The 225144-nt window shown below is 71.7% G+C and carries 204 protein-coding genes and 10 pseudogenes (2 of these 214 running past the window's edge); 104 read left to right on the forward strand and 110 right to left on the reverse strand.

What is annotated here, in order from left to right:
• Window positions 1–419, reverse strand: partial view of a GNAT family N-acetyltransferase gene (locus CRP49_RS40050; RefSeq protein WP_097258291.1) — the 5' portion only. It extends 169 nt beyond the left edge of the window; 419 of the gene's 588 nt are visible here — the first part of the coding sequence; its start codon is at window positions 417–419; its stop codon lies off the left edge, out of view.
• A gap of 20 nt (window positions 420–439) precedes the next feature.
• Entirely contained in the window at window positions 440–943 is a 504-nt protein-coding gene (locus tag CRP49_RS40055) for a metallophosphoesterase (protein ID WP_097258292.1), read from the reverse strand.
• Between the two features lie 101 nt (window positions 944–1044).
• Between CRP49_RS40055 and CRP49_RS40060 the strand changes: the two genes are divergently transcribed.
• The 5 genes from CRP49_RS40060 to rfbC all read left to right on the forward strand — a co-directional run bounded on the left by CRP49_RS40060 (window position 1045) and on the right by rfbC (window position 6142).
• Entirely contained in the window at window positions 1045–1482 is a 438-nt protein-coding gene (locus CRP49_RS40060) for a MarR family winged helix-turn-helix transcriptional regulator (protein WP_097258293.1), read from the forward strand.
• Window positions 1479–2870 carry an MFS transporter gene (locus CRP49_RS40065; RefSeq protein ID WP_097258294.1) on the forward strand — a complete coding sequence of 464 codons (1392 nt, stop codon included), beginning with the start codon at window positions 1479–1481 and terminating at the stop codon, window positions 2868–2870. Before CRP49_RS40060 ends, CRP49_RS40065 begins: the two co-directional genes overlap by 4 nt.
• A gap of 7 nt (window positions 2871–2877) precedes the next feature.
• Complete coding sequence (locus tag CRP49_RS40070; protein ID WP_097258295.1) at window positions 2878–3462, forward strand: hydrolase; 585 nt, start codon at window positions 2878–2880, stop codon at window positions 3460–3462.
• Between the two features lie 126 nt (window positions 3463–3588).
• A complete protein-coding gene (locus CRP49_RS40075) occupies window positions 3589–5541 on the forward strand; it encodes a glycosyltransferase family A protein (protein WP_097258296.1) in 1953 nt (650 codons plus the stop codon).
• A gap of 4 nt (window positions 5542–5545) precedes the next feature.
• The gene (rfbC, locus tag CRP49_RS40080; protein WP_097258297.1) at window positions 5546–6142 is read left to right on the forward strand and encodes a dTDP-4-dehydrorhamnose 3,5-epimerase; all 597 of its coding nucleotides are present in this window, start codon (window positions 5546–5548) and stop codon (window positions 6140–6142) included.
• Window positions 6143–6156: 14 nt separating this feature from the next.
• Here the strand turns inward: rfbC and CRP49_RS40085 are convergent, their stop codons facing one another.
• From CRP49_RS40085 to CRP49_RS40100, 4 genes are read right to left on the reverse strand one after another with little or no spacing between them, the layout of a single operon-like run.
• Entirely contained in the window at window positions 6157–6960 is an 804-nt protein-coding gene (locus CRP49_RS40085) for a class I SAM-dependent methyltransferase (RefSeq protein ID WP_097258298.1), read from the reverse strand.
• Window positions 6957–7823, reverse strand: a complete 867-nt coding sequence (rfbD, locus tag CRP49_RS40090; RefSeq protein ID WP_097258299.1) for a dTDP-4-dehydrorhamnose reductase — start codon at window positions 7821–7823, stop codon at window positions 6957–6959. Before rfbD ends, CRP49_RS40085 begins: the two co-directional genes overlap by 4 nt.
• Window positions 7820–8791, reverse strand: a complete 972-nt coding sequence (gene rfbB / locus CRP49_RS40095; protein ID WP_097258300.1) for a dTDP-glucose 4,6-dehydratase — start codon at window positions 8789–8791, stop codon at window positions 7820–7822. The genes rfbD and rfbB overlap by 4 nt, the downstream gene beginning before the upstream one ends.
• On the reverse strand, window positions 8788–9855 hold the full coding sequence (locus CRP49_RS40100) for a glucose-1-phosphate thymidylyltransferase (protein WP_097258301.1): 1068 nt from the start codon (window positions 9853–9855) through the stop codon (window positions 8788–8790). Before CRP49_RS40100 ends, rfbB begins: the two co-directional genes overlap by 4 nt.
• A 141-nt stretch (window positions 9856–9996) precedes the next feature.
• Here CRP49_RS40100 and ctaD point away from each other — a divergent pair, with 141 nt between their 5' ends.
• Together ctaD and CRP49_RS40110 are read left to right on the forward strand one after the other, a co-directional pair.
• Entirely contained in the window at window positions 9997–11661 is a 1665-nt protein-coding gene (gene ctaD / locus CRP49_RS40105) for a cytochrome c oxidase subunit I (RefSeq protein ID WP_179851995.1), read from the forward strand.
• A complete protein-coding gene (locus CRP49_RS40110; protein WP_094221998.1) occupies window positions 11658–12041 on the forward strand; it encodes a cytochrome c oxidase subunit 4 in 384 nt (127 codons plus the stop codon). Before ctaD ends, CRP49_RS40110 begins: the two co-directional genes overlap by 4 nt.
• On the opposite strand, the gene CRP49_RS40115 is transcribed toward CRP49_RS40110, so the two are convergent.
• The 3 genes from CRP49_RS40115 to CRP49_RS40125 all read right to left on the reverse strand — a co-directional run bounded on the left by CRP49_RS40115 (window position 11977) and on the right by CRP49_RS40125 (window position 16267).
• Window positions 11977–13470 (reverse strand): cytochrome bc complex cytochrome b subunit, encoded by a 1494-nt coding sequence (locus tag CRP49_RS40115; RefSeq protein WP_097258303.1) that lies wholly within the window; start codon window positions 13468–13470, stop codon window positions 11977–11979. The genes CRP49_RS40110 and CRP49_RS40115 overlap by 65 nt on opposite strands.
• Window positions 13467–13739, reverse strand: coding sequence for a hypothetical protein (locus tag CRP49_RS40120; RefSeq protein WP_097258304.1), 273 nt, complete (start codon window positions 13737–13739; stop codon window positions 13467–13469). The genes CRP49_RS40115 and CRP49_RS40120 overlap by 4 nt, the downstream gene beginning before the upstream one ends.
• Window positions 13740–13819: 80 nt before the next feature.
• The gene (locus CRP49_RS40125) at window positions 13820–16267 is read right to left on the reverse strand and encodes a SpoIIE family protein phosphatase (RefSeq protein WP_257033797.1); all 2448 of its coding nucleotides are present in this window, start codon (window positions 16265–16267) and stop codon (window positions 13820–13822) included.
• 204 nt (window positions 16268–16471) lie between these two features.
• Between CRP49_RS40125 and lanKC the strand changes: the two genes are divergently transcribed.
• From lanKC to CRP49_RS40145, 4 genes are all read left to right on the forward strand, one after another.
• Window positions 16472–19102 (forward strand): class III lanthionine synthetase LanKC, encoded by a 2631-nt coding sequence (gene lanKC, locus CRP49_RS40130; RefSeq protein WP_097258306.1) that lies wholly within the window; start codon window positions 16472–16474, stop codon window positions 19100–19102.
• Window positions 19103–19139: 37 nt separating this feature from the next.
• Window positions 19140–19253, forward strand: a complete 114-nt coding sequence (locus CRP49_RS40135; protein WP_094222020.1) for a SapB/AmfS family lanthipeptide — start codon at window positions 19140–19142, stop codon at window positions 19251–19253.
• 98 nt (window positions 19254–19351) lie between these two features.
• Window positions 19352–21040: an ABC transporter ATP-binding protein gene (locus CRP49_RS40140; protein ID WP_097258307.1), complete on the forward strand. Its 1689-nt coding sequence runs from the start codon at window positions 19352–19354 to the stop codon at window positions 21038–21040.
• Window positions 21037–22752 carry an ABC transporter ATP-binding protein gene (locus CRP49_RS40145; protein ID WP_179851996.1) on the forward strand — a complete coding sequence of 572 codons (1716 nt, stop codon included), beginning with the start codon at window positions 21037–21039 and terminating at the stop codon, window positions 22750–22752. The genes CRP49_RS40140 and CRP49_RS40145 overlap by 4 nt, the downstream gene beginning before the upstream one ends.
• On the opposite strand, the gene CRP49_RS47320 is transcribed toward CRP49_RS40145, so the two are convergent.
• Window positions 22753–23361 (reverse strand): response regulator transcription factor, encoded by a 609-nt coding sequence (locus tag CRP49_RS47320; protein WP_107428326.1) that lies wholly within the window; start codon window positions 23359–23361, stop codon window positions 22753–22755.
• Between the two features lie 331 nt (window positions 23362–23692).
• Here CRP49_RS47320 and CRP49_RS40150 point away from each other — a divergent pair, with 331 nt between their 5' ends.
• A complete protein-coding gene (locus CRP49_RS40150; RefSeq protein WP_179851997.1) occupies window positions 23693–25843 on the forward strand; it encodes a SpoIIE family protein phosphatase in 2151 nt (716 codons plus the stop codon).
• A 685-nt stretch (window positions 25844–26528) separates the two neighbouring features.
• Here CRP49_RS40150 and CRP49_RS40155 read toward each other — a convergent pair.
• Complete coding sequence (locus tag CRP49_RS40155; protein ID WP_097258308.1) at window positions 26529–27812, reverse strand: S1 family peptidase; 1284 nt, start codon at window positions 27810–27812, stop codon at window positions 26529–26531.
• 198 nt (window positions 27813–28010) lie between these two features.
• Here CRP49_RS40155 and CRP49_RS40160 point away from each other — a divergent pair, with 198 nt between their 5' ends.
• The 6 genes from CRP49_RS40160 (at window position 28011) to CRP49_RS40185 (ending at window position 36779) form a co-directional block, all read left to right on the forward strand.
• Window positions 28011–28424 (forward strand): PaaI family thioesterase, encoded by a 414-nt coding sequence (locus CRP49_RS40160; RefSeq protein ID WP_097258309.1) that lies wholly within the window; start codon window positions 28011–28013, stop codon window positions 28422–28424.
• Window positions 28425–28875: 451 nt separating this feature from the next.
• Window positions 28876–29091, forward strand: a complete 216-nt coding sequence (locus CRP49_RS40165; RefSeq protein WP_097258310.1) for a type A2 lantipeptide — start codon at window positions 28876–28878, stop codon at window positions 29089–29091.
• Window positions 29092–29227: 136 nt separating this feature from the next.
• The gene (locus CRP49_RS40170) at window positions 29228–30034 is read left to right on the forward strand and encodes an HlyD family efflux transporter periplasmic adaptor subunit (protein ID WP_097258311.1); all 807 of its coding nucleotides are present in this window, start codon (window positions 29228–29230) and stop codon (window positions 30032–30034) included.
• Complete coding sequence (locus CRP49_RS40175) at window positions 30031–32256, forward strand: NHLP family bacteriocin export ABC transporter peptidase/permease/ATPase subunit (RefSeq protein ID WP_097258312.1); 2226 nt, start codon at window positions 30031–30033, stop codon at window positions 32254–32256. The genes CRP49_RS40170 and CRP49_RS40175 overlap by 4 nt, the downstream gene beginning before the upstream one ends.
• A gap of 1 nt (window position 32257) precedes the next feature.
• Window positions 32258–35074: an NHLP bacteriocin export ABC transporter permease/ATPase subunit gene (locus CRP49_RS40180; protein WP_097258313.1), complete on the forward strand. Its 2817-nt coding sequence runs from the start codon at window positions 32258–32260 to the stop codon at window positions 35072–35074.
• 82 nt (window positions 35075–35156) lie between these two features.
• A complete protein-coding gene (locus CRP49_RS40185) occupies window positions 35157–36779 on the forward strand; it encodes an FAD-dependent monooxygenase (protein ID WP_097258314.1) in 1623 nt (540 codons plus the stop codon).
• A gap of 3 nt (window positions 36780–36782) precedes the next feature.
• Here the strand turns inward: CRP49_RS40185 and CRP49_RS40190 are convergent, their stop codons facing one another.
• The 3 genes from CRP49_RS40190 to CRP49_RS40200 form a co-directional block, all read right to left on the reverse strand.
• Window positions 36783–37310, reverse strand: coding sequence for an SRPBCC family protein (locus tag CRP49_RS40190; protein ID WP_097258315.1), 528 nt, complete (start codon window positions 37308–37310; stop codon window positions 36783–36785).
• 28 nt (window positions 37311–37338) lie between these two features.
• Window positions 37339–37668, reverse strand: coding sequence for a helix-turn-helix transcriptional regulator (locus tag CRP49_RS40195; RefSeq protein WP_097258316.1), 330 nt, complete (start codon window positions 37666–37668; stop codon window positions 37339–37341).
• A gap of 71 nt (window positions 37669–37739) precedes the next feature.
• Window positions 37740–40547, reverse strand: a complete 2808-nt coding sequence (locus CRP49_RS40200) for a substrate-binding domain-containing protein (protein WP_097258317.1) — start codon at window positions 40545–40547, stop codon at window positions 37740–37742.
• Between the two features lie 231 nt (window positions 40548–40778).
• On the opposite strand from CRP49_RS40200, the gene CRP49_RS40205 reads away from it, so the two are divergent.
• Window positions 40779–42284, forward strand: a complete 1506-nt coding sequence (locus CRP49_RS40205; RefSeq protein ID WP_097258318.1) for an MFS transporter — start codon at window positions 40779–40781, stop codon at window positions 42282–42284.
• A gap of 74 nt (window positions 42285–42358) precedes the next feature.
• Entirely contained in the window at window positions 42359–42856 is a 498-nt protein-coding gene (locus tag CRP49_RS40210) for an isoprenylcysteine carboxylmethyltransferase family protein (RefSeq protein WP_097258319.1), read from the forward strand.
• A gap of 305 nt (window positions 42857–43161) precedes the next feature.
• Here CRP49_RS40210 and CRP49_RS40215 read toward each other — a convergent pair whose 3' ends face one another.
• On the reverse strand, window positions 43162–43596 hold the full coding sequence (locus tag CRP49_RS40215) for a protease inhibitor (RefSeq protein ID WP_097258320.1): 435 nt from the start codon (window positions 43594–43596) through the stop codon (window positions 43162–43164).
• A 325-nt stretch (window positions 43597–43921) separates the two neighbouring features.
• Between CRP49_RS40215 and CRP49_RS40220 the strand changes: the two genes are divergently transcribed.
• The 5 genes from CRP49_RS40220 (at window position 43922) to CRP49_RS40240 (ending at window position 48926) form a co-directional block, all read left to right on the forward strand.
• Window positions 43922–44485 (forward strand): hypothetical protein, encoded by a 564-nt coding sequence (locus tag CRP49_RS40220; protein ID WP_094221980.1) that lies wholly within the window; start codon window positions 43922–43924, stop codon window positions 44483–44485.
• Window positions 44486–44641: 156 nt separating this feature from the next.
• Window positions 44642–46237: a cytosine permease gene (locus CRP49_RS40225; RefSeq protein WP_097258321.1), complete on the forward strand. Its 1596-nt coding sequence runs from the start codon at window positions 44642–44644 to the stop codon at window positions 46235–46237.
• Complete coding sequence (locus CRP49_RS40230) at window positions 46234–46905, forward strand: cyclase family protein (protein WP_097258322.1); 672 nt, start codon at window positions 46234–46236, stop codon at window positions 46903–46905. The genes CRP49_RS40225 and CRP49_RS40230 overlap by 4 nt, the downstream gene beginning before the upstream one ends.
• 74 nt (window positions 46906–46979) lie before the next feature.
• Window positions 46980–47675, forward strand: a complete 696-nt coding sequence (locus CRP49_RS40235; protein ID WP_097258323.1) for an alpha/beta fold hydrolase — start codon at window positions 46980–46982, stop codon at window positions 47673–47675.
• An 81-nt stretch (window positions 47676–47756) separates the two neighbouring features.
• Window positions 47757–48926, forward strand: coding sequence for a lactate 2-monooxygenase (locus CRP49_RS40240; RefSeq protein WP_097258324.1), 1170 nt, complete (start codon window positions 47757–47759; stop codon window positions 48924–48926).
• A 426-nt stretch (window positions 48927–49352) separates the two neighbouring features.
• Here CRP49_RS40240 and CRP49_RS40245 read toward each other — a convergent pair whose 3' ends face one another.
• From CRP49_RS40245 to CRP49_RS40255, 3 genes are all read right to left on the reverse strand, one after another.
• The gene (locus CRP49_RS40245) at window positions 49353–51041 is read right to left on the reverse strand and encodes an RICIN domain-containing protein (RefSeq protein ID WP_097258325.1); all 1689 of its coding nucleotides are present in this window, start codon (window positions 51039–51041) and stop codon (window positions 49353–49355) included.
• A gap of 481 nt (window positions 51042–51522) precedes the next feature.
• Entirely contained in the window at window positions 51523–51900 is a 378-nt protein-coding gene (locus CRP49_RS40250) for a toxin Doc (protein WP_094222018.1), read from the reverse strand.
• Window positions 51901–51903: 3 nt separating this feature from the next.
• On the reverse strand, window positions 51904–52143 hold the full coding sequence (locus CRP49_RS40255; protein ID WP_097258326.1) for a hypothetical protein: 240 nt from the start codon (window positions 52141–52143) through the stop codon (window positions 51904–51906).
• Window positions 52144–52304: 161 nt separating this feature from the next.
• On the opposite strand from CRP49_RS40255, the gene CRP49_RS40260 reads away from it, so the two are divergent.
• The 3 genes from CRP49_RS40260 to CRP49_RS40270 all read left to right on the forward strand — a co-directional run bounded on the left by CRP49_RS40260 (window position 52305) and on the right by CRP49_RS40270 (window position 55285).
• The gene (locus CRP49_RS40260) at window positions 52305–52814 is read left to right on the forward strand and encodes a methylated-DNA--[protein]-cysteine S-methyltransferase (protein ID WP_097258327.1); all 510 of its coding nucleotides are present in this window, start codon (window positions 52305–52307) and stop codon (window positions 52812–52814) included.
• Window positions 52815–52828: 14 nt separating this feature from the next.
• Window positions 52829–53551: a 2OG-Fe(II) oxygenase gene (locus CRP49_RS40265; protein ID WP_097258328.1), complete on the forward strand. Its 723-nt coding sequence runs from the start codon at window positions 52829–52831 to the stop codon at window positions 53549–53551.
• Between the two features lie 96 nt (window positions 53552–53647).
• Window positions 53648–55285 carry a multicopper oxidase family protein gene (locus CRP49_RS40270; RefSeq protein WP_097258329.1) on the forward strand — a complete coding sequence of 546 codons (1638 nt, stop codon included), beginning with the start codon at window positions 53648–53650 and terminating at the stop codon, window positions 55283–55285.
• A gap of 24 nt (window positions 55286–55309) precedes the next feature.
• Here CRP49_RS40270 and CRP49_RS40275 read toward each other — a convergent pair whose 3' ends face one another.
• Entirely contained in the window at window positions 55310–57205 is a 1896-nt protein-coding gene (locus tag CRP49_RS40275) for a glycoside hydrolase family 9 protein (RefSeq protein ID WP_097258330.1), read from the reverse strand.
• Between the two features lie 83 nt (window positions 57206–57288).
• Window positions 57289–60387, reverse strand: a complete 3099-nt coding sequence (locus CRP49_RS40280; RefSeq protein WP_097258331.1) for a glycoside hydrolase family 2 TIM barrel-domain containing protein — start codon at window positions 60385–60387, stop codon at window positions 57289–57291.
• 287 nt (window positions 60388–60674) lie between these two features.
• On the opposite strand from CRP49_RS40280, the gene CRP49_RS40285 reads away from it, so the two are divergent.
• Window positions 60675–63056, forward strand: a complete 2382-nt coding sequence (locus CRP49_RS40285; protein WP_097258332.1) for a SpoIIE family protein phosphatase — start codon at window positions 60675–60677, stop codon at window positions 63054–63056.
• Window positions 63057–63060: 4 nt separating this feature from the next.
• On the opposite strand, the gene CRP49_RS40290 is transcribed toward CRP49_RS40285, so the two are convergent.
• Window positions 63061–63609, reverse strand: a complete 549-nt coding sequence (locus tag CRP49_RS40290; protein WP_097258333.1) for an RNA polymerase sigma factor — start codon at window positions 63607–63609, stop codon at window positions 63061–63063.
• A gap of 47 nt (window positions 63610–63656) precedes the next feature.
• On the opposite strand from CRP49_RS40290, the gene CRP49_RS40295 reads away from it, so the two are divergent.
• The 5 genes from CRP49_RS40295 to CRP49_RS40315 all read left to right on the forward strand — a co-directional run bounded on the left by CRP49_RS40295 (window position 63657) and on the right by CRP49_RS40315 (window position 69158).
• Entirely contained in the window at window positions 63657–65045 is a 1389-nt protein-coding gene (locus CRP49_RS40295) for a serine/threonine-protein kinase (protein ID WP_097258334.1), read from the forward strand.
• A gap of 158 nt (window positions 65046–65203) precedes the next feature.
• Window positions 65204–65884 (forward strand): DUF4232 domain-containing protein, encoded by a 681-nt coding sequence (locus CRP49_RS40300; RefSeq protein WP_097258335.1) that lies wholly within the window; start codon window positions 65204–65206, stop codon window positions 65882–65884.
• 191 nt (window positions 65885–66075) lie between these two features.
• Window positions 66076–67317, forward strand: coding sequence for a hypothetical protein (locus CRP49_RS40305; RefSeq protein ID WP_179851998.1), 1242 nt, complete (start codon window positions 66076–66078; stop codon window positions 67315–67317).
• A 61-nt stretch (window positions 67318–67378) separates the two neighbouring features.
• Window positions 67379–68632, forward strand: a complete 1254-nt coding sequence (locus CRP49_RS40310) for an SLC13 family permease (RefSeq protein ID WP_097258337.1) — start codon at window positions 67379–67381, stop codon at window positions 68630–68632.
• 31 nt (window positions 68633–68663) lie between these two features.
• Window positions 68664–69158, forward strand: coding sequence for a universal stress protein (locus tag CRP49_RS40315; RefSeq protein ID WP_097258338.1), 495 nt, complete (start codon window positions 68664–68666; stop codon window positions 69156–69158).
• 27 nt (window positions 69159–69185) lie between these two features.
• Here CRP49_RS40315 and CRP49_RS40320 read toward each other — a convergent pair whose 3' ends face one another.
• Window positions 69186–70991: an RICIN domain-containing protein gene (locus tag CRP49_RS40320; protein WP_097258339.1), complete on the reverse strand. Its 1806-nt coding sequence runs from the start codon at window positions 70989–70991 to the stop codon at window positions 69186–69188.
• Window positions 70992–71226: 235 nt separating this feature from the next.
• The gene (locus tag CRP49_RS40325) at window positions 71227–72117 is read right to left on the reverse strand and encodes a helix-turn-helix domain-containing protein (RefSeq protein WP_097258340.1); all 891 of its coding nucleotides are present in this window, start codon (window positions 72115–72117) and stop codon (window positions 71227–71229) included.
• A gap of 70 nt (window positions 72118–72187) precedes the next feature.
• Here CRP49_RS40325 and CRP49_RS40330 point away from each other — a divergent pair, with 70 nt between their 5' ends.
• Complete coding sequence (locus tag CRP49_RS40330) at window positions 72188–72997, forward strand: phytanoyl-CoA dioxygenase family protein (RefSeq protein WP_097258341.1); 810 nt, start codon at window positions 72188–72190, stop codon at window positions 72995–72997.
• A gap of 3 nt (window positions 72998–73000) precedes the next feature.
• On the opposite strand, the gene CRP49_RS40335 is transcribed toward CRP49_RS40330, so the two are convergent.
• Window positions 73001–73969 (reverse strand): aldo/keto reductase, encoded by a 969-nt coding sequence (locus CRP49_RS40335; protein WP_097258342.1) that lies wholly within the window; start codon window positions 73967–73969, stop codon window positions 73001–73003.
• A gap of 121 nt (window positions 73970–74090) precedes the next feature.
• Here CRP49_RS40335 and CRP49_RS40340 point away from each other — a divergent pair, with 121 nt between their 5' ends.
• Window positions 74091–74942, forward strand: coding sequence for an endo alpha-1,4 polygalactosaminidase (locus CRP49_RS40340; RefSeq protein WP_097258343.1), 852 nt, complete (start codon window positions 74091–74093; stop codon window positions 74940–74942).
• Between the two features lie 22 nt (window positions 74943–74964).
• Here the strand turns inward: CRP49_RS40340 and CRP49_RS40345 are convergent, their stop codons facing one another.
• On the reverse strand, window positions 74965–75498 hold the full coding sequence (locus CRP49_RS40345; protein WP_097258344.1) for a flavoprotein: 534 nt from the start codon (window positions 75496–75498) through the stop codon (window positions 74965–74967).
• A 9-nt stretch (window positions 75499–75507) separates the two neighbouring features.
• Entirely contained in the window at window positions 75508–75966 is a 459-nt protein-coding gene (locus CRP49_RS40350; RefSeq protein WP_097258345.1) for a nuclear transport factor 2 family protein, read from the reverse strand.
• A 103-nt stretch (window positions 75967–76069) separates the two neighbouring features.
• Between CRP49_RS40350 and CRP49_RS40355 the strand changes: the two genes are divergently transcribed.
• Window positions 76070–76624 carry a TetR/AcrR family transcriptional regulator gene (locus tag CRP49_RS40355; protein ID WP_097258346.1) on the forward strand — a complete coding sequence of 185 codons (555 nt, stop codon included), beginning with the start codon at window positions 76070–76072 and terminating at the stop codon, window positions 76622–76624.
• A gap of 246 nt (window positions 76625–76870) precedes the next feature.
• On the opposite strand, the gene CRP49_RS40360 is transcribed toward CRP49_RS40355, so the two are convergent.
• A complete protein-coding gene (locus tag CRP49_RS40360; protein WP_097258347.1) occupies window positions 76871–77071 on the reverse strand; it encodes a ferredoxin in 201 nt (66 codons plus the stop codon).
• A 12-nt stretch (window positions 77072–77083) separates the two neighbouring features.
• A complete protein-coding gene (locus CRP49_RS40365; RefSeq protein ID WP_097258348.1) occupies window positions 77084–78316 on the reverse strand; it encodes a cytochrome P450 in 1233 nt (410 codons plus the stop codon).
• Between the two features lie 294 nt (window positions 78317–78610).
• Here CRP49_RS40365 and CRP49_RS40375 point away from each other — a divergent pair, with 294 nt between their 5' ends.
• Window positions 78611–79243 (forward strand): LysE family transporter, encoded by a 633-nt coding sequence (locus CRP49_RS40375; RefSeq protein ID WP_097258350.1) that lies wholly within the window; start codon window positions 78611–78613, stop codon window positions 79241–79243.
• 11 nt (window positions 79244–79254) lie between these two features.
• Here CRP49_RS40375 and CRP49_RS40380 read toward each other — a convergent pair whose 3' ends face one another.
• Window positions 79255–79713: a nuclear transport factor 2 family protein gene (locus CRP49_RS40380; RefSeq protein ID WP_097258351.1), complete on the reverse strand. Its 459-nt coding sequence runs from the start codon at window positions 79711–79713 to the stop codon at window positions 79255–79257.
• A 231-nt stretch (window positions 79714–79944) separates the two neighbouring features.
• Here CRP49_RS40380 and CRP49_RS40385 point away from each other — a divergent pair, with 231 nt between their 5' ends.
• A complete protein-coding gene (locus CRP49_RS40385) occupies window positions 79945–80394 on the forward strand; it encodes a nitroreductase family deazaflavin-dependent oxidoreductase (RefSeq protein WP_097258352.1) in 450 nt (149 codons plus the stop codon).
• A gap of 192 nt (window positions 80395–80586) precedes the next feature.
• Window positions 80587–80889 (forward strand): DUF4235 domain-containing protein, encoded by a 303-nt coding sequence (locus CRP49_RS40390; RefSeq protein WP_097258353.1) that lies wholly within the window; start codon window positions 80587–80589, stop codon window positions 80887–80889.
• Window positions 80890–81604: 715 nt separating this feature from the next.
• Here CRP49_RS40390 and CRP49_RS40395 read toward each other — a convergent pair.
• Both CRP49_RS40395 and CRP49_RS40400 read right to left on the reverse strand, forming a co-directional pair.
• A complete protein-coding gene (locus CRP49_RS40395) occupies window positions 81605–82069 on the reverse strand; it encodes a pyridoxamine 5'-phosphate oxidase family protein (protein WP_094218934.1) in 465 nt (154 codons plus the stop codon).
• Window positions 82070–82134: 65 nt separating this feature from the next.
• Window positions 82135–82854 carry a TetR/AcrR family transcriptional regulator gene (locus CRP49_RS40400; RefSeq protein ID WP_097258354.1) on the reverse strand — a complete coding sequence of 240 codons (720 nt, stop codon included), beginning with the start codon at window positions 82852–82854 and terminating at the stop codon, window positions 82135–82137.
• A 125-nt stretch (window positions 82855–82979) separates the two neighbouring features.
• On the opposite strand from CRP49_RS40400, the gene CRP49_RS40405 reads away from it, so the two are divergent.
• The 5 genes from CRP49_RS40405 to CRP49_RS40425 all read left to right on the forward strand — a co-directional run bounded on the left by CRP49_RS40405 (window position 82980) and on the right by CRP49_RS40425 (window position 88452).
• Window positions 82980–84482 carry an APC family permease gene (locus CRP49_RS40405; protein ID WP_097258355.1) on the forward strand — a complete coding sequence of 501 codons (1503 nt, stop codon included), beginning with the start codon at window positions 82980–82982 and terminating at the stop codon, window positions 84480–84482.
• Window positions 84483–84500: 18 nt separating this feature from the next.
• Window positions 84501–86132: an amidohydrolase gene (locus tag CRP49_RS40410; protein WP_097258356.1), complete on the forward strand. Its 1632-nt coding sequence runs from the start codon at window positions 84501–84503 to the stop codon at window positions 86130–86132.
• A gap of 94 nt (window positions 86133–86226) precedes the next feature.
• The gene (locus tag CRP49_RS40415) at window positions 86227–87465 is read left to right on the forward strand and encodes a helix-turn-helix domain-containing protein (RefSeq protein WP_257033798.1); all 1239 of its coding nucleotides are present in this window, start codon (window positions 86227–86229) and stop codon (window positions 87463–87465) included.
• 64 nt (window positions 87466–87529) lie between these two features.
• Window positions 87530–87892 (forward strand): DUF1304 domain-containing protein, encoded by a 363-nt coding sequence (locus CRP49_RS40420; RefSeq protein ID WP_097258358.1) that lies wholly within the window; start codon window positions 87530–87532, stop codon window positions 87890–87892.
• Window positions 87889–88452, forward strand: coding sequence for a TetR/AcrR family transcriptional regulator (locus tag CRP49_RS40425; protein ID WP_097258359.1), 564 nt, complete (start codon window positions 87889–87891; stop codon window positions 88450–88452). Before CRP49_RS40420 ends, CRP49_RS40425 begins: the two co-directional genes overlap by 4 nt.
• Window positions 88453–88456: 4 nt before the next feature.
• On the opposite strand, the gene CRP49_RS40430 is transcribed toward CRP49_RS40425, so the two are convergent.
• Entirely contained in the window at window positions 88457–89302 is an 846-nt protein-coding gene (locus CRP49_RS40430; protein ID WP_097258360.1) for a hypothetical protein, read from the reverse strand.
• A gap of 67 nt (window positions 89303–89369) precedes the next feature.
• Window positions 89370–90326 (reverse strand): GlxA family transcriptional regulator, encoded by a 957-nt coding sequence (locus CRP49_RS40435; protein WP_097258361.1) that lies wholly within the window; start codon window positions 90324–90326, stop codon window positions 89370–89372.
• 71 nt (window positions 90327–90397) lie between these two features.
• Between CRP49_RS40435 and CRP49_RS40440 the strand changes: the two genes are divergently transcribed.
• Window positions 90398–91348 (forward strand): NADP-dependent oxidoreductase, encoded by a 951-nt coding sequence (locus tag CRP49_RS40440; protein WP_179851999.1) that lies wholly within the window; start codon window positions 90398–90400, stop codon window positions 91346–91348.
• 10 nt (window positions 91349–91358) lie between these two features.
• Here CRP49_RS40440 and CRP49_RS40445 read toward each other — a convergent pair whose 3' ends face one another.
• Together CRP49_RS40445 and CRP49_RS40450 are read right to left on the reverse strand one after the other, a co-directional pair.
• The gene (locus CRP49_RS40445) at window positions 91359–92465 is read right to left on the reverse strand and encodes an NAD(P)-dependent alcohol dehydrogenase (protein ID WP_097258363.1); all 1107 of its coding nucleotides are present in this window, start codon (window positions 92463–92465) and stop codon (window positions 91359–91361) included.
• Window positions 92466–92488: 23 nt separating this feature from the next.
• Window positions 92489–93946 carry an aldehyde dehydrogenase gene (locus CRP49_RS40450; protein WP_097258364.1) on the reverse strand — a complete coding sequence of 486 codons (1458 nt, stop codon included), beginning with the start codon at window positions 93944–93946 and terminating at the stop codon, window positions 92489–92491.
• A 105-nt stretch (window positions 93947–94051) separates the two neighbouring features.
• Here CRP49_RS40450 and CRP49_RS40455 point away from each other — a divergent pair, with 105 nt between their 5' ends.
• Both CRP49_RS40455 and CRP49_RS40460 read left to right on the forward strand, forming a co-directional pair.
• A complete protein-coding gene (locus CRP49_RS40455; protein WP_097258365.1) occupies window positions 94052–94480 on the forward strand; it encodes a MarR family winged helix-turn-helix transcriptional regulator in 429 nt (142 codons plus the stop codon).
• A 152-nt stretch (window positions 94481–94632) separates the two neighbouring features.
• The gene (locus CRP49_RS40460) at window positions 94633–95013 is read left to right on the forward strand and encodes an anti-sigma factor antagonist (RefSeq protein WP_097258366.1); all 381 of its coding nucleotides are present in this window, start codon (window positions 94633–94635) and stop codon (window positions 95011–95013) included.
• Between the two features lie 9 nt (window positions 95014–95022).
• Here the strand turns inward: CRP49_RS40460 and CRP49_RS40465 are convergent, their stop codons facing one another.
• On the reverse strand, window positions 95023–95976 hold the full coding sequence (locus tag CRP49_RS40465) for a ribose-phosphate pyrophosphokinase (RefSeq protein WP_097258367.1): 954 nt from the start codon (window positions 95974–95976) through the stop codon (window positions 95023–95025).
• 157 nt (window positions 95977–96133) lie between these two features.
• Between CRP49_RS40465 and CRP49_RS40470 the strand changes: the two genes are divergently transcribed.
• Window positions 96134–96796 (forward strand): DUF4230 domain-containing protein, encoded by a 663-nt coding sequence (locus CRP49_RS40470; protein WP_097258368.1) that lies wholly within the window; start codon window positions 96134–96136, stop codon window positions 96794–96796.
• Between the two features lie 14 nt (window positions 96797–96810).
• Here CRP49_RS40470 and CRP49_RS40475 read toward each other — a convergent pair whose 3' ends face one another.
• Genes CRP49_RS40475 through CRP49_RS40500 form a run of 6 tightly spaced genes read right to left on the reverse strand, consistent with a single transcriptional unit; the run spans window position 96811 to window position 100608 of the window.
• On the reverse strand, window positions 96811–98577 hold the full coding sequence (locus CRP49_RS40475; RefSeq protein ID WP_097258369.1) for a complex I subunit 5 family protein: 1767 nt from the start codon (window positions 98575–98577) through the stop codon (window positions 96811–96813).
• The gene (locus CRP49_RS40480; protein WP_097258370.1) at window positions 98577–98924 is read right to left on the reverse strand and encodes a sodium:proton antiporter; all 348 of its coding nucleotides are present in this window, start codon (window positions 98922–98924) and stop codon (window positions 98577–98579) included. Before CRP49_RS40480 ends, CRP49_RS40475 begins: the two co-directional genes overlap by 1 nt.
• Before the next feature lie 10 nt (window positions 98925–98934).
• A complete protein-coding gene (locus CRP49_RS40485) occupies window positions 98935–99675 on the reverse strand; it encodes an MnhB domain-containing protein (RefSeq protein ID WP_097258371.1) in 741 nt (246 codons plus the stop codon).
• Window positions 99672–99932, reverse strand: a complete 261-nt coding sequence (locus tag CRP49_RS40490) for a hydrogenase subunit MbhD domain-containing protein (protein ID WP_097258372.1) — start codon at window positions 99930–99932, stop codon at window positions 99672–99674. Before CRP49_RS40490 ends, CRP49_RS40485 begins: the two co-directional genes overlap by 4 nt.
• A 44-nt stretch (window positions 99933–99976) precedes the next feature.
• The gene (locus CRP49_RS40495; RefSeq protein ID WP_097258373.1) at window positions 99977–100429 is read right to left on the reverse strand and encodes an MrpF/PhaF family protein; all 453 of its coding nucleotides are present in this window, start codon (window positions 100427–100429) and stop codon (window positions 99977–99979) included.
• Window positions 100426–100608: a hypothetical protein gene (locus CRP49_RS40500; protein ID WP_097258374.1), complete on the reverse strand. Its 183-nt coding sequence runs from the start codon at window positions 100606–100608 to the stop codon at window positions 100426–100428. The genes CRP49_RS40495 and CRP49_RS40500 overlap by 4 nt, the downstream gene beginning before the upstream one ends.
• Before the next feature lie 242 nt (window positions 100609–100850).
• On the opposite strand from CRP49_RS40500, the gene CRP49_RS40505 reads away from it, so the two are divergent.
• Both CRP49_RS40505 and CRP49_RS40510 read left to right on the forward strand, forming a co-directional pair.
• Entirely contained in the window at window positions 100851–101408 is a 558-nt protein-coding gene (locus tag CRP49_RS40505; RefSeq protein WP_097258375.1) for a VanZ family protein, read from the forward strand.
• Between the two features lie 117 nt (window positions 101409–101525).
• Window positions 101526–102758, forward strand: coding sequence for a ricin-type beta-trefoil lectin domain protein (locus CRP49_RS40510; protein WP_097258376.1), 1233 nt, complete (start codon window positions 101526–101528; stop codon window positions 102756–102758).
• Between the two features lie 12 nt (window positions 102759–102770).
• Here the strand turns inward: CRP49_RS40510 and CRP49_RS40515 are convergent, their stop codons facing one another.
• Window positions 102771–103016, reverse strand: coding sequence for a hypothetical protein (locus tag CRP49_RS40515; protein WP_094218958.1), 246 nt, complete (start codon window positions 103014–103016; stop codon window positions 102771–102773).
• A gap of 144 nt (window positions 103017–103160) precedes the next feature.
• Here CRP49_RS40515 and CRP49_RS40520 point away from each other — a divergent pair, with 144 nt between their 5' ends.
• Complete coding sequence (locus CRP49_RS40520) at window positions 103161–104195, forward strand: PHP domain-containing protein (RefSeq protein WP_097258377.1); 1035 nt, start codon at window positions 103161–103163, stop codon at window positions 104193–104195.
• Window positions 104196–104428: 233 nt separating this feature from the next.
• On the opposite strand, the gene CRP49_RS40525 is transcribed toward CRP49_RS40520, so the two are convergent.
• The 3 genes from CRP49_RS40525 to CRP49_RS40535 all read right to left on the reverse strand — a co-directional run bounded on the left by CRP49_RS40525 (window position 104429) and on the right by CRP49_RS40535 (window position 109985).
• Window positions 104429–105718, reverse strand: a complete 1290-nt coding sequence (locus CRP49_RS40525) for an ROK family protein (protein ID WP_097258378.1) — start codon at window positions 105716–105718, stop codon at window positions 104429–104431.
• A 92-nt stretch (window positions 105719–105810) separates the two neighbouring features.
• Complete coding sequence (locus tag CRP49_RS40530) at window positions 105811–106782, reverse strand: phosphotransferase family protein (RefSeq protein ID WP_097258379.1); 972 nt, start codon at window positions 106780–106782, stop codon at window positions 105811–105813.
• Between the two features lie 23 nt (window positions 106783–106805).
• A complete protein-coding gene (locus CRP49_RS40535; RefSeq protein ID WP_097258380.1) occupies window positions 106806–109985 on the reverse strand; it encodes a bifunctional cytochrome P450/NADPH--P450 reductase in 3180 nt (1059 codons plus the stop codon).
• 189 nt (window positions 109986–110174) lie between these two features.
• Here CRP49_RS40535 and CRP49_RS40540 point away from each other — a divergent pair, with 189 nt between their 5' ends.
• Together CRP49_RS40540 and CRP49_RS40545 are read left to right on the forward strand one after the other, a co-directional pair.
• Window positions 110175–110819 (forward strand): PAS and helix-turn-helix domain-containing protein, encoded by a 645-nt coding sequence (locus CRP49_RS40540; RefSeq protein WP_097258381.1) that lies wholly within the window; start codon window positions 110175–110177, stop codon window positions 110817–110819.
• Between the two features lie 112 nt (window positions 110820–110931).
• Window positions 110932–111426 (forward strand): FBP domain-containing protein, encoded by a 495-nt coding sequence (locus CRP49_RS40545; RefSeq protein WP_097258382.1) that lies wholly within the window; start codon window positions 110932–110934, stop codon window positions 111424–111426.
• 3 nt (window positions 111427–111429) lie between these two features.
• Here CRP49_RS40545 and CRP49_RS40550 read toward each other — a convergent pair whose 3' ends face one another.
• The gene (locus CRP49_RS40550; protein WP_097258383.1) at window positions 111430–112425 is read right to left on the reverse strand and encodes a zinc-binding dehydrogenase; all 996 of its coding nucleotides are present in this window, start codon (window positions 112423–112425) and stop codon (window positions 111430–111432) included.
• Between the two features lie 128 nt (window positions 112426–112553).
• Here CRP49_RS40550 and CRP49_RS40555 point away from each other — a divergent pair, with 128 nt between their 5' ends.
• From CRP49_RS40555 to CRP49_RS40570, 4 genes are all read left to right on the forward strand, one after another.
• Entirely contained in the window at window positions 112554–113132 is a 579-nt protein-coding gene (locus CRP49_RS40555) for an ABATE domain-containing protein (RefSeq protein ID WP_097258384.1), read from the forward strand.
• 195 nt (window positions 113133–113327) lie between these two features.
• A complete protein-coding gene (locus CRP49_RS40560) occupies window positions 113328–114581 on the forward strand; it encodes an aromatic acid exporter family protein (protein ID WP_179852000.1) in 1254 nt (417 codons plus the stop codon).
• 47 nt (window positions 114582–114628) lie between these two features.
• Entirely contained in the window at window positions 114629–115693 is a 1065-nt protein-coding gene (locus CRP49_RS40565) for a hypothetical protein (RefSeq protein WP_097258385.1), read from the forward strand.
• Window positions 115694–115805: 112 nt separating this feature from the next.
• The gene (locus tag CRP49_RS40570) at window positions 115806–117017 is read left to right on the forward strand and encodes a lactonase family protein (protein WP_179852001.1); all 1212 of its coding nucleotides are present in this window, start codon (window positions 115806–115808) and stop codon (window positions 117015–117017) included.
• A gap of 43 nt (window positions 117018–117060) precedes the next feature.
• Here the strand turns inward: CRP49_RS40570 and CRP49_RS40575 are convergent, their stop codons facing one another.
• Both CRP49_RS40575 and CRP49_RS40580 read right to left on the reverse strand, forming a co-directional pair.
• Window positions 117061–117786 carry a DUF2470 domain-containing protein gene (locus CRP49_RS40575; protein WP_097258386.1) on the reverse strand — a complete coding sequence of 242 codons (726 nt, stop codon included), beginning with the start codon at window positions 117784–117786 and terminating at the stop codon, window positions 117061–117063.
• An 82-nt stretch (window positions 117787–117868) separates the two neighbouring features.
• The gene (locus CRP49_RS40580) at window positions 117869–118474 is read right to left on the reverse strand and encodes a TetR/AcrR family transcriptional regulator (RefSeq protein ID WP_094218969.1); all 606 of its coding nucleotides are present in this window, start codon (window positions 118472–118474) and stop codon (window positions 117869–117871) included.
• A 120-nt stretch (window positions 118475–118594) separates the two neighbouring features.
• On the opposite strand from CRP49_RS40580, the gene CRP49_RS40585 reads away from it, so the two are divergent.
• On the forward strand, window positions 118595–120115 hold the full coding sequence (locus CRP49_RS40585; protein WP_097258387.1) for a cytochrome P450: 1521 nt from the start codon (window positions 118595–118597) through the stop codon (window positions 120113–120115).
• On the opposite strand, the gene CRP49_RS40590 is transcribed toward CRP49_RS40585, so the two are convergent.
• The 12 genes from CRP49_RS40590 to CRP49_RS40645 form a co-directional block, all read right to left on the reverse strand.
• Complete coding sequence (locus CRP49_RS40590; RefSeq protein ID WP_097258388.1) at window positions 120077–120943, reverse strand: pentapeptide repeat-containing protein; 867 nt, start codon at window positions 120941–120943, stop codon at window positions 120077–120079. The two genes, CRP49_RS40585 and CRP49_RS40590, sit on opposite strands and share 39 nt — an antisense overlap.
• A gap of 39 nt (window positions 120944–120982) precedes the next feature.
• On the reverse strand, window positions 120983–121876 hold the full coding sequence (gene sigJ / locus CRP49_RS40595) for an RNA polymerase sigma factor SigJ (RefSeq protein ID WP_097258389.1): 894 nt from the start codon (window positions 121874–121876) through the stop codon (window positions 120983–120985).
• Between the two features lie 55 nt (window positions 121877–121931).
• Window positions 121932–122675, reverse strand: coding sequence for a PIG-L deacetylase family protein (locus tag CRP49_RS40600; RefSeq protein ID WP_094218973.1), 744 nt, complete (start codon window positions 122673–122675; stop codon window positions 121932–121934).
• 42 nt (window positions 122676–122717) lie between these two features.
• Complete coding sequence (locus tag CRP49_RS40605; protein ID WP_097258390.1) at window positions 122718–123854, reverse strand: diaminopropionate ammonia-lyase; 1137 nt, start codon at window positions 123852–123854, stop codon at window positions 122718–122720.
• Window positions 123855–123864: 10 nt separating this feature from the next.
• Window positions 123865–125166 (reverse strand): alpha/beta fold hydrolase, encoded by a 1302-nt coding sequence (locus CRP49_RS40610; protein WP_097258391.1) that lies wholly within the window; start codon window positions 125164–125166, stop codon window positions 123865–123867.
• A 98-nt stretch (window positions 125167–125264) separates the two neighbouring features.
• Window positions 125265–126290, reverse strand: a complete 1026-nt coding sequence (locus CRP49_RS40615; protein WP_097258392.1) for a LacI family DNA-binding transcriptional regulator — start codon at window positions 126288–126290, stop codon at window positions 125265–125267.
• Window positions 126291–126368: 78 nt separating this feature from the next.
• Entirely contained in the window at window positions 126369–127781 is a 1413-nt protein-coding gene (locus tag CRP49_RS40620) for a BNR repeat-containing protein (protein WP_097258393.1), read from the reverse strand.
• Window positions 127782–127802: 21 nt separating this feature from the next.
• Window positions 127803–128123 (reverse strand): L-rhamnose mutarotase, encoded by a 321-nt coding sequence (locus tag CRP49_RS40625; protein ID WP_094218978.1) that lies wholly within the window; start codon window positions 128121–128123, stop codon window positions 127803–127805.
• Window positions 128124–128140: 17 nt separating this feature from the next.
• Complete coding sequence (gene rhaS / locus CRP49_RS40630) at window positions 128141–129220, reverse strand: rhamnose ABC transporter substrate-binding protein (RefSeq protein ID WP_097258394.1); 1080 nt, start codon at window positions 129218–129220, stop codon at window positions 128141–128143.
• A gap of 97 nt (window positions 129221–129317) precedes the next feature.
• Window positions 129318–130292, reverse strand: coding sequence for an ABC transporter permease (locus CRP49_RS40635; RefSeq protein ID WP_097258395.1), 975 nt, complete (start codon window positions 130290–130292; stop codon window positions 129318–129320).
• The gene (locus CRP49_RS40640; protein WP_097258396.1) at window positions 130285–131325 is read right to left on the reverse strand and encodes an ABC transporter permease; all 1041 of its coding nucleotides are present in this window, start codon (window positions 131323–131325) and stop codon (window positions 130285–130287) included. The genes CRP49_RS40635 and CRP49_RS40640 overlap by 8 nt, the downstream gene beginning before the upstream one ends.
• Window positions 131322–132839 carry a sugar ABC transporter ATP-binding protein gene (locus CRP49_RS40645; protein WP_097258397.1) on the reverse strand — a complete coding sequence of 506 codons (1518 nt, stop codon included), beginning with the start codon at window positions 132837–132839 and terminating at the stop codon, window positions 131322–131324. The genes CRP49_RS40640 and CRP49_RS40645 overlap by 4 nt, the downstream gene beginning before the upstream one ends.
• A 261-nt stretch (window positions 132840–133100) precedes the next feature.
• Between CRP49_RS40645 and rhaI the strand changes: the two genes are divergently transcribed.
• The 7 genes from rhaI (at window position 133101) to CRP49_RS40680 (ending at window position 142047) form a co-directional block, all read left to right on the forward strand.
• Window positions 133101–134261, forward strand: coding sequence for an L-rhamnose isomerase (gene rhaI, locus CRP49_RS40650; protein WP_097258398.1), 1161 nt, complete (start codon window positions 133101–133103; stop codon window positions 134259–134261).
• Between the two features lie 138 nt (window positions 134262–134399).
• Window positions 134400–136439 carry a bifunctional aldolase/short-chain dehydrogenase gene (locus CRP49_RS40655; protein ID WP_097258399.1) on the forward strand — a complete coding sequence of 680 codons (2040 nt, stop codon included), beginning with the start codon at window positions 134400–134402 and terminating at the stop codon, window positions 136437–136439.
• Window positions 136436–137899 (forward strand): rhamnulokinase family protein, encoded by a 1464-nt coding sequence (locus tag CRP49_RS40660; RefSeq protein ID WP_179852002.1) that lies wholly within the window; start codon window positions 136436–136438, stop codon window positions 137897–137899. Before CRP49_RS40655 ends, CRP49_RS40660 begins: the two co-directional genes overlap by 4 nt.
• 72 nt (window positions 137900–137971) lie before the next feature.
• The gene (locus CRP49_RS40665; RefSeq protein ID WP_097258401.1) at window positions 137972–138727 is read left to right on the forward strand and encodes a (Fe-S)-binding protein; all 756 of its coding nucleotides are present in this window, start codon (window positions 137972–137974) and stop codon (window positions 138725–138727) included.
• Window positions 138724–140202, forward strand: coding sequence for a LutB/LldF family L-lactate oxidation iron-sulfur protein (locus tag CRP49_RS40670; protein WP_097258402.1), 1479 nt, complete (start codon window positions 138724–138726; stop codon window positions 140200–140202). Before CRP49_RS40665 ends, CRP49_RS40670 begins: the two co-directional genes overlap by 4 nt.
• Window positions 140199–140828 carry a lactate utilization protein C gene (locus tag CRP49_RS40675; RefSeq protein ID WP_097258403.1) on the forward strand — a complete coding sequence of 210 codons (630 nt, stop codon included), beginning with the start codon at window positions 140199–140201 and terminating at the stop codon, window positions 140826–140828. Before CRP49_RS40670 ends, CRP49_RS40675 begins: the two co-directional genes overlap by 4 nt.
• A 64-nt stretch (window positions 140829–140892) precedes the next feature.
• Window positions 140893–142047 carry a betaine/proline/choline family ABC transporter ATP-binding protein gene (locus tag CRP49_RS40680; RefSeq protein WP_097258404.1) on the forward strand — a complete coding sequence of 385 codons (1155 nt, stop codon included), beginning with the start codon at window positions 140893–140895 and terminating at the stop codon, window positions 142045–142047.
• A 9-nt stretch (window positions 142048–142056) separates the two neighbouring features.
• Here CRP49_RS40680 and CRP49_RS40685 read toward each other — a convergent pair whose 3' ends face one another.
• From CRP49_RS40685 to CRP49_RS40700, 4 genes are all read right to left on the reverse strand, one after another.
• A complete protein-coding gene (locus tag CRP49_RS40685) occupies window positions 142057–142998 on the reverse strand; it encodes an ABC transporter substrate-binding protein (protein ID WP_097258405.1) in 942 nt (313 codons plus the stop codon).
• Window positions 142995–143666, reverse strand: a complete 672-nt coding sequence (locus CRP49_RS40690) for an ABC transporter permease (RefSeq protein ID WP_097259293.1) — start codon at window positions 143664–143666, stop codon at window positions 142995–142997. Before CRP49_RS40690 ends, CRP49_RS40685 begins: the two co-directional genes overlap by 4 nt.
• Window positions 143663–144343 carry an ABC transporter permease gene (locus CRP49_RS40695; RefSeq protein ID WP_097258406.1) on the reverse strand — a complete coding sequence of 227 codons (681 nt, stop codon included), beginning with the start codon at window positions 144341–144343 and terminating at the stop codon, window positions 143663–143665. Before CRP49_RS40695 ends, CRP49_RS40690 begins: the two co-directional genes overlap by 4 nt.
• Before the next feature lie 78 nt (window positions 144344–144421).
• Window positions 144422–144994 (reverse strand): TetR/AcrR family transcriptional regulator, encoded by a 573-nt coding sequence (locus tag CRP49_RS40700; protein WP_097258407.1) that lies wholly within the window; start codon window positions 144992–144994, stop codon window positions 144422–144424.
• 141 nt (window positions 144995–145135) lie between these two features.
• Here CRP49_RS40700 and CRP49_RS40705 point away from each other — a divergent pair, with 141 nt between their 5' ends.
• The 4 genes from CRP49_RS40705 (at window position 145136) to CRP49_RS40720 (ending at window position 149526) form a co-directional block, all read left to right on the forward strand.
• A complete protein-coding gene (locus CRP49_RS40705) occupies window positions 145136–145993 on the forward strand; it encodes a MoxR family ATPase (RefSeq protein WP_097259294.1) in 858 nt (285 codons plus the stop codon).
• Window positions 145990–147339 (forward strand): VWA domain-containing protein, encoded by a 1350-nt coding sequence (locus tag CRP49_RS40710; RefSeq protein WP_097258408.1) that lies wholly within the window; start codon window positions 145990–145992, stop codon window positions 147337–147339. Before CRP49_RS40705 ends, CRP49_RS40710 begins: the two co-directional genes overlap by 4 nt.
• Window positions 147340–147463: 124 nt before the next feature.
• Window positions 147464–148438 carry a pyridoxal-phosphate dependent enzyme gene (locus tag CRP49_RS40715; RefSeq protein ID WP_097258409.1) on the forward strand — a complete coding sequence of 325 codons (975 nt, stop codon included), beginning with the start codon at window positions 147464–147466 and terminating at the stop codon, window positions 148436–148438.
• Between the two features lie 116 nt (window positions 148439–148554).
• Complete coding sequence (locus tag CRP49_RS40720) at window positions 148555–149526, forward strand: NAD(P)-dependent alcohol dehydrogenase (protein ID WP_097258410.1); 972 nt, start codon at window positions 148555–148557, stop codon at window positions 149524–149526.
• Window positions 149527–149594: 68 nt separating this feature from the next.
• On the opposite strand, the gene CRP49_RS40725 is transcribed toward CRP49_RS40720, so the two are convergent.
• From CRP49_RS40725 to CRP49_RS40740, 3 genes are all read right to left on the reverse strand, one after another.
• Window positions 149595–149960 (reverse strand): cupin domain-containing protein, encoded by a 366-nt coding sequence (locus tag CRP49_RS40725; protein WP_067007868.1) that lies wholly within the window; start codon window positions 149958–149960, stop codon window positions 149595–149597.
• Between the two features lie 181 nt (window positions 149961–150141).
• Window positions 150142–150816: a hypothetical protein gene (locus CRP49_RS40730; protein ID WP_257033799.1), complete on the reverse strand. Its 675-nt coding sequence runs from the start codon at window positions 150814–150816 to the stop codon at window positions 150142–150144.
• Window positions 150817–151154: 338 nt separating this feature from the next.
• Window positions 151155–152060, reverse strand: coding sequence for a LysR family transcriptional regulator (locus CRP49_RS40740; RefSeq protein ID WP_097258411.1), 906 nt, complete (start codon window positions 152058–152060; stop codon window positions 151155–151157).
• 140 nt (window positions 152061–152200) lie between these two features.
• Here CRP49_RS40740 and CRP49_RS40745 point away from each other — a divergent pair, with 140 nt between their 5' ends.
• The 3 genes from CRP49_RS40745 to CRP49_RS40760 all read left to right on the forward strand — a co-directional run bounded on the left by CRP49_RS40745 (window position 152201) and on the right by CRP49_RS40760 (window position 154604).
• Window positions 152201–152896: a type 1 glutamine amidotransferase domain-containing protein gene (locus CRP49_RS40745; protein ID WP_097258412.1), complete on the forward strand. Its 696-nt coding sequence runs from the start codon at window positions 152201–152203 to the stop codon at window positions 152894–152896.
• 677 nt (window positions 152897–153573) lie between these two features.
• Window positions 153574–154272 (forward strand): RNA polymerase sigma factor, encoded by a 699-nt coding sequence (locus tag CRP49_RS40755; RefSeq protein WP_097258414.1) that lies wholly within the window; start codon window positions 153574–153576, stop codon window positions 154270–154272.
• Window positions 154269–154604 carry a hypothetical protein gene (locus CRP49_RS40760; RefSeq protein WP_097258415.1) on the forward strand — a complete coding sequence of 112 codons (336 nt, stop codon included), beginning with the start codon at window positions 154269–154271 and terminating at the stop codon, window positions 154602–154604. The genes CRP49_RS40755 and CRP49_RS40760 overlap by 4 nt, the downstream gene beginning before the upstream one ends.
• A 46-nt stretch (window positions 154605–154650) precedes the next feature.
• Here CRP49_RS40760 and CRP49_RS40765 read toward each other — a convergent pair whose 3' ends face one another.
• Window positions 154651–155673, reverse strand: a complete 1023-nt coding sequence (locus CRP49_RS40765; RefSeq protein ID WP_097258416.1) for a LacI family DNA-binding transcriptional regulator — start codon at window positions 155671–155673, stop codon at window positions 154651–154653.
• Between the two features lie 246 nt (window positions 155674–155919).
• On the opposite strand from CRP49_RS40765, the gene CRP49_RS40770 reads away from it, so the two are divergent.
• From CRP49_RS40770 to CRP49_RS40800, 7 genes and pseudogenes are all read left to right on the forward strand, one after another.
• Window positions 155920–157842: a glycoside hydrolase family 127 protein gene (locus CRP49_RS40770; RefSeq protein WP_097258417.1), complete on the forward strand. Its 1923-nt coding sequence runs from the start codon at window positions 155920–155922 to the stop codon at window positions 157840–157842.
• A gap of 62 nt (window positions 157843–157904) precedes the next feature.
• On the forward strand, window positions 157905–159128 hold the full coding sequence (locus tag CRP49_RS40775) for an extracellular solute-binding protein (RefSeq protein WP_097258418.1): 1224 nt from the start codon (window positions 157905–157907) through the stop codon (window positions 159126–159128).
• 7 nt (window positions 159129–159135) lie between these two features.
• A complete protein-coding gene (locus tag CRP49_RS40780; RefSeq protein ID WP_097258419.1) occupies window positions 159136–160101 on the forward strand; it encodes a carbohydrate ABC transporter permease in 966 nt (321 codons plus the stop codon).
• A 56-nt stretch (window positions 160102–160157) separates the two neighbouring features.
• Entirely contained in the window at window positions 160158–160919 is a 762-nt protein-coding gene (locus CRP49_RS40785) for a carbohydrate ABC transporter permease (protein ID WP_097259296.1), read from the forward strand.
• Between the two features lie 37 nt (window positions 160920–160956).
• Entirely contained in the window at window positions 160957–162693 is a 1737-nt protein-coding gene (locus CRP49_RS40790; protein ID WP_097258420.1) for an RICIN domain-containing protein, read from the forward strand.
• Between the two features lie 156 nt (window positions 162694–162849).
• A pseudogene (locus tag CRP49_RS40795) lies at window positions 162850–164367 on the forward strand (serine/threonine-protein kinase).
• Between the two features lie 63 nt (window positions 164368–164430).
• Complete coding sequence (locus CRP49_RS40800; RefSeq protein ID WP_097258421.1) at window positions 164431–165396, forward strand: pirin family protein; 966 nt, start codon at window positions 164431–164433, stop codon at window positions 165394–165396.
• A gap of 232 nt (window positions 165397–165628) precedes the next feature.
• On the opposite strand, the pseudogene CRP49_RS40805 reads toward CRP49_RS40800, so the two are convergent.
• A pseudogene (locus CRP49_RS40805) lies at window positions 165629–165870 on the reverse strand (ABC transporter ATP-binding protein); the annotation flags it as partial.
• Window positions 165831–166073 carry a cytochrome P450 gene (locus CRP49_RS49450; protein WP_107487146.1) on the reverse strand — a complete coding sequence of 81 codons (243 nt, stop codon included), beginning with the start codon at window positions 166071–166073 and terminating at the stop codon, window positions 165831–165833. The pseudogene CRP49_RS40805 and the gene CRP49_RS49450, both read right to left, overlap by 40 nt.
• Before the next feature lie 187 nt (window positions 166074–166260).
• Here CRP49_RS49450 and CRP49_RS47325 point away from each other — a divergent pair, with 187 nt between their 5' ends.
• A complete protein-coding gene (locus CRP49_RS47325; protein ID WP_179852004.1) occupies window positions 166261–167094 on the forward strand; it encodes a histone protein in 834 nt (277 codons plus the stop codon).
• A gap of 4 nt (window positions 167095–167098) precedes the next feature.
• A pseudogene (locus CRP49_RS40815) lies at window positions 167099–168060 on the forward strand (SRPBCC family protein).
• Window positions 168061–168063: 3 nt separating this feature from the next.
• Here CRP49_RS40815 and CRP49_RS49455 read toward each other — a convergent pair.
• From CRP49_RS49455 to CRP49_RS40835, 4 genes are all read right to left on the reverse strand, one after another.
• Window positions 168064–168414, reverse strand: coding sequence for a hypothetical protein (locus tag CRP49_RS49455; protein WP_373560430.1), 351 nt, complete (start codon window positions 168412–168414; stop codon window positions 168064–168066).
• A gap of 112 nt (window positions 168415–168526) precedes the next feature.
• Window positions 168527–168895 carry a hypothetical protein gene (locus CRP49_RS40825; RefSeq protein ID WP_097258422.1) on the reverse strand — a complete coding sequence of 123 codons (369 nt, stop codon included), beginning with the start codon at window positions 168893–168895 and terminating at the stop codon, window positions 168527–168529.
• A complete protein-coding gene (locus tag CRP49_RS40830) occupies window positions 168895–169563 on the reverse strand; it encodes an Asp23/Gls24 family envelope stress response protein (protein WP_097258423.1) in 669 nt (222 codons plus the stop codon). Before CRP49_RS40830 ends, CRP49_RS40825 begins: the two co-directional genes overlap by 1 nt.
• Window positions 169554–170129, reverse strand: coding sequence for an RNA polymerase sigma factor (locus CRP49_RS40835; RefSeq protein ID WP_179852005.1), 576 nt, complete (start codon window positions 170127–170129; stop codon window positions 169554–169556). The genes CRP49_RS40830 and CRP49_RS40835 overlap by 10 nt, the downstream gene beginning before the upstream one ends.
• A 154-nt stretch (window positions 170130–170283) precedes the next feature.
• Here CRP49_RS40835 and CRP49_RS40840 point away from each other — a divergent pair.
• The 9 genes and pseudogenes from CRP49_RS40840 (at window position 170284) to CRP49_RS48980 (ending at window position 175085) form a co-directional block, all read left to right on the forward strand.
• Window positions 170284–170774, forward strand: a pseudogene (locus tag CRP49_RS40840) (Asp23/Gls24 family envelope stress response protein).
• Between the two features lie 84 nt (window positions 170775–170858).
• Window positions 170859–171026: a hypothetical protein gene (locus CRP49_RS47330; RefSeq protein ID WP_179852006.1), complete on the forward strand. Its 168-nt coding sequence runs from the start codon at window positions 170859–170861 to the stop codon at window positions 171024–171026.
• Window positions 171023–171430, forward strand: coding sequence for an Asp23/Gls24 family envelope stress response protein (locus CRP49_RS40845; RefSeq protein WP_097258424.1), 408 nt, complete (start codon window positions 171023–171025; stop codon window positions 171428–171430). The genes CRP49_RS47330 and CRP49_RS40845 overlap by 4 nt, the downstream gene beginning before the upstream one ends.
• Before the next feature lie 51 nt (window positions 171431–171481).
• A complete protein-coding gene (locus CRP49_RS40850) occupies window positions 171482–172162 on the forward strand; it encodes a DUF6286 domain-containing protein (protein ID WP_097258425.1) in 681 nt (226 codons plus the stop codon).
• A 29-nt stretch (window positions 172163–172191) separates the two neighbouring features.
• Window positions 172192–172800: an alkaline shock response membrane anchor protein AmaP gene (locus CRP49_RS40855; protein ID WP_097258426.1), complete on the forward strand. Its 609-nt coding sequence runs from the start codon at window positions 172192–172194 to the stop codon at window positions 172798–172800.
• Between the two features lie 88 nt (window positions 172801–172888).
• Window positions 172889–173044 (forward strand): DUF6131 family protein, encoded by a 156-nt coding sequence (locus CRP49_RS47335; RefSeq protein WP_097258427.1) that lies wholly within the window; start codon window positions 172889–172891, stop codon window positions 173042–173044.
• 723 nt (window positions 173045–173767) lie between these two features.
• Window positions 173768–173944, forward strand: a complete 177-nt coding sequence (locus CRP49_RS40865; RefSeq protein ID WP_097258428.1) for a CsbD family protein — start codon at window positions 173768–173770, stop codon at window positions 173942–173944.
• A gap of 260 nt (window positions 173945–174204) precedes the next feature.
• On the forward strand, window positions 174205–174573 hold the full coding sequence (locus CRP49_RS40870) for a low affinity iron permease family protein (protein WP_097258429.1): 369 nt from the start codon (window positions 174205–174207) through the stop codon (window positions 174571–174573).
• Between the two features lie 305 nt (window positions 174574–174878).
• Window positions 174879–175085, forward strand: a complete 207-nt coding sequence (locus CRP49_RS48980; protein WP_306459800.1) for a hypothetical protein — start codon at window positions 174879–174881, stop codon at window positions 175083–175085.
• 178 nt (window positions 175086–175263) lie between these two features.
• Here the strand turns inward: CRP49_RS48980 and CRP49_RS49460 are convergent.
• The 4 genes and pseudogenes from CRP49_RS49460 to CRP49_RS40890 form a co-directional block, all read right to left on the reverse strand.
• A pseudogene (locus tag CRP49_RS49460) lies at window positions 175264–175470 on the reverse strand (hypothetical protein); the annotation flags it as partial.
• Window positions 175471–175560: 90 nt separating this feature from the next.
• A complete protein-coding gene (locus CRP49_RS40880; RefSeq protein WP_097259300.1) occupies window positions 175561–175944 on the reverse strand; it encodes a PPOX class F420-dependent oxidoreductase in 384 nt (127 codons plus the stop codon).
• Between the two features lie 160 nt (window positions 175945–176104).
• Window positions 176105–176678, reverse strand: a pseudogene (locus CRP49_RS40885) (aldehyde dehydrogenase family protein); the annotation flags it as partial.
• Window positions 176679–176687: 9 nt separating this feature from the next.
• Complete coding sequence (locus tag CRP49_RS40890; protein ID WP_257033800.1) at window positions 176688–178196, reverse strand: MFS transporter; 1509 nt, start codon at window positions 178194–178196, stop codon at window positions 176688–176690.
• Between the two features lie 186 nt (window positions 178197–178382).
• Between CRP49_RS40890 and CRP49_RS40895 the strand changes: the two genes are divergently transcribed.
• Complete coding sequence (locus CRP49_RS40895) at window positions 178383–178769, forward strand: MarR family winged helix-turn-helix transcriptional regulator (protein ID WP_097259302.1); 387 nt, start codon at window positions 178383–178385, stop codon at window positions 178767–178769.
• 654 nt (window positions 178770–179423) lie between these two features.
• Window positions 179424–179750: a class I SAM-dependent methyltransferase gene (locus tag CRP49_RS47340; RefSeq protein WP_097258430.1), complete on the forward strand. Its 327-nt coding sequence runs from the start codon at window positions 179424–179426 to the stop codon at window positions 179748–179750.
• 120 nt (window positions 179751–179870) lie between these two features.
• Here the strand turns inward: CRP49_RS47340 and CRP49_RS40905 are convergent.
• A pseudogene (locus tag CRP49_RS40905) lies at window positions 179871–180017 on the reverse strand (IS5/IS1182 family transposase); the annotation flags it as partial.
• Between the two features lie 236 nt (window positions 180018–180253).
• On the opposite strand from CRP49_RS40905, the gene CRP49_RS40910 reads away from it, so the two are divergent.
• Window positions 180254–181825 carry a cellulase family glycosylhydrolase gene (locus tag CRP49_RS40910; protein ID WP_097258431.1) on the forward strand — a complete coding sequence of 524 codons (1572 nt, stop codon included), beginning with the start codon at window positions 180254–180256 and terminating at the stop codon, window positions 181823–181825.
• A gap of 161 nt (window positions 181826–181986) precedes the next feature.
• Window positions 181987–182443 (forward strand): annotated as a pseudogene (locus CRP49_RS49465) (helix-turn-helix domain-containing protein); the annotation flags it as partial.
• A 34-nt stretch (window positions 182444–182477) separates the two neighbouring features.
• Here the strand turns inward: CRP49_RS49465 and CRP49_RS48990 are convergent.
• Window positions 182478–182621, reverse strand: a pseudogene (locus tag CRP49_RS48990) (aldehyde dehydrogenase family protein); the annotation flags it as partial.
• 135 nt (window positions 182622–182756) lie between these two features.
• Window positions 182757–183548, reverse strand: coding sequence for a class I SAM-dependent methyltransferase (locus tag CRP49_RS40920; RefSeq protein WP_097258432.1), 792 nt, complete (start codon window positions 183546–183548; stop codon window positions 182757–182759).
• Window positions 183549–183690: 142 nt separating this feature from the next.
• On the opposite strand from CRP49_RS40920, the gene CRP49_RS47345 reads away from it, so the two are divergent.
• A complete protein-coding gene (locus CRP49_RS47345) occupies window positions 183691–183831 on the forward strand; it encodes a hypothetical protein (protein WP_179852008.1) in 141 nt (46 codons plus the stop codon).
• A 16-nt stretch (window positions 183832–183847) separates the two neighbouring features.
• Here CRP49_RS47345 and CRP49_RS40925 read toward each other — a convergent pair whose 3' ends face one another.
• From CRP49_RS40925 to CRP49_RS40980, 12 genes are all read right to left on the reverse strand, one after another.
• On the reverse strand, window positions 183848–184570 hold the full coding sequence (locus CRP49_RS40925) for a FadR/GntR family transcriptional regulator (protein WP_097258433.1): 723 nt from the start codon (window positions 184568–184570) through the stop codon (window positions 183848–183850).
• Window positions 184561–185574, reverse strand: coding sequence for an aldo/keto reductase (locus CRP49_RS40930; RefSeq protein ID WP_097258434.1), 1014 nt, complete (start codon window positions 185572–185574; stop codon window positions 184561–184563). The genes CRP49_RS40925 and CRP49_RS40930 overlap by 10 nt, the downstream gene beginning before the upstream one ends.
• Before the next feature lie 36 nt (window positions 185575–185610).
• Window positions 185611–186648, reverse strand: a complete 1038-nt coding sequence (locus tag CRP49_RS40935; RefSeq protein WP_097258435.1) for a sugar kinase — start codon at window positions 186646–186648, stop codon at window positions 185611–185613.
• Window positions 186645–187277, reverse strand: coding sequence for a bifunctional 4-hydroxy-2-oxoglutarate aldolase/2-dehydro-3-deoxy-phosphogluconate aldolase (locus CRP49_RS40940; protein ID WP_097258436.1), 633 nt, complete (start codon window positions 187275–187277; stop codon window positions 186645–186647). Before CRP49_RS40940 ends, CRP49_RS40935 begins: the two co-directional genes overlap by 4 nt.
• Window positions 187274–188035, reverse strand: coding sequence for an SDR family oxidoreductase (locus tag CRP49_RS40945; protein WP_097258437.1), 762 nt, complete (start codon window positions 188033–188035; stop codon window positions 187274–187276). Before CRP49_RS40945 ends, CRP49_RS40940 begins: the two co-directional genes overlap by 4 nt.
• Window positions 188032–189075, reverse strand: coding sequence for a zinc-binding dehydrogenase (locus CRP49_RS40950; protein ID WP_097258438.1), 1044 nt, complete (start codon window positions 189073–189075; stop codon window positions 188032–188034). Before CRP49_RS40950 ends, CRP49_RS40945 begins: the two co-directional genes overlap by 4 nt.
• Complete coding sequence (locus tag CRP49_RS40955; RefSeq protein WP_097258439.1) at window positions 189072–189509, reverse strand: RbsD/FucU domain-containing protein; 438 nt, start codon at window positions 189507–189509, stop codon at window positions 189072–189074. The genes CRP49_RS40950 and CRP49_RS40955 overlap by 4 nt, the downstream gene beginning before the upstream one ends.
• On the reverse strand, window positions 189500–190402 hold the full coding sequence (locus tag CRP49_RS40960; protein ID WP_097258440.1) for an amidohydrolase: 903 nt from the start codon (window positions 190400–190402) through the stop codon (window positions 189500–189502). Before CRP49_RS40960 ends, CRP49_RS40955 begins: the two co-directional genes overlap by 10 nt.
• Window positions 190395–191729, reverse strand: a complete 1335-nt coding sequence (locus tag CRP49_RS40965; RefSeq protein ID WP_097258441.1) for an L-fuconate dehydratase — start codon at window positions 191727–191729, stop codon at window positions 190395–190397. The genes CRP49_RS40960 and CRP49_RS40965 overlap by 8 nt, the downstream gene beginning before the upstream one ends.
• Window positions 191730–191824: 95 nt before the next feature.
• Window positions 191825–192868: an ABC transporter permease gene (locus CRP49_RS40970; protein WP_097258442.1), complete on the reverse strand. Its 1044-nt coding sequence runs from the start codon at window positions 192866–192868 to the stop codon at window positions 191825–191827.
• Between the two features lie 4 nt (window positions 192869–192872).
• Complete coding sequence (locus tag CRP49_RS40975) at window positions 192873–194435, reverse strand: sugar ABC transporter ATP-binding protein (protein ID WP_097258443.1); 1563 nt, start codon at window positions 194433–194435, stop codon at window positions 192873–192875.
• Window positions 194436–194478: 43 nt separating this feature from the next.
• Window positions 194479–195543: a sugar ABC transporter substrate-binding protein gene (locus CRP49_RS40980; RefSeq protein WP_097258444.1), complete on the reverse strand. Its 1065-nt coding sequence runs from the start codon at window positions 195541–195543 to the stop codon at window positions 194479–194481.
• Window positions 195544–195977: 434 nt separating this feature from the next.
• Here CRP49_RS40980 and CRP49_RS40985 point away from each other — a divergent pair, with 434 nt between their 5' ends.
• On the forward strand, window positions 195978–198209 hold the full coding sequence (locus tag CRP49_RS40985) for an alpha-L-fucosidase (RefSeq protein WP_097258445.1): 2232 nt from the start codon (window positions 195978–195980) through the stop codon (window positions 198207–198209).
• 75 nt (window positions 198210–198284) lie between these two features.
• Window positions 198285–198968: an RICIN domain-containing protein gene (locus tag CRP49_RS40990; RefSeq protein ID WP_097258446.1), complete on the forward strand. Its 684-nt coding sequence runs from the start codon at window positions 198285–198287 to the stop codon at window positions 198966–198968.
• Between the two features lie 11 nt (window positions 198969–198979).
• Here CRP49_RS40990 and CRP49_RS47350 read toward each other — a convergent pair whose 3' ends face one another.
• A complete protein-coding gene (locus CRP49_RS47350; protein ID WP_179852009.1) occupies window positions 198980–199123 on the reverse strand; it encodes a hypothetical protein in 144 nt (47 codons plus the stop codon).
• 589 nt (window positions 199124–199712) lie between these two features.
• Between CRP49_RS47350 and CRP49_RS40995 the strand changes: the two genes are divergently transcribed.
• From CRP49_RS40995 to CRP49_RS41020, 6 genes are all read left to right on the forward strand, one after another.
• Entirely contained in the window at window positions 199713–200678 is a 966-nt protein-coding gene (locus tag CRP49_RS40995; RefSeq protein WP_097258447.1) for an expansin EXLX1 family cellulose-binding protein, read from the forward strand.
• Between the two features lie 163 nt (window positions 200679–200841).
• Window positions 200842–201114 carry a hypothetical protein gene (locus CRP49_RS47355; RefSeq protein WP_179852010.1) on the forward strand — a complete coding sequence of 91 codons (273 nt, stop codon included), beginning with the start codon at window positions 200842–200844 and terminating at the stop codon, window positions 201112–201114.
• 214 nt (window positions 201115–201328) lie between these two features.
• On the forward strand, window positions 201329–203314 hold the full coding sequence (locus CRP49_RS41005) for a beta-galactosidase (RefSeq protein WP_097258448.1): 1986 nt from the start codon (window positions 201329–201331) through the stop codon (window positions 203312–203314).
• Between the two features lie 438 nt (window positions 203315–203752).
• The gene (locus CRP49_RS48655) at window positions 203753–204145 is read left to right on the forward strand and encodes a hypothetical protein (RefSeq protein ID WP_257033803.1); all 393 of its coding nucleotides are present in this window, start codon (window positions 203753–203755) and stop codon (window positions 204143–204145) included.
• A gap of 41 nt (window positions 204146–204186) precedes the next feature.
• On the forward strand, window positions 204187–205698 hold the full coding sequence (locus CRP49_RS41015; protein ID WP_097258449.1) for a glycoside hydrolase family 43 protein: 1512 nt from the start codon (window positions 204187–204189) through the stop codon (window positions 205696–205698).
• A gap of 155 nt (window positions 205699–205853) precedes the next feature.
• Window positions 205854–207611 (forward strand): cellulase family glycosylhydrolase, encoded by a 1758-nt coding sequence (locus tag CRP49_RS41020; RefSeq protein WP_097258450.1) that lies wholly within the window; start codon window positions 205854–205856, stop codon window positions 207609–207611.
• 71 nt (window positions 207612–207682) lie between these two features.
• On the opposite strand, the pseudogene CRP49_RS41025 reads toward CRP49_RS41020, so the two are convergent.
• The 15 genes and pseudogenes from CRP49_RS41025 to CRP49_RS41095 all read right to left on the reverse strand — a co-directional run.
• Window positions 207683–208286: pseudogene (locus CRP49_RS41025) on the reverse strand (substrate-binding domain-containing protein); the annotation flags it as partial.
• A gap of 168 nt (window positions 208287–208454) precedes the next feature.
• Window positions 208455–209312 carry an ABC transporter ATP-binding protein gene (locus tag CRP49_RS41030; protein WP_097258451.1) on the reverse strand — a complete coding sequence of 286 codons (858 nt, stop codon included), beginning with the start codon at window positions 209310–209312 and terminating at the stop codon, window positions 208455–208457.
• A 3-nt stretch (window positions 209313–209315) separates the two neighbouring features.
• Complete coding sequence (locus CRP49_RS41035) at window positions 209316–210278, reverse strand: iron ABC transporter permease (RefSeq protein ID WP_097258452.1); 963 nt, start codon at window positions 210276–210278, stop codon at window positions 209316–209318.
• Between the two features lie 65 nt (window positions 210279–210343).
• A complete protein-coding gene (locus tag CRP49_RS41040) occupies window positions 210344–211384 on the reverse strand; it encodes an ABC transporter substrate-binding protein (RefSeq protein WP_097258453.1) in 1041 nt (346 codons plus the stop codon).
• A gap of 83 nt (window positions 211385–211467) precedes the next feature.
• Window positions 211468–215724, reverse strand: a complete 4257-nt coding sequence (locus CRP49_RS41045) for a non-ribosomal peptide synthetase (RefSeq protein ID WP_097258454.1) — start codon at window positions 215722–215724, stop codon at window positions 211468–211470.
• Window positions 215711–215968, reverse strand: coding sequence for a phosphopantetheine-binding protein (locus CRP49_RS41050; protein ID WP_094219039.1), 258 nt, complete (start codon window positions 215966–215968; stop codon window positions 215711–215713). Before CRP49_RS41050 ends, CRP49_RS41045 begins: the two co-directional genes overlap by 14 nt.
• A gap of 55 nt (window positions 215969–216023) precedes the next feature.
• Window positions 216024–217565, reverse strand: a complete 1542-nt coding sequence (locus CRP49_RS41055) for a fatty acid--CoA ligase (protein ID WP_097258455.1) — start codon at window positions 217563–217565, stop codon at window positions 216024–216026.
• Between the two features lie 19 nt (window positions 217566–217584).
• The gene (locus CRP49_RS41060; RefSeq protein ID WP_097258456.1) at window positions 217585–218112 is read right to left on the reverse strand and encodes an FcoT family thioesterase; all 528 of its coding nucleotides are present in this window, start codon (window positions 218110–218112) and stop codon (window positions 217585–217587) included.
• Window positions 218109–218999, reverse strand: coding sequence for a TauD/TfdA family dioxygenase (locus tag CRP49_RS41065; protein ID WP_097258457.1), 891 nt, complete (start codon window positions 218997–218999; stop codon window positions 218109–218111). The genes CRP49_RS41060 and CRP49_RS41065 overlap by 4 nt, the downstream gene beginning before the upstream one ends.
• 22 nt (window positions 219000–219021) lie before the next feature.
• On the reverse strand, window positions 219022–219261 hold the full coding sequence (locus tag CRP49_RS41070) for an acyl carrier protein (RefSeq protein ID WP_097258458.1): 240 nt from the start codon (window positions 219259–219261) through the stop codon (window positions 219022–219024).
• Window positions 219258–220316: a beta-ketoacyl-ACP synthase III gene (locus CRP49_RS41075; protein WP_097258459.1), complete on the reverse strand. Its 1059-nt coding sequence runs from the start codon at window positions 220314–220316 to the stop codon at window positions 219258–219260. Before CRP49_RS41075 ends, CRP49_RS41070 begins: the two co-directional genes overlap by 4 nt.
• A 65-nt stretch (window positions 220317–220381) precedes the next feature.
• Window positions 220382–221752, reverse strand: coding sequence for an MFS transporter (locus CRP49_RS41080; protein WP_097258460.1), 1371 nt, complete (start codon window positions 221750–221752; stop codon window positions 220382–220384).
• Between the two features lie 209 nt (window positions 221753–221961).
• On the reverse strand, window positions 221962–222717 hold the full coding sequence (locus CRP49_RS41085) for an aspartyl/asparaginyl beta-hydroxylase domain-containing protein (RefSeq protein ID WP_097258461.1): 756 nt from the start codon (window positions 222715–222717) through the stop codon (window positions 221962–221964).
• A 1001-nt stretch (window positions 222718–223718) separates the two neighbouring features.
• On the reverse strand, window positions 223719–224072 hold the full coding sequence (locus CRP49_RS41090) for a VOC family protein (RefSeq protein WP_097258462.1): 354 nt from the start codon (window positions 224070–224072) through the stop codon (window positions 223719–223721).
• A 161-nt stretch (window positions 224073–224233) separates the two neighbouring features.
• On the reverse strand, window positions 224234–225144 hold the 3' portion of the coding sequence (locus CRP49_RS41095) for a M4 family metallopeptidase (RefSeq protein WP_257033804.1). Its footprint extends 661 nt past the window's final position; the window shows 911 of its 1572 coding nt (coding positions 662–1572); its start codon lies off the right edge, out of view; it ends in the stop codon at window positions 224234–224236.

Raw genomic sequence — 225144 nt, forward strand, 5'->3', positions numbered from 1 at the left:
TCGTCCAGGGCCCAGCGGCTCAGCCTGCGGGCCGCCTCGACGACGATGCCGCCGCCGCGGGAGTCGGGCAGCACCCAGTACATGATCTCGGCGTTGCCGCCCGCCAGGTTGACGTCGTGGAGCCCGGCGAGCCCGAGGGGCGGGCCGCCGGGCCGGGCGATGGCCCATACGGCGCCGGTCTCGGCGCGCCACCGCTCGTGCATGCGCTCGATCCGGGCCCGCGCCTCGTCACGGCTGCGGACGGAGAACAGGTTCCACAGCTGGATCGCCGGGTCCTGTCCGGCGGTGAGCAGCGCGTCGGCGTCGTCGGCCCGCCAGGGCCGCAGCTCCAGGCCGCCCGGCAGACCGAGGACGGGCTGGTCGCGCTCGGCCATGCTGCCCGCGGGTACGACGTCGGGTATGTCGTAGTCGGAGATCATCGACGCATCGTGCCACAGCCCTACCGGCGCTGCGGCAGAAGCCGCAGGGTGACGTCGGTGAGCGCGCCGTCGGCGAGGGTCGCCGTGAGGTAGGTGCAGTGCGGCCGACGGCGGCGGTCGGTCGGGGAACCGGGGTTGAGCAGCCGCAGCCCGCCAAGGGCGACGGTGTCCCAGGGGATGTGGCTGTGGCCGAAGACCAGTACGTCCAGGTCGGGAAAGCGGGCGGCACAGCGTGCCTCGCGGCCCTGTGCGGGGCCGGTCTCGTGCACCACGCCGAAGCGCAGGCCGCCCAGTTCGGCGTACGCCACCTCGGGGAGCCGGGCGCGCAGCTCGGGGCCGTCGTTGTTGCCGTACACACCGATCAGCCGGCGGCTGCGCCGCTCCAGCAGGTCGAGGGTCGCGGTGTCGACCCAGTCACCGGCGTGGAACACGACGTCCGCGTGCGGGAGTTCGGCGAGCAGCTGGTCCGGAAGCCGCTTGGCGCGCTTGGGGAGGTGGGTGTCGGACATCAGCAGGAGACGCACCCCACCAGCGTAGGCAGCTCGGGAGGCGCTCCCGATAATGTTCAGGCAAAACTGAACAGTCTGAACTGGACAGTCCCTCCTGACGGTCCTACGCTGACGGCATGGCTCACATCTCGGACTCCGCCGCCCGCACCGCGCGCGACCTGCGCGTGGTGTTCAGCCGGCTGCGGCGCCGTATCCGCGAGGTCGCGCAGGACTCCGACCTGACCCCGCCGCAGGAGTCGGCACTCTCCCTGGTCGGCAAGCACGGCGCGGCCACGGCCAGCGCGCTGGCCGCCGCGGAGGGCGTACGGCCCCAGTCCATGGCGAGCACGCTGGCCGCCCTGGACCAGCACGGCCTGATCCGGCGCGCCCCGGACCCCGACGACGGCCGCCGCCAGCTGGTCACCCTGACCGAGGCCGGTCGAGCCCGGGTCGAGGGCAACAAGCAGCTGCGCGAGGAGTGGCTGGCCCGCGCCTTCGAGGACCGCTACACCGAGGAGGAGCGGCAGACCGTCCTGAAGGCGCTGGAGCTGCTGGAACGGCTCTCGCGGCCGTGATACCGAGGCTCACCCCGCGCACCGGGCGGACCGCCCGCCCCTCCCCCACCGGATTCGACCGCCGGCTGATCGCGCCGATGGTCCTGGGTTCCGTACTGAACCCGGTCAACTCGTCGATGATCGCCGTGGCGCTGGTGCCGATCGGCGTCGCCTTCGGGGCGCCGCCCGCCGAGACGGTCTGGCTGGTCTCGGCGCTCTACCTGGCCACGGCCGTCGGCCAGCCCGTCATCGGCCGGCTGGTGGACATGTACGGCCCGCGCCGGCTCTACCTCACCGGTGCGGCCCTGGTCGGCGTCGCCGGCCTGCTGGGTGCGTGCGCGCCCTCGCTCGGCTGGCTGATCGCGGCCCGCGTGCTGCTCGGGTTCGGGACGTCGGCCGCGTACCCGGCGGCGATGCGGCTGACCCGCGCCGAGGCCGAACGCACCGGGCAGGACAGCCCGGCGGGCGTGCTGACCGCGCTGGCCGTGGCGAGCCAGACGGTGGCGGTGGTGGGCCCCGCGCTGGGCGGACTGCTGATCGGGTTCGGCGGCTGGCGTGCCGTGTTCTGCGTCAACGTGCCGCTCTCCGCCGCCTGTCTGATCCTGGGCACCCTGCGGCTGCCGAGAACCGAGGGTCAGCGCAGGCGCGGCGTGGATCTGCCCGGCATGGCCCTGTTCGCCGTGCTGCTGGTCGCGCTGATGCTGTTCCTGATGGACCCGGGCGCCGGCCGCTGGTACCTCCCGGTGCTGTCCACCGCCGCCGCCGCCGCGTTCGCGGTGCGCGAGCTGCGGGTGCCGGACCCCTTCATCGACCTGAGGGTGCTCGGCGGCAACGGCCCGCTGCTCGCCACCTACCTGCGCCAGTTCCTCGCCTACACCACCGCCTACGCCTTCATGTACGGCTACACGCAGTGGCTGCAGCAGGGCCGCGGGCTGGGCGCCGCCACCGCCGGTCTCGCGCTGCTGCCGCTGTCGGTGGCCGCGCTCACCGCCGCCACGCTCACCGGGCGCCGTGAGGCGGTGCGCACCAAGCTGCTCATGGGCTCGGTGCTGCAGATCGCCGGCAGTGCCGTGCTGCTCCTGGTCCGCGCGGACAGCCCGCTGTGGCTGCTGCTCGCGGTCGGCGTGCTGCTCGGTGTCCCGCAGGGCCTCGTCGGGCTGGCCACGCAGAACGCCCTGTACCGGCAGGCCGACCCGGAGCGGATCGCGTCGGCGGCCGGACTGCTGCGGACCTTCATGTACCTCGGCGCGCTGGGCGCGTCCGCCGCCACCGCGGCGTTCTACCCGCACCGCGCCGACACGGCCGGGCTGCACGGCCTGGCCCTGTTCATGCTCGCCGGCTCGGCCCTCCTGCTGGCGACCACCCTCCCCGACCGTTCACTCGGCCGGCCCACCCCCCGAAAGGCCTGATCACCCCATGTCCGTCAGCACCCTCGACCCCCGTACCGCCCTCGTCGTGATCGACCTGCAGAACGGCATCGTGGGCATGCCCACCCAGCCGCACGCCGCCGCGGACGTGGTGGCCCGCACGGTCGAACTCGCCGACGCCTTCCGGGCCCGCGACCTGCCCGTGGTCCTGGTCCGGGTCTCCTTCGGGTCCGACTGGGCGGACGCCGTCCCCGGCCGGACCGAGCGCCAGGCGCGCGGTCTCTCCTTCCCGGAGGGCTGGGACGTCATCGTCGACGAGCTGTCCGGCCACCCCGGCGACATCCGCGTCACCAAGCACAACTGGAGCGCCCTGTACGGCACCGACCTGGACGTGCAGCTGCGTCGTCGCGGCATCACCCAGATCGTGCTGACCGGCATCGCCACCAGCATCGGCGTCGAGTCCACCGCCCGCGACGCCTACGCCCACGGCTATAACGTCACCCTGGCCACCGACGCCATGGCCGACAGCGACGCCGAGGCGCACGCGGGCAGCGTGGAGCGGATCTTCCCGCGGCTCGGCGAGAGCGGTACGACGGCGGAGATCCTGGAGCTGCTGGCCAAGGCCCACGCCTGACCGGTCAGTTGGGGCAACCGTGGTGCGGGCGGGCGTCCGCCCGCACCAGGGACCGGGTTAACATTCGGCCACGCGCACCGTGCCACCCAGGCCACGGAAAGCGAACCAAGGGGGCTCGGAAGCCGGATGCCGGTCAAGGTCAGCGTCGTCGTACCCGTGTACAACCCGGGGCCGTACATCGAGGACTGCGTCGCCTCGCTGCTGCGGCAGTCGCTGCCGCCCGACGAGTTCGAGGTCCTCTTCGTCGACGACGGCTCCACCGACGCCACCCCGGCCCGGCTGGACGCGCTCGCCGCCGAGCACCCGCACATCAGGGTCATCCACCAGGAGAACTCCGGCTGGTCCGGCAAGCCCCGCAACGTGGGCATCGAGGCCGCCCGGGGCGAGTTCGTGATGTTCGTCGACAACGACGACCACCTCGGCGACGAGGCCCTGGAGCGGATGTACGAGTACGGGGTGGAGAACAAGGCCGACGTGATCGTCGGCAAGATGGCCGGGAAGGGCCGCCCGGCGCCGGTGGAGCTGTTCCGCCGCAACCACCCGTACGCCACGGTGGACAACGCCCCGCTGATCGACAGCCTCACCCCGCACAAGATGCTCCGGCGCTCCTTCCTGGACCGCACCGGGCTGAGGTTCCCGGAGGGCCCGCGGCGCCTCGAGGACCACGTCTTCATCGCCGAGGCCTATCTGCGCGCCGACAACGTGTCGGTGCTCAGCGACTACGTCTGCTACTACCACGTCAGACGCGAGGACGCCTCCAACGCCGGTTTCCAGCGCTTCGAGCCGGTCGGCTACTTCAAGAACCTCCGCGAGGCCCTGGACGTCGTCGAGCGGTACACCGAGCCCGGCCCGCTGCGCGACAAGCTGCTGCGCCGCTGGCTGCGGGTGGAGATGGTCGAGCGGATGAGCGGGCGCCGGCTGCTGGCGATGCCGGACGACTACCGGCGCGAGCTGTTCCGGGAGATGCACGCGGTGGTCGTCGAGCGCTTCGGCCCCGGCGTCGCCCCCGGGCTGCGGCCGGGCCAGCGGGTCGTCGCCGCGCTGATCCGGGAGGACCGGTACGACGACCTGGTCGCCTACGCCGAGTGGGAGGCCGCTGTCCGGCCCAAGGCCGTCCCGACGGGCGTCGAGTGGCACGACGGGACGCTGCGGGTGCGGTTCACCGCCGAATACACCGATGCCGACGGCCCGTTGACCGTGCGCGCCGACGGGCCGCGGCCCTCGGCCGACGGTGCGCCCGCCGACCTCGCCGAGGCGGTGTCCTGGCTGGCCACGGCCGCCACCGACGGCTTCGAGAAGGCGACCGCCGACCTGGTCCTGCGCGACCGGCAGACCGCCGCCTCCTTCTTCCAGCCTGTGGAGGTCACCCGGGAACGCGTGGCGGCCGGGGACGGCCGGACCAGGCTGGTGCTGCGCGGCACGGCCACCGTCGACCCCGCCGCGGCGGCGGACGGCGCCCCGCTGCACGGCGGCCTGTGGGACGCCTACGTCCGGGTCGGGCTCGGCGGCTGGACCAAGGAGTGCCGGCTGGGCCCCGCACCGGCCGAGCGCCGCACGCTGCCACCCGCCGGGATCGTCGCGCACCGGGTCGTGCTGCCGTACTGGACGAAGCAGCACGCCAACCTCTCCCTGGACGTGGACCGCGCCTCCAAGGCCCTCGGTCTGACCGCGCTCACCCCCGCCGACGCCACGGTCACCCCCGACGACCTGCTGACCGTCGCTCTGCCCCTGTACGTGCCGGACAGCGCCGACGTCACGGTCCGGCTGGCCGACACCGCCTCGGACCGCACCTTCCACCAGGCCTCGGGGCTCGTCCCCGCGGACGGCGCGGGCTCGCTGCTGCAGGTCTGGGTGCCGCTGCGGCAGATGCGGAACGCGACCTGGCGGATCGAGGTGTGCCTGGTCGGCGGCCCCGGGGACCGGCGCTTCCACCGGCTGCCGCTGGTCCTCAGGGTGGGCCGGGCCCGGGGCGATGCGGAGGTGGCCCGTCCGGCGCCGCCCGGTCTGCTGCAGCGGCTGCTGCGCAGGGCACGGGGCATGCTGGGAGCGGCGCTGAAGAAGACGACAGGGAAGGCGTGACGGAGTGCGACAGCTGGAGATAGCCGACTCCTGGGTCCTCGAGCCCAAGGCGTTCCCGGACGAGCGGGGCAGCTTCCACGAGTGGTACCGGGGCGAGGAGTTCCGGGAGGCCACCGGCTACGACCTCACGCTCGCCCAGGCCAACTGCTCGGTGTCCCGGCGGGGCGTGCTGCGCGGCGTCCACTTCGCCGACGTACCGCCCGGGCAGGCCAAGTACGTCACCTGCGTGCGCGGTGCCGTCCTGGACGTCGTGGTGGACATCCGGGTCGGCTCGCCCACCTTCGGGCAGTGGGAGGCCGTACGCCTCGACGACGACAACCGGCACGCCGTGTTCCTCGCGGAGGGCCTCGGGCACGCCTTCATGGCGCTGACCGACGACGCCACCGTGGTGTACCTGTGCTCGGCCGGGTACGCGCCGAAGCGCGAGCACGCCGTGCACCCCCTCGACCCCGACCTGGCCATCGCCTGGCCGGAGGGCATCGAGCCGGTACTGTCGGCCAAGGACGCCGACGCGCCCACGCTCGCCGAGGCGGAGCGGTCCGGGCTGCTGCCCACCTACGCGGACTGCTCCGCCCACTACGAGCGGCTGCGCGGCCGGTAAGCCGGCCGCCGGGTTCAATGGCCGGCGCTGTACGGGGACACCGCGCGGCGCAGCTGCTCCCAGCCGCGCGAGCGCTTGGTCCCGCGGTTGCGGGCCGCGACGAGCGGCTTCCAGAAGCCCGCGCCGAGGAACTCCTCGGGCTTGGCGGCCGTGGTGCGCTCCAGGACGGACTCGGGGACCTTCTGCGGGTCGGGGACCTCGAACTCCGCGATGATCTCGTCGTACTTGTCCTTGAGCACGGTGTTCTCGGGGTCGGCGCCGAAGACCACCAGCTGGCCGGTGGGCGCGGTGTCGACCAGGACCGTGACCAGGTCGGGGCGGTGGCGGTGCAGGATCTCGACGAGCTTGTAGACGTCCCCGGTCCAGGCGTTGGTGTGCCGGTCGCGGGCGGCCTCGTCGATGTTGCGCGGCAGCATGTCGTCGAAGACGATCACGCTGGCCCAGTCGGAGTGCTGCTCGATGTTGATGAAGTCCCGCAGCGCGTACTCGAACAGGTGCATGCCGTCGATGAACGACAGGTCCAGCGTGGTGCGCTGCCAGTAGCCGAAGGGGCTGCGGTTGCGGGCCAGGTTGCGCAGCGGGTGGCGGCCGCCCCTGAGGTGCGCGAGGGGGTTGTCGCGGGCGAAGAAGTCGTCGCTGGTCGCCTTCGCCAGGTGCACGTCGCAGCGGATCTCCGTGACCACCTTGAACGCCGGGTCGATCGCGATGCTGGGCACCCGGGACAGCGTCAGGCTGCGGCCGTCGTTGACGCCGATCTCCAGGTAGTTGCGGTTCGCGGTGACCTTGTGGAGTTCCCGCAGGAACTCGTGCCGTTTCACTGGGACATCTCCTTGCGGATGAGAGGCAGGGCTTCGGACAGGGCGGACCGCCAGTCCCGCGGCGGTGCCAGACCGGCCTCCCGCCAGCGGGCGTGCCCGAGGGCGCTGTAGGCGGGCCGGGGCGCGGGCCGGGTGAAGGACCGGCTGTCGGTGGGGCGCACCCGGTCCGGGTCGGCGCCGGCCAGCCGGAACACCTCGCGGGCCAGCTCGTACCAGCTGGCCTCGCCGGATCCGGTGGCGTGGAAGATGCCGTGCGCGGTGGTGGCGCCGAGGTCCGCGATCCGGGCGGCCACGTCGGCGCTCCAGGTCGGCTGCCCGCGCTGGTCGTCGACGACGTCGACGGTGTCGCGGCGGGCCTCCAGTTCGAGCATTGTGCGCACGAAGCTGCGGCCGTGGACGCCGTACAGCCAGGCGGTGCGCACCACGGCCGCGGCGCCCGGGAGTTCGGCCAGTACGGCCCGCTCCCCGGCGAGCTTGGTGCGGCCGTAGGCGGTGCGCGGGGCCGGCGGGTGGTCCTCCGGGTAGGGGGTGGCGCGGGTCTCGCCGGAGAAGACGTAGTCGGTGGAGACGTGGATCAGGCGGGCACCGTGTGCAGCGCAGGCGCGGGCGAGCAGCCGGGGGCCGTCGCCGTTGACGCGCAGGGCGCGTGCCTCGTCGGTCTCGGCGTCGTCGACGGCCGTGTAGGCGGCGCAGTTGACGACCACGTCGGGTCGGTGGGCGTCGAACGCGCGCTGTACGGCGTCGGGTTCGGTGATGTCGAGCGTCACCCGGTCGAGTCCGGTGACGTCCTCGCCGCGGTCCAGCAACTCCCGGACGGAGTCGTGGCCGAGCATCCCGCCCGCGCCGGTGACCAGCCACCTCATCGGGCACCCTGCTTCTTCAGCGGCTCCCACCAGGCGCGGTTGTCCCGGTACCAGGCGACGGTGTCGGCGAGCCCGGTGGTGAAGTCACGGCGTGGGCGGTAGCCGAGTTCGTCCCGGGCCTTGCTCCAGTCGACCGAGTAGCGCAGGTCGTGGCCCTTGCGGTCGGTCACGTACTCGACCCGGTCCCAGCCGGCGCCGCACGCGTCCAGGAGCAGGCCGGTGAGTTCCCTGTTGCTCAGTTCGGTGCCGCCGCCGATGTTGTACACCTCGCCGGGCCGGCCCTTGGTGCGCACGAGGTCGATGCCCTGGCAGTGGTCCTCGACGTGCAGCCAGTCGCGGACGTTGCGCCCGTCGCCGTACAGCGGGACGTTCAGACCGTCGAGCAGGTTGGTCACGAAGAGCGGGATGACCTTCTCGGGGAACTGGTGCGGCCCGTAGTTGTTGGAACAGCGGGTGACACGGACGTCCAGGCCGTGGGTGCGGTGACAGGCCAGGGCGAGCAGGTCCGAGGAGGCCTTGGACGCGGAGTACGGCGAGTTGGGCGCCAGCGGGTGCGTCTCCGGCCAGGAACCGGACTCGATGGAGCCGTACACCTCGTCCGTGGAGATGTGCACGAACGGGCCGACACCGTGCCGCAGCGCCGCGTCCAGCAGGGTCTGCGTGCCCACCACGTTGGTTCGGACGAACTCCCCCGCCCCGTCGATGGACCGGTCGACATGCGACTCGGCGGCGAAGTGCACCACCTGGTCGGCGTCCGCCATCAGCTGGTCCACCAGGCCCGCGTCACAGACGTCACCCCGCACGAACTCCAGGCGGGGATGGTCGGCGGGGAGGTTGGTCAGCGTGCCGGCGTAGGTGAGCTTGTCCAGCACGGTGATGGTGGGCGCGTCGGGCGAGTCGTCGGCGAGGAGCGCGCGGACGTACGTGGAGCCGATGAACCCGGCGGCGCCGGTGACGAGGAGGTTCATGAACGGATCTGCACCTTGCTGTGGTCTCCGAGGACTAGACGGTGGGCACTGGGTACGCCGGACGCCGGGGTCACCTCGACGTGCCGGCCGATCAGCGAGGACTCGATACGGCCCACCCCGGTGATCGAGGAGTCCCGCAGCACGATGGAGAACTCCAGTTCGCTGTCGGTGATCCGGCAGTTCTCCGCGATCGAGGTGAAGGGGCCGACGTAGGAGTCGCTGACGACGGTCCCGGCTCCGATGACGGCCGGGCCGACGATCCGGGAGTTGGTGATCCGCGCGCCCTCCTCGATCACCACCCGGCCGACGGTCTCGGACGCGTCGTCCACCTCGCCGTCGATGCGCCGCCGCACGCCTTCGAGAACGGTCCGGTTGACCTCCAGCATGTCGCCGACGTTGCCGGTGTCCTTCCAGTAGCCCTCGATGACGGTGGACCGCACGTCGGCCCGCGTGTCGATGAGGTGCTGGAGGGCATGGGTGATCTCCAGCTCGCCCCGCCGGGACGGCCTGATGGCGCGTACGGCCTCGTGGATCGCCGGGGTGAACAGGTAGACGCCGACGAGCGCGAGGGCGCTCCTGGGGTGCTCCGGCTTCTCCTCCAGGCCGATCACCTGGCCGTCCGCGTCGAGTTCGGCGACGCCGAAGGAGCGCGGGTCGGGGACGTGGGTGAGGAGGATCTGGGCGTCGGGCCGGCCGGCCCGGAACGCGTCGACGAGGTCGCGGATGCCGCCGACGACGAAGTTGTCCCCGAGGTACATCACGAAGTCGTCGTCGCCGAGGAAGTCCCGGGCGATCAGCACCGCGTGGGCGAGTCCGAGGGGGCGCTCCTGGGGGATGTAGGTGACGTCGAGGCCGAACTTCGACCCGTCGCCGACCGCCTCCTCGATCTCCGCCGCGGTGTCCCCGACGATCATCCCGACCTCGGTGATCCCCGCTTCGGCGAGGGATTCGAGGCCGTAGAAGAGCACGGGCTTGTTGGCCACCGGCACCAGCTGTTTCGCCGAGGTGTGGGTGATCGGGCGCAGTCGGGTACCGGCTCCACCGGAGAGCACCAGAGCCTTCATTGGCCATACCTTAACGGTGATCGTCCGCATCGGACCTTCGTTTGTCCTACTGGTTTGTCACGACGGTGTGGCTCGGGTGCCGTCGGCGATTCACATGGTGTCCATGCGGTACCGTCACCGGCGATGACGGAACTACCCGATATGTCGGACACCAGAGGGATCGTCGAGCGGTACACGGCCCCTGCCCCGCGGCCCGGCCGGACCCTGCTGCGCTGGGCCGTCACGACCGATCACAAGGTGATCGGCCGGCTCTACATGGTCACGGCGTTCTGCTTCTTCCTCTTCGCCGGACTGCTGGCCCTCGCGATGCGCGCCGAACTGGCCCGGCCGGGGCTGCAGTTCCTGAGCGAGCAGGGCTACAACGAGTTCTTCACCATCCACGGCACGATCATGATGCTGCTGTTCGCGACGCCGATGTTCGCCGGGTTCACGAACGCCGTGATGCCGCTGCAGATCGGCGCGCCGGACGTGGCCTTCCCGCGGCTGAACGCGCTGTCGTACTGGATGTACCTGTTCGGCGGGCTGATGGTGGTGTCCGGGTTCCTGGTGCCGGGCGGTGCCGCCGCGTTCGGCTGGTTCGCGTACGCGCCGCTGAACAGCGCCTACTTCGCCCCCGGCGCGGGCGGCGACCTGTGGGCGATGGGGCTGGTGGTGGCCGGTGTGTCGACGACGCTGGGCGCGGTCAACTTCATCGCGACGATCCTGTGCCTGCGCGCGCCGGGCATGACCATGTTCCGGATGCCGATGTTCACCTGGAACGTGCTGTTCACCTCGATCCTGATCCTGCCCGCGTTCCCGGTGCTGGCGGCGGACCTGCTGGCGCTGGAGTCGGACCGGAAGTTCGGCTCGCACGTCTTCGACGCGGCTAACGGGGGCGCGCTGCTGTGGCAGCACCTGTTCTGGTTCTTCGGGCATCCCGAGGTCTACATCGTGGCGCTGCCGTTCTTCGGGATCATCTCGGAGATCATCCCGGTCTTCTCCCGCAAGCCGCTGTTCGGCTATCTGCCGATGATCGGGGCGACGATCGCGATCACCATGCTGTCGGCGGTGGTGTGGGCGCACCACATGTTCGCGACCGGTGCGGTGCTGCTGCCGTTCTTCTCGATCATGTCGTTCCTGATCGCGGTGCCCACGGGCATCAAGTTCTTCGCCTGGATCGGGACGATGGTCCGCGGGTCCGTCTCGTTCGAGACGCCGATGCTGTGGTCGCTGGGGTTCCTGGTGTCCTTCCTGCTGGGCGGGTTGAGCGGGGTGCTGATCGCCTCGCCGCCGCTGGACTTCCATCTGACCGACTCGTACTTCATCGTCGCGCACCTGCACTACGTGCTGTTCGGGACGGTGGTGTTCGCGATGTTCGCCGGCTTCTACTTCTGGTGGCCGAAGTTCACCGGGAAGATGCTGGACGAGCGGCTCGGGAAACTGCACTTCTGGCTGCTGTTCCCGGCGTTCCAGCTGACCTTCTTCGTGCAGCACTGGCTCGGCGAGGAGGGGATGCCCCGCCGGTACGCGGACTACCTGCCCTCGGACGGCTTCACGCTGCTCAACACCCTCTCGTCGGCGGGGGCGTTCCTGCTCGGTGTCTCCACGCTGCCGTTCCTCTACAACGTCTGGCGCACCTCGACGAAGGCCGAGAAGGTCACCGAGGACGACCCATGGGGGTGGGGACGGGGCCTGGAGTGGGCGACGTCCTGCCCGCCACCGCGCCACAACTTCCAGGCGCTGCCCCGGGTGCGGTCGGAGTCGCCGGCCTTCGACCTGCATCATCCGGAGGTCGTGCGGCAGGCGGAGGAGGAGGGCCTGCGATGAGGACCGAGGCGATGCTGTTCGGCGGGGTGGCGGTGTTCTTCGGCGGGTCCGCCGCCCTGTACGGGGTGTGGTCGCAGGACGACACGGGCACGACCGTGCTGGTCGTCGCGTGCGGGATGGCGGCGCTGGTCGCCTTCTTCTGTCTGATCCAGTACCGGCGCCGGGGGAAGCGGGCGCAGGACCGTCCGGACGCGGAGGTGGCGGACGGTGCCGGGCCGGTGGCGTTCTTCCCGCACGAGAGCCTGTGGCCGATCGTCACCGCGCTCGGGTTCGCGGTGGCGGCGACCGGCGTGGTCTTCGGGCTGTGGCTGTTCCTCATCGGTCTGGGCGTGCTGGCCCGCGGGGTGTTCGGGATGGTGTTCCAGTACGTCCACCGGTGAGCGGCCTGCGCGGTGCGCCGGGCCGGAACCGCTCGACGGGCTCGTGGTCGCTGTCGTAGCCGCCGGTCACGCTCTGCCGGATCTCGCCCGTGGACACGCCCTCGGCGAGGCGCCGGCACTCGGCCTCCGTCAGCGCCCGGCACAGCCAGCGGGTCACCAGGAAGGCGAGGACCGGGGCCACCACGAGGGCGACGCGCAGCACCCAGGTCAGGGCGTTGACGGAGATGCGGAAGGTCAGGGCGATGATGTCGTTGCCGCCGGCCAGCAGCAGCACGGCGTAGAAGACGGTGCCCGCCACGCCGAGGCCGGTGCGCACGGGGCGCTCGCGCGGCCGGTCGCACAGGTGCTGCTCGTGCTGCCACTCCCCGGTCAGGCGCTGCTCCACGAACGGGTAGGCGTACAGCACGGTGAAGAGCAGCCCGGGCAGGACGACGGCCGGGAGCAGCACGTTCCACATGAGGGTGTGTCCGGCCAGGTTGGTCTCCCACGCCGGCACCAGTCGCAGGGCGCCTTCCAGGAAGCCGACGTACCAGTCGGGCTGGGAGCCGGTGGAGACCACGTCGGGGCGGTAGGGGCCGTAGTTCCAGATCGGGTTGACCTGGGCGAGGCCGGACAGCAGCACGAGCACGCCGGAGAGGGTGAGGGCCAGCCCCGAGGTGAGGGCGGTGAAGTGCGGGAAGAGCGGCTTTCCGAGGGCGTTGCGGTTGGTGCGGCGGGGGCCGCGCCACTGGGTGTGCTTCAGGTAGAACACCAGGGTCAGATGCACCGTCACCAGGGCGATGAGGGCGCCCGGGAGGAGCAGGATGTGCATCGGGTAGAGCCGGGTGATGATGTCGTGGCCGGGGAACTGGCCGCCGAAGACGAAGAAGGCCACGTACGTGCCGACCACCGGGAGGGAGAGCATGATGCCCTGGGCGATGCGCAGGCCGGTGCCGGAGAGCAGGTCGTCGGGGAGCGAGTAGCCGGCGAAGCCCTCGGCGAGCGCGAGGACGAACAGGGTGAGCCCGATCGCCCAGTTCAGCTCGCGGGGCCGGCGGAAGGCGCCGGTGAAGAAGATCCGCAGCATGTGCAGGCCGATCGCGGCGACGAACACCAGCGCGGCCCAGTGGTGGGCCTGCCGGATCAGCAGTCCGCCGCGCACGTCGAAGCTGATGCGCAGGGTGGAGTCGAAGGCCGCCGACATGAGCACGCCGCGCAGCGGCGCGTAGGAGCCGGCGTAGACGACCTCGCGCATCTCCGGCTGGAAGAAGAACGTCAGCCACACCCCGGTCACGATCAGCACGAGGAGGCTGTAGAGGGCGAGTTCACCGAGCAGGAAGGACCAGTGCTCGGGGAAGGCCTTGCGCAGCAGCGCCCCGCCCTCCAGGACCGGCAGCCGGGCGTCGGCCGCGTCCGCGAGCCGCTCGGCGCGGCGGCCGGCTCGGCTCATGTGTCCTCCGCTGCCGCCGCCCGCTCCACCTCGGCCTCCACCTCGGCGCGCGGCCGGCCGGTCTCCCGCGCGTACTCGCTCACCGCGGTCTGCACGTCCCGGGCCAGCTCCCGCCAGGCACGCAGGGCCGTCTCGTAAGTGTCCGACTGGACGCCGGTCATCCCCCGCTCGGCGGGCGGTCCGTAGGTGTCGCGCAGCTCGTCGACCATGCGGTGCGCCGCGTCGGCCGCGCGCTGCTTCTCCACCAGTTCCTCGAAGGTGTGTGCCACGACAGGAGACCCTAGGCACGGCGGGCCTGCAGGCCCCTCCGACCTGCCGGGAGCGGCCCCGACCGCTACCCGAGTGGCCGTCAGGCATCGGGTACGACGTCGGCCCACACCTGTTTGCCGCCGCTGACCGGCACCGTCCCCCAGGCCTCCGACACGGCCTCCACCAGCAGGATGCCGCGGCCGCCGGTGGCCTCCCAGCCGATGTTGGTGGGCTTGACGGGGCTGCGCGGCGAGGAGTCGGCGACGGCGAGCCGCAGCCGGTGGTTGACCAGGCTGAGGTCGAGGCGGACCTGGCCGTCGGTGTGCACGAGGGCGTTGGTGACCAGCTCGGAGACGACGAGGAGGGCCGTGTCCATGGTGTCGGGCGGGACGCCCCAGGTGCGCAGGGTGCGCCGGGTGAAGCGGCGGGCGTGCCGCACGGCTTCGGGGACCCGCCACACGGTCCAGGTCTCGCGCAGCGGGCGTACGGCCATGCCGTCGTAGCGCATCAGCAGCAGGGCGACGTCGTCGCCGCGGTGGGCGCCGGTGAGCAGGGCGTCGGCGACGAGGCCCAGGTGGCCGGGGTCGGCGGCGGCGAGTTCGCCGGTGAGCCGGTCGAGGCCTTCGTCGATGTCGGACTCGGCGGACTCCACCAGGCCGTCGGTCGTGAGCGCGAGGACCGTGCCGGGCTGGAACCGGAGCGGGGCCATCGGGAACTCGGCCTGGATGGACACACCGAGCGGCGGGCCGCCCTCGGCCTCGACGATCTCGGTGGAGCCGTCCGGGTGGCGCAGTACCGGCGGCAGATGACCGGCACGCACGCACCAGGCGGTGCCCTGCTCCATGTCGACGTCGACGTAGCAGCAGGTGGCGAAGAGGTCGGTCTCCATGTCCAGCAGCAGCCGGTTGGCGTGCGCGACCACGACGTCCGGGGCGTGGCCCTCGACGGCGTAGGCCCGCAGGGCGGTGCGCATCTGGCCCATCAGGGTGGCGGCGCCCGCGTTGTGGCCCTGGACGTCGCCGATGACGAGGGCCACGTGGTTGTCGGCGAGCGGGATCACGTCGTACCAGTCGCCGCCGACCTCGAGCCCGGCGGTGGTGGGCAGGTACCGGGCGACGGCGACCGCGCCGGGCAGCCGGGGCAGGCGGCGCGGCAGCAGGGTGCGCTGGAGCATGCCGACGAGTTCGTGCTCGGCGTCGAAGGCATGGGCGCGCAGCAGGGCCTGGCCGGTGAGGCCCGCGCTGGCGGTGAGCAGGGCGCGCTCGTCGGGGCCGAACTCGTGCGGGCGGTCCCAGCCGATCAGGCAGGCGCCGGCCATGCGGCCGGCCGCGGGCAGCGGCAGCACGGCGAGGCCGCCGGGGCCCACGTCGGCGAGGGCGGGCTCCAGCGGGGAGCCGGCGGGCCAGATCCGGGCGCGCCCCTCGCGCAGGGCGGCGGCCAGGGTCGGCATGGCACGCACCGGCGCGTCGGGCCATTCGCTGCGCCACTCGCTGCGCCACAGCTCGGGCCAGGCCTCGGGTTCGGGCGGGTCGAGGACAGTGACGACCAGGCGGTCGTTCTCCAGCTCGGCGAGGGCGATGCGGTCGGCCTTGAGGGGTTTGCGCAGGGCGGCGACGACGGCCTGGCCGACGTCCTTGACGGTGCCTGCCATGGCGAGGGCGGCCGCCAGGCGCTGTACGCGGGCCACGTCGGTGACGTCGGAGCGCAGGGTGGAGGCGTCCGCGACGGTGCCGACGAGCCGGGAGGGGCGCCCCTCGCCGCCGGGCAGCAGCCGGCCGCTCAGCCGGAGCCACTTGGGCGGGCCTGAGGGCTGCAGGATGCGGAACTCCAGCTCGCGGTCGCCGATGGACATGTGGTCGGCCTCGACCACCGACATCAGGGCGGGCAGGTCCTCGGGCACGGTGAGGGCGAGCAGGGTCTCCACCTTGCCGTCGAACGCGTCCCGGCCGATCCCGAACAGGCTGAGGATCTCGTCGCCGACCTCGACCCGGCCGGTGTCCATGGCCAGGCTGAACGCGTCGCGGGGCAGCTCGCCGGTGTCGGCGGCCGGGCCGGTCCGGAGGGGCACGGCGACCGCCCGGGCGATCAGCTCCAGGCAGGCGCGGTCGTCGGTGCCGAAGCCGCCCGGGTGCTCGCTGACGGCGAGCAGACAGCCGCTGGCGGCCGCACCGAGCGGCAGCGCGCCCACGGAGAACTCGGCCGACGGTGTGCGGCGGGCCTCGGGGCAGTCGGCCAGCTCGTCCGGGCCGAGCCACCCGGGCCGCCCCGTGCGGTGGGCCTCGGCGACCGGGGAGCCGCCGGCGGCCGGATAGCCGTCGCGCAGGCCGTACAGCGTGCGGGGCAGGCCCGCCGACTCGGTCAGGTACAGCACGGAGGGGTCGTCGCCGGGCACGTAGACGCCCACGAACGCCGCCCCGGCGAACACGAGTGCCTGTTCGAGGACCCGGCGCAGTCGGTCGGGAGAGGCGGGTGCGGCGATGAGTGTTTCCAGGGCGATCCCGGCACGCTCGGCTCTCGTTCTGCGCACCGCAGCACCCTCACTGGCCACTTCGTCATTACAGCGCGTATGGGCCGCCTGCGCAGCCCCTGTGAAGGCTCCGCGTGCCGTCTGTGCGGACATCGCTCGAAAGCCGCCGAACACATCTTTACCCATGCGTTCCGCACGGTGATCTCGTGACAGTCGTGACTGTCCGCGACCGTCCGCCTGCTGCGAGTGTCTACCGGGTCAACCGGAGGAGGGGGCGGGAGCCGCATGGACAAGCGGTACGAGGTGTACGCGCTGGCCGACGGGCACTTCTACGACACGCCCGACCGGCTGTCGGCGGACGGGAGCGAGCCCGCGCCGCTGTTCGCGACGGCGCGTCGCGCGGTCCCGGACGGCTGGCACGCGGCGCGCTCGGGCGACTGGCTGACGCTGACCCCGCTCGGCGGGGACGGCGCGCCGCTCCCGTCGCCGGCCCAGGGCTGGAAGATCCACTCCTCGGCGACGACGGCGAACGCGGAGCGGATCGCCCGGATCGTGTGGGACTACTGCATGCCGCGCCGCATCCCGTTCAAGTTCGTGCCGTCCCCGCATCTGCTGCACCTGCGCAACGCCAAGTACGCGGGCCGCGACACCAGCGGCAAGTTCGTCACCGTGTACCCCGCCGGCGAGGACCAGCTGCACGAGGTGCTGCGCGAGCTGGGCGCGCTGCTGGAGGGCTGCGAGGGGCCGTACATCCTGACCGACCTGCGCTGGCACGACGGTCCGCTCTACGTCCGCTACGGCGCCTTCGCACGGCGGTACGTCGTCGACGAGCGCGGTTCGCTGGTCCTCGCCGTGGCCGACGGCGAGGGGCGCCTGGTCCCGGACCGGCGGACACCGTCCTTCCAGGTGCCCGAATGGGTGACGCTGCCGGAGTTCCTGCGGCCGCATCTGGAGGCCCGCAACACCACGACGGTGGGCGAGCTGCCGTACCGCATCGAGAAGGCGCTGCACTTCTCCAACGGCGGCGGGGTGTACGTCGGCACGGACACCCGGGACGGGCGCCGGGTGGTGCTGAAGGAAGGGCGTCCGCACGCGGGGCTCGCCGCCGACGGGGCGGACGCGGTGGCCCGGCTGGCGCGGGAGAAGGCCGCGCTGGAGCGGGTGGCCGGGACGGGCCTGGTGCCGGAGGTGCGGGACTGGTTCACGCTGGGCGACCACCGGTTCCTGGTGATGGACCACCTGGAGGGCCGCCCCCTCAACTCGTTCTTCGCCGAACGGCATCCGCTGCTCACCCCCGACCCGGACCCGGCGAAGGTCGCGTCGTACACGGCGTGGGCGCTGCGCATCCACCGGGCGGTGGAGCGGGCGGTGGCGGCGGTGCACGCGCGCGGGCTGGTCTTCCACGACCTGCACGTCTTCAACGTGATGGTCGCCCCGGACGAGGAGACGGTGTACCTCATCGACTTCGAGGCGGCCGCCCCGGCCGCGGAGAACGGCCGGCAGACGGTGGCCCACCCCGGCTTCTTCGCCCCGCCGGACCGCCGGGGCACGGACGTCGACCGGTACGCGCTGGCCTGTCTGCGCCTCGCCCTGTTCCTGCCCGTGACCACGCTGTTCGTGGTGGACCGCGGCAAGGCGGCCCATCTGGCGGACGTCATCGCGGAGCAGTTCCCGGACGTGCCGCGCGCCTTCCTGGACGAGGCGGTCGCGGAGATCACCCGGGAGACGGCAGGCCGGAGCACACCCGCGCCGCCGGTCGTGCCGGGCGACTGGCCCTACAGCCGGGACTCCATGGTCAAGGCGATCCTCGCCTCCGCGACCCCGGAGCGCGACGACCGGCTCTTCCCCGGCGACATCGCCCAGTTCTCCGACGGCGGCGGCCTCGGGCTCGCGCACGGCGCGGCCGGGGTGCTGTACGCGCTGGAGGTCTCCGGCGCCGGCCGGTACGACGAGGGCGAGCGCTGGCTGCTGGACCACACCGCCCCGCCGCCGCCCGGCACCCCGCTCGGCCTGTACGACGGTCTCGCGGGCGTGGCCCTGGTCCTGGACCGGCTCGGCCACCGGCAGCGGGCGCTGGACCTGATCGGCGGCGTCCTGCGGGAGAACTGGCGCCGCCTCTCCTCCGACCTGCACGGCGGCCTCGCCGGACTCGGTCTGGTCCTCGGCCACCTGGCGGCCGCGACCGGCGAACCGGCGCTGCGCGACCGTGCCGCCGAGGCCGCCGAGATCCTCGTACGACGCCTCGCCGAACCGGTCCCGGACCCGCCCCGGCGCCGGGCCGGGCTGCTGCGGGGCGCGAGCGGGCCCGCGCTGTTCCTGCTGCGGCGGTACCAGGAGACCGGTGAAGCAAGGCTGCTGGCAGCGGCGACCGAGGCACTCCGGCGCGACCTGGCCTGCTGCGTCGTCCAGCCGGCGGGCGGCGCCCTGGAGGTGGACGAGGGCTGGCGCACACTGCCGTACCTCGGCGACGGAAGCGTGGGGATCGGGCTGGTCCTGGACGACTACCTGGCGCTGACGGGCGACGCCCTCGCCGAAGCAGCCGACACCACAACGGAGTTCGAGCAGGCCCGGGCCGGCATTCTCACCGCCGCCACCTCCCGTTTCTACGCACAGCCCGGTCTCTTCCAGGGCCGCGCCGGCATGGTCCTGCACCTCGCCCGGAGCACCGCGCCGGGCGCCGGCCGGGAGCGGCTCGCGCAGCAGATCGACGGGCTCGGCTGGTTCGCGATGGCCTACCAGGGCCAACTCGCCTTCCCCGGGCACCAGATGATGCGGCTCTCCATGGACCTCGCCACCGGAACGGCAGGCTGCCTGCTCGCGCTCGCGGCGGCCCACGACGCCGGGCGCTCGGCGCACCTGCCGTTCCTTCCGCCGCCACCGGCGGCCCGCACCCGCGGCTCCGCCACGGAGTCGTGACACAACCCCGTCCCCAATGAAGGGAAAGGACACGAACATGGCACTTCTCGACCTGCAGACCCTGGAGTCCGACGAGCTGTCCCACACCGGCGCGAGCACGGTGAGCCTGCTGTCCTGCGTGTCGGCGGCGAGCATCCTGCTCTGTCTCTGACCCGGCCGGTGAGTCCACGGCTCCGGGCAGCCCTCTCCCCCGTCTGGGAGGGGGCTGCCCGGAGCCTTCCCGTCCGCTCCGACGCGAGGCCGCAGCCGATGACGCCCTCCCCCGACGCTCCCGCTCGTCTGCCGCGTGCCGTGCTCCGGCACGGCGGCGCCCGCTGTGCCGCCCTGTGCGCCGTGAGCGCGGCCGCGACGGCCGCCGGACTGCTGCTGCCGGCCGCACTCGGCCGGACCCTCGACCTGCTGCTCGCACATGCCCCGGCGGTCCGCTGGGTGGCCTGCTGCGCGGGCCTGGTGCTGCTGATCGCCGTGCTGGACGGATGCGCGGGCGTGCTCACCGGCACGGTCGACGCGCGGTCCACCGCGTGGCTGCGCCGCCGGGTCACCGGGCAGGTGCTGGCCCTGGGCCCGCGCGCGGGCGCCCGGTTCGGCGCCGGGGACCTGGTGGCGCGGCTGGTCGGCAACGCCGCGCAGGCCGGGACGGCGCCGGCCGCGCTGGCCGCGCTGCTCGCCGCGCTCGCCGGGCCGGTCGGGGGCGTGGTGGCGCTCGGCGTCATCGACCCGTGGCTGGCGGCCGTGTTCCTCGTCGGTGCGCCCGTACTGGCGCTGTTGCTGCGGGCGTTCGCCCGGGACACCTCGGCGTGCGTGGCCGACTACCAGCGGGTGCAGGGCCGGATGGCGGCCGCTCTCGCCGAGGCGGTCGGCGGCTTCCGCACCATCCGGGCCGCGGGCGCGGAGGACCGCGAGACGGCCCGGATCCTCGCACCGCTGCCCGAACTGTCCCGCGCCGGGCACCAGATGTGGCGGGTGCAGGGGCGGGCCGCCGCACAGGCGGTCACCGTGGCACCGCTGCTGAACCTGGGCGTGGTCGCGGTGGCGGGGCTGCTGCTCGCCCACCACCGCCTGTCGGTCGGCGAGGTGCTGGCCGCCTCCCGGTACGCCGTCCTGGCGACGGGAGTCGGTGTGCTGGTCGGTCAACTGGCCGCGCTCTCCCGGGCCCGGGCGGCCACCGGACGCCTCGCCGAGGTACTGGCCGAACCGGCGCCCGGGTACGGCACCCGAGGGCTGCCGTCCGGCTCCGGGCGACTGGAGCTGCGCGGCGTGACGGCGAGCCGGGGCGGCCGTACCGTCCTGGACGGCGTGGACCTGCTCGTCCCGGGCGGCACGATCCTCGCCGTGGTCGGCCGCTCCGGCACGGGCAAGTCCCTGCTGGCCGAACTCGCAGGCCGACTCGCCGACCCGGACGCGGGCGAGGTCCTGCTCGACGGGATCCCGCTGCGTGAGCTGAACCATGCCGACCTGCGCCGAGCGGTCTCTTACGCCTTCGAACGCCCTGCCCTGCTAGGCACGACCATCGAGGACACCATCGCGTTCGGGCTCACCACGCCCTCGCCGGCCCGGATCCGGTCGGCCGCGCGCAGGGCCCGGGCCGACGGCTTCGTCCGCCGCCTGCCCGACGGCTACGCCACCCGCTGCGCCGACGCGCCCCGCTCCGGCGGCGAGTCCCAGCGCCTCGGCCTCGCCCGCGCCTTCGCCCACGGCGGCCGTCTGCTGATCCTCGACGACGCCCTCTCCAGCCTCGACACGGTCACCGAGCACCAGATCGCCCAGTCCCTGCTGGCCCCTGGCACGGGCCCCACCCGCCTGCTGATCGCCCACCGCACGGGCACGGCGGCCCGCGCCGACGCCGTCGCCTGGCTGGACGGGGGCCGGGTACGGGCGGTGGGCCCCCATGCGGAGCTGTGGCTGGACACGGAGTACCGGGCGGTGTTCGGAGAATGAGTGCGCGGACGCGGGTCCTTGGATCGGTACGGGCGCGCTGGAGAGTCCTGGTCCGGCTCGGGCTCTGGTCCGTGCTGGAGGCAGGGCAGACCTTCCTGATCGGCTATGCGCTGGCCCGGGCGCTGGACGACGGGTTCCTCGCCGGGAACGCACGGACCGGTCTGCTGTGGCTCGGCGCGGCCGGGCTCGCGGTGGGCGCCGGGGCGTACGGGACCGGGCGGGTGTACGGCGTGGTCGCCGCGCTGGTCGAGCCGGTCCGGGACCGCCTGGTGGCGAGCGTGGTCGGGCGCGGGGTGCGGGAGGCGGACGCCGCGGCGCTGTCCCGGCTCACCCAGCAGGTGGAGATCGCGCGGGACACGCTCGCCGGACTGGTGCTGGTCTCCCGCTCCTTCCTGTTCACCGCCGCCGGCGCGCTGATCGGCCTGTTCTCGCTCGCCCCGCTGCTGCTGACGGTCGTCGCGCCCCCGCTGCTGGCCGGGTTGTGCCTGTTCGCGGCGACCCTGCGGCCGCTGGCCCGTCGTCAGGAGGCCTTCCTCGCCGCCGACGAAGCGCTGGCGGAGGACCTGGGCGCGGTCTGTCCGGGGCTGCGGGACGTGACGGCCGCCGGTGCCGAGGCACGGGTGTGGGCCGGCGTCGCGGAGTCGATCGACGCGGAACAGCGGGCCGCCCGCGCCCTGGCCCGCTGGAGCGTGGCCCGCGTGGCCGCGCTGGCGGTGGGCGGCGAGCTGCCGGTGGTCCTGCTGCTCGCCACCGCGCCCTGGCTCCTGGGCCACGGCGTGACGCCGGGTGCGCTGGTCGGTGCTCTCGCGTACGTCACCCAGTCCCTGCTCCCCGCCCTGCAGAACCTCGTCCACGGCCTGGGCGCCAGCGGGTCCCGGCTCACGGTCGTCCTACGCCGCCTGGCACCGACGACGGCCTCCGGGGTGCGGCGGCCCGAGAACCGGAGCAACTCCCTGCGGGCCACGGGAACCCCGCCGCCCGACGCCCCCGCCCTGGACCTCACCTCCGTCACCTTCGCCTACGGCCCCGCGCGCGAACCCGTCCTCGACGGACTCGACCTCAGCGTCCCCGCGGGGGCACACCTCGCCGTCGTAGGACCGAGCGGGATCGGCAAGTCGACGCTCGCGGGTCTGGTCGCCGGGCTGCTGGAGGCGCGGGAGGGGGTGATCCGGGTGTACGGGCACGCCGTTCCGGGGCCGGGAGCCGCCGCTTCCCGGGTGCTGATCCCGCAGGAGGCGTACGTCCATGGCGGCACGCTCGCCGAGAACCTGGGCCTCTTCCGCCGGGACCCGGTGCCGGAGGCGGAGCTGCTGGCCGCCGCCGAGGCGGTCGGGCTGACGCCCCTGCTGCGGGCGCTCGGCGGGCCCGGGGGCAGGGTCGACCCGGGCGCGCTGTCGGCCGGCGAGCGGCAGCTGATCGCGCTGACCCGGGCCTATCTGTCACCCGCGCCGCTCGCCCTGCTCGACGAGGCGACCTGTCATCTGGACCCGGCGGCGGAGGACCGTGCCGAGCGGGCGTTCGCGGCGCGGCCGGGCGGCACGCTGGTGGTCGTCGCCCACCGCATCAGCTCGGCCCGCCGCGCCGGCCGCGTCCTGGTGCTGGACGGCTCGCGCACCGCCTGCGGCACCCACGACGAGCTGCTGCGGACCTCGGCCCTGTACCAGGACCTGGTCGGCGGCTGGACGGCTGAGCCCACCGCACCGGTCCGGTGATCACACCCACCCCTCCCCCCGGGATATCCGGATCGCGTCGACGCGGTTGCGCGCCCCGGTCTTGCGGGTGATCGCCGCCATGTAGTTGCGCACCGTGCCGTGGGACAGGTGCAGGCTGCCGGCGATCTCCGCGATGGACGCCCCGCCGGCCGCCAGGGACAGCACGCTCAGCTCGCGTCTGGTCAGCGGCATCTGGGCCGCCTTGAGGAAGCCGAAGCCCAGCGACGCATCGACGAAACGTTCCCTCTCGGCGACGCTGCGGATCGCGCGCACCAGCCCCTCCGGCGAGCCCGCCTTGTCGACGAAGCCGAGCGCACCCGCCTCGGCCGCCCGCTTCAGCAGCCCCGGCCGATTCGCACTCGCAAGCACCACCAGCGCCGGAGGCCGGCCGCCGGTGCCGGGCGGACAGAGGTCGCCGAGCGGCGGCACGCCATGACCCTCGGCGCAGTCCAGGTCCACCGCGCACACGTCCGGGCGCACGGACCGCACCCGCGCGGACGCGCCACGCCAGGGCGTGTCCTCCACGTGCAGACCTGGTTCCCCCCGTAACCACTCCGCCAGGACCGATCGCACCAGACACGCGTCGTGCACCAGCAGTACCCGGATCACTGCCCGCCCCTCCAGTCGGCCGTACTTCGCCCCGTATCGCCGTGCTCACGTCTTCAGATGTTCAGCGCGTGCCCCATTCTTGGGCGCATTCGCCGTTCGCGGGCGCGCAGAATCGGCCATCAAGGTGCGCGGGGGCGCACACGCGGCGCCCGTACACCGCCGCGCGCTTCGGCTGCGGGGGCATGGTCCGGTCCGGACGGGGTATCCGGAGGCCCCGGGGCGGCACAGATCACGGCTGCCGCCGAAGGCGCGCGAAGGGCGCTCGCCGTGCGCCGCACGCCCCCGCGAGGGAGCCTGGACCCCGAGACGCGACGCGCGGCCCGGCGAGGAGGTGGTCGGCGTGTCCGACGGGCCAGGGCCGGCACAGGCACCGGCGGCCGCCAGGGCCGAGGTCGGCCGACCGCTGCTGTCCATGGCGCTGGCCTCGATGATCGAGGACGTGCACGCGCACTCCGGCGCGGTGTACCTGCTCAGGCCCGATCAGCCGGTCCTGGAGATGGCGGTGATGGCGGGCATGCCCCGCGCGTTCGCGGCGCCCTGGCAGCGGGTCGGGCTGAGCGCGCCGATCCCGGTCGCGGACGCGGTGCGCGAGCGGCGTCTGGTGTGGGTGGGCGGCGAGGAGCAGATGGCGCGCTGCTATCCGCGGATCTCGGTGGTGCTGCCGTACCCGTTCGCGCTGGCCGCGCTGCCGGTGGCGACGGCGGGCACCGTGTACGGCGCAGTGTTCGTGACCTGGCCCGGTGCGCATCCGCCGGAGCTGGCCGACTGGGAGCGCGAGCATCTGACGGCCGCCTGCGAACGGCTGGCCCTGCGACTGGAACGGGCCGCCGCGCAGAACCTGCCGATCGGCCCCGAGGCCGACGTGCTGGCGACGCCGCTGTCGGGTGTGGCGGACACGCTGGGGTCGGTGGAGGCGGCGCGGATGGTGTCCCGGCTGCCGTACGGGCTGATGTCGCTGGATCTGCACGGCCGGATCGCCTTCGCCAACACGGCGGCCGGCGAGCTGATCGGCCGGCCCGCCGGGGAACTGCTCGGCATTCTGCCGTGGGTGTCCGTGCCATGGCTGAACGACCCGATGTACGAGGACCGGTACCGGGCCGCGCTGATCAGCCAGCAGGTGACGTCGTTCGTGGCGCTGCGCCCGCCGGGCGAGTGGCTGTCGTTCCGGCTGTATCCGAGCACGACCGGGCTGAGCGTGCGGATCAGCCGGGCGCGGGCGGTGGCGGAGATGGCGCGGGAGGCGCCGCAGACGGGGCCCGGTCCCTCGCGGCTGGTGACCATCTCGCAGGTGCTGAGCCTGGCCGGGGCGCTGACCGAGGCGGTGGGGGTGCAGGACGTGGTGCAGCTGGTGTGGGACGAGGTCGCCCCGTCGGTCGGCTGCCAGGCCATGGTGATCCTCGGCTCGCAGGCCAGGCGCCTGCATGTGCTGGGGCACCGCGGGTATCCGGCTCCGTATGTCGTGGAGCGCTTCGACGGGCTGCCGTTGAGCGAACGCACCCCGGGCACCCATGTCCTGAACAGCGGGGTGCCGGCGTTCTTCGACTCGCGGGAGCAGCTGGAGCGGCTGTACCCGCACCGGGAGTCGACCCCGGACGGGTTCGCGGCCTGGGCATATCTGCCGCTGATCGCGTCCGGGCGGCCGGTGGGCACCTGTGTGCTGGCCTACGCCGAACCGCGGGTCTTCCCCGCCGACGAGCGGGCGGTCCTGACCAGCCTCGGCGGGCTGATCGCACAGGCGTTGGAGCGTGCCCAGCTGTACGACGCCAAGCACCGGCTGGCGCAGGGGCTGCAGGAGTCGCTGCTGCCGCACTCGCTGGCACCGCTGCCCGGCATCGAGGCGGCCGCCCGCTATCTGCCGGCCACTCAGGGCATGGAGATCGGCGGCGACTTCTACGACCTGGTGCCGACCCGGCCGCTGGCCGCGGCGGTGATCGGGGACGTGCAGGGACACAACGTGACGGCGGCGGCGCTGATGGGGCAGATCCGCACCGGGGTACGGGCGTACACCACGGTGGGTCAGGCGCCGCAGGAGGTGATGCGCAGCACCAACCGGCTGCTCATCGACCTCGGCGCCGACCTGTTCGCCAGCTGCGTGTACCTGCGGCTGGACCCGGTGCGGGGGCAGGCCGTGATGGCACGCGCCGGGCATCCGCCGCCCCTGCTCCGGCGCCCGGACGGCCGGGTGCGGGTGCTGGACCTCGCCGGTGGCCCGCTGCTCGGGATCGACGCGTCGGCCACGTACCCGACGACCGAGGTGTCCCTGGCCCCCGGCTCGGTCCTCGCCCTCTACACGGACGGTCTCGTGGAGTCCCCCGGCATCGACATCGAGGACTCCCTGGTCGACCTCGGCGCGCTGCTCGCCGAAGCCGGCGACCAGCCGCTGGAGATCCTGGCCGACGAACTGGTACGACACAGCGCGGCGGCACGGGAACGCGTGGACGACGTGGCGGTACTGCTGCTGCGGGCCCGCGGGGACCGTTGACCCACCGGGCACGACGACTGCCACCGGCTCCACGACCTGCGCTCGGGCTCACGACCTGTGGTCGTGCTCCACGACTGTGGTCAGGTTCCACGACTGTGGTCCGGTTCCACGACTGTGGTCCGGCCCTCCCGCCGGAGGGCCGGACCGTCCCTGCCGGCCGGAACCGCGGTGGGCCGGTCAGGGAGTCTGGGAACGGCTCGGCCGGTCCCGCCGAGGGAACGGCCGGCCGATCCCGGTGGGGGCGGACGGGTCGGCGGATCCCGGTGGGGGCGGACGGGTCGGCGGATCCCGGTGGGGGCGGACGGGTCGGCGGATCCCGGTGGGGGGACGGGCTGGTGGATCCCGGTGGGGGCACGGGCCAGCCGATCCCGGCGGGGGCACGGGTCGCCGATCCCGGTAGGGGGACGGGCTGGCGGATCCCAGTGCGGGATGGCCCGGCGGATCCCGGTACCGGACAACCCGCCCAATCCCCGTACGGGGAGAGCCCGCCCGATCCCAGCGCGGGACGGCCCGCCGAATCCCGGTACCGGACAACCCGCCCGATCCCCGTACGGGGAGAGCCCTGCCGATCTCGGTGCGGGACAGCCCGCCCGATCCCGGTGCGGGGAGAGCCCTGCCGATCCCGGCGCGGGACAACCCGCCCGATCCCAGCGCGAGACCCCTAGGTGTCCCGCTGAACGAAGGGCTAGTGGCTCCCGGTCAGGGACGACGACCCGTCGCCCGTGCCCTCGCCGGACTGGTCTGCGGTGCCTGTGCCGTCGCCGGTGCCGGACTGGTCGCCCGCGCCCGCCTGGTCACCGGCACCGGCACCCGCCTGGTCGCCCGCGCCGCCGCCGTCGCCGAGGGTGGCGCCGGTGGCCTGGAGGGCCGCGGTGACCGGCTGGAAGAAGGTCTCGCCGCCGCTGGTGCAGTCGCCGCTGCCGCCGGAGGTCAGGCCGACCGCGCCGCCGTCCTGGGTGAACAGGGAGCCGCCGCTGTCGCCGGGCTCGGCGCAGACGTTGGTCTGGATGAGGCCGTTGACGGTGTCGACGCCGTTCGGGTCGGTCTCGCTCTGGAAGTTGACGGTGGCGTCGAGGCCGGTCACCTGGCCGTTGTGCAGCCCGGTGGTGGAGCCCATCCGGAACACGGTCTCGCCGACGGTGGCGTCCGCGGCCTGGGTGATCTGGACGGTCTGGCCATTGCCGACGTTGACGTCGCTGGGCGCCTGGGTGGTGGCGTCGTTGTACTTCACGAGCGAGAAGTCGTTGCCCGGGAAGGTGGCCTGGTCCACGGTGGCAATGGGCTGGCCGTTCTGGGAGTCGGACCAGTCCTTGGCGGCAACCCCGCAGTGACCGGCCGTCAGGAAGGCCGGGCTGCCGTCGGACGCCTTGACGTTGAAGCCGAGGGAGCAGCGCACGTTGCCGCCCTGCACCTGGGAGAAGATGGCGTCGCCGCCCGACACGAAGGTCTTGAAGGTGCCGGCGGACTTCTTCAGGCTCGCCATGCCGGAGCCGAGGCTCTGCACGGTCGACTGGAGCCGGTTCCACTTGGCGCCGGTGACGCTGGAGTCGGCGGTGACCACGACCTTGTTGGTGCGCGGGTCCACGGCCCAGGCGGTGCCCGGGATGGTCGCCTTGGTCTTCAGCGTCCGTGCGGCGGCCTTGAGTTCGGAGGTGCTGTTCTCCACCTGGCGGACGACCGCGCCGGCCTTCTGCGCCTGCTGGACGATGTTGTTGTCGCCGCTGACCACGTTGACGACCAGCTGCTGCTTGCCGCTGTCGTAGTAGGACCCAGCCAGCGCGTCACCGAGCAGCTTCTGCAACTGCGCGGAGAGATCCGAGGCAGCCGAGGCCTTCAGGGTCTTCGCGGTGCCGGCGGCGCCCGCGGCATCGTTCTTGTCCTGTGACGCATTGGCGTTGGGCAGCAGGAGAGCCGCCGCTCCGAGCGCCGCGACACCGCCCACCGCTATCGCTGCCTTGCGCTTGGGCATTCGCTTGTGACTCAAACTTCTCGACCTCCTGGGGACGGGGGTCTGCCGCTGTCGGGCAGTTGATCGGGGGCGCCTGGATGGCTGTAGGTACGGGCGGGTCATGCGGTGCGTTCAATTCCGTTCGCCAACTTCCGCCCCCTGGAGGCGAATCGGCCACGCTCCGCGTGTCGCCCCGCACGGCCGGGAAGAATCCCCCATATGACGATGACCACCGCCGAAGCCGACAAGATCCTCTCCGCCAACTTCGCCCCCTGGGTGCTCGACCTGGGGCTGTGCGTCGAGGCCGTGGGCGAGGACCGCGCGATCCTGCGTCTGCCCTGGTCGGAGCGGCTGGCCCGGGAGGGCGGCGGGCTGTCGGGGCAGGCGCTGATGGCGGCCGCCGACACGGCGACGGTGATCGCGGTCTCGGCCGCGCGGGGCGGCTTCGTGCCGATGACGACCGTGCAGCAGTCGACGTCGTTCCAGCGGGCGGTGACCGGTTCGGATGTCCTGATCGAAGCGGTCCTGACCAAACTGGGCCGGCGGATGGCGTTCGCTGACATCACGTTGAGTGACGCCGCATCGGGCGCGCTCGCGGCGCGCGCGAACACGGTCTACGCACTGATGGGCTGACACGCTCAGCCACTGATCGGTAGCGGTCCGTTCCGATCACGTACCGGAATCCCTGCTTCAGGGAATCTGCACATCGAATACTCAACCAAGTCACCGGAGTCGGCGGATCTGCACAACCGCTTACCCCCGGTCACACCTTTGGTGCGGAGTGCCGGATTCGCCCGCGCGGCCGCAAGGGCCGGGTTGCGCCGATGCCGCGCGGCATGTGAAGGAGTCGCCGACAAGCCGTGCGCACACCTGCACGCTTGGGGCTCGGCGCGGGCCAAGTGCGCTGGTGAGAGCCCTGGTTGATTGGAAGCGCGGCCCGCGTGCGTGCTTTGATCCATCGCACCGCGGGGGTCCCCCGGGCTCCCGGAGACGGGCGTTCCGGCACCCGCGGTCGCGGCCGTCGTCTGTCCCCAGAGGGGGCCGCTCCCCCTTGTGAAATATCCATACGAAGGGAAGTTCCACCATGAACTCCACCCCCCAGGTTGAGACCGTCGAGATCTCGGACGCCGAGCTGGACAACGTCTCCGGCGGCCTTTCCGTGAACGCCCTGAACACCGTGACCGGCGCCGTCAACGGCGTTGCCCCGGTTTCCGGCGCGGTGGACACGGTCGTCGGCACCGTCGAGGGTGTCACCGGCCTGAACGTGGCCCCGATCACCAACCTGGTCGCCGGTCTCTGACCGCACCGCGGTGTCACCGAAGTCCCGGAGCCGTCCCACGGCTCCGGGACTCTCGGGTGCCCGAAGGCGTCCCAAGGCGCCCCAGGGCGCCCGAAGCAGGTCGTAACGATGTCTCTCCACGGGTGAGGGAAGTTCCGTGCAGTTCCGCCAACAGGCCCTCGCCAAGCTCCAGTCGCCGGAGGAGCTGGACCTTCCGGTGCGGCTGGCCCGTCCCCAGGGCTGGCTCGCGCTCGGCGTCACCGTCGTCGTCATGGCGGCGGCCTCCGTGTGGGCGGTGACCGGTTCGGTCACCTCCACGGTCAGCGCGCAGGCCATCCTGACCCACGGTCAGGGCAGCTATCTGCTGCAGAGCCCCGTGGCCGGCCAGGTCACGGCCGTACTCGCCCAGCAGGGCGAACGGCTGCCCGCGAACGCCCCCGTCCTCAAGGTGCGCACGGGTCAGGGCGACTCGGTGGTCCGCACGGTCGCCGCGGGCCGCGTCACGGCGCTCGCCGCCACCATCGGCCAGATCATCCAGACCGGCACCAACGTGGCCGCCGTCGAGAAGGCCGCCCACGCCTCCGACCCGCTGTACGCCACCGTGTACGTCCCCGCCGAGAGCGCCGCCGCCATCCCGGCGCACGCCTCCGTGGACCTCACCGTGTCCTCGGTGCCGACCCAGCGGTACGGCGTCCTGCGCGGGCACGTGAAGTCCGTGGACCGGACCGCCCAGTCAGCCCAGTCGATCGCCGCGTTCCTCGGCGACAGCCAGCTCGGCGAGCAGTTCACGAAGAAGGGCCGCCCGGTGGCGGTGCTGGTCGCGCTCGACACGTCGTCCGGCACGAAGAGCGGCTACCAGTGGTCCTCCGCGGACGGGCCGCCGTACAAGCTCGACTCCATGACCCTCGCCTCCGGTTCGATCCGGCTGGCCGACCAGCGTCCCGTCGATTGGCTGCTGCCGTGAGCACCACCCAGGAAACCCGCGGCAGCCGCAGACGGGCCGCCCCGGCCCGGCGCCCGGTCCCCAAGCCCCGTGGCGGCACGGTCCGTACCCCGACCGTGCTCCAGATGGAGGCCGTCGAGTGCGGTGCCGCCTCCCTCGCCATGGTGCTCGGCCACTACGGCCGGCACGTCCCGCTCGAGGAGCTGCGCATCGCCTGCGGTGTCTCCCGCGACGGCTCGCGCGCCAGCAACCTGCTGAAGGCGGCCCGCAGCTACGGCCTGACCGCCAAGGGCATGCAGATGGACCTGGCCGCCCTCGCCGAGGTGACGGCACCGGCCATCCTCTTCTGGGAGTTCAACCACTACGTCGTCTACGACGGCATGGGCCGCCGCTTCGGCCGGCGCGGGGTGTACATCAACGACCCCGCGAAGGGCCGCCGGTTCGTGCCCATGGAGGAGTTCGACGGCAGCTTCACCGGTGTCGTGCTGGTGATGGAGCCGGGCGACGGCTTCACCAAGGGCGGGCGCAGGCCGGGCGTGCTCGGCGCGATGCCGGCCCGGCTGCGCGGCACGGCCGGAACCCTGCCGGCCGCCGTACTCGCCAGCCTCCTGCTGGTCGCGGTCGGCGCGGCCGTACCCGCGCTCAGCCGTACCTACATCGACATGTTCCTCATCGGCGGCCAGACCTCGCTGCTGGGCGTGCTGTTCGCCTCGATGGCCACCTGTGTGCTGCTCACCCTGGTGCTGACCTGGCTCCAGCAGGCCAACCTGCTGCACGGCCGGATCATCTCCTCCACCCTCTCCAGCGCGCGCTTCCTGCGCCATCTGCTGCGGCTGCCGGTGACGTTCTTCGCGCAGCGCTCCCCGGCCGACCTGGTGCAGCGGCTGCAGTCCAACGACCAGGTCGCCGAGACCCTGGCCCGCGACCTGGCGGCGGCGGGCGTGGACGCGATCGTGGTCGTGCTGTACGCCGTGCTGCTCTACACCTACGACCCGCAGCTGACGTTCGTCGGCATCGGCGTGGCCCTGCTGAACGTGGTGGCGATGCGGCTGGTCATACGGCTGCGGGCGACGCGGACGGCGAAGCTGCGCGCGGACACCGCACGGCTCACCAACACGTCGTACACCGGTCTGCAGCTGATCGAGACGATGAAGGCGACCGGCGGCGAGGACGGCTACTTCCGCAAGTGGGCCGGGCAGCACGCCACCACGCTGGAGGAGCAGCAGCGGCTCGGCGTGCCGAGCGCCTGGCTCGGGGTGGTCGCACCGACGCTCGCCACGCTCAACAGCGCGCTGATCCTGTGGATCGGCGGGATGCGGGCGGTCGAGGGGCACATCTCGGTCGGTCTGCTGGTCGCCTTCCAGGCACTGGTCGCCCGCTTCACCGCGCCGCTCACCCGGCTCAACGGCGTGGCGGGCCGCATCCAGGACTTCGCGGCCGACGTGGCCCGGCTCAAGGACGTGGAGAACTTCCAGGCCGACCCGCTCTACGCCCGCCCCGGCGGCAGCGAATCGACACGCCGGCTGCACGGGCACGTCGAGCTGGAGAACGTGACCTTCGGCTACAGCCCGCTGGACAAGCCGCTGCTGACCGGGTTCGACCTGACCGTGGGCCCGGGGCAGCAGGTGGCGCTGGTGGGCGGCTCGGGCAGCGGCAAGTCGACGGTCTCCAGGCTGATCTCGGGCCTGTACACGCCCTGGGACGGCGTGATCCGCATCGACGGCCGCCGGCTGGAGGACATCCCGCGCGGCGCGCTCGCCTCCTCGGTCTCCTTCGTGGACCAGGACGTGTTCCTCTTCGAGGGCTCGGTCCGCGACAACGTGGCCCTGTGGGACCCGTCGATCCCGGACGAGGCCGTGGTGGAGGCGCTGCGGGACGCGGCCCTGTACGACGTGGTGATGCGCCGCCCCGGCGGCGTCCACAGCAAGGTGGAGCAGGACGGCCGGAACTTCTCCGGCGGGCAGCGCCAGCGCCTGGAGATCGCCCGGGCGCTGGTGCGGCGGCCCAGCATCCTCGTGCTGGACGAGGTGACCAGCGCGCTGGACGCGGAGACCGAGCTGGTCGTGATGGACAACCTGCGCCGGCGCGGCTGCGCCTGTGTGGTGATCGCCCACCGGCTGAGCACCGTCCGGGACAGCGACGAGATCGTGGTGCTGCAGCACGGCGCGGTCGTGGAGCGCGGGCGGCACGAGGAGCTGGTGGCGCACGGAGGCGCGTACGCCGCGCTGGTCAGGGAGCGGTGAGATGACGACCGTCGGCGAAGGCGACCTGGTGCTCGGTGCGCTGGGGTCCATGGGCACGCGCATCGACTGCGCGGGCTTCAACCGGCTGGACCTGGAAGGCCCGCAGGTGCTGTGGCTGGTCGCGGCCGGCGCGCTGGACCTGTTCGCGGTGGACGCCGCGCAGCAGGGCCACTGGCACCACCTCGGCCGCCTGGAGGCGGGCGCGCTGCTGCTCGGCCCGGTCGCCGGGCCCCAGCACACCCTGGTGGCGCGCCCGGCGCGGGACTGCGTGGTGCACCGGATCAACCTGCGCGAGCTGTACCAGCCGGCCAACACCCAGACCTGGTCGTACGACGAGTACGGCAACCCGCAGTACGTACCCCCGGCGTCGAGCCCGCTGGAGTACGCGGTCGCGCTGGGCGTCGGCCGCGGCCTGTCCGTGCTCTTCCAGGCGCCGATGGCCGAGGAGCGGTCCGCCGCCCCGGCGGACGACGACGTGTTCTGGATGCAGGTGCCGCCGGGCAGCGTGCAGTACGGCTCCCTGTACGGCGCGGAGGCCGCCGCCGACCTGCTGATGGACCCGGCGCTGTGGCAGAGCATGGTCGACCAGCAGTACCGGCTGCTGACCGCGCTGGACCGGTGGATCGAGCAGCTGGAGCGGACCCACGAGACGCGGACGGCCGCCGGGATCAAGGCCGGTGAGGCGGTCCGCGCCCAGGCCGACCAGACCCTGCTGGCCTCCATCGGCAAGCGTTCGGCCCGCCGTACGACGGCCGCGGACGCCGACGCCAGCCATGCGGCCTGCAGGCTCGTCGCCGAGGCGGCCGGGATCACCCTGGCCGGGCCCGCGCAGAGCGGCACCGAGAGCGAACGCCTCGACCCGGTCGAGCGGGTGGCCCTGGCCTCCCGGGTGCGCACCCGTGCCGTACGTCTGGACGGGCGCTGGTGGCGGGAGAACGTGGGCCCGCTGGTCGGGCACCGGGCGCTGTCCGGGGCGCCGGTCGCGCTGCTGTGGCGGCGCGGCGGCTATGTGGCCGTGCACCCGGGCACCGGACGCGAGACTCCGATCGAGAAGGCGAACGCGGAGGAGTTCGAGCCGCGCGCGGTGATGTTCTACCGGCCGCTGCCCGAGCGGCGGCTCAGTCCGCTCGGGCTGCTGCGGTTCAGCCTGCGCGGCACCCGCGGCGACGTGCTGAACCTGATGCTGGCCGGGCTGGTGACGGTGGCGATCGGCGCGCTGGTGCCGATCGCCACGGGCAAGGTGCTCGGCGAGTACGTGCCCAAGGCGCAGACAGGTCTGATCGTCCAGGTCTGTCTGGCGGTGATGATCAGCGGTGTCGTGGCGGCCGCGTTCACGCTGCTGGAGAACCTGACGATCCTGCGTCTGGAGGGCCGTATCGAATCGGCGCTCCAGCCGGCCGTCTGGGACCGGCTGCTCAGGCTCCCGACCCGGTTCTTCACGCAGCGGTCCACCGGTGAACTCGCCAGTGCCGCCATGGGCATCAGCGCGATCCGGCGGCTGCTGGCGGGCGTCGGCCCGGTGGTCGCGCAGTCGGTGACGGTCGGTGCGATGAACCTGGGGCTGCTGTTCTGGTACAGCGTGCCGATGGCCATGGCGGCGATCGGCATGCTCGTCGTCATCGCGGCCGTGTTCCTGGGGCTCGGGCTGTGGCAGGTGCGCTGGCAGCGCCGGCTCGTGACGCTCGGGAACAAGCTGAACAACCAGGCGTTCCAGACGCTGCGCGGCCTGCCCAAGCTGCGGGTGGCGGCGGCGGAGAACTACGCGTACGCCGCCTGGGCCGGGGAGTTCGCGCGCAGCCGGGAACTCCAGCAGAAGGTCGGCCGGATCAAGAACCTGACCTCCGTGCTGGGCGCGGTGTATCTGCCGGTGTGCACGCTGCTGATGTTCATGCTGCTGGCCGGTCCGGCCAGGGGCGCGATGTCGGCGGCGGCGTTCCTCACCTTCAACACGGCGGTGACGATGGTGCTGACCTCGGTCACCCAGCTCACGGGTTCCTTCGTCTCGGCGGTGGCCGCGCTGCCGCTGTTCGAGGAGATCAGGCCGGTCCTTGACGCCACGCCCGAGGTGCGCACGGCGAGCACCCGGCCGGGACCGCTGTCCGGCGCGGTGGAGGCCCGTCGGCTGTCCTTCCGGTACGCCGACGACGGCCCGCTCGTCCTGGACGACGTCTCCTTCGCCGTCCGCCCGGGCGAGTTCGTGGCGATCGTCGGGCCCAGCGGCTGCGGCAAGTCCACGCTGCTGCGCCTGCTCATCGGCTTCGACAAGCCGGTCTCGGGCAGCGTCCTGTACGACGGCCAGGACCTGGCGGCCCTCGACCAGTCGGCGGTGCGCCGGCAGTGCGGGGTGGTGCTCCAGCACGCGCAGCCGTTCACCGGCTCGATCCTGGACGTCATCTGCGGCACCGAGCCGTACACGCCGGAGGAGGCGATGGCGGCGGCCGAGATGGCGGGTCTGGCGGAGGACATCAAGCGCATGCCGATGGGCCTGCACACGATCGTCGCGGGCAACGGCGCGATCTCGGGCGGACAGCGGCAGCGTCTGATGATCGCCCAGGCGCTGATCCGGCGCCCGCGCATCCTGTTCTTCGACGAGGCGACCAGTGCCCTCGACAACGACACCCAGCGCATCGTCATCGAGAGCACCCGCAAGCTCAACGCCAGCCGCATCGTCATCGCCCACCGCCTGTCCACGGTGCTGGACGCGGACCGGGTCGTCGTGATGGAGGACGGCAAGGTCATCCAGCAGGGCCCGCCCGCCCAGCTCCTCGCGGACACCACCGGGCGCCTGCACGAGTTGGTGCGCAGGCAGTTGGCGTAGGGCGTCCGGCGCCGCCGGCCGGGTCGCCGCGCTGGTTCCCTCGGGCGACCATGGATCCTGGGGGCGAGCGCGGGAGACGCCCATGACGGACACCGAGGTGCTGATCGCCGGAGCGGGTCCGGTCGGCCTGACCGCCGCCCTCGAACTGAGCAGGCGGGGTGTCACCTGCCGGCTTGTCGACAGGCTTCCGGAGCGGTTGCCGTACGCCAGGGCGGTGGGGATCCAGCCGCGGACGCTGGAGGTCTGGGACCGGACGGGCGTGGCCCGCGCGGCCCTGGACGCGGCGATCCCGCTGCGCGGCCAGCTGGTCTACGTCAACGGCACCGAAGAGGCCCGCATCGACATGGCGCTGCCGCCCGAGGTGCCGTACGGGTTCGCGGCCCTGCCGCAGTACGAGACCGAGCGCATCCTCGAAGAGCATCTCGCCCGCTTCGGCGGAAGCATCGAGCGCGGCACGGAGTTGCTGTCCTTCGTCCAGGACGCCGACGGCGTCACCAGCCGGCTGCGCACCACGGCCGGCGCGGAGCAGGAGGTTCGCTCGCTCTTCCTGGTCGGCTGCGACGGCGCACACAGCGTCGTGCGCAAGACGCTGGGACTCTCCTTCGAGGGCGGCGCGCTGCCGGAGGAGTACATGCTGGCGGACGTGGAGGTGGACTGGGACCTGGCACCGGGCTGGACGGTGCGCTCGATGCACCACACTCCCGACGGTGACGTGGACGACCTGCTCGTGTGCATCCCGCTGCCCGGCCGGTGCCGCTACCGCATGTCCATGCTGGTCCCGCCGGAACTCTCGCCGCGGGACCGGCCCGAGGCGAAAGACGCGGTCGCCCACGGCCTGGAGACCGAGCGCGCCCCGCGCCTGGAGCACGTCCAGGCGGTCCTGGACCGGCTGTCCCCGCGGCCGACGACCGCGTCGGCGATGCGCTGGTCGTCGGTGTTCCGGATCAGCCACCGCATCGTGGACCGCTACGGCGAGGGCCGGGTCTTCGTGGCCGGCGACGCCGCGCACATCCATCCGCCGACCGGCGCCCAGGGCATGAACACCGGGATCCAGGACGCCTACAACCTGGGCTGGAAGCTGGCCCTCGCGACGCGGGGCGTCGCCCACCCCGAGCTGCCGGCGAGCTACGACACCGAGCGCAGGCCGGTCGGGGAGGAAGTGGTGGGACGCACCCTGCGGCACGCGACGCAGGGCATTCAGGCCGACCCGGACGATCCTGTGACCGTGGGACTGCGGGAGGCGCAGTTGCTCATCGCCTACCCGGACAGTCCGCTCGTCGAGCCGGGCCCGGCCGCCGGTCCCGGTCCTGCCGCGGGCGAGCGCGCACCGGACTGCGGCGGCCTGCTGGACCCTCTCGCGACCTTCCCGCTGCGCCTGTACGACGTGCTGCGCGAACGCGACCACGTCCTGCTGCTCCACGCGGACTCCGCCGACGAAACCAAGGGTTTCGAGGAGCTGGCCGACACCGCGCGCGGTGTCGCACACGGCCAACTGACCTGCTACTGCGTGCTGCCGGAAGGCGTGGACGCGGGCCCCCTGCCCCTGCCGGTGCTGCGCGACAGCCGGGGCGAGTTCCGCGAGCGGTACGGGACCGGCGGGAGCGACGCGTTCCTCGTACGCCCGGACGGCTATCTCGGCGCCCGGGTCTCACCGGCCGCCCAGGGGCCGCTCTCCGCAGCCCTCACCCGGGTGTTCGCCGCCTGAGGGTCAGTCCAGGCCCGGCACCGGCGCGCCCGAGGGCACTCCGGCCCCGATGTAGCCGTCGTAGAACTCCTTCCAGGGCGCACTCGCCCCGGCATGGGGCCCCTCGAAGCGCTCCCCGCGGGCCCTGGCGTCCAGGGCGGCGAGGCAGACCTCCCAGCCGGCGCCGTTGCGGGCGGCGGTGTTCTCGGCGACGAGAACGTTGGTGAGGGTGAACCGCGTGCGTCCTTCGCCGGCCTCCTCCAGGTCGAAGTGGAGTTCGTCGCCGCCCCACTCGAAGGAGAGGTGGCGGGGCGGGTCGACGGCGAGCACCCTGCCGGTGGACTCCGGCATGTCGGGGTCGCCGCTGAACCGGATGGCGCCGCCGGGGCGCAGGTCCATCTCGGCGCGGGAGGGGAACCACGCGGCGAGTTCGTCCGGGTCGGTCACGAAGTGCCAGACGCGGTCGACGGGGTGGTCGTAGGTGCGGCTGAAGCGGACGGCGGGGCGGCCGTCGTCGAGCGTCAGAAAGGTGCCGGTGAGGTCGACGGACATGGTGCTCGGTCCTTCGCGATGAGGGGTCTCAGGTGTCGTCCGGCGTCTCGCCCGTCGCGTCGAGGCGGCGGCCCAGCGCGTCGAGGCTGCTGTTCCACAGCCTGCGGTACGGCGCCAGCCAGGCGTCGAGGGCGGCGATCGGGGCCGGGTCGAGGGCGTAGACGCGGCGCTGCGCGTCCTGCCTGACCCGCACCAGACCCGCCTCCCGCAGCACCTTCAGATGCTTGGACGTGCTCGGCTGGCTCAGCCCGCATGCCTCCACGATCTCCCCGACGGGCCGGGGCCGCTCCAGGAGCAGAGCGACGATGGCCCGCCGGTGGGGGTCGGCGAGAGCGGTCCAGAGCGCGGCGTCGGACATGGGACCAATATGCCTATGCAGTTATATTCCAGTCAAGGAATGTACGGTGATGGCCCCCGGGAGCGGGGCCCTCAGAAGTTGGAGATCACGCTGGTCAGCACCTCGCTGAGGATCTTCGGGTCCTTGGCGTCGTAGGCGTGCGCCCCGGTGGCGGCGGCGATCTCCTCCAGCACGGACCTGCCGTTCACGTCCTGCTGGTCGGCCTTCGACCCGTAGGCCACGGTGAACACGCGGACCCGCTTGTCCGGGGTGCCGATCCTGGCGAGCACGTTCTCGAGGTTCGGCGTGGGCGGCACGCCCTCGTTGCGGCCGTCGGTGAGCAGGACGATCGCGTTGATGGCGGCCGGGTCGTAGTCCTTGCGCATGGTGTCCACCGCCGCCTCGACCGTGCCGTAGAGGCCGGTCGCCCCGTTGGGGACAAGGCCGGTCACCTCGCCCTTGAGCGCGTCTTTGCGGGTCAGACCGTGGTGGTCCGTCAGCTTCTCCCCCATCGGACCGATGTCCACCAGGGGGAGGTAGTGATGCTTACCGCCCAGATTGGCCGCGTTCGAGAACTCCCACAGTCCTACGCGGTCAGTCTTGGCGAAGCCGTCGAACAGGGCTGATTCGGCATCCCGCAGCAGCTCCATCTTGGTCCTGCCGGTCCCCGGCACCTTGTCGTCCATGGACTTGGAGGTGTCGATGACCACGAGCACGTTGGCCCTGCGGCGCAGACTCGCCCACACCTGCTGCAGCCGGTAGAGCACCTTGCCGTCGGGCGCGTCGTAGCCCTTGGTCTGCGGGGTCTTGCGGGCGCCGTGGTCCTGGTCGATCCCCGTGTGAGCGAGGACTTCACCCTTGTAGGTCCGGTAACCGTACGGCGCGAAGTACTTCCGGTACGCGTCGGTGCTGTGCAGGTAGGTCAGGAAGTCGTCCGACACCTTCTGCTTCGCCGTGCCGATACCCCTCAGCTGGACGTAGGGGTGGTCGCTGGCCGGGTCGCTGTCCTTCGGATAGAAGGAGACGAGGGGCGTCTTCGGCTTGCCCCGCTGCTCGCAGCCGCGCGCGTAGCTGTAGGCCCCACAGGGATACCCCTTGTTGTAGGCGACGACCGCGCTCTCCTCGACCGTCACGGCCGAGATGTACTTGAGCACCTCCTCGCGCCCGCCCTTGTCGTCGGCGGCACGCAGATTGGCCAGGAAGGTCAGGGTGGTGTCGCCGTAGTGGACCACGGACTTCTCGATGTTCCGGACGAAGGCCTGGTTGGCGGACGAGTCGACGTCGCGGATGGACAGCTCACCGGTGGTGCCGGTCTTGGCATAGAAGGCACCGATGGTGGCGTTCAGTCCGGACGTGGAGTAATCGGGGTTCGTCTTCCCCAGTTTGAGGGCACCCCACTGCTTGTTTCCGTGCTCCGCCCAGAAGTGCGTGGGGTCCTCGGCCCACTTCGCCAGGTCGCTCCAGCCGATGGTGGCCTCCGGCCAGCCCATGGTCTGCGCCATCGGCCTGGGCATCGCGATGGTCAGCGGGCTGGTCACGATGGACTGCGGCTCACTCTCCGGCAGGAGTTGCGGCGCTGCACTCGTCGCGGGGGTCCGGGCCAGGTCGATCCACTCGCTGCCGGCGGGCGACCACACGTCGGGGCGCGGCCCGTCGTCCTCGGGCCAGCCTTGGCGCAGGGCGCGCATGGCGGTACCGGAGTTGACCGACGACACCTCGATCTGCACACAGGTGCCGTCGAGGCTCTGCCGCGCCCCGTAGGCACGGGCGGCGTCGCTCAGGGACTTCGAGAGGTCGATGGACGCGGCGACGTGAAGCTTGACGCGCGCCTGGGACACCTTGCAGGACTTCAGCGCCGAGTTCCCGTCCGGAGGGCCGGCATCCGCCGTGGCCTTGAGCAGGACGGCGACGAGCACTCCGACCAAGGCCACCGCGCCACAGGCCATGAGGGTGGTGCGGGAACGGTTGGAGGGCTGTGCCCTCCTGCGTAAGCGGGCGCGTGACAGCAGCGTCCGTCGGCGGCGAGGCGGGGGCACGGTGGGCGGCTTGCCCTCCTCCGGCGGCCCGGACTCGTCGGTCCCGGCAGCCGACGCACCCAGGAGTTCCTGGGACGCCGAACCCACCCCGGGGGCACCGCCGACGCTCCCGGCATCGGGGAGAGTCGGAGTCTCCTGCACAGGAGCCAGCGATGCGAGGATCCGCACCGCCACCGCAGCCGCGCACCACGCCGCGATCTCCTGGGAACCGCCCGCGTCCGCCCGGCCCTTGCCCCCGTCGGCCTTGTCGCTGATCCCCCGGATCGTCAACGTGTCGAGTCCGCCGATGAGATGGGCGGCCCGGCAGACACCGGCGCTCTCCATCTCGATGGCGACGGCGTCGTCGTAGTTCCCGCGCAGCACCTCGCCCAGTTCGGAGGTCTCCCGGTCGAGCACGACGTTGCCGGAGGCGATCGGCGCGACCCGTACCCGGCCGGCGACATCGGGCCCGAAGGTCATGCGCTGGACGTGCTGGACGAGCCGCCAAGGCGCCTCCCAGCCGCGCGGGCGGTAGTGGTCGCCGCGGGCACTCTGCTTCTCGCGGTAGTCGTAGATGCGCTCGCCGATCACCACGTCGCCGATCCGGACGTCGTCCTTCAGCCCGCCGGCGACGCCGACGAACAACAGCACCCTCGGCCGGTACAGGTCGTAGGCGTGCTGGGTGACCAGTGCGGCGTTGTCGTTGCCCGGGCCGGTCTGCGCCAGGACGACGGTCCACGGGGTGCCGGGGAGCCGGCCCCGCTCGAAGACCGTGCCTTTCTCACTGCTCCGGGTGAGGCCTTCGAGCCGGGCGCTCACCGCGTCGTACTCCACTTGCAACGCGGTCAGGATCACCGCGACGGGACCAGAAGAAGTGTCTGCCACCTGTAACCGATTCTCGACTCAGAGCCCCCATGCCGACGGCGCCACCGTAGCGGACGCGATCCCCCCGGGGGACCAGGTCGGAGCAGCCCGACAAGCGAAACGTTGCCGTTTCGCTGAAACTGCTCTAGCCTCGATGTGTACGAAACGGTTTCGTTTACACGGCCTGTGCGTACGCCCCCTCGAATGCCCTCTCGAACGACCCCTCGAACGACTTCCCTGGAGTGGTTCCCCATGCCCCAGAAGACCCTGAACGACGGCCCCCGCACCGGGGCCCTCGCGAAGGCCCACGCCGACGCCTCGGCCAAGCGGTGGTGGATCCTGGCGATCATCGCCGTCGCCCAGCTGATGGTGGTCCTCGACGCCACGATCGTAAACATCGCCCTGCCGTCCGCCCAGGCCGACCTCGGCTTCTCCGACGGCAGCCGGCAGTGGATCGTGACCGCCTACGCGCTGGCCTTCGCCTCACTGCTGCTGCTCGGCGGCCGGATCGCCGACCTGTTCGGCCGCAAGCCCGCCTTCCTCGTCGGCGTCGTCGGCTTCGCCGCGGCCTCCGCGCTCGGCGGTGCCGCGAACGGCTTCACCATGCTGGTCGTGGCCCGCGCCCTGCAGGGCGCCTTCGGCGCGCTGCTCGCTCCGGCCGCGCTGTCGCTGCTCAACACCACGTTCACCGACGCCCGCGAACGGGCCCGCGCGTTCAGCGTGTACGGCGCCATCGCCGGTGCCGGCGGTGCGGTCGGTCTGCTGCTCGGCGGTGTGCTGACCGACGCGCTCGACTGGCGCTGGACCCTGTACGTGAACGTGGCCATCGCGGTCGTCGCCTTCGTCGGCGGCTGGGTGCTGCTCGGCGACCACCGTGACGCGGCGAACGCCAAGCTGGACGTGCCGGGCACGGTCCTGGTCGCCTCCGGTCTGTTCTCGCTGGTCTACGGCTTCTCCAACGCCGAGACCCACGACTGGGGTTCGCCGCTGACCTGGGGCTTCCTGATCGCGGGCGGACTCCTGCTGGCGGCCTTCGCCTGGTGGCAGACCCGGGCCGCGCACCCGCTGCTGCCCCTGCGCATCCTGCTCGACCGTGACCGGGGCGCCTCGTTCCTCGCGGTACTGATCACCGGCGCGGGCATGTTCGGCGTGTTCCTCTTCCTGACCTACTACCTCCAGCTCAACCTCGGCTTCAGCCCCACCAAGACCGGTGTGGCGTTCCTGCCGATGGTCGGCGCGCTGATGGTGACCGCGCAGCTCGGCTCCACGGTCCTGATGCCCCGGATCGGCCCGAAGGCGGTCATCCCGCTGGGCTTCGCGATCGCCACGGCCGGCATGGCCTGGCTGACCGGCATCGGCGTCGGCTCCCACTACGCCAGCGCGGTGCTGCCGCAACTGATCGTGATCGGCGTGGGCCTCGGCCTGGTCATGCCCACCGCCATGCAGCTGGCCACCGGCGGGGTCGCGGCCGAGGACGCGGGTGTCGCCTCGGCGACCGTCAACGCCATGCAGCAGGTGGGCGGTTCGATCGGTACGGCCCTGCTGAACACCCTGGCCGCGAGCGCCGCCACCGACTACATGTCGGGCCACAACCCGGCGAGCAAGCTGGTACAGGCGCAGGCGACGATCGAGAGCTACACCACCGCCTTCTGGTGGTCGGCGGGCTTCTTCGCCGCGGGCACGGTCATCGCGTTCCTGCTCCACCGCCGCGGAGTGCCGACGCAGGACGCCGAGGCCGCACCGGTCGTCCACATGTAAGGCCGGGTTCCATGATCCGAGGGGCCGCCGTCAGCAGGGAGACGGCGGCCCCTCTGCGCTGTCATGGTGGAGGTATGCGCAAGGCGTCGGCGGCGCTGGGCAGCGCCCTGTTCCTCGTCGTGATCTCCGGCAGCGCGGCCGTGCTGGTCCCGTGGTGGCTGACCGGCGGCTGGCAGGCCGGTGACTGGTGGCTGCCGCTGCGGCTGCTCGGGCTCGTTCCCCTGGCGGCCGGGACCGCCGTCATCCTGGAGGCCTTCACGCGGTTCGCCCTGGAAGGGCTCGGCACCCCGTCGCCGATCGCGCCGCCCACGCGGCTGGTGGTGAGCGGACCGTACCGGTACGTGCGCAATCCGATCTACCTCGCGGTCGTCGCCGTGCTCTGCGGCCAGGGCCTGCTGCTCGCCCGGCCGGTGCTGTTCGGGTACGCGGCCGGGGCCTGGGTACTCACCTGGGCGTTCGTGCGCTGGGACGAGGAGCCGGGGCTGGTGCGCCGGTTCGGCGCGGAGTACGAGCGCTACCGGCGGTCGGTGCCGGCCTGGTGGCCGCGGCGCACGCCGTGGCGGGGTGCCTGAGAACGCGTCGCCGCCCGCCACGGCAACTGTCCGTGCACGGGCGGGCGTTGGCGTCGTCACCCCTCGTCCGACACGAGTCACCAATACGTGGCGTCGACACCTGTTGAAACCAGTTGTTTTTCGCCGCTCCCCGGGACGACCCCCCACAGGCCGTGCCCAGGGAGCGGCATGGTGCCCGGTAGCCGGCGGGAGGCCCCACTCCGCCCGTCGGCACCGGTACGAGATCGCAGGTTCCCCGCTCCAGGGGCCGCACTCCCCAGTTGCGAGCCTGATCCGGCGATGCGGGGACCGCGCGATCCCGGTCCTTAGAAGGAGAAGACGCTGCTGTTGAGCGCGTCCTTCATGCACGTGTTGCCGAAGGTGCGCTCGTAGGAGACGCGCTTGCCCTGCCAGACGCCCTGGACGGTGACGACCACGGGGTCGTACAGCTTGGTGCACCAGACGTCGTCCCGGGTCTGCAGCGCCGTGAGGTCGCCGCCGATGCCGCGCAGTTCGGCGCAGGCCAGGGCCGCGGCCGGGTGGGTGCCGGAGGCCGTCGGGGCGCAGTTCAGGGTGACGGCGCGCTCCGGAGTGGCCGTCGCCGCGTTGTCTCCGTGGCCGGTGGTGAGGACCAGCGCCGAGGGGGCGTAGAGCGACGACGGGCCGGCAGCCGGTGCAGCGCCGGCGGCCCCGGTCAGGGGTCCGCAGACGGCGGCGGCCGTGAGGCCGAGGGTCGCTGCCCAGCGCGCGGTGTTCCGCATTGTGTGCATCCTTCCGCTCGAATAGACGGGTCGCGCACTCCGGGCCGGTGGGCACCGGAGCGGCGAGCGACACTCTGCCGAGTCCGCCGTCGAAACACACATCGAACCCACAGCTTTCAGTAACCTTGCGTGTTGAATCAGTGGCGTGAAGTCACGGAAATCGAACACGTCGACCGCATGACTGAGCGGTTCTTGATCGCGGGCGGCGGTCGGATGGCCGAAAACCACCGCTTAGTTAATAGGCCTGAAACATTCCGACTCTGCCCTCGGCGAACCCCTTCGTGACGCCTTGTGTTCATGAACTGGTCGGAGTAATCGTCATTACATGATTACGACAGAGCAGAGAGAGAAGCTGCGCGGCTGGTTCGCCGGCCGGCTGCCCGACGGGCTCTTCGAGGAACTGGTCGAGGTGACCCCCGACCGCGAGGAGATCACCGTGATCGGGCGCATCCCGGAGCCCCGGCTCGTCGAGGGCGCCTCGGACGCCGAGCGGGAGACCGCCGTACGGGCACGCATCCAGGAGTTCCGGGAGCGGACCCGCGAGGCCAGGATCGAGGTGGCCCGGGAGGCCGAGCACCTGTTCCGCCGGAAGGTCTCCTGGGGCGTGGTGTGCGGTGCGGAGCGCGCCCTGTTCACGCATGTGGCCGCGCCGGTGATGACCCGGCTGCGGCAGCCCGAGCGTCAGGTCCTGGACACCCTGATCGCCGGGGGTGTGGCGCGCAGCCGCAGCGACGCCCTCGCCTGGTGCGTACGCCTGGTGCAGCGTCACACCGACGACTGGCTGACCGAGTTGCGCGAGTCCCTGGAGCACGTCCAGCGGGTCAGGGCGCAGGGACCGGACAGTGAGGAGGTGGCCGATTCCTCCACTGACGACGGCGAAGATGGATGAAACGTCCTCTGGCAGGGGTCTTGCCCGGCACCGTACCGTCGGCAGACCCCTCCGGGACGGCCTCCGCCCGCGTCGCGCACCCCTGCGGCTGCGACGGTCGTCCGCCACCGCCGCGCCACGAAGCGCTCCATCGCCGCATCCTCGCTGGAGCCCGCCTTGACCCCTCAGTCCCCCGACTCCCCCACCGCGCCGCCGCCGTCCCTCACCGAGGTCGAGCCCTACGGCGTCGAGCGCATCCCCGACGCGGACCGCACCGCGACCTCGCTCGACCTGTTCCGGGTCGCCTTCGGCGGCGCCAACACCTTCTCCACCTGTGTCCTCGGCGCGTTCCCGATCCTGTTCGGGCTCTCCTTCTGGCAGGGGCTCGCCGCCACCCTCCTGGGTGTCGTCGCGGGCGCGCTGATCCTGTGCCCGATGGCCGTGTTCGGCCCGGTCAACGGCACCAACAACGCCGTCGCGTCCTCCGCGCACCTGGGCGTGCACGGCCGGGTGGTCGGCTCGTTCCTCTCGCTGCTCACCGCCGTCGCGTTCTTCTCCATCTCGGTGTGGAGCTCCGGCGACGCCCTGGTCGGCGGCGCGCACCGGCTGTTCGGCCTGGAGCGCAGCACGCTGTCGTACGTCGTCGCGTACGCGCTGTTCGCCGGGCTGGTCCTCGCGGTGTGCGTCTACGGCTTCCGGTTCATGCTCTTCGTCAACAAGATCGCGGTGACCTCGGCGACCGTGCTGTTCCTGCTCGGCGCGATCGCCTTCGCCGGCGACTTCGACGCGTCGTACGCCGGTGTCTTCACGGCCTCGGCGGACGCGGCGACCAAGTCGCTGTTCTGGCCGTCGTTCATAGGCGCGGCCCTGATCGTGCTGTCCAACCCGGTGTCGTTCGGGGCGTTCCTCGGCGACTGGTCGCGCTACATCCCGGCGGACACCCCGCGCCGCAAGGTGGTCGGGGCCGCGTTCCTCTCCCAGATCGCGACGCTGCTGCCGTTCGTCTTCGGCCTGGCGACCGCGAGCATCATCGCGACGAAGGCGCCGAAGTACGTCGACCCGGCCGCGCCCGACTTCGTGGGCGGACTGCTGGCGATCTCGCCGAGCTGGTTCTTCCTGCCGGTGTGTCTGCTGGCCCTGATCGGCGGCATGTCGACGGGCACCACCTCGCTGTACGGCACCGGCCTGGACTTCTCCTCGGTGTTCCCGAAGCTCTCCCGCGTCCAGGCGACGCTGCTGGTCGGCGTGCTGTCCATCGCGTTCATCTTCATCGGCCGGTTCGGCCTGGACCTCGTGCAGTCGATCTCGACGTTCGCCACGATGATCATCACGTGCACCACGCCGTGGATGGTCGTGATGATGCTCGGCTTCTACACCCGCCGCGGCTGGTACGACCCGGACGCCCTCCAGGTCTTCAACCGCCGTCAGCGCGGCGGTCGCTACTGGTTCGCGCACGGCTGGAACTGGCGTGGCATGACGGCCTGGTGGGTGGCCGCGGTGATCGGTGTCCTGTTCACCAACATCCCGGGCCAGTTCGTCGGACCGCTGGGCGACCTGGCGAACGGAGTCGACATCAGCCTGCCGCTGTCGCTCGCGGTCGCCGCCATCCTGTTCCTGGCGCTGCTGCGGCTGTTCCCCGAGCCCCGGGCGGCGTACGGGCCCGAGGGTGCGCGCCTGGCCCGTACCGTCGAGGCCCCGGTGCCGCCGATCACCGGTCCGGGCGCCCCGGTGGACGAGGTGTCTCCCGCGCTCGCGGCCGAGGGCGGGCGATGACCGGCTGGCTCGACCTGTCGGTGCCCGTGGTCACCGGGATGCCCGTGTATCCCGGTGACCCGGAGGTCACGGTCTCCCCCGCGCTGCGGGCCCCGGCCGAGGGCGTCAACGTCCTGGCGCTGCACCTGGGTTCGCAGTCCGGCACCCACGTCGACGCGCCGTACCACGTCGACGACGCCTGGCCCCGCCTGGACGACCTGCCGCTGGACCGGTTCGCCGGCCCCGCGGTCGTGGCCGACGTACGGGGGCTGCCGGCCCGGTCGGCCATCACGCCCGCCCTGCTGGCCCCCGCGCTCGACGCCCTCGCGGCAACACCGGGCGCGATGCTGCTGCTCGTGACCGGCTGGTCGGCGCACTGGGGCACGGACGCGTACCTCACCCACCCGTGGCTGACCCCTCAGGCGGCCCGGGATGTGGTGGAGGCGGGCGTGCGCACGGTGGCCGTCGACGCGCTCAGCGTCGACCCCACGCCCCAGCCCGGCGATCCGCATGCCGATGCCGACCTGCCCGCCCACCGCGTGCTGTGCGGCGCCGGCGGGGTGATCGCCGAGAACCTCACGGGGCTGGAGCGGCTGGTGGGCGCGGAGGCGGTGGAGGTCTTCCTCTTCCCGCTACGGCTGCCCGGGGCGGACGGCGCTCCGGTACGGGCGGTCGCCCGGGTCGGCTGAACGCCAGCCATCGAAATGGTCAACTCCGTTCATTTGCGGAGGAGTTACCTGATCCATCGGGTACGTTGACGGCCATGAGCGACTTCGTATTGGTGGCAGGCGCCTGGCTGGGGGCGTGGGCGTGGGACGAGGTGGCGGCCGACCTGCGCGCCGCCGGCCATGAGGTGCACGCCCTCACCCTGTCCGGGCTGGCCGAGAAGAAGGAACTGCCCACGGGGCAGCAGATCCACGTCCAGGACATCGTCGACGAGGTCGAGCGACGGGATCTGCGGGACGTCGTCCTGGTCGGGCACAGCTACTCGGGCGTGCCGGTCGGGCAGGCGGCCGAGCGGATCGGCGACCGGCTGCGCCGCGTGGTGTTCGTCGACTCCAACCTGCCGGCGGACGGGGTGTCGTTCCTGGACGGCTTCCCCAGCGACCACATCCGTGCCGCTCTCACGGAGCACGACGGCGTGTGGCCGCTGCTCGCCCCGGCGGCCTACGCGAACCAGGACCTCACGGACGAACAGATCGCCCGGCTCGTCGGCGAGGGCACCCCGCACCCGGCCGCCACACTGACCGAACCGGCCGTGCTCAAGCGCCCGCTCGCCGAGTTGCCCGCGACGTACATCAAGTGCGTGCTGGACGGCCGCCCGCCGCTGCCGGCCGTGACCGAGGCGCTGGCGGGCGGGCGCTGGGAACTGGTGGAGCTGAACACCGGTCACTGGCCCATGTTCTCCACACCCCATGAGCTGGCCGGAATCCTGGGCGAGGCGGCCGGCCGCGCCTGAGGGCCGCCTGTCGACCGTGTACCTACCCGCCAGTATCGTCGGGCCGCAGCGCGTACTCAGCGACGAGAGGCGGACGGCCGGATGGCGAAGCACTGGGCGGACTTCCAGTACGAGATCTATCTGAACGGGATGACTGGGGCCGTGCCCCGGCTCCCCACCGACCTGACCCGGCTGGATGAGCTGGCCGAACACCGGCTCGGGCCCGGCCCGGTGGGCTATGTGGCGGGCAGCGCGGGCGACGGCAGCACGGCACGCGCCAACCGGGCGGCCCTCGCCCGGCACCGGATCGTGCCGCGCATGCTCAGGGACGTACAGGAGCGCGACCTGTCGGTGCGGCTGCTGGGCCGCGCCCTGTCCGCGCCGCTGGCCCTGGCTCCGGTGGGTGTGCTGTCGATCATGCATCCGGACGCCGAGTCCGCGGCCGCCCGGGCCGCCGCGGCGCAGGGGGTGCCGTACATCCTGTCGTCGGCGTCGAGTACGTCGATGGAGCAGGTGGCGGAGGCGATGGGGGACGCCGAGCGGTGGTTCCAGCTGTACTGGGGCAAGGACCGTGAGGTGACCCGGAGTTTCCTCGCCCGGGCCGGGGCGGCCGGGTTCTCGGTGCTGGTCGTCACCCTGGACACCCCGCTGCTGGCGTGGCGGCCGCGCGATCTGGACCAGGCGTATCTGCCGTTCCTGCACGGGGTGGGCACCGCCAACTACTTCACCGACCCGGCCTTCCGGGCGGGCCTCGACAAGCCCGTGCACGAGGACCCGAACGCGGCGGTGCTGCACTTCCTCGGCCTGTTCGGGGACGCGAGCCACACCTGGCCGGACCTGGCGTTCCTGCGCGAGCACTGGGACGGGCCGATCGTCCTCAAGGGCGTCCTGCACCCGGACGACGCCCGGCTCGCCGCGGACGCCGGGATGGACGGGGTGGTGGTCTCCAACCACGGCGGCCGGCAGGTGGCCGGTTCCGTCGCGGCGGCCGATGCGCTGCCCCGGATCGCGGACGCGGTCGGCGACCGGCTGACGGTGCTGTTCGACAGCGGGGTGCGCACCGGCGACGACGTGTTCAAAGCCCTCGCCCTCGGCGCCCGGGCGGTGCTGCTGGGGCGGCCGTACGTGTACGGGCTCGGCCTGGACGGGCAGGCGGGCGTGGAGCACGTCATCCGCTGTCTGCTGGCGGAGCTGGACCTCACGCTCGCCCTGTCCGGGCACTCCCGTCCGACGACGGTCACGGCGAGCGACCTGATCGAGGCGCCAGCCTGAGACCGCTCGCGTCGGGCCAGGAGCCCGCGTGACGCCGCGGGTCCGCGTGGCCCTACGGGCCGATGGGGCACCGCCGGCCGGCGTCACACCGCCGGCCCATGTCCCGCCGCGAGCCCAAGCGGCACCAACGGCCGGTGTCACAACGCCGGCCCGTGCCGCACCGCGAGCCCAAGCGGCAGGGCCGGCCGGCGTCACACGGCTGGTCGGTGTACGCCGCGAGCCCATGCGGCACCGCTGGCCAGCGCTACCTGCGGCCCAAATCCCGCCCCGAGCCCATACGGCACCACCGACCGACCTCACAGCGCCGACCCATATCCCGCCCCGAGCCCGAACGGCACCAACAGCCGGTGTCACACCATGGCCCGGCGCTCGCCCGCGTCTCGCCACCGGTCCGCGGCGAGACGGGGCGAGACGCGCGAAGAAAGGCTACGTACCCGTCCCCGGCAGCTCCGCCGGCCGCGCGGACGGGCCCTCGGTGCCGGCGATCGACAGGGAGCCGGGGCTCGCCGACGGTCCGTCGGTCAGCCAGCGCTGCCCGGCGGAGCGGTCCCGGACCTTGACCACGATGTCGGCGCCCGCGGTGTCGCCGGTCGTGGCGAGGGCGAGGGTCTCGTCCCAGCGGGGCAGCAACTCGCCCTGCACGGTGAGGTCGTAGCGCACGTCGCCCCCGCGCCGCGCGCCCACGTCCGCGCAGGTGCCGAGGATGACAACACCCGCGTCGGCGTGCGAGTCCAGGCAGAGGCCGGAGTCGGCCGCGCTGCGCAGCAGCCCGTCGGTCTCGTACGTCCACTGCTGGGTGCGCGCGGTGGAGCAGACGGCGAGTACCGCGCTCGCGCCGGCCGCGGGCTTGCCCTTGACGTCCAGGCACAGGTCGGCCGCGGCGTTGTGCAGCCGGGTCGGCCGGCCTGCCGCGGGCAGGCCCGCCGTGCCGGGGGTGCCGGCCGAGGCGGGCGCGGACTGGGCTTCGGTGCCGGGAGCGGCGCCCGTGGAGGCGACCGGGTCGGTGCCGGCTCCGCTGTCCGGCCACACGCTGAGCGCGAGGACGGTGGCGAGCAGCCCGGCCGAGGCGACCCCGACTCCGGTGAGCAGGGTCCTGGACGACCAGCCGTCGCCGGGCGCACGGCGCACGCGGGTCCTGGCGAGCGTCCCGGAGTCGCCGCCGTCGCCCCGGCGGCGGCCGCCGGGCACCGGGACCCGGCCGAGCAGTCCGGGCCTGCCGCCACCGCGTCTGCGGCCGCCGGAGCGCCGGGAGGTGCTGCGGGTGCGCGCGGGGCCGGGCCGTCGGCGGCCGGGGCGCGACTCCAGGTACCGGCGGGCGCCCCAGCCGAGGACGGCCTCGGCGAGCAGCACACCGAGTCCGGCCTCGATCTGGCCCAGTTGCTCGGCGGCGTGCCGGCAGTAGGGGCAGACGGCGAGATGCTGCTGGACGTCCGGCAGCAGTGCGCCGCCCCGGCGGATCGGTACGTCGAGAAGCCGGTTGTAGTGACGGCAGTCGGTGCTCGGGGCGAGTTCCCGGTGGGCGCGGACACAGCCTTCCCGGAATGTGTCGCGGGCCTGTTCGAGAGCGGCCGCCGCACTGTCGATGTCCATGCCGAGCAGTCCCGCGGGAACGTTTATCGGCTCGGCCTCGACCTCGGTGTGCCACAGCAAAGCCTGTTCGAGCCGGGGAAGGCTCTGGAAAGAACGTTCGGACAGGGCACGGTTTTCCGGTATCAGGGACTTCGCCGTCCGCATACCACGGCCCCCGGCGGGTTTCTGAAGGCCCGGCAGTACGGCGGATATCCGGTCCGTGGCGGACCAGTTGACGACGGTGTCCCGGACGGCCACCAGCAGGCGGGGCCGGATCGCCTCGGCGGGTTCGCCGAGCGCGAGCCGGCCGAGGACCTGGTGGAAGGCGGCGGCGGAGACCATGTGGGCGAGGGGCCCGGGTGCGGCCAGGCAGATGACCGCGTAGTCCTGGACCGGCTGCCAGTGCCGGGCCATCAGCAGGGCGGCGGACCGGGAGGCCTCCGCGTCGGAGCCGGCGCGCAGCGGCGCGGCGAGGGACTCGTCCGACTCCCCGGGATCGCCCCCTGGGGGCGGATAGGGAGGACGAGGAGGGTGGGGGGTGGGCACTGAACGGATTCCTTTGTGCGTATGGCGCGTTGGCCCCATCTCGGGGATGCGCGCGCGGGGAGCGGGAATTCGCCGGTGCGGCACTACCGGCCCGGTTCCCCAACTGCCGAAAGGACCCCGGCGATTACCCCCCGCACGGTCGTTTCAACCCTTGCACAACTTCCACACATGCAACAAGGCGCACGTACGACATCGGACGGTTTGAAGGAAAGTCAGAAATCGGCAGGGGCCCCAGGTCCGCGACGACGGCTTTCGGTTTTCCGTGCGCCCCGTGTGAAGGGTGCGCCCACACCCACCGGCCGCGCACGCTCCCGGGGGGCGCGGACCGGTAGTGCACTGGGGTCCGGCCCTCTCCGAAGGCCCCGCGCGGGACGGCGGCTCTCCCGCGCGAAACCGGCCGCCGGCCCCGTTCCTCCCGCCCGCGGCCGGCGGCCCCGGCGGCTTCCCCCGCCGGCCGCGGCGGTGCCAGATTCTGCCCGGATCAGATCTGCCAGGAGCGGAGCCGGTCGGCCGCGCCGTACACGTCGGTCTTGCCGGAGATCAGGTCGCGGGCGAGGTCCACCAGGGCGCCGTAGGGCGGGTCGATGCCGACGCCGCTGACGAACATGTAGGCGACGGCGGTCGCACAGGCGAAGCGGGCGTTGGCCGCGGGCAGCGGCTTGAGCACGGCGAGGGTGTGCAGCAGGGCGGCGGCCCGCCAGGCCGGGTCGGAATCCACGCCGAGCCGGGGCGGGTCGACACGGTGCCGGGCGACGGCGGCGACGAGCGCCGAGAAGTCGTCGACCGTGGGCTGGTCGGGCAGGACCTCCTCGTGGCGCTGGAGCAGCCACGGGACGTCGATATGGATGATGTCCGACATCACTCAGGCGGCCTCGCCCTTGGCAGGGACCTCGTCGTCGGGGAACGCGGCCGCGAACTCGTCGGCGTGCGCGGTGAAGAAGCTCCGGAAGGCCTCCGCGCCCTCCTGCAGCGCCCGGTGCCGGGCGATGTCGGCGGCGGCCGCCTCGCGTACGAGGGCCTTCATCGACGTACCCCGTTCCTTGGCGATCTGCCGCAGGTCCTCAAGTTCGCGTTCGCTGAACTCCACGTTGAGAGCTGGCATGCCCACACGGTACCGCGCGGGTACTCACCCGTAAATATCAGCAGGTCAAGTGCCGTTTCCCGCGGTACCTGCGAGGTGTAAGCGCCATGTCCGTTTTCCGCCGGTGACACGGCGCGGGGCGCAGCAGACTCGACATCGGACACCGAGACTCAGGAGATCCCATGAACACGCACACCGTCCACACCACCTGCCCGAGCCCGCTCGGGGAACTGCTGCTGACCGGCGAGGAGTCCGGCGGCCGCCTCACTCTCACCTCGCTGTCCCCGCCGGGGCGACGCGGCGCGCCCGCCGTCCGTGCCGAGGACCGCGACGACCGGGCGTTCGCCGAGGTGCGCCGGCAGCTGGACGCGTACTTCGCCGGCCGCCTCACCCGCTTCTCCCTGCCCCTCGCCCCCGTCGGCACCCCGTTCCAGCTGCGGGTGTGGCAGGCGCTGGAGGACGTCCCGTACGGCCGCACGACCAGCTACGGCGACCTGGCCGCGCGGCTCGGCGTGCCCCGGGCCGAGATCCGCACGGTGGGTCAGGCCCTCGGCGCCAATCCCCTGCTGCTGGTACGCCCCTGCCACCGGGTGATCGGCTCGGACGGCTCGATGCGCGGGTACGCGGCCGGTGTGGAGCGCAAGGTGTGGCTGCTGACGCACGAGGGCGCGCTGCAGCCGGCCCTGGTGTGAAGGAGGGAGGCGTCATGAGATTCACCCCGGCCGAGGCCCGCCGTCGCGTGGGCGGCACCGACTGGGCCGCGCTCGCGGCCGAGTTGGACGAGCACGGCTGCGCGCCCACGGGCCCGCTGCTGGCCCCCGGGGAGTGCGCCGACCTGGCGACCCTGTACGACAGGCCCGGGCTGTTCCGCACCACCGTCGATCTGGCCCGGCACCGGTTCGGCTCCGGCGAGTACCGCTACTTCACGCACGACCTGCCCGCCCCCGTGGCCGCGCTACGGGCCGCCCTCTACCCACGCCTGCTCCCCGTCGCCCGGGACTGGGCCGCCCGCCTCGGCCGTCCCGCACCCTGGCCCGACTCCCTGGCCGAGTGGCTGGAGCGCTGCCATGCCGCCGGCCAGGACCGGTCGGCGCAGATCCTGCTGAGCTACGGTCCGGGCGACTGGAACGCCCTGCACCGGGACGTGTTCGGCGAGCTGGTCTTCCCGCTCCAGGTCGTCGTCGCGCTGGACGCGTACGGCACCGACTACACCGGCGGCGAGTTCCTGCTGGTCGAGCAGCGGCCGCGCGCCCAGTCCCGGGGCGCCGCGACCGCCCTGCGGCAGGGGCACGGCCTGGTGTTCACGACCCGCGACCGACCCGTGCGCACCCGCCGCGGCTGGTCGGCCGGAGCGATGCGGCACGGGGTGAGCACCGTGCGGTCCGGCCATCGGCGCACCCTGGGGCTGGTGTTCCACGACGCCGCCTGAAACGGCCGGGTTCCGCCGCCCTCCGCGACCCGACATCACCAGACGCGCCGCTGGAGTTCCCTCATATATCAGCGCAAAACGTGTCTTATTTCATTCATGCACACACCTTCGCGGCGTACCCTGCTCCGAGCCCCGTTCGCTGCCGCCGGCGCGGGACTGCTGGCTGCCTGCACCGACTCCGGCTCCCACCCCCGCTCCGGCTCCAGCTCCCGCCCACGGGGCGCGTCGGCCGGCCAAGGGGACTTCGTTCCCCCGGGGCCCAAGGGATATGTCGAGCCGTCGGGTCCGGAGGTCCGGGCCGCCGAACGCAAGCGGGGCTCCGGCCCGGTGCGCATGCTGAAGATGACCGCAGCCGAGACCACGCTGGACCTGGGCGGGCGGCAGGTGCGGACCTGGGCCTACCACAACCAGCTGCCCGGACCGCTGGTGCGCGTCACCGCCGGCGACGTCCTCAGCCTCACGCTCGCCAACCGGCTGCCGACCACCACCACGCTCCACTCCCACGGCGTGCGCATGCGCTGCGACATGGACGGAGTTCCGGACCTCACCCAGCGGGCCATCGCCACGGGGACGGACTTCACCTACCGGTTCACCGTCGCCCATCCGGGCACCTATTTCCTCCACTCCCACGTCGGACTCCAGCCCGACCGCGGTCTGTACGCCCCGCTCATCGTCGACGACCCCAAGGAGCCCCTCAAGTACGACAAGGAATGGATCGTCATGCTGGACGACTGGCTCGACGGCGTGGACGGCTCCACCCCGGACGGGGTGCTCGCCCAGCTCACGCCGGCGGGCATGAAGATGGGCAGCATGGCCATGGGCCCCGGGCAGGGCGGTCACGGTTCCGGCAAGCCGGCGAGCCCGCACGCCGCGCCCTCGCACAAGTCCGCCGGCCCCTCCCGCGTGTTGCACAACTCGCACAGCCAGATCCTCCGCGGCGAGGCCGGCAGCGTGAACTACCCCCTCTACCTCGCCAACGGCCGCATGCCCACCCAGCCCTCGACGTTCCGCTGCCGCCCCGGTGACCGCATCCGGCTGCGTATCATCAACGCCGGCTCCGAAACCGCCTTCCGCGTCGCGCTGGAGGGCCACCAACTGACCGTCACACACACCGACGGCTACCCGGTGGAGCACAGGACGACCGACGCCCTCCTCATCGGGATGGCCGAGCGCTACGACGTTCTCGTCACCGCCAAGGACGGCGTCTTCCCCCTGGTCGCGCTGGCCGAGGGCAAGAAGGGCCAGGCCCTCGCCGTCCTGCGCACCGACAAGGGGAGGACCGTTCCCCCGGCCGATGTCCGCCCGGACGAGCTGGACGGGGAGATCGTCCCGGCCCGCCGTCTCGTACCGGCCGAGTCCGTGGCCCTCGAGGACCGCGAACCCGACCGTGAGATGCGCGTCAGGGTCACCGGCACCATGGAGAAGTACGACTGGGGCTTCGACCACCAGCAGTACGACGAGCGCCAGCGCCACCCGGTCCGCGCCGGTGAGCGGGTGCGGCTCACGCTCATCAACGCCACCGACATGTGGCACCCCCTGCATCTGCACGGCCACACGTTCGCCATGACCGGCCTGGACGCCGTCGGCGCGCGCAAGGACACCGCCATCGTCCTCCCCCACCGCAAGCTGGTCGTCGAGTTCGACGCCGACAACCCCGGCCTCTGGATGCTCCACTGCCACAACCAGTACCACTCGGAGAGCGGCATGATGACCATCCTCGGCTACCGCAAGTGACCGGGTGAAGCGGACGACCCGCCCCTAGCCCTGGTCCGCCGCGAACGAGGCCATCCAGGCCAGCGCCGCATTCCAGTTGACGGCCGTTTCGTTGGTGGACCAGGACTGGATGTCGTCGATGTAGCAGAACTGGCCCGTGCAGCCCTTCAGTTTGCTCTGCGCGTACGGGTCCTGGATGCTCGAGTTGGCGCCTCCGGCGAGGGTGCCCGGCGGCGGGTCCGGCAGGTTCGGGTCGAGTTCGCGGGCGTACCAACGACTGTGCTGACGATGGGAGTTGACCTCGCCGTAGCCGGTGACGTACGAGGTGTTCAGCGCGTTGCGGCCGAGGATGTAGTCCATGCCCTCCAGCGCGCCGTCCCGGTACTTCGCCGCACCCGTGAGGTCGTAGGCGGTGGCGATGACGTGCGCGTTGTTGAGGACCTGGGCGTTGGAGCCCCAGTCGTAGAGGTTGCCGTCGGGCGCGTAGGGCATGCCGTACGGCTGGGACGCGGCCGTCGCCAGGTAGGTGTCGGCGGCCTTGATCACCGACCGGCGGACCCGGTCCCGGCCCGGCAGTCTGTTGGGCACGGTGGCGAGGTCGAGGCGGCCGGCCGCGGCCGTGCGGCCCCAGTCGAAGCCGAGCGGGCCGAAGATGTCGGCGGTGTGGACGGGTGAGGACAGTACGAAGTTCGCGAACTCCCGTTGCCCGGTGGTGAGATACAGCTCCGCCGCCGCCCAGTAGAACTCGTCGGAGGCGTTGTCGTCGGCGTAGGCGCCGCCGCCGGTGCCGTCGTTCGGGTCGGGGTAGATCTCCGGATGCGCGAGTGCGGCCTGCCAGGCCTTGCGGGCGGCCGTGAGCGCCTGCGCGGCGAACGCCCGGTCGTAGGGTCGGTACAGGCGGGCGGCCTGGGCGGCCGTCGCCGCCAGGTTGAGCGTGGCCTGGGTGGTCGGGGCGTGCAGCTCCCGCTTCTGCGGGTCGTCGCTGGGCAGCAGGGGCAGCCCGGTCCACTGGGCGTCGTGCACCTTGCTGTGGGCCATGCCGGCGAGCGGCTGCCCGTCCGGGACCTGCATCTTCAGCAGGAACTCCAGTTCCCAGCGGGCCTCGTCGAGGACGTCCGGCACGTTGTTGCCGCTCTCGGGGAGGTCCAGGCTCCCGTCACCGAGCCGCCCGGGCCGTCCAGTACGGGCCAGCAAAGAACGCTCGTAGGTGCTCAGCAGCTCCCAGGTGGAGATGCCGCCGTTGACGACGTACTTGCCGTGGTCGCCGGCGTCGTACCAGCCGCCGGTGACGTCCAGCGTGTAGTCGCACAGGCCCGGTTGGCAGGGCACGTTGGCGTCGCCCTGGTTGGGGGCCGTGTTCAGGTGGCCGGCCGGGCGGCCGTACCCGGGCCGCAGGTCGTCCCGGATCTCGATGCCGCTGCGCTGGGTGTAGTAGTACTTCAGCGAGTCGAGGCGCAGTTGCTCGTAGGCGCTCGTGCCGATGCCGAAGGGGCGGCTCGTGTCCCCGTCGGCGACCAGCGTGAAGTCCGTGCCGCGGCCGCGGAAGGCACCGAAGTCGATCGAGTGGACGTTCTGCCCCGAGGAGACGTCGGTGCCGCGCGGTACGGTCCAGCCGTGGGCGACCGTTCTCCCGTCGGCGTTTCTCAGCTGCCAGGGCAGCGGGGCGGTGGCGTCGGTGACGAGGGTGGCGTTCTTCGGCCCGGTGGGCAGGTAGGCGACCTGGTTGACGCGGACCCGGGGGCCGGTGTCGGGCTCGTACACCTCCCGCACGGTGCGCTGCCCGGCGTCGGCCGGGCCGGACGGCAGCGCGGTGAGGGTCAGCGTCAGCAGGGCGGTGAGGGACAGTAAGGCGGTGCTGCGTCGTTTCACGTCTGGGCTCCTCGGGAGGAGGTGCGGGTGGCGCCCCGGGTGGGAGCGCTCCCAGATGCGGACGCCCACCATGCTTGTTCCAGGCGTGACATCCCGTCAACGGTCCGGAGGGGGATGCCTCTGAAGGCCGTCCCCGCCCGGACCCCCGACCGCCCTCAGACGTCGAGCCGACCGATGCGCACCGCTCCCCTGGCCTCGCCCGGGTATGCGCTGGTCAGCGTGAGGCGCACCCGCGAGCCGCGTACCGCGTCGAAGGTGATCACCGTCGGGCTGTCCGAGACGGTGGCCCAGTCCACCTTCGCGCCCGTCACCGGCACGTACGCACGGCCGTCCCACACCGCCACCTCGGCCTTGGCGGGCAGGGCGTGCGTGCCGTCGACCGTGAAGCAGACCGCGATCCGGTCGACGGTCGTGGCCCGCCCGAAGTCGACCGACACCCAGTCCTCGGCGCGGGCCCCGTTGAAGGCGGGCAGCAGGGCCGTCGCGGACTTGGCGAAGGCGTTGGACCAGCCGGTGGCCGGGTCACCGTCCAGCATCGCGGCGGGCAGGGTGTCCGGGCGGCCGGAGTAACTGGCGTCCGCGACCGGATAGTTGGGTGCTGCCGGGTAGTCGGGCCCGAAGTCGGGGGCGGCGGTGGTGGCCGCGCTGCGGGCCGGTGTGGTGCGCACGCTCACCGTGCCCTTGCGCAGGCCGTCCACCCGTGCCGTGACCTTCAGGGCGCCCGGCTCGCCGCCCGAGCGGACGATGGCCAGGGCCTTGCCGTGGAAGGCGGTGCGCGTGTCGGCCTGGTAGCGCTCGGCGCTCTCCTCGCGGCCGTTGTCGAGGCCGGCCAGCGAGCCGCCGGTCACGTCGAAGGCGATGAGGTGCTCGGCGTCGGGCACGACCACTCCGTGCGCGTCCACGATGTCGGCGGTCACGAAGACCAGCGAACGGCCGTCGGCGGAGAGGGACTTGCGGTCGGCGGTGAGGCGCACGGCGTGCGGGGCGCCGGCGGTGCGCAGCACGTCGGTGGCGACCACCTTGCCGTCCCGTCGGGCCACCGCCTTCAACTCGCCGGGCCGGTACGGCACTTTCCAGGTCAGGTGCAGCTTGCCCGCGCTGCCGTTGGGGCTGGTGTAACTGCCCGGGTAGGGGCCGTCGGTGAAGGTCTTGTCGTCGCCGGTGGCCTCGCTGGTCTCCAGGTAGCCGCGACCGTCGGTGGTCTTCTTGGCGTCGAACTCCCGTACTCCGAGGGACTCTCCGTCGAGGAACAGCTCGACGGACGGCACGTTGGCGTACGCCCAGACCTCGATCGTGTCGCCCTCCTCGTGGTTCCAGCTCATCGGCAGCAGATGGACCATCGGCTCGGTCGTCCACTGGCTTCTGAACAGGTGGTACATGTCCTTCGGGAAGCCGGCCGTGTCGACGGCGCCGAAGAAGGACGCCTTCACCGGGAAGACGTCGTACGGGGTCGGCTCGCCGATGTAGTCGATGCCCGACCACAGGAACTGCCCCGCGAACCACTTCCGGTCCCGGTCCTTCTTGTGCCCGTACTCGCCGCTCATCGTCCAGGAGGCGAGGTTGTTGTCGTAGGAGGAGACCTCCCGTCTGCCCGGCGTGTGGTTCTCGCCGGTGTTGAGGTGCTCCGGTTCCTGGTACGCGCCCCGAGTCGAGGTCTCCGAGGAGGACTCGGACTCGAAGAGGAACAGGTGGGGGTACTTGGCGTGCAGGGCGTCGACCGATCTGGCCGTGTTGTAGTTCAGGCCCAGGCCGTCGAGCTTGGCGAGCATGCGGTCGGCCGCGGAGCCGGTGGCGGGCACGCCGTGGTACTTGTTGGAGCCGATGACGACCGGGCGGGTGTCGTCGGCGGCCTTGATCGCGCCGATGATCCGGTCGGCCATGGCGAGCCCGGCGGTCGAGGTGGAGTCGGGGATCTCGTTGCCGATGGACCACAGCACGACGGCGGGCGAGTTCCGGGCGGCCAGCACCATCTCCGTGGCGTCCTTCTCGCACCACTCGTCGAAGAACCGGCCGTAGTCGTAGCGGGTCTTGCCGGTCTTCCAGCAGTCGAAGGCCTCCACCATCATCACGATGCCCAGTTCCTCGCAGACCTGGATCATCTGCGGCGAGGGCGGGTTGTGCGAGGTGCGGAAGGCGTTGACGCCCATCGACTTCATGATCGTCATCTGCCGGCGGACCGCGTCGAGGCTGATCGCCGCGCCGAGGGCGCCCTGGTCGTGGTGCAGGTCGACGCCCTTGATCTTGGCGGGGGTGCCGTTGAGGGAGAAGCCCTCGTCGGGGTCGAAACGGTAGGTGCGGATGCCGAAGGGGGTGCGGTACGTGTCGGTGACGCGTCCGGCGGTGCGCAGTTCGGTGTGCAGGGTGTAGCGGTGGTCAGGGCTGGTGAAGTCCCACAGGAGGGGCTCGGGGACGGTCAGTTCGTGGGTCTCGGTGGCCTGCTCGGAGACGGCGACCGCGGTGGACGTACGGGCGACCGTGCGGCCGTCGGGACCCGTGATCCGGGAGCGGACCTCGACGTCGGTGCCGGTGCCGGACTCGTCGCGCACGGTGGTGGCGACCCGCACCACGGCCCGCTCGGTGCTGACCTCTGGCGTGGTCACGTACGTGCCCCAGCGGGCCACGTGCACGGGCTCGGTGATCACCAGGCGGGCCTCGCGGTAGATGCCGCTGCCCGAGTACCAGCGGCTGCTCGGCAGCTGGTTCTGGACCTTGACCGCGAGGACGTTCGGGGTGCTGCCGTCGGTGTGCACCAGGTCGGTGAGGTCGAAGGCGAAGCCGGTGTAGCCATAAGGGTGGCGGCCGGCCTCGGTGCCGTTGCAGGAGACGTACGAGTCCATGTAGACGCCGTCGAACTCCACCGAGATCCGTTTGCCGGCGTAGGCGGGCGGCAGGGTGAAGGTCAGCCGGTACCAGCCGAGGCCGCCCGGGAAGAAGCCGGTGCCGCTGGTGGTGCCGTGGTCCGTCGTGGGGGTCTGCTCGATGCTCCAGTCGTGCGGTACGGCGACCTCGCGCCAGGCCGAGTCGTCGTAGCCCGGCTCGGCGGCCTGTGCGTAGGCGCCGGTCGGGTCGGTGATGCCGCCCGGGTTGACCAGCGCGAAACGCCAGCCGTCGCGCAGCGGGACGGTATGGCGTCCCGGCGCGGCACCGGACGCCCCGGCGGCCGGTGCGGCCGCGGCGTCCGGTGTGCCCAGGAGTGCTCCGGCCGTGGGCGCTGCCGTGGCTGCGACCAGAACCGATCTGCGAGTGACCGTCATGGCGGCTCTCCCTCATCAGGGCCCAGAAGTACTCACAACTGATCGTGAACAAACAGATTCTGACGTCCTGCCACACACGATCGTCAAGGGTGCGGGACCCGGCACCTGCCCTGCCCGGCACTTCGGCCGGAATTCCCCCTTGACCGTGTTCTGACCGCGTTCTGACCGTGTTCGACGGATCGGCCCGGTCGCCGGGGGCCGCGGTTCACGGGAGTGCGCGACGCACTACGCTGGAACGCAAGTGGTGCCACCTGTTCACTGTGAGTGTGCGCTTGGGAGCGGCGACGATGAGCCGGGTCTATCCGTTCGACGATGCGGCAACGGCCCGGGCTGTCATCGACGGCGACGGAACGCTGGTGGAGTGGAACGAGGGCGCGCGGCGGCTGCTCGGCCACCCTGCCGACGACGTCGTGGGCCGCCCCGCGGCCCGGCTGCTGGCCGGGGACGGCCTTCTGCCCGCGCCTTCCGGCAGGCGCTGGGAGGGGACCGTCGGATTGCGCCACCGGGACGGCCGTACGGTCTCCGTCTGGCTGCTCGCCCACCGCCGGCCGGCGCGGGACGGCCACGGCGACGGCTGGCTGGTGGTGAGCCCGCTGACCGGCGGGGAGCCGCCCACGGCGGACGATCCGCTGGCCGTGGCGGGCCTGATCCAGTCACCGTGCGCCGTCGCCGTGTACGACGACGAGCTGCGGCTGCGCCGGATGAACGCGGCCATGGCCGAGATCGCGGGCCTGCCCGAGGACCGGGTGCGCGGCCTCAGGCTGGCGGAGATCAGCAGCGAGCCGCAGGGCGAGGAGCTGGAGCAGAGCCTGCTCCAGGTGCTCACCACCGGGCGGCCGCTGGACGTCCAGACCTATCTGCGCACCGGCGGCGAGGAGCGCGCGCACGCCTGGCTGGCCCGGCTGGCGCCGGTCACCGACGCCGAGGGGCGGGTACGGGGCGTGTGCCTGGCCGCGCACGACGTCACCGACATCCAGCGGGCCCGGCAGCGGCTGCAGCTGGTGAACGAGGCCAGCGTGCGCATCGGCTCCACGCTCGACGTCACCCGTACGGCGCAGGAGCTGGCGGACGTGTGCGTGCCCGCGCTCGCCGACTTCGTCACCATCGACCTGCTGGACCCGCAGGAGTACGGCGGCGAGCCCCCGGCCAGCATCACGGCCCCGGTGAACCTGCGCCGGGTCGCCCACCAGTCGATCTTCAGGGACATCCCGGAGGCGGTCGCCCGGCCCGGGCAGCTCGACGTGTACCCGGACTTCTCCCCGCAGGCCGACTCGCTGACCGCCGGCCACACCATCCGCAGAACGGTGGCCGCGGGCGACATGGACCAGTGGCTGACCTGGAGCAGGGTGCGGGGCGAGCGGGTGCGGGAGTTCGGCATCCACGCCTCGATGTCCGTGCCGATCCAGGCGCGCGGGCTGACCCTCGGGGTCGCGGTCCTCACCCGGCACCGGCGCCCGGACCCGTTCACCGACGACGACATGCTGCTGGCCGAGGAGATCACCGCCCGGGCCGCCGTCTGCATCGACAACGCCCGGCGCTACTCCCGCGAGCGCGAGACCGCCCTCGCCCTGCAGCGCAGCCTGCTGCCCCGCACGCTCCCGCGCACGGCCGCCCTGGACGCATCCTCCCGCTATCTGCCGGCGGCCCGGCACGGGGTGGGCGGCGACTGGTTCGACGTGATCCCGCTGTCCGGGATGCGGGTCGCGATGGTCGTCGGGGACGTCGTCGGGCACGGCATCCAGGCCTCGGCCACCATGGGCCGGCTGCGTACCGCCGTACGCACCCTCGCCGACATCGACCTGGCCCCGGACGAACTGCTCACCCACCTCGACGACCTGGTGGTCCGGCTGTCGGAGGAGTCCGGCGGCGAGGGCAGCCCCGGCGAGGTCGGCGCCACCTGTCTGTACGCCGTCTACGACCCGGTGTCGCGGCGCTGCACGCTGGCCCGGGCCGGGCATCCGCCGCCGGTGGTGCTGAAGCCGGGCGGCGAGCCCCACCAGCTGGACCTGCCCGCCGGTCCCCCGCTGGGCCTGGGCGGGCTGCCGTTCGAGTCGGCCGAGGTGGGGCTGCCCGAGGGCACCGTCCTCGCCCTGTACACGGACGGTCTGGTGGTGTCCCGGGAGCGCGCCGGGGACTCCGGCCGGCAGCAGCTGTTCCAGGCGCTGCGGGGCTACGCGGACTCCCTGGACGAGACCTGCGACCACATCCTGCACGCCCTGCTGCCGCCGGGCGGCACCAACGACGACGTGGCGCTGCTGCTGGCCCGCACCCGGGGGCTGGCCCCCTCCCAGGTGGCCACCTGGGACATCCCCGCCGATCCGGCGCTGGTCGCACCGGTCCGCAAGCAGGTCGTGGACCAGCTGGAGCGCTGGTCGCTGAGCGAGATCGGGTTCACGACGGAGCTGGTGGTGAGCGAGCTGGTCACCAACGCCATCCGGTACGGCGCCCACCCGATACGGCTCAGGCTGATCCACGACGCCGCCACGCTGATCGTCGAGGTGTCCGACACCAGCCACACCGCCCCGCACCTCAGGCGCGCCAAGATCTTCGACGAGGGCGGCCGCGGGCTGCTGCTGGTCGCCCAGCTCACCCAGCGCTGGGGCAGCAGGCACACCGCGGAGGGCAAGACGATCTGGGCGGAGCTGTCGCTGCTGGAGGAGGACCAGTAGAGGTTCAGTAGCCCCGCAGCCAGGGCCGGACCTGTTTGCGGGCCTCGTGCAGCCGGGACTTGAGGGTGCCGAGGGGGATGCCGATGCGCTCGGCGACCTCGGCGTACTCCAGCTGGCAGATGTCCCGGTAGACCAGGGGCGCGACCAGGTGCGGATACTCGCGCTCCAGCCGGTCCAGGGCCTCCAGCAGATCGATCCGGGAGCCCGCGATGACACTGGTGGTGCGCGGGTCGATGTGCTCGGCGGGCTCGATGGCCGCGGGCTGCTCGGCCGCCCGCCGCTTCAGCTCGCGGTACTTCTGCCGGCAGCAGTTGGCGACGACCGTGTACAGCCAGGTGCTGAAGCGGCTGCGGCCCTCGAAGGCGGAGATGTGCCGGGCCACCTGGAGCAGCACGTCCTGGGCGGCCTCCTCGGCGTCCTCCCGGCACGGCAGGAAGCGCCCGCAGCGGCGCACCACCTCGGGCCGCAGCTCGGTCAGCAGCCGGTCCAGGGCCGCTCGGTCGCCCGCCGCGGCACGCCGGGCGAGGTCTTCGGCCGTCACCCCATCCTGCACGTCAGGGTCCCCCTCGGAGTCGATCTCAGGGCAGGCATGATAGTCGTATGCACTCCCTGGAGCGGATCGGCCGCTACCGCCTCGAACGACCCCTGGGCACCGGCGCCTTCGCCACGGTGTGGCTCGCTCACGACGACGAGCTGGCCGCCCTGGTCGCGGTGAAGGTCCTCGCCGAGAACTGGGCCCACCGGCTCGACATCCGGGAGCGCTTCCTGTCCGAGGCCCGGCTGCTGCGCCGGGCCGGCTCCAGCCGGGTCGTCCAGGTCTACGACATCGGTGAACTGCCGGACGGCAGGCCGTACTTCGTGATGCAGTACGCCGACGGCGGCACCCTCGCCGATCTGCTGGCGGACGGCCCGCTGCCGGTGCCCCGGGCGCTGCTGCTGACCGCGCAGGCCGCGCGGAGCGCCGCAGCGCTGCACGAGGCGGGCATCGTGCACCGTGACATCAAGCCGACCAACGTGCTGCTGCACACCGCCCCGGACGGCGAGCGGCGGCTGCTGCTGGCCGACCTGGGCCTGGCCAAGAGCCTCGCGCAGGCCTCGGTGCTCACGCTCGCGGCGGGCTCGGCGGGCTATCAGCCGCCGGAACAGGCCGAGCCCGGGGAGGGCATCGACGCGCGCGCCGACGTCTACAGCCTGGGCGCGGTGGGCTACGAGCTGGTCACCGGGACCGTGCCGGGGCCGCCGGGGAAGGTCGTGCCGCCCCGGCGGCTGCGCCCGGACCTCGGCGAGGACGTCGAGCGGGCGCTGCTGCGTGCCATGGAGCCGGACCGGGAGCGGCGCTGGCCGGCAGCGCACGTGTTCGCGGACGAACTGGAGCGGCTGGCGGCGGCCTCCGGCGTGCGCACGGGCCGGCGGCTCGACCGCGTCCGGGGCCGGCTCGGCACCGGGACGCTGGTACTGGCCGCGGTACTCGCCGCCGGGGCCGCCGCCGTCACCGTCACGCTGGTGCTCCAGCGGCCCCATGCCGCCGAGGAGACCACGGTCAAGGACTCCACCGGCCGGGTCACCGTGCAGGTGCCGGCCGGCTGGGCCCGGCAGGTGCGCGACTCCGGCTGGGATCCGCGGGCGCTCGGGCTGCCGGCGGGGCACGAGCCGGGTCTGGTGGTCGCCGACGACCTGGCGCACTGGGCCGACCTGAAGACCACGGTCGACGGCGTGTTCCTCGGGGTCAGCGAGCACGGCGACGTCACCGCCCGGGTGAACGCCCTCGCCCACTCCGGCTGCCACGACTCCGGCAGCCGCACCTTCACCGACGCCCGGTGGAAAGGCCTGATCCGGACCTGGAACGCCTGCCCGGACGGCGGCACCGTCACCGAGTCCGCGCTCGGCCCGGCGGACGGCTCCGCCCGGCCGCAGGTATATGTACAGGTGCGCCAGCAGGGCGGCGGCGACGCGACCGACGCCATCCTCCGCTCCCTGCGCGTCACCTGACCCGACGTTCGAGGTCGGCACCGGTCAAATCGGGGAAAAGAACCCCGCGAGGCCCGAACTTTTCCGGTGGCCCGGGCATCGGAGTGTGATGACGGCGCACCCGGCGCCGAAGGCACGCGTGAGCCGCGTGCCGTGACCATCCAGGAGTGTTGAGCGACATGGCGTACTCATCCCGGTCATCGCAGCGCGGGATCCTGCTCGCGGGTGCGGTGGCCGCACTGGGCCTCCTGACCGCCTGCGGCAGCCACGACATCCACTCCACACCCCAGACGGTGCCGGGCACGGCCGGTCCGGCGACCGAGACCGCGAACGACTCGCCCTCCTCCGGCACGTCCGCCACCGCCTCCGCACCCAACGGCGGAACGTCGTCCGCCGCCCCGGGCACGGCCACCTCCTCCGGCACCACGACCGAGAGCGCCGGCACCCGCTGCCACACCTCCGAGCTGCGCGCCTCCGTCGGCCGTAACGACCCGGGTGCCGGCCAGGAGAACTTCCCCATCGTGCTGACCAACAAGTCCGCCCGGACCTGCACCCTGCGCGGCTATCCGGGCGCGGCCTTCGTGAACGCCTCCGGTGCCCAGCTCGGCCCGGACCCCAAGCGGTCCGAGGGCTCGCCGGTGACGGTGACGCTGCGGCCCGGAGCGAGCGCCTGGGCGGGCCTGACCTTCTCCAACCCGGAGATCAGCGGCGCGAACACGGCCACGCCGGCCGCGCTGGTGGTCACCCCGCCGGACGAGCGGGACCCGCTGAAGGTGGCATGGACGGCCGGTGCGGTCCCGGTCTCCGGGAACTCCTCCTCCGTCTTCCTGACCGTCTTCAACTCCGGCACCGGCGCCTGACCGAAGCCACCTCCAAAACCCCGCTGTCCGCTCCCGGGCAGCGGGGTTCGTCATGAGCGCGCCACAAGTGTCACAGGACGGCAACACGTCCCGGATGCCGCGATCTTTCCCCGGGGACCCCTCATCGAACCCGTCGACCGCACAGCGAGAAGGCTCCGCAGGGAGCCGCGACGAGAAAACCGGGGAAGAACATGAGCGGCATTTCACGCAGGCGTGTGCTGACGGCGGGGGCGGCCGCGGGCGCCCTCGGGGCGCTGTCCGCCTGCTCCACCGCCGGCGGGCTGTCCGTCGGCGGGAAGGACCCGGAGTACGGCAAGGGCACCAAGCAGGCCCGGCCGGTCAAGCTCATCGGCGACGGGTCCACCGCCGACACCGGCGCACAGCCGCACCAGCCGAAGCCGGTCCGGCTGAAGCCGGGCCAGAAGCCCCCGCAGTTCGTGGTGTTCTCCTGGGACGGCGCGGGCGAGCTGAGCAACCAGCTGTTCTCCCGGTTCCGCAAGGTGGCGTCCGACCACGGCGCCAAGATGACCTTCTTCCTCAGCGGCATCTACACGCTGCCGGAGTCCAAGAAGGAGCTGTACCGCCCGCCGCAGCACGCGGTCGGCGCGTCCGACATCGGCTACCTCGCCGACCGGCACATCCACGCCACCATCCAGCAGGTGCGGGCCGCCTGGCTGGAGGGCCACGAGATCGGCACCCACTTCAACGGGCACTTCTGCGGCGCGACCGGGGTGCGCAACTGGTCGCCCGCCGAGTGGCGCAGCGAGATCGAGCAGGCCGTCGACTTCGTCACCAAGTGGAAGACGAACACCGGCTTCTCCGACCTCGAACCGCTGCCGTTCGACTACCGCAAGGAGCTGATCGGCGGCCGCACCCCCTGCCTGGAGGGCCAGACCAACCTGCTCCCCACCGCGGCCGCGCTCGGCTGGAAGTACGACGCCAGCTCCCCGGGCGGGCTGCAGATCTGGCCGGGCAAGGTGCAGGGCGGCCGCATCTGGGACTTCCCGCTGCAGTCCATACCCTTCACCGGCCACTCCTTCCAAGTGCTGTCGATGGACTACAACATGATGTTCAACCAGTCCAGCGGGAACCCCCTCGGGGATCGCACCCGGTTCGACGCCTGGCGCGCCCAGGCCAGAGACACCTACCTGGCCGGGTTCCAGCGCGCGTACGACACCAACCGCGCCCCCTTCTTCATCGGCAACCACTTCGAACGCTGGAACGGCGGCATCTACATGGACGCCGTCGAGGAGGCGATCGGCCGGATGGCGGAGCACGACGACGTACGGTTCGTGTCCTTCAAGCAGCTCGTGGCCTGGCTGGAGGCGCAGGACCCGGCGGTACTGCGCAAGCTGCGCACGCTGGTGCCGGGCCAGGCTCCGGTCGGCGGCTGGGACGAGTTCCTGGGCGCGGCGGGCACCCACTCGTCGTAATCGGTACTCCGGCGTTTGCTTTCATGGGCGGGCACCATCAGATCGATCCCGAGGACCCGCCCTGAACACCCCACTCGCCGAAGCCCTGTCCGCCGTGCTGCTCGTCGCCGTACTCGCCTGGGCGGTCGTACGGCCCTTCGGCTGGCCGGAGGCGGTGCTGGCCGTCCCGGCCGCCGGGATCGCGATCGCCACCGGGGCGATCTCGCTGGACCACGCCCGGGCCGAGGCCGAACGGCTCGGGCCGGTGGTGGGGTTCCTGGCGGCCGTGCTGGTGCTCGCCCATTTCTGCGATGTGGAGGGGCTGTTCCAGGCGTGCGGGGCCTGGATGGCGCGCTGGGCGGCGGGCCGCCCGGTGCGCCTGCTGACGGCGGTGTTCGCGCTGGCGTCGGCGATCACGGCGGTGCTCAGCCTGGACGCCACGATCGTGCTGCTCACCCCGGTCGTCTTCGCGACGGCCGCGCGGACGGGCGTACGGCCGAAGCCGCACGTGTACGCCTGCACGCATCTGTCGAACACGGCGTCGCTGCTGCTGCCCGTCTCCAACCTGACGAACCTGCTCGCCTTCGCGGCGAGCGGGCTGACCTTCACCCGGTTCGCGGTGCTGATGGCGCTGCCGTGGCTGGCGGCGATCGGCGTCGAGTACCTGGTGTTCCGTCGGTTCTTCGCCCATGACCTCACCGCGGCGGCCCCGGCGGGCCGGGACACCGGTGAGGCGCCGCGGCTGCCGCTGTTCGCGCTGGTGACCGTGGCCTGCACGCTGGCGGGGTTCGTGGTGGCGTCGGCGTTCGGGGTGGACCCCGCGTGGGTGGCCGCCGCGGGGGCGCTGGTGCTGGCCGGCCGGGCGCTGGTGCGGGGGAAGGCGACTCCTGTCACCGTCGTCCGTGCGGCGGCGCCGGCCTTCCTGGCGTTCGTGCTGGCGCTGGGCATCGTGGTGCGCGCGGTTGTCGACAACGGGCTGGCGGACGCGCTCAGGCACGTCCTGCCCGGCGGCACGGGGCTGCCCGCGCTGCTCGGGACCGCCGCGCTGGCCGCCGTCCTCGCGAACGTCATCAACAACCTGCCCGCGGTGCTGGTGCTGCTGCCGCTCGCCGCTCCCACCGGTTCCGGCGCGGTACTCGCGGTCCTGCTCGGGGTGAACATCGGCCCGAACCTGACCTATGCCGGGTCGCTCGCCACCCTGCTGTGGCGCCGGATCGTGCACCAGCACGAGCACGGGGTGGACCTCCGGGAGTTCACCCGGCTCGGCCTGTTCGCCGTGCCCTCCGCGCTGGCCGTGTCGGTGGTGGCACTGTGGGGGTCGCTGCAGATTCTCTGAGGGGTTCCGAGAGCCGAGGGAGGCCGGCCGGATGCGTGTGATCGCCTGGCTCGTCGAGGGCACCTGGCCCGCCTGCGTGGACGCCGTACGCACCCACGCCCCGCACGCCTCCGAGGTGGTGCTGCTGCATGTGACCGGGCCGGACGTGCCCGGGGTGGCGCACGGCGCGTACGCCGGGCTCCTCGGCCGGGGCCATCCCGAACGCGATCCGGGCAGCCGCCTGGAGGCGCTCGGCGGCACTTCGGCGGCCGAACTCCTGGATGCGGCGGCCGTGCGGCTGGGGCGTCCGTGTGCCCGCGAGGAGCGGACGGGGCGGGTCGAGCGGGAGGTGGTGGCCGCGGCCGACGGGGCCGATCTGCTGGTGCTGGCCCGGGACGGCGACCGTTCCCGGCTCGGGCCGCACAGCCTGGGCCCGGCCGTCCGGTTCGCCGTCGACCACGCGCCCTGCCCGGTCCTGCTGGTGTGGCCCGAACCGGCCCCGCCCCTCGGGACGATCCCTCCCCCGCCGCCGCACCATCACCACTGAGCCGCACCGCTCCCGGCCGACCGACGCTCAGCGGTGGCGGCCCCCCGTACCGCCGCCGTAGCCACCGCCCCCGTAGCCGCCCCCGCCGCCGCCCCAGTCGCAGTAGTCCGGGTATGCCGCGCAGAAGTCGGGGCTGGGGGAACGCGACGGCGTCGGGCTGGACTTGGATGCCGTCGGGGTGGGGGTCGGGGACGGGGTCTTCGAGGCCTTGGGGGTGGCCTTCGCCGGCGAGGACGGCGCGGGGGTGTTGTCCGCGTCCCAGTTGACGACTTCCATCTGCAGGTCCGGCTTGGCGGTGTCGACGGTCCAGCGCTGGGCCGAGTTCGCGGCGCGGTTCTTGAGGACGAGCGCGCCGGAGCCGTCGGTCGCTGCGGGGGTCAGCGCCAGGTCCTGGTCCGAGCGGGGTACCAGGGCGCCCTGGAGCGTGAAGTCGTAGCGGATGTCCTTGGCGGCCTTCCCGGTGGCCGAGCAAGGGGCCAGCCGGACCGAGTAGCCGAGGTGGGAGTCGAGGCACAGCTGGGGGGCGGAGGCGTTGCGCAGCAGTCCGTCGGTCTCGTACGACCACTGCTGGCTCGCCTCCGAGGAGCAGGCGGTGAGTTCGGTCTCCGCACCCTTGACGGCCTTCTCGCCGACGACGCCCACGCACAGACCCGAGGCGAGGTTGTGCAGCCGGCCGCGCAGCGCGCCCTGGGTGGTGCCGCTCGCACCGGCCCAGGACGGACCCGGCGTCGCGGAGTCCTTGCCCGGCGTCCGGGAGGGCGTGCCGCTGGAGGCCGGGGCCGGGTCGTCGCCCGAGCCGAGCACCGACCACAGGACCAGCGGGAGGACGACCAGACCGCTGACGGTGACGACGGCCACGGCGAGGTTACGCCGACGGGCACGGCGAGCCGCCCGGTGCGCTGAACGGCGGGAGGGGACGGGCGTGGTGGCAGGGGCGGGGGCAGGGGTGGCGAGCGTGGGTGCCGTGGGGGTGAAGGACTCGCCGCCCGAGGGGGCGGCGGGGGCCGGAGGCGGTGCCGGGGCGGGGGTCTCCTCGGTGCGGGCCGCCCGGGACTCCATGTAGGCGTGGGCGCCCCAGCCGAGGACCGCCTCGGCGAGTGCGAGGCCGAGCCCCGCGTTGAACCGGGCCAGCTGGTCTGCGGTCTGGCTGCAGTGCCGGCAGCCGGCCAGGTGCTGCTGCAGATCCGGGTCCACGTCGGCGCCGCCGCGGCGGAAGGTCACGTCCAGCATGCGCAGGTAGCGTTGGCACTCGGCCTCGGGGGCGAGTTCGCGGTGGGCCTGGAGGCACTCCTCGCGCAGCCGTTCGCGGGCGCGGCGCAGTTCGATCCGGGTCTCCTCCTCGTCCAGGCCGAGCAGCGCGGCAGGGACGGCGAGGGGTTCGGACTCGACCTCGACGTGCCACAGCACCGCGCGGGCGGCCTGGGGCAGCCGCTGGAACGCGCGGGACAGCAGGCGCCGGCCGGACGGCGGGAGCAACCGGGCGGCCGCGCGCTCCCCGCTGCCGGTGTCCGGCCCCAGGGCGGGGTGGAGGAGTTCCTGGCGGCCGTCGCCGTCCCACTCGGCCGCGATCCGGCGGACGGTGACCAGCAGGTGGGGGCGCCAGGCGGCGGACGGGCCCGCCTGCCTGAGGGACTGGCCGAACAGCCGGGTGAAGGCGGCCGTGGTGAGCATGCCGGCGGCGCGCGCTCCGTCGGTGCACAACCGGGCGTAGGCGAAGGCCGCTTCCCAGTGCCGGTCCAGGAGTTCTCCGACCGGTTGGAGCGCGGGTGTCGTTCCCGTCCACTTCTTCAGTTCGGCGCTCAGTTGCTCGTCCGACGGGCCTGCGTCATTCACGGCTGCATTCCTCCAGACGCGACACGGGAATTAGTCCATACCAATCGGTATGGACGGGATTCGGCATCTCTAACGTCCGCCTTGGGCAGCTCTTTTGAAGCGTGGGGGGCGTACGGGAGCGGCCTGGTGCATGCAGCAGCGGGAAATGTGATTGTCTGCACGCCGACAGCGCACACTTTTGCACAGCCGGCACCACGGAACAAGAGATCTCTTCACTTTTGAACTTTGCAGTGCATTACGGCCGTTCGCCTGCCCGATAGGCGCCCGGCGGCACTCCGTAACGCGCGCGGAAGACACGGCTGAAGTGGAAGGGGCTCGGGAATCCGGACGCCGCCGCCACCCGCTCCACCGTCAGGTCGGTGGCCTCCAGCAGCCGGGCCGCGTGCCGCAGCCGGGCCTCCCGCAGGGCACGCATGGGTGGCCTGCCGGTCCGCAGGGTGAACAGGTGGGCGAACCGGGACGGGGAGAGCGCCACGCTCTCGGCGAGCGAGCGGACGGTGTGCGGGGCACCGGGGTCGGCGGCGATCAGCTCCTCGGCGTGGCGCACGCGGGCGTCGTCGCCCGGCTCGGGTGCCGGTGCACGGGCGCCGGAGACGGCGAGCAGCACGGCCTCCTCCAGCGCGCACAGGGCCAGCTCCCGCGCCAGGCTGCCGTGGGCCACGGCCACCGGGTCCTCCTCGGGCGGTGCGCCCGGCGCGGGCCGGCGGGCGTCGGCGAGCATCCGGCCGAACGCGGCCTCGACGCGGTCGTGCAGGGTTGTGGGGACGGGTGCGACGACGTACAGGCCGTCGGCCACGGCGTACGGGCCGAGCCAGGGCGCCCAGGACGGGCGGGCCTGGCAGTGCGCCCACCAGAACCGCCAGTGCGGGGCACCGGGCGCCACGGCATAGCGGTGGGCCACACCCGGGGCGAGCACCACCAGATGCCCGGCGACCGCCTCGGCACGGGCGCCGCCCTGCCGGATCGTGCCGCGCCCGGCCGTGGTGAAGGTGAACAGCCAGCTGTCCGACCCGTGCGGCCGGCTGACGCCGTAACCCGGCCCCTGGTCGTAGCGTCCGGTCACCACCAGGCCCGGCGGCGGGGACGGGTCGTCCGCAGCAGTCCCGGGCAGTCCGTCAGCATGCATGGGCATCCTCCCCGGGAGCGCGTCGGCCTAGCGTGGCGGGCAAGCGGCCACCGGACCGAGGAGCGGACACATGACAGCCACGGACATCGACGCCATCCTGCCCGACGCACTCCGGCAGCAGTTCGAGGAGGCGGGCTTCACCGTCGTACGCGGACTGTTCGGGTACGACGAGATCGAGCGGCTGCGCGACGGCTTCGCGGCGCTGCACGCGGCCGGGCCGGTCCCCGGGCACTTCGAGCCGCGGCCCGCGGACCCCGACCCGCTGCGCAGGCATCCCCGGGTGATGCAGCCGCACGAGATCAGCGCGCAGGCGCGGGAGTTCCTGCTGGACGCCCGGCTGCGGGCGGTCTTGGAGGTGCTGTTCGGCGAGGAGGTGCTGGCCGCGCAGAGCATGTTCTACTTCAAGCCGCCGGGCGCCCGGGGCCAGGCGCTGCACCAGGACAACTTCTATCTGCGGGTCGAGCCGGGCACCTGTGTGGCCGCGTGGGTCGCCTGCGACTTCATCGGCCGGGACAACGGCGGCCTCGAAGTCGTCCCGGGCACGCACCGGATGGACCTGTTCTGTCCCGAAGTGGCGGACGAGGAGGTGTCGTTCGCCCGCGAGTACGTCCCGCCGCCGCCCGGTCTGACACCGGTGCCCGTGGACATGGCACCGGGCGACGTCCTGTTCTTCAACGGCAGCCTGGTGCACGGCTCGGGACCCAACCTCAGCGCCGACCGGTTCCGGCGCTCCTTCATCGGGCACTACGTGGGCCGATCCGCCGAGCGCATCGGCGGCTACTACCGGACGCTGACCATGTCCGGTGCGCGCGTCCCGCTGCCCGAGAGCGAGGGTGCCGGCCCGTGCGGCACGGAGTTCGCACCGCACGGACCCCATTGAGGGTCAGTGACCGCTGATCGCGCGCGCCGTGTAGGGCTCCTGCAGCTCCTCGATCTCCTTGTCGCTCAACTCCAGTTCGACGGCGGCCACCGCGTCCTCGATATGTTGCGGCTTGGCCGCGCCGACGATCGGTGCGGCCACCGTGTCCTGGTGCAGCAGCCAGGCGAGGGCGACCTGGGCGCGCGGGACACCGCGGTCGGCGGCGATGCGGGTGACGGCCTCGACGATGGAGCGGTCGCTCTCCAGGTAGAGGCGGCTGCCGAAGTTGTCCTGGGCGCTGCGCTCGGTGACGGTGCCCCAGTCGCGGGTGAGCCGGCCGCGGGCGAGCGGGCTCCAGGGCAGCACGCCGACGCCCTGGTCCGCGCAGAGCGGCAGCATCTCCCGCTCCTCCTCGCGGTAGAGGAGGTTGTAGTGGTTCTGCATGGAGACGAACTTCGTCCAGCCGTTGCGCTCGGCCGTGTACTGGGCCTTGGAGAACTCCCAGGCGTACATCGAACTCGCCCCGATGTAGCGCACCTTGCCCGCCTTGACCACGTCGTGCAGCGCCTCCATCGTCTCCTCGATCGGAGTGGCGTGGTCGTAGCGGTGGATCTGGTAGAGGTCGACGTAGTCGGTGCCGAGGCGGCGCAGGCTGTGGTCGAGCTCGGACATGATGGCCTTGCGGGACAGCCCGGCCCCGTTGGGGCCCGGCCGCATCCGGCCGTGCACCTTGGTGGCCAGCACGATCTCGTCCCGGTCGGCGAAGTCGCGCAGGGCCTTGCCGACGATCTCCTCGCTGGTGCCGTCGGAGTAGACGTTGGCGGTGTCGAAGAAGGTGACGCCCGCCTCCAGCGCCTGCCGGATCAGCGGCCGGGACGCCTCCTCGTCGAGGGTCCACTCGTGGACACCGCGGTCGGGCAGGCCGTAGGTCATGCAGCCCAGACAGATCCGTGACACGTCCAGGCCCGTCGAACCGAGCTTCACGTACTGCATCGTTGCTGCTCCTGCCTTCCGGGGCGATGGTCTCTCAGGAGCGTACGACGTGCTCCGGCGCCGACTTGACTACGACGTCGCGCGGACGATTGGATCCTGACACGTGATCAATACAGCGGACATGCCCACCCAGGGTGTCTCCCGTGTCTCAGGCCCCGGGAAGACCGTCAGCACCGCGCTGCTCGCCCTGGTTTTCGCGGTGTCGGCACTGACCGGTTGCGGCTCGGGCGGCGCGCCCGAGAAGCCGTCCGCGAAGCCGGCCGCTGTACACCTGCCGCCGCGCCACGCCGGTTTCGACTACCAGATCGGCGGCGCCTATCCCCCGCCCGCCGGTGTCCGGATCGTCAGCCGCGACCGGTCCGACTCCCCGGCGCCGGGCCTGTACAACATCTGCTACGTCAACGCCTTCCAGGCCCAGCCGGAGGAACGCTCCTCCTGGCCCGCCGACCTGCTGCTGCGCGACGCCCGCGGCAAGGCCGTCATCGACGAGGACTGGGACGAGCCGCTGCTCGACCTGCGCACCCCGGCCAAGCGGGAGCGCGTGGCGGAGCGGGTCAACCGGTGGATCGACGGCTGCGCGAAGAAGGGCTACGACGCCGTCGAGCCCGACAACTACGACAGCTACACCCGCTCCCACCACCTGCTCACGGCCGCCGACGCGACCGCGTTCATGCGCCTGCTCTCCCGGCACGCGCACGCCCGGCACCTGGCCGTCGGACAGAAGAACACCGCCGAACTGGCCGGACAGCGACGGCGGGCGGGGCTGGACTTCGCGGTCACGGAGGAGTGCGGGCAGTACGACGAGTGCGAGGTGTACGCCAAGGCGTTCGACGACCGCGTGGTGGACATCGAGTACACCGACAGCGGCCTGCGCAAGGCCCTCGCGCGCTGGGGCGACCGGCTGAGCATCGTCCGCCGGGACGTGGACGTCTCCACTCCGGGCAAGCCGGAATACGTCCGAAAGGTGCGGTGACCCCGAGCGGCCCAGGCCGCCGTCAGCGCCGCCCCAGCAGGTCCAGCGCGCTCTCCCAGGGGAACTCGGGCCGCCCGCCGCCCTCCTCGGGCATGCCGTCGTACGGCTCGCCGAAGCGGACGCCCATCCCGCGCAGCCGGATCAGGCTGTCCTGGTAGGCGGGGTGGGCGGCCAGCGCGTCCGCCACACAGGGCAGGACGGCGATCGGCACGCCCAGCCCGGCGGCCTCGCACAGGGTGCCGACGGCGAGGGTGTCGGCCAGTCCGGCCGCCCACTTGTTGACGGTGTTGAAGGTGGCGGGGGCCACCACCACGGCGTCCGGCGGCGGGAACGGGCGCGGGTCGGCCGGGGAGCGCCAGGCGGACCGTATCGGCCGGCCCGTCTGTGCCTCGACGGCGGCGGTGTCGAAGAAGCCGCCCATGGCGACCGGTGTGGCGATGACCCCGACCTCCCAGTCCCGTTCCTGGGCGGCGGTGATCAGCTTGCTGACGCCGGTGGCGATCCCGGCCGCGCAGACGACGACGTAGAGGAAGGGCTTCCGGTCCTGTGGGGTCATCCGGGCACCCTACTGAAGCGGGAAGGTCTGCCCCCGCTCGGCCTCGGGCCGCGGTCCGTGGATGCGCCGCTGCTCCTCCTCGATGCGTACGTCGTTGATGCTCGCCTCCCGCCGGGTCATCAGACCGTGCTCGTCGAACTCCCAGAGTTCGTTGCCGTAGGAGCGCCACCACTGTCCCTCGGCGTCCCGGCACTCGTACTGGAAGCGGACGGCGATGCGGTTGCCGTCGAAGGCCCACAGGTCCTTGCGCAGCGCGTAGTCCCGCTCGCGCTGCCACTTGGCGGTGAGGAACGCGACGATCTGCTCGCGGCCGGTGACGAACGTGCCGCGGTTGCGCCAGACGGAGTCCTCCGAGTAGGCGAGCGCGACCTTGTGCGGGTCGCGGGTGTTCCAGGCGTCCTCGGCGGCCTGGACCTTCTGCGCGGCGGTCTCGCGGGTGAAGGGCGGCAGCGGCGGGCGGTCGGTCATGGTGGGGCTCCTCGGCTCGGACGACACCGGAGAACGAGCGTTCTCCAGCTGGGCTGCTACCGTAGGAGAACGTTCGTTCTCTCGTCAAGGAGTGGGGTCGCAGATGGACAGCTCGGTCGCCCGGGACCAGGCGCTGGACGCCGCGGAGGAGCTGTTCTACGCCCGCGGCATACAGTCCGTGGGCATGGACGAGCTGCGCGGCGCCTCGGGCGTGTCGCTCAAGCGCCTCTACCAGCTCTTCCCCACCAAGGAGCAGCTCGTCGAGGCGTATCTGGCCCGGCGGGACGAGCGCTGGCGCCGGCGGCTCGCCGAGCACGTGGCGGGCCGGCCGGACCCGCGGGAGCGGATCCCGGCCGTCTTCGACTGGCTGGAGGGGTGGTTCGGCGAGGACGGCTTCCGCGGCTGCGCGTGGATCAACGCGTACGGCGAGCTGGGCGCGACCTCGGCCCGCGTGGCGCGACAGGTGCGCGCGCACAAGGAGGCGTTCCGGGACTACCTCGCCTCGCTCGTCGCCGACGCGGAACTGCCCGCCGCACTCACCGGCCCCCTGTTCCTGCTGGCCGAGGGCGCCATGGTCACGGCGGGCGTCACCGGGAGCACCCAGCCGGCGGCCGAGGCCCGCGAGGCGGCGCGGGTGCTGGTGGCCGCCGCCGGCTAGGGCCATTCCAGCGGATCAGGCCCGTCCATCAGATCAGGCCGGTCCGGCGGCCTGGCCCATGCCGGGTCGCTCGCCGCCCTGCTGTGGCGGCGAATCGCGGCAGATCAGACCCGTCGGGCGGATCGGGCCGGCTCCAGTCGGCGGCGCTTCATCCGCACCTGTGGGCGGGGCCGATGGGGGCACCCCGCCGCACGAGGGGGCGCCTCGCGATTCCGACATGATCCGCCGGACGGGCGCCGGGCCGGGTCAGCCCGCCGGCTCTGTCACCTTGATCGCGCTCACCGGGCAGGCGCGGGCCGCCTCGCGGGCCATCGGGTCGCTCGCTCCGTCCTCGTGGCCGGGGATCAGCGTGCTGTAGCCGTCGTCGTCCTGGGTGAACACGCCCGGCGCGGTCAGCGCGCACTGGCCCGCGCCGATGCAGACGTCCTTGTCGATCTCGATGTGCATGGGTCCAGCCTCTTACCAGTTCACGGGGAGTTCCAGCATCCCCTGGATCGTGTCGCCGGGTTTGAAGGGGATCTCCTCGGCGGGTGCGGCCAGCCGGAGGCCGGGCAGCCGCCGGAGCAGGGTGCCGAGGGCGATCTCCAGCTCCGCACGGGCCAGGTTCTGGCCCAGGCACTGGTGGATACCGAAGCCGAAGGCCACGTGGTGGCGGGCGGGGCGGTGGAAGTCCAGGGCGTCGGGGTCGTCGTACAGGGACGCGTCGCGGTTGATGACCGAGGTCGCGAAGAGCACGCCCTCGCCGGCGCGGATCGTGGTGCCTGCGACCTCGATGTCCTCCAGGGCCACCCGCAGCATGCCCTCCGCGATGGACAGCATCCGCATCAGCTCCTCGACGGCGGCGGGCAGCAGCGCCGGGTCGGCGTGCAACTCGGCCAGCCGATCGGGGTGCTGGAGCAGCGTGTAGGTGCCGAGGGAGATCATGTTGGCGGTCGTCTCGTGACCGGCGACCAGCAGGATGACGGCCAGCGAGAGCAGTTCGGCCCGGTCCAGCGCGCCCTCGCGCAGCTGCTCGTGGACGAGGTCGTCCAGGACCCCGTCACCGGGCTCGGCCTGCCGCGCCTTGCGGTCGATCAGGTCGCCGAGGTAGGCCTCCAGCCGCTCGCGCGCCTGCTGGGTGTCGGCGGCCGACGGACCGCGCAGCAGCCTGCGGGACTGCTCCTCGAAGAACTCGTGATCGGCGTACGGCACCCCGAGCAGATCGCAGATCACCATGGACGGCACGGGCAGGGCGAAGGCGGAGACCAGTTCGGCGGGCGGACCCTGCTCGATCATCGCGTCCAGAAGCCCGTCCACGATCCGCTGGATGGTGGGCCGCAGCGCGGTGGCGCGTTTGAGGGTGAACGACGGGATCATCATCCGCCGCTGCCTCTGGTGCACGGGGTCGTCCACGCCGAGCAGCGCGACCCGGCGGTCGCGGACGGCGGCGAAGCGGGCGGTGGGCATGGGGAAGTCGGGGCGGCTGCGGTCGGTGGACAGGCGGCCGTCGGCGAGCAGCGCGCGGGCGGTGGCATGGCCGGTGACCAGCCAGACCTCGCGGCCGTCGAAGAGGGTGGCGCGGGACAGGGCTCGCCCGTCGCGCAGCGGCTGGTATCCGGTGGGCGGCTGGTAGGGGCAGGTGCGGTCCTGGGGGAAGGCGACGGGTTGTTCGGCCGGGGTCGCCGGGCCGGTGATGTCCGTCAGTTCCGTCATGGAAAGACCTCGCAGACGAAGGAAGTGCGTCGTGCCGATCTTCATTAGATGCCCGGGGCATCTATGCGACGACGACAAGTTCGGCCAGATCGGTGATCGGTGCGATCTGGCCGAAGAGTGGGGGCACCGGGGGCGGGAACGCGCCGAAATTCGCTTGCCGCCGGGGAACCGGCGGCCCGAGGATCTGACTATGTTGCCTATGGACACCATTCTGCCTCTGACCGCCGCCACCGTCCTTCCGGTGCGGGGCCAGCAGCAGCCCGGCCGGCATCGGAGGCCCGATCCTGCGCGCCCGTGACGGCCGCGCTCCTGGCCGGCCTGCTGGCCGGCTACGGCATCGCGATTCCCGTCGGCGCGGTCGGGACCTACCTGGTCTCGCTGACCGCCCGCACCTCGCTGCGCACCGGCGCCTGCGCCGCCCTCGGCGTCGCCACGGCCGACGGCCTGTACGCGCTGCTCGCCGCGGCGGGCGGATCCACCCTGGCGGCAGCGCTGCGACCGGTGCTGACCCCGCTGCGCTGGGCCTCGGCCCTGGTCCTCGTCGCCCTCGCGGTCCGGGGCGCGGTCCTCGCCCTGCGCCAGTACCGCGCCCACCGCATGGCCACCCGCCCCGAGCGGCCGGTTCCCGGCGCCGGACGCGCGTATCTCGGCCTTCTCGGGATCACCCTCCTCAACCCCGTCACGGTGATCTACTTCGTCGCCCTGGTGCTCGGCACCAGCACCACGGACGCCGTACGACCCCTGGAGCGGGCCGCGTTCGTCCTGGCGGCCTTCGCCGCCTCCGCCAGCTGGCAGCTGCTGCTGGCCGGCGGCGGCGCCCTGCTCGGCCGCGTCCTCACCGGCCACCGGGGACGGTTGGCGACTGCGCTGCTCTCCAGCGGGGTGGTCCTGGTGCTGGCGGTGCGGATGACCTTGACACCCGGGTGACCGGCGGCGGGTCAGAGCACGCACGTGCTCTCGGGGCCCGGGGCAAAGGCGCGGGCTACGGCGAGGCTGTCCTCGTAGACGTGGTGGCGTACGACCAGGCCGTCCCGGACGGTGAGGTGCAGGGCGAACCGGGCGGTGTAGGAGCGGCCGGTCGGTTCGGCCGTCTGCCGGATGGCACCGAGCACGACCGCGTCGTCGCCGTCGACCAGGATGCGCTCGATCCGGGTGTCCGCCTTCTCCGGGATGTGGTGGGCGGCCAGCTCGCGGTAGTGGGCGACGGCGTCGGCGCGGGTGGAGCGGTGCCGGATCCACGGGGTGTCGGCGCGGCCGTGCTCGTCCTCGGGCCAGCTCAGTTTCCAGTCCCCGTGCTCCGCGTACAGCTCGCCGATCCGTTCGGCGTCGCCCTGGCCGATCCTGCGGAGCAGTTCCTCCACGACGGAGCGGGTCGGGGTGGTGCGGGCGGGAAACATGAGCGCGCTGCCCCCTTTCTCGTCTCTCTTCTCGTCTCTCGGCCGGCTGCGGCGGGTGCGGTGATCACCCCCGCGGGGATCACTGTGCCCGAGGCGTCGGGGGTGGCGCGATGACCCGCGGGGTAATCACCCGCCTGGGCGAAGTGCCGTGCGGTACGGATGATTCGGGCGACCGGGGGTGTTGTAACCGGTCGCACGTCAGTCGTTGGACCGACCAAGGAGACGGATGCCATGCCACTTGAGGGCGAGTACGAACCCAGCCCGACGCAGTGGGTGCGCGAGCAGGTCGAGCTGTACGAGAGCTCGGGCGGGACGAAGGGGACGACGCTGATGGACACCGGGATGCCGGTGATCATCCTGACCACTCGCGGCGGCAAGAGCGGGAAGATCCGCAAGACGCCGCTGATGCGCGTGGAGCACGGGGGGCGGTACGCCGCGGTCGCCTCGCTCGGCGGTGCGCCCAAGCATCCCGTCTGGTACTTCAACGTGAAGTCCGATCCCCATGTGGAGCTGCAGGACGGTGCGGTCAAGCGGGACATGCGGGCCCGTGAGATCACCGGCGCGGAGAAGGCCGAGTGGTGGGAGCGGGCCGTGGCCGCGTATCCGCCGTACGCCGACTACCAGAAGAAGACCTCGCGCGAGATCCCGGTGTTCGTCCTGGAGCTGCCCGACGAGAGCTGATTCAGGCCGGGAAGCGGCTCGTTTTAGAAAAATCTGTGTCTCGGACGCATGAACCGGCTTCCGGACGGGCAGTCGTGCGTCAGGGCCCCGCCGCGTTCCCCCGTCGCGGCGGGGCCCTTCTGTGCCCGGGCGAACGGGTGGCGCCGTGTGGGCCTCCCGCTCGAGGGGCGCGGGGCGAGGAAGGAGTCCCCCATGGCGAAGTACAAGAAGAAGAAACTTCCCCTCGTCTACGCACCGCTCGGCTTCGTGCTCAGCTGGGCGGGCGGGGCCCTTGCGGGGCTGGCCTTCCGCAGGACGTGGCTGGCGCTCCGGCACGAGGAGGCCCCGCCCGACGCGCTGGACCCGGACCGCGGCTGGGGCGAGATCCTGCTCGCCGCGGCGGTCCAGGGCGCCATCTTCGCCGTGGTACGCAGCGCCGTCGACCGCACCGGCGCGAAGGCCATCGCCCGGTCGACGGGCGCGTGGCCGGTCCCCGAGAAGGGCGACCGGGGCTGATCCGCGGACCGGACCTCAGGGCCAGCCCATCGGGTCGGGCCTGCGGGCCGGGCCTCCGGGCCGAGCCTCCAGACCCGGCCCCCAGGCTTTGGGGCCACTGCGCCAGGCCTGCGGGCCGAGCCTCCAGGCCGGGCATCCAGACCGGGCCACTGAGTCGGGCTGCGGGCCGGGCCCCCAGGCGGGCCACCGAGTCGGGCCACCGAGTCGGGCCTCCAGACCGGGCCCCTGCGCCAGGCCTGCGGGCCGGGCCCCAGGCCAGGCATCCAGACCGGGCCACCGAGTCGGGCCTGCGGGCCGGGCCCCCAGGCGGGCCACCGAGTCGGGCCACCGAGTCGGGCCTCCGGGCCAGGCCTCCAGACCGGGCCCCTGCGCCAGGCCTGCGGGCCGGGCCCCAGGCCAGGCATCCAGACCGGGCCACCGAGTCGGGCTGCGGGCCGAGCCTCCGGACCAGGCCTCCAGATCGGGCCCCAGGCTGAGGCCTCTGCACCAGGCCTGCGGGCCGGGCCCCAGGCCGAGCATCCAGACCGGCCACTGAGTCGGGGTGCGGGCCGGGCCTCCGGGCGGAGCCTCCAGACCCGGCCTCCAGATCGGGCCTCTGAGTCGGGCCTGCGGGCCGGGCCTCCGGGCGGGTCTGAGTGACGGGCCCCGGGCCGGGCCCGCATGTCGGGCCCCCGGGCCGGGCCCGGGTGTCGAGTCTCCCGGCCGGGCCCCCGTGTCAGTCGGTGGTCAGCCAGACTCCGTCGCGCATCAGTTCCCGGCCCTGCAGCTCGTTCTCCTCGCGCCAGGCCTGGATGCGTTGTGGGAGGACGTTGAAGTACAGGTAGCGGGTGGTGAGTCGGCGTGGGTCGAAGCCGGTCTTGCCGGCGAAGATCTCGGCGTCCTCCTCGGGGAGGTCCTCGGGGGTCACGGCCCGGACGACGCCCTCGATCATCACGACGTCGCGGGTCGGTCCGATCCCGATGCGGGCCTTGCCGGTGGCCAGGAGGTTGCGGCCGGTGGGGCTGGCGGCCGGGGTGGCGATCAGCAGGGTGGCGCCGTCCCAGACGAACGACAGCGGGACGAGGTAGGGCGCGCCACCGTCCTCGCCCGCGCTGGCGACCCAGGCGTCCTCGTCGTGCTCCAGCCGGTGGAGGGTGTCCTTCTTGCGCTGTTCGGCGGTGCGGGCGGGCGGCGGGGTCATGTCGTACGGCCTCCTCGGGACGGGCTGGTACTCGTATGACGTGCGGACGGCGTCCAGTGTGACCGTCACCCTTCCGTCTGCGCACGGATGTGATCAAGGCGTGTCTGGGCCGCCGTCAGCAGCAGGTCCAGTGCGGCCGGGTAGGAGCTGGTCCGCATGGAGGCCACGAGGTGGCGGGCGGTGGCCGCGATGTTCGGGTGGGTGTCGGCGGGCAGCCGGGCGTAGGTGTCCCGCCACACCTCGGCCTCGGCCTGCTGGGCGGCCCGGGGCAGGGCGGTGACGGCGGAGTCCAGGGCACCGAAGGCGAGGGCCTGGTCGACGAAGGCGTGGTAGATCCGTACCGCCTCCGGATCCGGGAAGCCGGCCCGGCGCAGCACGCCGATCATGCTCTCGACGGCCTGGATCTCGTGCACCCGGCCGGTGACGCGGTGGGCGCTGAGCATCGCGGCCCGGGGGTGGGCGAGGGCGCCCGCGTGCATGCGCAGGCCGAGGTCGCGCAGGTCGGCGCGCCAGTCGCCGGTGGGCCGCCAGACCCGCAGGGTACGGCCGATCAGCTCGTCGGCGATGGCGAGCATCAGGTCGTCGGTGTGCCGGAAGTACCGGTACAGGGAACTGGGATCGGCGCCCAGGGCGCGGCCGAGGCGGCGGACGGAGAGGGCGTCGGCGCCGTGCTCCTCGATCAGCCGGAGCGCGGTCTCGACGATCAGCTCCGCGGAGAGCACGACGCCCTGTTTGGTGGGGCGCCTGCGCTGCCGGTCGGCGGCCGGGACGACGCGGTCGGTCATGAGAGCCCTCCCTGGTGTGTGCCCGGCACCTTATGACAACACCGTTGACCTGTGAAGCGTACGGGCGGTTTCATCTGCGGTCACCGGGGCCGACCAGGCCCCCCGGTGCGAGCGGAGAGCCGGCGATGAGCGAGACCCCCTTCGGTGTGGATCCACCCGCGCAGCCCGAGCTGCGCAAGTCCCTGAGCGTGCTGGACGGCGTCGCCGTCGCCGCGTCCAGCACGGCCGCGACCACCAGCATCGGCATCGGCCTCGGTGTGACGGCCGGCGTGGTCGGCCTGCATCTGCCGGCCATCATGCTGCTGGCGTTCCTGCCGATCCTCGGCATCGCCGGCGCCTACTCCCGGCTGAACCGGGTGGAGCCCAACGCGGGCAACGGCTACGTGTGGGTGGGCCGTTCGCTCAACCCCTGGCTCGGTTTCATGGTGGGCTGGGTCAACTTCGTGGCGAGCGTGGCGTTCCTCGCGTACACCACGGCGGTCACCGGTTCCGCGATGCTGCAACTGGCCGGGGACGCGGGCCTGCACCGGATCGGCTCGCTCGCCCTGGATCCGGACTCGACCGCGCAGACCACGGCGGTCGGCATCCTGGTCCTCGTCGCGGTGACCCTCACCGCCGTGACGGGCGTGCGCACCGCGGCCCGGCTGCAGACCTGGCTGCTGGTCTTCGAGTACGCCGTGCTGCTGGGCTTCTGCGGATACGGCATCGTGGCCGGCCCACACCCCTTCCGGCTGTCCTGGTTCAACCCGTTCGAGATCCCCTCGGCGACCGGGCTGGCGCAGGGGCTGCTGCTGTCGGTGTTCTGCTACTGGGGCTTCGATGCCGCGTTCACCGTCAACGAGGAGGTGCGCGACCCTCGGGACGCCTCCAAGGCCGGGACGATCACCCTGGTGACGATGCTCGGACTCTTCCTGCTCGGCTCGATCGCCTTCCAACGGGTGCTGTCCGAGGGCGAGCTGGCCGGACACGGGGCGCAGGGGCTGGCGTACTTCGGTGACCGGCTGGCCTCTCAGCCGCTGGCCGCACTGCCCCTGGTGGCGCTGATGTTCTCGGCGGTGGCCTCGCTGCAGGCCGGGGTCATCCCGACGGCCCGCGGCATGTTCGCGATGAGCCGGGACCGTACCCTCGGACCGGTGTGGTCCAAGGTCAGCCCCCGGTACGGGACGCCGGCGGTCGGAACCCTGCTGATCGGGGCCCTGGCCACGACGGTGGCGGTGCTCGCGCTGGTGATCCCGCGCCTCTCCGACATGATCAATGCGACGGTGAACGCCGTCGGGATCGTCGTCGCCCTGTCCTACGCGCTCACCGCGCTCGCCGCCGCCGTGCGCTTCCGGTCCCTGCTGCGCGAGGACTGGCGGCAGGGGGTACGAGCTGTGGTGCTGCCCACGCTGAGCGCCCTCGCCCTGCTGGGTCTCGGCGGCTACCTCGGCTGGTCCTTCTACAGCTCCGCCGACCACTTCGAGGTCAGCGCGGACAACGGCTGGTTCCTGCTGCTCATGCCGCTGGTGATGATCGCGTCCGGGTTCGTCGTGGCCGCGTGGGCGAGGTGGGTGCGCCGATCCCCGTACTTCCGCACCGGCGTGGGCACCGACGCCGACTCCCAGCAGCTTCTGACCACCGCCAACTGACCTACCAGGAAAGGCATCATGCACGCTGATCTGCTCTTCACCGGCGGCTCCGTCCTCACTCCCGAGGGACGTACCGCGACCGCCGTGGCCGTCACCGGGGGCCGCATCACCGCCGTCGGGCACGGCGAGGTGCGCGAACTGGCCGGGCCGCGCACGGAGGTGGTCGACCTGGCCGGGCGGCTGCTGCTGCCGGGCTTCCAGGACGCGCACGTCCATCCGGTGCCGGCCGGGCTGGAACTGTCCCAGTGCGACCTGACCGGGAGGACGACCGCCGAGGACACCGTGGCCGCCGTACGCGCGTACGCCGAGGCCCACCCCGAGCGGGGGTGGATCCTCGGCGGCGGCTGGTCGATGGAGGCGTTCGAGGGCGGAACGCCGACGAAGGAGCTGCTGGACGCGGTCGTCCCGGACCGGCCGGTGTACCTGCCCAACCGGGACCACCACGGCGCCTGGGTGAACAGCCGCGCGCTGGAGCTGGCCGGCATCGACCGGGACACGCCCGACCCGGCCGACGGACGCATCGAGCGGGACGCCTCCGGCGAGCCGAGCGGCACGCTGCAGGAGGGTGCGATGCAGCTGGTCGGCCGGCTGACCCCGCCCGCCACCGCGGCGGACCGACTGGCCGCACTGCTGCACGCCCAGCGGCATCTGCACGCCCTCGGCATCACCGCGTGGCAGGACGCGCTGGTCGGGGACTTCCTCGGCATGGACGACCCGGCCGAGGCGTATCGGACGGCGGCCCGGGACGGCTCGCTCACGGCGCGGGTGACCGGCGCCCTGTGGTGGGACCGGGAGCGCGGTGCCGAGCAGATCCCCGAACTCGTCGCGAAGCGGGCCGCGTTCAGCCACGGCCGGTTCCGCGCGGGCACCGTGAAGCTGATGCTGGACGGGGTCGCCGAGAACCACACGGCCGCGCTGCTCGACCCCTACCTCGACAAGTGCGGCTGTGCCACCGCCAACCGCGGCAAGAGCTTCGTCGATCCTGCCCAACTCCCCAAGTACATAACCGAGTTGGACGCGCTCGGCTTCCAGTGCCACTTCCACGCGCTGGGCGACCGGGCCGTACGGGACGCGTTGGACGCCGTCGAGGCGGCGCGCGCGGCCAACGGGCCGAGCGACACCCGGCCGCACCTGGCGCACCTGCAGGTGGTGCACCCGGACGACGTGCCGCGCTTCGCCCGGCTCGGCGCCACCGCCAACATCCAGCCGCTGTGGGCCGCGCACGAGCCACAGATGGACGAGCTGACGATCCCGTTCCTCGGGCCCGAACGGGCCGCCTGGCAGTACCCGTTCGGGGCGCTGCTGCGCTCCGGGGCGCGGCTGGCGGCGGGCAGCGACTGGCCGGTGAGCAGCCCCGATCCGCTCCAGGGCATCCATGTCGCGGTCAACCGCGTGGAACCGGGCGGCACCGGGCCGGTGTTCCTGCCAGACGAGCGGCTGAGCCTGACGGACGCGCTCACGGCGTACACGGCCGGTTCGGCGTACGTGAACCACCTGGACGACACCGGCCGGGTGGCCGTCGGGGCGCTGGCCGACCTGGTGGTGCTGGACCGCGATCCGTTCGCCGGGCCGCCGGAGGCGATCGCGGAGACGAGCGTGGCGCTCACCTATGTGGGCGGCGAGCGGGTGTACGCGGCCGCCGGGGCGTGAGGCGGTTCGTTTGTCACCGGTGCACAAGTACCGCACGGACAACTGTCCGTGAGTGATGAGCCCGCGGGAGTTACTCGCGGGTATCGTCACCAGGGTGCCGAAGAGAGCCGCAGCGCTGGGCGTGGACACGGGCGGCCCGTTCAAGGCGTTGCCCCCGGGTCTGCCGGACCGCCTGAGACCGTATGTCCCCGAGATCACCGAGGAGGTCGTCCGCGCGATCGGGACCGGGATCCCGGAGTACGCGCGCCCCATGGACGACACGTACATACAGGCCGTGAACCGCGGCGTGGACCACGCACTGCGCGGGCTGCTGGAGCGGATGGCGCAGCCGGACACCGACTGGGAGCCGGTGCGGGAGACGTACGAGCGCATCGGCCGCGGGGAGGCAGAGGAGGGCCGCAGCCTCGACTCGTTCCAGTCGGCGCTGCGGCTCGGCGCCCGGGTGACCTGGCGCCGGGTCAACGCGCTGGTGGACGGCGGGCTGCTGCCCCGCCATGTGCTGGGCGCCTTCGGCGAGGCGCTGTTCCTGCACCTGGACGAGATGGCCGCCGCGGCGACCGCCGCCTACACCGAGGCCCGGCTGCACGCGGCCGGTGAACTCCAGCAGCGGCGGGCCCGGTTGGTGGACCTGCTGACCGCCGATCCCCCGGCCTCCGCCGGGGCGATCGCCGATCTCGCGCATGCCGCGCGCTGGACGGTGCCGCGGGCGGTGGCGGTGGTGGCCGTGGATCCCGGGCCCGGGGCGGGGCCGATCGTGCCGCCGGAGTTCCTCACCCGGTTCGACGTGCAGCCCGCGCTGCTGGTGGTGCCCGATCCGGAGGGGCCGGGCCGGGCGCGGGCGGTGGCGGGCGCGCTGCAGGGGCTGCGCGCCGCGATGGGGCCCACGGTGGCGCTGCACGAGGGTGCGCGGTCGCTGCGCTGGGCCACCGAGGCACTGGACCTCGTACGGCGCGGTGTGCTGTCCGGCACGGACGCGGCCGGCGGTGTGGTGCGCTGCCAGGACCACCTGTCCACCCTGCTGCTCCTGCGCGACGACGCGTTGCTGGACGCGATGGCCGAGCGGTGGCTGCGCCCGCTGGAACAGGTGCGCCCGCCGCAGCGGGAGCGGCTGGCGGAGACCCTGCTGGGCTGGCTGCAGTCCGGTCGCGGAGTCGCCGAGGTGGCCGCACGCCTGGCGGTGCACCCGCAGACGGTCCGCTACCGGATGCGGCAGCTGGACGAGTTGTTCGGCGAGCTGCTGCACGACCCTGCGGCCCGCTTCGAGATCCAGCTGGCGTTACGGGCCCGGGAGCTGCGCGGGGGTGCCGCGGCCGGGGCCACGACCCCCGGGTGACTTCCTGGACAGGTGTCCGGCTATCCTGGACACCTGTCCAAGTAGAGGGAGGGGTTCGTCGGTCATGGAGATCGTGGCGAACGTGCTGGTCGGCCTGGTGGCCGCGCTGCACGCGTACATCCTGGTGCTCGAGATGTTCCTGTGGCAGAAGAAGCCGGGGCGGGGACTGCACGGGTTCGATCCGGAGATGGCCCGGGCGACCGCGCCGCTGGCCGCCAACCAGGGCCTGTACAACGGCTTTCTGGCGGCGGGCCTGGTGTGGGGGCTGATCGCGGCCGATCCGATCGGGTTCCGGGTGCAGGTGTTCTTCCTGTCGTGTGTCGTGGTGGCGGGCGTGTTCGGCGCCGCCACGGCCAACCGCCGCATCCTGTTCGCCCAGGCACTGCCCGGCGCGCTGGCCCTGGCGGCCGTGCTCGCCGCACGATGACCCGGGCGCCCCAGGAGGACCCGCGGGCCGCGCGCACCCGCGCCCGGCTGCGCGCGGCCCTGCTCGCGGAGTGCGCCGAGCGCCCACTGGAGGAGGTCGGCGTGGCCGCGCTGGTGCGCCGGGCCGGGGTGGGCCGGGCCACGTTCTACGTCCACTACGACGGGCTGGAGGCGCTGGCGGTCGACGCGTGCGCGGACGTCGTACGGCAGGCGGTGGACGCGCTGCACGCCTGGCGGGGGCGGCCCGACCCGGTCAACTCGCCGCCCGCGCTACGGGAGTTCTTCGCCGGTCTCGCCCCGCACGCGGCGCTGTACCGCTCGCTGCTCGCGCCGGGCGGCGGCGGGCCGCTCGGCCGGGTGCTGCACCGGGATCTGCGGGCCCGCAGCCTCGCCGAGCGCGAGCTGGCCGGCGCGGCGGACGCCCCGCTGGTCGCCTCGGCGGTGGCGGCGACCTTCGCGGGGGTCCTCGCGGACTGGCTGCACGGGCTGCTGGAGGCCGGACCCGAGGAAGTCGCGGACCAGGTGTGGCAGTTGCTGGTCGCGCTGCACCGCAGCCGGTGAGCGGTCACTGGCAGCCGACGCCGTGCTTCTCCTGCGGCCAGGCCTCCACTCCGTCGGCGGTGCGGACGTAGGCCGTCTCCTTGTCGTCGGTGAGCCACAGGTGCCAACCCCGGTAGTGGTACCCGGTGTCCCGGGCGTCGGCCGGCATGGTCACGTCCTTGCGGTACGGCGCCTTGAGCAGGCCGTCCCGGCCGAGGACGCCGTCGGGGTCGCGGAGGTACGTGCGCTCGCCCAGGGTGAGGAGGTGGCCCGACTGCCAGCCGCAGTGTTCCGCCCCGGGGGAGCTGCTGAGCCGGCTCACCGGTACCCGCCGGCCGTTCCGGTCCGTCCAGATCTCCCAGCCCTGGGCGGCCGTGAACTTCGCGGGGAGTTCGGCGGGGTCGCAGGAGGCGTTCGTCTCCGGGCCCCAACCGGGCCGGTCCTTCTGGTCCTTGGCCACCACGACGGCCACCTTGGTGCGGCCCTTGACGTCGAAGGAGTACAGCACCCGGTCGGCCTCCCTGCGTTCCACGCGGTAGCCGTGGTCGGGCTGCGCCGGCTGGGCCATGTCGAAGTAGAGCTTCAGCCCCGCCTCCGGCGTGTCACCGCCGTCCGACTTGCTCCACCCGTCGGGGCCGCCGCCGTCGAAGATCTCCCCGTCGCACTCCAGTGCGCGGCCGGCGGCCCCGGAGGCCAGGCGCAGGGAGCGGGGGCCGCTGCCGTCCACGGCCTTGGTGGGGACGTACAGCGGTCCGCTGTACGGGGTGGCGGGCGCCGCTCCCTTGACCACCACCCGCACTCCCGTGCCGTCGTCGCACCCCACGGCCGTCACGGCCGCCAGCACCGCCACCGCCACAAGTCCTCTGCGCATGCCCGCCCCTGTTCCTGGACCGTCGTTGCGCTCCTGAGACGCGGGGTCGGGCCGGAACGTTCGAGGCTCAGCGGACCTGCTGGAACGTCCGCCGGTACGCCTGCGGGGACACGCCGATCGACGCGTGCAGGTGCTGGCGCAGGGAGGCGCCGGTGGCGAAGCCGACCTCGGCGGCGATGCGGTCCACCGACAGGTCGCTGGACTCCAGCAGGTGCCGGGCGCGGACGACGCGCTGCTGGACGATCCAGCGGCCGGGGCTGAGGCCGACCTCGTCGTTGAAGCGGCGGGCGAAGGTGCGCAGGCTCATCCGGGCGTGCCGGGCGAGATCGGAGAGGGTCAGCGGCTCGTCCAGGCGCTCCAGGGCCCAGGCGCGGGTGGCGGCCGTGCTCGCCGCGCCGCTCTCCGGGACCGGCTGCTCGATGTACTGGGCCTGGCCGCCGTCCCGGAACGGGGGCACGACGCAGCGGCGGGCGACGGTGTTGGCCAGGTCGCTGCCGTGGTCGGTGCGGACGATGTGCAGGCAGATGTCGACGCCGGAGGCGGCCCCGGCCGAGGTGAGCATCCGGCCGTCGGCCACGAACAGCACGTCCGGGTCCAGCTCCACCCGCGGGTACCGGCGGCGGAACAGGTCGGCCACCTGCCAGTGGGTGGTGGCCCTGCGCCCGTCGAGGAGGCCGGCCTCGGCGAGGACGAAGGCGGCGGTGCAGATGGAGACGATGCGCGCGTCCGGGCGGATCCGGGCGAGGGCCGAGGCGACCTCGTCGGGCAGGTCGGCGGGGATGTGGGAGGGAGGCATCGAGGTGACGATCACCGTGTCGGCGGTCTCCAGGATCTCCGGGCCGTGCTCGACGGTGATGCCGAAGTCGGCGTTGGTGCGCACCGGACCGCCGTCGACGGTGCAGGTCAGCACCTCGTAGCGGCCGTCGGCCGCGCCAAGGATACGGCTGGGGATGCCCAGCTCGAAGGGGTAGACGCCGTCGAGGGCCAGGACGGCCACTCGCTCCGGACTCGCTGTGCCACGCATGGCACGATCCTATCGAAGCTTGGCAATCGTGCCATTTCCCGGGCGGGCGAACCCCGGCAGGCTGGGTGACCATGAGCGATGTGAACACGATGCGTGCGATCAGTCAGGACGTCCTCGGCGGTCCCGAGGTGCTGAAGGAAGTACGGGTGGAGCGGCCGGCGCCGCGCCCGAACGAGGTGCTGGTCCGGGTGCGGGCCGCCGGGGTCAACCCGACCGACTGGAGGCACCGGGCGACCGGCGGGTTCCTGGGCGAACCGCCGTTCGTCCTCGGCTGGGACGTCTCCGGCGAGGTCGCGGAGACCGGGATCGGGGTGGCTGCCTTCCAGCCCGGCGACGAGGTCTTCGGCATGGTGCCCTACCCCTTCGGCCACGGCTCGCACGCCGAGTACGTCACCGTCCCGGCCCGCGCCCTGGTACACAAGCCGGCCTCCGTCGACCACGTCCAGGCGGGCGCGCTGCCGCTGGTGTCGTTGACCGCCTGGCAGGCCCTGACGGAGCACGCGGGCCTGAAGCCCGGGCAGCGGGTGCTGATCCACGCGGCGGCCGGCGGGGTCGGGCACGTGGCCGTGCAGATCGCCAAGGCGCTGGGCGCGTATGTGATCGGCACGGCGAGCGCCCAGAAGCACGACTTCCTGCGGGAGATCGGCGTGGACGAGGCGATCGACTACCGGTCCGTGGACGTCACCGAGGCGGTGCGGGACGTGGACGTGGTGCTGGACACGCTGGGCGGCGAGACGTCCGTGCGGTCGCTGCGCGTGCTGCGTCCGGGCGGGGTGGTCGTGTCGATCCTCCCGGTCGGCGACCAGGACTTCTACGACGAGGCCGAGCGGCTCGGTGTGCGGGCGGCGCGGATGCTGGTGGACGCCGACCGGTCGGGCATGCGGGCGGTCGCGGACCTGGTGGAGCAGGGCAAGCTGCGGGCCACGATCGCGGGCACCTTCCCGCTGGCCGATGCCGCCAAGGCGCACGAGCTGGGCGACACCGGCCGGACGACGGGGAAGCTGGTCCTGCTGGTGGACTGAGCCCCGGGGCTCAGAAGGTGAGTACGGGCTTGATCGCCTTGCCCGCGGTCATGTCCCGTACCGCCCGGTCGATGTCCGCGAACGGATAGGTGCTGATCAGGCGGTCCAGCGGGAGCCGCCCCTCCCGCACCAGCCGGACCAGGGCCGGGATGAACGCCTGGGTCTCGCTGTCACCCAGGGTCAGGCCGACGATCCGCTTGCCTGCGAGCAGCCCGTTGACGTCCAGCGAGACCTCGGTGCCGAAGGGCGGGGCACCGACGACGACCAGGGTGCCGCGGGCGGCGAGCGCGTCGACGCCCTCGCTCAGGACGGCCACGTTGCCCGTCGTCTCGACGACGCCGTCGGCGCCCCGGTACCCCGTCAGGTGGTGGATCGTCTCGGGCACGCTCTCCTCGGTCGCGTCGATGGTGTGGGTCGCGCCCAAATCCTCGGCGAGTGCCAGCCGTTCGGGGACCCGGTCGACGGCGATGATCGTGGTGGCCGGGGTGAGCGCGGCCGCCATCACCGCCGACAGACCGACCGCTCCGGCACCGAGGACGACGAGCGAGCTGCCGGCCTCCGGCTTCAGTACGTTCCAGACGGCGCCGACTCCGGTCTGCACCCCGCAGCCCAGCGGGGCGATCGACTCCAGCGGCACGTCCGGGTCGACCTTGACCAGACTGCGCTCGTCCACCAGGGCCCGTTCCGCGAACGAGGACTGGCCGAAGAAGTGGCCGCCGAGCGGCTCCCCGCCCCGGCTGAGGGTGTGGGTGCCGTCCGCCCGGCGGCCGCCGATCAGGTTGAGCGGCAGCCAGGTCGCACAGTAGGCGGGGTGGCCGCCGTGGCAGTTGCGGCACGTCCCGCAGGAGGTGAAGGACAGCACGACGTGGTCGCCGGGGGCCACACCGGTGACCTGGGAGCCGACGGCCTCGACGACGCCGGCGCCCTCATGACCCAGAACTCCCGGGAGCGGGAAGGGCAGCGCGCCGCTCGCCACGCTGAGGTCGGTGTGGCACAGGCCGGTCGCCACCATACGGACCAGCGCCTCGTGCGGTCCGGGCGCGTCGAGTTCGACCTCGCTGAGGGTGAAGGGCGCTCCACCGGACTCGACGACGGCGGCACGGGTGGTGATGGACATCCTGAACTCCTCGGTGATGCCGCTCAGTCGAGCGAGACGACGACGGACTTGACCTTGGTGTAGGCGGCCAGCGCCTCGGGGCCGTACTCGCGGCCGAACCCGGAGTTCTTGACGCCGCCGAACGGTACCGCGGGGTCGAGCAGCGCCCAGTCGTTGACCCAGACGATGCCGGCCTGGAGGCGGGCGGCGATGCGGTGGGCGCGGGCGAGGTTGCCGGTCTGGACGCCCGAAGCCAAGCCGTAGGGCGTGGAGTTGGCGAGCACGACGGCCTCGTCCTCGGAGTCGAAGGGCTGCACGGTGAGGACGGGCCCGAAGATCTCCTCCTGGACGACCCGGGAGTCGTTCGGCAGGTCGGCGATGACGGTGGGCCGGTAGTAGAAGCCGCCGTTCAGGTCCAGGCGCTCGCCGCCGCAGACGACGCGGCCGCCCTCCTTGCGGGCGAGGTCGACGTACTCCTCGACCTTGCGCAGATGCCGTTCACCCGCCATCGGGCCGACGACGGTGTCCGGGTCGCGCGGGTCGCCGACCGGGACGCCGGGGACGGCCTGGGCGAGGATGCCGAGCAGGGTGCTGTAGACCGGGCGGGCGACCAGCAGGCGGGGGCCGCCCATGCAGAACTGGCCGGTGTTGAACACGAATCCCTTGATGACCGCGCCGACCGCCTTCTCCAGGTCGGCGTCCTCGAAGACGATGTGGGCCGCGTTGCCCCCGAGTTCCATGGTGACCGGTTTGAGGGCCTGGCCCGCGGCGCCGGCCACGTGCCGGCCGACGGCGGTGGAGCCGGTGAAGGCGATCTTGTCGACGCCGGGGTGGGCGATCAGTGCCTCGCCGGCCACCGGGCCGCCGCCCGTGACGACGTTGACGACACCGGCCGGGACGCCCGCCTCGGTGAGCAGCCGGGCCATGTACAGGGCGCTGAGCGGGGTCTCGTCGGCGGGCTTGTGGACGACGGTGTTGCCGGCGGCGAGGGCGGGGCCGAGCTTCGAACCGGCCAGGATCAGCGGGAAGTTGAAGGGGGTGATGGCGGCGACCACGCCGAGCGGCTCGCGCCGGGTGTAGGCGAGGGCGTTGAGGGGGGTGTCGCGGGTGGCGCCGTCGAGGGTGAAGGCCAGGGAGGCGTAGTACTCGTAGTCGTTCGCCGCGTTGGCGACGTCGACGGCCTTGCACAGGGTGATCGGCTTGCCCACGTCGAGGCTTTCCAGGGCCGCCAGTTCCTCGGCGTTCTCCCGGATCAGCTCGGCCACGCGGTGCAGGACGCGGCCGCGCTCCCGGCCGCTCAGCCCGGACCACTCCCCCGCGTCGAAGGCCTCTCGGGCGGCGCGTACGGCGGCGTCGACGTCGTCGGCGCCCGCCTCGGCGACGGTGGTGACCGCCTGCCCGGTGGACGGGTCGATCACCTCGCTGCGGGCGCCGCCGGTGGCCTCGCGCCAGTGTCCGCCGATGAACAGCTGACCCGGACCGGTGTCGATGGTGGTCGTCATTGCCCACTCCCCAGCGTAGATCGCCAAGTTTTCAATAAACAGGATTCCTGTTGGTCTGCAGTCTCGTTTCGGTCAGGTTTCCTGTCAATGGTCTAGGGTGGGCGCATGGTCGGTACAAGGACAGGCCCGTCACTGCTCTACATGGTCAAGCAGGTGGAACTCGCCGCGCGCTCCCGCCTGGACGAGCTGGTCAAGCCCGCCGGGATCACGGCCCTGCAGTACACGGCCCTCACGGTGCTGGAGCGGCACGACGGCCTCTCCGCGGCCCAGCTCGCCCGTGACTCGTTCGTCACCGCCCAGTCCATGGCCGACCTCGTGCGCTCCCTGGAGACGCGTGGGCTGATCCGCCGCGAGCGCAATCCGCAGAGCCGGCGCGAGCTGCTGATCCTGCTCACCGACGCCGGGCGCGAGCTGCTGGCGCACTTCGCCGAGCCGGTGCGGGAGCTGGAGGAGCGGATGGTCGAGGACCTCACGGCGCATCAACGGGAGCAGTTCCGGCGGGCGCTGTCGAAGGCGTGGCACGCGCTGTCGTAGCCCCGCGGAACCCCGCCGTCCTCATCACGGAACGACACGCGGCGCCAAACTCGAAGACATATGTCAATCGAACATGCTCAAATTCCTTCCATCAAGGGTAACTTGACGGTCGAGAAAAGGTTTTCCAGGCGCGCGTGGGAGGTGATGCCGTCGTGCAGGAGGAGCCCACGCCGCTCACTCGGCATCTGCGCATACGCGAGGACCGCGGACACACGGTGCTGGAGTTCCGCGGCGAGATCGACATCGCGGCGGCGACGGAGATCGCTCCCGCCCTGGACCGGGTCACCGACCGGCTCGGGGTCCGGATCGTGATCGACCTGCGGTCCGTGGAGTTCTTCGACTGCTCGGGGCTGCGCCTGCTCTACCGGGCCCGCAGCCGGGTGCTGGAGCGGGGCGGGCGGCTGCACCTGGTGTGCACCCACCCGCTGACCCTGCGCGTCTTCCGGGTCACCGGACTGTCCCGGCTGCTGCCGCCGCAGCCGACGCTGGACGCGGCCCTGGAGCAGTCCGAGGCCGCGTCCGGCTCACTGTGACGACGGCGTCTAGGCGCTTCTCGAGTCCTCGAACAGGGCGCTCACGGACTCACCGTTGTGAATACGGCGCACGGCCTCGGCGAGCGCCGGGCCAATGGAGAGGATGCGCAGCTTGTCGGTGTGCTCGTCGAGGGGCACCGGGACGGTGTTGGTGCACACGATCTCCAGCACGTCGGGCTGCTCGCTCAGCCGCTTGAGCGCACCGGCCGCGAACAGGCCGTGCGTACAGGCCACCCGGATCGAGCGCGGCCCCAACTCCCGGAGTCTTTCGAGGAGTTCGATGACGGTGCTGCCCTTGGCGATCTCGTCGTCCAGCACGATGACGTCCCGGTCGGCCACGTCCCCGATCACGGAGCTGATGCTCACCCGGTCGTCCGCGAACCGCTGTTTGGCGCCGGCCGCCACCTGTGCGCCGATCAGCCGGGCGAAGGCGGCGGCCTCCTTGGCGTTGCCGAGGTCCGGGGAGACGACCGTGGTGCGCGTGAGGTCGTACTGCCGGAAGTGCGCGGCCAGTTCACGCAGCGCGTGCAGGTGGTCCACCGGCACGGAGAAGAAGCCGTGCACCTGCGGCGCGTGCAGGGTCATGGCGAGGACCCGGCTCGCGCCCGCCGCCACCAGCAGGTCGGCGACCAGCCGCCCGCCGAGGGAGATACGGGGCGCGTCCTTCTTGTCGGAGCGGGCGTAGGAGTAGTGGGGCATGACCACGGTGATCCGGCCGGCCGACGCACCCCGGGCCGCGTCGCACATCAGCAGCAGCTCCACCAGGTGCTCCTGCACCGGCCTGACCAGCGGCTGGATCAGGAAGACGTCCCGTTCGCGGCAGTTGGCCTGAAGCTGCACCTCCAGACAGTCGTTGGCGAACCGGCTGACCCGGGTCGGGCTGAGCGGCACGCTCAGGTGGGCGCAGACCTCCTGGGCCAGTTCGGGGTGGGCACTGCCACTGAAGACGGCGATGTCTCGCACGATCCGCTCCTCGCATGATCAACACGGGCTGCGCCGGTCATGCTACTGGCGACGCGAGACGGCCCGGCGCGTACGTCATTCGGTGCCATTCCATCAACGCAGCGGTCTGGAACGGTATTTTGCGGGAATCCGGTGAGGAGGAAGGAGGGCCGTCGACATGACGACTTCCGAAACGCGGCTCCCCCGACGCATGCCCGGCTGGGCCCAGGTGCTCACGGCGTTCGTGCTGGTGCTCGCGGTGCTGTTCGCGGGGATCAGGCTGGCCGTGCTCCCGGGCGTCAAAGACCTGTTCGGTACCGAGTCGCACGACCGCTCCGGCCCCGCACTCCTCAAGTCCATTCAGGACATGAACCGTTACGACGCCGCCTCCGGCACCTTCCAGGTCGTCGTGGACCTGGAGAAGAACGCCAAGTACCTGCCCGACGCTCTCCACGGCAGCCGCACCCTGTACGTCGGCGCGGGCACCGTGGACGCGTACGTCGACCTCGGCCGGGTCGGCGAGAAGGACGTCTCGGTCAACGGCGACCGCACCTCGGCCACGCTCCGGCTGCCGCACGCCCGGCTCGGCAGGCCGGCCCTGGACCCCGACCACTCCTACGCCGTGTCCAAGCAGCGCGGTCTGTTCGACCGGCTCGGCGACCTGTTCTCGGACAACCCCAACAGCGAGCAGGCGGTGCAGAAGCTGGCGGTGCGGCACATCGGCGACGCCGCGCGCAGCAGCGGGTTGACGGCGCGGGCCGAGACCAACACCACCGGCATGCTGCAGGGCCTGCTGCGCTCTCTCGGCTTCAAGGAGGTGCACGTCCTGTACGGATCCTGATCCGCTCCCGCCGATCAGCCGCCCAGCACGCCCGGCAGGGTCAGCGCGCCCAGCGCGGTGGCGCCGACCAGGAGCCAGGCCACGTAGTCGCCGACGTGGCCCGACTGCAGACGGCGCAGGGGCAGCGCCCAGTCCGGGGTGGCCAGCCGGCGCGGGCGGATCACGGCGAGGGCAGCGAGGCCCACGGCGAGCAGGGTGGAGGCCAGGCCCAGCAGGATGCCGTGCGGCGTCCAGTGCACGGAGGTGTGGGCGCCGCCCGACCCGGCCTCGTTGACCGAGCGGGCCACCACTGCCGCGAGGCCGGGGGCCACGCCGACGGCGAAGGCGGCGGCGAGCAGCACGGCGGGTACCGCGGTCATGGAGTCCGGGATACGGCTGAGTCTCCTGCCGGTCTCGGGCCGCTCGTCGGACCCGCTGGTCTCGTACGCGGCGTCCTCCGGGCGCGGCCCGAGCCCCAGGAACACCCGGGCGGTGACCCGCAGGACGGCGCCCGCGGTCACCGCGGAGGCGAGCACGTACACCAGGGTGAGCGGGCCGCCGACCGCCTCCTCGGTGATCGCCTTGCCGAGGGCCGTCCCGAAGGGCGGCAGGCCCGCCAGCGCGAGCCCGCCGATCGCGAACATCACTCCGAACGCCCGCATCCCGCGCGCCCTGCCGTGCAGGGCCTGCTCGTCGACGCTGCCGAACCGGTCCAGGAGGGCGCCGGTGCAGGCGAAGAGCGCGGCCTTCACTCCGGCGTGCCCGAGGAGGTACAGGGCGACCCCGTCGTCCGCTTCGGGGGTGAGCACGCCGAGGCCGACGAGGAACAGGCCGGTGTGCGCGACCGTGGAGTAGGCGAGCAGCCGTTTGATGTGCCGCTGGTACCAGCACATGACGGCGCCGATCGCTGCGGTGAGGACGCCCAGGGTCACCAGGGCCCGAGTCAGGTCGGCGGCGGGGATGCCGCCGGGTCCGGCGAAGACGGTGCCGTACACGCGCCAGACGCCGTAGGCCCCGAGTTCGACCATGACGCCGGACAGCAGCATGCACACCGGGGTGGGGGCGACCGCGTGCGCGTCGGGGAGCCAGAAGTGGAACGGCACGGCGGCCGCCTTCACCAGCAGCCCGGTCATGACCAGCACGAAGGCGGCGAGGACGAGGGCGTCCGGCCCGCCCTGCCCGGCCGCGTCGTCCAGGCCGCGCCCGATCTTCGTCATGGCCAGTTCGCCGGTACGGGCGTACAGCAGGCCGATGCCCATCAGCATCGCGTACGCGCCGAGGGAGTTGACGACTCCGAAGGTCAGCGCGCCCTGCACGGCCTTCGGCTCGTCGATCCGGTAGCCGGTCAGCGCATAGGCGACGACGCTCATCAGCTCGAAGAACACGAACGCGTTGAACAGGTCGCCCGCGAGCGCGAAGCCGCACATCGCGCCCTGGAAGACCAGCATCAGCGCGGGGTACGAGCCGGCGTGGCCGCGCGGCGGCTCGTCGAAGTAGCGCCAGGAGTACACGAGGGCGGACAGGGTCAGCAGCGAGACGAGCGCGGCCATGCCCAGCGCCGGACCGTCCCCGACCAGCACGATGCCGACGCTCTCCCCGTCGACGGGCCGCCAGCCGCCGACCCATTCCACCAGCGGCGGCGAGGAGTTGAGCAGCAGCACGAGCGCGAGGGCGGCCGTGGCGCCGGAGACGGCACACCCGGTGGTCTCGGCGACGGCCCGGGGCAGCCGGCGGCCCGTGGCCACCAGCAGGGCGGCCCCGAGCAGCGGCACCGCGAAGAGCAGCGGGAGCAGGTGGTGCATCAGCCGCGCAGCTCTCTCAGCTCGTCCGGGTCGAGGGTGCCGTGCCGCTTGGCGATCTGCAGGACCAGGGCGAGCAGCAGCGCGGTGACGGTGGCGCCGACGACGATGTCGGTGAGGGTGAGGGCCTGCACGACCGGGTCGACGACCGGCCGGGACCCCGGTGCGAGGTCGGAGAAGACCGGCGCGGTCGCCCCGTCGCGGTAGCCGACGGCCAGCAGCAGCACGTACGTGGACGACTGGCACACGGCCAGGCAGCCCACGGTGTGGATCAGGTTGCGGCTGGTCGCGAGGCCGTAGCAGCCGGTCAGGAAGACGTAGGCGGCGACCAGGTAGGGAAGGACGTGCATCAAGGCGTTCTCAACTCCCCCGTTCCTCCTCGATCTCGACGGCCTGGTCCAGGAACCCCGCGAGCAGCAGGACGACCGCGCTCGCCACCTCCATGCCGACGGCCGCGTTCAGGAGGGGGACGGTGCCGCCGGAGGAGAGCGTGTTGAAGGTGCCGTACGGCAGCAGCGTGTTGGCCAGGAACGCGGTGCCCGCGAGGAGGCCGGCGAGGCCCAGGACGACGTAGGCCGAGACGGCGAGCGCGTCGCAGACGTCGAACAGGCCGAGGGGGCGGACGCGTTCCAGCGCGCGGTAGTCGGCGCCCAGGTACAGCAGGTGCAGGGCGGTCGCGGCGACGACCCCGCCCTGGAAGCCGCCGCCGGGGCTGAGCTGGCCGTGGGCGATGACGTAGAGGCCGGTCAGCAGGGCGACGGGCAGCACGATCAGGGCGTAGCGGCGGACGGGCAGGGCCACTTCGGCGGGCTGCGGCCGCGCCCGGTGCTCGTCGCGGGCCTCGCGCAGGAGCACCAGGCAGCCCAGGACGGCGGCGAACAGAATGCTCGTCTCACCGAGGGTGTCGTAGGCGCGCTGGTCGAAGTTGACGGAGGCGATCGTGTTCGCGGTGTGCCGGGCGAGGGCGGCGGCGACCGCCCGTTCGCCGTACGGGTGCCGGCGGCCGCCGAAGGCGGGCAGGTCGAGGCAGGCGGCGACCAGCAGGGCGGCCACCCCCGCGCCGCCCACGGCGAGCAGCCACAGCCGCAGCCGCCGACTCACCGCGCGCGGTCCTTCGTCCGGGCCTGCCGACTGACCTTGCGCACCGACAGCATGATGAGCAGCGGGGTGAGCGCGGAGCCCACGGCGAGTTGCGACAGGCCGACGTCCGGTGCCTGGAGCGCGGTGAACAGGACGGCCAGGACGACCCCGAGCACGGACAGCACCAGGGCCTGCCGGGCCGGTTCGCGCTGGGCCACGGCGGCGGTGGCGGAGGCGGCCACAAGCAGCAGGGCCACGACGATCACGGCGTCAGCCATGCCGCATCCCCTCGCAGCCGCCCGGTACGGCGACGCCCCCTGCGTCAGGCACCTCGCATCCCCCGGATCCCGCCCGCCAGTGCCCGGGACGCGATGACGTTGCCGCCGATCAGCAGGGCGCCGATCACGAGCAGCTTCACCATCGCCCGGCTCGGTCCGGTGGCCACGCACACGGCGACCACGACCGCGGCGCTCAGGCCTGCGGCGGCCCAGGTCAGTCCCCAGGCGCTCGGCCGGTCGTCCGCCAGGTCGTCGGCGAGCAGACGGGCGAAGACGAGGGTGCCGACCGGGCCCAGCAGGGCCATCAGCAGGGCGAGGTCGACGTAGGAGGGGCGGCCGTAGCCCTGGGCGAGCAGCAGCAGGGCCGGGCAGACCGCGGAGGTGGCCAGGTTCTGAGCCATGACCCGGCGGGGCAGCGGGCCGGTGGCCACCCCCCACAGGGCGGCCGCCCCTGCCCCGCCCAGCTCGATGGTCGCCGCCAGGATCCAGCCGTTCACCGCCAGGTCACCGCCCGCCGCCCGGCCCTGGCCGCCAAGGCCCCCACGGCGGCGGCGCTCGCGCCGACGATCCGCTCCAAGGTGTCGACCGACGAGACGAGCACCAGCCACAGCAGGGCGAGCCCGGCCCACCAGGCCAGGAGTTCGCCCACGACGAGAAGCGTGGTACGCCCTGTCATCCGCCACCTCCTCGGTCCGCTCTGCCCGACTGCGCGGGCCTGTGTCCGCTCAGCCGCTCGGGGCATCCAAGCACCGCCGGGCCGGGTGCGGGGCGGCGGCGCGCGGACCCGGGTCCCGAGTGCCCCGGGAGCGTGAACCGAATCCGCCGGCGCGCACCCGGCGCCGTCCGGGCGGCGGCATCCCGGGCCGTTGTATGGGTAACCGCCTTACAGCAGCGGGAAGTTGAAGACCGGAGGATCTCATGGCCCGTACCGCCCTGCGCCTGCCCGGGTTACTGCGCGCCCCGAAGAAGCGGGAGCGGGCCGAGGAGGCCCGCCCTCCAGCCACACGGCACGCACTCGCGCTCCCCGTGCGGCTGCTGGCGATGCTGGTCGCCTTCGCATTCATGGTGGCCTTCGCCGTGGTCCTGGCCCGGCTCACGCTTCAGCCGTCCCCGGCGTCGGTGCCCCTGACGCACAGCAATCTGCACCCGGGCCGCTCGCTGCGGGCCTACGCGGACCACGCGCAGGTACGGGACGCCGTCCGGCAGATCGGCGGGAACGTGCTGCTCGGTGTGCCCTTCGGGGTACTGGTGCCGGTCCTCGCGCCGCGCGCGCGAGGGGTGCTCCAGGTGCTGGCGTTCACCACGCTCGTGATGCTGATGGTGGAGCTGGTCCAGGGGGCGCTGGTCACCGGGCGGGCCTTCGACATCGACGACGTCATCCTCAACACCGCTGGAGCTCTGGTCGGCTGGCTGCTCCTCGGGCGACGGCTCGGGCGTGCGGTACATGCGCGCGTACGCAGGACGTCGGCCGAGTGATCGTCAGCGAGAGGTCCGTACCAAGGTATTGACGCCCACTTATCTCACTTCTTAAATCAAGAGGCGTCACACATCTTTGTCAACGCATCACACACCCCCCACGTGAAACGGAGAGCCATGGCCTCCCCCCGCCTGCTCCGCAGATGCCTGTTCGCCGCCCTGTCCGCCGTGCTGGTCGCCTCGGCCGCCGTCGGCCCGGCCCGGGCCCAGACCGCGGCCCCGGCGGCCGCGGCGGTGACCACCTTCTCCGACACCTTCGACGGGGCCGCGGGCTCCGGGGTCGACTCCTCGAAGTGGACGCTGGAGACCGGCGACAACGTCAACAACCACGAGCGGCAGTACTACACGTCCGGGACCAGGAACGCGGCCCTGGACGGGCAGGGCCATCTGGTGATCACGGCCCGGAAGGAGAACCCGGCGGGCTACCAGTGCTGGTACGGCAGCTGCCAGTACACCTCGGCACGGCTGAACACCGCCGGGAAGTTCAACGCGCAGTACGGTCATGTCGAGGCGCGGATGAAGATCCCGCGCGGGCAGGGCATGTGGCCCGCGTTCTGGATGCTCGGCACCCCGGTCAACTGGCCGGACTCGGGTGAGATCGACGTGATGGAGAACGTCGGGTTCGAACCCTCGACCGTGCACGGCACCATCCACGGCCCGGGCTACTCCGGCTCGGGCGGCATAGGCGCCGGCTACTCCCTGCCGGGCGGGCAGGCCTTCGCGGACGCCTTCCACACCTTCGCCGTCGACTGGGCGCCGGACTCGATCACCTGGTCGGTGGACGGGAACGTCTACCAGCGGCGCACGCCCGCCGACCTGGGCGGGAAGACCTGGGTGTTCAACAAGCCGTTCTTCCTGATCCTGAACCTGGCGGTCGGCGGCTACTGGCCGGGCGACCCGGACGGCTCCACGCAGTTCCCGCAGCAGCTGGTGGTCGACTCGGTGTCGGTGACGACGAGCGACAGCGCGGCCGGTGTCCCGATCCGGGGCCTGGCGGGCAAGTGCGTGGACGTGGCCGGCGCGAACTCCGCCAACGGGACCCCGGTCCAGCTCTACGACTGCAACGGCACGGCCGCGCAGGCGTGGACGGTCGGCTCGGACGGCACGATCCGGGCGCTCGGCAAGTGTCTGGACGTCACCGGCAACGGCACGGCGGACGGCTCGACCGTCCAGCTGTGGGACTGCTCGGGCGGCCCCAACCAGAAGTGGGCCGTCTCGGCGGCGCACGACATCGTCAATCCGCAGGCGAACAAGTGCCTCGACGTGACCGGGAACAGCTCGGCCAACGGCACCCGGCTGCAGATCTGGACGTGCACGGGCGGCGGCAACCAGAAGTGGACGGTCGGCTGAGCCGCGTCCGGATCAGATGAGTGTCCAGTGGTACTGGCCGCCGCCCACCCAGCGGACCGCGTCCGGGTCGTTCAGGTCGTGGATCGTGATGCCGTGGGTGGCAGCGACCTCCAGCACGTCGGTCGCGGTTCTGGCCCGGCCGACCACCTGACCGTCGATCTCCACCACCCGGAAGGGCGGCTCCCCCGGCTTGCCCGGGCACACGCCGTGCACCAGGACCCGCGGATGGGAGATGTAGGGCACTGCTTGTTCGGTCATGCAATAGAGCGTAGAACGCAACCGGCGCCGACGACTCGTCCGCGGGAGCCGTCCAGGAGAGGGAGGGGGCGGCCAGGGCCGCTGTGGTCGCGGAGCGTCGTCGGCTGCGGAACCCTGGAGGGGCATCGCGCGCTGGAGGTGACCATGGATCCCGTCGCGGCCCTGGACCGGATCGCCTTCCTGCTGGAGCGGTCGCTGGCGCCCACCTACCGGGTGCGGGCCTTCCGGACCGCCGCCCGGGTGCTGTCCGCGCTGCCCGAGGACGAGGTCGCCGAGCGGGCGGCGGCCGGGACGCTGGAGGCGCTGAAGGGGGTCGGGCCGAAGACCGCGCAGGTGGTGCGGGAGGCCCTGGCCGGGGAGGTGCCCGGCTATCTGCGCACGGTGGAGGAGGAGAGCGGCGGGCCGCTCACCGCCGAGGGCGGCACCGAGCTGCGGGCGCTGCTGCGCGGGGACTGCCACACGCACTCGGACTGGTCGGACGGCGGCAGCCCGATCGAGGAGATGGGGCGTGCGGCGGCCCGGCTCGGCCACGAGTGGACGGCCCTGACCGACCACTCCCCCCGGCTGACCGTGGCCCGGGGCCTGTCCCCGGAGCGGCTGCGCGAGCAGCTGGAGGTGGTGGCGGAGCTGAACGCGCGGTGGGCGCCGTTCCGGCTGCTCACCGGCATCGAGTGCGACATCCTGGAGGACGGCTCGCTGGACCAGGAGCCCCAGCTGCTGGAGCGGCTGGACGTCGTGGTGGTGTCCGTGCACTCCAAGCTGCGGATGGACGCCCGCTCGATGACCCGCCGCATGGTGGCCGCCGTACGCGATCCGCACGCGGACATCCTCGGCCACTGCACGGGACGCCTGGTCACGGGCCGTGGCCGGCCGGAGTCGGAGTTCGACGCGGACGAGGTGTTCGCCGCCTGCGCCGAGTCGGGTACGGCCGTGGAGATCAACAGCCGTCCCGAGCGGCTGGACCCGCCGCGGCGGCTGTTGCGCCGGGCCGTGGCGGCCGGGGTGCTGTTCTCGGTCGACACCGACGCGCACGCGCCCGGCCAGCTGGACTGGCAGATCCTGGGCTGCGCCCGGGCCGAGGAGTGCGGGGTGTCCGCCGAACGGGTGGTGACCACCTGGCCGGCCGAGGAGCTGCTGGCCTGGACGCGGGAGGGCCGTACGCCGGCCCGGGCGTCATGAGAAAGCCCCGACCGTGACGGGGGAATCACGGCCGGGGCGGCCAGGTGGTGGGCGCGGACGGCGGTCGCCTCTCGGCGAAAGGCACCACAGGGCTTCAGCCGAACGATCGTCCCTGTGGGCAGAAGGTGAGGCCCGGGGACACTGTCCCATCCGCACCCACGGCTGGTTCAACGGGCAACCACCTTCTGGTGTTCCAGCCCTGTGCCGTGAGGTGCGTCACGCCACTCCCCTGGTCAGCGCGGTGCCCGTTCCTCCAACGCGGCCCGCCAGGCGGGGTGCCGGTCCTCGGTGGCCTGTTCGGCGCGGCGGCCGCCGCGTGCGAAGAAGTCGGCCAGGGGCAGGATCGCCGCGCCGACGGTGACCGCGTCGGGGCCGAGCCGGCCGAGGTCGATGCGGACCTTGTCGGCCGGGTACCGCAGGGCGTACGTCCTCGCGTGGCGGCGTACGGCGGGCAGGAACCGGGTGCCGAGCTGGAGTCCGGCCCAGCCGCCGATGAGGATCCGCTCGGGCTGGAAGAGGTTGATCAGGTCGGACAGGCCGGCGCCCAGGTACTCGGCGGTCTCCTCCAGGACGGCGAGCGCGACCGGGTCGGGTTCCCGGTCCTCGGCCGGGTAGGCGGCGGCGAGCATCGCGGTGAGCGCGGTCTCCTCGTCGGCGCCCTCGGGCGGCCGTCCACCCTCCTCGCGCCAGCGGGCGAGCAGCGACTCGGCGCCCGCGTAGGCCTCCAGGCAGCCGGGCGCACCGCACCGGCAGCGGCGCCCCCGCACCCGTACGGTCAGATGGCCCCACTCGACGGCCCGCCCGTGCTCCACCTCGGGGGTGACCAGGCAGGCGCCGACGCCGGAGCCGAAGAGCACGACGACCGCGTTGCGGGCGCCGCGTCCGCCGCCGAACCACATCTCGGCCTGGCCCAGGGTCTTGGCGCCGTTGTCGATGAAGTACCGCACGTCGTCCGGCAGTCGGGAGGTCGAGCGGAGCAGTTCCTCCAGCGGGACCGCGTCCCAGCCGATGGTCTGCCCGTGCACGACGGCACCCCGGTCCGCCGTGTACTCGACGATGCCCGGGACGCCGACACCGACGCCGAGCAGCCGCTCGGGCGAGGCCGCCTCGGCCTCCAGGACCTCGGCGATGCCGTCCCGGATGTGGCCGACGATGACGTCGACGTCGTAGCCCTGCTGGGTCAGCGGGCGTTCGGTGCGGGCGAGTTCGGTCAGGGCCAGGTCGAACAGCTCGACGCGGACGCGGGTCTCGCCGACGTCGACGCCGATCATCTGGCCGCTGTGCGGGGACACGCGCAGCAGGGTGCGGGGGCGGCCGCCGTCGGAGTCGACGCTGCCGGCCTCCTCGACCAGTCCGTCGGCGACGAGGTCCGCGACCACGTTGCTGACCGAGCCGGAGCTGAGTCCGGTGACCGGGCCCAGCTCGAAGCGGCTGAGCGGGCCGTCGAAGTACAGCCGTTGCAGCACGGCCGTGCGGTTGCCCCGTCTGAGGTCGCGTACCGTTCGCCCGTTCCGCCCCGCCATGTGGCTCCCTTCGAACCATGTCCCGACCTGCAACATACCCCTCGGAACCGGCTGCACGCGACTTTCGGACAACCCTTATTTCATGTGATGAGCTAAGCGCCGGCCGCCTTGATCTCGTCCAGCGCGGCGACGAGTTCCGGGGCGACGGCCTCCTGGACCCAGCGGTCATGGCCCTCGTCGACCGCCCGCGGTACCGTCTCGACCAGCATGATCAGGTAGAGGTAGGCGCGGTAGAGGGCGAGCCGGAGGCGCTCAGCGCGCCCGAGTGCGGCGTGGCCGCCGCCCTGCCGGTAGCCCGCGAGGAAGGCCTCGTCCTTCTCGATGTCGTCCAGCAGGGCGAGGGAGACGAAGTCGGCGAGGGGATCGCCCCAGAACATGCGCTCGCCGTCGATGAGGCCGCCGATGCGGGGGCCGTCGGGCGTGCGGTCGACGAGGATGTTGCCCTGCCACAGGTCGAAGTGGACGGGGCGCGGGACGGTGACCTCGTCCAGGGCGTCGTGCGCGGCCCGGGCGGTACGGGCCACCTCGTCGGCGGGGCGGGGCAGCCGGGCCCGGTAGCGGCGGGCGTCGTCCAGGACCGCGTCGAACATCGTGGTGAACGCCGTCCGCCAGTCGGGGGCGAGCGGGCCGAGGGCACCGGACGGGTAGCCGTAGCCGGGCCCGGTCACCCGGTGCAGGCGGGCGACCTGACGGCCCAACTCCCCGCGCAGTTCGGCTCGTTCGGCGTCCGTGAGGGAGTCGTCCCAGGGTTCGCCGGGGCAGGCGGTCTGCAGCAGGTGCCGTACCTCGGGGGTGTCGTCGGCGTGGAGTGTGCGGGGTGCGGGGACGCCGGCTTCTTCGGCCGCGCGGCTGAACACCGCCTCGGAGTGCAGCAGCCGGGCCTCGTAGCGCAGGCCCGGTGCGGTCGGCGCGGCCTTCAGGACGCAGCGGGTGCCGTCGGTGAGCCGCAGTTCCTCGACGGTGTTGTAGGTGCCGCCGCCCAGTGGGCGCACCCCGGCCAGCCGGCCGGGGTCGATGCCCGCCGCGGTCAGGACCCGCCGGGCCCGCTCCTGCGACTCCCCCATCGTGCGCCCCCTCCCGCGCGGGACTAGCCCGCCGCGTACACGTCCTCCACGTAACGCCCGTCCGCCACGAGCGCGTCGAGCCACCGTCCGGCCGTCGCCCCGTCGGCGCCGGGAGTCCGTTCCCGGTACAGGGTACGGAACGCCTCGCGCACTCCGGGTGCCATCCGGGAGCCGTCGCCGCAGACGTACACCCGGGCTCCGGTGTTCAGCAGTTCCCAGACCTCGTCGGCCTCGGCGGCGATGCGGTGCTGCACGAACAGGGCGCCGTTCTCGGGGGCCGCGCTGAAGGCCGGGCGCAGGGACACGGCTCCGGCCGTCTCGGCGGCGCGGAGTTCACCGGCGTGCAGGAAGTCGGCGTCGGGGGCGTCGCAGCCGAAGTAGAGCAGGGCCGGGGGGAGTTCGGTGCCGGCGGCCCAGGCCGCGGTGCGGTCGGCGACGGCTCCGCGGAACGGGGCGAGGCCGGTGCCCGCGGCGACCATCACGACGGGTGCGGTGCCGTCGGTCCGGAAGGCCTCCCGGCAGGGCTGGACGCGGGCGTACACGGTGTCGCCGGGCCGGAGGGAGGCGAGGTGCCCGGAGCCGGTGCCCCGGTAGCGGCCCCTGCCCGAGCGTGCGGGGGCGTCCAGCACGGAGACCATGAGGTCGGCGTGGCGCGGGTCGGCCGCCGGGGAGGAGGAGATGGAGTAGTGGCGCGGGCGCAGCGGGGTCAGCAGGTCGAGGAGGTGCGGCCAGTCCAGGGCGCCGCGCAGGGCGGGGTGGTCCTCGACGATCTCCACCAGGGTGCGCGGATCGTCGCCGGTCAGGGCCGCGAGAGCGGCACGCTCGGGCGGGCAGGGATTGGCCTCGGCGAGCAGGGCGAGCTGCCGTGCGGTCGGGCGCTCCTGCACCTCGACATGATGCGTGAGCAGTTGATGTGCCGTCAGCGGGCGGTCCACGGCGAGGCCGTCGCGGCGCGGGCGGGTGGCCCGGATGTCCAGGACGGTGTCGAGGTCGACGCCGAGCGCGGCGGCCGCACGCTCCACGAGGCCGGGGGCGTTGGCGGGGAGCACGGTCAGGTGGTCGGCGGTGCGGTAGGTGACTCCGTCGGGCAGGGCGATGCGCAGGAACCGCTTGGTGCGCGGGTGTCCCGGTGCGGTGAGGTCGTACGCCTCGGTGACGGTCATGGGGACCAGCCCGTGCCGCTCGGCCACGGCGTCCAGCGGGCCGCCGGTGACGGTGCGGACCTCGTACGCCGTGGCGGGCTCCTCCTCGGAGCCGGTGACGGCGTCCGGGTCTCCGTACTCCTGGAGGAGGGCGGTGCGCAACCGGGCGGTGAAGTCGCGGACGGTGCCGGTCAGGTCGCCGGAGGCGTCGGCGGCGGCGCGGTCGGTCAGCCGGGTGGCGCCGAGTTCGGCGAGGCGGGCGTCGATACGGGTGGGGACGTGCTGGTAGGTGGCGGCCCAGTTGCGGTCGCCGACGCCGAGGACGGCATAGGTCACGCCGGTGAGGTCCGGGGTGCCGTCGAGCCAGGCGGTGAACGCGGTGGCGTCGTCCGTGGGGCGGCCGTTGTAGGAGGCGGCGGTGATCACGACGGGCCGGTCGGTGGGCAGGCCGTCCGCGTAGTCGTCCAGGGCGGCGACCTCGGTGGCGCAGCCGACGGCGGCGGCCTCGTCGGCGAGCTGGGCGGCGAAGGCGCGGCAGGTGCCGTAGTTGCTGCCGTGCAGGAAGAGCATGCCGGTGCCGGGGTGGACCCGGGCGGGCAGGGTGTCCGGGGCCGGGGTCTGGGCGCCCGCGCTCGCCGCGGTACCGGGCAACGGGGCGTGGACGCGGTCCGCGGCGGTGCGCGGGGTCAGGGTGAGGGTGAAGCCCTCGGGCTTGAGGGTGAGGGTCTCCTTGACCGTGAGCGCGTAGTCGGCGTGGTCGTGCAGCCGGTAGCGGTGGACCAGCATGGCCAGCAGCATGGTCGCCTCGTGCAGCGCGAACTGCCGCCCGATGCAGGCCCGTTCACCGGTACCGAAGGGCTTGAAGGCGTGCACCGGGCGGGCCGCCTCCGCCTCGGGGGTGAACCGCTCCGGGTCGAACAGCTCCGGGTTGTCGCCCCACACGGGCTGCCGGTGCAGCATCGGGGCGAGCACGGTGACGGCCTGTCCGGCGCGCAGCGGGATCCGGCCGCCGAGCAGGGTGTCCTCGCGGGCGTGCCGGCTGAAGGCGGCGGCCGTCGGCCACAGCCGCAGCGCCTCGTTGAGGACCTGGCGGGTGTAGGTGAGGCGGCCGATGTCGTCGTACGTCGGCTCGGGGTCCGGGGTGTCGCCCCACAGCGCGTCGGCCTCGCGCTGGACGAGCCGGAGCGCGGTCGGGTGCTTGGCGAGGTGGTACAGGGCGAAGGACATCGCGCCGGAGGTGGTCTCGTGGCCGGCGATCAGGAAGGTGATGACCTGGTTGCGGATGTTGGCCAGGTCAAGGGTGGTGCCGTCGGCCGGGTGGCGGGCGCTGAGCATCAGCCCGAGGAGGTCGTCGGCCGTGCTCTGGTCGGTGCCGGTGCGGGAGGCGATGACGTCGTCCACGACGCCGGCGAGGTGGTCGGCGTCCGCGCGGAAGGCGGCGTCGGCCGCCGTGTGGTCCTGGCCGGGGGTGCGGGCGAGGCGGGTCATGGCCCACTCCAGGCAGCGCACCATCGACTCCACGAAGGGGTGCGGCTCGGCCCGCTCGAAGGAACCGAAGTCGTAGCCGAATCCGGCCAGGCCGATGGTGTCGAGGGTCATGCGGGTCATGTCGTCCGGGACGTCGACCGGCTGACCGGCGCGGGCGGCCCGGTCCCAGGAGTCGATGAGCCGCTGGGCCACCTTCAGCATCACCGGGTGGTAGGTCCGCATCGAGCCGAGCGCGAAGGCGGGCATGAGGATGTCGTGCGCCTTGGCCCAGTTGGGCTCGTCGTTGTAGGCGGTGAACAGGCCGTCGGCGGTGAAGGCGCGCACGTTCTCCAGCGCGGGCCCGACATGCTTGGCGAACCGTTCCTCGTCGGCGAGGTCCGCGACCAGGTCGGCGTCGGCGACGAACATGGCATCGCGCCCGTGCAGCCGGCGCACCAGCACCGGACCGTGGGCACGCATCAGCTCCATGACCTGCTGGATGGGGGTACGGCCGGGCCCGGTGGCGGTGATGTCCACGACGGGGACGCCGGGCAGGGTACCGGCGGTCTCGGGGTGCAGTGCGGTGGGGGGCATGGCGCGACAACTGCCTTTCGCGGTACGGGGAGTACTGCGTTCCAGGGTGGTCGACCGGCAGGGGGCGCACGGGCCGCGGCACTACACGATCGTGCAGTCAAAAGTCGGTACGAGGGCTTGTGCGGCACCCGTGCGTTTGCCGCTGACCTGGCTGTCCGTCTTGGATGGGCAGGACGTCGGGAGGTGCGGATGGACGTGGGCCGGATCGAGGCCGTGGTGTGGCGCAACCGTGCGCTGACCCTCTTCGACCGGGTCTCCGTACCGGTCGCGGTCTGCGATGTGCACGGCCAGGTCAGGCTCGCCAACCCGGCGATGGCCGCGGAGTGCGGTACGACACCGGGGCGGCTGCGGGGCCGGGACGTGCTGGAGCTGTTCCGTCCGCAGGAGGCCACACAGGTCGACCGGATCGCCGAGGCTCTGCGGCTGCGGCACCGCTCGCGCTACCAGGTGTCGGTGTGCTGGCGCTCTCCCGGCGGGGCCGAGCGGTACGGCGAGCTGACGGCGGACCCGGTGAGCGACAGCGTGGACGAGACGCCGGCCCTGCTGGTGATGCTGCGTGTGCGGGGCGAGCGTACGGCCCACCGCGCGCCGGGGCCCCCGCCGGTCACCCCGGTGGAGGGCCAGGTACTGGCGCTCCTGGCCGGGGGTGCCACCACGACCCGTGCCGCCCGCGAGCTGGGCCTGAGCAAGGACGGCGTCACCTATCACCTGCGCCGCCTGTCGGCCCGCTGGGGCGCGGCCAACCGCACCGAACTGGTCGCCCGCGCCTACGCGTTGGGGGTGCTCTCACCGGGCGTGTGGCCGCCGGAGGCCAGGGCCACCGAGGCGGAGTAGGGCGTGACGCCGACCGCCCGGAAAACGATTCGCCCGCCCTCCCTTTGGCTGCCTAGGCTAGCCATGAACCTAGACCCCCTAGGTTCATGGCTGCGAACCCGGAAGGCCCACCATGAAGTCCCTCACCGAGCACGACATCCGCGACTCCTTCATCAACTGCTCCAAGGGAGAGGCCAAGCGCCTGGCGGTCCCACGGGACCTCGGTGAACGCCCCTGGGGCGACCTGGACTTCCTCGGCTGGCGGGATCCCGGGGCGCCCGACCGCAGCTATCTGGTCACCGAGCGGGCGGGCCGGCCCGTCGGCGTCGCGCTGCGCTTCCCGGCCTCGCAGCGCGGGTTCCTGCACCGCAGCATGTGTTCGGTATGCCTGACCACGCATCCCGGCGGCGGGGTGTCGCTGATGACCGCCCGGAAGGCCGGCGCGGCGGGCCGCGAGGGCAACTCGGTCGGGGTGTACATGTGCACGGACCTGGCGTGCTCGCTGTACGTGCGCGGGAAGAAGGTGCCGGAGTCCGGGATGCGGTTCGAGGAGAGCCTGACCCTGGAGGAGCAGATCGCCCGTACGACGGGCAACCTGTCCGCCTTCGTCGACAAGCTGTACGCCTGAGGCTCAGCCACCGACGGTGAGCACGATCTTGCCCCGGTTCTCCCGGCTCTCCAGCCGCTCGTGCGCGGCGCGCGCCTCGGACAGGGGCAGCACGGTCTCGACCGGCACCCGGTAGGCGCCCGCGGCCACCCGTTCGGCCAGCTCGCGCAGGTCGGGGCGCGGGTCCCAGCCGTGGATCTGCAGGTTGGTGAGCTGGAAGCCGAGGATCGCGATGTTCTTCGGGTAGAAGTCGCGGGTGTCGACGGTGCTCGGCTCCAGGGCGACGTTGGCGAGGGAGACGACCCGGCCGCCGTGCGCCGTCTCGCGCAGGCTCCGCCCGAAGGCCCGGCCGCCCACGGTGTCGAGGACGACGTCGGCGCCGCGCCCGCCGGTGAGCCGCAGCACCTCCTCGACCTCGGCCTCGTCGGCGTGCCGGGAGGTGTCCACGACCTCGGCCGCCCCGAACTGCCCGGCCCACGCGGCCTTTTCGGCCGTACCGGCGAGGGCGATCACCCGTGCGCCGGCCTCGGCGGCGATCTGCACCGCCGCGGTGCCGACACCGCTCGCGGCGGCCTTGACCACGACCGTGTCCCCCTTGGCGACCCCGGCCAGGCGGCGCAGGCAGTACCAGGCGGAGAGCCAGGCCACGGGCAGGGTCGCCGCCTCGATCGGGTCCACGCCGTCGGGCAGCACCGTCACGCGCGTGGCGGGTACGGCGGCCAACTCGGCGTAGAAGCCGGGCGAGTCGATGCCGTCGAGTGCCATCACCCGCTGGCCGACCTCGAATCCGGTCACCCCCTCCCCCAGCGCCGCGACCGTCCCCGCCGCCTCCGCGCCCGGAATCAGCGGGGGCCGCCCGGCCCGGTGGTAGACACCGGCCCGGACCAGCGCGTCCGCGCGGTTCACCCCCGCGGCCTCGACCCGCACCAGCACCTGTCCGGGTCCGGCCACCGGGTCCGGCACCTCCACCGGCACCAGCACCTCGGGCCCGCCGAACTCCTCGATCCGCACCGCACGCATCTCGCACCATCCCGACGTCGAAAAGACCGGCGCCATGTGACACCGGTTGAACGGGTTTCACCATGCGACACTGCTTCAAGTGGTGTCAAGACACCTCTTCGATCGGTGTCGCACGCTAAACTGAGGCCATGACCCAGCCATCCGACCCGGCCCTCGCCTTCCCGTTCCTCGGCGGCCGCCCCTGCCTGGACTTCGTCGCCACGCTCGGCAAACGGCACGCCACACCCCTGGAGCGGCTCCCCGATCCCGGCGCCCTGGGCCGTTGGATCGCCGAGGCGGGACTGGCCGCGGAGGACGGTCCGCTACCGGTGACCTCGCGGGACCTGGGCGACGCCCGCGCCCTGCGCGAGGCGGTCTACCGCGTCGTACGGTCGGCGATGGCCGGGCGGGAGTCGGACGCGGCGGACGTGGCCCTGGTCAACGAAGTGGCGGCCCGGCCGGATCTCGCGCCCCAGCTGGGCCCCCGGCGCTGGACGGCGCGCCACCCGGTGCGCGCCGCCCTGGCCACCGTGGCCCGGGACACCGTCCTGCTGGTCGGCGGCCCGCTGCTGGAGCGCGTCAAGGAGTGCGGGAACCCGGACTGCTCGCTGCTGTTCCTCGACGACTCCCAGGCCCGGCGGCGCCGCTGGTGCTCGATGGAGCGGTGCGGCAACCTCGCGAAGGTCGCCGGCTACCGGTCACGCAACCGGGCCGCCTCGACGCGGTGAAGGTGGATCAGCACGTCATGGGTGCTGAAGCCCTTCTCCTCGACCAGATGGCGGGCCGGGGTGCCCTGCCGGCAGCCCGGGTTTTCCCTTACGTCTTCCCTTGACCAGGGTGATCAATGTAGAAGTCGTTGCGGACAGATCCGGTCCTTGGTCGATCACGTTCGACCCAGCTCCGGAACGGGAACAGGGCAAGGGATGCACGACGTACGCAAGTGGAGCGCGCCACTCCTGCGCCTGGTGGGACGCCGCGGAGAACCGGTGGTCGTCCAGACGCTCCGGTCGGCCGCCGCGGCGACCGTCGCCTACGTCATCGCGCTGCGCCTGAGCCCCGAGCCGGCCCCGCTGACCGCGCCCCTGACCGCCCTGCTGGTCGTCCAGGTCACCTTCTACGCCACGCTCACCAACGGCATCCGCCGGGTGAACTCGGTGGTGGCCGGGGTGCTGGTCGCCATCGCGTTCAGCCTGCTGGTGGGACTGACCTGGTGGAGCCTGGCCCTGCTGATCGTGGCCTCGCTGACCGTGGGGCACCTGGTGCGCGTCGACGAGTACGTGGCCGAGGTGGCGATCAGCGCCATGCTGGTGCTCGGGGTCACCACCGTCGGCTTCACCGCCTGGGCGCGGATCGTGGAGACGCTGATCGGCGCGGTCGTCGGCATGGCCTGCAACCTGCTGCTCCCGCCCCCGGTCTGGGTGGACGAGGCGGGCCAGTCGATCGAGGGGCTGGCGCGCCGGGTGCGGCAGTTGATGCTGCGGATGGGCGAGGAGGCCGCGGGCCGTACCCCCTGGGAGCGGGCGGCCGAGCGGCTGCACGAGGCGCGCCGGCTGGACCACGACATCGTCCAGGTGGACGCGGCGCTGCGGCAGGCCGAGGACAGCCTGCGGCTCAACCCGCGCGTCAAGGAGGGCCTGCTGCACCGGGTGGTGCTGCGCACCGGACTGGACACACTGGAGATCTGCACGGTCGTGCTGCGGGTGCTGGCCCGCTCGTTCACCGACCTGGCGAAGGCCCGCGGCTCCGAGGAGATGTTCCCGCCCCGGGTCGGGGCGACCGTGGAACAGCTGCTGTCGGAGATCGCCGACGCCGTGGTCAGCTTCGCGGTGCTGGTGACCACCCATCTGAGCGAGAACGCCGAATCGGCGGAGGGGCGTCTGACGGCCGAGCTGAGCACGGCGGCCGCCACCCGCGACCGGCTCGCCGAGCTGCTGCGGGAGGAGATCCGCGAGGACTCGACGCACTGGCACCTGATGGGCGCCGTACTGACGGAGGTGAACCGGATCATCGACGAACTCGACACCGAGCACCGCGCCCGCCGCCTGCTGGAGGAGCTGGACCGGGTGTCCCGGGAACACCGGGCCAGGCTGCCGAAGATGAACCGGCTGCGCGAACGCCTCGGCGTCCAGGAGGAGCTGTGGCGGAACCGTACGGGGGTCAGCGGGCGTTCTCGGTGAGGGAGCGCCGGGGCGGGGCCGGCAGCGAAAAGCGAGGGAGCGGGCCTATGGCCGACACCGGGGTACGGATCGACGGGAACACGTTGCGGTTGCCCGGCGGGGTGGCGGTGCGGTTCATCCGCACGCTGCGGCTGCCGGAGACGGGCACGCATCCGCTGCCGCCGGGGCTCGGGGAGTTCCCGGTCCGGCGGGTGTCCGACCATGCCGACCGGGTCCCCGAGGAGTGGCGGGCGCGCGGTGGCGTGATGCTGCCGGTGTACCTGCGCGAGGCGATGTGGCTGAGTTTCGCCGGTACGGCGGAGCCGGCCGCCCTCCAGGTCGGCGTGGGCAAGGTGTGCGCCGTCTCCGGCAAGCCGTGGCGCGACCGTCTCTCCCGTGACCCGCAGAACTACGTGGTGCTGCCCCGCCAGCCCTGGCTGGACGGCATCAACTCGGGCAAGGGGACGGTCCGGCAGTTCGTCGCCGTACCGCTCGGTCTCGGCGCGACCGTGGAGGGGCAGGTCACCGGCGAGGAGGTGTGGGGCGGCGTACAGCTGCAGTCGTTCCCGCTGCGGGAGGACGTTCTGGCGGACTGGCGGCGCCGGGAGCGCGAGCGCGAGCGGCGCATGCGATCGGCCGGGGCGGTCGGCGGCTTCGGCGCACCGATGGCGATGGCCGCGCCCGCCCCCGGCGGGCCGCCCCTGCCGCCTCCCTCGGCGCCGGCCGCCCCCGGCGGGCCCCCGCGGCGCGCGGCGGCCATGGGCCTGGGGGTCGGCGGCTCGATGCGCCAGGAGGTCTACGAGGACGACCGGCCGCTCACGGACTGGTCCGGGACTCCCTCCGGGCGGGTCTTCGTCCACCTGGTCACGCCCCCGGAGTGGCGCCGCATCACGGGCGAGGCTCCGCCGCCGTCACCGGTGGACCGTGCGGCCTACACGAGCGCGGGGCTGCCCTGGTTCGACTACTACGACGAGGATGCCGAGGACCTCACGCCCGCGGAGACACTGGAGGCCGTCAAGCCGGTCGGCGACTGGCTCGGGGACGACCTGGACCCCTGGCAGCAGCCGTCCCCGGGCCAGGTGACACCGCTGAAGGACGCGCCGGGCAAGCCGGTCGAGGACGGGGAGTGGTAGACCCGGGTCGCATTGCACCCTGTGCAACACCGGTTGCCGTTCTTGCCTTCGGCGGTGGATCCACGCCAAGGTGACTGTCACGAGCGGGGCAACCGACGACCTGAGGTGCGGGATGGGCAGGGACGCGCAGGCGACGCGGGGCGGCTGGACCAGGCGCCGGTTCGTCGGAGCGGTGGCGGGCACGGCGGCCGTCGTGGCGGTACCCTCGCCCGCGGCCCCGCCGGCGGACAGCGCACCGACGGCGGCCGAGCGGCCGGCGCCACGGCCGGCGGCTCAACCACCCCGGAAGGACCCCCGCCCCCACCCGCTCCACCTCGGCACCTACACCTCCGTCCAGGGCGGCGGCACCGGGATCGGACTGGCCACGTACGACCCGGTGACGGGCCGGATCACCGGCGCGGGGACGCTCACCGGAGTGCCCGACCCGTCGTACCTGGCGCTGCACCCGGACGGCCGCACGCTGTACGCGGTCGACGAGCGCCAGGACGGCGCGGTCACCGCCGTACGCCTCGCCGACCGCCGCGTCCTCGGCAGCCGGAGCACGGGCGGGGCGAGCCCCTGCCATCTGTCGGTCCACCCGGGCGGACGCTGGCTGCTGAGCGCCAACTACCAGTCGGGCAGCGTCGCCGTGCACCCCATCGACGCCTCGGGCGCCCTCGGCGAGCGCACAGACCTGGTCACGCACACCACTCCGGCGCCCGGCCCGGGCCAACAGGGCCCGCACGCGCACCAGTTCATCACCAGCCCGGACGGCGGTCATGTCCTCGCCGTCGATCTCGGCACCGACACCGTCTACACCTACCGCCTCGACCAGGCGAGGGGCACGCTCACCGAGGCGGCCCAGGCGCACACCCGGCCGGGCGCGGGCCCCCGCCATCTGACCTTCCACCCCGGCGGCCGGTACGCCTACCTGGCCAACGAGGTGGACGACACGGTCGCCGTCTGCACCTACGACCCGGCCACCGGGCGCCTGACGATCGGCGACCCGCAGCCCACGGGCTCGGCCGGCGGCACCAACTACCCGGCCCAGCTCCTGGTGACCGCGAACGGCTCGTACGCCTTCCTCGCCAACCGCGGCCACAACAGCATCGCGCGGTACGCCGTCGAGGCGGAGGGCGCCCGGCTGCGACTGCTCGGCACGGTGCCGGTGGCCGGGGACTTCCCGCGCCAGATCGCCTTCTCACCGGACGGCCGCCTGCTGTTCGCGGCGAACCAGCGCTCCAGCACGGTCAGCGTCTTCCAGGTGGACACGAAGAGCGGCGAACTACGCCTGGCAGGCGAGCCGTTCGCCTCACCGGTCGCCGTCTGCGCGCTGCCGCTGTAGCGCACCGGCGCGCGTCAGCGTCTCCGCGGACGCGGTGTTCACGTCACCTGTCCCCCTCTGCCCGCTGCGGCTGCAGCGCGCGAGGGCAGACGGCGGCGCTCGCCTGGGCCAGCAGTGCGTGCATGCGCTCGGTGAGCTGCGTGACGTCGTCGGCGGGCGTGTGGAACGTCAGTCGTACGTCGCCGTGGGCGCGGGTGCGTTCGATGCGCAGGGTGAGGCCGTGGCGGTCGACGGCGAGGGGCGTCACGCGGGTCGCGGCGTGCAGGCTCTCGGGCCGTACGAGCCGGGTGAGCCGCTCCACGGCGTCCGGGTGGGCGTCGGCGAGGTGGGTCAGCAGCCGGGCCTCGGCGCCGGCCAGCGGGTCGGGCCGGGCGGCGGCGAACTCGTCGAGGTCGACCAGGACGGCACCGGACGACTGCCGCAGGACCACGCGCGTGGGCCGGAAGAGCAGGCCGCCGTCGGCCGGCGCGAACCAGCCGGCCAGCCACAGCCGGGCCCGGATCCGCTGCCGGACCGGGACGGGGGCCACGTCGGCGAACTCCAGCACCGCCGACGGCTCGCCGCGCGGGGCGCACAGCGCGGCCCCGACCAGGGCGCTGTCCTCGGGTACGTCGAGCAGCACCCCACCGTCCTCGGTCACGGAGTGCGCGCCGACGTACTCCTCGCGGGCACCGTCCGCGGTCACCCCGCACGACCACGCGGCGGCGAGCACCGACCGCGCCCGCTCCGCCGCACCGGGTCCGGCCGCCCAGTCCTGCGTGTCACCCATCCCGAGACCTCCTTAGGTAAGCCTTGCCTAACCTACCGAAGATCCGCGCGCACGCCAACCACGTCCCGCAAAAGACGAGGAGTTACGCGAGGACGCCCAGCAGGGCACGCGCGCACAGATCGCGCACCTGGTCCCGGGTCAGCCCGCCGTCGCGCAGCCACTCCAGGCAGACGGCGGTGGTGAAGGCGAGCCAGCCACGCACGGCGAGCCGCACCTGCGGGGCACTCTCGAAGACAGGTCCGAACTCGGGGTCCGCGGCCAGCGCGGCGAGGATCTGCTGCTCCTGGGCGGCGAGGGCCCGCTGGTAGACACGGCGCACGGCCTGGTCGCCGGCCGCGTCGGCGCGGTGGAAGGCACGGAAGCCGTGGGCGTGGGCCTGGACGTAGCCGAGATAGGTGTCGAGGCCGGCGGCGAGCTGTTCACGCACCGGCACCCCGGGCACGGCCGCCGTCATCCGCAGCATCCGCTCGCTCTCGCGCTCCACGACCGCGGCGAAGAAGTCCCGCTTGGTCGGGAAGTAGTGGTACAGCAGCCCGCGGGAGACTCCGGCGATCTCGGCGACCTGCTCGATCCACACGTCGTCGTAGGGGCTCTCCGAGAACAGCCTCGCCCCGACCGACAGCAGCTGCTCACGGCGCTCCTCGGTACTGAGTCTGCGCCGGGCGCGTTCCCCCTGGTTCGCGGGCATGGCGTCACTTTACTTGACGTCGGTTCAACAAGCGGACCACACTGAAAGACGTTATTGAACTCACGTACAACACGAGCGCACCACAGGTTCGACCATCCGCTGATCAAGGGAGATCGCGTCATGGCGGAGACGAGGCAGACCGGGCTGCCCAAGGGGTTCCGGGGCGCCGAGCAGGGCTGGCCGGAGTTGCACCGCATCCCGCATCCGCCGCGTCGGCTGCCCCTGGCCGGCGATGTGCTGGGCGTCGACCGGCGCCGGCCCGTGCAGGACTCGATGCGCTTCGGGCGGGAACTGGGCCCGATCTTCCGGCGCCGGGCCTTCGGGAACGAGTTCGTGTTCCTCTGGGGCTCGCGGCTGGTCGCCGATCTCGCCGACGAGTCCCGGTTCGCCAAGCATGTGGGCCTCGGGATCGCCAATCTGCGCCCGGTCGCCGGCGACGGCCTGTTCACCGCGTACAACCACGAGCCGAACTGGCAGCTGGCCCACGACGTCCTCGCGCCCGGCTTCAGCCGGGAGGCCATGGAGGGCTACCACGGCATGATGCTGGGGGTCGCCGCGCGGCTGACCGGCCACTGGGACCGGGAGCTGGCGGCCGGGCGGGCGGTGGACGTGCCCGGCGACATGACCAAGCTGACCCTGGAGACGATCTCGCGCACCGGGTTCGGGCACGACTTCGGCTCCTTCGAGCGGGACCGGCCACACCCCTTCGTGACGGCGATGGTGGGCACCCTCACCTACGCCCAACGGCTCAACAGCGTGCCCGTACCGCTGGCGCCGCTGCTGCTGCGCGGCACCGCCCGGCGCAACGCGGCCGACATCGCCTTCCTCGACCGCACGGTCGACGGTGTCGTGGCGGCCCGGCGCCGCTCCGGCGGCGGGGACGGGGACCTGCTGGACCGCATGCTGGACACGGCCCACCCCGAGACCGGCGAGCGGCTGTCGGCGGAGAACGTCCGCAAGCAGGTGATCACGTTCCTGGTGGCGGGCCACGAGACCACCTCGGGCGCGCTCTCCTTCGCCCTGTACTACCTCGCCCGGCACCCGGAGGTCGCCGCGAAGGCCCGCGCCGAGGTGGACCGGGTCTGGGGCGACACCGCGGAACCCGGCTACGACCAGGTCGCCAGGCTGCGCTATGTCCGCCGGGTGCTGGACGAGTCGCTGCGGCTGTGGCCGACCGCGCCCGGCTACGCCCGGGAGGCCCGCGAGGACACGGTGCTGGCCGGGGAGCACCCGATGCGGCGCGGCGCCTGGGCGCTGGTGCTGCTGCCGATGCTGCACCGCGATCCGGAGGTCTGGGGCGAGGACGCCGAGCGGTTCGACCCGGACCGGTTCGACGCCGGCGCCGTACGCGCCCGTCCCCCGCACACCTTCAAGCCGTTCGGGACCGGCGCCCGGGCCTGTATCGGCCGCCAGTTCGCCCTGCACGAGGCGACCCTCGTCCTCGGCCTGCTGCTGCGCCGCTACGAGCTGCGTCCGGACCCGGACTACCGGCTCCGGGTCATCGAGCGACTGACGCTGATGCCGGAGGGCCTGCGGCTGCGTCTGGAGCGCCGCACCGCCCCCGCGCCCGCACCGGTCACGGTCCCGGACGACGGCTCGGGGTCAGCCGGCCGCTGCCCAGTGCACGGGGCGGGTGAGTGACTCCGGGAGCCTGGTGCCGGCGCTGCCCCGGGCCGCGTTCAGCTGTGGCTGGGTGAGGAAGAAGGCCCCGGTGAGGTCCGCGTCGGTCAGATCGGCGTCGCGCAGGTCGGCGCCGATCATGTCGGCCCCGCGCAGGTCGGCGCCGGTGAGGTCGGCGGCGATGAGGTAGGCGCCGCGCAGGCTGGCACCGCGCAGGTCGGCGCCCCTGAGCCGGGCCCCCATGAGGTCGGCGCCCCGCCGGTCCTTCCCCTTGCCCTTCTTGCCCTTGCTCCCCTTGCCGCCCTTGCTGTCCGCGACACCCGCCCGGGCCAGCTCGCTGGTGCGCAGCAGGAGCACGTTGACCTCCTGCCGGTGGGCGGCCACGTCCAGCGCGGCCAGCTCCTCGGGGGTCTGCCGGGTGAGCCGCTCGGTCTCCTCCAGCGCGCGGCGCAGATCGGCGTGGACGGGCCGGGCGGCGTCGAGGCCCAGTGCCTCGGTCAGGTACCAGAGCAGTTCGTGCAACTGGCGCACGACCGGGAACACGTCGAACATCCGGCGGGCGTGCTCCTTCGGGCCCGTACGCCAGTCCTGGCCGCCGAAGGTGAGCTGCGAGACCTTCTGGCCCGCGCCGAAGCAGTCGTAGACCGTGCAGCCCGTGAAGCCCTTCTTCCGCAGGTCGGCGTGGATGCCGCAGCGGTGGTCACCCTGGAGGTTGGGGCAGGGCCTGCCCGCGGGCTTGTCGAGGGCGAAGTCCGCGGAGGCGGCGAAGGGCAGGGCGACGCAGCACAGCCCGAAGCACTGGGCGCAGTCGCCGCGCAGGGCGGAGCGGTCGGTTGTCTGATCCGGCATACCGATAAGCCTACTGACCTGCGGAACCGTCCCTACTCCTCAGGCCTCCGGCACGGACAGGTCCAGCCGGGCGAGCCGGTCGGGGTCGGCGAGGATGTACAGGCCGGTGATCCGTCCGTCGGCGATGGTGAACGCCGTGACCGACAGGGGCTGTCCCTCGGGCGCGGTGACCAGGCCCACCGTGCCGTTGACCAGCACGAGGCGGGCGTACACGGCGAGATGGGAGAACATCGAGGCCTGTTCGGCGACCGTCCGCGCCCCGCGTACGGCCTTGGAGACGGCCGCTCCGCGCACCAGGGCGCCGGCGTCGGCGCGCAGCTCCACGTCCGGGTGGAGCAGCGCGAGGAGCGCCTCGAAGTCGCCGCCGCGCGAGGCGGCCAGCCAGGCGTCCACCACCTGCCGCTGCCTGCCGAGGTCGGGGTCGGCCGCCGGGGTGGCGCCCTGCACCCGGCGACGGGCCCGGCTGGCCAGCTGCCGGGTGGCGGCCGGGGTGCGCTCCACGATCGCGGCGATGTCGTCGAAGGGCACCGCGAACATGTCGTGCAGGACGAACGCCAGCCGCTCGGCCGGCTCCAGCGTCTCCAGGACGACGAGCAGGGCGAGCCCGACCGAGTCCGCCTCCAGCACCTCCGCCTCCGGATCCACCTGGGACAGGGGGCGGACCAGCGGGTCCGGGACGAACGTGTCGTCCATCGGGTCCTCGCGGCGGGCGGTGCGCGAGCGCAGCATGTCCAGGCAGACCCGTCCGACGACCGTGGTCAGCCAGCCGCCGAGGTTCCTGATCTCGTCCGCGTCGGTGCGGCCGAGCCGCAGCCACGCCTCCTGGACCGCGTCCTCCGCCTCGGCGAGCGAGCCGAGCATCCGGTAGGCCACCGCGCGCAGTTGCCCGCGGTGCTCCTCGAAGCGTTCGGCGAGAAGCTCGGTGCCGTTCATGGGGTCCCCGTTCAGTGGTGGTTCGTCGGCCGGGCTGTTGGTTGAACAGGCCGGACTATCGGTTGAACAGTTCGAAGGCCACCGCCGGCTTCCCGCCGAAGCGTTCCCCGGTGGCGGTGGTCGTCTCGGTCAGGAAGTCACGGACGTACGTCTCCGGGTCCTGGTCGGTCAACGCCTCTATGTAGGTGCGGTGTTCGAGCAGGGAGCGCACCGCGTGCTCCAGGCCGGGTGTCGCCTCCACCGCGTGCGTGGGGCTGCTGGAGCCGGCGACGGCCACCCGGCGGACGCCGTCCCAGGGCTCCAGTCCCTGCTCGGTGAGTTCCGGGAAGATCCAGCGGTTGCCGGCGTCGGCGGCCGCGTCCAGGGTGGCGCGGCCCACGGCCACATGGTCCGGGGTGTTCCAGGTGACACCTCCCCAGGTGTCCCGGTGGTTGAGGGTGATGACGAGTTCCGGGCGGTGGCGGCGGATCGCGGCGGCGATGTCGCGGCGCAGCGCGGGGCCGTACTCGATGACGCCGTCCCGGTGGTCGAGGAACTCCACGGAGGTGACGCCGACGACGGCCGCGCTCGCCCGCTGCTCGCGCTCGCGCAGCGGGCCGCAGACGGCGGGGTCGAGGGTGTCGATGCCCGCCTCGCCACGGCTGGCCAGGACATAGGCGACCTCGCGGCCGGCCGCGGTCCAGGCGGCGACGGCCGCCGAGCACCCGTACTCCAGGTCGTCGGGGTGCGCGACCACGGCGAGGGCACGCTGCCAGTCGTCGGGCAGGGGCTGGAGCTGGGTGATCTTCGGCTCGGTCATGGGCGCAGACTATGCGGCCGTGCCTCTGTCGCAACTCCTTTTTCAGCGTGGCGTTCTCGCGGCTGGTACGGCGGTGGCGTGCGGGTTGGCGGACGTGCCCTCGGTGCTCAGCAGGACGACCACGGCCGCCGGGCCGAGGCCCAGTGCCGTACGGCGTTCCTCGGCGCCCTCCCCGGTGACCGCCGCTCGGGCACCGGCCAGGGCGGCGGCCCCGCAGGGGCCCGAGGAGACACCGAGCGCGGCCAGTTCGGCGGCCGCACGGGCACTCTCGGCGTCGGCGACGGCGACCGCGGCGTCCAGGCCCGCCGCCAGGCGGGGCCAGGCGATGCTGGACGGGGTGCCGCAGTTCAGCCCGGCCATGGTGGTCTCGCCGGTGGTGACGCTGACGGGTGCGCCCCGGGTGAGGCTCTCCAGGACGCAGGCCGCGGCCTCCGGCTCGACGGACAGCAGGGCCGGGCCCGGCCCGGACGGACGGCTCCGGTAGTGCGTGACGACGGCCTGGGCCAGGGAGCCCACGCCCACCGGGACGGCGACGAGCCCGGGCGACGGGGCTCCGGCGGCGGCCAGTTGCTCGTCGATCTCCCGGCAGAGCGTGGAGTAGCCCTGGACGATCCAGCCGGGGATCCGCTCGTAGCCGGGCCAGGCCGTGTCCTGGACCAGGACCGCGTCCGCGGCGGCGGCCGCCTCGGCCGCCCGGCGCACGGCTTCGTCGTACGGGCCCTGCACCCGGGTGACCTCCGCGCCCTCGGCGGCGATGGCCGCCACGGCGTCCGGATGGACACCCCGGGGAACGACGATCTGCGCGCGTTGGTCGAGCAGGCGCGCCATGCGGGCCACGGCCCGCCCGTGGTTGCCGTCCGTGGCGCTGACCAGCGTGACCGGCCCCGCGCCCGGGGCCTGGGCCGCCCGCTCCGCCAGCACGCGGTGCACCGCCCAGGACGCGCCCAGCGCCTTGAAGGCGGGCAGGCCCAGCCGGGACGACTCGTCCTTGACGAAGACCCGTCCCACCCCCAACTGGGCGGCCAGGGCCGGGAGTTCGGTCAGCGGTGTGGGGGCGTAGCCGGGCAGCGAGGCATGGAAGTCCCGCACCCCGGAAGGGGCCGGCGGGCAGGTCCAGGAGCGGGCGGCCGGCCGCGCGAACCACGGCAGAGCCCTCAGGGAAGCAGCGTTCGGGTCCACGGATCCGGCGTCACCCCTCGTCCCGGGCCAGCGCGAGCAGCCGGTCCAGGACCCGGGGCGCTCCGGTGCGCAGGCCGTCGTGCTCGAACTCGTCGGTGACCCAGGTCCGCAGACCACGGACGGCACGGGCGGTCTGCAGGGAGTGGGCGGTGTCCACGTACATGTCGTCGTGGTAGATCGCCGCGGCGACCGGAACCTCGTTGGCGGCGAGGCGGGCGGGGTCGTACAGCGGCTGCCAGTCGGTGCGGGCGGCGAGCAGCTCGGCGGTCTCGCGCAGCGGGCGCAGGGCCGGGTCGGCGTCGAACATCCAGGGGTGGACCGTCTCGCCCGTGAACAGCACCGGGGCGTCACCGGCGATCGCCTTGGCCGCGTCGAACTGCGGGAACTCGGCGCGGACGCGCTCGGCGGCCCAGGCCGTGGGGCGGACGTCCTGACCGTAGATCGCCTCGTGGACGAGCGCGTACAACGGGTGCCCCGCGTACGACAGCAGGCCCTGGACCTCTTCCTGGAAGGCGTCGGAGAGATCGAAGCCGCCGGGGGTGCGCACGAAGGCGTCCTCCAGGAGGAAGTGCAGACCGTGGCTGCCGTCGCTCGTGCCCAGCATCAGGCCCAGGGACTGGAACGCCTCCACGGTGAGGCGGTAGCCGCCCGGCAGCACGACGTCGTGGGTGAGGAGGTGGTCGGCGATACGGCGGGCCCGCTCCACGTCCTGCGGGTAACGGGCGTAGTGCGCGGCGACCTTGCGTTCGATGCGCGGGTAGGCGGCCCGGTAGACGTCGTCGGCGTGGGCGTGGAGGGAGGGCAGGCCGCCGGTGATGACGGCGGTGCCGATCCCCTCGGGGGCCAGGGAGAGGTACGAGACCGTGCAGAAGCCGCCGAAGCTCTGGCCGAGCACGGTCCAGGGGGCGCCGCCCGTCACCTCGGGGCGGATCGCCTCGCAGTCGCGGACGATGGAGTCGGCGCGGAAGCGGGTGAGGTACCGGGCCTGCTCGGCGGGGCCGCCGCGCAGCGGGAGGGTCTGCCGGGTGGCGGGGGTGGAGCGGCCGGTGCCGCGCTGGTCGAGGAGGAGGACGCGGTGGTCCTTGAGGGCGCGGTCGAGCCAGGCCTGCCGTCCGATGAAACGGTTCGCCCCGAAGCCGGGCCCACCCTGGAGGTACAGCAGCCAGGGCAGCTCCTGGCCCGCCTTGTCACTCGCGACGGCCTCCCGGGCGTACAGCTCGATGGTCTCGCCGTCGGGGTCGCCGTGGTCGAGGGGCACGGTGAAGTGACGGTCGGTGAGGACGACGCCGGGCTGGCGGTAACTGAGGCTCAACGGGTCTCCCGGGACGGATGGGACGGACGCGTCCCAGTTCAGCACATCGACGGCGGTGAGCCGAGCCCCTGGATCATGGATCGTTACTGAACTTCCGGTCAGCGGGCGGCCAGGCTGGAGCGGCGGACCACCAGCTCCGGCTGGAGCACCACGCGCCGGTGCTCATGGCCGCCGGCGCCGCCCTCGGCCTCGGTCTCCTCCAGCAGCAGCTCGGCGGCGAGGGCACCCATGGTGACGGCGGGCTGCCGTACGGAGGTCAGCGGTACGGCGGCCGCGGCGGCGAACTCGATGTCGTCGTAGCCGACGATCGCGAGGTCGTCGGGGACGACCACGCCGGCCGCGTACATGGCCTGGAGCACGCCGAGCGCGAGCAGGTCGTTGGCGCAGAAGACGGCCGTGGGCCGGTCGGCTAGGCCGAGCAGCCGGGCGCCCGCGTCCCGGCCGGCGGCCACGTCGAGCCGCTCGGTGGGCAGTTCGCGCAGCGCGTCGGGACCGAGCCCGGCCTCGGCGAGGGCGTTCAGCGCGCCGGTGCGGCGGTCGCGGACCTGGTTGAGTCCGGGCGGGCCGCTGACGTAGGCGATGGAGCGGTGTCCGGCGTCGACCAGGTGCCGGACGGCGAGGGCGCCGCCCGCCACGTCGTCCACGGAGACCGAGCACTCGGTGGTGCCCTCGGCGACCCGGTCGACCAGCACGAAGGGGATGCCGTGCCGGCGGAAGGCCTCGATGTTGCGGCCGGTGGCGTCGGCCGGGGTGAGCAGCACCCCGCGCACCCGTTGCTCGGCGAAGAGGGAGAGGTACTCGGCCTCCTCGGCCGCGTTCTGCGCGCTGTTGCAGACCATCACGCCGACCCCGGCCTCGCGCGCGGCCCGCTCGGCACCGCGCGCGACGTCGACGAAGAAGGGGTTGCCCATGTCGAGGACGAGCAGGCCCATGATCCGGCTGCGGCCCGCGCGCAGCTGGCGCGCGGACTCGCTGCGGACGTACCCGAGCCGGTCGATCGCGGACAGGACCCGGGCACGGGTCTCGCTGGCGACGGTGTCCGGGCGGTTGATGACGTTCGACACCGTGCCCACCGACACTCCGGCGGCGCGGGCGACGTCCTTGATACCCACCGACTGGGCCATCGGGCGGGGACCTCCAGGGAAACGAGGGGCGGCGGGAAGGCCTTCACATTACCGTCATCGCCGCCCAGAACAGACCGGTCACGCGGGGAGTGCGAAGTCCACGACATGGAGCGGCGAGGGGGTGGTGCCGCTCGACTTCTCCTGGTACATGAAGGACAGCACGTTGTCCGCCTTCACCCGCGTCTCGTCGATCACGACCTCCCCGAACGCGTTCAGGTCACTGCCGTCGTACAGCAGCGCCCAGTCCGTGTACCCGGAGGACTTGGAGGCGGCGGCGATCCTGCCGTACGGGAAGATCGCGTAGGCGTTGTCGTACTTGTCCAGGACCAGCTTGGTGCGCTGGCTGGAGTTCAGTGCGAGGGGGATCTCGGTCTTCTGCCAGGTGCCGGAGGAGTTCTTGCGGAGGTGGAAGGCGCGGCCGTTCGCGGTGCGGTCGCCGACGTAGTTCGTGGTGCACTGGCCGAAGCGGCCGGGTACGTAGCTGATGATCGCGTGCGGCAGGCCGGCCGAGTCGGTGGTCTGGCTCTCCTGGTTCATCAGGGAGTGGTCCGGGTTCAGGGAGTCGACGACCAGCCCGGCGTCGCCGACGGCGACCGTGTCCGAGGTTCCGGTGGTGCCCACGACCGTGCCCGCGTCGTTGCGCCAGGTGCGGCCGCGGTCGGTGGAGTGGACGTAGCCGGTGTCGTGGTTGGTGATGCCGCCGCTGTTGCACATCACGGCGGCGTTCTGCTCGCGCCAGGTGAAGAAGGCGTGCAGGCGGCCGTTCACGTCGTAGTCGATGCCGTGCAGGTACATGTTGCGGGCGGTGCTGGAACCGTGCGAGCTGGTGTAGGTACCGGTGGAGCTGGTCCACTCCCCCAGCGCCGTCCAGGCCGAGCCGTCGTACTCCGCGAGGGCGTTGCGTCCGTTGCCGGAGATGCCGGCCCGGTAGCTGAGCTGGAGCCTGCCCTCGGGTGTGGCGACGAACTGGGGGTAGGTGAACTGCGAGGTGAGCGCGAGCCCGTCGAGGGTCGTCTGTACGGCGCCGAGGACGGACGAGGTCCAGGACGTGGTCGCGGGGTTGTCGAGGAGTCCGGCGACCGACTTGACGTAGAAGAAGCCGTCGCTGTGCGAGTCCATGTTCAGGTGGAGACGGCCGTCGGTCTTCGAGACGCCCATGGAGATGACGTTGTGCGAGTCGTCGCTCTTGAGCGTGTGGGAGAGGGTGACCGTCGACCAGGTGGAGGCGCCGAGGACCCGGCGGGCGACGACGGCGTTGCGGGTCGCGGTGTACCAGGCGGCGTACTGGTAGCCCTTGTAGGTGAGCAGGCCGTTCTTCTGGAAGGAGTTGTTGTTGACCAGGCCGTCGTAGGAGACGAAGTAGAGGGCCTGGGCGTCCAGTCGGGTGGTGCCCTGCTTGGTGACGGAGGGGCCGGGGTCGGCGGCCCGTGCGATGCCCGGTGTTGCCACGGCGGCCAGTATGGCGGTCGTGAGCACGGTGCGTCGTCTCATGGATGCGGCTCCTGAAGGCGGTCAGGCGAGGTGGAAGACTTCGGTGAGCGGTTGCATGGCCTCGTCGGGCCGGGCGCCGTCCAGCGACTCGAAGAACGGTGCCATCTCCGTCTGCCAACGGGCGTTGATGTCGGTGGCCTCCATGCCGGCCTGGGCGGCGGCGAAGTCCTCGGTCTCCAGGTAGCCGACGAGCAGGCCGTCCTCGCGCAGGAAGAGCGAGTAGTTGTGCCAGCCGGTCGCCCGCAGGGCGTCGAGCATCTCCGGCCACACGGCGGCGTGCCGCTCGCGGTACTCGTCGAGGCGGTCCGCCCGGACCTTCAGCAGGAAGCACACGCGCTGCATCAACAGCCCCTCAGCCACTAGAAGTCGAACTGGTCGATGTTCTTGGAGTCGAACACGGTCGGCTTGCCCAGGTTGACCACGCCGTCCTTGCCGATGGTGTACGTGGTGTCGCCGGCCTTGAAGGTCTCGCCCTCCTTGCCGGTGATCTGCCCGGACACCAGGGCGACGGCGGTGCGGGCGGCGAGGTCGCCGAGCTTGGCCGGGTCCCACAGCTCGAAGGCCTCGACGGTGCCGTTCTTGACGTACTTGCGCATGTCGTTGGGGGTGCCGAGGCCGGTCAGCTTGACCTTGCCCTTGTACTTGGAGCCGGACAGGTACTGGGCGGCCGCCTTGATGCCGACGGTGGTCGGGGAGATGATCCCCTTCAGGTTCGGGTGCTCCTGGAGGAGGCCCTGGGTCTGCTGGAAGGACTGCTGCGCGTCGTCGTTGCCGTAGGCGATCTTGACCAGCTTGACGTTCTTGTACTTGGGGTCCTTCAGCTCGTCCTTCATGTAGCCGATCCAGGTGTTCTGGTTCGTCGCGGTCTGCGCGGCGGACAGGACCGCGATCTCGCCCTTGTAGCCGATCTGCTCGGCGAGCAGCTGCACCTCGGTGCGGCCCAGGTCCTCGGCGGACGCCTGCGAGACAAAGGCGTTACGGCAGCCCGGGCTGGTGTCGGAGTCGTAGGTGACGACCTTGATGCCGTTCGACATGGCCTGCTTGAGCGCGGTGCACAGGGCCCCCGGGTCCTGCGCGGACACCGCGATCGCGTTCACCTGCTGCTGGGTGAGGGTGTTGACGTAACTCACCTGACCCGAGGTGTCGGTGGCGCTGCTCGGGCCCACCTCCTTGTACTTGGAGCCCAGCTCGGCGAGGGCCTTCTCGCCGCCCTTGTCGGAGGTGGTGAAGTACGGGTTGTTGACCTGCTTGGGCAGGAAGCCGACGGTCAGCCCCTTCTTGGTGGCCGCGTTCGGATCGGCCTTGCCGGCGGAGGCGGCCGAGGCGTTGTCCGACTTGACGTCGCTCTTGGTGGTACCGCCACAGGCGGTGAGAGCGAGCGCGAAGGAGGTGGCCGCGGCGAGGGCGGCGCCGGAGCGGCGGAGGGATGACTTGCGCATGGCACGGGGTCCTTTTTACGAGGGTGAGTGGAGGCGCCCCACAGGGGCGCGGGGAACTGCGCGGCCAGCCACAACCGGCCCGCAGCGTTCGAACGACCTATCCAGCGGAACCAGCTGCCCTCGCGACAGAAATCTGCCGAGCGATCCGAGGTCCGAGCACGGACACAACAAGCAGCACGCCCGTCACAACAATCTGCGACTGCGCGGAGACATTGAGCAGGCTCATCACGTTCTGCAGCGCACCGAGCAGAAACACCCCGGCGATCGCACCGCCCAACGTGCCCTTGCCGCCGTCGAAGTCGATACCGCCCAGCAACACCGCAGCAACGACGGAGAGTTCGAGCCCCGTAGCGTTGTCGTAGCGAGCGCTGGCGTAATGCAGCGCCCAGAAGATGCCGGTGAGAGAGGCCATCAGCCCGGTCACCGTGAAGAGGATCAACTTGTGCCTCTTGACTCGGATGCCGGCAAACCGCGCCGCCTCCTCACTCGCGCCGATCGCGAACAGCGACCGCCCGAACGGGGTTGCGTGCAGGACGACCACGGCGATCGCGAGCAACACGAGGAAGGGCAGGAAGGCCTGCGGGAGGAAGGTGTCCCCCAGACGTCCGGCCGCGAAGTCCAGGTACTGCGTGGGGAAGTCGGTCACCGCGTCGGAGCCGAGCACGATCTGTGCGATGCCCCGGTAGGCGGCGAGGGTGCCGATGGTGACGGCGAGGGAGGGCAGCCCGAGCCGGGTGACGAGGAGGCCGTTGACGAGCCCGCAGACCACGCCGAGCAGCAGGCAGATCGGGATGATCGTCTCGATGGCCATGCCGTCGTTCCACAGCTTGCCCATCACCGCGCCCGACAGGCCGGCCGTGGAGGCGACCGACAGGTCGATCTCCCCCGCGACCACCAGGAGGGTCATCGGCAGGGCGATCAGCGCGATCGGCAGCGTGTTGCCGATCAGGAAGGACAGGTTGAGGGCGTTCCCGAAGCCGTCGACCGTGCCGAACGACAGCAGCAACAGGACGACGAGGAGCGCGCCGACGACCGTGTCCCAGCGGACCGCGCGTGTCAGGGACTCAGGCATGGCGGGCCTTCCTCTTCTTCAGGGCGGCGGCCACCCGCAGCGCGACGATCCGGTCGACCGCGATGGCGAGCAGCAGCAGGACGCCGTTGATGGCGAGCACCCAGACGGAGCTGACGCCGAGGGCGGGCAGCACGCTGTTGATGGAGGTGAGCAGCAGTCCGCCGAGGGCGGCGCCGTAGACGCTGCCGGAGCCGCCGGTGAAGGCGACGCCGCCGACCACGACCGCGCTGACGACGGTGAGTTCGTAGCCGTTGCCGGTGCCGGAGTCGACGTTGCCGAACCGGGCCAGGTAGAGGGCGCCCGCGAGTCCTGCGAGGGCGCCGCAGACGGTGTAGGCGGCCAGGATCCGCTTGCGGACGGGGATGCCGGCGAGGCGGGCGGCCTCCGGGTTGGAGCCGAGCGCGTACAGCTCGCGGCCGCTGCCGAAGTGTTTGAGGTAGTAGGCGGTGGCGAGGAGTACGGCGAGGGCGATCAGGGCCAGCCAGGGGATCGCCGAGAGTCCGTCGGAGCCGAAGTCCACGAATCCGCCGGGGAGATCGGCCGCGGTGATCTGCCGGGAGCCGACCCAGATCGAGTCGATGCCCCGGATGATGTACAGCGTGCCGAGGGTGACGACGAGCGCGGGCACCTGGCCGAGGCTGACGAGCAGCCCGTTGAGGAGACCGCAGCCGACGCCGAGCAGTACGGCCAGGGCGATCGCGACCACGGCGTTCCCGCCGCCGTGCAGACAGGTGCCGGCCGCGAAGGCACTGATGCCGAGGGTGGAGCCGACGGACAGGTCGACGTTCCTCGTGATCACCACCAGGGACTGGCCGGTGGCGACCAGCACCAGGATCGTGGCGTTCAGCAGCAGGTCCTTGATGCCCTGCTCGGACAGGAACTCGCTGTTGCCCGCCTGGGTGACCGCGATCATCACCAGGAAGACGACCAGGATGGCGAGTTCGCGCATCTTGAAGACGCGGTCGACCAGCCGGGTGCCGCTGGACTTGGGCACCTCGGCGGGCGGTGCGTGATCGGGTGCGGTCACCGTCATGCGGCGGCCCTCCCGGTGGCTGCGGCCATCACGGTTTCCTCGGTGGCGTCGGAGCGGGGGATCTCGGCGGTGATCCGGCCCTCGTGCATCACCAGCACGCGGTCGGCCATGCCGAGGATCTCGGGCAGGTCGGAGGAGATCATCAGGACGGCGACCCCGTCCGCTGCCAGCTGGGACAGCAGCCGGTGGACCTCGGCCTTCGTACCGACGTCGATCCCTCGCGTCGGCTCGTCCACGATCAGCACCTTCGGGCCGGTGGCCAGCCACTTGGCGAGGACGACCTTCTGCTGGTTGCCGCCGGAGAGGGTGGAGACGGCGTCGGCGATCCGGGCGTACTTCACCTGGAGCTTCACCGCCCAGTCGAGGGAGCGGCTGCGTTCGGCGCCACGGTCCACCAGCCCGGCCTTCACCGTCGTACGGAGTCCGGTGAGACCGATGTTGCGCTCGATGGACATGTCCATCACCAGGCCCTGGGCGCGCCGGTCCTCGGGGACCAGGGCGAGTCCGGCGGCCATGGCGGTGGAGGGTGCGCCGTTGGTGAGCCTGCGGCCGTCGACGTCGACCTCCCCCGCGTCCCAGCGGTCGACGCCGAAGACCGCGCGGGCGACCTCGGTACGCCCCGCACCGACGAGGCCTGCGAGGCCGACGATCTCGCCGCGCCGGACCTCGAAGGAGACGTCGGTGAAGACGCCCTCGCGGGTCAGCCGGCGCACGCTCAGGGCGACATCGCCGGGTGTGACGTCCTGCTTGGGGTACAGCTCGTCCAGGTCGCGGCCGACCATACGGCGGACCAGGTCGTCCTCGGTCATGCCGGCGAGGGGCTCGCTGGCGATCCAGGCCCCGTCCCGCAGCGTGGTCACCCGCCGGCAGATCTGGAAGATCTCCTCCAGCCGGTGGGAGATGAACAGCACCGCGGCGCCCTGTTCGCCGAGAGTGCGCACGACTCCGAAGAGCCGGGCGACCTCGCTGCCGGTCAGGGCGGCCGTCGGCTCGTCCATGATCAGGACGCGGGCGTCGAAGGAGAGGGCCTTGGCGATCTCCACGATCTGCTGGTCGGCGATCGACAGACCGCGCGCCGGACGGTCGGGGTCGAGGTCCACGCCGAGCCGCCGCATCAGGGCCGCGGTGGCCGCGTGGGTGGCCTTGTGGTCGATCCGGCCGAGGGCCCGGCGCGGCTGCCGGCCCATGAAGATGTTCTCGGCGATCGACAGGTCGGGGAAGAGGGTCGGTTCCTGGTAGATCACGGCGATGCCGGCGTCGCGGGCGTCACCGGGGCCGTGGAAGGCGACGGCCTCACCGTCGAGCAGCACCTGACCGGCGTCCGGTCGGTGCACGCCGGCGAGCGTCTTGATCAGGGTCGACTTGCCCGCGCCGTTCTCACCGGCGAGGGCGTGCACCTCGCCGGGGAACAGCTCCAGGGAGACGCCCCGCAGGGCGCGTACGGCGCCGAAGGACTTGGACACGTCCCTCAGGGCCAGCACCGGGGCCGGTCCCGGGTCAGGCGGGTGGGTCATGGATGGCTCCTCGACGACGCCCGAGGCGGTCCCCACGGCGTCGTGAAAGGTTTCAACTGGATTGCCGGGACGTTAGGCATCCCGGCCATGTCACGTCAATGGGTCCGTGTCGAAAAAATTTCGATAGTCGAAGGTCACGTCCGGGTCACGGGAAACAGTGTTGGTCAGAGCGCTTGACACCCCTCGGGTGGACTCATAGCTTGCCGTTCTGAATCGTTTCACATGCTCAGTCGTTCGACCGGACCCCACAGGAGCCCTCAAGTGACCGACCTCGCCGCGGTGAAGGCCGCGCTCAAGACCCAGGCCGTCGAGACGCCGTCGTGGGCGTACGGGAACTCGGGGACGCGGTTCAAGGTGTTCGCCCAGCAGGGCGTTCCACGCACTCCGCAGGAGAAGTTGGCGGACGCGGCGCAGGTGCATGCGTTCACCGGTGTCGCACCGACGGTCGCCCTGCACATCCCCTGGGACAAGGTGGACGACTACGCGGCGCTCGCGAAGTACGCCGAGGAGCGCGGCGTGAAGTTGGGGGCGATCAACTCCAACACGTTCCAGGACGACGACTACAAGCTGGGCAGCATCTGTCATCCGGATGCGGCGGTGCGGCGCAAGGCCGTCGATCATCTGCTGGAGTGCGTCGACATCATGGACGCGACGGGCTCCGCCGATCTGAAGCTGTGGTTCGCCGACGGTACGAACTATCCCGGGCAGGACGATGTACGGGCGCGGCAGGACCGGCTGGCCGAGGGCCTCTCCGAGGTGTACGCGCGGCTGGGGGACGGTCAGCGGATGCTGCTGGAGTACAAGTTCTTCGAGCCGGCGTTCTACACGACCGACGTCCCGGACTGGGGTACGGCGTACGCCCACTGTCTGAAGCTCGGACCCAAGGCGCAGGTCGTGGTGGACACCGGGCACCACGCGCCGGGGACCAACATCGAGTTCATCGTCGCCACGCTGCTCAGGGAGGGGAAGCTCGGGGGGTTCGACTTCAACTCGCGGTTCTATGCGGACGACGACCTGATGGTGGGGGCGGCTGATCCGTTCCAGTTGTTCCGGATCATGTACGAGGTGGTGCGTGGGGGTGGGTTCAGCTCCGAGGTCGCGTTCATGCTCGATCAGTGCCACAACATCGAGGCGAAGATTCCGGCGATCATTCGGTCGGTCATGAACGTGCAGGAAGCGACGGCCAAGGCTCTGCTTGTTGACCGGGCGGCGTTGGCTTCTGCGCAGGTCTCCGGTGATGTGCTCGGTGCCAATGCGGTGCTGATGGATGCGTACAACACGGATGTGCGGCCGTTGCTTCGTGAGGTGCGGGGAGAGATGGGGTTGGATGCCGATCCCTTGGCTGCGTATGCCCGGTCCGGGTGGGCTCAGAAGATCGTTGCCGAGCGGGTTGGTGGGCAGCAGGCCGGGTGGGGGGCGTAAGCGTCTGCCGGGTTCTGTTCGTTGCGGGGTGCGGGCCGTTCGTGGCTGGTCGCGCCCACGCGGCGGAGCCGCAGATTTATACAGCCCCGCGCCCCTAGGGAAGTCCGCTCACCCTCTTTCTAGTAAGGACTGAAGTTCATGACACCTCACCCCGAAGCCGCCGCTCTGCTTGCCCGCTCCCATCGGCTTGGGGCCGATCCGCGGAACACCAACTACGCCGGCGGCAACACCTCCGCCAAAGGCACCGACACCGATCCCGTCACCGGTGGTGACGTCGAGCTGATGTGGGTCAAGGGGTCCGGTGGTGACCTTGGGACCCTTAGCGAAGCCGGGCTCGCCGTGTTGCGGCTGGATCGGCTGCGGGCGCTCGTCGACGTGTACCCCGGCGTCGAGCGCGAGGACGAGATGGTCGCCGCGTTCGACTACTGCCTGCACGGCAAAGGTGGGGCGGCTCCGTCCATCGACACCGCCATGCACGGGCTGGTCGACGCCCCGCATGTCGATCATCTGCATCCCGACTCGGGGATCGCGCTCGCCTGCGCGGCCGACGGGGAGAAGCTGACCGCCGAGTGCTTCGGGGACGGCGTGGTGTGGGTGCCGTGGCGGCGGCCCGGGTTTCAGCTGGGGCTGGACATCGCCGCGATCAAGAAGGCCAACCCGCAGGCCATCGGATGTGTCCTCGGCGGGCACGGCATCACTGCCTGGGGCCACACCGCCGAGGAGTGCGAGCGGAACTCGCTGCACATCATCCGCACCGCCGAGGCCTTCCTGGAGGAGAGGGGGAAGGCCGAGCCCTTCGGGACGGTGATCGAGGGGTACGGGGCGCTGCCCGAGGGCGAGCGGCGGGAACGGGCCGCGGCCCTGGCGCCGTATGTGCGGGCCATCGCCTCGCAGGACAGACCGCAGGTGGGGCACTTCGACGACGCCGAGGTCGTCCTGGACTTCCTGGCTCGGGAGCAGCATCCGCGGCTCGCCGCGCTCGGTACCTCGTGCCCGGATCACTTCCTGCGGACCAAGGTACGGCCGCTCGTGCTCGACCTGCCGCCGAGCGCTCCCCTCGAAGACGCGATCAGCCGGCTGAGGGAGCTGCACGCCTCCTACCGTGAGGAGTACGCCGCCTACTACCAGCGGCACGCCCTGCCCGACTCCCCCGCGATGCGCGGCGCCGACCCGGCGATCGTGCTCGTCCCCGGCGTCGGCATGTTCTCCTTCGGCAAGGACAAGCAGACCGCCCGCGTGGCCGGTGAGTTCTACGTCAACGCGATCAACGTGATGCGCGGGGCCGAGGCCGTGTCCACGTACGCGCCGATCGAGGAGTCGGAGAAGTTCCGCATCGAGTACTGGGCCCTTGAGGAGGCCAAGCTCCAGCGGATGCCCAAACCGAAGCCGCTGGCCACCCGGGTGGCCCTCGTGACGGGGGCGGGCAGCGGGATCGGTAAGTCGATCGCGCACCGGCTGGTCGCGGAGGGGGCGTGTGTCGTCGTCGCCGATCTCGACGGGGAGAACGCCGCCGCCGTCGCCGAAGAGCTGGGTGGTCCGGACAAGGCCGTCCCCGTGACCGTGGACGTGACGGACGAGGAGCAGATCGCCGGCGCCTTCGAAGCAGCGCTGCTGGCCTTCGGTGGCGTCGACCTCGTGGTGAACAACGCCGGCATCTCCATCTCCAAGCCGCTGCTGGAGACTTCGGCCAGGGACTGGGACCTCCAGCACGACATCATGGCCCGTGGGTCGTTCCTGGTGTCGCGGGAGGCCGCCCGCGTGATGATCGCGCAGGGGCTGGGCGGTGACATCGTCTACATCGCGTCGAAGAATGCCGTCTTCGCCGGGCCGAACAACATCGCGTACTCCGCGACCAAGGCGGACCAGGCCCATCAGGTGCGGCTGCTGGCGGCCGAGTTGGGTGAGCACGGGATCCGGGTGAACGGCGTCAATCCGGACGGTGTGGTGCGGGGGTCCGGGATCTTCGCGGGCGGCTGGGGTGCCCAGCGGGCCGCCGTGTACGGGGTGCCGGAGGAGAAGCTGGGCGAGTTCTACGCCCAGCGGACCATCCTGAAGCGGGAGGTGCTGCCGGAGCATGTGGCGAACGCGGTGTTCGCGCTCACCGGCGGGGAACTCACGCACACCACCGGGCTGCACGTCCCCGTCGACGCGGGTGTGGCGGCCGCGTTCCTTCGATGAGCGCGGGCGTGAAGTCGTACGCCGCCGTCGATCTGGGGGCGTCCAGCGGCCGTGTGATGGTCGGGCGGGTCGGGCACGACGCGCTGGAGCTGAGCGAGGCGCACCGGTTCCCGAACCGGCCGGTCAGGGTGCCGGAGGGACTGCGCTGGGACGTGCTCGCGCTGTATGCCGGTGTGCTGGACGGGCTGCGGGCCGCCGGTGCCCACTGCGGTGGACGACTCGACTCCGTCGGCATCGACAGCTGGGCCGTGGACTACGGCCTGCTGGACGCCGACGGGGCCCTGCTGGGCAACCCGGTGCACTACCGCGACGCCCGCACCGAGGGCGTCGCGGAGAAGGTGTGGGCGAGCGTGCCGGCCGCCGAGCTGTACGCGGCCACCGGGTTGCAGTACGCCCCCTTCAACACCCTGTACCAGTTGGCGGCCGCCCGTTCGAGCGCACAGTTCGCCCACGCCAGGCGGCTGTTGCTCATTCCCGACCTGCTGACGTACTGGCTGACCGGCGAACAGGGCACCGAGCTGACCAACGCCTCCACGACCCAGCTGATCGATCCCCGGACGCGCGCGTGGTCGTACGACGTCGCCGAGCGGCTGGGGATCGACCTCGGGCTGTTCGCGCCGCTGCGGCAGCCGGGTGATCCGGCGGGCGTGCTGCGGGCGGAGGTGCTGGAGGAGACGGGGCTCACGGGCCCGGTGCCGGTGACGGCCGTCGGGTCGCACGACACCGCTTCGGCGGTGGCCGCGGTACCGGCCACCGGCGAGCGCTTCGCCTACATCTGCACCGGCACCTGGTCCCTGGCCGGTCTGGAGCTGGACGCGCCGGTGCTCACCGAGGAGAGCCGGGCCGCGAACTTCACCAATGAGCTGGGGCTGGACGGCACGGTCCGCTACCTGCGAAACATCATGGGGCTCTGGCTGCTCCAGGAGTGCGTACGGGCCTGGGGCGAGCCCGATCTGGGGCTGCTGCTGCGCGAGGCCGCCGGGGTTCCGACGCTGCGGTCGGTCGTCGACGCGGGGGACGAGGCGTTCCTGGCTCCGGGGCGGATGCCGGAGCGGATCGCCGAGGCGTGCCGGGCCTCGGGGCAGCCGGTGCCCCGGACGCGGGCCGAGATCACGCGGTGCATCCTCGACTCGCTGGCCCTCGCGCACCGGCGGGCCGTCGAGGACGCGCAGCGGCTGGCCGACCATCCGGTGGACGTGGTGTACGTCGTCGGCGGCGGAACGCGTAACGCGCTGCTGTGCCAGCTGACGGCCGACGCGTGCGGGCTGCCTGTGGTGGCGGGCGCCACGGAGGCGGCCGCCCTCGGCAACGTCCTCGTACAGGCCCGCACCCATGGGCTGGTCGGCGACCTCGCCGGGATGCGCGGTCTGCTCACCCGTACCCAGCCGCTGACCCGGTACGCGCCCCGGGGCGACACGGCGCGCTGGCGGGAGGCCCAGGCCCGGCTCGCCACGCGGTGAGCCGCCCTCTCCCCCAGGGCGTGTCCGCCCATTACCCTGCACTCATCCGATGACCGACTTCGAGGAGCCGCGATGCGTGTCGCCCTGTTCCTGACCTGTGTCAACGACACGCTCTATCCGGACACCGGCCGAGCAGTGGTGAAACTGCTGACCAGGCTGGGTGTCGAGGTCGACTTCCCGATGGCGCAGACGTGTTGCGGGCAGGCGCACTACAACACCGGCTACCGGCATGAGGCGGAGCCCCTGGCCCGGCATTTCTCCGATGTCTTCGGGGAGTACGAGGCCATCGTGACCCCGTCCGGATCGTGCGGGGCGATGGTGCGGGAGCTGTATCCGCGGATGGGTGAGCGGGCGCGGGCCGAGGGGCGCGGCGACACCCTCGCCCGGACGCTGGCGCCGGTGGTGCCGAAGACGTACGAGCTGACGGAGTTCCTGGTGGACGTGCTGGGTGTGACGGACGTGGGCGCCTACTACCCGCACAAGGTGACCTATCACCCCACCTGCCACGGCCTGCGTGGCCTCGGGCTCGGCGACCGGCCGCGGCGGCTGCTGCAGGCGGTCAGGGGGCTGGAGTTGGTCGAGCTGCCGGGGGCCGAGGAGTGCTGCGGGTTCGGCGGGACCTTCGCGCTGAAGAACGCCGAGGTCTCGGCGGCGATGGGCGCGGACAAGGTCCGCAACGCCGAGTCGACGGGCGCCGAGGTGCTGTGCGCGGCCGACAACTCCTGTCTGATGCACATCGGCGGCACGATGAGCCGGCTGCGCACGGGCCTGCGGCCGGTGCACATCGCGGAGATCCTGGCGAGCACGGAGGAGGAGCCGGCGGTATGAGCGGGACGTTCGTAGGAATGCCGGCCTTTCCGAAGGCCGCGCACGAGGCCTTGCGGAATGAGACCCTGCGCGGCAATCTCCGGCACGCCACGCACACCATCCGCGCCAAACGGGCCAAGGCGGTGGCCGAGTTGTCCGACTGGGCGGAGCTGAGGGAGGCGGGCCGGCGCATCAAGGACGACACCCTGCGCCATCTGGACCGCTATCTGGTGCAGTTGGAGGAGGCGGTCACGGCCGCCGGGGGTACGGTGCACTGGGCGGCGGACGCCGACGAGGCCAACCGGATCGTCGCCGACCTCGTCAGGGCGACCGGTGAGTCGGAGGTCGTCAAGGTCAAGTCGATGGCCACGCAGGAGATCGGGCTCAACGAGGCGCTGGAGGCGGAGGGCATCCGGGCCTACGAGACCGATCTCGCCGAGCTGATCGTGCAGTTGGGCAGGGACCGGCCCTCGCACATCCTGGTGCCGGCCATCCACCGCAACCGGGGCGAGATCCGGGACATCTTCCGCACCGAGATGGGCGAGTGGGGCCGTCCCGCCCCCGAGGGCCTCACCGACACGCCCGCCGAACTCGCCGAGGCGGCCCGGCTGCATCTGCGGGAGAAGTTCCTGCGGGCCAAGGTCGGCGTCTCCGGCGCCAACTTCATGGTCGCCGAGACCGGAACGCTGGTGGTCGTGGAGTCCGAGGGCAACGGCCGGATGTGCCTCACCCTGCCCGAGACACTGATCTCGGTGGTCGGCATCGAGAAGATCGTGCCCACCTGGCGGGACCTGGAGGTCTTCCTGCAGACGCTGCCCCGCTCCTCCACGGCCGAGCGCATGAACCCGTACACGAGCATGTGGACGGGCACGACGGAGGAGGACGGTCCGCGGACCTTCCACCTGGTTCTCCTGGACAACGGCCGCACCGACACCCTCGCCGACGAGGTCGGCCGCCAGGCCCTGCGCTGCATCCGCTGCTCGGCGTGTCTCAACGTCTGCCCGGTGTACGAGCGCGCGGGCGGTCACGCCTACGGCTCGGTCTATCCCGGCCCGATCGGCGCCATCCTCAGCCCCCAACTCCGGGGTACCGCAAGCGAGATCGACGCCTCGCTGCCGTACGCCTCGTCGCTGTGCGGTGCCTGCTACGAGGTCTGCCCGGTCGCGATCGACATCCCCGAGGTGCTGGTGCATCTGCGGGAGCGGGTCGTGGAGGGCGGTCCGGCGGTCCGGGAGGGCAACAGGGTGGTGCTGAAGCCCGCCAAGGGGCATGCCGCCGAGCGCGCGGCCATGCGGGCGGCCCGCTGGGTGTTCGCGCACCCGGGCGCGTTGCGGGCGGGGCAGCGGTTCGCCTCCCGCACCCGCCGGCTGCACCCGCGTACCCTGCCGGGCCCGGGCAAGGCGTGGACCGGGACCCGGGACCTGCCCCCGGTGCCCGCGGAACCCTTCCGCGACTGGTGGCAGCGGACGCACGGCGGAAAGGACGGTGCCAAGTGAGCAGCAGGGAACGGATCCTGGGCCGGGTGCGACGCGCGCTCGCGGACGTGACGCCGGACGAACAGGTCATCCAGCGCGACTATCTGAGGGAGCACGGCGACCGGAGTGTCGAGCAGACCGTGGAGCTGCTGGCCGAGAACCTGGCGGACTACCGGGCGATCGTGCACCGCTGCACCGAGGACGAACTCCCGTCCCTGATCGCCCGGTTGCTCACGGACCGGAAGGCGGGCTCGGTGCTGGTGCCGCCCGGGCTGGCGGAGGGCTGGCTCGCGGAGGCGGACGTCACGCGGGTCGCCGACCGGGCCGACAGCACCCCGCACGAGCTGGACCGCGTGGACAGTGTGGTCACGGCCTGTGCGGTGGCGATCGCCGAGACCGGCACGATCGTGCTGGACGGCGGCCCCGACCAGGGCCGGCGCCGGATCAGCCTCGTCCCCGACCACCACATCTGCGTGGTGCGGGTGCCCGACCAGGTGGTCTCCTCGGTCCCGCAGGCCCTCGAACGCCTCTCCCCCACCCGCCCGTTGACCTGGATCTCCGGCCCTTCGGCCACGAGCGACATCGAGCTGGACCGGGTGGAGGGCGTGCACGGCCCGCGCACCCTGGAGGTGGTCCTGCTCGGCTGAAGGGGGTTCACCTGCCTGACGGCGCCGCCGGGCACCGCGCGAGCGGTCCCGTTAGCGTGAGGGAATGATCCGGTTCGAGCAGGTCACCAAGCGGTATCCGGACGGTACGACGGCCGTGGACGGCCTCTCCTTCGAGGTCTCCGAGGGGGAACTCGTCACCCTCGTGGGTCCCTCGGGCTGCGGCAAGACGACGACCATGATGATGGTGAACCGGCTCATCGAGCCGACCTCCGGCCGGATCTTCGTCAACGGCGAGGACATCGCGCAGGCCGATCCGGTGCGGCTGCGCCGCCGGATCGGCTACGTCATCCAGCAGGTGGGCCTCTTCCCCCACCGCACGGTGCTGGACAACACGGCGACCGTGCCGGCGCTGCTCGGCTGGAAGCGGGCGAAGGCGCGGGCCCGGGCCGCCGAGCTGCTCGAACTGGTGGGCCTCGACCCGAAGACGTACGGGCCGCGCTACCCGGAACAGCTCTCGGGCGGCCAGCGGCAGCGGGTGGGCGTGGCCCGAGCGCTCGCGGCGGATCCGCCGGTGCTGCTGATGGACGAGCCGTTCGGGGCGGTCGACCCGGTGGTGCGGGAGCAGTTGCAGGACGAGTTCCTGCGGATGCAGGCCGCGGTGCGCAAGACGGTGCTGCTGGTCACGCACGACATCGAGGAGGCCGTCCGGCTCGGTGACCGTATCGCCGTGTACGGGCAGGGGCGCATCGAGCAGTTCGACACACCGGGGGCGGTGCTCGGCTCGCCCGCGACACCGTACGTCGCCGGGTTCGTGGGCGCCGACCGGGGGCTGAAGCGGCTGTCGGTCACCGAGATCGAGCCGGACGATCTCGAACAGCCGCCGGTGGCCCGGCCGGCCGAGCCCGCCGAGCGTGCCGTGGAGCGGCTGCGGGCCGAGGGTGCCCGGTGGGCGGTGGTCCTCGACCCGCACGGCGATCTGCACGGCTGGGTCGGCATCGACGATCTGGCCGCGGGCGGCACGGTCGGGGACCTCGCGCACCGGATGACGGCATGGGTGCCGGTGGGTGCCCCGCTGAAGCAGGCGTTCGGGGTGATGCTCCAGTACGACGCCGGGTGGGTCGCCGTGCTGGACGGGGCACGTTTCCTGGGCGTGCTGACCCCGGCGAAGCTGCACGAGGCGCTGCGCCGCTCGGTGGACGCGGACGCGCGGGGTGTGGCGCGGGGGCAGGTGCCGTTCGACTCGGTCTCGGACGCCTGAGGCGGGCCGTCACTTCAGCAGGCCCTTGTCCTTCAGGTAGGTCCGGGCGACGTCGGCGGGCAGCCGGCGCCAGCTGTCGACCTGCCGGTTCATGTCGGCGAGGTCCGCTGTGGTGAGGACGTCGTTGAGCCTGCCCAGCGCCTTCGCCACGCGCGCACTTCCCGCGCGGGAACGGTTGACGACCGGGACGACGTAGTCGGCGTTCTGCAGGTGTTTGTCGTCGGCGAGCAGGACCAGGCCGAACTGGTCGAGGGTGGCGTCCGTGGTGGTGGTCAGCACCATCTGGTCGCGGCCCTCCTGCACGGCCCGCTTGGCCTGGGTGGTGCCGACGCCCTTGGGGTCGATCCCGGTGATGTCGATGCCGTAGACCTTCTTCAACCCCGGTTCGCAGTAAGGCCGTTGCACGCACTCGTCACCGGCGGCGAGCCGTACCCTCAGTTTCGAGGCGCCGAGGTCGCTGAGGGTCTTGAGGTGGTGCTGCCGGGCGTACGCGGCGGTCACCGCGAAGGCGTTCTGGTCCACCGCGCGGCCGGGCGGGAGCACCGTGAGTCCGCGGGGTGCGGCCAGCTCCCGCAGGGCCTTCATCGTGGTGTCGAGGTCGGGTGAGCCGACCGGTGTCGCGTCGGCGCCGTGGGTCTTGGCGTTCAGCCAGTCGGCGAGGGTGGCCGCGTACTCGGGGACGACGTCGATCTGGCCGGACTCCAGGGCCGGTTCGTACAGCTCCCGGTTGGCGACCGTGAGGAGGGACGTCTTGTAGCCGGCCTGGTTCAGCAGCTGCGCGTACATCTGGGCGAGCAGGTCGCTCTCGGTGAAGCCGGCCGAGCCGATGGTCAGGTGGTGACTGTCGCCGGGCGATGCGGTGACCTCGCCGCGGTTCTCCAGGGAAGGGCCGGTGGAGCAGGCGGTCAGGGCGAGGAGCCCGGCGGCCGTCACCGCGGCACGGCCCCTCATCGGCCGCCCCTGACCCTGGCCGGTGCCAGGCGTTCGGTGACCTCGAAGACGGCCTCGACGATCAGTGCGAACACGGCGACGAGGAGGGCCCCGGCCACCACCTGGGGCGTGCTGGCCAGGTTGAACCCGGCGGTGATGATCCGGCCGAGTCCGCCGCCGCCCGCGAGCGCGGCGATGGTGGCGGTGGCGACGAGCTGGACGGCGGCGATCCGCACCCCGGTGAGGAGCAGGGGGAGCGAAAGGGGCAGTTCCACGTGAAACAGCATCTGCCGCCCGGTCATCCCCATGCCCCGCGCCGCCTGCACGACGCTCCGGTCGACCTCGCGCATGCCGACATAGGCGTTGGTGAGCAGGGGCGGTACGGCGAACAGCACCAGGGCGACCACGGTCGGCCCCTCGCCCCACTTGCCGACCGGGGTCAGCAGGAGCAGGACCAGCACGGCGAAGGTGGGGACGGCCCGGCCGACGTTGGAGATGTTGACGGCGAGCGCGCCGCCCTTGCCGAGGTGGCCGAGGACCAGCGCGACCGGCAACGCGATCAGGCAGCTGATGACCAGGCAGACGACGGTGAGCACCAGGTGCTGGAGCAGCCGGTGCCAGACGCCGTCGTCGCCCGACCAGTGCGCGGGGTCGGTCAGCCAGTCCCAGGTGGCGCCGAGGGTGTTTATCTGCGGGCCGCCCTCGCCCAGGGGGTGATCAGCCACTGCACGCCGAGCAGGAGGACGTCGGCGGCGACGGCGATCAGTACGCACAGCACGGACGCGGTGAGCACCTGGGCCTTGAAGTAGGTGTTCATGCCCGCGTAGATCAGGTTTCCGAGGCCGCCGAAGCCGACGATCGCGCCGACCGTGACCAGGGAGACCGCGGAGACGGTCGCGATGCGCAGCCCGGCCATCGCGGCGGGCAGGGCCAGGGGCAGTTCGACGGTGAGCAGCAGCCGGATCGGGCCGTAGCCGAGGCCGCGTGCCGCCTGCCGGGTCTCCTGGGGGACCGCGCGGAGCCCGGCGAGGATGTTCCGCACCAGCAGGGTGAGCGAGTAGAGCACCAGTCCCGCGACGACCAGGCCGGCCGAGAGGCCGTAGAGGGGCAGGAGCAGGGAGAACATCGCCAGGGACGGGATGGTGTAGAGGATCGTCGTCACCCCGAGGACCGGACCGGCCGCCAGGGTCCAGCGGCGGGCCAGCACCGCGAGCGGCAGGGCGATGGCGAGCCCGATGAGGACCGACACCGACGTCAGCTGGAGGTGCTGGACGACCGCGTCGAGGAGGATCTGGCGGCGGGTGCTCAGATAGGCGCCGCAGATCCACTCGTTGCGCGCGAGGCAGTCGTCCGGGGGCGCGGTCACGAGTCCATTGCACCGGGCGGGCGAGCGGCTCGGCGCGTTGTGGTGGCCCGTACGGGGGTGCGGCCCGTCGGGTGTGGGCTACCGCACTCCGGCCACGTCCAGCAGTGCCGTCACCGTCGCCGTGGCGAGTCCGTCGTCCAGGCGTTCCACACGGGCTCCGGCGCGGGCGCTGGCGCCGTCGAAGACCAGCATGAGCTGGCGGGCGAGCAGCTCGGGGTCCCGGGCGCCGCCCCGTTCGGCCTGGGTGCGGAAGGTGTCCTGCAGGCGCTCCTTGACCCGGCGGGCGACCTCGCTGGCCGGGTGGTCCGGGTTCTTCAGCTCGACCAGCACGGCGAGATAGGGGCAGCCGCGGTACTCGGGGTCGGTGGAGGCCTTCTCCACCCTTTCGAAGACGTGCAGGATGCGCTCGCGCGGCGTCCCGGCCGCCGGGTCCGCGGGCGCCAGCTGGGCCTCGTACCAGGGCAGACGCCGCTCCAGGCTCGCGGCCAGCATCTCGTCCTTGCTGTCGAAGAGCTGGTACATCGACCGCTTCGAGACGCCCGCCGTACGGCACAGCGCCTCGACGCCGATGGATACGCCGTCGCGGTAGAAGAGCTGGGCGGCCGCGTCGAGCAGCCGGTCTCGGGGGGACGCCTTGTCCGTGGTGGCCATAGGGCGAGGTTACCTCGTACGAGATGAATGGAAAACGATCGGTGTACACACCCTTGGACGCCGGAGGCTTTCCGTGACAGGAGGGTGAACAAGCGCTTAGATAGTGAGTGGACGTTGATCCCGACCCAGCCGGAGGCCCCGTTGTTCTCATCCGTCGACGACGTCTCCGCCCGCCTCGCCGAGACGGGCTACCTCGCCTCGCCCGCCGTCGCCACGACCGTCTTCCTCGCCGCCCGGCTGGGCAAGCCGCTGCTGGTGGAGGGCCCCGCCGGCGTCGGCAAGACCGAGCTGGCCAAGGCCGTCGCCCAGGTCGCGGGGGCCCGGCTGATACGGCTGCAGTGCTACGAGGGCGTGGACGAGTCCCGGGCGCTGTACGAGTGGAACCACGCCAAGCAGCTGCTGCGCATCAGCGCGGGCCGCGACGAGAGCTGGGACGAGACCCGCACCGACATCTTCAGCGAGGAGTTCCTGCTCCCCCGCCCGCTGCTGACCGCGATCCGCGGCGACGAGCCCACCGTGCTGCTGATCGACGAGACCGACAAGGCCGACATCGAGATGGAGGGGCTGCTGCTGGAGGTGCTCAGCGACTTCCAGGTCACGGTCCCCGAGCTGGGCACGATCACCGCGACCCGCCGCCCCTTCGTCGTCCTCACCTCCAACGCGGGGCGCGAACTGTCCGAGGCGCTGCGCCGCCGCTGCCTGTTCCTGCACATCGGGTTCCCCGAGGAGGAGCTGGAACGGCGGATCGTACGGCTGAAGGTGCCGGGACTCGGCGCGGCGCTGGCCGAGTCGGTGGTGCGGGTGGTGGGGGCGCTGCGCGCGATGGACCTGCGCAAGGTGCCGTCGGTCGCCGAGACCATCGACTGGGCGCACACCCTGCTGGCCCTCGGCGCCGACACCCTGGACGAGGCCGTCGTACGGGACACCCTCGGCGTGATCCTCAAGCACCAGGACGATGTGCAGAAGGCCGCGGCCAAGCTGGACCTGGACACGCTGTGAGCGGTGCCGAGGAGCGGATCACCGGTCTGGTCGGCGCGCTGCGCGCGCACGGCGTGCGGATCGGCACCGGAGAGACCGTCGACGCGGCCCTCGCCGTGGAGGCCCTCGGGTTCGCCGACCGGGACCTGCTGCGGGAGGGGCTGGCCGCGACCCTGCTGCACGGGCCCGGACAGCGCGCGGTGTTCGATCCGGTCTTCGACCTGTACTTCCCGCGCGGCGTCGGCGGTCCGGGCACGGAAGGGGCGGGCCGGGACGAGCTGCGCGACCGGCTCGCCGGGGCGCTGGCCGCCGACGACCGGTCGCTGATGGCCCGCCTGGCGGCCGAGGCCGTGGACGGCCTGGGCGGGTACGGGAGTTCACCGGGGTCGGACGGCTGGTCGGCGTACCAGACCCTCGACCGGCTCCGCCCGCAGACCCTGCTGGCCCGGGTGCGGGCCGACGTCGGGGGCCGGGACGGCGGTGCGGGGTTCGCGGACCGGCTGCTGGACGACGAGATCCGGCGCCGTATCGAGGTGTTCCGGCAGCTGGTCGCGACGGAGGCGCGACGCCGGGTCGCCGAACGGCGCGACCGGGACGAGATCGCCCGGCGGGCCGTCCGCCCGACCGCCGACCGGGTGGACTTCCTGTACGCCGGCCGGGACCAACTCGCCGAGCTGCGCAGGACGGTGCAGCCACTGGCGCGGAAGCTTGCGACCCGGCTGGCCGCGCGCCGCCGCCGGGCCGCGCGCGGCACGATCGACCTGCGCCGCACCCTGCGCTCCTCGCTGTCCACGGGCGGGGTGCCGATGCGGCCGGTCCTGCGCAGACGGCGTCCGGCCCGGCCCGAACTGGTGCTGCTCTGCGATGTGTCGGGCTCGGTGTCCGGCTTCTCCGACTTCACGATGCTGCTGGTGCAGGCGCTGCACGACCAGTTCAGCAAGATCCGGGTGTTCGCCTTCGTCAACCGTCTCGACGAGGTGACCGGCCTGCTGGAGCACGGCCGCGCCGACCCGGACGGGCTCGGTGCCCGGATCCGCGCGGAGGCCAGGCTCACCGGCTGGCACGGCAGCAGCGACTACGGCGTCGCCCTGGGCGAGTTCACCGAGCGGTACGGCGCCGCGGTCGGCCCGCGCACGACCGTCTTCGTGCTCGGCGACGCCCGCACCAACATGAGCGACCCGAACCTGGCCGCCGTCCGCGAACTCGCCCGCAGTGCCCGACGCGTCTACTGGCTGAACCCCGAGCCGCGCGCCCAGTGGGGCACCGGCGACTCGGCGGCGCCCGAATACGCCGAGCTGGTGGAGATGCACGAGTGCCGCACGGCCCGGCAGCTCGGGGCCCTGATCGGAGGGCTGCTGCCGGTGTGAGACGGCTGGTGCCGGGGTGACGCGGGGTGGCCGGGCGTGATCGACTGACCCCTGATCGGCCGCCACCTGCCCGGCGGCTGTTGGCTGTCGGCCCGCCATCCGCCCGCACACAAGGACGTACGACATGAGCCACCCGCCCGTGCAGCTCGGCACTTTCCCGACTCCCGTCGAACCGGCGCCCCGGCTCGCCGCCGCGCTCGGGCTCGGTCCGGACGACCTGTGGGTCAAGCGGGACGACCTGACCGGCCTGGGCGGCGGCGGGAACAAGATCCGCAAGCTGGAGTGGCTCGCGGGCGCGGCGCTGGCCGAGGGCGCGGACACCCTCGTGACCACCGGCGCCGCGCAGAGCAACCACGCCCGGCTGACGGCCGCCGCGGCCGCCCGGCTGGGACTGGACGCCGTCCTCGTACTGCGCGGTGCACCGGGGCGGTCGCGTTCCGGGAACCTCGCCCTGGACGGGTTGTTGGGGGCGCGTCTCGCCTGGGCGGGCGACGTGGACCAGGCGGGGCTGGACGCCGCGGCGGCCGAGGTGTGCGCGCGACTGCGCTCGGGTGGTGCCCGTCCCGCGCTGATCCCGTTCGGCGGGTCCAGCACGCTGGGCGCACGGGGCTATGTGCGCTGCGGCGAGGAGCTGCGCGCGCAGGTGCCCGACCTGCGGACGGCGGTGGTCGCGCTCGGCTCGGGCGGCACCATGGCGGGGCTGGTCGCGGCCCTCGGCACGGAGTCGGTGCTCGGTGTCGACGTGGGCGCGCTTTCCGACCCGGCCACCGCGGTCGAGGAGTTCGCGGGCCCGCTCACCGCGGAGAAGGTCGTGGCGGACCGGCTGCGGGTGCGCCGGGACCAGGTGGGCAGCGGGTACGCGGCGCTGACCGGTCCGGTGGCGGAGGCGCTCCGGCTCGCCGCCCGCACCGAGGGGATCATCCTCGACCCGACCTACACCGGCCGGGCCCTGGCGGGGCTGGCCGCCGCCGTGCGGGACGGTGACGTACGGCCGGGCGAGAAGACCGTGTTCGTGCACACCGGCGGGCTGCCCGGCCTGTTCGGGCACGCGGACGCCGTCGCGTACGCCGAGGCGGGGGCCGTCACCCACGAACTCTGAGACACCGGCCCCCTACACGCACCCCCACTCGTCCTCCCCCGGGACTACGGCGCTTCCCCGATGCCCGGCCGGCGCACCTCGCCCTAACCTGCGGGTACGGAGCGAGGGGGGAGATCATGAAGGCAGTGGTGCAGGACCGGTACGGCTCGCCGGACGTGCTGGAGCTGCGGGACGTGGACCAGCCGGTGCCCGGCGACGACGAGGTGCTGGTGCGGGTGCGGGCCGCCGGGTTGAACGCGTACGACTGGCACCTCATGCGCGGTGACCCGTACGTGGCCCGGCTGGCGCTCGGACCGCGCGCGCCCCGGGCCCGGATCCGGGGCCGGGACTTCGCGGGCGAGGTGGCGGCGGTCGGCCGGAACGTACGGGATCTCCGGCCGGGAGACGAGGTGTTCGGCGAGGTCGACGGCACCTTCGCGGAGTACGTGTGCGTCCCGGACGCCTGGGTGGAGCGCAAGCCCGCGGCCCTGACCTTCGAGCAGGCGGCGACTCTGCCGCTGGCCGGGAACACCGCCCTGCGTGGTCTGCGTGACGTGGCGGGGCTGCGGCCGGGGCAGCAGGTGCTGATCAACGGCGCCTCCGGCGGGGTCGGCACGTTCGCCGTGCAGATCGCCAAGGCGCTCGGCGCGGAGGTGACCGGCGTGTGCAGCACGCGCAACGCCGAACTGGTCGGCTCGCTGGGCGCGGACCACGTCATCGACTACACGCGGGAGGACTTCACGCGTGGCGGGCGGCGGTACGACGTCGTCCTCGACCTTGCGGCCAGCCACGGGATCTCCGGCCTCCGGCGCGCCCTCGCGCCCACCGGGACGCTCGTCCTCGGCAGCGGGGGCAGCGCGGGGCAGTTCCTCGGGGCCCCCGTCCTCATCCTCCAGGGGCTCGTGCTCTCCCCGTTCGTCCGCCAGCGGCTGCGCCCGCTCATCGGCCCGGCACCGAGCAAGGCGGTGCTGGCGGAGCTGCGCGAGCTGGCCGACTCCGGGAAGCTCGCCCCGGTGATCGACCGGACGTACCCGCTGGCCGAGGCCCCCGAGGCCATCCGGTACCTGGAGGAGGAGCACGCGCGCGGGAAGGTCGTCGTCACGGTGTGACCGGGGGCGGCCACGGCACACGCGTGCCCCGCGGTGACGGGCGCACCGCGGGGCACCTGCGGGGTGTGTCAGGTCCCCTGAGCCTTCGCGTAGTCCTTCGCCGTGGGTCCCGCGAAGTCGTACACCACTACCTGTTCGTCACCCACAACCCACGCGTCGTGCCCGGGCGGGCACATGAAGACGTCGCCGGGGCCGACCTCACCCTCACCGCCGTCGTCCATGCGGATGTGCAGTCGGCCCTGAACGACATAGGCGCTGTGGGGGAACTGGCAGCTCTCGGTGCCCGCGATCGGCGCCACGGACTCCGACCAGCGCCAGCCCGGTTCGAAGGTGCCCACGGCGAAGTCGAGCCCGGTCAGGTGGACGGCTTCGAGATGGCCACGGGGGAAGTCACGCCGCTCGTCCGGCTTGTCTACCGTCTTCACTTCCAACATGACGATGTCCTCCCTTCCGGCCGCTCACCACGGCCGGGGCGGGTCACCGTCTCCCGGCGGCCACGGGCGGCACCGGCGCTCCGGCGGCGGCCGCACCCATCACCATCGTGGGCCGGTCAACTCGGAGCCGCCATTCGGGGGGCGCCGGAACACGCCGAGACAACGTTGTCGGATCTGTCGCTCAGCCCTGGAGGGCGCTCTGGGCCGGCACCCCGCCCGTATCGGGGGTCCCCTCAGCTCGCCGTACCGCGAACACCGCGTAGACGTAGGCGAGATCAAGAAGAAGGCAGCCGAGGTAGAGGTAGTACATGAGGGCGTTGTCGTAACGCGGGTCCCCGTCGGGGTCGGTGAGCATCGAGAGCGACGCGCAGGCGGTGCCCAGCAGCTTGGTCACGGCGATCCCCACCGACTGGCCGCGGGTACCGCGGCGGGCGGCCAGCATCGCCAGGAACATCCCGGACATGGCCAGATTGCTGCCGAACGCGGTGATCGCGCCGACGCCCTCGTCGAACTGTTCGGAGGCGTAGTTCATGCCCGGGTAGGCGAGGGCGAGCAGGACGGCCAGTGCGGGCAGGAACAACCGGTCGGGCAGGTAGGGGAATTCGGCCCGTCCGAAGCGTACGACGGTGTAGCCGATGGCGAGGTCGAAGCAGAACCAGACGATGTTGATCACATGCATGACCCCGGACGACGGCCGCACGAACGCGAACATGAACTCCCAGCTGATGTTGGTCGCGAACGCGACGACAGGCATCCCGAAGGTACGCTCCCGCAACCCCGCGCGGATCAACAGCACGTAGGCGACACTCCAGAGGAACCCCGTGCCGAGCAGAAACGCCGTGTGCATCACACCCATGACCACCCTCCGTACACGAACCGTCACGCCCGATGATGCTTGCTCTGGCACGGTGACAGCAACGGCACTGTCCCGGGCTGGAGTTCGAGCCGGAGGCGGTGCTCTTCGGTGCCGCGACGCACGACATCGGCAAGGCCGTGCACCTGGCCGAGCTGTCCGGCCCCGGCGCCCTGGTCGTGGGCCGGCTGGCCGGTGTCGACGGGCGGCCGGGCTGGGCGTGGTTCCTGGAGTTGGACGAGGTCCTCACGGGGATCGGGGAGGGGCCGGTCGCAGGTTGGTGTGGCAGATGTCCCACCCTCTCGCTCGAAGGTGACCCTGTACGCGGTCCCCCAGGTGAGCTACCAGGTGCGCGCCGACCGCAGCAGGAGTTCACGGACGCGGACCACGTCGGGGTTGTCCGAGCTGCCTGGGCGTTGGACGAGGAAGCCCGTGTTGATCGGGGGGTCCTCGGGGTCCACCAGCTCCACGAGCGCGCCGGAGTCCAGTAGATCCGCGCACAGGTAGCGGGGCAGCACGCTGAAGCCCGCGCCCGCGGTCACCGCCGCCAGCACTCCGCGCAGGTCGGGCACGGTCACGGCGGCGGTGCAGGACAGGCGGCGGCCGAAGACGTGGCGCCAGTAGCGGCGGGCGATCGGCAGGTCCTCGGCGTAGGTGATCAGGGGTACGGAGTGCAGCGCGGCCGGTCCTTCGACGGGCAGCCGGTCCGTCAGCCGCCCGGCCCAGACGGGCGCGGCGACCAGGACGAACTCCTCGTCGGTGAGGGGCACGGCGTGGAGTGTGCGGCCTCGCGGGCGGGAGGTGGCGATCACCAGGTCGTGGCGGCCCGCGCGCAGTTCGTCCAGCAGCGGATCGGTCAGGCCGGTGGCCACCCGCAGTCGTACACCCTCGGCGACGAGGGGAGCCAGCGCGGGCAGGACGGTCGTGCACAGGATCTCGGCGGGGCCGGCCAGGTGGACGGGCTCCGGGCGCGCCCCCTCCCGCGGCTCGGGACCTGCGACGGCGGCCAGCTCGTCCAGGGGCGCGGCGATCCGGGCGGCCAGTTCCTCGGCCACCGGTGTCGGCGTCACCCCGCGGGGCAGCCGTTCGAACAGCTCCCGGCCGGTCTGCCGTTCCAGCGTGCGCATCTGCGTCGTCACCGTCGGCTGCGACAGGCCCAGCAGGCGGGCGGCCCCGGTGAAGGAGCCGGAGCGGTAGACCGCGAGGAAGGTACGCAGCAGGTTCAGATCGAGGGAAGGGATGTCCACGAGGCCGAGTATTCACCGGACCGCGCTCCGCGCCACCCATAGAAAGTCCAATGTCTGCCATTCACCGCTTCATTGGTTCCCTATGGGTGGTGTCGCCTACGTTTGCCTCACCAGCGCAAGTTCAGGGAGAAGAAAGACCCATGTCGAAGATCCTTTTCGTGCTGACCGGCGCCACCCACTGGACGCTCACCGACGGCACCCTGCACCCGACCGGTTTCTGGGCCGAGGAGGCCGTGGTCCCGTACCGCGCCCTCAAGGCCGCCGGTCACGAGGTCGTCGTCGCCACGCCGGGCGGTGTGGTGCCCACGGTCGACCGGGCGAGCCTCGCGCCCGAGTTCAACGGCGGTCAGGAGGGTGCCGAGAAGGTGGCACGCGCCCTGGAGGAGATGACCGAGCTGCGGGAGCCGGTGAAGCTCGCGGAGGTCGACCTCGACGACTTCGCCGCCGTGTTCTACCCCGGTGGGCACGGACCCATGGAGGACCTGGCCGTGGACGCCGACTCGGGCCGTCTGCTGACCGCCGCCCTCGACTCGGGCAAGCCGCTGGCGGTGGTCTGCCACGGTCCGGCCGCGCTGCTCGCGGCGGTGCGGTCCGACGGCTCGAACGCCTTCGCCGGCTACCGGGTGGCGGCCTTCACCAATGAGGAGGAGACGCAGGGCGGGCTTGCCGGCCAGGCCAAGTGGCTGCTCCAGGACCGGCTGACCGAGGCGGGCGTCGACGTCCAGGTGGCCGAACCGTGGGCGCCGTACGTGGTCGTCGACCGCAACCTGGTCACCGGCCAGAACCCGGCCTCCTCGGCCCCGGTCGCGGAGGAGCTGCTGAAGAAGCTCGGCTGATGCGGCGGTGCCGCTGAGCGGCGGTCGGCCACACGTGCGGAAAATTGGTCGGCCGTCGCCTGCAACCTCGCCCGGGGTCGGACGTCTGTCGGGGTGGAGGCCTCCATCCCGACCGATGTCCGAGCGACCCGAGCAACCGAAGGAACACATGTCCGCACACCGTGTCCCCCGCCCTCGCCGCATCCGCAGGCTGCGCACCGCCCTGGGGGTCTCCGCCGTGGGCGCGGCCCTGGCCGTCGGCGGCACCGTGACCGCCCAGGCGGTCCAGAGCAGCGCCCACGCCGGATCCGGGTCCCACGCCGCGTCTGGCCACGCCACGCCGTCCCCCGTGCCGTCCCCGATCCGTACGGCGACGCCGAGTCCGGTGCCGTCGACGCCCCACACGGGCACGCCGTCTCCGGTGCCGTCGACCCCCCACACGGGCACGCCGTCTCCGGTACCGTCCGTGCCGTCCACCCCCCACACAGGCACTCCCACTCCGGTCCCGTCCACGGCCACTCCGGCCCCGGTGCCGGCACCGCGCCACGGGCACAGCCACGGGCAGCGACCCGCGTCGCCGAGTCCGGTCCCCGCGACCGGGCACGCCACGTCTTCGCCGGTTCCGCAGCACCACTGAGGCATGCCCGTGTGCGGGGAGTCGCCCGGTGCGGCTCCCCGCACACCCGGCCGGGAGATCCATGACGACAGCCACACCACCGGCGGCGGCCCTGCCCTGGGACCGGGACCGCGCCCGCGCCCGCGCCCCAGAGTCCACACCGGCCTGGCGCAGGTTCACCCACGCGCTGCGGACCCGCGTCCTCGCGCGCGTCCGCGCCGGCACGACGGCGGATCCGACACCCCGCGACCGCGGGGACGACACCGGGGCAAGGGGACTGATCGTCCCCGAACCCCCGCTCGACATCGAGGAGTTGTACCACCACCGCCGGCTATCCCTGGTGCGCCTGGCGGTGCTGCTGGTCGATGACCTGCCCACGGCCGAGGATGTCGTACAGGACGCGTTCACGGCGCTGTTCCGCCGCCACGGCCACCGGCTCGGCTCGCTCGACGACCCGGAGGCATACCTGCGCACCAGTGTGGTCAACGCGGCCCGCTCCGTACTGCGGCGGCGCAGGACCGTACGGGCGCACACCCCCGAACGGGAGGGGCACGCCCCCGCGCCGGAGGAGGACGTCCTGCTCCACGAGGACCACCGTGAAGTGCTGGCGGCCCTGCGGACGCTGACCCCACGTCAGCGCGAGGTGCTGGTCCTGCGGTACTGGTCGCATCTGACCGAGGCCGAGATCGCGGCGACGCTCGGTCTGTCGCGCGGCACCGTCAAGTCCACGGCCAGCAGGGCCCTGGACGCCCTCGGCCGACGTCTGGAGGGTCTGCGATGAACGAGTACGGTACCGGGACCGCGCCGACGCCGGTCGAGGAGCGGCTGCGGGCCGCTCTCGCCGCCCGGGCACAGTCCGTCGGCCCGGCCGACCTACGGCCGCTGCGCCCGCCGACCGGGAACGTCCGCACCGTACGGCTCGTACGCCGGGTCGCGGTGGGCCTGCTCACCCTGGCCGCGGTGGCGGCGCTGGTGTTCTTCACCGTCGTCCGCGGCGGCCCGGACCAGCCGGCCGAGCCGGCCCACTCCCCCAGGCCGACGACCGGCACCCCGTCAGCGGTCCCCAGCCCCGTCCGCCCGACCACGGCCGAGCCGTCCCCCAGCTCTCCGTAGCCGTGGTCGAGTGAACTACGCCCCGGGGTGGGCGAGCCGGTCCGGGTCAGCTGGACTCGCGCACGACCAGTCGGCACGGCACCGTGTGCACGCCCGGCTCCGGCACGGCGTCGATGGCCTGGAGCAGCCGGAGGGCGGCGATCCGGCCGATCTCGGCCAGGTTGATGTCGATCGTGGTGAGCGGCGGGCGGCAGGCCAGCGCCATGGTGTCCCAGTTGTCGTAGCCGACGACGGCGATGTCACCGGGCACGCTCCGGCCCCGCTCGCGCAGCGTGTCGGCCACGCCCCGGGCGATCTGGTCGTTGCCGCAGAAGAAGGCGTCCGTGTCCGGTGCCGTGCGCAGCACCGCGTCGGCCGCGCGGCGGCCCCACGCCTCGCTCCACTCGCCGAAGTGCACGCGGCCGGTGGCCAGTTCCAGGCCGGCGCCCCGAAGGTGGTCGATCGCGTGGCGGGCCCGGTCGCGGGCGGCCTGGTGGTGCTCCGGGCCGGTGACATGGGCGATGCGGGTGCGGCCGGTGGCCAGCAGGTGCTCGACGGCCAGGTGGGCACCACCCCGGTCGTCGGTGACGACCGAGGTGTCCGCGGGGTCGGTGGACGGGGCGAGCGCATAGACGACGGGGATGGACGGGTCGATGCCGGTCAGCGGCGGGCGGGGGTCCGTGCGGCGGCCGGCGACGATGATGCCGTCGACCCGTCGGTCGGTGAGGTTGCGCAGATGGTGCTGCTCGCGGATGGCGTCGCCGCGGGTGTCGCACAGCAGGACCGAGATCTTTCCGGCGCCGAGCGCGTCCTCGGCGCCGAGGAGCACCGGCGTGCTGAACCGGCCTATCCCATCCGTCGTCATCAGGCCGACCGTCCAGCTCCTGCCGCTGTGCAGGCTCTGAGCATGCTGGTTGGGCCGGAAGCCGAGCGTCTCCACCGCGTCCAGCACCCGTTGCCGGGTCTCGGGACGCATCCGGCCACCGCCGTTCAGCGCCTTCGACGCCGTGCCCACACTGACGCCGGCCAGCGCGGCGACGTCGGCGAGCCTGGCCCGGCCGGTCGGGGGAGAGCCTGCAGCAGAGGTCACGGGCAAACCTTTTCCTGATGATGACGACGGCTCACATCGTGGCAGCCGCCCGACGGAAGTGCCAGATCGTTGAGCAAGTTGAGAAATAACTTGCCGCACCTCTTGACCGGGCTACCCAACTCCCCTGTACTTCTCGGCGAGAAAACGGTTGCTCACAACAGCTCCGTGACTGGCCACGACCTTTCCGTCGGACAGTGTTCGATATCCCGAACGACAGTCCCGCCACGCCACCCCACCCGGAGAGCCATGCCCCGCACCCGCCCCGTCCAGCCCTCCCCCGCCGGACCGGTCCGCCTCGGCCCGGACGCCCACGCCGCGCTGCACCCCACGGCCGTCGCCATCGACGCGGGCTTCTGGCACGCCCGCCGCGAGACCAACGCCCGCGTCTCCGTCCCCCAGGGACCGGGCCTGCTGGAGTCCGCCGGGAACCTGCACAACCTGCGGCTGGCGGCCGGCACCGCCGAGGGCGAGTTCCAGGGCGCGTACCCCTTCGTGGACACGGACGTCTACAAGTGGCTGGAGGCCGCCGCCTGGCAACTCGGCCATCGCGGCGACGACTCCCTCGCCGCCGACGTGGACCGCATCATCGCCCTGGTCGCCGCCGCCCAGCAGCCCGACGGCTACCTCAACACCTGGTTCCAGCTGGTCAAGGGCGGCGCGCGCTACCAGGACCTGCGCTGGGGGCACGAGCTGTACTGCGCGGGCCATCTGATCCAGGCGGCGGTCGCCCACCACCGGGCCACCGGGCGAACCGAACTCCTCGACGTGGCACGGAGGTTCGCCGATCACGTCGACTCGGTCTTCGGCCTCCCCGGCAGCGGACGTCCGATCGACGGCATCGACGGCCACCCGGAAGTGGAGACGGCTCTGGTCGAGCTGTACCGGGAGACCGGCGAGCGCCGCTACCTCGACCTGGCGGGCTACTTCGTCGACCGGCACGGCCACGGCCTGCTCGGCGGCGAGGCCTACTGCCAGGACCGCGTTCCGGTGCGCGAGGCGACGAACGTCGAGGGCCATGCCGTACGGCAGTTGTACCTGCTGGCGGCGGCCGCGGACCTGGCTACCGAGACCGGGGACGCCGGACTGCGCGCTGCGGGCGAGCGGTTGTGGCACGCGATGACCACGACGAAGACCCACCTCACCGGCGGTCTCGGCGCCCACCACGACCAGGAGGACTTCGGTGACCCGTACGAACTCCCCAACGAGCGCGCCTACTGCGAGACCTGTGCCGCCATCGCCTCCGTCCAGTGGAGCTGGCGCCTGGCCCTGCTCACCGGCGAGGCCCGCTACTCCGACCTCATCGAACGCACCCTCTACAACGGCTTCCTGGCGGGAGTCTCCCTGGACGGCGAGCGCTGGCTCTACGTCAACCCGCTCCAGGTCCGTGACGGCCACACCGACCCCGGAGGCGACCAGTCGGCCCGCCGCACCCGCTGGTTCCGGTGCGCCTGCTGCCCGCCCAACGTGATGCGGCTGCTCGGCAGCCTGGAGCACTACCTGGCCAGCGGCGACGACGGCGGCCTGCAGATCCACCAGTACGTCACCGGGCGCTACGCCTGCGGCCCGATCGTCGTGCGTGCCGAGACGGACTATCCCTGGCACGGCACGATCGCCCTCACCGTCGAGGAGACCCCGGCCGACCGGCCCTGGACGCTCTCGCTGCGCATCCCGCAGTGGTGCCGCGAGTTCCGGGTGCGGTGCGGCGAGGAAACGTACGACTCCCCCGTGGACGACGGTTGGCTCCGACTGGAGCGGACCTGGACTCCCGGCGACCGGATCGTGCTGGAGCTCACGCTCGAACCCCGGCTCACCGCGGCCGACCCCCGCGTGGACGCCGTACGCGGCTGCGTGGCGATCGAACGCGGGCCGCTCGTGTACTGCCTGGAGCAGGTCGACCACCCCGGCGGCGGTCTGGACGACATCGTCCTCGACACCACCCGCCCGCTCGCCGTGAAGCACCGGCCGGACCTGCTCGGCGGGGTCACGACGGTCGTGGCGGCCGGACGCCGACGCGGCATCCCCGACCGGGGATGGTGGCCGTACGCCTCCGCCGACACCACCGCGGCTCCCGAACCGGACGGCGAAACGGTCGAGTTCACCGCCGTCCCCTACTACGCCTGGGCCAACCGTGAGGACGGCAGCATGCGCGTCTGGCTCCCCGCCTCCTGAACTCCCTCAGTTCTGCCCTACGACAACGAGGTCACCCCGTGATACCCACCCGCCGTACCCTCATGGCAGCGCTCGCCGCCGTCGGCACCCTCGCCTCCCTGACCGCCTGCGGAGGCGGCTCCGGCTCCTCGGACTCCTCCTCCGGGTCGTCCGGGGGGACGTACACCTTCTGGGACCCGTACCCCCAGTTCGACGCCTCGTCGGCGTGGGGCAAGCTTGTCACCTCGTGCGGGACGAAGGCCGGGGTGAAGCTGAAGCGAACCGCGTACGACACCACGGACCTGGGCAACAAGGCGCTGCTGGCCGCCCAGCAGGGCAACGCGCCCGATGTGATGCTGGTGGACAACCCGGTCGTCTCCACGCTGGTGGAGGCCGGGATCCTCAACAGGACGAGCGACCTCGGCCTGGACACGAAGTCGATCCAGAAGAACATCATCGGCGCGGGCACCATCGACGACGCGTCCTACGGGGTGCCGATCGGCGCCAACACGCTCGCCCTCTACTACAACAAGAAGATCCTCTCCGCGGCGGGCGTCGACCCGGCATCCGTCAAGGACTGGAACTCCCTCACGGCCGCCCTGGAGAAGGTCAAGTCGGCCGGGAAGAAGGGCATCACCTTCTCCGCGATCAACACGGAAGAGGGCAGCTTCCAGTTCCTGCCCTGGTTCTGGGGCGCGGGCGGTGATCTGACAAAGCTCGACTCGACCAAGGGAGTTGCCGCCCTGTCCCTGTGGAAGCAGTGGGTCGACGAGGGGTACGCGCCGAAGGACGTCCTGCAGAACACGCAGACGACCAGCTGGCAGGAGTTCGCCACCGGCGACTACGCGTTCAGCGAGAACGGCACCTGGCAGCTGGGCAACGCGGACAAGGCCGGCTTCGACTACGGCATCATCAACATCCCGGCGCGGAACGGCGGTTCGGCGCCGGTGCCGACGGGCGGCGAGTTCGTGACCGTGCCCGTGCAGAAGGACACCGGGCGCTACGACGTCACCAAGAAGATCGTCACGTGTCTGACCAGCGACGCGAACCTGCTGCCCACGGACACGACGCTGCAGTACGTCGCTCCGACGGCCGCCGTACAGGCCGAACAGGTGAAGCAGAACCCGAAGCTCAAGCCGTGGGTGTCCGCGGTCGCGGCGGCCCGCGGCCGTACCAGCGGCGGTCTCGGCACCAAGTACCCCACCATCTCCCAGCCGATGTGGACCGCCGTCCAGGCCGCGCTGTCCGGCAGCAAGAGCCCGCAGGACGCGCTGGACACCGCCCAGTCGAGCGCGCAGAAGGGCTAGCACCGGCATGACCATCGCCCGGGTCGACCGTCCGCGGCGAGCACCGGCCGCCGCGGCAGGGGCGAGCACCACCGACGCCCTGCGCCGGCGGCACCGGCGCAGGAGCCGCCTGACCGCGCTCGCCTTCGTGACGCCCCTCCTCGCCTACCTCGCCGCCTTCTACGTCTATCCGCTCTACCGCAACCTCGACCTGAGCCTGCGCGACTACACCGTCCGGTCGTTCGTGGCCGGGGACGCGCCGTTCTCCGGCTGGGACAACTTCCAGAAGGTCCTGGACGACCCGACGTTCGGCCCGGCCATGCGGCACACGATGGTCTTCACCTTCGTGTCGATCGCCTTCCAGTACGTCATCGGGCTGGCCCTCGCGGTCTTCTTCAACCGGCACTTCCGGCTCGCGCCGACCCTGCGCGCACTGTTCCTGATCCCGTGGCTGCTGCCGCTGATCGTGTCCGCGTCGACGTGGTCGTGGATGTTCAACAGCGAGTCCGGCGTGGTGAACTACCTCCTGCACTTCTTCGGCGTGGACCCGGTCGGCTGGCTGACCTCACCGGACTGGGCGCTGACCTCGGTGATCGTCGCCAACATCTGGATCGGCATCCCGTTCAACCTGGTCATCCTCTACAGCGGCCTGCAGAACGTCCCGGCCGAGCTGTACGAGGCGGCGGCGCTGGACGGGGCGAGTACCTGGCAGCAGTTCCACCGGATCACCTTCCCGCTGCTGCGCCCGGTGTCGGCGATCACCCTGCTGCTCGGGCTGGTCTATACCCTCAAGGTGTTCGACCTGATCTGGATCATGACCAAGGGCGGCCCCGGCGACGCCTCGTCGACCCTGGCCACCTGGTCGTACCAGCTCGGCTTCGGCACGCTGCTGCCCAAGTTCGGCCCGGGAGCCGCGGTCGGCAACATCCTCATCCTCATCGCGCTCGTCTTCGGGCTGCTGTACATCCGCGTGCAGAGGAGGCAGGAGGCGTGAAGTCCCGTGCGACGAGCCGCCGTCACACCGTCATCGGCCTCGTACTCACCGCGCTGATGCTGTTCCCGGTGTACTGGATGCTGAACGTGTCCCTCACCCCGCAGCAGGACATGCGCAAGAACCCGCCCGACCTGCTGCCGCTGCACCCCACCTTCGAGGGCTACCGGGCCGTCCTGGACGACCAGTTGCCGTACCTCGGCACGAGTCTGCTGATCGGCCTGGGCACGGTCGCCCTCACCCTTCTCCTCGCCGCCCCCGCCGGCTACTCGCTGGCGAAACTGCGCCCGAGCGGCGGCGGCGCGCTGGGCCTCGGACTGCTGGTCGCGCAGATGATCCCCGGGATCGTCATGGCGATGGGCTTCTACGGCATCTTCCTGGACCTCGGTCTGCTCAACTCCTGGTGGGGTCTGATCATCGCGGACTCCACCATCGCCGTGCCGTTCGGCGTCATGATCTTCACGGCGTTCATGTCGGGCATACCCGGCGAACTCCTCGCCGCCTCCCGCATCGACGGCGCGGGAACCTTCCGCACCTTCTGGTCGATCGTGCTGCCGGTGAGCCGCAACGCCGTCGTCACCGTCTCGCTCTTCAGTTTCCTGTGGGCCTGGTCCGACTTCGTCTTCGCCAACACCCTCGACGGCGGGGGCGACCTGAGGCCGATCACCCTCGGCATCTACAAGTACATCGGCAACAACAACCAGGAATGGAACGCGATCATGGCCACCGCCGTCGTCGCGTCCGTCCCCGCAGCCGTCCTGCTGGTCCTCGCACAGCGCTATGTGGCCGCGGGCGTGACCGCGGGCGCCGTGAAGGACTGAAACATCCCCCCATCACCTCCGTAAGGAGAAGTCTGTCATGACCCGCACAAGACGCTACGGCAGCTTGACGGCGGCCCTCGGCACAGCCGTTCTCACCGCCGCCCTCGTAACTCCCGCCCAGGCGGCCCCCACCACGTCCACCACGCTGGTCGTCAACGCGGACCAGTCCCTGCGCCCGGTCACGCATGTGGCGACCGGCAGCCTCTACGGCCTCGCCGACGGAAGCACCCCCGCCGACAGCCTGGTCACCCCGCTCAAGCCGAACACCTTCGTCCAGATGGCCCCCGGCGGCTCCCAGCTGCCCAACGGCGAGCCCAAGCCGGCGGGCGACGCGCTGGTCGTGGCGTCCAAGGCGGCGCGGGCCGGCGCCAAGATCGTCGTACGGATGCCGGACTGGTACCCGAACTTCCCGTACAAGTGGGTGAGTTGGAGTGACTGGCTGTCGGCGGTCGACAAGCAGGTGGCCTCCGTGCAGTCCTCCGGAGCCACCGACATCGCCGCATACGAGCTGTGGAACGAGCCCGACTGGACATGGGACACCACCAACGCGGGTGCTTTCGACGCCGGTTGGGCACGCACGTACAAGGAGGTCCGCGCCAAGGACACCAGGACGCCCATCCAGGGCCCGAGTTACTCGGCGTGGAACCAGTCCTGGATGAGCACGTTCCTCACCGACGCCAAGGCCGGCGGTACCGTGCCCGACATCATCGCGTGGCACGAGCTGCAGGGCAGCAAGGACATCGCCGCGCACGTCTCGGCGTACCGCGCCCTGGAGAGCAGCCTGGGCATCAGCCCGCGTCCGATCGCGATCGAGGAGTACGGCACGCCGAGCGAGGTCGGCGTGCCCGGCTCGCTGGTCGGCTATGTCGCCAAGTTCGAGCGGGCCGGCGTGCACGACGCCGAACTGGCCTTCTGGAACCACTACGGCACCCTCGGCGACACGCTCACCGACACCGGCGGCTCACCGAACGGCTCGTACTGGCTCTACAAGTGGTACGGCGACATGTCCGGGAACATGCTGGTCACCACACCCCCGGCGCAGACGGGCATCGACGGCGCGGCCTCGCTCAACAGCGCCGGCAATCAGATCGGGGTGATCTTCGGCGGCGGCGCGGGGTCCAGCGCGGTCACGGTCAAGGGCCTCGGCTCCCTGTCGGCGTTCGGCAGCACGGTGCACGTGAAACTGGAGTACACGCCGTCCAGGGGCCGTACGACGGCGGTGTCCGGCCCGGTCACGATCTCGGACGCCGACTACCCGGTCTCGAACGGCCAGATCACCGTCCCCGTGACGACGAACGCGACGGACGGCTACCACTTGACCATCACCCCGACCGGCACCTCGGCCTCGCTGGCCGGCACGTACCAGATCACCAACAAGAACAGCGGTCTGGCCCTGGACACCCAGAGCGCGGGCACGGCCCAGGGCACCTCGGTCGTCCAGGCCGCGTCGAGCACCGGCACGACCCAGTCCTGGACCCTGACCTCCGCCGGCTCCGGCCTCTACCGGATCACCAGCAGGGCGAGCGGGCTGCTCCTCGGCATCAAGGACATGAGCACCGCCGACGGCGGCACGGCCCTGATCTGGGGTGACAACGGCACCGCCGACCACCTGTGGCAGCTCGTCCCGTCCGGCGACGGTTACTACAAGATCGCCAACTACAACAGCGGGCTCCTGCTCGGCGTGACCGACATGAGCACCTCGTCCGGCGCCCAGGTCCTGCAGTGGGACGACAACGGCACCGCCGACCACCTGTGGCGGCTGACTCCGCGCTGACCTCCTCCGACCGGGGTTCCCGCGCCTGATGTCGGCAGGCGCGGGAACGCCGTTGCGCCAGTGAATCGGCGCACACACCGGGAGGTCGGCCGCGAACCGGTGGATGTGGTGACGGGACGTACCGAAGGGGGCGGAGAGCCGGCGGAGGGCAGGGCTGTGTCGGACGAGAGGCGGCTCGTCGCCGGGCGCTACCGGCTCACCGAGCGGATCGGCCGAGGCGGCATGGGCACCGTGTGGCGCGCCGAGGACGAGGTGCTCGCCCGCCAGGTCGCCCTCAAGCAGCTGCACGCGCAGCCCCACCTGAGCGGCGGCGAGCCGGCCACCCTCTACGAGCGCAGCCGCCGCGAGGCGCGCAGCACCGCCCGCGTCGTGCATCCCAACGTGGTCCTCGTCCACGACGTGGTGGACGACGACGGCCGGCCCTGCATCGTCATGGAGTACGTGCCCGCGCCCACCCTCGCCGACCTCCTGAAGGGCGGCGGAGCCGTCCTGCCCAAGGAGGCGGCCCGGATCGGCCTGGGCATGATCGCCGCCCTGCGCGCCGCGCACGCCGCCGGAGTCCTGCACCGCGACGTCAAGCCCGGCAACGTGCTGCTGGGCGCCGTGGGCAGGGTCGTCCTCACCGACTTCGGCATCGCGCTGACCGCCGGGACGTCGACCCTGACACAGACCGGGGAGATGGTCGGCTCCATCGACTACATGGCCCCGGAGCGGGTCCGCGGGCGGACGCCCGGCCCGGCGTCGGACCTGTGGGCCCTGGGCGCGACGCTGTACCAGGCGGTGGAGGGCCGCCCGCCGTTCCGCCGACCACCGCGATGGAGACGGCGTACGCCATCGCCGTCGACCCACTGGAGCCGATGCGGCAGGCGGCCCCGCTGGCGCCGCTGGTCGAGGCCCTGCTGGCCAGGGAGTCGGAGGACCGCCCGTCGGCGGAAGAGACGGAGCGGGCGCTGCGAGCCGTGTGGTCGCAGGGGGCGACGGTGCCGCCCGCTGTCACACAGGACGTCACGCAGGACCGGCGACAGAACGTCGTGCAGGACCGAACAGGAGTGGCGCCGTCTCCTGCGCGGGTGCACGAGCGGCGCGGACGCCGAGGCCACCGCAGGTGGGCCGCCCTCCTGTCCGCGGTGGCCGCCGCGGTCACGGCCGGGACGCTTTCCACGACAGGGCACCACGGCGAGGCCGCCTCCGCCACCCGGACGAACTCCACCAGTCCCACCCCCTCCCCCGTCCCCGACGGCTACCACCTGGTCCGCGATCAGCGGCTCGGTGTCTCCCTCCCCCTCCCGGACGGCTGGAAGGCGGGCCGGCGGACCGGCGACGAGCTGACCTACACCGACCGGTCCGGCCTGGCCGGCATCACCATCGGCACGGTGGCCCCGGCCGGGCCGAACCCCGTGGCGCACTTCCGGGACATCGAGGCGAACACCAAGGTCAACTACTCCACGTACCGCAGGCTCCCGCATGCAGGCCAGCTCCTTCCGGGGACAGCCGGCCGCCGTGTGGGAGTTCACCTTCGAGGGACGCGTCAGCCTCTTCCGCGCCATCGACCTCGGCTACGGCAGGGAGGGCGGCCGCGAGTACGACATCTATCTCTGCGCACCGGACGCCCAGTGGGACACCTATCGCCCCGTCTTCGACCATGTCAGGGACGGCTTCACCACGACCGGCTGAACGATCACCCGTACCGGGCCGTTGGCCTGCCGGTGAGGCCGCGGCAGGGCTAAGTTGGGCGGCATGAGCAACCTTGACCGCGCTCCCGTACCGAGCGTGTGCGGCGGCCGCGGATTCGTCGTCGCCGAGCCCGTCCGCGAGCTGCTGAGCCCCCGCCTGGTGAAACTCGGGGAGTCGACCGAGGTGCGCCGGCTGCTGCCGAACCTCGGTCGGCGCATGATCGGCGCGTGGGCCTTCGTCGACCACTACGGCCCCGACGACATCGCCGACGAGCCCGGCATGCAGGTCCCGCCCCATCCGCACATGGGGTTGCAGACGGTCAGCTGGCTGCACGAGGGCGAGGTGCTGCACCGGGACTCCACCGGCAGCCTCCAGACGATCCGGCCCAAGCAGCTGGGCCTGATGACCTCGGGCCGGGCCATCAGCCACTCCGAGGAGAGCCCGAAGTCGCACGCCCGCTTCCTGCACGGCGCCCAGCTGTGGGTCGCGCTCCCGGACGAACACCGCCACACCGACCCCGGGTTCGAGTACCACCCCGACCTCCCCACGGTCACCGCGCCCGGCCTGACCGCGACCGTGATCCTCGGCGCCCTCGACGGCTCGTCCTCGCCGGGTACGACGTTCACCCCGATCGTCGGCGCGGACCTCGCGCTCAGCCGGGGCGCCGACGTCCGTCTCCCCCTCGAACCGGACTTCGAGTACGGCGTGCTGGCCATGTCCGGCGAGGTGCACGTGGACGGGGTGCCGGTACTGCCGGGCTCGATGCTCTACCTCGGCTGCGGCCGCACCGAACTCCCGCTGCGCGCCGAGTCGGACGCCGGGATCATGCTGCTGGGCGGCGAGCCGTTCGCCGAGGAGCTGATCATGTGGTGGAACTTCGTCGGCCGGTCTCAGGAGGAGATCGTGCAGGCTCGCGAGGACTGGATGAAGGGGACCCGGTTCGGCGAGGTGAAGGGATACGACGGGGCCCCGCTAGGTGCGCCAAAGCTGCCGGAAGTACCACTGAAACCACGCGGAAGAGCGCGCTGACCAGCGCAAACGCCACACTCCCTATCCAGGGGTCCCTAACCATGCCTGCGCCTGTCTCGGAGCAGCGGTCCCTGGAGGGGAGGTACTTCCGGTGCTCCCGCGCAGACGCCGCCAGGTCTGTCAGCGATTCCAAGGTGCGGGCATCTGCGAGCAGCTACGGTCGGACGAATGCTGACCCAATGCTGACTCTACTGACAGACCATCAGATAATCGTCAGCTTGGCGCCCACATCGACGACGACCTCCTCCACTCCCTGGCCCGAGCCACCGAAGGCGATGGCGACCAACAGACCCAGCACGTTGGTCAGCACGGACATGGGGGCGATCAGGGTGTCGACGCGCAGATTTCCGTAGTCCCACGACCTCAGCGTCAGGCGCCGGGAATCCGCGACACGGCTGCGTGAGGTGTCGCGGCCACCACGGTCAGCGCGATCATCACAAGAAGGCCGACGACGAGCATCGGTTCGTAGCTCCAGCGAGTACGGTTGCGATGGCGATGACGGAATCTGTCAAGGCGAACAAGTCGCCGATGCACTTCCTGTTGCCGGCGCCGAACGGGATGCACGAGCGCAGATGACGGGCAGCGGCCCGAAGGACAGCTGGACTCGATGCCTGACGCCGGGGTTCGCACTGAGGGGGTTGTGGCGGCGTCCAGAGCTGGCAGCCGCCTCGCGCGATGCCCCTGCGACGTTTCGTGCTTCACATGCTGTGAGTGCCTGCGCCCCCAGCGTTCAGTGCCGGTGTGGAGGCGCGGCCGCCGCGGCGCAGCGTCGCCGGAGCGTGGCGACGGGGGGCCTGGCGTCCCAGGGCGTCCTGCGGTCCGCGTGCGGGTCCTGGCATCGAAGCCCAGACTAGGAAGGGGGGAGTGATCAGAGCGGCTAACGGCCCCTGCTTCGTTACGATCCTTCGCCCGGGCGTTGTGGAGCCCGTCTCGGCTGACAGCCAGCAGGCGGAGCATCCGCTCGGCAGCCCTGTGAGGGGAAAGCTGATGAATGATGTACCCAAGATCGCTCTTGCCGCCGGAGTTCTCGGCGGGTATGTCCTCGGCCGGACGAAGAAGGCGCGGGTCACCTTCGCCGCAGCGACCTACCTGGCCGGCCGCCGGTTCGGTCTGGAACCACAGCAGCTGCTGACGGAAGGGATCAAGAGGCTTCGTGAACTTCCCCAGTTCGCCGACCTCAACGAGCAACTGCGTGGCGAAGTCCCCGATGCCGGACGCAAGGCCATGAGCGCGGTGGCCGACCGCAAACTCTCCGAGTTGGCCGACTCGCTCCACGAGCGCGCCGCCCGCATAGGCGCTAAGGACGAGGAGGAGTACGAAGAGGAAGAGCCCGAGGAGGAGGAAGAGGGCGAGCCCGAGGAAGAGTACGAAGAGGAAGAGCCCGAGGAGGAGGAAGAGCGGGAAGAGCCCGTGCCGAGGCATCGCCGTGCCGCTCGAAAGCCGAGAACGCATCGTCCCGCTGAAGCCGCCCCCCGGAAGGCTCCGGCCAAGAAGACTGCCGCAAGGAAGGCCACCGCCAAGAAGACGGCGCCCGCAAAGAAGTCCGCAGCCCCGGCCAAGAAGACCACCGCCAAGAAACCCGCTGCCAAGAAGACGGCGCCCGCAAAGAAGTCCTCGGCTCCGGCGAGGAAGACCACCGCAAGGAAGACCGCTGCCAAGAAGACGGCGCCAAGGAAGGCCACCAGACGGCCGAGGTAGAACCATGGTCGGCACAGCACGCGACACCGGAAACGGGCAGGGATCGGGGCTGGACCAGCTGCGCGGCGCCTTCACGAGCTTCCTGGGAGGCCAGGTGGAGAACCTGGCCGAAAAGGCAGGCGACAAGCTGGGGGAGATCACCGAAGGACTCACGGGCATCGTGGAGAACGGCGGCGTGCTCCCCAAAGCAGGTCTGAGGATGCTTCAAGGTGACTCACCGTTCAAGGCGTTGATCGGCGAGAAGGCGAAGAGCATCAAGGACAACGTGGTCGGCAAGGTCAAGGAGGCGTTCGGCGGGGGCAAGGGCCGCGGGTCCGGCAGCACCAAGGTCATGAACATCATCGAGGTGGCCGACGTTGGTGTGCCTCTTCGATTCGCCTACGACCACTGGGCCCAATACGAGAAGTTCAGCAGCTTCACCAAGGGCGTCCGCAGTGCGTCAAAGGGCAAGGACGCCGAGAGCGACTGGAAGGTCAAGGTAGGTCCGTCGACCCGCGGATGGAAAGCCACGGTCCAGGAGCAGGTGCCGGACGAGCGCATCACGTGGACCTCTGAGGGTGCCAAGGGCACCACACGCGGCTGCGTCAGCTTCCACGAGTGACCCCGACCCTGACGCGCATCGTGCTCGTGGTCGAGTACTACCCGTCGGGGTTCTTCGAAAAGACCGGCAACATCTGGCGCGCCCAAGGGCGTCGACTGCGGCTGGACTTCAAGCACTTCCAGCGCTACGTCACCCTGACCGACGAGGAACCGGAAGGCTGGCGCGGCGAGATCCGTGACGGCGAAGTGGTCCGCACCCATGAGGAGGCGATCGAGGAGGAGGAAGAGGCCGAGGACACCTCTGCCGACGACGAGTACACCGATGAGGAAGAGACAGAGGACTACCCCGAAGAGGAAGAAGACGAATACGACGAAGAGGAAGACGACGAAGCCGAGGAAGACGAGGATGAAGAAGAGAGCCAGTGATCGTCAATGCACGCAGTGCGTGCGCCTGGCGCTCGCATCTGGCCCGTAGAGGCCATGCCGGCCTGATCGACGATCGATCCAGGTGGGGGCGAGGATCAGCCGGGCCGACCGGTCGCGCTGCCGGACACTACGGGAGGCCCCAGTGGAGACATCGCCCGCTGCCTTGACGCCCCGTACGACGACGGACACGACGCGCTCTGCACAGCGCAGGAGACCGTCGCGGTGCTGAAGGCGGCTCACGAGCGCCGCGGTCAGGGCGCCGGCACCGCCGACGGGGACCGGGAAGCCGTGGCTCTGTCCGAGCATCGACACCAGACGGAGCCCGGAGCGGACCGGCGGGAAGGGCGTGAACATGGCCTGCTCCAAGACCTGCCCGGAACGGCTGCAGACGCGCCCAGGCTGCGCGTGATCCGACATTCCGGCCGATCTCACCGCTGACGGTTCGTGGGCCCGTCGCCCACGGCGCTCATGCCGCGTCGTGCCGGGCGGCGATACGGGTCACCGTGACCGTGACGGTGACCGGCTCCGGGGCGGGGAGGTGGGAGATGACGGCGGTCCGCACCCGGTCGTGGACGTTGCGGGCGGTGTCCAGCGCCCGTCGGCCCTCGGCCAGGACACAGCGCACCTCGATGTGCCATCCCGAACCGTCCGGCGCCCGGTCGACGCGGATGCCCGCCTCGGGCGACGTGAAGCGAGGCGTGGTGAGCGCCCGGGTGGGTGCGGCGGCTGCCGCGAGGCGGTGGGCGAGTCGGGGTTGCAGGCCGGCCACGCCGGGAACCGCGAGGGCTGCCTCGGCCGCGACGCCGAGGAGCGTGGTCGTGCCGACGGCGGTCATCACGCACCAACACCGGTCGGGAGGCCGGGGCCGAGGGGCGGCGGCTCCAGTACGTCGACCACGGTGATGTCCACGGCCGTCACTGCGAGCCCCAGATCCTGACCGGCCGAGTAGAGGACCGATCGGCGTACCTGATGGACGCGCTCGGGCAGCGGACGGTCGAGGCCGGCGGCCAGGGTCATGGTCACCCGCACGTCGTTGCCCTCGCCTGCAGGTGTGAACCGGCAGGTCGCGGCCCTGGCACCCGGGACCGTGTCCGCCGCCTCCCGCAGTACCGTCGCCGCGGCGCTCTCGGTGATCCGCAGGTCCCGGTCCGGGTCTGCCAGGGGCAGCAGCCGCCCGAGCCGGGCCTCTGCCCTGACGGCGTTCATGATGCGGTCGGCGAGTGCGTGGAGGCCGGGAGTGTCCTCGGCGCGCATCGCCCGGGTGGCCGCGTTCACTGCGGCCAGCCCCGCGACGGCCTCGCGGCAGTGAGGACAGGACATGGTGTGCGGGTCCGCGCCCGGCGCCTCGTCCTGCGCCTGTTCCCAGGCCCGGCTGAGCAGGCGGCCGCAGGGCAGGACCTCATCACCCGCGAACAGGGGAACGTCGGCGGCGGCCGATCCGGTGCGGAGCCCGTCGGCTCCGGGTGGTTCGGGGGGACGCGTGTGCGGGTCGTCTAGCGCCATGGGCCCATCGCCTCCTGCAGGGATCGGCGTGCCCTGAACAGTCTGCCCCGCACCGTCGGCTCGCTGGTCCGCACCACGAGTGCAATCTCCCTGTAGGGCAGACCTTGCACCTCCCTCAGGATCCAGCAGATCCGCTGCCCGTCGTCCAGTTCGGCGAGCGCGCGGGTCAGGGCGGCGATGGCCGCGTCCTGCTCGGCGGACCGGGCGGGCTGGCTCCAGGCGTCTCCCGCCGCGGGTTCGGCGACGGTGTTCAGCGAGAGGGGCGGCGGCCGGCGCCGGCGCATGGTCAGGCAGCGGTTGACGGTGATGCGGTACATCCAGGTGCGGAACTCCGCGCTGTGGCGGTATTCCGGCAGGCGCCGCCAGGCGCTGACGAAGGCGTCCTGAACGGCCTCCTCGGCGTCCTGGGGGTTGCCGAGCATGCAACGGGCCAAGGCAAGGAGTGGCCGGCCGTGCCGTCGGACGAGAACGGCGAAGGAGTCCTCGTCGCCCTCGGCCGCCCGTACGGCCAGCAGCCGGTCCGGCACGTCGCGTTCCGGCGGTGGGAAAGCAGTGCGTTCGATCATGGCGTTCCCGTGCAACCTCGGACCATCCGGGTACCCGATAGGCAGCCTGTGATGCACATCACATTCGATGCGCGTGAGGGATGCGCCGCTCGATATGTCCAACCTTCTGACGGGCGCCACACCGGTGCCCTACCGACCGATTGAGGCGACCGCCATGACGGACAACATCACCAGCGTCGGCGGGGGCAGGCCCGAGGCGGGCGTGAGCGCGTTGAAGGGCCCTACCGGGGCCGGGGCTCCGGCCGAGACTCGGGGAAGACCACGATCGCGGACGGGGTGGTGGCCAAGATCGCGGGCATGGCTGCCCGTGAGGTACCCGGCATCTACAACCTGGGAGCAGGGATGGCCCGCGCCTTCGGCGCCATGCGGGAACGCGTCCCCGGCGCAGGCGGAGGCGGAGGCGGGGCCGTCACCCGGGGGGTGAAGGTCGAGGTCGGCGAGCGGCAGGCCGCCGTGGACCTGGACGTCGTCGTCGAGTACGGCGTCTCCATCGTCGATGTCGCCGGCGGCGTACGCACCAATGTCATCAGCGCCGTTGAACGGATGACGGGACTGGAGGTCGTTGAGGTGAACATCGCCGTCGACGACGTCCACCTCCCCGACGAGGAGGAGCAGACCGAACCGGACGAGGGCCGCGTGCGGTGACCGCTGTCGTGACCACCGCCGTGTCCTCGGGCATGAGCGGATGATCACGGCGAGTGGGATGCTCGCGAGACGGGTGAGTGCATGATGAACGCAGCGACGACCGGCCTCGCGGCCGGCATAGCCCTGGGCTTCGCCGCTTACTTCGGCGGCTTCTGGGCATTCCTGCTCGTTCTGGTCCTGGGCGCGGTGGGGCTGATCGTCGGCCTCGTGGTGCAGGGCGACCTCGACCTCCGGACACGGAGGCAGCGGTGAAGACCCGGCCCGGCTCCCCCGGCGAGGGAGCTAGCCCGCCGGCGCAGGCCGCCGGCCTGCCACCCCCGGCCGAACGGGGCGCCACCGTCATCCCGGACAGGGTGGTCGCCCGTATCGCCGCCCAGGCCGCGCGCACGGCCCAGTCCCAGCGCGCCGCCGTACCGCCCGACCGGGACGGGCCAACGGCACCCCACGCCTCTGCCGCCGTCCGTACCGGATCGGTGCGCCTGCACCTGACCATGGACCTGCCCTACCCCAGCGACATTCCCCGGGTGTGCGCGCGGATCCAGCAGGACGTCGCCGAACGGGTGGCTCAGCTGACCGGCTTGCGGGTGGGAGAGGTCACCCTCACCGTCCGGCGCCTGGTGACCGCCGCCGACGCGAGCCGGGGGCGGGTCCGGTGAGCGGCCCGCGGCCCGGATCGCCGGGCACGTCGTTCAGGAAGGGGGATCGCGATGACACCCGATCCCGGTGCTCCCGGCCCCAGCTCCGCGCCGTCCGCGCACCGTGCCACAGTGCCGCTGACGAAGGAGCCCGATCCGACCGAACGGAACGTGTCCAGCTCGAACCTCAAGGCCGGTGAAGACGACAGAGGGCACCAGGCACACCGACCGTGGTCCGCGCGCCGCCTTCCGGCCGCACTGGTCGCCTCGGTGGTTCTCGTGGCGGCGGGCGCGGCGCTGATCGACGTCGTCGCTGTACGGGTGGGACGCCCTGCAGCAGCCTGGCGGCGACACCTGGCCGACGAGCTGGCAACCCGCCCCGTGGACGACATCTGGATGCTCACGGGAGCCGCCGTGGCCGCCGTCGTCGGCATCTGGTTGATCGTGCTGGCCCTCACCCCCGGCCTACGCCACTGGCTGCCCCTGCGCTCCCCCGCGCCCCGGCTGCGAGCCTCCCTGGACCGGGACAGCGCCGCCGATCTGCTGCGCGACGCCGCCATGCGGGTACCCGGAGTCAGTAAGGCCCGCATCCGGGTGCGCCGCCACCGCGTCAAAGCGCGCGCGGACATCCGCTTCCGCGACCCCCACAAGGTGAAGGACGACCTCACCGCCACCCTTGACGACGAGCGCGACCAGCTCGCCCTCGCCCGGCCTCCCCGCATCGTCGTACGAGTACGGCGCCGCACCCACTGACCGAAACCCCCTGGACCGGAGCTCGCACCATGACGCCGCGACCCGTACTCAACCGCAGTCTGCTGGCCCTCGCCGGACTGGTACTGCTCGGCGGCGGTCTGCTGATCCTCTTCGCCGGGCTCGACATCTACCGGCGACACGATCTGGTCCCGCCCACCGGCTGGCCCCTGACCACCCCGGACGACGTCCTGCTCGGCTCCGCCGACCGGGCCCGCTGGAGCAGTCAGGGCTGGTGGTGGTGGCCCGCGGTCATCGCCGCCCTCGCCCTCGTCGCCCTGCTCGCCCTGTGGTGGCTGCTCGCCCAACTGCGTCGACGCCACCCCGGAGCACTGCCCGTCGGCGGCACACCCCCGCAGGAAGGCGTCGAACTGCGCGACAGCGCGCTCAGCGACGCGATCGCGACCGAAGCCGGTGCCCTGCCGGCGGTCGAGCACGCGGCCGTACGCATCACCGGCCGCCCTGCCCACCCCCTCACCCACGTCGCACTGACTCTCACCCCTCAGGCGTCACCCGGCACTCTCCTCGACGCCCTGTGCGAGGGCCCGCTCCGAACCGCCCGTCGGTCCACCGGCTCCCCTCCCACGCCCACCGAGGTCCGGCTACAGGTCGCCGGCCACAAACCGCACCGCGCGGAGTAAGGAGGAGACGGACTATCCCCGTGTCCACCGCCCTTGCGCTCTCTCACAGTTCACAGGGGCACCGGCACCACTCCCCAAGGGAGAGATCATGATCATCCTGGGCATCATTCTGCTCGTCGTCGGCTTCCTCACCGGGATATCCATCCTGTGGACCATCGGGATCATCCTGCTGGTCATCGGCGCCGTCCTGTGGATCCTCGGCTCGATGGGACACGCCGTCGCCGGTCGACGCCACTACTGGTGACCGACCCTCGCGGCCCGCCGCCACCGGTCCCCCGGGACCGCCGGCAGGCCGCGGACGCCTGCGCCGACGACGAGGCGCTGCGGGAAACACCGCAGGCAACGGGCGGCACACCGGATTACGCACATCGGAGCGGGGACCATACGCAGCCGGACGACGAACGCGTCGAGCGCCTTGTGCCAGGCGGTTCAGATCCGTTGGGCACGGTGGAGTGTGACGGCGCCCGTGGGGAGCCGCGGGACAGCGAGTCATCCGTCCGGGCTGCGGAGGACCGGCGATGGTGAGCTGCGAAGCACCGAAGCTGCGCAGCCGGGATACCCCTGGTCCTGGAAAGGCAGGCTCACGTGCGGGCAGCCTTTCGAGCAGCTCCTCGCAGGGTAAGCGCCCGAAGCCCCGCCCCGTGAGACATGCCCTTATGCGTTTCCCGGTCCGGGTCCATCGCCCCATGCCGGCTTCAACCCGGTCGATGGCGGCGTGGGATCCCCACGCGGCCCGCGGGCGCGCCGTCGACGCCGTCTGCCTGGGTGATCAACTTTGAGGACATGCAAAGGCCCTTCACCAGGCGACCGGGAAGCCGGAGCCGGTGCTGGGGTCACCCTCGCGACTGCCCACCAGTGCTCGCCCATCACGGTTGCGGCGGCCTGCGGGCGGCAGCAGGGTGAATTAGGACGTGTCGGTCCTGGTTGGGCCACGTTCCCCGGCGCCATCGAGAGGACGGCGATTGTGATGCACAGACAACACCCCAAGGTGAAGCAGGTCAGGGGCAAGATGAAGGAGACACTCGGCAAGGCCCTGGGGGACAATTCCATGCGGAGGTCCGGCCGCAGAGAGCAGGTGCGCGGCAAGGCGCAGGAGATGACTGCAAGGGCCGCCGACCAGGTCCGCAAGCGGATCGGGCATTGACCGCGAGTGCACGGCCAGCCTCGCGCGCCTTCGCTTCCCTGACGTCTGCCCCATCGGAGTGAGGTGAGCGACTCGGCCACCGCCACGGTATTCCCGGCGGCCGTCAGGGCAGCGTGCAACTGGCGCGCGAGCATCTCCGCCCGGATCAGGCGACGGTCTCCGCCCCTGGGGACGGAGGCGGAAGGGGGCGACCCACCATCACATGGCGACCTCCGCACGGATGTCACGCCCGTTGGACGTGATCGGGAAAGCGCGAGCACATGACTCTTCAGCATCCCGCCGACCGCGGCGGAGACAAGCGCGGTAAGTTCGAGCGGCTTGCGGAGTACGTGTCGAAATTGACCAGCTCACCAGCGTTCTTCGCATTCTGCCTCGGGCTGGTCGTTCTCACTGTCATCGTGCATCTCGCCGGCCTCGGGTTGACATGGCAACTCTTCGCTGGCGATGCCATGACGGCGGTGACACTGCTACTTCTTGCACTGTTGAAGAACTCTGAACTACGGGCCGAGCGAGCAATCCAGCGCAAGCTTGACGCCCTCGCCGCCGCCCTGCTCGAAGCACAGGAAAGCAAGCCGGGGAAGGCACACGAAGACCTCAAGTCCGTGATCCGAATGGAGGACGAAATCTGAGAGTCCGGGAGCACGAACGGAGTCCCGCGCCAGCCCTCGACGCCCTCGTCCGCGAATGTGACAGACTGCTGGAATTCTTGAAGTCGAGTCGAGGGTCCGACCTTCACCTTCCAGTCGCTGGTGGTCTCCTCGTTGCGGGTGAAACTGCTGAACTCCTCATACTTGGCAGCGACGACGACACCCTTTTGCTCGCGGTGAGTCACGTGTCCGCGCAGGACTTCCAGGAAGACGCTCTCAAACGACGTCTCGAAGACCTGTAGCGGCTTGCGGCGGTCGCACGCGCCCACCACCGTGTCATCGACGCGGTGGCCGCTCGTACCCCGGTGCTTCCCCTGCGCCTGGCAACCGTGGTACCTCGACGACACCAGGGCGCGCGTCCTGGAAGCCGGGCAGACCCAAGGAAGAGGGGCTGGGGGCCACGCTCGGCGCTGCGTCTTCAAGCGCATTTACGGCAACCGCGTCCATCCACGCGCCGAGCGAAACGGCTGCGAGCGTCCCGACAACTCCGATGAGTTTGGATCGAAGGTCACTGGCTCAGGATGGCGGACGATCTCCCCTCGTCCCGCGCGTTGACACGCCGCTTGCGCGAGTACGCGGCCATGGCCGTGGTGACGAGGGGCCGGCCGTCACGACCTCGCGTTCGAAGCACATTCCTATGGTGCCCGCCCCGCGGTGTCGGCGACTCCTGGGTCAGAGCAGTTGATGAAGGTCCAGCTCCCGCTCACAGGCTGCGATTAGACCGAGAATCTTTGGATGCGAAGCCAGCTCGGGAGGCAGTTTGGTGGACGAGTCCAGTCTCGCTGTCAAGAGTTGATCAAGACCGAGGCGAGAGACACCCGCCATATCAGCACCTCTGAGGTTGGCGCTTTCCAATACAGCACCGCCCAGGTCAACTCCGTTGAGGCAAGGTCATCGACGCCTTGCCGGGGAGGTCGATCTGACAGCCGTGCAGGACAGCGGACCGGGAACTGATGGTACGTCAACTTGTCACGGGGTGAGCCGCACGCGGATGCCCAGCGTCCGGTTCGCTCCCCGCAGCCAGCTGTCGAAGATCATGAGGCGGCCGAGGATGCCGTACTTGCGGGCGATGAGGGTGCGGTAGCGGGCGCCGGTGGCCGCGTCGGTGATCTCGGCGGTGGCCGGGACCGGGTCGCCTGTCGGGTTGCCGCGCAGGTCGCAGGGGCCGACGAGGATGTCTCCGCGGGCTCGGATCCGCTTGACCTTCCAGGAATCGGCCGGGGTCCGCACGCCCAGCGTGTCTCCGTCGCGTACCACCCACACCGGGGTGGCGACCGGGGTGCCGTTCTTGCGGTAGCTGGTGACCAGCATGTACTTGCTGGCGCCGAGCTGCTCCAGCAGCGTGTCGCCCATGGCGCGTTTCTGCTCCTTGTCGCTGAGTTCGAGGTTGTCGGCCACTTGGGCGGCGTGCTGCGATGTCAATTCGCGCATGAGGATGCCTTCTTCCGAGGGGGCGGCAGCGCGTGTGAGGTTGCGGGGTGGGATTGCGTACCGCCGCCGGGGCCGGGACGGTTCAGCTCAGCGGGACGTCGAGGACGGCCTTGCGGTGGCTGAACGTCTCGATGGCGGCCGTGGTAGTTGCCCATGCCGCTCTCGCCGACACCGCCGAAGGGAAGCGTCGGCACGGCGAGGTGGCGCATCGGCAGGCCGAAGTTGAGGCCGCCCGAGGAGGTCTCGGCGCCGAGGCGGCGCTTGGTGGTGTCGTTCTCGGTGAAGGCGTACAGGGCGAGCGGCTTGTCGCGGCCATTGATGAACGCGATCGCCTCGTCCAGGTCCGCCACGGTCAGGATCGGCAGGATGGGCCCGAAGATCTCCTCCTGCATCACGGGCTCGTCGGGCCGGACATCGAACAGCACGGTCGGGGCGATGTACTTGTCCGCGCGGTCGGTCTGTCCGCCGGTGACCGTCCGGCCGGAGCCCAGCAGCGCGGACAGCCGGTCGAAGTGCCGCTCGTTGATGACCCGTCCGTAGGCGTCGGACGTCTGCGGGGCCTCGCCGAACAGCTCCTTGAGCGTGACGACCAGGGCGGCCTGCAGTTCGGTCGCGGTGTCCGGGTCGGGGAGGAGGAAGGTCGCGGCAGTGCAGGTGGTGCTCGGTCAGGTAGTGAGGGCCGCGCGGGCGGGCGTGGTCTCGCCGTCGTCCGAAGGGGCGGCCGTGTCGGTGGTGGGCGAGGGGGACCTGCGGCGGATCGCCAGGCCGACCATGGCCACACCAATGACGAGGACGAACGCCATGCCGGCGAGGGCGAAGCTCAGGGTGTACTGGCTCTCGGCGGGCAGTGCGGGGGCACCGGGGGGCAGGTGGTGGAGCGTCTTGGAGGCGAGCAGCGAGGTGATGACCGCGCTGCCGATCGCGCTGCCGGTGGAGCGGGAGATGGAGTTGATGCCGTTGGCGATGCCGGTCTGGTGGTGGGGAACGCCGGCCACGATCAGGGCGGGCATCGCGGCGTAGCCGAAGCTGATGGCAACGCCGACGACCATGCCGGCCAGGATCACCGACGCGGTGGTGTCGTGGGCGAGGGTCAGCCAGGCGAAACCGACGACGCCGAAGGCGGCACCGGCGGCGAGGGTGAGACGCGCGCCGATGCGGCGTACCAGCATGCCTCCGAACTGGGCGGCCACGAGCGAGACGAGGGCGGAGGGCAGTAGGTAGAGGACGGAGGCGCGTAGGACGGAGGCGCCGAAGCCGTAGCCGGCGATCTCAGCGGGTGTCTGGACGAGGTAGGAGACGCCGATGAACTGCGCAAACATGGCGAATCCGACGAGCAGTCCGGCGATGTTGGTGAACAGGACCGGGCGGTGGACGAACATCTTCATGTCGACCAGGGGGTCGCGGACCGTGCGCTCGACGACGACCCAGAGGACCGTGGTGACGGCGGCGCCGGCGAAGAGGGCGAGCGTGCGGGGTGAGGTCCAGCCCCAGGTGTGGCCCTGCGAGATGGGCAGCAGGAGCAGGACGAGCAGCAGGGCGAGGCCGGCGGCGCCGAGCCAGTCGGTGCGCCCGCCCGTCCGGGTGCGGGGCGCGGGCACTGCGAGGGCAACCGCGATGAGGGCGATGGTGGCGAGTGCGGCGGCCAGCCAGAAGACCTGATGGTAGTCGGGGTGCGCACCCTGGGTCAGGAGTCCGGCGCTCACCAGGGCGAGGCCGCTGCCGACCCCGAGCGTGCCACTGACCAGGGCCATGGCGCCGGGCAGTCGCGCGGGCTCGACCTCTTGGCGCAGCACGGACAGCGCGAGCGGGAAGATCGCGGTGGCGGCGCCCTGCATCACGCGGGCCACGATGAGCAGCAGCATGGAGCTCGTGGTCGCGGCGAGCACGGATCCGGCGACCATGACCACCAGCACCCCGAGCAGGGTCGGCTTCGTGCCGCGCTGGTCGCCGAGGCGGCCCAGCAGCGGCGTGAAGACCGCGGCCGACAGCAGCGTGGCCGTGGTGACCCAGCTGACCTGGGCCGTGGTGGCGCCGAGATCGTTCTGGATGATGCCGAGGATCGGGATGACCAGGGTCTGCATCATCGACACGACCATGGCGGCGAGACCCAGCACCAGAACGAGGCTGAGGCTGCCGATTCGGCGCTCTGGCGCGGTGGGGAGGGAGGACTTCACGGTCTTCTTTCCGGTGGAAGGTCACCAAAGGATGGATGCATCGATGGTCGATGAGTCAAACCATTGAGGTACTCGATGCTTGAGGACATCAAACAATGTAGAGCTGGTGAATGTCAAAGGTTGGGATACTCAAGCTTTCCGCGGTACCCTCGGCACATGCCGTCCATCCCCTCCAAGGCGCAGCTCATGGAGCTGCTCGCCCATTCGGTCACTACGCACTACGCCGACTTCACCGCCTCCGCCGCCGACACGGGCCTCACCTCCAGTCAGGCAAAGACCCTCTCGGTGCTGCGACGCGCGCCCGCCTCGATGCGCTCGCTCGCGCACACCCTCGCCTGCGACGCGTCGAACATGACCGGGATCATCGACCGACTCGAAAAACGCGACCTGGTCCGCCGCGAAGTCAGCACCACCGACCGCCGCGTGAAGAACGTCGCCCTCACCAAGACGGGCGAGAAGGTGATCGACACGATCCGCGAGCAGATGGAGCAGACGCAGACGGGCCTGGACAACCTGTCCGACGAGGAGCGCGCCGAGCTCTTCCGCCTGCTGACGGTCGTCTTTCCGCGCTGATGTGCACGGTGCTGTCCTGTCGAACAATCGAGCGGTGACTGGCGCGCCGGCCGGGGCCCCGCAAGTAACCTTCGCGCGCAGTCGGACGGTGGCGAAGGTGGACTCGATGGGGTCGGCCGTCCACAGACGGATCAGTGTTCGGCGGTGAAGTTGTATGCGCCAGCAGCTCGGCCTCGAGGCCGATGATCTTATTCTCCGCATTGGGGAACTACATGCTGTAGAGCCAGGCGAACGCCTTGATCGCTTGGTCGCTGGGCCGACCGCAGGAGAGCGTTGAGCACGTTGACTGTCCTGTGAACCCAGCGCCTTGATCCCGGGAGGAAGACCTCGGCCAGGGCCTTCCGGAAGCCGAGAGCCTCATCGCCGACTGCCAGGACCGGAGCCCGCATGCCCCGGCGGGCGCAGGCGCGCAGCAGGTCCGCCCAGGGTTCGCCCGCGAGGTCGCGGTCCAGAACGCGGCGTGGCGGCCTGCCGCTGCCGGGTGTCAGGCGGGTGACCGTGGCTGGCGACAGCCCGGCCGAACCGCCAAGAAGCTGCTCCAGTACGGGCGCGAAGCCGCCCGAGGGTAGGTCGTGCACGTAGAGCAGCAGCCCGGCGCTGCCGCCTCTGCAAGCCTTCGCAGGAGCCGAACGACTGCACCCTGTTCCTGCGGCAGTGGGTGCGCTCACCGGCCCTCATGGGGCCATCGCGCCCAGCTCGCGGCACCTGGCCGAGGCGGTCTGCGCCTCGGTGCCCGAACGTAGCGAGCCCGTCGCGGTGGAACTGGGTGCCGGCACGGGACCGTTCACCGCCGAGATCCAGTGCCGGCTCGGCGGGCGTGGCCGCCACCTGGCCGTCGAAATCGATCCACTCCTCGCCCAGCGCCTGCGCCACCGCCACCCGAGGGCGGAGGTGATCCAGCACGAAGCCGTGGACCTGCGCCACCTGCTGGAGGAGCGCGGCAGCGAGAGCACCGACGTGGTGGTCAGTGGCCTGCCCTAACCACGGTGAACTGGCTCAACGGCTGTTGGCCCTTGTGCCGTTGCGATGAACACGTGTATTCCGCCCTCTGCTCGCCGTCCTCATCAGCTACAGGTGCGACCTGAAGGACACGCGGTAGGCGTCTCCCAGGCGGTCGCACTCGGCGAGAGTGCCGTCGAGCAGGACGTAGTCGGGATCGGTCTCGCGCAGCACATTGAGCAGGCCCGGAGCACGCTCTGCGAGCAGCCTGATCACCGCGGTGGTGTAGGCGTGGGCGGTGCCCACGGAAGAAGTCCCGGGCGAAGGATGCGGCACCCTGTAGTCGATGCCCGCTGCCGCTCCGGGACGTCTGAAGCGCTGAACCCGCTGCCTGGCACACGCACCCGGCCCCATGAGGCCAACAGCCGGTCCCCCGCAGAGGGCAGCGACCGTGTCTGTGCCTTGCCTGTGAATGACGGCAACCTCCTGCCCGTCGGCGGCCACTAAGGGGCGACACCGGCTCGATCTTCCAGAACGGATGAGCGATGAAGAAGCAGCAGGCCCCACAGCACCGCCGACGCCGGCTTCGGCTCGCAGTGGGTACACCGCTGGCACTCATCGCCGCGGGCGTCATCGCCTACGGCACGGTCTTCGGGATGTTCGGCGACGACGGCAAGCCCCAGGCGTCCGCGGCGACGGCCCCGGTCCCCGACAACGCGATGGCGGCCGTGGCCGCAATGCAGCCGGGATGGAACCTGGGCAACAGCCTGGAGGCCATCCCCAACGAGACCAGCTGGGGCCAGCCCCGCACCGCCAAGGCCCTGCTGGACTCGGTCCACGCCCAGGCCACCGATCACGACAAGGTCCTGGACCGCTTCAACACGACCTGGACCCAGATCGCCACCGCGTTCCGGAACGAGCCCGCCCAGCTGGTCTTCGAGAGCGTCAACGAGCCCCAGTTCGACAACACCGACAACGCTCGCAAGGCCGAGCTGCTCAACGAGCTGAACACGTCCTTCCACAAGGTCGTTCGCGCGTCGGGAGGCAACAACACCAAGCGCCTGCTCATGCTGCCCACCGAGGTCTGCACCCCCGACCAGCGGCTGATGGACAACCTGGCCACCACGATCAAGTCGCTGCACGACCCACGGCTGATCGCCACCGTGCACTACTACGGCTACTTCCCGTTCAGTGTGAACGTCGCCGGCTCCACCCGCTTCGACGCGCAGGCCCGGGGAGACCTGGACAAGACGTTCAGGCGGATGCGCGACACCTTCGTCGCCCGGGGCATCCCCGTCGTCCTCGGCGAGTACGGCCTGCTCGGCTACGACCACGGCCCCGGCGCCGTGGAACGCGGCGAGATGCTGAAATACTTCGAGGCGCTCGGCCACGCCGCCCGCAGTAACAAGGTCACCACCGTGCTGTGGGACAACGGCTCCTTCTACGACCGCGGCAAGCTCCGGTGGAAGGATGCGGGACTCTTCCGCCAGATCAAGTCGGGTTGGACGACGCGCTCGGCAACCGCCTCCTGGGACAACGTCTTTGTACCGAAGTCCGGTCCCGTCAAGGACCGTACCCTCACGCTGAACCTGAACGGAACCACCTTCAAGGCTCTCAAGCAGGGCACCACCAAGCTGGTCAGCGGCAGGGACTACACCCTCTCCGGCAACCGGCTCACCCTGAAGGCCGCCACGCTCACGCGGCTCGTCGGCGACCGTTCCTACGGGGTCAACGCGATGCTCCAGGCCGAGTTCTCCCGAGGAGTCCCCTGGCGGATCCAGGTGATCTCCCACGACGCCCCGGCACAGTCGAGCACGACCGGAACGGCCGGTTCGTTCCGCATCCCCACGCAGTTCCGGGGTGATGTGCTGGCGACGATGAAGGCCGAGTACGTCGACGGCGGCAACGCCGGTCCTACCAGCTGGACTCCGTACCAGCAGTTCAACACCGCCTTCGCGCCGGACTACGCCAAGAAGGCCATCCGCCTCACTCCCGCCTTCCTCGACACGGTCAAGGACAACGCACGCATGAAGCTCACCTTCCGTTTCTGGAGCGGCGCCACCGTGACGTACCACGTGACCAAGTCGGGAAGCACAGTGACCGGTACGGCGTCCTGAGGTGGGGCGGGTGTCCGCCCGGGGAGACTCCCCGGGCGGACACCGCCTTCCAGCCACGAGTGAATTCGCCGACGCTCCGTTCACCGGACGTGGCGCGCGATACCGGTCGCCTTCGCCATCAGCATGGAGCCGACCGCGATGACCGGCCAGGCCAGGCAGGCCCGGCGGTCGCGGTCTTCCTGGCCGAGGAGGCGTTCGCCAGCGTCGTCGCCCTCACACCGTTGAGTTCCGGCGAGGAATTCGCCCCGCAGAGCGTCGAGTTCGCCTTCCCCGCCCCGCGTGACACCCGATCGTTCACCGAGCTGTTCCGCTGCCCGCGGCATGGGCCGGGCGGCCGATGCACCCGACGTGCCGTCCTTCGTCGAACAGGCCTGACGGCACGCTTCCAGTGAGCGCACGCTGCGCCGTCGTCTGGCCGAGTGCGGCACGACGTACGAGGCGGTCGTCGACGGGGTGCGCCGCGAGCGGGTCGAGCAGCTCATGCGCCGACCCGAGCCGACCCTGCGGGACATCGCCCGGCAGGCGGGTTTCTCCGACGTGCGAGCACTGCGGCGGGCGGTGCACCGTTGGCACGGGGTGACCCCGGACCGGCTGCGCAGGGAGGTCGCGGAACCGTAAGGGAGTGCCCACGCGCCACCGGGCCACCGCGCCACCGGGTGCGGATCCAGACGGTCTTCTCTCTGGTCCGCTGCGCGAAGGCCTCGGTGGACTTCTCCGCGCCACCGAACCCCGACTGCTTCCACCCGCCGAAGGGGGTGGTGATGTCGCCTTCGCTGTAGGCGTTGACGGAGACCACCATGTCGCTGCCTGCCAGGGCCGGGACAGACCGCCTCGATAAACCGGCTCAGCGAAGTCAGTGGGGGTCGGGCCGGCACAGCGCTCCACTTGGCCATTCGGAGACACGGCCGTCTCGGCCGGCCCCACGGCTGGGTCAGCCCGGCTTGACCGCCAGCGTCGCAAAATAGTTCGACATGTATTGAGCGGATGCGTTGGATTGGTGCGGCGCTTCCGCGAAGCCGGTGAGGATGAACCCCGCGGCGAGTTGCCCGCCGATCTGGTCGGTGAGGGTGTGGCTGTATTCAAGAGCGGCATCCGCGCCGAACTTCGTGGCGCGTTCCTCGGCGGAGTACTGCGTGACATCGCTGTAGGGCAGCTTGTGCACGACGATCAGCTCGCCGCGCTCGTCGAGCGCCTCGTGGTCGAACAAGTACACATCAGGGTTGAGGAAGCCCACGAGCAGAGTTCCGCCCGGTCGCAGGACGCGGAAGCACTCACGCCACACCGGTGCCAAGTCCGGTACGAATAGGTTGGAGACCGGATGGAATACGACGTCGAATGTTGCGTCGCCGAAGGCGCTGAGGTCGCGCATGTCGCCCAGGACGGTGCGCAGCTCGAGTCCGTCGCGCGCCGCCACCATCTGGTCCTGGCCGAGCTGGCGGGGTGAGTTGTCGAATACGGTGACCCGCGCCCCTGCGGCGGCGAGGATCGGACCCTGCTGGCCACCGCCGGAGGCCAGGCACAACACGTCCTTGCCGGTCAGGTCCGTCGGCAGCCAGGAGCGGTCGACTGGCTCACGCCCGATGAGAACAATCGACCAGTCGCCCATGCGGGCGCGCTCGACATCCTCAGCACTCACCGGCCTCGACCACTCGTTGCCCTCTTGGACATACTTGTCCCAGGCTGCCCGATTGTGGGCAACGGGGTCGACAACAATGTCCTGCACGTTTAACTCCCTGCTACAGCCAAGCGGACACCTGCGGTACTGACAGTTCGGTGCCGCCAGCCAACACGATTGCAGGGTGCGGGCTCAACGAAATTAGCGGGCATCGAGGTGTCCACGGGCTCGACGGGTGGTCGCGCAGCGGGTGCGTAAGCGCGAGGGCGAGGAGATCTCCCAGGTACTCCTGTTCGACACGGACCGTCCTGCGGGGCCCGTCGAGGTTCGGTTCGAAGCGGTCGGCCCGGTGACCACCGTCCGGCTGCGCGAAGTGCGCCTGTTGCGCTGACGGCGGCGCCCGCCCGTCACTTCCCCGCTGTCGTCCCGAAGGGGAGCGCTTCGCCCGAGCGCAGGTGCTCCCTCAGCCACTGCTCGGTGTTGCTCACGTGCAGCAGTGCGGCGGCCTGGCTGAGGGTGGCGTCACGGGTGGACAGGGCGTTGAAGATCGCCTCGTGCTCGGCAAGGGTGCGGCCCGCGGCCTTGTCGTCGACCAGACCGCGCCAGATGCGGGCGCGCAGGGTGCGGCCGGAGATCCCTTCCAGGAGGGTGAGGAGGGTCTCGTTGCCCGTTGCCGAGACGACGGCGCGGTGGAAGGCGGCGTCGTGGGCGTTGAGCCGTTCGACGTCGTCGCGGGCCTCGCGCATGGCGTCCAGGTGCCGCTTCACCTCGGCCAGCTGCTGATCAGAGATCCGCGTGGCGGCAAGGGCTGTGGCCATGGGTTCGAGGAGCCGCCGTACCTCCATGAGGTCCTGCAGGGCGACCGAGTCGCCCTGCAGCAGTTCCACCGCGCCGCCGAGCCCCTCCAGCAGCAGGCTGGGCTGGAGGCTGGTCACATACGTGCCGTCGCCCCGCCGCACCTCCAGGACCCGCGCGACGGCCAGCGCCTTGACCGCCTCGCGGGCGAGGTTGCGGGACAGGCCCAGCTGCGCGGCCAGGTCCGGCTCCGGTGGGAGCTTCGAACCCGGAGGCAGCGCACCGGTCCGGATCAGTTCACGGATCTGCTCGATGGCCTTGTCCGTCAGAGACACCGCGCATCCCTCCCCCCACTGTGCCCCGCGAGCACGTCCGACCTGATCAGCCCCTGAGTGCGGAGATCGTCCCAAAGGCCGTCCGGGACCTGCTGATCATGGAGTTCCACGTTTCGTCCGACCTGTTCCGGTGTACGCATGCCGAGGGTGACGTTGATGATACTGGGATGGGTGTGCGGGAAGGCGATCGCGGCGGCGGGCAGGGTGGTCCCGTGTGCCTCGCAGACCTCGGCGATCGCCCGAGCCCGGACGACCAGAGCCGGCGGGGCATCCCGGTAGTCGTACTTCATGCCCTCGGCGGGCCGGTCGCGGGAGAGCAGTCCCGAGTTGAACACGCCCACCGCCACCACGCTCTTGCCGAGTTCCCGCGCGGCGGGCAGGACGTCGTCCAGCGCCGACTGGTCCAGGAGCGTGTAGCGCCCGGCCAGCATCACCACGTCGGCGGCCGTCTCGCGCAGGAAGCGGGCGAGCATCGCCGACTGGTTCATGCCGGCGCCGATGGCGCCGATCACGCCCTGGTCACGCAACTCCGCGAGCGTGGGCATGGCCGCCTCGGCCGCCTGCCGCCAGTGGTCGTCCGGATCGTGCAGGTAGACGATGTCCAGCCGGTCCAGGCCGGTGCGCTGCAGCGTGTCCTCGATGGAGCGGAGTACGCCGTCGCGACTGAAGTCCCACTGCCGGCGCAGGTCGTCCCGTACGACGAAGCCCTCGGTGTCGACGCCACGTGGCTCCTCGTTGGGCACCAGCAGCCTGCCCACCTTGGAGGAGATGACGTACTCGTCCCGCGGGCGACCTTGCAGGGCGGCGCCCAGGCGGCGCTCGGAGAGGCCGAGGCCGTAGTGCGGTGCGGTGTCGAAATACCGCAGGCCGGCCTCCCAGGCCGCCTCGACGGCGGCGGTCGCGTCGTCGGCCGGGGTGACGCGGTAGAGGTTGCCGATCACGGAGGCCCCGAAGCCGAGCTCGGTGAGTGAGACGGACGTGTTCTGGATCTTCCGCTGGTGCAAGACGGGCTCCTGGGATACGGGCGAAGGGGGCGCCGGTCAGCGTCTGACGTGGGGCGACCCGCCCGCGATGAGCGCCTCGACCTCGGCGAGCGAGGCCATGGAGACGTCTCCGGGCGTGGTCATGGTGAGCGCGCCGTGGGCGGTGCCGTAGGCCAGGGCGCGCTCCAGGCCGGTGCCGCTGAGCAGTCCGTGGATCAGGCCGGCGGCGAAGGCGTCGCCGGAGCCGATGCGGTCCAGGACCTGCAGGCCGGGCATCCTGGGGCCGGTGACGAAGCCGGTTTCGGCGGACCAGGCGGCCGAGGACCAGTCGTTGACGCCGGCCGAGGGCACGTCGCGCAGGGTCGTTGCCAGCACTTTCGCCTCGGGCAGCAGGCCGGCCACCTCGGCGAGGGCGTCCGCCACTTCGTCGTCCCCGACGCGCGCCTGTCCCGGGTACGCCCCGGCCAGGCCCAGGGCGCCCACCACGACGTCGGCGTGCCGGGCGAGGCGCAGGTCGACCTCGCGGGCGGCGTCGGCGCCGCCCCGGCCGGCCCAGAGGCTGGGGCGGTAGTTGGGGTCGTAGGAGACGGTGACGCCGTGGCGGCGGGCCGCGGCCATGGCCTCGTCGGCGACGTCCACCGTGGTGTCGGACAGGCCGGCGAAGATGCCGCCGGTGTGGAACCAGCGCACCCCGGCCGAGAACACGGTGTCCCAGTCGACGTCCCCTTTGCGCAGCTGGGAAACGGCGGTGTGAGCGCGGTCGCTGACGCCCAGCGCGCCGCGGATGCCGTACCCGCGCTCGACGAAGTTGAGGCCGTTGCGGGCGGTGCGGCCGATACCGTCCTCGGGCACCCAGCGGATCAGCGAGGTGTCGACGCCGCCCTGGAGGATCAGGTCCTCGACCAGCCGGCCCACCGCGTTGTCGGCGAGAGCGGTCACGACGGCGGTGCGCAGGCCGAAGCAGCGGCGCAGTCCGCGTACCACGTTGTACTCGCCGCCGCCCTCCCAGACCTGGAAGGAGCGGGCGGTGCGGATCCGTCCCTCACCCGGGTCGAAGCGCAGCATCACCTCACCGAGGGCCACCACGTCGATCACGTCGTGCTCCTCTCCACCGCGTCGGCCGTCAGTCGACGGATGTCCTCGTATTCGCCCTTGTCCAGATGGGCGACGGTGGCCATCCAGCTGCCGCCCACGGCGAGGACCGCCGGGTCGGCGAGGTAGGCGGCCATGCGGGAGGCGTCGATCCCGCCGGTCGGTACGAAGCGCGTCCCGGGGAAGGGCGCCGCGAGCGCCCGCAGCGTCCGCAGGCCGCCGAGCGGCTCGGCGGGGAACAGCTTGACGGTGTCGACACCGGCCCGCAGGGCGCGCATCAGCTCGGTGGCGGTGGCGATGCCGGGCACCACGGGCACCCCCAGTTCCCGGCACTTGTCGACGACCTCCTCGTCGAAGCCGGGTGAGACCACGAAGCGAGCCCCGGCCGCCACGGCCCGCTCCGCCTGCTCGGGCGTGAGGACCGTGCCGGCGCCGACGGTGAGCCCCCCATGGGCGGCCATCGTCTTGAGCACCTGCTCGGCGCCGGAGGTGCGGAAGGTGACCTCGGCGCACCGGGCGCCGCCCGCCGTAAGCGCGTCGGCCAGCGGGCCGGCCGTCGCGGTGGACGGCACGGTCAGCACCGGCAGGAGACGGGCTCCTGCCAGTACGGTGGCCGGGTCGGTGCCGTTCATCGGCCGAGCCATCCGCCGTCGACGGGCAGGACGACGCCGTGGATATAGGCGGCGGCGTCGGAGGCGAGGAACACCGTGGCGCCTGCCAGGTCGTCGGCGTCGCCCCAGCGGCCGGCCGGGATGCGGTCCAGGATCGCTTTGCTGCGCACCGGGTCGTCCTGCAGTGCCTGGGTGTTGTCGGTGGCGATGTAGCCGGGCGCGAGGGCGTTGACGTTCACCCCGCGTGGGGCCCACTCGTTGGCCAGCGCCTTGGTCAGTCCCGCGATGCCGTGTTTGGCGGCGGTGTAGCCGGGGACCGTGATGCCGCCCTGGAAACTGAGCAGTGACGCCGTGAAGATGATCTTCCCCTGGCCGCGGGCCACCATCGGCGCGCCGACGGCCCGGGCCAGCGCGAACTGCGCGTTGAGGTTGACCTGGAGCACCAACTCCCAGTCCGCGTCGCTGTGTTCGGCGGCCGGAGCGCGTCGGATCGTCCCCGCGTTGTTGACCAGGATGTCCACCGGCCGCTGGCGCGCAGCGAGGTCCGCGCCCAGGGCCCGTACGGCCTCGGGATCGGCGAAGTCGGTGCGGATCGCCTCGAAGGAGCGGCCCGCGGCGAGGACGTCCTTCTCGGCCGCGCTGCCGGACTCCTCCAGCGAGGCGCTGACCCCGATGACGTCCGCGCCGGCCCCGGCGAGCGCGCGCGCCATGGCCCGACCGATGCCGCGCCGGGCTCCGGTGACGACGGCGAGCTTTCCGGTGAGGTCGAAGGCGGTCATACGGCCACTCCCTGGGCGTCGTCGGTGCAGTCCACGAGGATCTTCATCACGTCGCCGCCGCCCTCCAGGGCCTCGAAGGCGGCGGGCGCCTGCATGAGCGGGACGACCTTGCTGATCAGCCGCTCGGCCGGGATCGTGCCGTCCGCCACCAGGGCCACCGCGCGCTCGAAGTCGCCGCGGTCGTACAACCGGGCGCCCACCAGGGTCAGTTCGCGCCAGAAGAAGCGGTGCAGATTGACCTCGCGGGGGCGGGGGTGGATGGCGACAAGGCACAACCGGCCGCGCACCCCGAGGACGTCCACCGCCGTGTCCACGCCGGCCGCCGCGCCGGACACCTCGAAGGCGACGTCCGCGCCCGCCTCCCCGGTCCACTCCCGCACCAGTGCCGGCACGTCGTCGTCGTCCGGGTTCCACGCCGTCAGCCCCAACTCCTCGGCCAGCAGGCGGCGGTGCGCGCTCAGCTCCACCACCCGGACCTCGGCGCCCGCGGCCCGCGCGACCAGCGCGATCAGGATGCCGACCGGGCCGCCGCCGACCACGACGACATTCTCGCCTTCACGCACGGCGGCCCGGCCCACGTCGTGCACGGCCACCGCGGTCGGCTCGACGAGCGCGGCCCGGTCCAGGGGGAGGGAGCCGGGCAGCCTGATCAGCGTGGAGGCGGGCACCGTCCAGCGCTGCTGCATCGCGCCCGGGGAGTCGATGCCGATGAAGTCCAGGTGCTGGCAGATGTGCTGATGGCCCGCGCGGCAGGCCGGGCAGGTGTCGTCCCAGCGCAGCGGCATCACCGTGACCGCGTCACCGGTCTGCCAGCCCTCCACGCCCGGACCGACGCTCACGACGCGGCCGGACATCTCGTGCCCCAGGACGGCGGGCGTGTGGACCCTCGCGTCCATGTCGCCGTGGAAGATGTGCAGATCGGTGCCGCAGATGCCGACGTAGGCGGGGGCCAGCTCCACCTCACCCGGACCGGGCGGCGCGCTGAGCGCGGGAGCCGTGTCCAGGGTGCGGGCGGATGTGTAACGGACGGCGAGAGTCATCGTGTCGTCAGGGTCCCTTCAGCGCGGACACCGATGGTCAGCAGCAGGTTGGCGTAGGTACGGGTGTCGGCGGTGACGATCGCCAGCGCCAGGTCGGGCGAGCGGGCGGCGTCGTAGAACTCGAAGCGGCCGAGCGTGTCGACCGGGACGGGCGCGAGCATCGAGCGGTACTCGGCGATGGCGGGCGGCTCCGGTTCGCCCTCGGGCGGCACCATGACGTGGGCCGCCTCGACGGGGAGGGCACGCATCAGGACGTCGAGCACCGTGGTGACGTCCAGCAGACCAGGGGCCAGGTTGAGGTGGACGGCTCTGGCGCGCTCGCCGATGGCGGTGCTCGCGGGGTAGTGGCCGTCGGCCAGCAGGACACGGGCGCCGTGGCCGGCTCCGGCCAGGGATGCAAGGATCCCGGGGTGCAGCAGTTCCGTCAGGAGCACGGTGTCCCCTCCTTCGCGGGGGCGGGGGGCAGGCGGTAGAAGGCGGTCGCGGTGCCGGCGAGCACCGCGTGGATCTCGGTCCCGGAGCAGCCGTCCAGGAGCTCCTCGACGGTGGCGGCCCAGCGGTTCCACCCGCCGGCGAGGAGGCAGACCGGCCAGTCGGAGCCGAACATCAGCCGGTCGGGACCGAAGGCGGAGAGCAGGACGTCCCACACGGGGCGGATGTCGTCGATGGTCCACTTCTCGTGGTCGGCCTCTGTGATCAGCCCCGACACCTTGCAGCGGACCTGGGGATGCCTGGCCAGTGCGCGCACCAGCCGAGTCCAGTCGGTGAGGTCCTGCCTGGCGAGCGGTGGCTTGCCGGCGTGGTCCAGGACGAGCGGCAGCCCGGGGAGCCGTTCCGCGAGACGGATCGCCTGCGGGAGCTGGTGGCTGCGGACCAGCACGTCGTATCCGAGCCCTCGCTCCCCGACCGCTCGTAACCCCCTTTCCACGTCCGGCCGTTGGAGCCAGTGCGGGTCTGACTCGCCCTGCACGACGTGCCGTACGGCCCGCAGGTACCGGCCCGCGTGCCCGGTCCGCAGGTCGTCGAGTACGTCGCCGATCGCGGGGGACGTCAGATCCGCCCAGCCGACCACGGCACCGATCAGCGGGTCGCTGTCGGCCAGGGCGAGGAGGTCGCGGGTCTCGGGCACGGAGGCGACGCACTGGACGACCACCGTGCTCGTCAGTCGCCGTCCGGCGATCGGCCGGGTCGCGGCCGATCGCAGTTCGTGCGAACGGAAGGTGCGGCGGATCGGCTCATGCCCGGGCTCGTCCAGCCAGGGCTGCGGCCGGACGTCCAGGTCCCACACGTGGTGGTGGGCGTCGACGAGGGCCTGGGCGTCAGACACGAGCGGTCCAGACGGGGCCGTCGGGGTAGGCGTACTCCTTGAGGGACTCGGCGTGCATCTGCGCGCTCAACCCCGGCAGCGTCGGCGTCAGGTAATGACCGTCGACGATGCGTACCGGGTCCACGAAGTGCTCGTGCAGGTGGTCGACGTACTCGATGACCCGGTCCTCGGTCGTGCCGGAGACGGCGACGTAGTCGAACATCGACAGGTGCTGCACCATCTCGCACAGGCCCACGCCACCCGCGTGCGGGCAGACCGGCACGCCGAACTTCGCGGCGAGCAGCAGGATCGCGATGTTCTCGTTGACGCCGCCGACCCGTGCGGAGTCGATCTGCACGATGTCGACCGCGCCGGCCTGGAGGAGCTGCTTGAAGACGACCCGGTTGGCGATGTGCTCGCCGGTGGCGACCTTGATGGGGCTGACGGCCTGGCGCACGGCGGCGTGGCCGAGGATGTCGTCGGGGGAGGTGGGCTCCTCGATCCAGTACGGGTCGTACGGCGCCAATGCGCGCATCCAGTCGATCGCGGCCTGGACGTCCCATCTCTGGTTGGCGTCGACTGCGATGCGGATGGAGTCGCCGACCGTCTCGCGCGCGGTGCGCAAGCGCCGAATGTCGTCCTCCAGGTCCGCGCCGACCTTCAGCTTGATCTGCGTGAAGCCGTCGGTGACGGCCTCGCGGGCGAGGCGGGCCAGCTTCTCGTCGGAGTAGCCGAGCCAGCCGGGGGTGGTGGTGTAGGCGGGGTAGCCCTGGTCGAGCAGGCGGCCGATGCGCTGTTCGCGGCCGGGCTCGGCGCGGCGCAGGATCTCCAGGGCCTCCTCGGGGGTGAGGGCGTCGGACAGCCAGCGGAAGTCGACCTGCGCGACCAGGTCCTCGGGTGACATCTCGCCGAGGAAGCGCCACACGGGCTTGCCGGCCCGCTTGGCGGCCAGGTCCCAGGCGGCGTTGACGACCGCGCCGGTGGCCATGTGGATGGCGCCCTTCTCCGGGCCGAGCCAGCGTAGTTGGGGGTCGTGCACGAGGGAGCGGGAGAACGCGCCGAGGTCGGCGCAGACTTCTTCGACGGAGAGCCCCACCACGTGCGGGGCGAGGGCGGCGATGGCTGCGGCCTGCACGTCGTTGCCGCGGCCGGTGGTGAAGGCCAGGGCGTGGCCCTCCAGGCCGTCTCCGGCGTCGGTGCGCAGGACGACGTAGGCGGCGGAGTAGTCGGGTTCGGGGTTCATCGCGTCCGACCCGTCCAGGTGCTCGGACGTCGGGAAACGCACGTCCAGCACGTCCAGGGCGGTGATACGGGCAGAGGCCGGTGAAGCGGACAGGGCGGATGACATGGCGGCAACTCCTGTGAGGTGCAGGGGTGATACGGCCCCTTGCGACGAGAGACGGGGCGGCGGAGGGTGTCGGGCGTCCGGGACGGCCGCCGGGTTCACTCCTGGACCTTGCCGCCCGTGATGCGCGAGATGGTCAGTGCGACCAGGATGATCAGGCCGTTGAGGGCGCCGATCCACTGGGCGGGGACGCCGGCGAGCGTGAGCACGTTCTGGATCATGAAGAGCAGCAGGATGCCGCTGAACGCCCCGAACATGGTGCCTTTGCCGCCGTTCAGGCTGATCCCGCCGATGACGGCGGCGGCGAAGACGGTGAAGATGTAGCCGTTGCCCTGCGCCGAGGCGACGGAGGCCAGGCGTCCGGAGAGCATCAGTCCGGCGAGGGCGGCGAGGACACTGCCGGTGACGATGACGATCCACAGCACCCGGTCGGTGCGGATGCCGGCCGCCTTCGCCGCGTCGACGTTGCCGCCGATGGCGTACAGCGAGCGGCCGAAGCTGGTCCAGCCGAGCACCACGATCGCGACGGCGAACAGCACCAGGCAGACCCAGATGGACGCGGGCATCCCGAACCATTCGGCGGTGCCCAGGTAGAGCATCGAATGCGGCAGCTGGAAGAAGGTCTGACCGCCGGAGATGCCGGTGAGGACGCCGCGCAGGACGATCAGCATGCCGAGGGTGACGATGAAGCCGTTGAGGCCGAAGCGGATGATCAGCAGGGCGTTGATCACGCCGACGAGCGCGCCCACGGCCAGGGTGACGGGAATGGACCACGCGCCGGGGAGCAGTCCGAGTCCGTGGCCCGCGCCGACCGGCACGACCAGCCAGGCCGCGACGCCGGGCGCGAGGCCCATGGTGGACTCGAGCGACAGGTCCATCTTCTTGACGATCAGGATCATCGTCTGGGCGAGGACCAGCAGGGCCATCTCGGACATGGTCTGCAGGACGTTGATGAGGTTGTCGGCCTGCAGGAAGACCGGGTTGACGATCTGTCCGACGATCGCGATGACCACGATGGCCGGGACGAGCGCGAGGTCGCGCAGCCGGGCCAGGGGTATCCGGCCGCCGAGCAGCACGGTCCGCTTGGGCGCCGGCTCCGTGCCCTTGGCGGCGGCGGTGTCCGCGAGGACGGTTTCAGGCATTGCTTCAGGCATTCAAGTCCACTCCTTCCATCGCGGCCACGAGGTCGTGGTCGTGCCAGCCGCGGGCGATCTCTGAGGTCACACGGCCCTGGAACATCACCAGGACCCGGTCGCACATGCGCAGGTCGTCGAGTTCGTCGGAGGCGATGAGCACTCCGGTGCCGGTGGCCGCGGTCTCCTCGACCTTGCCGAGGAGGAACTCCTTGGAGCGCACGTCCACGCCCGCGGTCGGGTTGATCAGGACCAGCAGCCGGGGGTCGTCGGCGAGGGCGCGGGCCATGACGACCTTCTGCTGGTTGCCTCCGGACAGGGCGGAGACGGGCAGTTCGGGACCGGGAGTCTTGATCGCGAGGTTCTCGATCATGCCCTCGGCGAGCCGGTCCCGGCGGCTGCGGCTGAGGAACCCGTTGGGGCCGAGCCTGCGGGGAACGGACAGGGTGGCGTTGTCCGCGATCGACATGTCGGGAACGAAGCCCTGGTGGTGCCGGTCCTGCGGGACGAACCCGGCGCCTGCGGCGAGCGCCGCGGGCACGCTGCCCGGCCGGGGCCGCCTCCCGGCGATCTCCACCTCGCCCGCCGCTGCCGCCCGAAGCCCTACGACGGTCTCGGCGACCTCGGTACGACCGCTGCCGGCCGCCCCCGCGAGGCCGACGATCTCGCCGGCCCCGATCTGGAAGCTGACGTCGTCGTACGCGTCCCCCCGCAGAGCGCGAACGCTCAGTGCCGCCGTGGCACCGGGATCGTGGACGCTCGTGCGTTCCTCGCGCCGGTCGGCCGCCGCCTCGCCGGTCATGGCGGCGACGAGGTCGGCGCGAGGCAGTTCCGCGACCGGTGCGGTCACGATGTGCCGGGCGTCGCGGAACACCGTCACCATGTCGCAGATCTCGTAGATCTCCTGGAGGTGGTGGCTGATGAACAGGAAGGTCACGCCCTGGCGTTGCAGGTCGCGGATGCGGTCGAAGAGGCGGTTGATGGCCGCCCCGTCGAGTTGGGCGGTCGGCTCGTCGAGAACGATGAACCGGGCCCCGAAGGACAGCGCACGGGCGATCTCGACGAACTGCCGCTGCTCGACGCTCAGATCACCGGCCGGGGTCTGCGGGTCGACGTCCACCGACCAGGTCGACAGCAGGTCCTGTGCGCGGCGACGGGTGGCCTGCCAACTGATGAGCCGGCTCTGTCCGTGGTCGTGCCGGTTCAGGAAGAGGTTCTCGGCGACGGTCAGTGTGGGGATGATCGTCGACTTCTGGTAGACGCAGGCCACGCGTTGCCGCCAGGCGTCACGGTCGCTGAGCCGGGGGGCCGGCTCGCCGCCGAAGGACACCGTTCCCTCGTCGGGGGCCTGAAGGCCGGTGAGGACCGACACCAGGGTCGACTTGCCGGCTCCGTTGCGGCCGACCAGCGCGTGGGTCTCGCCGGGCCGGATGGTGACCCGGGCGCCGTTCAGGGCCAGCGTGGGGCCGAATCGTTTGACTATGCCCGTCGCCTCGACGACGGGCGGGTCCGAGGGTGCCCGCCCGTCGTCCGCCGGGGCGGGCGCGGGGGTGACTGCTCGCTCCCCGTCGCTCATCTCAACCGCCTTGTTCTCGTGGGCCGTTGTTCCGGAAGGCGAATCAGCCGAGGTTGTTGCCCCACAGCGACTTGTCGTCGCTCTTGACGCTGGGCACGCCGCCGTAGGTGCCGCCGTCGGCGGTGACGAGCGGGGCGGAGAGCTGGTCCTCGAGCACGCCGTCGCGGACCTGGATGATGGTGCTGTCGTGGTCGGTCTTGCCGGGCTTGAACGTCTTCCCGTCGATCGCGGCCTTGACGTAGTACAGGGCGTACTTGGCGTAGAGGTCGGCCGGCTGCGAGACCGTGGCGTCGATCTTGCCCGCGGCGATGGACTTGAGCTCCTCGGGGATGCCGTCGTTGGACACGACGAACACGTGCTTCTTGTCCTTCGGGCCCACCAACAGGCCCTTCTGCTTGAGGACTTGGAGCGTGCCGGACAGCGCGAAGCTGGCCTCCATGTAGACGCCCTTGATGTCCGGGTGGGCCGTCAGATCGGTCTGCAGCTTCTGGGCGGCGACGGCGCCGTCCCAGTTGGTGGCCTCACCGAACACCTTGATGTCCGGGTAGTTCTTCTTCATGCAGTCGTTGAACGCCTCGGTGCGGTCACGGCCGTTGATGGAGTCCAGGCCCCCCTCGAGCATCACGACCTTGCCCTTGCCGCCGAGCTTGGTGCCCAGGTACTGACAGGCCTTCTCACCGTAGGCGCGGTTGTCGGCACGTACGACCATGAACACCTTGCCGCTGTCGGGGCGGGTGTCGACGGTGACGACGGGGATCTTCTTCGCCTCCAGCTGCGCGAGGGTGGGCGCGATGGCGGCGGTGTCCTGCGGGGCCATCGCGAGGCCCTTGACGCCCTGGCTGATGAACGTCTGTGCGTTGGCGGTGAGTTTGGCGACGTCGTTCTGCGAGTTGGTCGTCTTCAGGTCCAGGCCCAGCTGCTTGCCGTACTGCGGCGTGTACTTGATGTAGGAGTTCCAGAAGTCGGTGTCGGAGCGGGGGTAGTCGACGCCGACCAGCGGCGTGTCGCTCGACGACGCACCGCTGGTGGAGCCGCTGCTGCAGGCGCTGAGCAACGCCAGTGCGGACAGGGCGGAGACGGCTGAACAGAGGGCGGTTCTGACTCTCATCGGTGCTTCCTCGCGCCGGTCCCGTAGCGGGAGATGATTCGCCTCGACGACATCTGCGTATCGCCGTGCGGTAGAGATGGGATGTTTATAGGCGCGCTCCCGGCACCCTGTCTACCCCCGAGATCGAATGAGCATCAAAATGCCAGCTGGCAAGCCGCCCGGGACGCGGGACGACGCCAAGAAGGCAACAGATCCATCCCATCAATCCTCGCGTTCGGATGGATCTAAATCGGCCGTGAAGCCCCGACAGACATGCCATGTTTGGGCAGTCGTAAATCGCATCAGACACGCCTTAAGCAGAGCAAACTCCCTGACCGTGCGGCGCTTTTCATCCCTGCACGCCGGTTGACATCCCAGGGAGACATGGCGGACCTTCATGCGTAACAAGCGGCGCCCTCCATTCCCCTGTCCCCTTCTGCACCAGGGATGTCTCCATGTCGAGTTCGATCAACAGACGCCACTTCCTCGCCGGTGCCACCTGCGTCGCCGCGGCGGCCGTTGCCGGAGGTGTGTTCGGTGCCGGCATCGCCCAGGCGGCGCCCAGCACGTACACGCCCGACTGGAACTCGGTCGACCAGCATCCGCCGGCCCCGGAGTGGTTCCAGGACGCGAAGTTCGGGATCTACTTCCACTGGGGTGTCTTCAGCGTCCCCGCCTACGACAACGAGTGGTACCCGCGCAACATGTACCAGGCGGGCAGCAACGCCAACCAGCACCACATCGCGACCTACGGCCAGCCGTCGGCATGGCCGTACCACAACTTCATCAACGGGGCGCAGGACCTGGCGGGCAACTTCGTGAAGTTCGCGCCGAAGCTGAAGTCAGCGGGCGGGAAGTTCGACCCCGACGAGTGGGTGCGGCTGTTCGTCGACGCCGGCGCCAGGTTCGCCGGCCCGGTCGCCGAGCACCATGACGGCTTCTCCATGTGGGACAGCCAGGTCAACGAGTGGAACTCGGTGAACAAGGGCCCGGGGCTCGACCTGCTGCGGCTGTTCTCCACGGCCATCCGCGCCAAGGGCCTCAAGCTGCTGGTGGCCATGCACCACGCGTACCACTTCAACGGCTTCTACGAGTTCGTCCCCGCCCAGACGGACCCCAGCCTCAAGAAACTCTACGGGCAGCTGGGCTCGGCCGCGGAGAATCAGCTCTGGTTCGACAAGCTCAAGGAGGTCATCGACCGTACCCAACCCGACATCCTGTGGCAGGACTTCAGGATGGACGCCGTGGACGAGACCCAGCGCCTGAACTTCCTTTCGTACTACTACAACCAGGCCAACAGCTGGGGCCGTGAGGTCGTCGCCACGTACAAGGACGGCATGAACGGCAAGGGCGAGGTCTTCGACTACGAGCGCGGCGGTCCGGGGGATCTGACCTCCCCGTACTGGCTGACCGACGACAGCATCTCCAGCAGCAGCTGGTGCTACACCCAGGGCATCGGCTACTACACCATCCAGCAGATGCTGCACTCGTTCATCGACCGGGTCAGCAAGAACGGCAACATGCTGCTGAACATCGCGCCGATGGCCGACGGCACCATCCCCCAGGCGCAGAAGGACATCCTGCTCGGTATCGGGGACCACCTGAAGCGCTTCGGTGAGTCGGTGTACTCGACCCGCGCCTGGACGGCGTACGGCGAGGGCCCGACGAAGATGGGCGGCGGTGCGTTCACCACCCCGCATGCCGGCACGCCGCAGGACATCCGCTTCACCCGCAACAAGGCCGACAACGTCCTGTACGCCACCGTCCTGGGCTGGCCCGGCAGTTCACTGACGATCAAGACTCTCAGCTCGGACCGGATCAACCTCTCGTCGCTGACCTCTGTGAAGCTCCTCGGCACCACCGCCGGCACCTACATCGACCTGCCCACGCCGGCCCAGAACTCGTCCGGCCTCACGGTCACCCTGCCGTCCTCAGCCCCGTACAACGCCAACGCCTACGTCCTGAAGCTCGCTTTCTCCGGCACGATTCCGGGCTTGCGGCCGCTCGCCGGCGCCCTCGCCTCCACGGACGTCAACTACAGCGGCAACTCGGCCGTACTCACCGTCGGTGACTACACCACGGCCGACCTCACCTCGGCCGGGCTGGGCGCGGGCAGCATCTCCTCCCTCCGGCCGGCCCCCGGCTACCAGGTGATCGGCTACTTCGGGGACAACTTCAGCGGCACCTCCTGGACGTTCACCGCCGAGAACCCCGACCTGCGGGTCACCGGCAACAACGATCAGATCGCCTCGCTGAGGGTCCAGTTCAACCCGGCGACCTACTTCCGGATCACCAACGTCACCAACGGCCTCGCCCTGGACAGTGGCGGCGGCGTGGCCTCCGGGTCCAACCTCAAGCAGTGGACCTGGAACGGCAGCTCCAATCTGCAGTGGCAGGCGGAGGCCGTCGGAGGCGGCTACTACCGGCTGGTCAACCGGACGAACGGCATGGTCGCCGACGGCTGGGGTGCCACCGCCGACGGCTCCCCCGCCCGGCAGGCTCCCTGGAACGGGGGCACCAACCAGCAGTGGAAGATCACCCACCGGGGCGGCGACCTTTATTCGATCGCCAACCGCACCACCGGCCTGGTCCTCGACGGCGGCGGCAACGTCGACTCGGGCTCCGTCACCAAGCAGTGGACGTACGGCAGCAGCACCAACCTGCTGTGGTCCTTCACGGCCGTCTGACCCCTTTTCCCCGGACCCCCGCCGCCGCCCGGATTCCGTTCCAAGTCGACCGGGCGGCGGTGGGTCACCACGACGGTGGGTCACCGCTCCACTCCCCCAGCACCACGCACCGCCGACCGTGGCCGGATCCGGATCCACAGCTTCGCCTGGGACCTGAACGCCCGGACCGCCACCCTGTCGGTCACCTCCGGCGTCAACCAGGACGTCACGCTGATCAGCCGCCGCGGCATGACCTCCGTGGCCACGACCGCGACCGTCACGCCCTCCTCCCTCGGCACCCACGCCAGGAAGGTCTCACTGACCGCCGGACAGCGCACCGACTTCACCGTCTCCCTGCTCAGCGGCTTCTTCCGGCTCGAAAACCGACGCAGCGGCAAGGTGCTCGACGTCACCAGCGGCAGTACCGCCGACGGCGCCACCCTCATCCAGTGGGGCTGGTCCGGCAGCGAGAACCAGCAATGGCGGCTCCAGCCCGACGCCGACGGCTCCTTCCGCCTCGTCGCCCGCCACAGCGGCAAGGTCGTCGACAGCCCCGGGGGCTCCACACAGGGTGCCCAGCTCATCCAGTGGCGGGACGGCACCAGCGACAACCAGCGCTGGAGGGTCGTCGACGCGGGCGGTGGACACGTCCGGCTCGTCAACGTCCGCAACGGCTTGCGCGCGGACGTGGAGGGCGGATCGGCGGACAACGGCGCCAAGGTGATCCAGTGGCCCGTCGGTGACGGAACCAACCAGCAGTGGCGGCTGGTCGCCCTCTGACCGCCGCCGCTCTACGGTCGGCCCAGCACCGTATCGGCGGTTCGGAGCACGCGCAGCGCCAGCCCGCCGCCGGGCCCGCGCACCGGAGGGCCGGAATGGAGTTCCGCCACCACGTCGACCGGCAGGGTGATGTGGAAGTCGCCGTACGGATCCACGGGACAAGGGCGTCGATGAGATGCCCGCCGTTGTCCCGGAGCCGCACTAGGAAGCGGTAGGGGTGCGCCCGCGCTCTCCGTCCGTGGAGCGAGCCCTTCAAGCGGATCGCGTGGTCGTCCACTTCGACCGACAGGACCTCGGCGTGCGCAGGCCGGAGCCAGGTGCGCACGGCGAGTCCTCCGCCTTCGGTCGCGTACGAGATCCACGTGCGCCCTCCCTCGTCCGCCGGCCGGAGGACCGCGCGATCCAGGAGGCGCGCCGTCTCGACGAGCCCCGCTCACGGCGTCCCGCCCGTGAAGGTGGAGGTCGACGGCCTCCGACGCCTGCTGTCCGTACGCCTCCTCTCGCAGGGTGCCGACGGTGTCTACCATTCTCGGAGGCGTCGATCGCGTCCGCGAGGTCGAGGCCGACGGGCCAGGCCCGGGTGCCCGGCGCCCGCCCCCGGACGGGGCGTGAGCGTGGCATCCTGCGCCGGGCGGGGCACGGCGACCGCTCCTCGTCGACAAGCCGAAAAAACGTCGGCAACCTTTGCGCTTCCTGCGGCTACTGAACAGTGCACCGTCGACTCGACCATCCGAACGGACAGGCATGAAGACAGCAAGGCAGGCCGCGCGGCAGCGCAGGCGCAGACACAGGCTGATGGTGGGCACCACGGTGGCGCTGGCCGCCGCGGGGGTCGTCGCTGCCCTGGTCATGGCGTTGCTCCCCGACCACGAGACCGATGGGGCGTCGGCCGCGGTCACACCCGCCGCCGGCACCCCGGCGAGGGCCACGCCCACGACAGGCACCCCGAGTCCCACAGGCACCCCGACCGCGACGGGCACGCCGACCGCGACGGGCTCGCCGACGCCGAAGGCTTCCGCGAACACCCGGTCGAAACGACCGTCGGCCGCGTCCACCCCGCGGGCCGCGCGAACGAAGTCGACCACGGCACCGTCGGCAGGGCGGATACAGCCCGGGACCACCTACACAGGGGTCGCCACCGCCTACGAAGCCGGCGACGGAGACGGCGCCTGTGGGTTCGGCCCGAGCGACGACATGATGATCGCGGCGATGAACACCACCGACTACGAGACGTCCAGGGCGTGCGGCGCGTACGTCCGCGTCCGCGCGGCGAACGGCGCCTCCATCACGGTACGGATCACCAACGAGTGCCCCCTGCCCTGCGCACCCGGGCAACTCGACCTCAGCCAACAGGCCTTCGCCAAACTCGCCGACCTCAAGGTCGGCCGGATACCGATCACCTGGAGCCTGGTCAGCCCGAGCACGTCCCAGACGGTGTCCATCAGGTACAAGACCGGGTCCAACCCCTACTGGTGCGGCATCCAGGCGATCGGCCATCGCAATCCGGTGGCGAGGCTGGAGGTCCACACCGGGAGCGGCTGGCGGCAGTTGCCCCGCACCTCTTACAACTACTTCATATCGGCCGACGGCAGTGGGTGCGGCAGCACGATCAGAATCACGGACATCTACGGGGAACAGCTGACCGTCAGCGGGATCGCCCTGCGGCCGAACGTCGTGCAACCGACCCGGGTCCAGTTCGCCCGGCACTGATCGCGCCGCCCGGGCGCGCATCTCCTTTCACCGGACGTCGGGGCGGCGACTGCCGATTCAGTCGGCTGTTCGTCAGGAGCCGCTCCGACCCGTGGCAGTACCGGATACGGCGAGAACGCCCGGATCCGCCGCGTCCGACCGACCTCTCGCAGCCAGTTGGGGCGTGGGACTGGCATTCGAGGCCGCCACGGCTCTGCTGCGCGCCGCCGCCGACGAGCTGCCCGACCAGCCGGTCCTGGTGGTGACCCTGACGGCCGATGAGCGTTCCCTCGAAGTCGCCACCCGCCTCGGCAACCAGTGCGTGGCCTCCTTCGAGGCGCATACCACGGAGCCAACCCTCGCGGCAGAAGGCCGAGGAGCAGATGTCGGACGTGAAGCCGACTCTTGGCTACGAAGACGGAGTGTCGAAGCGCATCGACAGCGTCATTCCCCCTGAGAAGCCGCCAAGGAGCCAGGGGAAGGAAAGTTTTTTGGCGTAGGTGCTCTTGTTTCGCACGAAACTTCTCCGTTACCTTCGCCTGCGAGGTGAAGCGCTTCGACAACTGCCGGTGGTGCCGCTGCGAGCGGTCGGCGGATGAACCGGGTGTGCCCCAACCCGCCCTGACGTCTCGTCAGAGAATCACTCGACTCTCCGTACCCAAGGAAGCCTCATGACGGCACGCAGTATCACCGACCGCCTGGGTGGCCTCGCCTTCGGCGGGGACTACAACCCCGAGCAGTGGGACGAGCCGGTCTGGAAGGAGGACGACGAACTCATGCGCCGGGCCAGGGTCAACCTGGCCACGATGGGCGTCTTCTCCTGGGCCCTGCTCGAACCGGAGGAGGGACGCTACGACTTCACCTGGCTGGACGCCCACATCGAACGCCTCCACGCGAACGGCGTGGCCGTCGACCTCGCCACCCCGACGGCCTCCCCGCCGCCCTGGTTCACCCTCGCCCACCCAGACGCACTGGCGGTCCAGGCCGACGGCACCCGCCTCGTCCACGGCAGCCGCGACACCTACTGCCTCGCCGCACCCGCCTACCGCAGCGCGGCCCGCCGGATCGCCTCCGCCCTGGCCGAACGGTACGGCGACCACCCCGCCCTCGCGCTGTGGCACGTGCACAACGAGTACGGCACGCTCTGCTGGTGCGACCAGGCGGCGGCCGCGTTCCGAGTGTGGCTGCGCGCCCGGCACGGCTCGCTGGACGCCCTCAACGACGCGTGGGGCACAGCCTTCTGGAGCCAGCGCTACACCTCTTGGGAGCAGGTCCTGCCCCCGCGCGCGACGCAGTATCACAAGAACCCCGGCCAGACAGTGGACTTCCACCGCTTCTGGGCCGACGAGATCATCGCTGCCTACTGCGAGCAGCGCGACGCGATCCGCGAGCACAGCGACCGCCCGGTGACGACGAACCTGATGCTGCCCTACGACCTGCGGTTGAACGTGTGGGCGTTCGCCCGCGAACTCGACGTCGTCAGCTCCGACCAGTACCCGCACGCGAACGGCCTCGACGGCGCCGCACATGTGGCCTACTACGCCGACCGCTCCCGCTCCCTGGCCGGCGGCCGCCCGTGGCTGCTGATGGAGCAGGGCACCAGCACGGTCTACGACGGCGATCAGGTGATCGGCAAGGAGCCGGGTGATGTTCTGCGCCACAGCCTCGGCCACATCGCGCGCGGTTCGGAGGGCGCCCTGTTCTTCCAGTGGCGCCAGTCCCGGGCCGGCGCCGAGACCTGGCACTCGGCGATGCTTCCGCACGCGGGACCCGACAGCCGCATCTTCCGCGAGGTCACGCAGACCGGCGAGGCAGTCGCCCGGCTCGGCGAGCTGGCGGGATCGACGGTCACCGCGCAGGTGGCCGTGCTCGACGACCCGGACGCCATGTGGGCACTGGAGGTGGACGGCCTGCCCTCCTCCCGCCTCGACTACCACGCACCGCTCGCCGGGGCGCACCGCGCGCTGTGGGACGCGGGCGTCACGGCGGACTTCGCCCACCCGGAGCACGATCTGAGCCGCTACCGGCTGGTCATCGCCCCCTCCCTGTTCCTGCTGTCCGACAAGGGTGCGGAGAACCTGCGCCGTTACGTCGAGGGCGGGGGAACGCTCCTCGTCCAGCATGCCACCGGCTACGTCGACGACCGCCTGCACGCCCGTCTCGGCGGCTACCCGGCCGCACCGCTGCGCGAGGCGCTGGGCATCCGCGTCGAGGAGCACCGGCCGCTGCGGACGGACGAGCGGATCACCCTGTCCGACGGCTCGCACGGCACCGTCTGGAGCGAGTCCCTGCGCGCCGAAGGCGCCGAAACGCTCGCCGCCTACAGCCACGGCATGCTCGCGGACAGCCCGGCACTCACCCGGCACCGCTTCGGCACCGGACGGGGCTGGTATCTCTCCACCCGCCTGGACGAGGCCGACTACGGCGCCCTGCTCGGACGGCTCCTGAAGGAAGCCGGCGTCGAGCCGGAGCCGGCGGACCTGCCGGCCGGTGTCGAAGCCGTCACCCGGCACGCAGCCGACGGCCGCCGCTGGCACGTCCTGATCAACCACACCGAGGACGCCGTGCCCCTGCCGGATCCCGCCCACGACCTGCTCACCGGCACAACGGTCCACGAACTGCCGCCCGGCGGTTGCGCGGTGCTGCGCGGCCACTGACCTGGAAAAGGCCACCATGGAAAAGGAAGAGCGGTGCTTCCGCTGGGGTCACGAGGCACTGCACCTCGAGTTCGTCCTCGGCGACGACGGCAGTGCCCGCCTGACGCACCTCGGACTGCCCGGAGAGGCGGGCAACGGCCCCCGTGGGTCCCTGCCTCTGGTGGAGGTGACGGCGACGGGTCACGGGCGCGACTGGTCGGGCAGCCGCCTGGTCCAGACGGCGATCGGCGGGCGGCTGGGCCACCGGACCCACCGTGCGGCCCGCGACGGTGACTGGCACACCCTGACCGTCGTACTTGACGACCCGGACACCGGTCTGGTCGCAGAGGTGACCTACCGGTCGCCGGACGGCATACCCGTGCTCCGCAGCGAGGTGACCCTGCGCAACGAAGGGCAGGACACGCTCCACCTGGAGTCGGTCAGCTCGTTCGCAATGGGGTGCCTCACCACGCCGGACCCGGACCGGAGGCCCGCGCCCTGGTCCATGAGGCGGTCGCCGTGTACAAGGCCGTCCGCGCCGACCTGCCCCGGGCCGTGCCGTCCTGGCCACTCGGGCTGCCCGGCTGGGACGACCCCTGGATCGCTCTCGCCCTGCACACCCCCGCCACCACGTACCTCACCGTCTGGCGCCGCCCGGGCGGTGAGGCCACCACCACCCTGCGGCTGGCTGACCGGGCGGGGGGCGCAGCCGGTGTCGAGGTGCTGTACCCCGCCGCACGTCAGGCCGTTGCCGCCTGGAATTCCGACACCACCGACCTCACCGTGACCCTGCCCACCGCGCCCTCGGCGGCGCTGCTCCGCATCACCCGCACGGAACCGGACGCTCCCTGAGCGCCGACCCTGCCGCCCACCCGACGAAAGGACGATCAAGGGTGCCCGCTCAGAACCCGCCCGCCCGCGCCACCAACCCCGTGCTCCCCGGCTTCCACCCCGACCCCAGCATCTGTCGGGTCGGCGACGACTACTACCTCGCCTGCTCCAGCTTCGAGTACTTCCCCGGCGTACCCCTCTTCCACAGCCGTGACCTGGTGCACTGGCAGCAGATCGGCAACGTCCTGGACCGGCCGGAGCAGTTGCGTCTGCCCACCTCCATGGCGTCCTCGGGCGGCATCTACGCCCCCACGCTGCGCCACCACGACGGACGCTTCTGGCTGATCGTCACCAACTGCAGCGAGGGCGGCGGCAACCTGATCGTCACGGCCACCGACCCCGCCGGACCGTGGTCGGATCCCATCTGGGCACCGGGCGTGCCCGGTATCGATCCCGACCTGGCCTGGGACGAGGACGGCACGTGCTGGTGCACCGTCGCAGGGGTGTCGCAGGTCCGTATCGACCCGTCCGCCGGACAGACGCACGGCACACCCCACAAGCTCTGGTCCGGCGGTCCCGGCGCCAAAGCTCCGGAGGCGCCGCACCTGTACCGGATCGGCGACTACTGGTACCTGCTCATCGCCGAGGGCGGCACCGAGCGCGGCCACGGCGTGTCGATCGCCCGCGGCCGTACGCCGACCGGCCCGTTCGAGCCGTGCCCGGCCAACCCGATCCTCACCCACCGCGGCACCGACCACCCCGTGCAGAACACCGGCCACGCGGACCTGGTCCAGGGCCCCGACGGCTCGTGGTGGATGGTCCTGCTCGGGGTACGGCCGCGCGGCGGCACGCCCGGCTGGCACGTGCTCGGCCGGGAGACCTTCCTGGCTCCCGTGACCTGGGAGGACGGCTGGCCGGTCGTCGGCGAGGTCGCCTTGGACCTGTCCGCGCTCCCCTGGCCGATCTCCCCCGCCCTCGCCGAGGAACGGCGCGACGACTTCGAGCTCAGCGAACTCGGGCCGACCTGGATCTCCGTGCGGGACCGCCCCGCCGAACTCTGCACCACCAAGGAGCGTCCCGGTTGGCTGACTCTCCGCGCGCGGGGCGACTCCCTGGACGAGCCCGACGTGGTGTTCACCGGCCGCCGCCAGCAGCACCTCACCTGCCGGGCACGCACCCTGGTCGACCCGGGGCAGGGGCGCGGCGGCCTCGCCGTCCGGCTGGACGAGCGGCACCACTACGCGGTCGAGGCGTGCGGCACGGAGGTGCGGGTGATCGCGCGCGTCGGCTCCCTGCGCACAGTCGTGGCCGCCACGTCCGTGCCCGCCGGGCCTGTGGTCCTTGCCGTCACCATCACTGACCCGCCGTCACCGCACGGGCCCTGCACCGGACCCGACGTCGTCTCTCTGGGCATCGAAGCCCCGGACGGAACGTTCACCGAGCTCGCGACCCTCGACGGTCGCTACCTGTCGACAGAGGTGGCCGGCGGCTTCACCGGCCGGGTCATCGGCATGTACGCCACGGCAGGCGCCGTCCACTTCGACTGGTTCGACTACGAGCCCCTCGACGGCTGAACCCGAGGACGTCACGGCGCACATCACCCAGTCGACCCGTACCAGCCGGCGTGTGGGGCAGTGACGGCTGATCGCTGCCCGACCACGGATCGGATCAACCGTACGACCGACCGAAGGACACGACCGAGACGCACGACCGAACGAAGGGAAGGAACATGAAGGACATACGTCTACCCGGGCGCCGCGGCCCCGGACGCCTGGCCGGCCTGCTGATGGCGCTGCTCGTCATCCTGGGACTGTCCGCCGGCACCGGCACCTCGATCGCGGCGCCCGACGGCACGGCGAAACCGGCACCGTCGACGGTCAAGGTTCCGGCCCGGGCCATGGACGCCGTCGCCGAGATGCAGCCCAGCTGGAATCTGGGCAACACCCTGGACGCGATCCCGGACGAGACGTCCTGGGGCAACCCGAAGGTCACCAAGGACCTGTTCGACACCATCCGCGCGCAGGGCTTCCGCAGCGTCCGCATCCCGGTGTCCTGGACCGACCACCAGTCCGCCACCGCCCCCTACACCATCGACGCCACCTTCATGAGCCGCGTCAAGCAGGTGGTCGACTGGGCGCAGGCCGACGGCCTGTACGTCGTGCTCAACGTCCACCACGACTCGTGGCAGTGGATCTCGAAGATGCCCACCGACCACGACAACGTACTCGCCCGCTTCAACGCCAGCTGGACGCAGATCTCCTCGACGTTCCGCGACGAGCCGCGCACCCTGCTCTTCGAGAGCGTCAACGAGCCGTCCTTCGACAATGCCACGGACGCGCGGAAGACCCAGCTCATGAACGAGCTGAACACCTCCTTCCACAAGATCGTCCGCTCCTCGGGCGGCGGGAACACAAGCCGCCTGCTCGTGCTGCCCACGCAGGGCTGCACCCCCTCCCAGCCCCTCATGGACGACCTGTCCGCCACGATCAGCGCACTGCATGACAGCAACCTGGTCGCCACCGTGCACTACTACAGCTGGTACCCGTTCAGCGTGAACATCGCGGGCGGCACCCGGTACGACGACAACGCCCAGAAGGACCTGAACGAGGCCTTCGCCCGCATGCACGACACGTTCGTCGCCAAGAACATCCCGGTCTACCTCGGCGAGTACGGTCTGCTCGCCTGGCCGGACCACAACCATCCCGACCGCGTGGAGCGCGGTGAGGCGCTGAAGTACTTCGAGCACCTCAACTACGCGGCGCGCGTCGCCGGTGTCACCACCGCCCTGTGGGACCCCGGAACGTTCGCCTACCTGAACCGCGAGACCCTGAAGTGGACCGACCCCGCCCTGTTCGCCTGGATCAAGTCGAGCTGGACCACCCGCTCGGGAACCGCCTCCTTCGACAAGGTCTTCGTGCCGAAGTCCAGCCCGATCACGGCCAAGACGCTCACTCTGAACCCCAACGGCACCCAGTTCCGCGGCCTGTGGCAGGGCAGCACCCCGCTTACTCCGGGACTGGACTACACCGTCACCGACAACCAGCTCACCCTCACGGCGCGCGCACTGACCCGGCTGACCGGCGATCGCCGGTACGGGGTCAACGCGACGCTCCAGGTCCGGTTCTCCCGCGGGCTGCCCTGGACGATCGACGTGACCACGTTCGACACTCCGGTGCTGTCGAACGCCACGGGTACGACCGGCTCGTTCACCCTTCCCACCCAGTACCAGGGTGACGTACTGGCGACCATGGAGGCCAGGTACGCCGACGGCAGCAACGCCGGTCAGGCCGGCTGGACTCCGTACCAGGAGTTCAACGCGGCCTTCTCACCGGACTACCCGGGCGGCAAGATCATTCTGACTCCCGACTTCCTGAACGCGCTGCGCGACGGCGAACCGGTGACGCTGACCTTCCACTTCCACAGCGGCGCCACCGTCACCTACCACGTCACCAAGTCCGGAGGCTCGGTCACCGGCACGACATCCTGAACGACCGGCCCCCTCGCCCTGGTTGCCCCTCCCGGCAACCAGGGGCACTGCCCTTTTCGCGCGCGGTCGCGTCACTCCTCCTTGGGCGGTGCCGTGCTCTCGCGGACGGTGAGGGTGGTCGCGATCTCCAGTCCCCGCTGCGGCACTTCCTCGCCGCGGCCGAGCGCCAGGGCCAGTTCGGTGGCGGCCGTCGCCATCTCGGCCGGCGGCTGATGGACCGTGGTCAAGGGCGGATCCATCCAGGCCACGGCCGGTACGTCGTCGAAACCTCCCACGCTGAGATCGTGCGGGATGCGCAACCCGACCTCGCGCGCGGCCTGGTAGACACCGAGCGCCTGCATGTCGTTGGCGGTGAACACGGCGGTGGGGCGATCGGGGCGGGACAGCCGCCGCGAGAGCGGACGAGTAGCCGAACAGCCGGGCGAGGCAGAAGGGGTGATCCGGCCCGCTGATCATGGCGATGCGCCGGTGTCCCAGTCCGACCAGATGCCGGGTCGCCGCCTGCCCGCCTCTCCAGTTCGTGGCTCCCACGAACGGCACGTGGTCGGGCAGTTCGTCGATCGGGTCGAAGACGACGAACGGGATGCCCTTGGCCGTCAGCTGTTCGCGCTCCGCCTCGGAGAGCTGCGCCACCGACAGGACACACTGGGGCCGTCGACCGACCGTGTCGTCGACCCGGACTCCTCGCCCGCAGCGAGAAAGGCACTCTTCGCAATAGGCACGGCCTCATCCCTCGCCCTCGAGGTCCCCCTCCGTCTCGGTTCGGCGGTGTGGAGGCGAGCGAAGCGACGCGTGCCGGGATTCAGTACGAGACACCTGCTGACAAGGGCGTCTGACCGAGTATCAGTGCTTCCCGGTCTTCACGGCCCGGTCCTCCTCCGCTCCGTCGTTGTCGCGCGTCTCGTCACCACCCTCCTCTCCACTGTCGCCGGCGAGTGGCTGAGCCGCGTAGGTGATGCGGACGACGCCGTCGGCATGCTGTTCGGCGTGCGCGCGTACGCCGAAGACGTCGGCCAGGAGCTGCGGGGACAGCACGTCCAGGACCGGTCCCGCTGTCACCACCGCTCCCTCGTGCAGGACGACCAGGTGGTCGCAGAGGCGGGCGGCCAGGTCGAGGTCGTGCAGGACCGCCAGCGTGGTGACACCAGTGGCCCGGATCAGGTCCAGCAGCTCGAACCGGGCACGGATGTCCAGGTGGTTGGTCAGCTCGTCGAGCACGAGCAGTTGCGGGTCCTGCGCCAACGCCCGTGCCAACAGCACGCGTTGGCGCTCGCCGCCGGACAGGGAGGCATAGTCCCGGTCCGCGTAGGGTCGTACACCGCAGCGGTCGATGGCGCCGGCCACGGCCCGGTGGTCCTCGGCGCCGTCGCGTCCCAGCAGGCCGTGGTGGGGTGCGCGGCCGAGCGCGACGATCTCGGTGACGGTCAGGCCGGTGGTGTTCCCGGTGGCGTCCTGAAGGACGGCGGCGGTGCGGCGGGCCGCAGTGCGGGCGGACAGGGCCCAGACGTCGTCGTCGCCGACCCGGACCACGCCGTCCGCTGGGCGCAGTGAGCGGTAGACGGCGCGCAGCAGGGTGGATTTGCCGCTGCCGTTGGGGCCGACGAGGCCGACGATGTCGCCCTTGCGGGCCTCCAGGCTCACATCGCGGAGGATCGGACTGCGGTCCAGGGTGATGTGGAGCTGGTCGACGGTGAGTTTCATGGTTCAGTCCAGGCCCTTGTTGCGGCGCAGCAGCCACAGGAAGAAGGGAGCGCCCAGCAGAGCGGTGAGGATCCCCAGCGGAAGTTCGTTGGGGCGGTTGAGGGTGCGGGAGAGCAGGTCGACGAGGACCAGGTACTGGGCGCCGAGGAGGGCGGTCAGGGGCAGGAGCCGGCGGTGGTCGGCGCCCAGGGTGAGGCGGACCAGGTGCGGGATCATGAGGCCGACGAAGCCGATGCTCCCGGCGACGGCGATGACGGTTCCGGTCAGCAGCGCGCTGAGCACCAGGAGCACCGCGCGCAGGCGGTTGACGTCGACGCCGAGGGCGGTGGCGGAGTCGTCTCCGGCCAGCAGGACGTTGAGCCGCCGGCCGAAGAGCGTGAGGAGGGCGGTGCCGGCCAGCACCACCACCGTCACGGTGGGCAGTTGGTCCCATTGGGCGCCGGCCACGCTGCCCAGCATCCAGAACATCACCGTCCGCAGCTCGGTCGGCGTGGCCTGCAACTGGACGTAGCTCGTGGCCGAGAGGAAGACGTAGCCCACCGCGACCCCGGCCAGGACCAGCCGGGTGGGGGCCATCCGGCCGCGCTTCTGTCCGAGGGCGAAGACCAGCGTGCCAGCTGCCACCGCGCCGAGGAAGGCGGCCGCCGAGACGCCGAGCCCGGCGAGTGCCACGCCTCCGCCCAGGGTGATGACCAGCACCGCGCCGAGCGTGGCGCCGTAGGAGAAGCCGAGGACGATGGGGTCGGCGAGCGGGTTGGACACCACGGTCTGCAGCACCGCGCCCGAGACGGCCAGGCCCGCGCCGACCAGGGCCGCCAGAACCACCCGGGGAGTGCGGAAGTTCCAGACGATCTGGTCGGTCGCGAGGTCACCGGAGGCGCCCTGCCCCGTGACGTGGTGCCAGACGATGCCCCACACGTCGCCGAGCGGGATGGTGACCGCGCCGATGCTGATCGCCACGATCATGGTGGCGATCAGCGCGCCGGGCAGCAGGGTGAAGGCCAGGGTGACCCTCAGTCGGGTCGGGCGGCTCAGAAGGCGTCCGGGTGCAGCATCTTCGCGATCTTCTCCACGGCCAGGTCGTTGCTCGGGCCGAGGTACATCGAGTCGGACAGCACCACGTACTTGTTCTGCTTCGCGGCCGGCCACTGGGGGAACTCCTTCAGCAGTTTCTTGGCGTAGGCCGCCGGGTTGGGGTCGTTGTAACCGATGACGACGAGCGCGTCGACATCGGTGGCGGCCACCTTCTCCTTGCTCAGGTCGGCGAAGGAGGTCTTGGAGGCCGACGCGAAGGCGTTGGAGCCGCCGGCCTTGGCGAGGATGTCGTTGTAGATGCCCTGGGCGACGACGGAGCTGAAGTCGTTGCCGCCCATGGACATGTTGGAGAAGAGGACCATCACCTTGGGCGCCTTCTTGCCCTTGACCTTGGTGGAGACCTCGCCGATGTGTTTCTCGGAGGCGGCGATCAGTTTCTCCGCACGGTCGGAGACATTGAAGATCTTCCCCATGTCGCGCAGCAGCGTGTAGCTGTCGGCGACCGTCATCTTCGAGGTGTCCTGCTTGCAGCCCTGCGGGGAGACATAGGTGTTGGCTGCCACCTGCTTCAACTGGTCGCGGGTGGCGAAGCCGTTCTTCTCGTCGAAGCCGTACGACGTGGTGGACAGCACCAGGTCCGGGCGCAGGCCGAGCATCGCCTCACGGGGGATGTCGTAGGCGTCGTTGAGTTTGATGTTCCCAGTGGGCAGGGCCTTGATCGTCTTGGCCCGCCCCGGCACCTCGCTCATGCCGTAGGACTGCTCGTTGGCGACGATCTTGTCGCCGAGGCCGAGGGCGAGGAGGGTCGAAACCTCTGCGACCGAGGCGCCGTTCATGACGACCACTCGGCTGGGGGCCTTCTTGAAGGTCTCGGTCTGGCCGCAGTTCTCGATGGTCACCGGGTATCCGGTCTTCGAGGCGGCGGCCTCGGTCTGCTTGCCGCTCGCCTTCTCGTTAGTCGAGGAGTCGGCGCATGCCGCCGTGACCAGACAGAGGGCCGCGGCCAGGGCTGTGGCGACCGGCCGTTTGATGGACATGCTGACTCCTTGCTTGCAGGGCGCGGTGGTGTTCCGTCGCAGTAGTCGTGGCGCCGTCGCCGCGAGTTCCCGGGAAAGTCCGACTACTTGGCTGGAGGCGCCGGATGGGGTTCCCTTCCGGCCGGTGCGGGCAGCTCCCCGGTGGCCACACACCGGTCGAGGTACCGGAACACCAGGTCCCGGCCGATCGACGGGCGGGTGATGCCGCTGCCTCGCAGCCCCTTGCGGACGTGGTCGGCATGGACGTGCCCGAGCCGCAGGTCGGGGGCGTCGCTCCCGCTTGTCTCGCTCGTCGAGTCGAAGAAGGCGAGCGTGGTCGCGGCGACATCGGCCGCGCGGGGCAACTCGTCGCGCCACTGGGCCAGCGGCATTCGTCGAACGGGATAGCCGTACTCCTCGACCCAGTCGTAGAGGTCGCTCAGCCGCACTCTCGATACGGCCGCGTGGTTGAAGACCGGACCGGCGCCGTTGAGGCTGAGATGCACCACGGACCTGGCGACGTAATCCACCGGAGTCCAGATCTCGTCCTCGAACAACTCCGGGACGATTCCTGCCGGGATACCCGCCCGCAGCACGCTCCACAGGAAGTCACGCGCGTTGACATAGCCGGTGCCGGCAGGTCCGACCACTCGACCCAGGCGGTGCACGGTGACGGGCAGGCCACGCTCAGCGGCCTGTTCGAGGAGCCGTTCCGAGGCCCACTTCGACTGCTGGTAGCCGTACCGCAGACCGGCGTGCGGTGGCAGGAACGCCTCCGGCACCTCCGCGCTGTGGCTCGCGGGCGGAGCCACGGACAGGGTGGAGACGTAGTGGAGCGGAATGGCGCGTGCGGCGGCCAGGCCCAGCAGGTGCCGGGTGGACTCGGTGTTGACGGCACGCAGGGTGCCGTACTCCCGCATGATGCTCACCGTCGCCGCGTTGTGGAGGATCGCGTCGCAGGTCTCGGCCAGTTCGCCTTTCGTGTCCGGTGCCAGACCGAGGCCGGGGCGGGCGAGGTCGGCGCGGACGGCGGTGATGCGCTGCTTCGCCGCTTCCGGGAGCGAGAGACCGTGCTGCTCCAGGGCCTGATGGACGCGGTCCATGGCCTCGCCGGCGGTGCGCGCGCGGATCGTGCAGACGATCTCGGCCTCCGTGGTGGCCAGGAGTTCCACCAGTAGGTGCACCCCCACGAAGCCGGTGGCGCCGGTCAGCAGGATGCGCCTGGGCACGTCCGGGCGGCGGCCGGCACCGGGTCGGATGCTCGGGTCGAGGGCCGTGTCGGTGAGCAGGGTCGCCGGGAGACCTGTGGCGGCGGGCGTGCGGTCGTCGAGGAAGTGGGCGAGTTCCGCGGCGGTGGGGTACTGGAAGAGCCAGGCGACCCGTATCTCGCGGCCCAGTTCGACACCGAGGCGGTTGGCCGCCTGGATGGCCTGGAGGGACTGGGCGCCCAGGTCGAAGACGTCGTCGGCAGCGGTGACGTCTTCGGCGCCCAGGATCTGTTGCCAGATGCTGGTGATCGTCTGCTCCAGCGGGCTGCCGACGGCGGGAGCCCGTATCTCGGCGGGCGCGCTCAGCGCGGGTCGGTCGATCTTGCCGGATCCCGTTCGGGGCAGGCGGTCGTGGAGTGCGACGGCGGAGGGGATCATCGCCGCGGGCAGCTGCGCCCGCAGGTGGTCCCGGACCTCGGAGGCGGACGGAGCCGGAGAGTCCGCGACCAGATGGGCCGCGAGGCGCCGGGTGCCGTCCGGAAGGGTCTGTCCGACGACCGCCGCCTCGCGGATCCGAGGATGGCTCAGCAGGGCACTCTCGACCTCGGCGGGATGCACTCGATGGCCGCTGATCTTGAACTCTTCGTCCGCGCGGCCCAGGAACCGCAGTTGCCCGTCCTCGCCGATGTCCACCAGGTCGCCCGTGCGGTAGGAGCGGGGGCCTCCGGGAAGTGCGGCGAGGGGGGTGAACCGGGCGTCGTCGGAAGCGCCGGCCGCTCGGTAGCCGAGGGCCAGGTTGTCGCCCAGGAGGTACAGCTCCCCGCCGACGACGGCGGCTCGGGTACCGGGCAGCGGAAGTCCGATCGGAACGTCGCCGGGGGCGAGTGCGGGGTCGTGCAGGTCGGCGACGGTGGCGACCACGGTTGCCTCGGTCGGGCCGTACGTGTTGAACAGTTCGACCGACGTGCCGACGGCCTTGCGCCAGCGTTCGACGCGTTCGGGGAGCGCCGCCTCGCCGCCGATGACGACGGCCCGCACTCCGTCGGGCAGGACGCTCGTGCCTGTCGAGAGCGCGTAGGCCAGTTCGTGCCAGTAGGCGGTGGGCAGATCCAGCACACTGACGTTCAGGCGCGCGCAGTCGTCCAGGAACCGCGGGACCGACTCCGTCATCTCGTCGGTGCGGATGACGAGGGTGGCCCCCACGCACAGAGTGAGGAACAGTTCCTCCACGCTGGCGTCGAAGTGCAGGGGCGCGAACTGCAGGACCCGGTCCTCATGGCGCAGCCCGTAGCGATGGGTGGCACCTGCCACGAAGTGCCCCAGGGCACTGTGGCTGATCTCGACGCCCTTGGGGCGGCCGGTGGAGCCGGAGGTGTGGATGACGTAGGCGGGGTCCTGGGGTGACGGCTGCGGTGGGGTGGGGCCCAGGGGCGAGTCCGGCTGGTCGACTGTGAGTACGGGCGTACCCGTGTACGCGCTCGCGTCGGCGTCGGTCGTGACCATCAGGGCGGGCGTGGCCGTGGTCAGCAGCTGGGCCGTCCGGTCGGCGGGGGCGGTCGGGTCGAGGGGGCAGTAGGCCGCGCCCGACAGCAGCACGCCGAGGATGGCGGTGACGGCGTCGATGCCACGGGGCAGCGCCACGGCCACCAGATCGCCCCGGCCGATGCCCCGGGCGGCCAAGCTGCGGGCCATGTCGCGTGCGCTGCCGAAGAGTTGGGCGTAGGTCACGATCTCCCCGGCATGCTCCACCGCGACCGCTCCGCCCCGGTGGGCCGCGTGATCGGCGATGAGGCTCAGCACCGGGCGGGCTGGGGCGGGCAGCGGCCCGCCGTCCAGGACCGGTACGGAAGCCGGACGCAAGGGCCGGTCAGGGGTGGCCGCCGCCTCGGCGAGCAGTGCGAGCAACCCCTCCTGGAAGGCGGTGACTTCCGCTTCCGTGTACAAGTCGGGGTTGGCGTCCACCGCGATCCGCAGGCCGGTGCCGTCGGAGCGGTCGTACACGTTGACCGCCAGGTCGTCCACGGGACCGGCCGAGACGTTGTGGACGGTGCTGCTGTGCCCGGCGAAACGCAGGTTGTACTCGAACGGCATGATGTTGACGCCGGGCCCGGAAAGCCGGCGCTGTCCCCCCACCAGCTTCAGGTCACGGCGGAGCTGTTCGTAGCGATACCGCTGGTGCGGGAGACCGGCGCGGAGTTCGCGGGAGACGCGGGCCGCGAGGTCGCGGAGGCTGTCGTCGGCGGAGACGGCGACCCGCAGCGGCAGGATGTTGCGCACCATCGCCGGTACCCGAAGCGAGACGGAGCCGAGACGGCCCATGGCCGGCAGGCTCAGGACGATCTCGGATGCTCCGGTGACCCGGTGCAGGTGCGCCGCGGTCGCCGCGAGCAGCACCTCGGACCAGGTCACCGACAGCTCACGGGCGACCGTGCGCAGGGCGTCGGCCTGGGCGGCGTCGAGGTCCGTGACGCGGCGGTGAAAGGTGCGCGCGGCCGGCGCCGAGCGGCCGGCCGGGCTGGCCACCGGGGTGCGGTCGGCGTATCGGTCGGTCCAGTAGGCCCGGTCCTTGGCGTGGCGGGCGGACTCCTGGTAGGTGCCCTCCTCGGCGCGTACCGACTCCAATGTGCCGAAACCGCTGTCGGGTACGGGTTCGCCCACCACGAGGGCCGTGTAGACCTGGGCCACCCGGCGGGCCACCAGGGAGAGGCCGAATCCGTCGAGGGCGATGTGGTGGACGCGGTGGTACCAGAGGTACCGGTCGCTGCCCGTCTTCAGCAGGGCGTGGCCGAACACGGGGCCGCGGGTGAGGTCCACCGGGTGAGCCATGTCCGCGGCCATCCAGGCGAGCGCGGCTGCGTGCGGGTCCGGTTCGGTGGTGAGGTCGGCGGTGTGCAACTGCCAGCCGTCCGCCGGGGTCTCAGCCTCCCAGGGACGGCCTTCACCATCCACGACGTACGTGACGTTGAGGGCTTCGGTCTCGGCGACCACGTGGTGGAGCGCGGTGTCGAAGACGGCCGCGTCGACGGGTCCGTCGATGCGCACGTACTCGGCCGTGTTGTAGGCGGGGCTGTCCGGGTCGAGCTGTTGACCGGTCCAGATGGCTTCCTGGGCGGCCAGTAGTGGGTGACGGGGTGGGGGCTCAGGTGTCGGCACGTGCCGCACCTCCCTGTCGCTCGGTCAGCAGCTGCCACCACTGGGCGAAGGAGGTGCGCTCGGCGAGGTCCACGAAGCTGACGTCCGCGCCCGCGGCCTGCCACCGTTCGAGCAGGGTGACGATGCGCAGGGAGTCCAGTCCCGCGTCCAGCGGGCTCTCGTCCAGGTCGACTTCGTCGGGCCGCAGGTACAGGAACTCCGCGAGGTCGGCGCGGAAGTTCTCCAGGGTCAGGGATTCAGGCATGGGGTTCTCTCTACGACGGTCTACGACGGTGCTCTTCACGACGTTGTCGGCGGCGTCAGTTGACCTTGCGGGCGGAGCCGCCCCAGAAGCGGTCGCGCAGTTCGCGGCGGAGGATCTTGCCGCTGGGGTTGCGCGGCACATGGTCGATGAACTCGTAGGCCGAGGGAAGCTTGAAGGCGGCGAGGCGCGGAACCAGGAAGCGGTGCAGGTCCCGCGGGCTCGGCTGGTCCCCGGGTACGGGGACGACGAACGCGTGCACCCGTTCGCCCCAGCGCTCGTCGGGGGCCCCGACGATCACCGCCTCGGCCACACCAGGGTGGCTCTCCAGCACGTTCTCGATCTCGGCCGGGTAGACGTTCTCGCCGGCGACGAGGATGGCGTCCTTGATCCGGTCACGGATGAAGATGTAGCCGTCCCGGTCGATGTACCCGGCGTCGCCGGTGTGGATCCATCCGTCGACCAGGGTCTCCGCGGTCTTGTCGGGCAGGCCCCAGTACTCCACCATCCGCGCCGGGGTGCGCAGGCAGACCTCGCCGATCTCGCCCGACGGCAGTTCCCGGCCCTCGTCGTCGATCACCTTGGCGCGGACGCCCGGATACGGGTGGCCCGCCGCCTGCATGCGCGGTCCGCCGGGGACGTGGTCGCCCGGTGGGAGGCAGACGGCGGTGTTGCCGGTCTCGGTGAGCCCGTAGATCTGCGCGAACTCGCAGTCCAGTACGTCGAGGCTCTCCTCCAGCAGGCTCTCGGAGATCGGGGAGCCGCCGTAGACGGTCTTGCGGAGGGTGGTGAAGTCCTTGGCGCCGACCCCTGGTTCGGTGAGCATCATGCGGAGCATGGCGGGAACCACGCAGGCGGTGGTGATGCCGAGGTCGCGGATCAGGTCGACGGCCTGGCGGGCGGCGAAGGCGCGCATCGCCACGATCGTCGTCCCCGCATTGAGGTTCTGCGTGGCCCACCACAGACCGCCGATGTGGAATCCGGGGATACCGACGAGGGCGATGTCACCCTCCCGCCAGTCGATCCAGTCGAGCCCCTCGCGGGCCAGGGCCTCACGGATGGCGAAGAAACTGCGGTGCGCGAGCACGACCCCCTTGGGGAGCCCGGTGGTGCCGCTGGTGTAGAGCTGGGCTACCGGGGTGTCGGCGGTCGCGTCCACCTTCGTCTCGGTGTCAGGGTGTCCGGTCTTCCACTCCGCGAAGTCCGGGCCGAGGGGTACGACCGTCTCGGGCGGCGCGGTCGGCATGCGCTCCACGATCGGCGTGAACTCCTCCTCCAGGAAGAGGAGCCGGGTGCCGGAGTCCTGGAGGATGTGGCTCACCTCGGGTGCGGTGAGCCGCCAGTTGACGGGAACCAGGACGGTGCCGCTCTTGGCGCAGCCGAAGAGGATCTCGTAGTAGTGCTCGGACTCCTTGCCCAGGTAGGCCACCCGGTCGCCCTCGGTGAGCCCGGCGGACCGGATCGCGTGGGCGATGCGGTTGCTTTCGCGGTGCAGTTCGCCGTACGTCAGGCTGCGGTCCTCGCAGAGCACGGCCGGGGTGTCGGGCCGGCGGTCGGCATGGAAGCGGGTGGTCTGGACGAGCGTCTCCATGGGCTCCATGGGCGGTCCCTTCGATGGCTCAGCGGACGTTGACGAATGCGAGCGTCGCCTCGCCGTCGCACCGGCCGCCGTCGGCGTCCCAGTAGCGGTACGAGGTCTCGGCGTGGATGAACGGCTTGCCGCCACCGGGCACGCGCCGGGTGACGGACAGGAACGCCATCTCCCCGGAGAACGAGCGGGGGTTGACGGGCCGCCGGAAGTTGCCCGCGAACCGGGCGATGAGGATGTCCGGGAGCTGGTGTCGCCAGAAGTCGTTCAGGGTCCAGTCCTCGAACCCTGCCAGGAGTCCTTCCTTCACGGACTTCGCGACGAGGTAGTACATCATCTGGTTGTAGGCGATGTTGACCTCGACCGAGTTCAGGTGCCCGGTGTCATCGATGTAGCAGGACTCGGGGATCGCGAACTCACCGCGCGCCGAGGTGTGTTCGGAGCCGACGGTGACCTCGGCGGACTTCAGGTACTTGCAGTGCTCCTTGTACGGCAGCAGGACGCGCGCGAGCAGGGCGGCGTCGGTGGCGTACGAGCGGTCGACGGCGGGTGTGGTCATGGCACCCGTATCCCGTCGTGCAGCTTGTGCTCGTCGTGGACGGTGACGCGGTAGGAGACGGTCGGCTCGGGGGTGGTCGTGTGCCGGGCGCGGTGGATGAGGCTGCGGTTGTCCCAGATCAGCAGGTCGCCCTGCTCGAAGCTCTGCAGGTGGATGTTGTCGTGTTCGAAGGTGTCGTCGAGCTGGCCGGTGGCCTCGAAGAGGTGCCCCAGCAGCTTCTCGTCGAGTGGCGTGCCGTTCGCGTCCTCGATGCCGACGGTGAAGCCCTCGCTGATGTACAGAACCGTTTCACCAGTGAGGGGGTGAACGAAGGTGGTCGGCTGCCTGACGGCCGGGGTCTTGCGCTCGACCTCTTCGATGATCTCGGAGAGGGGGCGGTAGACGTCGTGCGGGCGGATCTTGAAGTACTTGCGGACCGAGTGGCGGCAGTACGTGCCGGCGATCTCCTTCTTCAGCTCCTGGGGCAGCCTCTCGTAGGCCCGGCCCATGTCGATGAAGTACGTACCGCGGTTCCGCTGCGGAATGACCTGCGGGTAGATCAGCGTGATGCCGAAGGGGTCGGGCATGAACTGGTAGTCGGCGTGCCAGAACTTGCCCGTCTTCGGCACGCCTATCTGCTTGCCGTTCTCCGGGACGTTGGAGGAGACGAAGATCTCCTTGGTCTCGGGGTGGTGGTACATCGGCTCGTAGTAGGTCTCGGGGCGGCCGAGGCGCTTGCCGAGGTCCAGGAACTGCTGGGGAGAGAGGTCCTGCCCCTTCAGGACGGCGATCTTCTTCGTGTAGACGGTCTGCAGAAGCGTCTCGATGTCCGCGTCGGAGGCGCTGGTGTGGTCGAAGCCCTCCACCGTGGCGCCGAGGGCAGAGCCGAGCTGTTCGGTGATCTTCATGGGTGTCTTCCTTCGTAGGAGGTCAGCGAGCCTTCTTGGCGTCGATCAGTGCCGCGGTGCCGCCGAGGGTGAGGGTGGGGCGCAGCTCGCTGTCGTGCACCGTGACGCCGAGGTCGCGCTCGATGCGGATGCTGATCTCGACCATCGTCAGTGAGTCGACGTCCAGTTCGGCGAAGGTGGCCTCGGGGGTGAAGCGGTCGGCGGGAGCGTCGTGCAACTTCGCGAGGATCGTCACGAGTTGGTCGTAGGTGGTCGTGCTCATGAGGCGGTTTCGTCTCCTCGGTCGTACGGGCCGGCGGGTACGGGCTGTATGTCGGGCCAGGTCAGTAGGCAGGAGCCCCAGGTGAGGCCGCCGCCGAAGGCGGTGAGCAGGAGCCGGTCGCCGGGGCTGATCGCCTGCCGGGCGACCGCGTCGGCCAGGGCGAGCGGGATGGAGGCGGCACCGGTGTTGCCGACGGCGTCGACGTTGGTCACGCAGCGTTCCCTGGGCAGACCCAGGTCGTCGGCGACGGAGTGCAGGATGCGCAGGTTGGCCTGGTGGGGCACGAAGTGGTCGACTTCGTCGATCTTCCAGCCCGCCGTGTCCAGGACGGCGCGCGCGGACTCGGCCATGCGGGTCACCGCGTGGCGGTAGACCTCGTTGCCGCGCATCGCGAAGTGCCGGTCGCGGTGCTGTACTTCGCCGCCGGTCGAACGCTGGCGGGAACCGCCCGCGGTGATGGTGATCAGGTCCTCGTGCGCACCGTCGCTGCCGAGGTCGAAGTGGCCGACCGCGCCGGGGTCGTCGGCCTGCCCGGCTCGCAGGACCACGGCTCCCGCGCCGTCGCCGAAGATGATCGCGTTGGCCCGGTCCAGCGGGTCGACGATCGTGGAGTAGGTGTCCGCGCCGATGAGCAGGACCCGTTCGGCGACGCCGCACATAATCAGGCCGACGGCGGTGGCGAGGCCGTACACGAAGCCCGTGCACACGGCTCCGACGTCGAAGGCTGCGGCCCCGGCCAGGCCCAGCCGCGCGGCCACGGCGGGGGCGGTGGCGGGGCAGGGGCGGTCCGGTGTGGTCGTGGTGACGATCACCGCGTCGACGGAGTCGGCTCCCGCATGGCGCAGGGCTCGGCGCCCGGCCGCGACGGCCAGGTCCGAGGTCGCCTCGCCGGGTTCGATGACATGGCGGCGGCGTATTCCGGTGCGGGTCCGGATCCAGGTGTCGTCGGTGTCGAGCCGCTCGGCGAGGTCGTCGTTGGTGACGACGCGGGGTGGCACCCATCCGGCAAGTCCGCACAGGACTGCGGCGGGTGGGCTGGGCGAGTTGGTGGGCATGGCTGATCTCCAGGTGTGGGGAGTTCCGGGGGCGCCGGGACGGGAGGGGGACGGTGGGAGCGGGTCTAGGGACCCGTGGTCGTTCTGCGCACGGCGAGGGTCAGCGGCACGCCGCAGGCGATTCCGGCCGCTATCGCGAACACGGCGGCCCTTATGCCGTCCAGCGCGGTACCGTCCGCCGGGTGCGGGCCGACCGCACCGGCCAACGCCACCAGCACCGCGAGACCCACCGCGCCACCGACTTGGAGGCTGGTGGAGGCGAGCCCCGACGCCACGCCCTGGTCGTCGGGCTCGACACCGGCGGCGGCGGTGATCCACATGCCGGTCCAGGCAGCCCCTTGCCCCAGGCCCAGCAGCACGATGCCCGGCAGCAGCAGGGGGTACGAGCCGTGCTCGGTGAGCGCCAGGCCGAGGGCGGCGGCTCCGGCCGCGCCGAGGGCCATACCGCCGACCAGCATGCGGCGTACACCGACGACGGCAACGGCCCGTTCTCCCACCTGGGTTCCGGCAGCGACCACCACGGCCGGGACGAGGAAGGCGAGGCCGGTCGCGAACGCGCTGTAGCCGCGCACGGTTTGGAAGTAGAGGGTCAGGAAGTACGGCAGGGAACTGAAGGTGGCGCTGTACACCGCCGTCACCGCCATCGCACCGACGAGCCCACGGTGTCTGAACAGCCGGATCGGCACCAGCGGATCACGCGAACGCGTCTCGACAAGGGCGAAGAGCGCGAGAAGAGTCAGCGAGAGCACGGCGCTCACCAGGGCGGACGGGCTGGTCCAGCCGGCCGCGGGGCCGTGAACCAGCAGGAACACCAGGAGGGTTACGCCTCCGGTCCCGGTCAGCGCGCCCATCATGTCGAATCTCCGCGCTTCGGTCCGCGGGGCGTCCGCGGGAAACAGCACCCGGCCCGCCCACGCGATCGCCGCCGCCACGGGGACGTTGACGAAGAACACCGACGGCCAGCCGGACCCCTCCACCAGCACCCCGCCGAGCAGGGAACCGAAACAGAGACCTCCGGCCCCCGCGGCACCCCAGACCGCCAAGGCCCGGTTCCGGTCCGGCCCTTCGGCGTAGATCGTGTTGATCAGGGACAGGGTGGCCGGGAACAGCAGGGACCCGCCGATGCCTTGGACCGCCCGCACGGCGACCAGCGCTCCCGGGGTCTGGGCGAACCCACCCACCAGTGAGGAACCCGCATAGATCAGTGCCGCAGTGACGAACGTCCGGCGCCGGCCGAGCAGATCGGCGGCCCGGCCGCCCAGCAGCAGGAAGCTGCCGGTCGTGACGACGTAGGCACTCACCACCCACTGCAGATCGTGCTCCGAGAAGCCGAGGCCCGCGCCTATGTCGGGGAGAGCCACGTAGACGATGTTGTAGTCGAGGGCGATGACCAGTTGGGCCAGCGCCAGGACGAGAAGGGGCAGTCGTGCCGACATCGTCCGGTCCCCCTCACCAGAAGAAAAGAAATAGAAAACGAGACGAATATCGAATCCGTCGATCATTTTCGGTCACGATAGCACTCCGAAGAGAACTTGAGAATGGCTGTCCTATCGACTTCCCCAGGGCTGGGAATTCACTTTTTCGGGCAGCACTGAGAACCGACAGCACAGAACTGTCGGTTCTTGTTTTCGGGAGTTTCAGGCGGTCAACCGTCTCCCATTCGTCGCCTGATTTCCGAGATGAGGGCCACCAGCGCCCGCCGTTCCGGAATGGTCGTTTCCGGGTGCCAGAGGTCCATGAGGAGGCAGGTGCGGGGACGATCGCCGTCGTTGCGCGCCTCGTGCTCGAAGGAGTAGTCGAAGAGCAGGCAGTGACCTTCCTGCCAGGAACGGGTCTCACCGGCGACGGTGATGCCGCACCCGTCGGGGATGTCCACTGCGAGATGCAGGTTGATGCTGAAGTTCCACAGGTCGCAATGCGGCGCTATGGATGCCCCGGGGAGCAAGGTGGAGAAGTGGCATTCCAGGAGAGGGCATATCGCCTCCGTGTCGACGGCGAACTCCTGGAGCACCTTGTAGGCGGTCGGCACGGTCGCAGCCGAATCCTCGACCAAGGCCCCACCACGGTAAAGATAGAGAGCCTGCCAGTCGTGCTGCCGGGTCAGGTAGTGCTCGTAATCGGAAAATGCCTCCCGGTGGACCGCCCAGGCCGAGTTCAGCTCGCCCTTGATGACCGGATGAGCGGATTCCAGTGCCGCGACGACGGGGATCAGTTCCGGATAGGCGTAGGGATCGTGCCACGGGGTGGGAGACAGACCCGGCAGGATCCACTTGGCTCCCTCCTGGAGCGGATGCCGTGGCCCTCCCCCTCCAGGTTCCAGCATCCGCTCCACCCTGCTGAGGGATTCCGCACCGTGATCGCTTCTGATCGCCGCGAACGCGTTCTCTATCTCGGGTGTCATGAGGCCCTCCTGGCTGATGCCGCGACCGTGCGTCGTGCCGCGCCGTCGCATCAGTAGTCGGACAGGAGTCCGAGCGAGTTCCCCCGACTTTCGGTCAATGTGCCGCGCCTCTGGGAGAACTGACGCTTCCGTTCGCCCCTGGGAACCAGGCCGGCGTCGGGCCTGCCTCTTCGTGCCGGACGGCCGGAGCCAGGTCCACCAACCGGTCACAGAGAGACGAGTACCGGGTCGTCGGTACAGAAGCTGCACCTCCCCACGCATGATCCCCGCGCCGCGCCCCGGCATCGTGCCGGCGCGCGCCATGGATCCGGGAGCCACGGTCACACGCGGAAGCCAGGAGCAGGCCCTGCTGCGCCACGCCCTTTCAGCGGGGTTCCGGTTCTCCCGTCCGCCCACGGTGATCTGACCACCGCTCAGCTGGTGGAGCCCGGCCACCGCGCGCAGGAGCGCCATACGGGCCCGGGCCGCCGTCGCGCCGGCCGGTGCGACACGTTCCCCCGCGTGCACCTCGAGCCGCACGCCCCGAATCTCCGTCATCGCATCGGCTCGGCAGCGGACGTCACGCAGCCGCACGTCCAGTGCGACCGGATCGCCCGAGGGCCAGGAGAGCCGCTCCCGAACTCCGTGTGATCGCCATCTGGTCTGTCCCACGTCCCAGTAGTCGTGCGACCGCCCCACCGAGTTCCCCACGTCACGGCAACTGGGCCGGGAACTTGGGGCCACCGGCTTCCGGCTACTTCTGTGTGACCCGGAACAGGAGATACGTCGCCGCTTCCCTCAGAAGAGCCGTCGGCTCGGTGCCGGCACCACCCCTCGGTGCATGCGGCGGAACACTGGCTCTGCTGGTCGCCTATACGGGCAGTGGAGCGGCGGGGGATCCGCCTCCGAGGATCTCCGTGGTGGACGCGCGGCTCATCGCTCCGGCCGGGGCCGCCTCCGCCGTCGAGGGCTGCCGCCGGTGCCGCCGGACTGATGCTGACCGAACAAGCGTGCAGACGCGGTCAGGCGGGCTGCCACAGCTCGATCCGATTGCCCTCGGGATCGGTGACCCAGCCGAATCGGCCGACGCCCTCCATGTCCTGCGTCTCCTCGGCCACGTCCGCTCCCTTGGCGCGCAGTTGCGCGAGCATCGCATCCAGGTCGCGGACCCGGAAGTTGAGCATGGTTCGCTGGGCCCGGGACCCGAAGTAGTCGGTCTCGGACTCGAACGTCGCGAACACCGTCGGCCCGGCTCCCTGACGCCACAGGCCGTTCTCGTCGGCGTCCAGGCCCAGGCAGTCGCGGTACCACGCGTTCAGGGCCGCCGGGTCGGTGGCCCGCATGAAGTATCCGCCGATTCCAAGCACACGTTCCATGCCGCCATCTTGCCAGGACGGCGATCGGGCGGGCCGGCACCACACCATCACCCGCTGCACCCCCGTCTCCATCACGGGTCGCCGGAAACGCCGGGGCCCGGGCGACGACTGTGGAGGTCCACGTCGTCGTCCGGGCCGGCTCCCCCCTATCAGGTGGTGCGTCAGGAGACGTTGACCGCGCTCCAGGCCGCGGCCACGGTGGCGTACTCGGTGCTGGTGGCTCCGTAGAGGTCCTTCGCCGCGTTCAGAGTGGCGGTGCGGGCGCCCTTGTAGTCCGTGGTGGAGGTCATGTAGACGGTCAGCGCCCGGTACCAGATGGCGGAGGCCTTCTTGTTGCCGATGCCGGTGACGGTGGAGCCGTTGCAGGTGGGGCTGTTGTAGGAGACGCCGTTGATGGTCTTGGCGCCGCTGCCCTCGCTCGCGAGGTAGAACCAGTGGTTGCCGACGCCCGAGGAGTAGTGCACGTCGAGGCGGCCGACCGACTTCGACCAGCAGTCGGCGGAGCGGCCGTCCAGGGACGGCTTGTCGAAGCGGCGCAGCCACGGCGGGGTGGACTGGTCGCTGAAGAGGTAGTCGGGGGTGTCGACCGGGTTGTTGGCGTACCACTCGACCATGGTGCCGAGGATGTCGCTGGTGGCCTCGTTCAGGCCGCCGGACTCACCGCTGTAGCGCAGGTTGGCGGTGGCCGAGGTGACGCCGTGGGTCATCTCGTGGCCCATGGTGTCGAGGTCGACCTGCTCGGGGTCGGTGGTGCCGTTGCCGTCGCCGGTCAGCATGCAGAAGCAGGAGTCCGACCACTGGGCGTTGTCCCAGTTGGTGCCGACGTGGACGAAGACGGTGGCGCCGCGGCCGTCGTTCTTGATGCCGTTACGGCCGAAGGCCGTCTTGTAGTAGTCGAACGTCTCCGCGGTGTTGGCGTGCGCGTCGACGGCGGCGGTGGCGCGGTCGGTGGAGAACTTCTTGCCGTCGCCCCAGGTGTTGTCGGCGTCGGTGAACAGGGTGCCGGAGGAGCTCTTCAGCGACGAGGACGAGAGGTTGTGCGCGTCCTTGGTGATGTGGCCGCGCACCGGGT

The organism is Streptomyces sp. Ag109_G2-15, assembly GCF_900215565.1.
GTDB classification, from domain to species: domain Bacteria; phylum Actinomycetota; class Actinomycetes; order Streptomycetales; family Streptomycetaceae; genus Streptomyces; species Streptomyces diastatochromogenes.

What these genes read in the sequence shown, in the direction of transcription:
- CRP49_RS40060 (WP_097258293.1), top strand. Translation starts at nt 1,045, where the DNA reads ATGGCTCACATCTCGGACTCCGCCGCCCGCACCGCGCGCGACCTGCGC.
- CRP49_RS40070 (WP_097258295.1), top strand. Translation starts at nt 2,878, where the DNA reads ATGTCCGTCAGCACCCTCGACCCCCGTACCGCCCTCGTCGTGATCGAC.
- CRP49_RS40075 (WP_097258296.1), top strand. Translation starts at nt 3,589, where the DNA reads ATGCCGGTCAAGGTCAGCGTCGTCGTACCCGTGTACAACCCGGGGCCG.
- rfbD (WP_097258299.1), bottom strand. Translation starts at nt 7,823, where the DNA reads ATGAGGTGGCTGGTCACCGGCGCGGGCGGGATGCTCGGCCACGACTCC.
- rfbB (WP_097258300.1), bottom strand. Translation starts at nt 8,791, where the DNA reads ATGAACCTCCTCGTCACCGGCGCCGCCGGGTTCATCGGCTCCACGTAC.
- CRP49_RS40100 (WP_097258301.1), bottom strand. Translation starts at nt 9,855, where the DNA reads ATGAAGGCTCTGGTGCTCTCCGGTGGAGCCGGTACCCGACTGCGCCCG.
- ctaD (WP_179851995.1), top strand. Translation starts at nt 9,997, where the DNA reads ATGTCGGACACCAGAGGGATCGTCGAGCGGTACACGGCCCCTGCCCCG.
- CRP49_RS40110 (WP_094221998.1), top strand. Translation starts at nt 11,658, where the DNA reads ATGAGGACCGAGGCGATGCTGTTCGGCGGGGTGGCGGTGTTCTTCGGC.
- CRP49_RS40115 (WP_097258303.1), bottom strand. Translation starts at nt 13,470, where the DNA reads ATGAGCCGAGCCGGCCGCCGCGCCGAGCGGCTCGCGGACGCGGCCGAC.
- lanKC (WP_097258306.1), top strand. Translation starts at nt 16,472, where the DNA reads ATGGACAAGCGGTACGAGGTGTACGCGCTGGCCGACGGGCACTTCTAC.
- CRP49_RS40135 (WP_094222020.1), top strand. Translation starts at nt 19,140, where the DNA reads ATGGCACTTCTCGACCTGCAGACCCTGGAGTCCGACGAGCTGTCCCAC.
- CRP49_RS40140 (WP_097258307.1), top strand. Translation starts at nt 19,352, where the DNA reads ATGACGCCCTCCCCCGACGCTCCCGCTCGTCTGCCGCGTGCCGTGCTC.
- CRP49_RS40145 (WP_179851996.1), top strand. Translation starts at nt 21,037, where the DNA reads ATGAGTGCGCGGACGCGGGTCCTTGGATCGGTACGGGCGCGCTGGAGA.
- CRP49_RS40155 (WP_097258308.1), bottom strand. Translation starts at nt 27,812, where the DNA reads ATGCCCAAGCGCAAGGCAGCGATAGCGGTGGGCGGTGTCGCGGCGCTC.
- CRP49_RS40160 (WP_097258309.1), top strand. Translation starts at nt 28,011, where the DNA reads ATGACGATGACCACCGCCGAAGCCGACAAGATCCTCTCCGCCAACTTC.
- CRP49_RS40165 (WP_097258310.1), top strand. Translation starts at nt 28,876, where the DNA reads ATGAACTCCACCCCCCAGGTTGAGACCGTCGAGATCTCGGACGCCGAG.
- CRP49_RS40180 (WP_097258313.1), top strand. Translation starts at nt 32,258, where the DNA reads ATGACGACCGTCGGCGAAGGCGACCTGGTGCTCGGTGCGCTGGGGTCC.
- CRP49_RS40185 (WP_097258314.1), top strand. Translation starts at nt 35,157, where the DNA reads ATGACGGACACCGAGGTGCTGATCGCCGGAGCGGGTCCGGTCGGCCTG.
- CRP49_RS40190 (WP_097258315.1), bottom strand. Translation starts at nt 37,310, where the DNA reads ATGTCCGTCGACCTCACCGGCACCTTTCTGACGCTCGACGACGGCCGC.
- CRP49_RS40195 (WP_097258316.1), bottom strand. Translation starts at nt 37,668, where the DNA reads ATGTCCGACGCCGCGCTCTGGACCGCTCTCGCCGACCCCCACCGGCGG.
- CRP49_RS40205 (WP_097258318.1), top strand. Translation starts at nt 40,779, where the DNA reads ATGCCCCAGAAGACCCTGAACGACGGCCCCCGCACCGGGGCCCTCGCG.
- CRP49_RS40210 (WP_097258319.1), top strand. Translation starts at nt 42,359, where the DNA reads ATGCGCAAGGCGTCGGCGGCGCTGGGCAGCGCCCTGTTCCTCGTCGTG.
- CRP49_RS40215 (WP_097258320.1), bottom strand. Translation starts at nt 43,596, where the DNA reads ATGCGGAACACCGCGCGCTGGGCAGCGACCCTCGGCCTCACGGCCGCC.
- CRP49_RS40220 (WP_094221980.1), top strand. Translation starts at nt 43,922, where the DNA reads ATGATTACGACAGAGCAGAGAGAGAAGCTGCGCGGCTGGTTCGCCGGC.
- CRP49_RS40230 (WP_097258322.1), top strand. Translation starts at nt 46,234, where the DNA reads ATGACCGGCTGGCTCGACCTGTCGGTGCCCGTGGTCACCGGGATGCCC.
- CRP49_RS40235 (WP_097258323.1), top strand. Translation starts at nt 46,980, where the DNA reads ATGAGCGACTTCGTATTGGTGGCAGGCGCCTGGCTGGGGGCGTGGGCG.
- CRP49_RS40240 (WP_097258324.1), top strand. Translation starts at nt 47,757, where the DNA reads ATGGCGAAGCACTGGGCGGACTTCCAGTACGAGATCTATCTGAACGGG.
- CRP49_RS40250 (WP_094222018.1), bottom strand. Translation starts at nt 51,900, where the DNA reads ATGTCGGACATCATCCATATCGACGTCCCGTGGCTGCTCCAGCGCCAC.
- CRP49_RS40255 (WP_097258326.1), bottom strand. Translation starts at nt 52,143, where the DNA reads ATGCCAGCTCTCAACGTGGAGTTCAGCGAACGCGAACTTGAGGACCTG.
- CRP49_RS40260 (WP_097258327.1), top strand. Translation starts at nt 52,305, where the DNA reads ATGAACACGCACACCGTCCACACCACCTGCCCGAGCCCGCTCGGGGAA.
- CRP49_RS40265 (WP_097258328.1), top strand. Translation starts at nt 52,829, where the DNA reads ATGAGATTCACCCCGGCCGAGGCCCGCCGTCGCGTGGGCGGCACCGAC.
- CRP49_RS40270 (WP_097258329.1), top strand. Translation starts at nt 53,648, where the DNA reads ATGCACACACCTTCGCGGCGTACCCTGCTCCGAGCCCCGTTCGCTGCC.
- CRP49_RS40275 (WP_097258330.1), bottom strand. Translation starts at nt 57,205, where the DNA reads ATGGTGGGCGTCCGCATCTGGGAGCGCTCCCACCCGGGGCGCCACCCG.
- CRP49_RS40280 (WP_097258331.1), bottom strand. Translation starts at nt 60,387, where the DNA reads ATGACGGTCACTCGCAGATCGGTTCTGGTCGCAGCCACGGCAGCGCCC.
- CRP49_RS40285 (WP_097258332.1), top strand. Translation starts at nt 60,675, where the DNA reads ATGAGCCGGGTCTATCCGTTCGACGATGCGGCAACGGCCCGGGCTGTC.
- CRP49_RS40295 (WP_097258334.1), top strand. Translation starts at nt 63,657, where the DNA reads ATGCACTCCCTGGAGCGGATCGGCCGCTACCGCCTCGAACGACCCCTG.
- CRP49_RS40300 (WP_097258335.1), top strand. Translation starts at nt 65,204, where the DNA reads ATGGCGTACTCATCCCGGTCATCGCAGCGCGGGATCCTGCTCGCGGGT.
- CRP49_RS40305 (WP_179851998.1), top strand. Translation starts at nt 66,076, where the DNA reads ATGAGCGGCATTTCACGCAGGCGTGTGCTGACGGCGGGGGCGGCCGCG.
- CRP49_RS40315 (WP_097258338.1), top strand. Translation starts at nt 68,664, where the DNA reads ATGCGTGTGATCGCCTGGCTCGTCGAGGGCACCTGGCCCGCCTGCGTG.
- CRP49_RS40325 (WP_097258340.1), bottom strand. Translation starts at nt 72,117, where the DNA reads ATGCATGCTGACGGACTGCCCGGGACTGCTGCGGACGACCCGTCCCCG.
- CRP49_RS40330 (WP_097258341.1), top strand. Translation starts at nt 72,188, where the DNA reads ATGACAGCCACGGACATCGACGCCATCCTGCCCGACGCACTCCGGCAG.
- CRP49_RS40335 (WP_097258342.1), bottom strand. Translation starts at nt 73,969, where the DNA reads ATGCAGTACGTGAAGCTCGGTTCGACGGGCCTGGACGTGTCACGGATC.
- CRP49_RS40340 (WP_097258343.1), top strand. Translation starts at nt 74,091, where the DNA reads ATGCCCACCCAGGGTGTCTCCCGTGTCTCAGGCCCCGGGAAGACCGTC.
- CRP49_RS40345 (WP_097258344.1), bottom strand. Translation starts at nt 75,498, where the DNA reads ATGACCCCACAGGACCGGAAGCCCTTCCTCTACGTCGTCGTCTGCGCG.
- CRP49_RS40350 (WP_097258345.1), bottom strand. Translation starts at nt 75,966, where the DNA reads ATGACCGACCGCCCGCCGCTGCCGCCCTTCACCCGCGAGACCGCCGCG.
- CRP49_RS40355 (WP_097258346.1), top strand. Translation starts at nt 76,070, where the DNA reads ATGGACAGCTCGGTCGCCCGGGACCAGGCGCTGGACGCCGCGGAGGAG.
- CRP49_RS40360 (WP_097258347.1), bottom strand. Translation starts at nt 77,071, where the DNA reads ATGCACATCGAGATCGACAAGGACGTCTGCATCGGCGCGGGCCAGTGC.
- CRP49_RS40365 (WP_097258348.1), bottom strand. Translation starts at nt 78,316, where the DNA reads ATGACGGAACTGACGGACATCACCGGCCCGGCGACCCCGGCCGAACAA.
- CRP49_RS40380 (WP_097258351.1), bottom strand. Translation starts at nt 79,713, where the DNA reads ATGTTTCCCGCCCGCACCACCCCGACCCGCTCCGTCGTGGAGGAACTG.
- CRP49_RS40385 (WP_097258352.1), top strand. Translation starts at nt 79,945, where the DNA reads ATGCCACTTGAGGGCGAGTACGAACCCAGCCCGACGCAGTGGGTGCGC.
- CRP49_RS40390 (WP_097258353.1), top strand. Translation starts at nt 80,587, where the DNA reads ATGGCGAAGTACAAGAAGAAGAAACTTCCCCTCGTCTACGCACCGCTC.
- CRP49_RS40395 (WP_094218934.1), bottom strand. Translation starts at nt 82,069, where the DNA reads ATGACCCCGCCGCCCGCCCGCACCGCCGAACAGCGCAAGAAGGACACC.
- CRP49_RS40400 (WP_097258354.1), bottom strand. Translation starts at nt 82,854, where the DNA reads ATGACCGACCGCGTCGTCCCGGCCGCCGACCGGCAGCGCAGGCGCCCC.
- CRP49_RS40405 (WP_097258355.1), top strand. Translation starts at nt 82,980, where the DNA reads ATGAGCGAGACCCCCTTCGGTGTGGATCCACCCGCGCAGCCCGAGCTG.
- CRP49_RS40410 (WP_097258356.1), top strand. Translation starts at nt 84,501, where the DNA reads ATGCACGCTGATCTGCTCTTCACCGGCGGCTCCGTCCTCACTCCCGAG.
- CRP49_RS40420 (WP_097258358.1), top strand. Translation starts at nt 87,530, where the DNA reads ATGGAGATCGTGGCGAACGTGCTGGTCGGCCTGGTGGCCGCGCTGCAC.
- CRP49_RS40425 (WP_097258359.1), top strand. Translation starts at nt 87,889, where the DNA reads ATGACCCGGGCGCCCCAGGAGGACCCGCGGGCCGCGCGCACCCGCGCC.
- CRP49_RS40430 (WP_097258360.1), bottom strand. Translation starts at nt 89,302, where the DNA reads ATGCGCAGAGGACTTGTGGCGGTGGCGGTGCTGGCGGCCGTGACGGCC.
- CRP49_RS40435 (WP_097258361.1), bottom strand. Translation starts at nt 90,326, where the DNA reads ATGCGTGGCACAGCGAGTCCGGAGCGAGTGGCCGTCCTGGCCCTCGAC.
- CRP49_RS40440 (WP_179851999.1), top strand. Translation starts at nt 90,398, where the DNA reads ATGAGCGATGTGAACACGATGCGTGCGATCAGTCAGGACGTCCTCGGC.
- CRP49_RS40445 (WP_097258363.1), bottom strand. Translation starts at nt 92,465, where the DNA reads ATGTCCATCACCACCCGTGCCGCCGTCGTCGAGTCCGGTGGAGCGCCC.
- CRP49_RS40450 (WP_097258364.1), bottom strand. Translation starts at nt 93,946, where the DNA reads ATGACGACCACCATCGACACCGGTCCGGGTCAGCTGTTCATCGGCGGA.
- CRP49_RS40455 (WP_097258365.1), top strand. Translation starts at nt 94,052, where the DNA reads ATGGTCGGTACAAGGACAGGCCCGTCACTGCTCTACATGGTCAAGCAG.
- CRP49_RS40470 (WP_097258368.1), top strand. Translation starts at nt 96,134, where the DNA reads ATGACGACTTCCGAAACGCGGCTCCCCCGACGCATGCCCGGCTGGGCC.
- CRP49_RS40475 (WP_097258369.1), bottom strand. Translation starts at nt 98,577, where the DNA reads ATGCACCACCTGCTCCCGCTGCTCTTCGCGGTGCCGCTGCTCGGGGCC.
- CRP49_RS40480 (WP_097258370.1), bottom strand. Translation starts at nt 98,924, where the DNA reads ATGCACGTCCTTCCCTACCTGGTCGCCGCCTACGTCTTCCTGACCGGC.
- CRP49_RS40490 (WP_097258372.1), bottom strand. Translation starts at nt 99,932, where the DNA reads ATGGCTGACGCCGTGATCGTCGTGGCCCTGCTGCTTGTGGCCGCCTCC.
- CRP49_RS40500 (WP_097258374.1), bottom strand. Translation starts at nt 100,608, where the DNA reads ATGACAGGGCGTACCACGCTTCTCGTCGTGGGCGAACTCCTGGCCTGG.
- CRP49_RS40505 (WP_097258375.1), top strand. Translation starts at nt 100,851, where the DNA reads ATGGCCCGTACCGCCCTGCGCCTGCCCGGGTTACTGCGCGCCCCGAAG.
- CRP49_RS40510 (WP_097258376.1), top strand. Translation starts at nt 101,526, where the DNA reads ATGGCCTCCCCCCGCCTGCTCCGCAGATGCCTGTTCGCCGCCCTGTCC.
- CRP49_RS40515 (WP_094218958.1), bottom strand. Translation starts at nt 103,016, where the DNA reads ATGACCGAACAAGCAGTGCCCTACATCTCCCATCCGCGGGTCCTGGTG.
- CRP49_RS40520 (WP_097258377.1), top strand. Translation starts at nt 103,161, where the DNA reads ATGGATCCCGTCGCGGCCCTGGACCGGATCGCCTTCCTGCTGGAGCGG.
- CRP49_RS40525 (WP_097258378.1), bottom strand. Translation starts at nt 105,718, where the DNA reads ATGGCGGGGCGGAACGGGCGAACGGTACGCGACCTCAGACGGGGCAAC.
- CRP49_RS40530 (WP_097258379.1), bottom strand. Translation starts at nt 106,782, where the DNA reads ATGGGGGAGTCGCAGGAGCGGGCCCGGCGGGTCCTGACCGCGGCGGGC.
- CRP49_RS40535 (WP_097258380.1), bottom strand. Translation starts at nt 109,985, where the DNA reads ATGCCCCCCACCGCACTGCACCCCGAGACCGCCGGTACCCTGCCCGGC.
- CRP49_RS40540 (WP_097258381.1), top strand. Translation starts at nt 110,175, where the DNA reads ATGGACGTGGGCCGGATCGAGGCCGTGGTGTGGCGCAACCGTGCGCTG.
- CRP49_RS40545 (WP_097258382.1), top strand. Translation starts at nt 110,932, where the DNA reads ATGAAGTCCCTCACCGAGCACGACATCCGCGACTCCTTCATCAACTGC.
- CRP49_RS40550 (WP_097258383.1), bottom strand. Translation starts at nt 112,425, where the DNA reads ATGCGTGCGGTGCGGATCGAGGAGTTCGGCGGGCCCGAGGTGCTGGTG.
- CRP49_RS40555 (WP_097258384.1), top strand. Translation starts at nt 112,554, where the DNA reads ATGACCCAGCCATCCGACCCGGCCCTCGCCTTCCCGTTCCTCGGCGGC.
- CRP49_RS40560 (WP_179852000.1), top strand. Translation starts at nt 113,328, where the DNA reads ATGCACGACGTACGCAAGTGGAGCGCGCCACTCCTGCGCCTGGTGGGA.
- CRP49_RS40565 (WP_097258385.1), top strand. Translation starts at nt 114,629, where the DNA reads ATGGCCGACACCGGGGTACGGATCGACGGGAACACGTTGCGGTTGCCC.
- CRP49_RS40570 (WP_179852001.1), top strand. Translation starts at nt 115,806, where the DNA reads ATGGGCAGGGACGCGCAGGCGACGCGGGGCGGCTGGACCAGGCGCCGG.
- CRP49_RS40575 (WP_097258386.1), bottom strand. Translation starts at nt 117,786, where the DNA reads ATGGGTGACACGCAGGACTGGGCGGCCGGACCCGGTGCGGCGGAGCGG.
- CRP49_RS40580 (WP_094218969.1), bottom strand. Translation starts at nt 118,474, where the DNA reads ATGCCCGCGAACCAGGGGGAACGCGCCCGGCGCAGACTCAGTACCGAG.
- CRP49_RS40585 (WP_097258387.1), top strand. Translation starts at nt 118,595, where the DNA reads ATGGCGGAGACGAGGCAGACCGGGCTGCCCAAGGGGTTCCGGGGCGCC.
- CRP49_RS40590 (WP_097258388.1), bottom strand. Translation starts at nt 120,943, where the DNA reads ATGCCGGATCAGACAACCGACCGCTCCGCCCTGCGCGGCGACTGCGCC.
- sigJ (WP_097258389.1), bottom strand. Translation starts at nt 121,876, where the DNA reads ATGAACGGCACCGAGCTTCTCGCCGAACGCTTCGAGGAGCACCGCGGG.
- CRP49_RS40600 (WP_094218973.1), bottom strand. Translation starts at nt 122,675, where the DNA reads ATGACCGAGCCGAAGATCACCCAGCTCCAGCCCCTGCCCGACGACTGG.
- CRP49_RS40615 (WP_097258392.1), bottom strand. Translation starts at nt 126,290, where the DNA reads ATGGCCCAGTCGGTGGGTATCAAGGACGTCGCCCGCGCCGCCGGAGTG.
- CRP49_RS40620 (WP_097258393.1), bottom strand. Translation starts at nt 127,781, where the DNA reads ATGAGACGACGCACCGTGCTCACGACCGCCATACTGGCCGCCGTGGCA.
- CRP49_RS40625 (WP_094218978.1), bottom strand. Translation starts at nt 128,123, where the DNA reads ATGCAGCGCGTGTGCTTCCTGCTGAAGGTCCGGGCGGACCGCCTCGAC.
- rhaS (WP_097258394.1), bottom strand. Translation starts at nt 129,220, where the DNA reads ATGCGCAAGTCATCCCTCCGCCGCTCCGGCGCCGCCCTCGCCGCGGCC.
- CRP49_RS40635 (WP_097258395.1), bottom strand. Translation starts at nt 130,292, where the DNA reads ATGCCTGAGTCCCTGACACGCGCGGTCCGCTGGGACACGGTCGTCGGC.
- CRP49_RS40640 (WP_097258396.1), bottom strand. Translation starts at nt 131,325, where the DNA reads ATGACGGTGACCGCACCCGATCACGCACCGCCCGCCGAGGTGCCCAAG.
- CRP49_RS40645 (WP_097258397.1), bottom strand. Translation starts at nt 132,839, where the DNA reads ATGACCCACCCGCCTGACCCGGGACCGGCCCCGGTGCTGGCCCTGAGG.
- CRP49_RS40655 (WP_097258399.1), top strand. Translation starts at nt 134,400, where the DNA reads ATGACACCTCACCCCGAAGCCGCCGCTCTGCTTGCCCGCTCCCATCGG.
- CRP49_RS40660 (WP_179852002.1), top strand. Translation starts at nt 136,436, where the DNA reads ATGAGCGCGGGCGTGAAGTCGTACGCCGCCGTCGATCTGGGGGCGTCC.
- CRP49_RS40665 (WP_097258401.1), top strand. Translation starts at nt 137,972, where the DNA reads ATGCGTGTCGCCCTGTTCCTGACCTGTGTCAACGACACGCTCTATCCG.
- CRP49_RS40670 (WP_097258402.1), top strand. Translation starts at nt 138,724, where the DNA reads ATGAGCGGGACGTTCGTAGGAATGCCGGCCTTTCCGAAGGCCGCGCAC.
- CRP49_RS40680 (WP_097258404.1), top strand. Translation starts at nt 140,893, where the DNA reads ATGATCCGGTTCGAGCAGGTCACCAAGCGGTATCCGGACGGTACGACG.
- CRP49_RS40685 (WP_097258405.1), bottom strand. Translation starts at nt 142,998, where the DNA reads ATGAGGGGCCGTGCCGCGGTGACGGCCGCCGGGCTCCTCGCCCTGACC.
- CRP49_RS40700 (WP_097258407.1), bottom strand. Translation starts at nt 144,994, where the DNA reads ATGGCCACCACGGACAAGGCGTCCCCCCGAGACCGGCTGCTCGACGCG.
- CRP49_RS40715 (WP_097258409.1), top strand. Translation starts at nt 147,464, where the DNA reads ATGAGCCACCCGCCCGTGCAGCTCGGCACTTTCCCGACTCCCGTCGAA.
- CRP49_RS40720 (WP_097258410.1), top strand. Translation starts at nt 148,555, where the DNA reads ATGAAGGCAGTGGTGCAGGACCGGTACGGCTCGCCGGACGTGCTGGAG.
- CRP49_RS40725 (WP_067007868.1), bottom strand. Translation starts at nt 149,960, where the DNA reads ATGTTGGAAGTGAAGACGGTAGACAAGCCGGACGAGCGGCGTGACTTC.
- CRP49_RS40730 (WP_257033799.1), bottom strand. Translation starts at nt 150,816, where the DNA reads ATGGGTGTGATGCACACGGCGTTTCTGCTCGGCACGGGGTTCCTCTGG.
- CRP49_RS40745 (WP_097258412.1), top strand. Translation starts at nt 152,201, where the DNA reads ATGTCGAAGATCCTTTTCGTGCTGACCGGCGCCACCCACTGGACGCTC.
- CRP49_RS40755 (WP_097258414.1), top strand. Translation starts at nt 153,574, where the DNA reads ATGACGACAGCCACACCACCGGCGGCGGCCCTGCCCTGGGACCGGGAC.
- CRP49_RS40760 (WP_097258415.1), top strand. Translation starts at nt 154,269, where the DNA reads ATGAACGAGTACGGTACCGGGACCGCGCCGACGCCGGTCGAGGAGCGG.
- CRP49_RS40770 (WP_097258417.1), top strand. Translation starts at nt 155,920, where the DNA reads ATGCCCCGCACCCGCCCCGTCCAGCCCTCCCCCGCCGGACCGGTCCGC.
- CRP49_RS40775 (WP_097258418.1), top strand. Translation starts at nt 157,905, where the DNA reads ATGGCAGCGCTCGCCGCCGTCGGCACCCTCGCCTCCCTGACCGCCTGC.
- CRP49_RS40780 (WP_097258419.1), top strand. Translation starts at nt 159,136, where the DNA reads ATGACCATCGCCCGGGTCGACCGTCCGCGGCGAGCACCGGCCGCCGCG.
- CRP49_RS40785 (WP_097259296.1), top strand. Translation starts at nt 160,158, where the DNA reads ATGCTGTTCCCGGTGTACTGGATGCTGAACGTGTCCCTCACCCCGCAG.
- CRP49_RS40790 (WP_097258420.1), top strand. Translation starts at nt 160,957, where the DNA reads ATGACCCGCACAAGACGCTACGGCAGCTTGACGGCGGCCCTCGGCACA.
- CRP49_RS40800 (WP_097258421.1), top strand. Translation starts at nt 164,431, where the DNA reads ATGAGCAACCTTGACCGCGCTCCCGTACCGAGCGTGTGCGGCGGCCGC.
- CRP49_RS49455 (WP_373560430.1), bottom strand. Translation starts at nt 168,414, where the DNA reads ATGTTCACGCCCTTCCCGCCGGTCCGCTCCGGGCTCCGTCTGGTGTCG.
- CRP49_RS40825 (WP_097258422.1), bottom strand. Translation starts at nt 168,895, where the DNA reads ATGACCGCCGTCGGCACGACCACGCTCCTCGGCGTCGCGGCCGAGGCA.
- CRP49_RS40830 (WP_097258423.1), bottom strand. Translation starts at nt 169,563, where the DNA reads ATGGCGCTAGACGACCCGCACACGCGTCCCCCCGAACCACCCGGAGCC.
- CRP49_RS40835 (WP_179852005.1), bottom strand. Translation starts at nt 170,129, where the DNA reads ATGATCGAACGCACTGCTTTCCCACCGCCGGAACGCGACGTGCCGGAC.
- CRP49_RS47330 (WP_179852006.1), top strand. Translation starts at nt 170,859, where the DNA reads ATGAACGCAGCGACGACCGGCCTCGCGGCCGGCATAGCCCTGGGCTTC.
- CRP49_RS40850 (WP_097258425.1), top strand. Translation starts at nt 171,482, where the DNA reads ATGACACCCGATCCCGGTGCTCCCGGCCCCAGCTCCGCGCCGTCCGCG.
- CRP49_RS40855 (WP_097258426.1), top strand. Translation starts at nt 172,192, where the DNA reads ATGACGCCGCGACCCGTACTCAACCGCAGTCTGCTGGCCCTCGCCGGA.
- CRP49_RS47335 (WP_097258427.1), top strand. Translation starts at nt 172,889, where the DNA reads ATGATCATCCTGGGCATCATTCTGCTCGTCGTCGGCTTCCTCACCGGG.
- CRP49_RS40865 (WP_097258428.1), top strand. Translation starts at nt 173,768, where the DNA reads ATGCACAGACAACACCCCAAGGTGAAGCAGGTCAGGGGCAAGATGAAG.
- CRP49_RS40870 (WP_097258429.1), top strand. Translation starts at nt 174,205, where the DNA reads ATGACTCTTCAGCATCCCGCCGACCGCGGCGGAGACAAGCGCGGTAAG.
- CRP49_RS40880 (WP_097259300.1), bottom strand. Translation starts at nt 175,944, where the DNA reads ATGGGCGACACGCTGCTGGAGCAGCTCGGCGCCAGCAAGTACATGCTG.
- CRP49_RS40895 (WP_097259302.1), top strand. Translation starts at nt 178,383, where the DNA reads ATGGAGCTGCTCGCCCATTCGGTCACTACGCACTACGCCGACTTCACC.
- CRP49_RS40910 (WP_097258431.1), top strand. Translation starts at nt 180,254, where the DNA reads ATGAAGAAGCAGCAGGCCCCACAGCACCGCCGACGCCGGCTTCGGCTC.
- CRP49_RS40940 (WP_097258436.1), bottom strand. Translation starts at nt 187,277, where the DNA reads ATGAACGGCACCGACCCGGCCACCGTACTGGCAGGAGCCCGTCTCCTG.
- CRP49_RS40945 (WP_097258437.1), bottom strand. Translation starts at nt 188,035, where the DNA reads ATGACCGCCTTCGACCTCACCGGAAAGCTCGCCGTCGTCACCGGAGCC.
- CRP49_RS40950 (WP_097258438.1), bottom strand. Translation starts at nt 189,075, where the DNA reads ATGACTCTCGCCGTCCGTTACACATCCGCCCGCACCCTGGACACGGCT.
- CRP49_RS40965 (WP_097258441.1), bottom strand. Translation starts at nt 191,729, where the DNA reads ATGTCATCCGCCCTGTCCGCTTCACCGGCCTCTGCCCGTATCACCGCC.
- CRP49_RS40970 (WP_097258442.1), bottom strand. Translation starts at nt 192,868, where the DNA reads ATGCCTGAAACCGTCCTCGCGGACACCGCCGCCGCCAAGGGCACGGAG.
- CRP49_RS40975 (WP_097258443.1), bottom strand. Translation starts at nt 194,435, where the DNA reads ATGAGCGACGGGGAGCGAGCAGTCACCCCCGCGCCCGCCCCGGCGGAC.
- CRP49_RS40980 (WP_097258444.1), bottom strand. Translation starts at nt 195,543, where the DNA reads ATGAGAGTCAGAACCGCCCTCTGTTCAGCCGTCTCCGCCCTGTCCGCA.
- CRP49_RS40985 (WP_097258445.1), top strand. Translation starts at nt 195,978, where the DNA reads ATGTCGAGTTCGATCAACAGACGCCACTTCCTCGCCGGTGCCACCTGC.
- CRP49_RS40995 (WP_097258447.1), top strand. Translation starts at nt 199,713, where the DNA reads ATGAAGACAGCAAGGCAGGCCGCGCGGCAGCGCAGGCGCAGACACAGG.
- CRP49_RS41005 (WP_097258448.1), top strand. Translation starts at nt 201,329, where the DNA reads ATGACGGCACGCAGTATCACCGACCGCCTGGGTGGCCTCGCCTTCGGC.
- CRP49_RS41020 (WP_097258450.1), top strand. Translation starts at nt 205,854, where the DNA reads ATGAAGGACATACGTCTACCCGGGCGCCGCGGCCCCGGACGCCTGGCC.
- CRP49_RS41030 (WP_097258451.1), bottom strand. Translation starts at nt 209,312, where the DNA reads ATGAAACTCACCGTCGACCAGCTCCACATCACCCTGGACCGCAGTCCG.
- CRP49_RS41035 (WP_097258452.1), bottom strand. Translation starts at nt 210,278, where the DNA reads ATGATCGTGGCGATCAGCATCGGCGCGGTCACCATCCCGCTCGGCGAC.
- CRP49_RS41040 (WP_097258453.1), bottom strand. Translation starts at nt 211,384, where the DNA reads ATGTCCATCAAACGGCCGGTCGCCACAGCCCTGGCCGCGGCCCTCTGT.
- CRP49_RS41050 (WP_094219039.1), bottom strand. Translation starts at nt 215,968, where the DNA reads ATGCCTGAATCCCTGACCCTGGAGAACTTCCGCGCCGACCTCGCGGAG.
- CRP49_RS41055 (WP_097258455.1), bottom strand. Translation starts at nt 217,565, where the DNA reads ATGGAGCCCATGGAGACGCTCGTCCAGACCACCCGCTTCCATGCCGAC.
- CRP49_RS41060 (WP_097258456.1), bottom strand. Translation starts at nt 218,112, where the DNA reads ATGACCACACCCGCCGTCGACCGCTCGTACGCCACCGACGCCGCCCTG.
- CRP49_RS41065 (WP_097258457.1), bottom strand. Translation starts at nt 218,999, where the DNA reads ATGAAGATCACCGAACAGCTCGGCTCTGCCCTCGGCGCCACGGTGGAG.
- CRP49_RS41070 (WP_097258458.1), bottom strand. Translation starts at nt 219,261, where the DNA reads ATGAGCACGACCACCTACGACCAACTCGTGACGATCCTCGCGAAGTTG.
- CRP49_RS41075 (WP_097258459.1), bottom strand. Translation starts at nt 220,316, where the DNA reads ATGCCCACCAACTCGCCCAGCCCACCCGCCGCAGTCCTGTGCGGACTT.
- CRP49_RS41080 (WP_097258460.1), bottom strand. Translation starts at nt 221,752, where the DNA reads ATGTCGGCACGACTGCCCCTTCTCGTCCTGGCGCTGGCCCAACTGGTC.
- CRP49_RS41085 (WP_097258461.1), bottom strand. Translation starts at nt 222,717, where the DNA reads ATGACACCCGAGATAGAGAACGCGTTCGCGGCGATCAGAAGCGATCAC.
- CRP49_RS41090 (WP_097258462.1), bottom strand. Translation starts at nt 224,072, where the DNA reads ATGGAACGTGTGCTTGGAATCGGCGGATACTTCATGCGGGCCACCGAC.